The sequence below is a fragment of the Pilosibacter sp. NGB245 genome (genome assembly GCF_057397225.1).
In genome coordinates, this window is sequence record NZ_CM171584.1 from 2,326,872 (window position 1) to 2,557,557 (window position 230,686).

The 230,686-nt window shown below is 49.8% G+C and carries 183 protein-coding genes and 1 pseudogene (2 of these 184 only partly in view); 39 read left to right on the forward strand and 145 right to left on the reverse strand.

Translation table 11 applies throughout. The features are described from left to right. Both ACXMYH_RS10580 and ACXMYH_RS10585 read right to left on the reverse strand, forming a co-directional pair. Window positions 1–1,644, reverse strand: partial view of a DUF5722 domain-containing protein gene (locus ACXMYH_RS10580; protein ID WP_329752686.1) — the 5' portion only. It extends 18 nt beyond the left edge of the window; the window shows 1,644 of its 1,662 coding nt (coding positions 1–1,644); it begins with the start codon at window positions 1,642–1,644; its stop codon lies off the left edge, out of view. A 180-nt stretch (window positions 1,645–1,824) separates the two neighbouring features. Beyond that, entirely contained in the window at window positions 1,825–2,442 is a 618-nt protein-coding gene (locus ACXMYH_RS10585) for a CPBP family intramembrane glutamic endopeptidase (RefSeq protein ID WP_486554856.1), read from the reverse strand. 165 nt (window positions 2,443–2,607) lie between these two features. Here ACXMYH_RS10585 and ACXMYH_RS10590 point away from each other — a divergent pair, with 165 nt between their 5' ends. Then, window positions 2,608–3,492, forward strand: a complete 885-nt coding sequence (locus ACXMYH_RS10590; RefSeq protein WP_486554857.1) for a polysaccharide deacetylase family protein — start codon at window positions 2,608–2,610, stop codon at window positions 3,490–3,492. 324 nt (window positions 3,493–3,816) lie between these two features. On the opposite strand, the gene ACXMYH_RS10595 is transcribed toward ACXMYH_RS10590, so the two are convergent. The 8 genes from ACXMYH_RS10595 to ACXMYH_RS10630 all read right to left on the reverse strand — a co-directional run bounded on the left by ACXMYH_RS10595 (window position 3,817) and on the right by ACXMYH_RS10630 (window position 13,346). Continuing rightward, window positions 3,817–4,524 carry a response regulator transcription factor gene (locus ACXMYH_RS10595; protein WP_015554126.1) on the reverse strand — a complete coding sequence of 236 codons (708 nt, stop codon included), beginning with the start codon at window positions 4,522–4,524 and terminating at the stop codon, window positions 3,817–3,819. Beyond that, window positions 4,514–5,584: a sensor histidine kinase gene (locus ACXMYH_RS10600; RefSeq protein WP_215703570.1), complete on the reverse strand. Its 1,071-nt coding sequence runs from the start codon at window positions 5,582–5,584 to the stop codon at window positions 4,514–4,516. The genes ACXMYH_RS10595 and ACXMYH_RS10600 overlap by 11 nt, the downstream gene beginning before the upstream one ends. A 207-nt stretch (window positions 5,585–5,791) precedes the next feature. Further along, window positions 5,792–5,938 carry a hypothetical protein gene (locus ACXMYH_RS10605; protein WP_015554124.1) on the reverse strand — a complete coding sequence of 49 codons (147 nt, stop codon included), beginning with the start codon at window positions 5,936–5,938 and terminating at the stop codon, window positions 5,792–5,794. Window positions 5,939–6,377: 439 nt separating this feature from the next. After that, window positions 6,378–8,120 (reverse strand): SulP family inorganic anion transporter, encoded by a 1,743-nt coding sequence (locus tag ACXMYH_RS10610; protein ID WP_118532923.1) that lies wholly within the window; start codon window positions 8,118–8,120, stop codon window positions 6,378–6,380. Window positions 8,121–8,445: 325 nt separating this feature from the next. Further along, the gene (locus ACXMYH_RS10615) at window positions 8,446–9,873 is read right to left on the reverse strand and encodes a cation:dicarboxylate symporter family transporter (RefSeq protein WP_486554858.1); all 1,428 of its coding nucleotides are present in this window, start codon (window positions 9,871–9,873) and stop codon (window positions 8,446–8,448) included. Window positions 9,874–9,984: 111 nt separating this feature from the next. Further along, window positions 9,985–10,716, reverse strand: a complete 732-nt coding sequence (tsaA, locus tag ACXMYH_RS10620) for a tRNA (N6-threonylcarbamoyladenosine(37)-N6)-methyltransferase TrmO (protein ID WP_118532921.1) — start codon at window positions 10,714–10,716, stop codon at window positions 9,985–9,987. An 80-nt stretch (window positions 10,717–10,796) separates the two neighbouring features. Next, complete coding sequence (locus ACXMYH_RS10625; RefSeq protein ID WP_275950599.1) at window positions 10,797–11,705, reverse strand: patatin-like phospholipase family protein; 909 nt, start codon at window positions 11,703–11,705, stop codon at window positions 10,797–10,799. Window positions 11,706–11,822: 117 nt separating this feature from the next. Then, window positions 11,823–13,346 carry a 4Fe-4S dicluster domain-containing protein gene (locus tag ACXMYH_RS10630; RefSeq protein WP_486554859.1) on the reverse strand — a complete coding sequence of 508 codons (1,524 nt, stop codon included), beginning with the start codon at window positions 13,344–13,346 and terminating at the stop codon, window positions 11,823–11,825. A 368-nt stretch (window positions 13,347–13,714) separates the two neighbouring features. On the opposite strand from ACXMYH_RS10630, the gene ACXMYH_RS10635 reads away from it, so the two are divergent. Further along, window positions 13,715–14,221 (forward strand): flavin reductase family protein, encoded by a 507-nt coding sequence (locus tag ACXMYH_RS10635; protein WP_118321209.1) that lies wholly within the window; start codon window positions 13,715–13,717, stop codon window positions 14,219–14,221. A 226-nt stretch (window positions 14,222–14,447) separates the two neighbouring features. Here the strand turns inward: ACXMYH_RS10635 and ACXMYH_RS10640 are convergent, their stop codons facing one another. Together ACXMYH_RS10640 and ACXMYH_RS10645 are read right to left on the reverse strand one after the other, a co-directional pair. Next, the gene (locus tag ACXMYH_RS10640; RefSeq protein ID WP_486554860.1) at window positions 14,448–15,584 is read right to left on the reverse strand and encodes a pyridoxal-phosphate-dependent aminotransferase family protein; all 1,137 of its coding nucleotides are present in this window, start codon (window positions 15,582–15,584) and stop codon (window positions 14,448–14,450) included. A gap of 53 nt (window positions 15,585–15,637) precedes the next feature. Beyond that, the gene (locus ACXMYH_RS10645; protein ID WP_117485747.1) at window positions 15,638–16,177 is read right to left on the reverse strand and encodes an ECF transporter S component; all 540 of its coding nucleotides are present in this window, start codon (window positions 16,175–16,177) and stop codon (window positions 15,638–15,640) included. Window positions 16,178–16,372: 195 nt separating this feature from the next. Between ACXMYH_RS10645 and ACXMYH_RS10650 the strand changes: the two genes are divergently transcribed. Then, window positions 16,373–16,621 carry a hypothetical protein gene (locus ACXMYH_RS10650; RefSeq protein ID WP_147352743.1) on the forward strand — a complete coding sequence of 83 codons (249 nt, stop codon included), beginning with the start codon at window positions 16,373–16,375 and terminating at the stop codon, window positions 16,619–16,621. Between the two features lie 358 nt (window positions 16,622–16,979). Here ACXMYH_RS10650 and ACXMYH_RS10655 read toward each other — a convergent pair whose 3' ends face one another. The 7 genes from ACXMYH_RS10655 to ACXMYH_RS10685 form a co-directional block, all read right to left on the reverse strand. Then, on the reverse strand, window positions 16,980–17,690 hold the full coding sequence (locus ACXMYH_RS10655) for a succinate dehydrogenase/fumarate reductase iron-sulfur subunit (protein ID WP_486554861.1): 711 nt from the start codon (window positions 17,688–17,690) through the stop codon (window positions 16,980–16,982). Beyond that, entirely contained in the window at window positions 17,687–19,231 is a 1,545-nt protein-coding gene (locus ACXMYH_RS10660) for an FAD-binding protein (protein WP_486554862.1), read from the reverse strand. Before ACXMYH_RS10660 ends, ACXMYH_RS10655 begins: the two co-directional genes overlap by 4 nt. Beyond that, the gene (locus tag ACXMYH_RS10665) at window positions 19,228–19,767 is read right to left on the reverse strand and encodes a pilus assembly protein PilX (RefSeq protein ID WP_486554863.1); all 540 of its coding nucleotides are present in this window, start codon (window positions 19,765–19,767) and stop codon (window positions 19,228–19,230) included. The genes ACXMYH_RS10660 and ACXMYH_RS10665 overlap by 4 nt, the downstream gene beginning before the upstream one ends. 10 nt (window positions 19,768–19,777) lie before the next feature. Then, entirely contained in the window at window positions 19,778–20,296 is a 519-nt protein-coding gene (locus ACXMYH_RS10670; RefSeq protein ID WP_486554864.1) for a DUF6921 family protein, read from the reverse strand. Between the two features lie 25 nt (window positions 20,297–20,321). Beyond that, a complete protein-coding gene (locus ACXMYH_RS10675; protein WP_486554865.1) occupies window positions 20,322–22,667 on the reverse strand; it encodes a heavy metal translocating P-type ATPase in 2,346 nt (781 codons plus the stop codon). A 59-nt stretch (window positions 22,668–22,726) separates the two neighbouring features. Then, window positions 22,727–23,086: an ArsR/SmtB family transcription factor gene (locus ACXMYH_RS10680; RefSeq protein ID WP_015512809.1), complete on the reverse strand. Its 360-nt coding sequence runs from the start codon at window positions 23,084–23,086 to the stop codon at window positions 22,727–22,729. Between the two features lie 264 nt (window positions 23,087–23,350). Further along, window positions 23,351–24,709: an MATE family efflux transporter gene (locus tag ACXMYH_RS10685; protein ID WP_329752804.1), complete on the reverse strand. Its 1,359-nt coding sequence runs from the start codon at window positions 24,707–24,709 to the stop codon at window positions 23,351–23,353. Between the two features lie 648 nt (window positions 24,710–25,357). Between ACXMYH_RS10685 and ACXMYH_RS10690 the strand changes: the two genes are divergently transcribed. Beyond that, window positions 25,358–29,773 (forward strand): acyl-CoA dehydratase activase, encoded by a 4,416-nt coding sequence (locus tag ACXMYH_RS10690; protein WP_486554866.1) that lies wholly within the window; start codon window positions 25,358–25,360, stop codon window positions 29,771–29,773. A 163-nt stretch (window positions 29,774–29,936) separates the two neighbouring features. Here ACXMYH_RS10690 and ACXMYH_RS10695 read toward each other — a convergent pair whose 3' ends face one another. Further along, complete coding sequence (locus ACXMYH_RS10695; RefSeq protein ID WP_486554867.1) at window positions 29,937–33,227, reverse strand: DUF5107 domain-containing protein; 3,291 nt, start codon at window positions 33,225–33,227, stop codon at window positions 29,937–29,939. A gap of 365 nt (window positions 33,228–33,592) precedes the next feature. Here ACXMYH_RS10695 and ACXMYH_RS10700 point away from each other — a divergent pair, with 365 nt between their 5' ends. Next, a complete protein-coding gene (locus ACXMYH_RS10700) occupies window positions 33,593–34,450 on the forward strand; it encodes an AraC family transcriptional regulator (RefSeq protein ID WP_117484692.1) in 858 nt (285 codons plus the stop codon). Window positions 34,451–34,539: 89 nt separating this feature from the next. Here the strand turns inward: ACXMYH_RS10700 and ACXMYH_RS10705 are convergent, their stop codons facing one another. The 3 genes from ACXMYH_RS10705 to ACXMYH_RS10715 all read right to left on the reverse strand — a co-directional run bounded on the left by ACXMYH_RS10705 (window position 34,540) and on the right by ACXMYH_RS10715 (window position 38,215). After that, window positions 34,540–35,616 carry an arabinose ABC transporter substrate-binding protein gene (locus tag ACXMYH_RS10705; protein WP_242994067.1) on the reverse strand — a complete coding sequence of 359 codons (1,077 nt, stop codon included), beginning with the start codon at window positions 35,614–35,616 and terminating at the stop codon, window positions 34,540–34,542. A 107-nt stretch (window positions 35,617–35,723) separates the two neighbouring features. Beyond that, the gene (locus ACXMYH_RS10710) at window positions 35,724–36,710 is read right to left on the reverse strand and encodes an ABC transporter permease (protein ID WP_117484691.1); all 987 of its coding nucleotides are present in this window, start codon (window positions 36,708–36,710) and stop codon (window positions 35,724–35,726) included. After that, window positions 36,707–38,215: a sugar ABC transporter ATP-binding protein gene (locus ACXMYH_RS10715; RefSeq protein ID WP_486554868.1), complete on the reverse strand. Its 1,509-nt coding sequence runs from the start codon at window positions 38,213–38,215 to the stop codon at window positions 36,707–36,709. The genes ACXMYH_RS10710 and ACXMYH_RS10715 overlap by 4 nt, the downstream gene beginning before the upstream one ends. 246 nt (window positions 38,216–38,461) lie before the next feature. Between ACXMYH_RS10715 and ACXMYH_RS10720 the strand changes: the two genes are divergently transcribed. Continuing rightward, window positions 38,462–39,592 (forward strand): aldose epimerase family protein, encoded by a 1,131-nt coding sequence (locus ACXMYH_RS10720; protein WP_486554869.1) that lies wholly within the window; start codon window positions 38,462–38,464, stop codon window positions 39,590–39,592. A 193-nt stretch (window positions 39,593–39,785) separates the two neighbouring features. On the opposite strand, the gene ACXMYH_RS10725 is transcribed toward ACXMYH_RS10720, so the two are convergent. The 13 genes from ACXMYH_RS10725 to ACXMYH_RS10785 form a co-directional block, all read right to left on the reverse strand. Continuing rightward, window positions 39,786–40,100, reverse strand: coding sequence for a hypothetical protein (locus ACXMYH_RS10725; RefSeq protein WP_144363868.1), 315 nt, complete (start codon window positions 40,098–40,100; stop codon window positions 39,786–39,788). A gap of 216 nt (window positions 40,101–40,316) precedes the next feature. Continuing rightward, the gene (gene nrdG, locus ACXMYH_RS10730; protein ID WP_118514645.1) at window positions 40,317–40,811 is read right to left on the reverse strand and encodes an anaerobic ribonucleoside-triphosphate reductase activating protein; all 495 of its coding nucleotides are present in this window, start codon (window positions 40,809–40,811) and stop codon (window positions 40,317–40,319) included. A 168-nt stretch (window positions 40,812–40,979) separates the two neighbouring features. Beyond that, complete coding sequence (nrdD, locus tag ACXMYH_RS10735) at window positions 40,980–43,112, reverse strand: anaerobic ribonucleoside-triphosphate reductase (protein WP_118533177.1); 2,133 nt, start codon at window positions 43,110–43,112, stop codon at window positions 40,980–40,982. Then, window positions 43,109–43,795, reverse strand: a complete 687-nt coding sequence (scpB, locus tag ACXMYH_RS10740; protein ID WP_118321224.1) for an SMC-Scp complex subunit ScpB — start codon at window positions 43,793–43,795, stop codon at window positions 43,109–43,111. The genes nrdD and scpB overlap by 4 nt, the downstream gene beginning before the upstream one ends. A gap of 108 nt (window positions 43,796–43,903) precedes the next feature. Beyond that, complete coding sequence (locus ACXMYH_RS10745) at window positions 43,904–44,698, reverse strand: segregation and condensation protein A (protein ID WP_118533179.1); 795 nt, start codon at window positions 44,696–44,698, stop codon at window positions 43,904–43,906. A 98-nt stretch (window positions 44,699–44,796) separates the two neighbouring features. Then, window positions 44,797–45,696 (reverse strand): metallophosphoesterase, encoded by a 900-nt coding sequence (locus tag ACXMYH_RS10750; protein WP_486554870.1) that lies wholly within the window; start codon window positions 45,694–45,696, stop codon window positions 44,797–44,799. Window positions 45,697–45,702: 6 nt separating this feature from the next. Then, window positions 45,703–45,906, reverse strand: a complete 204-nt coding sequence (locus tag ACXMYH_RS10755; protein ID WP_142410519.1) for a hypothetical protein — start codon at window positions 45,904–45,906, stop codon at window positions 45,703–45,705. 96 nt (window positions 45,907–46,002) lie between these two features. Continuing rightward, complete coding sequence (locus tag ACXMYH_RS10760) at window positions 46,003–47,388, reverse strand: D-alanyl-D-alanine carboxypeptidase family protein (protein ID WP_486554871.1); 1,386 nt, start codon at window positions 47,386–47,388, stop codon at window positions 46,003–46,005. 376 nt (window positions 47,389–47,764) lie between these two features. Next, window positions 47,765–50,971 (reverse strand): DEAD/DEAH box helicase, encoded by a 3,207-nt coding sequence (locus tag ACXMYH_RS10765; RefSeq protein ID WP_486554872.1) that lies wholly within the window; start codon window positions 50,969–50,971, stop codon window positions 47,765–47,767. A 198-nt stretch (window positions 50,972–51,169) separates the two neighbouring features. Next, window positions 51,170–52,936 carry an arginine--tRNA ligase gene (gene argS, locus ACXMYH_RS10770; protein WP_486554873.1) on the reverse strand — a complete coding sequence of 589 codons (1,767 nt, stop codon included), beginning with the start codon at window positions 52,934–52,936 and terminating at the stop codon, window positions 51,170–51,172. Between the two features lie 355 nt (window positions 52,937–53,291). Then, window positions 53,292–55,775 carry a homocysteine S-methyltransferase family protein gene (locus ACXMYH_RS10775; protein ID WP_486554874.1) on the reverse strand — a complete coding sequence of 828 codons (2,484 nt, stop codon included), beginning with the start codon at window positions 55,773–55,775 and terminating at the stop codon, window positions 53,292–53,294. A gap of 78 nt (window positions 55,776–55,853) precedes the next feature. Further along, on the reverse strand, window positions 55,854–56,504 hold the full coding sequence (locus ACXMYH_RS10780) for a vitamin B12 dependent-methionine synthase activation domain-containing protein (protein WP_215703654.1): 651 nt from the start codon (window positions 56,502–56,504) through the stop codon (window positions 55,854–55,856). Between the two features lie 285 nt (window positions 56,505–56,789). Next, the gene (locus ACXMYH_RS10785) at window positions 56,790–57,692 is read right to left on the reverse strand and encodes a LysR family transcriptional regulator (protein WP_118297024.1); all 903 of its coding nucleotides are present in this window, start codon (window positions 57,690–57,692) and stop codon (window positions 56,790–56,792) included. 430 nt (window positions 57,693–58,122) lie between these two features. Here ACXMYH_RS10785 and ACXMYH_RS10790 point away from each other — a divergent pair, with 430 nt between their 5' ends. The 8 genes from ACXMYH_RS10790 to ACXMYH_RS10825 all read left to right on the forward strand — a co-directional run bounded on the left by ACXMYH_RS10790 (window position 58,123) and on the right by ACXMYH_RS10825 (window position 66,196). Continuing rightward, a complete protein-coding gene (locus tag ACXMYH_RS10790; protein ID WP_329751739.1) occupies window positions 58,123–59,337 on the forward strand; it encodes an ABC transporter substrate-binding protein in 1,215 nt (404 codons plus the stop codon). Between the two features lie 258 nt (window positions 59,338–59,595). Then, window positions 59,596–60,477 (forward strand): branched-chain amino acid ABC transporter permease, encoded by an 882-nt coding sequence (locus ACXMYH_RS10795; RefSeq protein WP_486555858.1) that lies wholly within the window; start codon window positions 59,596–59,598, stop codon window positions 60,475–60,477. Between the two features lie 9 nt (window positions 60,478–60,486). After that, window positions 60,487–61,560 carry a branched-chain amino acid ABC transporter permease gene (locus ACXMYH_RS10800; RefSeq protein ID WP_118297138.1) on the forward strand — a complete coding sequence of 358 codons (1,074 nt, stop codon included), beginning with the start codon at window positions 60,487–60,489 and terminating at the stop codon, window positions 61,558–61,560. A gap of 1 nt (window position 61,561) precedes the next feature. Continuing rightward, window positions 61,562–62,326 carry an ABC transporter ATP-binding protein gene (locus ACXMYH_RS10805; protein WP_182426862.1) on the forward strand — a complete coding sequence of 255 codons (765 nt, stop codon included), beginning with the start codon at window positions 61,562–61,564 and terminating at the stop codon, window positions 62,324–62,326. Window positions 62,327–62,341: 15 nt separating this feature from the next. Next, entirely contained in the window at window positions 62,342–63,052 is a 711-nt protein-coding gene (locus tag ACXMYH_RS10810) for an ABC transporter ATP-binding protein (protein WP_118514659.1), read from the forward strand. A 232-nt stretch (window positions 63,053–63,284) separates the two neighbouring features. Beyond that, entirely contained in the window at window positions 63,285–63,890 is a 606-nt protein-coding gene (locus tag ACXMYH_RS10815; protein ID WP_329751737.1) for a cytidylate kinase-like family protein, read from the forward strand. 585 nt (window positions 63,891–64,475) lie between these two features. Then, a complete protein-coding gene (aroF, locus tag ACXMYH_RS10820) occupies window positions 64,476–65,486 on the forward strand; it encodes a 3-deoxy-7-phosphoheptulonate synthase (RefSeq protein ID WP_329751736.1) in 1,011 nt (336 codons plus the stop codon). A gap of 353 nt (window positions 65,487–65,839) precedes the next feature. After that, on the forward strand, window positions 65,840–66,196 hold the full coding sequence (locus ACXMYH_RS10825; RefSeq protein WP_118297029.1) for a cupin domain-containing protein: 357 nt from the start codon (window positions 65,840–65,842) through the stop codon (window positions 66,194–66,196). On the opposite strand, the gene ACXMYH_RS10830 is transcribed toward ACXMYH_RS10825, so the two are convergent. Both ACXMYH_RS10830 and ACXMYH_RS10835 read right to left on the reverse strand, forming a co-directional pair. Then, window positions 66,193–67,563: an MATE family efflux transporter gene (locus ACXMYH_RS10830; RefSeq protein WP_486554875.1), complete on the reverse strand. Its 1,371-nt coding sequence runs from the start codon at window positions 67,561–67,563 to the stop codon at window positions 66,193–66,195. The genes ACXMYH_RS10825 and ACXMYH_RS10830 overlap by 4 nt on opposite strands. A gap of 444 nt (window positions 67,564–68,007) precedes the next feature. Continuing rightward, entirely contained in the window at window positions 68,008–68,154 is a 147-nt protein-coding gene (locus ACXMYH_RS10835) for a hypothetical protein (RefSeq protein WP_215703649.1), read from the reverse strand. A gap of 297 nt (window positions 68,155–68,451) precedes the next feature. Here ACXMYH_RS10835 and ACXMYH_RS10840 point away from each other — a divergent pair, with 297 nt between their 5' ends. The 5 genes from ACXMYH_RS10840 to ACXMYH_RS10860 all read left to right on the forward strand — a co-directional run bounded on the left by ACXMYH_RS10840 (window position 68,452) and on the right by ACXMYH_RS10860 (window position 72,957). Next, window positions 68,452–68,685 carry a MerR family transcriptional regulator gene (locus ACXMYH_RS10840; protein ID WP_486554876.1) on the forward strand — a complete coding sequence of 78 codons (234 nt, stop codon included), beginning with the start codon at window positions 68,452–68,454 and terminating at the stop codon, window positions 68,683–68,685. A 17-nt stretch (window positions 68,686–68,702) separates the two neighbouring features. Next, the gene (locus ACXMYH_RS10845; RefSeq protein ID WP_215703648.1) at window positions 68,703–69,527 is read left to right on the forward strand and encodes a TrmH family RNA methyltransferase; all 825 of its coding nucleotides are present in this window, start codon (window positions 68,703–68,705) and stop codon (window positions 69,525–69,527) included. Window positions 69,528–69,724: 197 nt separating this feature from the next. After that, window positions 69,725–71,230 (forward strand): hypothetical protein, encoded by a 1,506-nt coding sequence (locus ACXMYH_RS10850; RefSeq protein ID WP_486554877.1) that lies wholly within the window; start codon window positions 69,725–69,727, stop codon window positions 71,228–71,230. 65 nt (window positions 71,231–71,295) lie between these two features. Then, complete coding sequence (locus ACXMYH_RS10855) at window positions 71,296–71,586, forward strand: DUF4491 family protein (RefSeq protein ID WP_486554878.1); 291 nt, start codon at window positions 71,296–71,298, stop codon at window positions 71,584–71,586. 417 nt (window positions 71,587–72,003) lie between these two features. Beyond that, window positions 72,004–72,957 carry an L-lactate dehydrogenase gene (locus ACXMYH_RS10860; RefSeq protein WP_215703646.1) on the forward strand — a complete coding sequence of 318 codons (954 nt, stop codon included), beginning with the start codon at window positions 72,004–72,006 and terminating at the stop codon, window positions 72,955–72,957. 33 nt (window positions 72,958–72,990) lie between these two features. On the opposite strand, the gene ACXMYH_RS10865 is transcribed toward ACXMYH_RS10860, so the two are convergent. Together ACXMYH_RS10865 and ACXMYH_RS10870 are read right to left on the reverse strand one after the other, a co-directional pair. Next, a complete protein-coding gene (locus ACXMYH_RS10865) occupies window positions 72,991–73,521 on the reverse strand; it encodes a DUF3877 family protein (protein WP_329751732.1) in 531 nt (176 codons plus the stop codon). A gap of 11 nt (window positions 73,522–73,532) precedes the next feature. Further along, window positions 73,533–74,645 (reverse strand): aldo/keto reductase, encoded by a 1,113-nt coding sequence (locus ACXMYH_RS10870; protein WP_486554879.1) that lies wholly within the window; start codon window positions 74,643–74,645, stop codon window positions 73,533–73,535. A 258-nt stretch (window positions 74,646–74,903) separates the two neighbouring features. On the opposite strand from ACXMYH_RS10870, the gene ACXMYH_RS10875 reads away from it, so the two are divergent. Then, complete coding sequence (locus tag ACXMYH_RS10875) at window positions 74,904–75,593, forward strand: TetR/AcrR family transcriptional regulator (protein ID WP_486554880.1); 690 nt, start codon at window positions 74,904–74,906, stop codon at window positions 75,591–75,593. Here the strand turns inward: ACXMYH_RS10875 and ACXMYH_RS10880 are convergent. Continuing rightward, window positions 75,559–76,470, reverse strand: coding sequence for an AEC family transporter (locus tag ACXMYH_RS10880; protein ID WP_118297038.1), 912 nt, complete (start codon window positions 76,468–76,470; stop codon window positions 75,559–75,561). The genes ACXMYH_RS10875 and ACXMYH_RS10880 overlap by 35 nt on opposite strands. Before the next feature lie 319 nt (window positions 76,471–76,789). Here ACXMYH_RS10880 and ACXMYH_RS10885 point away from each other — a divergent pair, with 319 nt between their 5' ends. Further along, window positions 76,790–77,356, forward strand: coding sequence for a GNAT family N-acetyltransferase (locus ACXMYH_RS10885; RefSeq protein WP_486554881.1), 567 nt, complete (start codon window positions 76,790–76,792; stop codon window positions 77,354–77,356). A gap of 297 nt (window positions 77,357–77,653) precedes the next feature. Continuing rightward, window positions 77,654–78,337: a DUF6198 family protein gene (locus ACXMYH_RS10890; RefSeq protein WP_118533217.1), complete on the forward strand. Its 684-nt coding sequence runs from the start codon at window positions 77,654–77,656 to the stop codon at window positions 78,335–78,337. 136 nt (window positions 78,338–78,473) lie between these two features. On the opposite strand, the gene ACXMYH_RS10895 is transcribed toward ACXMYH_RS10890, so the two are convergent. The 3 genes from ACXMYH_RS10895 to ACXMYH_RS10905 all read right to left on the reverse strand — a co-directional run bounded on the left by ACXMYH_RS10895 (window position 78,474) and on the right by ACXMYH_RS10905 (window position 82,729). Further along, window positions 78,474–80,375, reverse strand: coding sequence for an ABC transporter ATP-binding protein (locus ACXMYH_RS10895; protein ID WP_486554882.1), 1,902 nt, complete (start codon window positions 80,373–80,375; stop codon window positions 78,474–78,476). A 1-nt stretch (window position 80,376) separates the two neighbouring features. Further along, entirely contained in the window at window positions 80,377–82,113 is a 1,737-nt protein-coding gene (locus ACXMYH_RS10900) for an ABC transporter ATP-binding protein (protein ID WP_118603374.1), read from the reverse strand. A 193-nt stretch (window positions 82,114–82,306) separates the two neighbouring features. Beyond that, window positions 82,307–82,729, reverse strand: a complete 423-nt coding sequence (locus tag ACXMYH_RS10905; RefSeq protein ID WP_486554883.1) for a MarR family winged helix-turn-helix transcriptional regulator — start codon at window positions 82,727–82,729, stop codon at window positions 82,307–82,309. A 632-nt stretch (window positions 82,730–83,361) separates the two neighbouring features. Here ACXMYH_RS10905 and ACXMYH_RS10910 point away from each other — a divergent pair. Then, on the forward strand, window positions 83,362–83,844 hold the full coding sequence (locus tag ACXMYH_RS10910; RefSeq protein WP_486554884.1) for a DUF2798 domain-containing protein: 483 nt from the start codon (window positions 83,362–83,364) through the stop codon (window positions 83,842–83,844). Window positions 83,845–84,135: 291 nt separating this feature from the next. Here the strand turns inward: ACXMYH_RS10910 and ACXMYH_RS10915 are convergent, their stop codons facing one another. The 8 genes from ACXMYH_RS10915 to ACXMYH_RS10950 form a co-directional block, all read right to left on the reverse strand. Further along, entirely contained in the window at window positions 84,136–87,429 is a 3,294-nt protein-coding gene (locus ACXMYH_RS10915) for a DEAD/DEAH box helicase family protein (RefSeq protein ID WP_486554885.1), read from the reverse strand. Between the two features lie 74 nt (window positions 87,430–87,503). Then, entirely contained in the window at window positions 87,504–87,965 is a 462-nt protein-coding gene (locus ACXMYH_RS10920) for a hypothetical protein (protein WP_118532817.1), read from the reverse strand. A gap of 60 nt (window positions 87,966–88,025) precedes the next feature. Beyond that, on the reverse strand, window positions 88,026–88,127 hold the full coding sequence (locus ACXMYH_RS10925) for a DUF3990 domain-containing protein (protein WP_486463683.1): 102 nt from the start codon (window positions 88,125–88,127) through the stop codon (window positions 88,026–88,028). 43 nt (window positions 88,128–88,170) lie between these two features. Beyond that, entirely contained in the window at window positions 88,171–89,304 is a 1,134-nt protein-coding gene (locus ACXMYH_RS10930) for a restriction endonuclease subunit S (protein ID WP_486554886.1), read from the reverse strand. Window positions 89,305–89,333: 29 nt separating this feature from the next. Then, complete coding sequence (xerA, locus tag ACXMYH_RS10935; RefSeq protein WP_329751725.1) at window positions 89,334–90,302, reverse strand: site-specific tyrosine recombinase/integron integrase; 969 nt, start codon at window positions 90,300–90,302, stop codon at window positions 89,334–89,336. A gap of 90 nt (window positions 90,303–90,392) precedes the next feature. Then, the gene (locus tag ACXMYH_RS10940; protein ID WP_486554887.1) at window positions 90,393–91,505 is read right to left on the reverse strand and encodes a Fic family protein; all 1,113 of its coding nucleotides are present in this window, start codon (window positions 91,503–91,505) and stop codon (window positions 90,393–90,395) included. Between the two features lie 6 nt (window positions 91,506–91,511). Further along, window positions 91,512–92,615, reverse strand: a complete 1,104-nt coding sequence (locus ACXMYH_RS10945; RefSeq protein ID WP_486554888.1) for a restriction endonuclease subunit S — start codon at window positions 92,613–92,615, stop codon at window positions 91,512–91,514. An 82-nt stretch (window positions 92,616–92,697) separates the two neighbouring features. Beyond that, window positions 92,698–94,200 carry a class I SAM-dependent DNA methyltransferase gene (locus ACXMYH_RS10950; RefSeq protein WP_486554889.1) on the reverse strand — a complete coding sequence of 501 codons (1,503 nt, stop codon included), beginning with the start codon at window positions 94,198–94,200 and terminating at the stop codon, window positions 92,698–92,700. 401 nt (window positions 94,201–94,601) lie between these two features. Here ACXMYH_RS10950 and greA point away from each other — a divergent pair, with 401 nt between their 5' ends. Both greA and lysS read left to right on the forward strand, forming a co-directional pair. After that, on the forward strand, window positions 94,602–95,084 hold the full coding sequence (greA, locus tag ACXMYH_RS10955) for a transcription elongation factor GreA (protein ID WP_015554956.1): 483 nt from the start codon (window positions 94,602–94,604) through the stop codon (window positions 95,082–95,084). 97 nt (window positions 95,085–95,181) lie between these two features. After that, window positions 95,182–97,119, forward strand: coding sequence for a lysine--tRNA ligase (lysS, locus tag ACXMYH_RS10960; protein WP_021905726.1), 1,938 nt, complete (start codon window positions 95,182–95,184; stop codon window positions 97,117–97,119). A 123-nt stretch (window positions 97,120–97,242) separates the two neighbouring features. Here lysS and ACXMYH_RS10965 read toward each other — a convergent pair whose 3' ends face one another. The 12 genes from ACXMYH_RS10965 to ACXMYH_RS11020 form a co-directional block, all read right to left on the reverse strand. After that, window positions 97,243–98,361 carry an RNA-guided endonuclease TnpB family protein gene (locus ACXMYH_RS10965; protein ID WP_486554890.1) on the reverse strand — a complete coding sequence of 373 codons (1,119 nt, stop codon included), beginning with the start codon at window positions 98,359–98,361 and terminating at the stop codon, window positions 97,243–97,245. Further along, window positions 98,324–98,764 carry an IS200/IS605 family transposase gene (gene tnpA / locus ACXMYH_RS10970; protein WP_486554891.1) on the reverse strand — a complete coding sequence of 147 codons (441 nt, stop codon included), beginning with the start codon at window positions 98,762–98,764 and terminating at the stop codon, window positions 98,324–98,326. The genes ACXMYH_RS10965 and tnpA overlap by 38 nt, the downstream gene beginning before the upstream one ends. 218 nt (window positions 98,765–98,982) lie before the next feature. Then, window positions 98,983–99,258: a type II toxin-antitoxin system RelB/DinJ family antitoxin gene (locus tag ACXMYH_RS10975; protein ID WP_486554892.1), complete on the reverse strand. Its 276-nt coding sequence runs from the start codon at window positions 99,256–99,258 to the stop codon at window positions 98,983–98,985. Between the two features lie 147 nt (window positions 99,259–99,405). After that, window positions 99,406–101,673 (reverse strand): hypothetical protein, encoded by a 2,268-nt coding sequence (locus tag ACXMYH_RS10980; RefSeq protein ID WP_486554893.1) that lies wholly within the window; start codon window positions 101,671–101,673, stop codon window positions 99,406–99,408. A gap of 31 nt (window positions 101,674–101,704) precedes the next feature. Then, window positions 101,705–102,529 (reverse strand): LPXTG cell wall anchor domain-containing protein, encoded by an 825-nt coding sequence (locus ACXMYH_RS10985; protein WP_486554894.1) that lies wholly within the window; start codon window positions 102,527–102,529, stop codon window positions 101,705–101,707. 39 nt (window positions 102,530–102,568) lie between these two features. Then, the gene (locus tag ACXMYH_RS10990) at window positions 102,569–104,977 is read right to left on the reverse strand and encodes a hypothetical protein (protein WP_486554895.1); all 2,409 of its coding nucleotides are present in this window, start codon (window positions 104,975–104,977) and stop codon (window positions 102,569–102,571) included. A gap of 46 nt (window positions 104,978–105,023) precedes the next feature. Continuing rightward, entirely contained in the window at window positions 105,024–107,054 is a 2,031-nt protein-coding gene (locus tag ACXMYH_RS10995; protein WP_486554896.1) for an isopeptide-forming domain-containing fimbrial protein, read from the reverse strand. Between the two features lie 77 nt (window positions 107,055–107,131). Further along, complete coding sequence (locus tag ACXMYH_RS11000; protein ID WP_486554897.1) at window positions 107,132–107,848, reverse strand: class C sortase; 717 nt, start codon at window positions 107,846–107,848, stop codon at window positions 107,132–107,134. Beyond that, window positions 107,829–112,130 carry a hypothetical protein gene (locus tag ACXMYH_RS11005; RefSeq protein ID WP_486554898.1) on the reverse strand — a complete coding sequence of 1,434 codons (4,302 nt, stop codon included), beginning with the start codon at window positions 112,128–112,130 and terminating at the stop codon, window positions 107,829–107,831. The genes ACXMYH_RS11000 and ACXMYH_RS11005 overlap by 20 nt, the downstream gene beginning before the upstream one ends. A gap of 250 nt (window positions 112,131–112,380) precedes the next feature. Then, complete coding sequence (locus tag ACXMYH_RS11010) at window positions 112,381–113,082, reverse strand: AP2 domain-containing protein (protein ID WP_329751713.1); 702 nt, start codon at window positions 113,080–113,082, stop codon at window positions 112,381–112,383. Between the two features lie 306 nt (window positions 113,083–113,388). Further along, the gene (locus ACXMYH_RS11015; protein WP_486554899.1) at window positions 113,389–114,288 is read right to left on the reverse strand and encodes a tyrosine-type recombinase/integrase; all 900 of its coding nucleotides are present in this window, start codon (window positions 114,286–114,288) and stop codon (window positions 113,389–113,391) included. 128 nt (window positions 114,289–114,416) lie between these two features. Further along, window positions 114,417–115,262, reverse strand: coding sequence for a LysR family transcriptional regulator (locus ACXMYH_RS11020; protein WP_118735992.1), 846 nt, complete (start codon window positions 115,260–115,262; stop codon window positions 114,417–114,419). A 391-nt stretch (window positions 115,263–115,653) separates the two neighbouring features. Here ACXMYH_RS11020 and ACXMYH_RS11025 point away from each other — a divergent pair, with 391 nt between their 5' ends. Continuing rightward, window positions 115,654–117,033 carry an MATE family efflux transporter gene (locus ACXMYH_RS11025; protein ID WP_486554900.1) on the forward strand — a complete coding sequence of 460 codons (1,380 nt, stop codon included), beginning with the start codon at window positions 115,654–115,656 and terminating at the stop codon, window positions 117,031–117,033. Between the two features lie 48 nt (window positions 117,034–117,081). Here the strand turns inward: ACXMYH_RS11025 and ACXMYH_RS11030 are convergent, their stop codons facing one another. The 6 genes from ACXMYH_RS11030 to gap all read right to left on the reverse strand — a co-directional run bounded on the left by ACXMYH_RS11030 (window position 117,082) and on the right by gap (window position 123,309). Further along, a complete protein-coding gene (locus ACXMYH_RS11030; RefSeq protein ID WP_486554901.1) occupies window positions 117,082–117,987 on the reverse strand; it encodes an RsmB/NOP family class I SAM-dependent RNA methyltransferase in 906 nt (301 codons plus the stop codon). Window positions 117,988–118,078: 91 nt separating this feature from the next. Beyond that, window positions 118,079–118,504 (reverse strand): PPC domain-containing DNA-binding protein, encoded by a 426-nt coding sequence (locus ACXMYH_RS11035; protein ID WP_486554902.1) that lies wholly within the window; start codon window positions 118,502–118,504, stop codon window positions 118,079–118,081. 154 nt (window positions 118,505–118,658) lie between these two features. Next, on the reverse strand, window positions 118,659–119,543 hold the full coding sequence (locus ACXMYH_RS11040) for a DegV family protein (RefSeq protein ID WP_486554903.1): 885 nt from the start codon (window positions 119,541–119,543) through the stop codon (window positions 118,659–118,661). Window positions 119,544–119,872: 329 nt separating this feature from the next. Beyond that, window positions 119,873–120,622: a triose-phosphate isomerase gene (gene tpiA, locus ACXMYH_RS11045; RefSeq protein ID WP_015554970.1), complete on the reverse strand. Its 750-nt coding sequence runs from the start codon at window positions 120,620–120,622 to the stop codon at window positions 119,873–119,875. Between the two features lie 347 nt (window positions 120,623–120,969). Beyond that, window positions 120,970–122,193, reverse strand: coding sequence for a phosphoglycerate kinase (locus ACXMYH_RS11050; protein ID WP_015554971.1), 1,224 nt, complete (start codon window positions 122,191–122,193; stop codon window positions 120,970–120,972). Window positions 122,194–122,289: 96 nt separating this feature from the next. Beyond that, a complete protein-coding gene (gap, locus tag ACXMYH_RS11055) occupies window positions 122,290–123,309 on the reverse strand; it encodes a type I glyceraldehyde-3-phosphate dehydrogenase (RefSeq protein WP_117552041.1) in 1,020 nt (339 codons plus the stop codon). Window positions 123,310–123,822: 513 nt separating this feature from the next. Here gap and ACXMYH_RS11060 point away from each other — a divergent pair. The 6 genes from ACXMYH_RS11060 to ACXMYH_RS11085 all read left to right on the forward strand — a co-directional run bounded on the left by ACXMYH_RS11060 (window position 123,823) and on the right by ACXMYH_RS11085 (window position 131,413). Further along, window positions 123,823–125,442: an ATP-binding protein gene (locus tag ACXMYH_RS11060; protein WP_486554904.1), complete on the forward strand. Its 1,620-nt coding sequence runs from the start codon at window positions 123,823–123,825 to the stop codon at window positions 125,440–125,442. Beyond that, a complete protein-coding gene (locus tag ACXMYH_RS11065; protein WP_486554905.1) occupies window positions 125,430–126,116 on the forward strand; it encodes a response regulator in 687 nt (228 codons plus the stop codon). The genes ACXMYH_RS11060 and ACXMYH_RS11065 overlap by 13 nt, the downstream gene beginning before the upstream one ends. A gap of 333 nt (window positions 126,117–126,449) precedes the next feature. Further along, a complete protein-coding gene (locus ACXMYH_RS11070; protein ID WP_486554906.1) occupies window positions 126,450–127,700 on the forward strand; it encodes a sodium/glutamate symporter in 1,251 nt (416 codons plus the stop codon). Between the two features lie 420 nt (window positions 127,701–128,120). After that, on the forward strand, window positions 128,121–129,371 hold the full coding sequence (locus ACXMYH_RS11075; protein ID WP_118297058.1) for a sodium/glutamate symporter: 1,251 nt from the start codon (window positions 128,121–128,123) through the stop codon (window positions 129,369–129,371). Window positions 129,372–129,580: 209 nt separating this feature from the next. After that, window positions 129,581–130,594 carry a TAXI family TRAP transporter solute-binding subunit gene (locus tag ACXMYH_RS11080; RefSeq protein WP_405578312.1) on the forward strand — a complete coding sequence of 338 codons (1,014 nt, stop codon included), beginning with the start codon at window positions 129,581–129,583 and terminating at the stop codon, window positions 130,592–130,594. A 195-nt stretch (window positions 130,595–130,789) separates the two neighbouring features. Beyond that, window positions 130,790–131,413, forward strand: coding sequence for a DUF1836 domain-containing protein (locus tag ACXMYH_RS11085; RefSeq protein WP_118297060.1), 624 nt, complete (start codon window positions 130,790–130,792; stop codon window positions 131,411–131,413). A gap of 155 nt (window positions 131,414–131,568) precedes the next feature. Here ACXMYH_RS11085 and ACXMYH_RS11090 read toward each other — a convergent pair whose 3' ends face one another. The 36 genes from ACXMYH_RS11090 to mtaB form a co-directional block, all read right to left on the reverse strand. Beyond that, window positions 131,569–131,889, reverse strand: coding sequence for a YerC/YecD family TrpR-related protein (locus tag ACXMYH_RS11090; protein WP_118297061.1), 321 nt, complete (start codon window positions 131,887–131,889; stop codon window positions 131,569–131,571). Between the two features lie 226 nt (window positions 131,890–132,115). Next, the gene (locus tag ACXMYH_RS11095) at window positions 132,116–132,949 is read right to left on the reverse strand and encodes a Cof-type HAD-IIB family hydrolase (protein WP_118297142.1); all 834 of its coding nucleotides are present in this window, start codon (window positions 132,947–132,949) and stop codon (window positions 132,116–132,118) included. Between the two features lie 80 nt (window positions 132,950–133,029). Next, the gene (gene ptsP, locus ACXMYH_RS11100; RefSeq protein ID WP_486554907.1) at window positions 133,030–134,649 is read right to left on the reverse strand and encodes a phosphoenolpyruvate--protein phosphotransferase; all 1,620 of its coding nucleotides are present in this window, start codon (window positions 134,647–134,649) and stop codon (window positions 133,030–133,032) included. A 16-nt stretch (window positions 134,650–134,665) separates the two neighbouring features. Next, entirely contained in the window at window positions 134,666–134,923 is a 258-nt protein-coding gene (locus tag ACXMYH_RS11105) for an HPr family phosphocarrier protein (protein WP_118532855.1), read from the reverse strand. Between the two features lie 36 nt (window positions 134,924–134,959). Next, entirely contained in the window at window positions 134,960–137,152 is a 2,193-nt protein-coding gene (locus ACXMYH_RS11110; protein WP_486554908.1) for a PTS sugar transporter subunit IIABC, read from the reverse strand. Between the two features lie 80 nt (window positions 137,153–137,232). Further along, window positions 137,233–138,354: a M23 family metallopeptidase gene (locus ACXMYH_RS11115; RefSeq protein ID WP_329751701.1), complete on the reverse strand. Its 1,122-nt coding sequence runs from the start codon at window positions 138,352–138,354 to the stop codon at window positions 137,233–137,235. 216 nt (window positions 138,355–138,570) lie between these two features. Then, complete coding sequence (locus ACXMYH_RS11120) at window positions 138,571–138,987, reverse strand: DUF3842 family protein (protein ID WP_118297066.1); 417 nt, start codon at window positions 138,985–138,987, stop codon at window positions 138,571–138,573. A gap of 87 nt (window positions 138,988–139,074) precedes the next feature. Further along, complete coding sequence (locus ACXMYH_RS11125; protein ID WP_486554909.1) at window positions 139,075–139,989, reverse strand: ketopantoate reductase family protein; 915 nt, start codon at window positions 139,987–139,989, stop codon at window positions 139,075–139,077. Window positions 139,990–139,992: 3 nt separating this feature from the next. Then, window positions 139,993–140,958, reverse strand: coding sequence for a TPM domain-containing protein (locus tag ACXMYH_RS11130; RefSeq protein ID WP_486555859.1), 966 nt, complete (start codon window positions 140,956–140,958; stop codon window positions 139,993–139,995). Beyond that, window positions 140,958–142,136 (reverse strand): TFIIB-type zinc ribbon-containing protein, encoded by a 1,179-nt coding sequence (locus ACXMYH_RS11135; RefSeq protein ID WP_486554910.1) that lies wholly within the window; start codon window positions 142,134–142,136, stop codon window positions 140,958–140,960. Before ACXMYH_RS11135 ends, ACXMYH_RS11130 begins: the two co-directional genes overlap by 1 nt. A 69-nt stretch (window positions 142,137–142,205) precedes the next feature. Beyond that, on the reverse strand, window positions 142,206–143,528 hold the full coding sequence (locus tag ACXMYH_RS11140) for an SPFH domain-containing protein (RefSeq protein WP_118603310.1): 1,323 nt from the start codon (window positions 143,526–143,528) through the stop codon (window positions 142,206–142,208). Between the two features lie 17 nt (window positions 143,529–143,545). Further along, window positions 143,546–144,376, reverse strand: coding sequence for a deoxyribonuclease IV (locus ACXMYH_RS11145; protein ID WP_118297071.1), 831 nt, complete (start codon window positions 144,374–144,376; stop codon window positions 143,546–143,548). A gap of 57 nt (window positions 144,377–144,433) precedes the next feature. After that, complete coding sequence (locus tag ACXMYH_RS11150; protein ID WP_486554911.1) at window positions 144,434–145,354, reverse strand: ABC transporter permease; 921 nt, start codon at window positions 145,352–145,354, stop codon at window positions 144,434–144,436. After that, window positions 145,344–146,294: an ABC transporter ATP-binding protein gene (locus ACXMYH_RS11155; protein WP_118321126.1), complete on the reverse strand. Its 951-nt coding sequence runs from the start codon at window positions 146,292–146,294 to the stop codon at window positions 145,344–145,346. The genes ACXMYH_RS11150 and ACXMYH_RS11155 overlap by 11 nt, the downstream gene beginning before the upstream one ends. Beyond that, window positions 146,294–148,768: a hypothetical protein gene (locus tag ACXMYH_RS11160; RefSeq protein WP_486554912.1), complete on the reverse strand. Its 2,475-nt coding sequence runs from the start codon at window positions 148,766–148,768 to the stop codon at window positions 146,294–146,296. Before ACXMYH_RS11160 ends, ACXMYH_RS11155 begins: the two co-directional genes overlap by 1 nt. Window positions 148,769–148,786: 18 nt before the next feature. Then, on the reverse strand, window positions 148,787–149,929 hold the full coding sequence (locus ACXMYH_RS11165) for a sensor histidine kinase (RefSeq protein ID WP_118532873.1): 1,143 nt from the start codon (window positions 149,927–149,929) through the stop codon (window positions 148,787–148,789). Further along, window positions 149,919–150,623, reverse strand: a complete 705-nt coding sequence (locus tag ACXMYH_RS11170; protein ID WP_118297076.1) for a response regulator transcription factor — start codon at window positions 150,621–150,623, stop codon at window positions 149,919–149,921. The genes ACXMYH_RS11165 and ACXMYH_RS11170 overlap by 11 nt, the downstream gene beginning before the upstream one ends. 503 nt (window positions 150,624–151,126) lie before the next feature. After that, a complete protein-coding gene (locus ACXMYH_RS11175; RefSeq protein ID WP_486554913.1) occupies window positions 151,127–152,809 on the reverse strand; it encodes a M3 family oligoendopeptidase in 1,683 nt (560 codons plus the stop codon). Window positions 152,810–152,881: 72 nt separating this feature from the next. Continuing rightward, window positions 152,882–153,373 carry a DUF5721 family protein gene (locus ACXMYH_RS11180; RefSeq protein ID WP_118321129.1) on the reverse strand — a complete coding sequence of 164 codons (492 nt, stop codon included), beginning with the start codon at window positions 153,371–153,373 and terminating at the stop codon, window positions 152,882–152,884. 265 nt (window positions 153,374–153,638) lie between these two features. Further along, window positions 153,639–154,610 (reverse strand): peptidylprolyl isomerase, encoded by a 972-nt coding sequence (locus tag ACXMYH_RS11185; protein ID WP_486554914.1) that lies wholly within the window; start codon window positions 154,608–154,610, stop codon window positions 153,639–153,641. A 139-nt stretch (window positions 154,611–154,749) separates the two neighbouring features. Further along, window positions 154,750–155,337: a Maf family protein gene (locus ACXMYH_RS11190; RefSeq protein ID WP_118532881.1), complete on the reverse strand. Its 588-nt coding sequence runs from the start codon at window positions 155,335–155,337 to the stop codon at window positions 154,750–154,752. 163 nt (window positions 155,338–155,500) lie between these two features. After that, window positions 155,501–156,889: a glycine--tRNA ligase gene (locus ACXMYH_RS11195; RefSeq protein ID WP_118532883.1), complete on the reverse strand. Its 1,389-nt coding sequence runs from the start codon at window positions 156,887–156,889 to the stop codon at window positions 155,501–155,503. 171 nt (window positions 156,890–157,060) lie between these two features. Continuing rightward, complete coding sequence (locus ACXMYH_RS11200) at window positions 157,061–157,702, reverse strand: hypothetical protein (RefSeq protein ID WP_118532885.1); 642 nt, start codon at window positions 157,700–157,702, stop codon at window positions 157,061–157,063. Window positions 157,703–157,888: 186 nt separating this feature from the next. Further along, window positions 157,889–158,542: a DNA repair protein RecO gene (gene recO, locus ACXMYH_RS11205; protein ID WP_329751693.1), complete on the reverse strand. Its 654-nt coding sequence runs from the start codon at window positions 158,540–158,542 to the stop codon at window positions 157,889–157,891. Between the two features lie 103 nt (window positions 158,543–158,645). Then, window positions 158,646–159,548, reverse strand: coding sequence for a GTPase Era (gene era / locus ACXMYH_RS11210; RefSeq protein ID WP_015555002.1), 903 nt, complete (start codon window positions 159,546–159,548; stop codon window positions 158,646–158,648). 132 nt (window positions 159,549–159,680) lie between these two features. After that, a complete protein-coding gene (locus ACXMYH_RS11215) occupies window positions 159,681–162,614 on the reverse strand; it encodes an insulinase family protein (RefSeq protein ID WP_329751692.1) in 2,934 nt (977 codons plus the stop codon). 208 nt (window positions 162,615–162,822) lie between these two features. Next, window positions 162,823–163,644: a YdcF family protein gene (locus tag ACXMYH_RS11220; protein WP_486463526.1), complete on the reverse strand. Its 822-nt coding sequence runs from the start codon at window positions 163,642–163,644 to the stop codon at window positions 162,823–162,825. A 66-nt stretch (window positions 163,645–163,710) separates the two neighbouring features. Continuing rightward, on the reverse strand, window positions 163,711–164,940 hold the full coding sequence (locus ACXMYH_RS11225; RefSeq protein ID WP_118321136.1) for a peptidase U32 family protein: 1,230 nt from the start codon (window positions 164,938–164,940) through the stop codon (window positions 163,711–163,713). 2 nt (window positions 164,941–164,942) lie between these two features. After that, a complete protein-coding gene (locus ACXMYH_RS11230) occupies window positions 164,943–165,599 on the reverse strand; it encodes an O-methyltransferase (protein ID WP_486554915.1) in 657 nt (218 codons plus the stop codon). Further along, window positions 165,596–166,000, reverse strand: coding sequence for an endolytic transglycosylase MltG (locus tag ACXMYH_RS11235; RefSeq protein WP_118297088.1), 405 nt, complete (start codon window positions 165,998–166,000; stop codon window positions 165,596–165,598). The genes ACXMYH_RS11230 and ACXMYH_RS11235 overlap by 4 nt, the downstream gene beginning before the upstream one ends. 169 nt (window positions 166,001–166,169) lie before the next feature. Further along, complete coding sequence (locus ACXMYH_RS11240; RefSeq protein ID WP_118297144.1) at window positions 166,170–167,837, reverse strand: ribonuclease J; 1,668 nt, start codon at window positions 167,835–167,837, stop codon at window positions 166,170–166,172. Continuing rightward, entirely contained in the window at window positions 167,827–168,312 is a 486-nt protein-coding gene (locus ACXMYH_RS11245; RefSeq protein WP_118297089.1) for a Fur family transcriptional regulator, read from the reverse strand. Before ACXMYH_RS11245 ends, ACXMYH_RS11240 begins: the two co-directional genes overlap by 11 nt. Window positions 168,313–168,413: 101 nt before the next feature. Continuing rightward, the gene (locus tag ACXMYH_RS11250) at window positions 168,414–168,683 is read right to left on the reverse strand and encodes a DUF1292 domain-containing protein (protein WP_118297090.1); all 270 of its coding nucleotides are present in this window, start codon (window positions 168,681–168,683) and stop codon (window positions 168,414–168,416) included. 80 nt (window positions 168,684–168,763) lie between these two features. Then, window positions 168,764–169,207, reverse strand: coding sequence for a Holliday junction resolvase RuvX (gene ruvX / locus ACXMYH_RS11255; protein WP_118297091.1), 444 nt, complete (start codon window positions 169,205–169,207; stop codon window positions 168,764–168,766). A gap of 118 nt (window positions 169,208–169,325) precedes the next feature. After that, window positions 169,326–169,589, reverse strand: a complete 264-nt coding sequence (locus tag ACXMYH_RS11260) for an IreB family regulatory phosphoprotein (RefSeq protein WP_118297092.1) — start codon at window positions 169,587–169,589, stop codon at window positions 169,326–169,328. Window positions 169,590–169,872: 283 nt separating this feature from the next. Beyond that, window positions 169,873–171,192: a tRNA (N(6)-L-threonylcarbamoyladenosine(37)-C(2))-methylthiotransferase MtaB gene (mtaB, locus tag ACXMYH_RS11265; protein ID WP_118321137.1), complete on the reverse strand. Its 1,320-nt coding sequence runs from the start codon at window positions 171,190–171,192 to the stop codon at window positions 169,873–169,875. 272 nt (window positions 171,193–171,464) lie between these two features. On the opposite strand from mtaB, the gene ACXMYH_RS11270 reads away from it, so the two are divergent. Beyond that, window positions 171,465–171,701, forward strand: coding sequence for an HPr family phosphocarrier protein (locus tag ACXMYH_RS11270; protein WP_015555013.1), 237 nt, complete (start codon window positions 171,465–171,467; stop codon window positions 171,699–171,701). Between the two features lie 93 nt (window positions 171,702–171,794). Here ACXMYH_RS11270 and thiI read toward each other — a convergent pair whose 3' ends face one another. The 7 genes from thiI to ACXMYH_RS11305 all read right to left on the reverse strand — a co-directional run bounded on the left by thiI (window position 171,795) and on the right by ACXMYH_RS11305 (window position 178,866). Beyond that, window positions 171,795–172,976 carry a tRNA uracil 4-sulfurtransferase ThiI gene (gene thiI / locus ACXMYH_RS11275; protein ID WP_118297094.1) on the reverse strand — a complete coding sequence of 394 codons (1,182 nt, stop codon included), beginning with the start codon at window positions 172,974–172,976 and terminating at the stop codon, window positions 171,795–171,797. A 27-nt stretch (window positions 172,977–173,003) separates the two neighbouring features. After that, the gene (locus ACXMYH_RS11280; protein ID WP_118297095.1) at window positions 173,004–174,167 is read right to left on the reverse strand and encodes a cysteine desulfurase family protein; all 1,164 of its coding nucleotides are present in this window, start codon (window positions 174,165–174,167) and stop codon (window positions 173,004–173,006) included. 109 nt (window positions 174,168–174,276) lie between these two features. Beyond that, window positions 174,277–175,032 (reverse strand): 16S rRNA (uracil(1498)-N(3))-methyltransferase, encoded by a 756-nt coding sequence (locus ACXMYH_RS11285; RefSeq protein ID WP_118530814.1) that lies wholly within the window; start codon window positions 175,030–175,032, stop codon window positions 174,277–174,279. Beyond that, window positions 175,032–175,988: a 50S ribosomal protein L11 methyltransferase gene (gene prmA, locus ACXMYH_RS11290; RefSeq protein WP_118297097.1), complete on the reverse strand. Its 957-nt coding sequence runs from the start codon at window positions 175,986–175,988 to the stop codon at window positions 175,032–175,034. The genes ACXMYH_RS11285 and prmA overlap by 1 nt, the downstream gene beginning before the upstream one ends. Window positions 175,989–176,251: 263 nt before the next feature. Continuing rightward, window positions 176,252–177,355, reverse strand: coding sequence for a sodium/glutamate symporter (locus ACXMYH_RS11295; protein ID WP_486554916.1), 1,104 nt, complete (start codon window positions 177,353–177,355; stop codon window positions 176,252–176,254). An 11-nt stretch (window positions 177,356–177,366) separates the two neighbouring features. Continuing rightward, window positions 177,367–177,573, reverse strand: coding sequence for a hypothetical protein (locus ACXMYH_RS11300; RefSeq protein ID WP_486554917.1), 207 nt, complete (start codon window positions 177,571–177,573; stop codon window positions 177,367–177,369). A 591-nt stretch (window positions 177,574–178,164) separates the two neighbouring features. Next, entirely contained in the window at window positions 178,165–178,866 is a 702-nt protein-coding gene (locus tag ACXMYH_RS11305; protein ID WP_118514009.1) for an RraA family protein, read from the reverse strand. Window positions 178,867–179,251: 385 nt separating this feature from the next. Here ACXMYH_RS11305 and ACXMYH_RS11310 point away from each other — a divergent pair, with 385 nt between their 5' ends. Beyond that, window positions 179,252–180,202, forward strand: coding sequence for a LysR family transcriptional regulator (locus ACXMYH_RS11310; RefSeq protein ID WP_118297100.1), 951 nt, complete (start codon window positions 179,252–179,254; stop codon window positions 180,200–180,202). A gap of 77 nt (window positions 180,203–180,279) precedes the next feature. Here the strand turns inward: ACXMYH_RS11310 and ACXMYH_RS11315 are convergent. Further along, window positions 180,280–181,463, reverse strand: a pseudogene (locus ACXMYH_RS11315) (tripartite tricarboxylate transporter permease). 513 nt (window positions 181,464–181,976) lie between these two features. Between ACXMYH_RS11315 and ACXMYH_RS11320 the strand changes: the two are divergent. Next, the gene (locus ACXMYH_RS11320) at window positions 181,977–183,005 is read left to right on the forward strand and encodes a hydroxyacid dehydrogenase (protein WP_118514001.1); all 1,029 of its coding nucleotides are present in this window, start codon (window positions 181,977–181,979) and stop codon (window positions 183,003–183,005) included. Between the two features lie 404 nt (window positions 183,006–183,409). Here the strand turns inward: ACXMYH_RS11320 and ACXMYH_RS11325 are convergent, their stop codons facing one another. The 8 genes from ACXMYH_RS11325 to hrcA all read right to left on the reverse strand — a co-directional run bounded on the left by ACXMYH_RS11325 (window position 183,410) and on the right by hrcA (window position 195,953). Next, complete coding sequence (locus tag ACXMYH_RS11325; protein ID WP_486554918.1) at window positions 183,410–184,246, reverse strand: DUF6282 family protein; 837 nt, start codon at window positions 184,244–184,246, stop codon at window positions 183,410–183,412. 65 nt (window positions 184,247–184,311) lie between these two features. Beyond that, a complete protein-coding gene (locus ACXMYH_RS11330; RefSeq protein WP_118321150.1) occupies window positions 184,312–185,568 on the reverse strand; it encodes an SLC13 family permease in 1,257 nt (418 codons plus the stop codon). Window positions 185,569–186,677: 1,109 nt separating this feature from the next. Beyond that, window positions 186,678–188,177, reverse strand: a complete 1,500-nt coding sequence (locus tag ACXMYH_RS11335; protein WP_329751688.1) for a hypothetical protein — start codon at window positions 188,175–188,177, stop codon at window positions 186,678–186,680. A gap of 139 nt (window positions 188,178–188,316) precedes the next feature. Next, window positions 188,317–189,738, reverse strand: a complete 1,422-nt coding sequence (locus tag ACXMYH_RS11340) for a hypothetical protein (RefSeq protein WP_486554919.1) — start codon at window positions 189,736–189,738, stop codon at window positions 188,317–188,319. Window positions 189,739–190,917: 1,179 nt separating this feature from the next. Further along, the gene (gene dnaJ / locus ACXMYH_RS11345) at window positions 190,918–192,078 is read right to left on the reverse strand and encodes a molecular chaperone DnaJ (protein WP_486554920.1); all 1,161 of its coding nucleotides are present in this window, start codon (window positions 192,076–192,078) and stop codon (window positions 190,918–190,920) included. 266 nt (window positions 192,079–192,344) lie between these two features. Further along, entirely contained in the window at window positions 192,345–194,222 is a 1,878-nt protein-coding gene (dnaK, locus tag ACXMYH_RS11350; protein WP_118299191.1) for a molecular chaperone DnaK, read from the reverse strand. Window positions 194,223–194,313: 91 nt separating this feature from the next. Continuing rightward, window positions 194,314–194,892, reverse strand: a complete 579-nt coding sequence (gene grpE / locus ACXMYH_RS11355; RefSeq protein WP_243022267.1) for a nucleotide exchange factor GrpE — start codon at window positions 194,890–194,892, stop codon at window positions 194,314–194,316. Between the two features lie 8 nt (window positions 194,893–194,900). Next, window positions 194,901–195,953, reverse strand: a complete 1,053-nt coding sequence (hrcA, locus tag ACXMYH_RS11360) for a heat-inducible transcriptional repressor HrcA (RefSeq protein WP_118299193.1) — start codon at window positions 195,951–195,953, stop codon at window positions 194,901–194,903. Window positions 195,954–196,872: 919 nt separating this feature from the next. Here hrcA and ACXMYH_RS11365 point away from each other — a divergent pair. Next, a complete protein-coding gene (locus ACXMYH_RS11365) occupies window positions 196,873–197,586 on the forward strand; it encodes a 3D domain-containing protein (protein WP_118299194.1) in 714 nt (237 codons plus the stop codon). A 193-nt stretch (window positions 197,587–197,779) separates the two neighbouring features. Here the strand turns inward: ACXMYH_RS11365 and glgD are convergent, their stop codons facing one another. The 5 genes from glgD to lepA form a co-directional block, all read right to left on the reverse strand. Continuing rightward, a complete protein-coding gene (gene glgD, locus ACXMYH_RS11370; RefSeq protein ID WP_486554921.1) occupies window positions 197,780–198,919 on the reverse strand; it encodes a glucose-1-phosphate adenylyltransferase subunit GlgD in 1,140 nt (379 codons plus the stop codon). Continuing rightward, the gene (locus tag ACXMYH_RS11375) at window positions 198,913–200,121 is read right to left on the reverse strand and encodes a glucose-1-phosphate adenylyltransferase (protein WP_118530796.1); all 1,209 of its coding nucleotides are present in this window, start codon (window positions 200,119–200,121) and stop codon (window positions 198,913–198,915) included. Before ACXMYH_RS11375 ends, glgD begins: the two co-directional genes overlap by 7 nt. A gap of 220 nt (window positions 200,122–200,341) precedes the next feature. Then, window positions 200,342–201,481 (reverse strand): radical SAM family heme chaperone HemW, encoded by a 1,140-nt coding sequence (gene hemW, locus ACXMYH_RS11380; protein ID WP_486554922.1) that lies wholly within the window; start codon window positions 201,479–201,481, stop codon window positions 200,342–200,344. Then, window positions 201,478–202,491: an NUDIX domain-containing protein gene (locus ACXMYH_RS11385; RefSeq protein ID WP_486554923.1), complete on the reverse strand. Its 1,014-nt coding sequence runs from the start codon at window positions 202,489–202,491 to the stop codon at window positions 201,478–201,480. Before ACXMYH_RS11385 ends, hemW begins: the two co-directional genes overlap by 4 nt. 351 nt (window positions 202,492–202,842) lie before the next feature. Then, complete coding sequence (gene lepA / locus ACXMYH_RS11390; RefSeq protein ID WP_118515568.1) at window positions 202,843–204,657, reverse strand: translation elongation factor 4; 1,815 nt, start codon at window positions 204,655–204,657, stop codon at window positions 202,843–202,845. A 684-nt stretch (window positions 204,658–205,341) separates the two neighbouring features. Between lepA and ACXMYH_RS11395 the strand changes: the two genes are divergently transcribed. Further along, the gene (locus tag ACXMYH_RS11395; RefSeq protein WP_118530780.1) at window positions 205,342–206,700 is read left to right on the forward strand and encodes an MATE family efflux transporter; all 1,359 of its coding nucleotides are present in this window, start codon (window positions 205,342–205,344) and stop codon (window positions 206,698–206,700) included. A 34-nt stretch (window positions 206,701–206,734) separates the two neighbouring features. On the opposite strand, the gene ACXMYH_RS11400 is transcribed toward ACXMYH_RS11395, so the two are convergent. Together ACXMYH_RS11400 and gpr are read right to left on the reverse strand one after the other, a co-directional pair. Next, window positions 206,735–208,123, reverse strand: a complete 1,389-nt coding sequence (locus tag ACXMYH_RS11400) for a stage II sporulation protein P (protein WP_243022265.1) — start codon at window positions 208,121–208,123, stop codon at window positions 206,735–206,737. Between the two features lie 339 nt (window positions 208,124–208,462). Further along, a complete protein-coding gene (gpr, locus tag ACXMYH_RS11405) occupies window positions 208,463–209,590 on the reverse strand; it encodes a GPR endopeptidase (RefSeq protein ID WP_486554924.1) in 1,128 nt (375 codons plus the stop codon). A 194-nt stretch (window positions 209,591–209,784) separates the two neighbouring features. Here gpr and rpsT point away from each other — a divergent pair, with 194 nt between their 5' ends. Continuing rightward, window positions 209,785–210,048, forward strand: coding sequence for a 30S ribosomal protein S20 (gene rpsT / locus ACXMYH_RS11410; RefSeq protein ID WP_021905348.1), 264 nt, complete (start codon window positions 209,785–209,787; stop codon window positions 210,046–210,048). 425 nt (window positions 210,049–210,473) lie between these two features. Here rpsT and holA read toward each other — a convergent pair whose 3' ends face one another. The 10 genes from holA to ACXMYH_RS11460 form a co-directional block, all read right to left on the reverse strand. After that, complete coding sequence (gene holA / locus ACXMYH_RS11415) at window positions 210,474–211,451, reverse strand: DNA polymerase III subunit delta (RefSeq protein ID WP_118515570.1); 978 nt, start codon at window positions 211,449–211,451, stop codon at window positions 210,474–210,476. Between the two features lie 179 nt (window positions 211,452–211,630). Next, the gene (locus ACXMYH_RS11420; protein WP_486554925.1) at window positions 211,631–212,350 is read right to left on the reverse strand and encodes a phosphatase; all 720 of its coding nucleotides are present in this window, start codon (window positions 212,348–212,350) and stop codon (window positions 211,631–211,633) included. A gap of 1 nt (window position 212,351) precedes the next feature. Further along, window positions 212,352–213,380: an ABC transporter ATP-binding protein gene (locus ACXMYH_RS11425; protein WP_215703332.1), complete on the reverse strand. Its 1,029-nt coding sequence runs from the start codon at window positions 213,378–213,380 to the stop codon at window positions 212,352–212,354. Window positions 213,381–213,411: 31 nt separating this feature from the next. Beyond that, window positions 213,412–215,133, reverse strand: a complete 1,722-nt coding sequence (locus ACXMYH_RS11430; protein WP_486554926.1) for an ABC transporter permease — start codon at window positions 215,131–215,133, stop codon at window positions 213,412–213,414. Window positions 215,134–215,224: 91 nt separating this feature from the next. Further along, complete coding sequence (locus tag ACXMYH_RS11435; protein ID WP_486554927.1) at window positions 215,225–216,304, reverse strand: ABC transporter substrate-binding protein; 1,080 nt, start codon at window positions 216,302–216,304, stop codon at window positions 215,225–215,227. After that, a complete protein-coding gene (locus ACXMYH_RS11440) occupies window positions 216,234–217,079 on the reverse strand; it encodes a sugar phosphate isomerase/epimerase family protein (protein WP_486554928.1) in 846 nt (281 codons plus the stop codon). The genes ACXMYH_RS11435 and ACXMYH_RS11440 overlap by 71 nt, the downstream gene beginning before the upstream one ends. A gap of 377 nt (window positions 217,080–217,456) precedes the next feature. After that, the gene (locus ACXMYH_RS11445; RefSeq protein WP_486554929.1) at window positions 217,457–220,018 is read right to left on the reverse strand and encodes a ComEC/Rec2 family competence protein; all 2,562 of its coding nucleotides are present in this window, start codon (window positions 220,016–220,018) and stop codon (window positions 217,457–217,459) included. A gap of 28 nt (window positions 220,019–220,046) precedes the next feature. Continuing rightward, the gene (locus ACXMYH_RS11450; protein ID WP_405578418.1) at window positions 220,047–220,985 is read right to left on the reverse strand and encodes a GerMN domain-containing protein; all 939 of its coding nucleotides are present in this window, start codon (window positions 220,983–220,985) and stop codon (window positions 220,047–220,049) included. Window positions 220,986–220,994: 9 nt separating this feature from the next. Next, window positions 220,995–222,467: a sensor histidine kinase gene (locus tag ACXMYH_RS11455; protein WP_182426776.1), complete on the reverse strand. Its 1,473-nt coding sequence runs from the start codon at window positions 222,465–222,467 to the stop codon at window positions 220,995–220,997. Continuing rightward, window positions 222,454–223,338 (reverse strand): DegV family protein, encoded by an 885-nt coding sequence (locus tag ACXMYH_RS11460; protein WP_329751679.1) that lies wholly within the window; start codon window positions 223,336–223,338, stop codon window positions 222,454–222,456. The genes ACXMYH_RS11455 and ACXMYH_RS11460 overlap by 14 nt, the downstream gene beginning before the upstream one ends. 395 nt (window positions 223,339–223,733) lie before the next feature. Here ACXMYH_RS11460 and ACXMYH_RS11465 point away from each other — a divergent pair, with 395 nt between their 5' ends. Next, on the forward strand, window positions 223,734–224,450 hold the full coding sequence (locus tag ACXMYH_RS11465; RefSeq protein WP_215703329.1) for a hypothetical protein: 717 nt from the start codon (window positions 223,734–223,736) through the stop codon (window positions 224,448–224,450). Window positions 224,451–224,630: 180 nt separating this feature from the next. Here ACXMYH_RS11465 and sigE read toward each other — a convergent pair whose 3' ends face one another. The 6 genes from sigE to ACXMYH_RS11495 form a co-directional block, all read right to left on the reverse strand. Next, a complete protein-coding gene (gene sigE / locus ACXMYH_RS11470) occupies window positions 224,631–225,371 on the reverse strand; it encodes an RNA polymerase sporulation sigma factor SigE (RefSeq protein ID WP_329751678.1) in 741 nt (246 codons plus the stop codon). Window positions 225,372–225,387: 16 nt separating this feature from the next. Next, complete coding sequence (locus ACXMYH_RS11475) at window positions 225,388–226,242, reverse strand: sigma-E processing peptidase SpoIIGA (RefSeq protein WP_329751677.1); 855 nt, start codon at window positions 226,240–226,242, stop codon at window positions 225,388–225,390. 474 nt (window positions 226,243–226,716) lie between these two features. Then, a complete protein-coding gene (gene ftsZ / locus ACXMYH_RS11480; RefSeq protein WP_118515276.1) occupies window positions 226,717–227,910 on the reverse strand; it encodes a cell division protein FtsZ in 1,194 nt (397 codons plus the stop codon). 141 nt (window positions 227,911–228,051) lie between these two features. Beyond that, a complete protein-coding gene (locus ACXMYH_RS11485; RefSeq protein ID WP_346011271.1) occupies window positions 228,052–228,867 on the reverse strand; it encodes a cell division protein FtsQ/DivIB in 816 nt (271 codons plus the stop codon). Between the two features lie 84 nt (window positions 228,868–228,951). Beyond that, window positions 228,952–230,220: a UDP-N-acetylglucosamine 1-carboxyvinyltransferase gene (murA, locus tag ACXMYH_RS11490; RefSeq protein ID WP_215703327.1), complete on the reverse strand. Its 1,269-nt coding sequence runs from the start codon at window positions 230,218–230,220 to the stop codon at window positions 228,952–228,954. 88 nt (window positions 230,221–230,308) lie between these two features. Continuing rightward, on the reverse strand, window positions 230,309–230,686 hold the end of the coding sequence (locus ACXMYH_RS11495; protein ID WP_346011270.1) for an FtsW/RodA/SpoVE family cell cycle protein. The gene runs 1,041 nt beyond the window's last position; the window shows 378 of its 1,419 coding nt (coding positions 1,042–1,419); its start codon lies off the right edge, out of view — the gene reads right to left on this strand; it ends in the stop codon at window positions 230,309–230,311.

The window sequence follows — 230,686 nt, forward strand, 5'->3', positions numbered from 1 at the left end:
TCCCGGGATCACATCGCTCCACTTGTTGATTCCGATGATCTTCTTCGCGAATTCCGTATACTTCAGAGATTTATTTGTATCAATATATTTGAATACGTTGTAAATATTCTTCGGCATAACGGCGATGACCCTGTTCGGGCTTGACATGTCAACTGTCCAGAGACCAAACGAGCAGGACTGCTCTACCTCGATCACCGCATCGACCTGACGGTTTAAGATAAACGCGTCGATATACGGGTTGTTGTCCACAAGATAGTACGCGTAGGCAAATGCCGCTGCCTGGATATCATAGACGTCTCCACGGGTCGCGCTCTTTGATGTAAAGCCCTCCTCAGAGAGAATGATATGACGGACATTTCCGCCTGCATCGCGCATGATGTCCTTCTGGAAGTAATCTGTCAGGACGTTGAGGTTTTTGAAGTTTACGACCGGTGAATCTTCGGTATTGTTGACAGCTCCCGTCTGATCATCATCCCAGAACTCCGGCTCCGTCATCGGATGCGGGTACGGGTGGTAGGCAAGTCCCCACTCGATATTCCCCTCGTCACGGATATCGGCGTTGAAGCGGTCAATAAAATCCTTTGCACCGTACATCAGGTTGGAGTTTGCGCGCTTCCACTCATAGTCCGTGGAGAAGAAGACTCTCGCGTTCCGGCTCTGGCTCTTGATCGCCGTGTAGGCCACACGGAATACCTTTGAGTAAAGCTTTGTATAGGAATCAATGTCCATCGGGCCGGTGTAGTTCCAGTTTAAGTTGTTGTTGATCTCATTTCCGACGATCCAGTTGCTGACACGGCCGTAGTCATCGTGGGCACCGGAATAGCGCTCTGCCATAAAGGAGAGCAGCGCACGGGTCGTCTCATATCCCTGCTCCGTGGAGACATTAAAACCGTAGTAGAAAGCTTCCTTTCTCTTCGCAAGCCCGGCTTCGTGAAGCTCCGGGTAGCTGTCGTTCCAGCCATTTAAAAGGATCGCCGTCACAACGATTCCTTTCGCGGAGAAGGCACTGATCATCTTATCATAATCCTTGATGAGATCACCGTTGAAGTTGTAGGTCTTTCCGTTGTATTTGTATTTTAAATTACCGCCCACAAGCTGGTGATACGGGATATTGACCGTCGTGTGCTTTACGCCCAGGTTCAGAGCGTCACCGAGCATATCGAGCTGGATCAGAAGTCCTTTTTTGCTCATCGGCTCCGGGTAATCCTCGCGATATTTTGCCACATCGCCCGGGTTCGTCACATAGATCGCATTGCTGATCGGGGTGTAGGTGCTGCCGGTCTTTAACGCAACCACGAATCTGGAATAGAGCATCGTATCCGTGGAATCACCGCTGTATTTTAAGGTAAATTTTAACTTGTCGGATTTGTTGCTCCATGCGATGTAGTCCGTTCTGGAGCCTATCTCAGACTCATATGGGTGAAGCTCGAACAGATAATAATAGCCATCATCCGGAGTTTCCCCCTCATTTAAAGCGCCGGTCGTAGCTGTTCCTGTGACGGAAATGCTGTTTCCGTTCTCTACTGAACAAGCCTTCAGCCTTGCGCTGTCATAAGCAAAGCTCGTGAAGCATCCCACCGCTGCGGTCATCAGAAGTCCCATAAGAAACGCCGCACCACTGCGGAATAATGTTCTTTTTTTCATGTCGTTTTCCCGCCTTTCTTTTTTGCCTAGACTATTTTATCATCTGGGTTTTGGTGATTCAATTACGATTCCCTTACGATTTTACGGCAATCTGCCGCCTTTTTCGCCATCTTTGCGGCATCAGGACCGCCGGAACCGACCGATTTTGATACAAAATATAAGCACACTCTTTCCGTCATGCTAAAAAAACTCCAGAACAAGTGCCGCCAGATTCGCCGCGAAATGGAACACCACCGGTGCCTTCACCGTATTCGTTTTTTCCATAAGATATGCCAGGATCAGCCCCATAAAGAAGCTGTAGATTCCCTGCACAAGGTCCCAGTGGAACACACCGAAAAACGCCGCGGTCATAAATGCTGCCGCCGGGGCGGATACAAGCTCCTTGCATCTTCCATAGAGAACGCCGCGGAAAAAATATTCCTCAAGGATCGGGGATGCCGCCAGAAGCACCACAGCCTCCAGCCACAGATTTCCTGTGAACAGGCTCTCATCTGCCAGGGCCGCGCCAGAGATCTGAAGCGCTCTCACCACAAGGCCGAACGCCAGAGATACTCCCGCGCCACTGAAAAATGCCGCAGCCGCGATTTTTCCGTTCCAGTGTTCTTTTCCCCTGAACACCGAATCCTCTCTATAAAGATGTACCAGCATCGGAACCGCGATGACTGAGCGGAACAAGGTATCCCATAAGATCACGTCGTCCCCGAAAATCGTTGTCTGCGCAAGCGGAAGTTCAATGATACATGCTACCGCCAGACAGAACAGTATTGGAAAAAGAATCCTCCGGATCCTGATCTTCAATTTTTTCTCTCCTTTCATACTGCCGAACCGGCAGCTTTACGCGCACCAACACATCTTACCACATTTTGCGATGGAATACAAATATCTGGGGTGGAATATATTATAAAAAGCAGTTCCATGAGACATCTGCACGTCTCTGGAACCACATGAAAAGGATATCATTTCATGAAATTTCCATTTTTCTGTCTTTTAAAAAAATTTCCGCGCGATCATGACCAGATTTTCGCAGGAAGCCGTCCAGCCGCACTTCTCCTGGCTCTCATCCTACTCCCCCTCTCCTATGTCCTCGGCGCTTTCGCCGCCACCGTCATTCCGTCAGTCCCGGCATCTGCGGACGGAAACTGGGGACTCTCATTCCAGCAGGATGGAAAACCGCCTGTCGCTAACGCCACGGCAGATGAATTAAAGCAGTACAACACCTGGTACGCCGATCTTTCCGGCGAGAAAGTCATCTACCTGACCTTCGACGCCGGATACGAGAACGGCAATACCCCCATGATCCTGGACGCCCTGAAAAAACATCAGGTTCCCGCCGCGTTTTTCGTCGTCGGAAACTACCTGGAGACCAGCCCGGACCTCGTAAAACGCATGGTCTCCGAGGGGCATATTGTCGCAAACCATACATACCACCACCCGGACATGTCGAAGATCAGCGATCCGGAAAGCTTCGCGAAAGAGCTCTCAAGCCTCGAAACAAGCTACGCAGAGATCACAGGAGAGACCATGCGGAGATACTACCGGCCGCCCCAGGGAAAATACAGCAAAGCGAATCTTCAGATGGCAAAAGCTCTCGGCTATCAGACCTTCTTCTGGAGTCTCGCCTATGTGGACTGGTATCAGGATCAGCAGCCCACAAAGGAGGAAGCGTTCAAAAAACTTCTCGGCCGCATCCATCCGGGTGCCATCGTGCTTCTGCACAGTACTTCCTCCACAAACGCGGCGATCCTCGATGAGCTGCTGACGAAGTGGGAGGAGATGGGCTACCGGTTCGGGACATTGGATGAACTTGTCCGGAAGGCTGCTGCCACACAACAATTTCAGCAAGTTTAAAATTCCCTGGTCTGCAGTGTTCACCAGCTTCATACAGCGAAAGCTGACATTTTCACGCATACCGGCAGCACCTGTAAACGTAACTTTCATTCGAACATATAATATAAATAAGAATGGGCCTTGGCATATCTCGCGCCTCGCGCGGTCGCTTGCGACAATCTACATCTTCGCGCGAGTGCGCATCATTGGCACGTTAGTGCCTTTTGTGTAATAGGGAATTCCCTATTACACAAAAAGCACCTGCTGCCCTCTAAATTTATAGAAGACACAACAGGTGTTTTTACCATAGCTTATTCCCTTTCCGCTGCAACGCGGCATCCTGTCCTAATCCGGCTCCACGATCCGGTATCCGACGCCAACCTCTGTAAAAATATACTGCGGCTCCGCCGGATTCTTCTCGATCTTTCTCCGGATATTCGCCATATTCACGCGAAGGATCCGGTTATCGTTCTTCATATTCGGTCCCCAGATCTCTTTAATAATATAGTCGTAAGTCATGACTTTCCCGGCATACTTTCCAAGAAGACTCACAATTTTATACTCGTTCTGGGTCAGCCCCGCGTCCACACCGTCGATAAACACGCGGTGCTTGTCATAATCGATGGTCAATCCGCCGGATTTAAAAACTCCCGTCTGTCCGCCCGGCTGATTCGGGATCCCAGACCTTGTGTGACGGATCGCGGTGCGGATCCTTGCGAGAAGCTCGGATGTTCCAAAAGGCTTCGTGATGTAATCGTCAGCTCCGAGATCCAGCGCCTCCACCTTATCCCTCTCATGGGTTCTCGCCGACACAACGATCACCGGCATCGCGGACCATTCCCGCACGCCCTGTAAGATCTTCATGCCGTCCATATCCGGCAGACCGAGGTCTAAGATCACCACGTCCGGACACTGGGAGGTCACCATGCTGTATGCCTCCGCTCCCGTCTGCGCGACGATCACATCGTAATTGTTCGCTTCCAGCACTGTCTTGATGAAATTGCTGATCCTCTTGTCGTCTTCCACGACCAGCACTCTGTCTTTAATCTCCATATTCCGTGTCCACTCCTTTCGGCAGCCAGAACATCACTCTGGCACCGCCTTCTTTTCTGTTTTCTGCTTTCATGATTCCGTCGTGGGCTCTTACGATGGTCATGCAGACCGAAAGTCCGATTCCCATATTTCGCTTGGAATCGCTCTCTTTTCCGTCCTCCGACTGGAAACTTCCGTCGAACATTCTCGGAAGAACGGACTCCTCGATTCCGGCACCGTCATCCTCAACGGAGAATTTCACCTGGTCCCCGTCCTCCGTCACGATCAACCAAATCTTTGTCATACCATCCGCGTGGAGCACGCAGTTTTCCAGGAGATTTACGATCACCTGCTCGATCAGGATCGCGTCCATAGGCACAAACAGGACATCTTCCGGCACTTTCGGGATTATCTCGATATCCGGGAATCGTTTTCTGAATTTCGTGATCGCTCCGCTGATCACGTCCTCCACCAGTTCATCTTCCTTATTGATCCTGGCGGTTCCATCCCCGATCCTCGTGATGGAAAGAAGGTTTTCCACCATCCGGACGAGCCACTGACCCTCGGATTTCATGTCCTCAAGGAGTTCCAGGATATTTTCCTTAGAGAGTGCGTCATAGTTGTCGATGATCCCGGACGCGGAACCGACGATCGCCGTCAACGGGGTGCGGATATCATGGGAGACCGCCCGCAGAAGGTTCGCGCGCATCTTTTCCCGCTCAACCTCCAGCCGCATCTGCTCCTGTTTCTTGATCTGGGTCGTCAGGGCGCTGACGCTGCAGGCCACAGCCAGCATGGCAACGAAGGTCAGCGGGTATCCTGTGATCGCAAAGTTCAGTTTGAAATACGGGAACGTAAATACATAGTTCACGCCGAACACAGCGATGATCGATGCGACGATTCCATAAACATATCCATCCGTAAAGCGGGACACAAACAGCACCGCCAAAACGAACAACAGCGGGACGTGCGTGTCTGATTCTGAGATCCGCTGGACAAGAAAACAAAATGCTGTCGCGATTCCCAGGATCCCGAACGCGATCCCGCTGTTCTTTAACACTGATCTGACTTTTGTGCTCATAGGGGAACCTCCGGTTTTTTTATGATCCATGAAGAACAACTGCTGCCATTCTTATCACTTGTTCTTCTTTTGGATTCATTATAACATAATTTCTGCTAAAATCGTGTTAAGATTGCAGATAATTTTCCGAAAAGTCACCCGTCTTAATGATATTTGTTCAGATTTCACTGCCGGTTTTTCAAGCAGCCAGTCAACCATCCCTTTATTTTAACGATATAAAGAATATCCGTACTTCACTTTTCTATAAATCTTCTGAGCGATCATGACCGGAATATAACCCGTGATCACGATGGTCGGAATACCGCCTACAATTGCAACAAGGATGATGAAAAGGATCGAAAATAAATTAGCCATGATATAGACCTCCCAAACTCTTCTTTTATATCCACCCCGCTTTTGTTTCCTGCAAAGAATCTTTGCCAAATTTCTTTTTCGGGATGTTTTTAATCTGACAGGATGAAATTTCTCTCCTGTTTTTAAGTCGAACCATATATATCACAGAATTTTTATCCCCGCTACCTTTTTACCTGCTTTTTAGCCGCCGCTTAATCGCTTATTTTTTCTCCTTAACACGAATTTTGCAAATAACATGTACAATATATTTCGTCAGGATTTTCGTAACTTTTGTATGTATTTTTTCACGTTTTGCGTCATCTTAACAGACTTTTTCAAAAATATAATTTAATTTTTGCAGTCTGGGCTTCCCTACATATGCTAAAAAGAGCTGCTGACCCAAATATAGTCACACAGCTCTTTTCAGCTTTGCGCAGAAAAATCTTCCTCCGCGCCTTATTTACTTCTCAAGCATCTTGTCCGCATGGTCAAGGGCTTCCTCAATATTCCTGCAGAAGTTCTCTCTGCCCACCAGATCAACGAATCCGGCTTTCTCCATCGCGCGCATCGGCTGCTCGTTGACATGGGACAGGATCAGAGTCACGCCGTTCTTTTTGCAGCGCTCATAGAGGGCTGTCATGGAGTTCATGGCCGTGCTGTCCGCCGCCGGTACTGCACGCATACGAAGAATCAGGCATCTTGTGCCTTCCCCCACTGTGATCTGATTGATGCGGTCAGCCGCGCCGAAGAATAACGGTCCTGTGAGCTCATAGACTGCAAGCTCCATCGGGATCTGGCGTAAATCTGCCGGGTTGATCTCCTCTGCCGCCGCCTTCAGCTGCGCTTCCTCTACAGAAGGAATCGCATTTGCCTTTTTCGCGCCTTTGGCAGCTTCCTCTTCGTCGCGCTTCTGCTCCTCAAGTTCCTCCACATGGAGCCAGCTTCTGACTCCCATCTCATCGCTCATGCGCTTCATGAACAGCAGGCAGGAAAGGACCATGCCCACCTCGATCGCTACGACAAGGTCAAAGACAACGGTTAAGAAGAAGGTAAGAACAAGAACTGCGATATCGCTCTTCGGAGCCGTCTTTGCGAGTCTTGCGAAGGTTCTCCACTGGCACATGTTGTAGGCTACCATGAACAGGATCGCCGCGATCGTCGGCATCGGGATCCAGCTTGCATACGGCATCAGGATCACGAGAATCAGAAGAAGGACGCCCGCATGGACCATACCTGCCACCGGAGTACGTCCGCCGTTTTTGATGTTTGCTGCTGTACGTGCGATCGCACCGGTTGCCGGGATACCGCCGAACAGGGCGGAAACGATATTACCTGCACCCTGGGCAACAAGCTCTGTGTTGGAGCGGTGCTTTCCGCCGATCATGCCGTCTGCAACGACGCAGGAAAGCAGGGACTCGATGGCTGCCAGGATTGCGATCGTGAATGCGTCGGATAAAGAGCCCTGGATCACGTCATAGCTGAATGCCGGCATATGGAAGGCCGGAAGTGCATTGCTGACGCTGTAGAGATCTCCGATCGTGTTGACCTGTAACGGAAGGAATTTTACCATCACGATACCTGCGATGACTGCCACTAAGGATCCCGGGATCTTCTCTGTGATCATCGGCATCACGATGAGGATCGCAAGGCAGACAAGACCAACGATCACCGCATGGATATTCATCGTACCGAAACCGGCTGCAAACGCTTTTAACTTCTGCATCGTCTCGATCGTCTCCATGCCGGCCGGGTAGGTCACTCCAAAGAAATCCTTTAACTGTCCGATCACGATGGTCACCGCGATACCGGAGGTAAATCCGGTCGTGATCGTGAACGGGATAAACTTGATCAGGGAACCAAGCTGGCAGAATCCCATGATAACAAGGATGATACCTGCCAGGATCGTAGCGACTGCCAGACCTTCCACGCCGCTTCTCGCAACGATGCCGGCTACGATCGTCGCGAACGCCGCTGTCGGGCCCGCGATCTGTACCTGGCTGCCGCCTAAGAATGAGATCACAAATCCTGCTGCGATCGCCGTGTAGATACCCTGCTCCGGCCCCACGCCGGATGCCAGTGCCAGCGCGATAGATAACGGAAGGGCGATGATGGCTACGATGATACCCGCTACGACGTCAGACATCAGCTGGGCACCGGAATACTTCTTCAATGTTGTGAACAACATTGGACGTATTTTTTCCATACTCAAACTCTCCTTTTTTCTTTTCGTGTTCTAAATATAGTAGGATCTTTTTTGTTTTCTAAAGAATTTACCTGAAATTTCTTTTAAAACAAAAAATAACCGCCAGCCGTAAAAAGACCGACAATTACCTATTATACAGAAAAATAAGGAGCTGTCCAGTTTTTTCGGGATTTTAGCGGAAATAGATATATTTTTAACATGATGCGCAGTATGATGACTGATCTTACGCGATCAGGAACCGGGCAACCGTAGTTTCTTGCAGGTAAATGGAGGCAGAAAAATCCCCGCACATACCTGTCTGCCAGGCACATGCGGGGATCTATGATTACTCTGCGTTTTCTTTTTTAGTTTTAGCATTGATACCGGATTGTTCCGCACTTCGTGCTCCCACAATCCTTTCGCTCATGTCGTTATACGCATCCATATTCAGATTTCCCATCAGCTTATCCACCACAAGGGCATTCGTCAGGGAACCTGTGACGTTGATCATGGTTCTTGCCATATCGATGATCGGGTCGATCGCTAAGATCGGGCTTACCATACCGAACTGGGCGCCCATGCCGACGCCGGAAAGTCCGACGGAAGCTGCCATCGTGGCTGTTCCCGGGATACCGGCGATTCCAAGAGAACCGATCGTAACGACAAAGATCGTCATCACAATCATCGTGATATCGATCGGAGTTCCTGTCACGTTGCAGACATAGATGATCAGAAGTGACGGGAAGATACCCGCGCAGCCCTGCATTCCTGCGGTTGTACCGAATCCGGCTACAAAGCTTGCGGTACCCTGGTCAACACCAAGCTTCTTTGTCAGTGTCTCGATCGTCATTGGAAGACATCCGACGCTGGAGCGGGAGGTGAATGCCATCAGCATGGTCGCAAACGATTTCTTTATGTATACGACCGGATTCAGAGCGTTGATCACAAGGAAGAAGATCTGAATGATAAACTGAACGACAGCCGCCACATAAAGCGCGATGATGAATTTTCCGACTTCCAGGATGGAGGAGAGACCTCTCTGCGCGATCGTGTTCGCGAGGAGCGCCATCACAGCCCACGGCATGTAGTCGAGGATCAGGAGCGCCATATTGATCATCGCCTTGTGAGCCGCGTTGATCAGATCGTATAACGGCTTCGCCTCTTCCTTGCTCTCATAGTTGATCCACCAGATCGCAAGACCCAGGAATCCGGAGAAGATAACGAGGCCGATGATGTTGCTGTCGACCATCGCCTGCACGATGTTTCCCGGGATCAGGTTTTTGATGGTCGTAGCGACCGGGGTAATATCCTTAGCAGTCGCGGTTCCATCTTCCACGATCGCTGCGCCTTTTCCGACGCCGAACAGCGTTCCGATCACGATACCGGTCACAGATGCGATCGCAACCATCCCCATCGTGACTAAAAGTGTCTTTTTTACGAGCTTCGCCATGCTGCTGCCCTGCTGCATGTTGATGATCACCTGCATGATGGAGATCATGACGAGCGGGACAACGATCATCTTGATCAGGTTGATGTAGCCGCTTCCGAACATTGCAAACCAGGTTGTCGTCTCTGCGACGAAAGCAACTTCCATCGGTTTATCCGGGAATCCGGCCACAAACTGGATCGCCAGGCCGAGGACAAGTCCAAGTCCGGTACCAACCATGACTACGGCAGCAAAATCCATGTGTTTTTTATGGTACAGCACATGGATCAGATAAAACAGAGCCGCGAGAACAGCGAGGAACGCGATCGTCCGAACGTCGCTGATCATCAGAAACTACTTTAAAAATACGTTTTCCATCTTCTTTTAACTCCTGGTGTTTTCTAACTTCCTTGTTTTTGGTTTTTGTCCAACTGCACAAATACGGCAGTCCGGATTTTTTTACTGCGAAGAGTGAATTTTCTCCACCTGCTTCACATAGAGCGTCTCTCCCGAAACCGTGAATTTTACCTCATACCCGGCAAATTCCATCCCGTAGACCCGTGCCGGATCTTCCTGGTAGGACGGACGCGGATCCTGGGAAAGGACGGTGCGGAGCGGGGCGCGTTTCTCCTCCGGAAGGAGTGTTAAGAACTCCTCCGGGATCCGGACATTGAGCCCGTATTCCTTCGTCTGGTCCGTAAACCCGCCCTTCGCCTCCGGATGGCTGTCCGCGAAGGGAATATACGGCTTGATATCAAAGACCGGCGTCCCATCCATCATATCCGCCCCTGTCACCACAAGGACCGGCATTCCGTTCTCCCCGGTTTCCACCGCCTTTAAGCGGACCACGGAGAGCCCCAGGGAATTCGGGCGAAACGAAGATCTCGTCGCAAACACGCCGACTCTCGTGTTTCCGCCGAGCCGCGGCGGGCGGACGGTCGGAGACCACTTCTTCGGATCCCTCACATTTTCGGAGAACTCCCAGATCAGCCAGAGATGGGAGAATTCTTCGATCCCGCGGACCGCGTCCGGATTGGAAAACTCCGGTTCAAATACGATCCGGGACTCCAGATCTCCTGTGAGGCCGCTCTGCCTGGGGATCCCGAACTTTGTCGGAAAATCCGTGTGGATCCTGGCAACCGGGCGGATCCTGTGATCCGTATTTCCCGATCCCGATTCTTTCACTGACATAGGCGCTCTCCTTCCTTCTTTTCACTGACTGTTTCCTGTTCCCGGTCTTGTTTTTCACCGGTCACACTCTGAGGTCATTCTCATCCGCGAATATCGAGCCATTCTTTCAACGCAGCCATCTGTTTCTTTGCGTCGAGAACTCCGACCTGATACGTCTTTTCGATCTCCTCTGCACTTCTCGAAGTCCTGCTGATCGTGAGCGGTACACTCGGCCGGATCACAAAGATCTTTCCTTCTTTTTCCAGCTTCTCGATCCTGCGGATGCTGCGGTTGTACTCCACCGAGCGGTTCTTTAACACCTCGGCAAATTTCGGGTACTTCCGGTACACAAGATCCGCCATCCAGGCATTCTCCGGCTTTTTCCGGTACTCCAGATCACGGGTCAGAACGACAACATCCTTTGTAAAACCGAGTTTCATGAATGCCTCGACCGGAACGCTGTCGGTACAGCCGCCGTCGAGAAGCTTTCTGCCGCCCAGCTCCACAAACTTTGAGACATACGGGAGCGACGCTGACGCGCGGATATAATCGATATCCTTCTTCATGTCATGAAGCTTCGCGTAGACAGGTGTTCCCTTCTCCACATCGCTGCAGACCACATAGAAATCCGTTTTCTCCTTATTGCGGTCGAACGCCTCATAATCATAAGGATCCAGGACCTCCGGAAGTTCATGGTAACAGAAATCCGTGTCCACAAAGTTTCCGGTCCGTATCATGTTCTCAGCGCTCATAAAGCGTTTGTCCGCACAGTATTTTTTATAATACCGGATACTTCTCCCCCGCTGCCCGGACAGGAAACTGCATCCATGGACTGCACCTGCCGAGACACCGATCACGCCGTCAAATTCAAGCCCCTCATCCAGAAAGACATCGAGCACACCCGCGGTATAGATCCCGCGCATGCCGCCGCCTTCGAGAACAAGACCTGTCTTATTCTTTGCTCTATCTTCACTTTCATTGTTCAAAAGCTCTTTTCTCTCCTGCTCCAATGTTTTTTCCTCCTTCCTATCATAAAAGGGCATCGGATTCCTATTTTACAACGAATGCGGCTCCCCGTCAAGGAAGCCGCATTCTGCAAGTCCATATAAGTTTTATCATCGTTACTTTTAATCGACCAGTTTATCCAGTTCGCTCACATACTCGGTCTTGTCGCTCGTCACATGTCCGGCTTTTCCCGCATAGAGGTTTACCGCAACCTGAGATTTTTTGACCGGCTGCATCGTTCCGGCACCTGCAACGCAGCCGCCCGGGCATGCCATTCCTTCCAGAAGATAGCCATTGTACTTTCCGGCTTTGGCGAGCTGAAGAAGTTTCTTGCACTCCTTTAAGCCTTCCGCGTTCGCAACCTTGATCTCCTTCCCCGGATACATCTGTGCGATCACATCCACCACGGATTTCGCGACACCGCCGGCAACCGCAAAGTTTCGTCCATCCTTCGATGCAGCATTGACTCCGCCTTCATCCTCCTCGATATTTTCGATGTCGACATGGCGCGCATCAAAGATTCCCGCCATCTCCTCGAAGGTCAGGACAAAATCCACATCGCTGCGCACGGAAGTCCGCATCGCCTCCAGCTTTTTCGCCGCACACGGTCCGATAAAGACAACTTTCCCTTTCTCATGTTTCTTCTTAATGAGTCGCGCTGTCAGCGTCATCGGTGTCAATGCCATCGAGATGCAGTTCGAGTAGTCCGGGAACAGCTTTTTCGCCATCACCGACCATGCAGGACAGCAGGAGGTCGCCATAAACGGAAGCTGTTCCGGAACTTCTTTCACGAAGTCCTCCGCCTCCTGGACTGCACATAAATCCGCGCCGATGGCAACCTCAAAGACATCCGCAAATCCGAGCGCTTTCATAGCCGCACGGAGTTTTCCGGGTGTGACCTTCTGTCCGAACTGACCGACAAACGCCGGTGCCACAGCCGCATAAACGCGCTCGCCCGTCTGGATTGCGCGGATGACCTGGAAGATCTGGGATTTGTCTGCGATCGCACCGAACGGGCAGTTCACAAGGCACTGTCCGCAGGACACGCACTTATTATAGTCGATATCTGCCTTTCCGTTCATGTCGGAGTGGATCGCATCCATCCCGCACGCCGCCGCACACGGACGTTCCTGGATGATGATCGCATGGTACGCACAGACATTGGCACACTGTCCGCACCGGATACACTTATCCGGGTCGATCTTCGATCTTCCGTTCGTCCGGTCAAGCGTCACGGCATCCTTCGGGCAGACCTCCACGCACGGATGTGCCAGGCAGCCCTGACAGCCGTCTGTCACGTAAACACGCTTTTCCGGACATGCATTGCACGCAAATTTGATCACGTTGATGAGCGGCGGCGTGTAGTAAGTCTCCGGTTTGTCCGCCTCCTCGATCCCTGTTGAGACAGGCGCCGGATCCGCTGCCCCGCGGTACGGAAGTCCCATCGCAAGCCGCAGTCTCTCGCTCACGATCGCCCGCTCAAGAAACACATCATTTCTGAAATTTCCAACTTCTCCCGGAATGATCTTATAAGGTAGTTCCTCGATTCGTTTGTCCACCGGCCATTCCGTATGGTACGCCATTCTTGCTACTTCCCGGAAGATCCGGTGACGGATCTCCTGGATCCTTGTCTCTACACCTCTCATAAATGTTTCCTCCAAACATTTTCGTTGATACGTCCTTCCATCTCCTGTCTCCCACATTCGCAGGATCAGCGAGCCGGACAGATCTTTCTTGTCAAAAATATAACACCGGCATTCTTTTTCTTCAAGACCAAGTTTCCGCTTATCTGCCTTTTTGTTAAGATTCATGCAGGATCTTAACGTTTTTATCTGCCGGTATTCCGCTGTTTTTTCGTGGGATGGAATTTCCCGGGCTGAGAATTCCATTTGCATTTTCGTCCTATGCCTTTTATAATAGGAACAGCAAAAGATCCGGCACCTGTGCATGGATCTCTTTACAGAAATTTCCGTGCAGACAAGTTTCTGCCCCACCAATGAAAGGAGTTTTTCCCATGGCATTCAAAGAAGTTGATATCAAGAGTCTCACCTTTAATCCCTTTACAAAGATCGGTTCCGAGTGGATGCTGATCACTGCCGGCGATCAGTCCGGATACAACACCATGACCGCAAGCTGGGGCGGTCTCGGCGTTCTCTGGGGCAAAAATGTTGCCACCTGCTATATCCGCCCGCAGCGCTACACAAAGAAATTCGTCGACGCGAACGATACCTTTACCCTGTCCTTCTACGGGCCGGAGCACAAACAGGCACTCTCCATCTGCGGTTCCAAATCCGGCCGTGACTGCGATAAGGTCAAAGAAGCCGGTCTGACTCCGTACTTTGTTGACGGTACAGCAGCTTTCGAGGAAGCAGACATGGTCTTCGTCTGCAAAAAGCTCTACGAGGATGAGATCCGCCCGGAGAACTTCATCGCAAAAGAAAACGATGAAAAATGGTATCCGGAGAAAGATTACCACACCGTTTATATCGCGGAGATCACAAAAGTTCTTGTGAGAGAATAATCCTGCGTTTCCAGCCAGACGTGCGTGAGACTTGGCGTATAATTCCGGTCGGCACAAGCCGGTAGATTCCGATAATCTATATCAACATAAAAAGACCTGCAGATTTCATACATTTCTGCAGGTCTTTTTCGTTTTATGCATTTATCATATTTTCTTTGATCATCCGATAAAATCGTAATTCTTACCCGTGAAAAAACTGCCATAGCAGCATTCTGCCGACATTCCTTTACTGCTCGCTCATCTTCCTGTCATACGCCTCTTTCAGGCTGCACTTCAGCGTGATTCCCAGATCTTTGAATACCAGATCCAGACCGGCCATCACGGCTCCCACTTTCTCCGGATAGGCGTTTTCGCCCATATGCCCGATGCGGATCACTTTCCCCGCAAACGCGCCGAAGGATCCGGCCAGCATGATGTTGCATTTTTCCTTCATCGCGGTGAGGATCGCGGTGTCCGTGGTCCCTTCCGGGACATTGAATACCGTCACAGTGTTGGAAAATCCTGTCTCCTGGTATAATTCCAGGCCGGCTTCTTTTACTGCCGCCCGGACCGCATTTCCGATCTTTGCATGCCGCTCCAACATATACGGATCATTTTTAATGTTATCGAACGCCTGTCTCAGTCCGTAGATATCGCTGATCGGCATCGTATACGGGAACCACTTTTTCTCATAATAGCCGTCAAACGCCAGGATGTTCGCATAGAAGGACGCGACCGGTGTTTTCCGCGAATGCATCGCCTTGTAAGCATCCGCACTGATCGTCACAAAACTTAATCCTGGAGGTGCGGAAACCGCTTTCTGGGATCCTCCGCAGAGAAGATCGATCTGATAATCGTCCACCCGCATCTCCTCGCCGAACATGGCCGAAACGGAGTCCACCAGGGTCAGGATCCCATACTTCTTTAACAGCGGGCAGAGCTTTGAGACATCATTTAACATCCCGCTTGGAGTGTCACAGTGTACCAGCGCCGCATATTTAAAGTCATGATCTTTTTCCAGATATTTTTCCAGTTCCGCCACATCAAACGCGTTGCGGTAGTCGGTGGAGTAAAGGACCGGCTCTCCGCCGTACATGGTCACGAACCCGGCAAAGCCTTTTCCGTATTCTCCGTTATCCATTACAAGCACGCGGTCTCCCTTTTCGGTGAGCGTCGCACAGGCCGCTTCCAGTCCTAAAATTCCTTCTCCGTCGAGGATCAGCGTCTCATTTTTCGTATGAAGGAGCTCGCTGATCTCCTCACAGGTCTCCTTGTAAAAATCATAGAAATCGGCATCCAGATCCGGATTGGTGCAGGCAAGCGCCCGCGCCTGCCGTACATTTTCCCGCACCTGTGTAGGGCCGGGTGTCATGATATCGTACATAATCTCTTCCTTTCTCTCGCCTGCAGGATCAAATCCCTGCCCGGAGCTTCCTTTTATTTTAAGACAGGGCGCAGGATCTTGCGAAGCGGCTCAATGCAGATCATAACGATTACAGCTGCTGTGCCGATCTGGACCAGATTTCCCGGGATCGAAGCAACCGGGGCAAACACGTTGTGATAAATGATCACTTCTGCGATATAGTATCCTACAACCTTGATCACGCACGCAACCGCGATCGCGATCGCATCTCTCGTTAAGCTGTGGTGTCCTTCTGTGATCGCGCCAACTGCGTAACCCATCGCACCTACGATCACGAACGTAAACGGCGCCCATGCCGTCCAGCCGGATAACAGATCAAACAGTCCCATACCAAAAGCGCCAGCCAGCATGCCAGTGCGTTTTCCAAGCAGGATCGCGCAGATAAATAACGGTACATTTCCGAGATGGATCAGTCCTCCGTTTGCCGCGATCGGGAGTCTCACATTTACAAAGGCTGTAAATACATACGTCAGCGCAATAAACATTGCATCTAAAACGAGTTCTTTTGTGCTGTATCCTTTTTTTGCAGCCACTGCTGCCTGGTTTGTGCTCATATCATCATTCCTCTTTTCCCGATGAATGTACTCTCAGGGCCCTTGGAGAATGACATCAGGCTTTCTTTTTGTATTTGCTGTATCAGCTTAGCCTTATGATATATGATATATGGACTTTTTAAAACAGCCAGTTTTTGTTAATTTGACCAGTCCAGATTACCGTATTTTTCTTGTTCGCCCAAAATACAGCATATCATGGTCGGAAGTCATGAAGAACTCTACAGAGCAATGGAAACGGACCGGGTCGACCTCGTACTGAATGACCAGAGACGGGCATTTTCCGACCGCTACAACAATGAAATCCTGGCTGAAAGCCGGATGTATATCGAAATTTCCAGCCGAAATACGCTTGGACGTCTGGAAATGATCGATATCGCTGAATTAAAAAATATCCCCTGTATCCTGATGACCCATCCGGACAGGGATATATGCCCGTCGATGTGATCGGCGATCCTGTATGGTCGGATTCCACCATTGACCGGATTCCTCTCGTCAGAAACGGGGATCCTGTCCGGAAGACATACTGCGCCTTCTGGCGAAAGGATAATTCCGGGTATTACATTGAGGATTTTTCGGATATGTTAAAAGAAGCTTTTGCATGAGAATTTTATTACATAAATCGGAATTTATCAGTTAATAAGTTTACTCGCCAGTCCATTGCATTCATATTGACACCTCACATTGATCATTGTCTATGTTCAATATAATATAACATAGATATTTGTCAATGTATGTATTTTAAAAAAAGAGAATCAAGTTTTTGATTCTCTTCATACATTCATTATAGCTTTTATCCTCCATTTTATTTGCCCCAAACAGCCGCTGCATTCGACCTTACAAGCAGTTCTTCCACAGGCAGACCAATCGGACAAATATCATGACAAGATAACGACTTCCCGCATCCCTCAAAATATTTCTTCTTATATTCAGCAGAAATCTCATTCAAATGAGTGCTTTCCTGTTCTTCATTCAGAATCCGAAATGCGTTGACTGCAGCAACAGCGCCTGCGAAAGTCCCATTTGCAGAGAAGTTAGGACACACTTCAAGGCAGCAGCCACACATCAGACAGCGTGCCGACTGGTATCTCGGTTCATGTGTCCACGGATTCATATAAGCTTCACTTTCAAGCCAAAGATTCAGTTTTTTCAAATTTTCAAACAGAATTGACCGGTCAACGATCAAATCTCTTACAAGCGGAAATTTGCTTAAAGGTTCCAAGGTGATTGTAGAACCTTTTAACGTATGTAGAAATGTAGAGCATGCCAGCCTCGGACGTTCGTTAATCAGCATGGCGCAAGCCCCACATTTTCGCACCATACAGCTACATTCCCAGCTGATGGGAGTAACTATATTTCCTGAGTTATCTTTCAAAGGGGTTCTACTGTTCAATTCCTTTAGAACAGTGGCAACAGAGCTGTTTTTGCTTCCGTCATACTCAAATTCCTGCCAATAACTGTCTGATTTCTGACTCTCCTGCCGCTTGATTCTTATTTTATATACCAAGTGAATCACCGCCTTTCTGGAACAGGTACAAAGGAAATCTGTATCTGCTTTCCATCAAATCTGGCTACCGTTGTTTTAAGGTAATCATCGTCATTGCTCTTCGGATAATCCTCCCGCCAGTGTGCACCACGGCTTTCTTTTCTTGCAAGAGCACTCTTTAGAACTGCCATGCCAAGCAATGGAAGATTTCCTGTCAGCGCTTGTACCGTTTGAATCCCATTTAACAACGTATTCTCATTTCTGACAACGCCCATAGTCTCCTGCATCACTTTGTTTAATTGCTTTATTTCTGAAATTTGAGACGCTGGTGGAAAATCTATCTGTGTCGCACAAGATAGATCTACTACATCTGCCTGTTCGCATGCTGATTTTGCCGCAACACGTCCTCCGTATAACGCTCCTAACAGAGAATTTCCACCAAGACGGTTGGCACCATGATATTGGGCACAGCATTCTCCGGCAGCGTAAAGATTCTGAATCGGCGTTCTGTGCTGCTCATCCACCAGAATGCCTCCCATAAAATAGTGAATTCCCGGTAAAACAGACACCGGTTCCTTTCGTATATCTTTATGCAGATAGGTCATACAATCGTCTGCCAGACCAGATAGCTTATTTGAAATAATCTCGTCCGATATTTCCGTCATGTCGAGAAATACCTCTGATTCATGGCTGACCTTCCATATCTCTCTGGCGGTAATATCTCGTGGCATCAGATTTCCAAGCTCCGGGTATTTTTCCTCCATGAAATACCATTGTTTTCCATCTTTCATGGCAAACAACCTGCCACCTTCCCCTCTGGCCGCCTCGCTGATGAGCATGCGTTTTCCACCACATTTCACAGTTGTCGGATGATACTGGATCATCTCGCCATTTGCCAGAGGAACACCAAGCCGGAACAATTCTGCGGTGACTTCTCCTGTATTGCTCAGCGAACCCGTTGTATTTCCAAACAATCCGTGCATACCACCGGTGGCAACAATAACCGCATCCCCCGGTAATTCCACAGTCTCCTGACTGTATTCATCCCTGATTACGCAGCCACAACAAATATTGCCACACAGACGAAGTGTTAGGAAAGAATGATGGCTGAACCGTTCTACCATACCAGATGCTTCTTTCCTGCGAACAGCGTCTATCATAGCTGTCATGATCTGCTTCCCGGTATCGCTCTGTGCAAAAGCAGTCCGTTTCTTTTTCTGCCCGCCAAAATTCCGCAGATCCACATCATCATAGCCACTCATGTTAAATTTAACTCCAAGTTTTAGCAGCCAGTGCACCAGCTCTGGTGCTGCCTGTGTCATTCCCCAAACTGCATTTGGGTCTGCCAGACCACATGCTGCCTTTATTGTATCTGTAAAATGTTCTTCGGGACTGTCGTTTTCATCTTTTGTATTCAAAGCTGCGTTGATACCGCCCTCCGCCATAACAGACTGTGCCCGCTCTGACGGAAGGGAGGAAACCAGTTTTACATTGCATCCATTTTCCGCTGCCTGCAAAGCCGCTGAAAGTCCTGCCAGTCCAGCACCTATAATAATAATTGTCTTACTCATAGATATTGCCACCCAATATAATATAAAATAACCGCTCCCGCTATAAAAAGAAGAAACACCGAAAGGATCAAATAAATATCACTCCTTCGTTCTTTATAACTGATGATTCCCAGTGATACGAGCAATGGGCGGATATTGATAAAAATATGAACAAAAATTGCCGCTACGAACAAAAGCTGAGTTACCATCTTTACAGTTGTAAAAGGGAACAAAATATATGTCCCATTCTGCACCTTTCCAAACAAGCCAATATGGAAGAACAGCAGGATCAGTATTGCCAGCCCACTGGCTCGTCTCGCCCAGAATATGGCGTTCTGTTTCAGATACATTTTTCCGGATTGCTTCGCTGTCTGTAAACTCTGAACTGTCAGGATGACACCAATCACCGTATGCAAAACAAGAATACCAACACCAATCCATGCAAGAAGTTTCCCTGCGCTACTTCCAACTCCGTTCAGCATAAAGCTGCCCATGATTCCATGAATCATAAAAATGAGAAGCATTAAAACAGACAAAATCGTATTCCATTTTCTCATAAATTCCCGCTCACCTCATTTCTTCGCTGTCCATGATCATATAGTCCATCTGTGTTAGCGTTGTAACGTCAATAAAATCATCCGGTGCCAGGAATACATCATACTTTCCACTTACCACTCTTGATAGCATCATTGTGTTACTGTACTCTTTCAGATCTACGGAGAAACCGGCCTGTTTCAACCTGTCACAGAGTTTCTTAGCATAACTGACAAGCGGATAATCCGTCTCAGATACATATAACCGAAAACTAATGTCCGTTTTCATGAGATCTGTTTCATTTGTTTCCGAATCGTCCAGTGCCAATTCTTTTAATTTATCCCGGGTGTTCTCGTTGTCGAGACCATCTGACATCATATTAATACCGAGAACATAAGAGCCTTCCAACTGTGCGGAGGCTTGAGCCGCCTTTTTTGACTTCGGTGTTGCTCCTGTGACTGCATCAATCATAGAGGGCGGTGAGTGCAAAAGTGCACCGAAACCTGCAAGAAAAACAATTGTAACTGCTAACAGAATCAATTTCCGTTTCACATTGCCACCTCGTTTCTTATTTTTTTTAAATCCTCATTGCGTTCAAGACGGCAATTATGGTAACGCCTACATCACCAAATACAGCTTCCCACATTCCAGCTATACCCAGAGCACCAAGGATCAGGAACACACTCTTAATTCCAAGGGCAATCACTATATTCTGCATGACAATCTGTTTTGTCGCTTTTGCTACTTCAATCGCATCCACCAGCTTAGATGGTTCATCTGTCATCAGAACCACATCCGCAGCTTCAATGGCCGCATCTGAACCAAGACCACCCATTGCAATACCAACATCTGCACGAGCAAGGACAGGAGCGTCATTGATACCATCACCAACAAAAGCCAATTTGCTTCCCGGTCTCTTTTTACCATCTAAAAGCTCAACCTTTTCCACTTTTTGGTCAGGAAGCAGCTGTGCATAATATTCATCCAACTGCAATTCTTCTGCAACGGACTTCCCAATTTTTTCATCATCACCGGTAAGCATGACTGTTTTTTCCACGCCGATATGTTTCAGGTCAGAAATTGCTTTTTTACTGTCCGGCTTCACTTCATCTGTTATCAAAATACATCCTGCATATTGACCATCTACAGCCAAATAAACTTTTGTACCTGCGTTTTCACAGGTTGTGTACTCTATACATTCTGTATCCATAAGTTTCGTATTGCCAGCAAAAACTTTCTTTTCCCCTGCCATTACACTGATTCCATATCCTGAAATTTCCTTATAATCAGAAATCACTGACTGATCAATTTCTTTTTCATAAGCAGCAAGAATGGATTTTGCAATAGGATGGTTAGAAAAACTCTCTGCCTCTGCCGCATACTCCAGAACCTGTTCTTTTGAAAATCCATTTGCAGGCAAAATATCCGTCACATTGAAAACACCTTTTGTAAGTGTTCCGGTTTTATCGAACACAATAACGCTGACATTATTAAGTGCCTCTAAATAATTGCTTCCTTTTACAAGAACACCTCGTTTAGATGCTGCACCAATGCCGCCGAAGAAAGTCAGCGGGATTGAAATAACCAATGCACATGGACAAGATACCACAAGGAAAACAAATCCTCTGCGAATCCACTCTGTCCAGCCTCCGCCAAGAATGATCGGTGGCAGAATCGCCAGAAAAGCTGCTAAGATTACAACCACAGGTGTATAATAACGTGCAAATGTAGTAATAAAATTTTCTGTTGGTGCTTTTCGGCTTGACGCATTTTCCACAAGATCAATAATCTTTGAAGCCGTAGATTCACCAAATGCTTTTGTTGTCTTAATCATTAAGACACCCGTCTGATTCATACAACCGGAAAGTGCTTCGTCTCCTTTATGAACACTTCTCGGAACTGATTCTCCTGTTAAGGCGCTTGTATCCAGCATAGAATCTCCATCCAATACCACACCGTCTAATGGAATTTTTTCACCAGGCTTTACAATAATAATCTCACCAATGGAGACATTTTCTGGAGATATGGTAATCAATTCCCCATTTCTTCTTACTGTAGCAGAATCTGGACGTATATCCATTAAGTCTGATATAGATTTTCTTGAACGCTTAACAGCCAATGACTGAAAAAATTCACCTACCTGATAGAATAGCATAACAGCAACTGCTTCTGGATATTCACCAATGACAAAAGCACCAATCGTAGAAACGCTCATTAGGAAATGTTCATCAAACACACGTCCCTTTGAAATATTCCTCACAGCTTGCCATACAACATCTCCACCAAGAATAACATAAGAAACAATGAGAAAAGCTAACTCGATAGGCAGTGGCACTTTCGCAAAAACAGTCAATGCCATACCAATGGCATAGATTGCTGCACCAGTCGCTAAACGAACTGTCAACTTCTTATCCTCATTGTTATAGGATTCATTGGCCTCCTGCTTTTTTTCCGGTATATAAGATTCCTGTACAATTTCAGAAACTTCCACATCTGGCTCATGGCTATGAACAATCGTTTCAATCTGACTGGCTATCGTATCTGCGGCTGTCTGAGCAACATTGATTGTAAGCGTCTGCTTCATCAGATTTACCACTGAGGATTGCACTCCATCCAACTCTCCGACTTCTTTTTCAATTTTTGCGGAACAATTCGGACAGTCCAACCCTTTTAACGAATAACTCTTTGTAACATTCATAACGGTTTCTTCCTGAACTTCCACATCTGGCTCATGACTATGAACAATCGTTTCAATCTGACTGGCTATCGTATCTGCGGCTGTCTGAGTAACATTGATTGTAAGCGTCTGCTTCATCAGATTTACCACTGAGGATTGCACTCCATCCAACTCTCCGACTTCTTTTTCAATTTTTGCGGAACAATTTGGACAGTCCAACCCTTTTAATAGAAATATGCGTTTCATGATAATCTCCTTACAATTTGTTTAATTGTTCAATTACTCAACTATAATATTAAAAAATATTATTTCTGCCAAAGATGCTCAAATCCCTTGTCAATAATCTCTTTCACATGATCATCTGCCAGCGAGTAGTAAACTATCTGTGCTTCTTTACGGAATTTTACCAGATTCGCTAGGCGTAATGCCTTTAACTGATGCGAAATTGCAGATTTTGTTACCCCCAGTAGCACTGCAAGATCACATACACACATCTCACTCTGTTCTAGAGCGTGTAAGATTTGTACTCTAGTTCCATCTCCAAATAGCTTAAACAAAGAAGCCAACTGGATATAATCATCTTTTGGCTGCATCTTGGATTTCACATCATTCACAATATCCTCATGAATTACATCGCAATTACAAATATAAGACGTTTTTGACATATATTCACCTCAAAATAATAATAGTTGAACAATTACTCAACTATTATTATACTTATTTTTATATTTATGTCAATAAGCTGATGTTAGTTCCCCATAAATTTTACAATTAAAACCAGCTCTTTATTCTTTTCTTAATCTTTTTTTCCCAGTATACCGTTTTGGCTTTCTTGTCACACTTCCTGTAAATTCCGAGTTATTACGCTCTTTCTATCACCCATCTTCCAGCCATCCAAACAAGAATCATCTCCCGCTCAACACCCCCTGTCAGCTCCGCGTTTCCGCGATCTTCTCCATCGCCCTCCGGTACGCATGTACAAAATACAGGATCTCCGCGAGCGCCGTGAGCGACCAGGAACAGCTGTAGAGCAGATACAGGGACGGGATCGTCTGAAAATACGCAAAGACCGTATAGACCCACGCGATCCGGAATACGCAGGAACCCAAGATCACGATGACCATCGGTGCCAGACTCTTTCCGAGTGCCCGGGATGCCGCGATCGTGCAGTCCATGAACGCGGAGATCCCATAGGAAAATCCCATGATCGTCAGGCGCTTCATTCCCGCTGCCATGACTTCCGGGTCATTCGTAAATAAGGACAGGAACTGCTTTCCGAACACGACGAGAAGAAGTCCCATCGCAAGTCCGATCCCGAATGAATATGCAAGACTCACAAAATAACTGTCCCGCACACGCTTTTTGTTTCCGGAGCCGTAGTTCTGCCCCATAAAGCTCGCGCAGGCCGTATAGAACGCCGCCATCACATCGTAGATCAGCGCATCCGCATTCGCCGCCGCGGAATTTCCCGCTACCATCACGGCACTGAAAGAATTGACGCCGAGCTGGACAAACAGATTTGCGATCCCGAAGATCGCATTCTGAAAACCAGATGGGATCCCGAGCCGCAGGATCGCCTGCGCCTTATCCTTCGAAAGCCGGAGCTTTGCAAGATGCAGTCCGAAATCTTCATGACTCCGGAACAATGCCATCACGATCAGAAACGCCGAAAGGCACTGAGACAACGCACTCGCAAGCGCCACTCCAACTACATCAAGCTTACAGACGATCACAAAAAACAGATTCAGGATCACATTCACGATCCCCGACAAAAACAGATATCTCAGCGGACGCCCCGTATCCCCGGCCGCACTGAACACCGCGTTTCCGAAATTATAAAGCGCAAGCGCCGGAATCCCCAGGAAATAGATCCGGATGTACAGAGCGGCCTTGTCGATCAGCTCCTCCTTCGTATTTAAAAGCACCAGCACACCGCGCGATGTAGAAACTCCCAAAATCAGCAGGATCAATCCGACCACCAGGCTGACAAGAAACGCCGAATGTACCGTCTCCGAAACCGACTTCCGGTTCCTCGCCCCGATATAAAGCGCCGTCAGCACATTGATCCCACCGGAAAGTCCGATCAGAAATCCCGTATACATCGAGATCAACGTCGTCGTAGAACCAACCGCCCCCAGAGACATCGCCCCCGCAAACTGCCCGATCACCGCAATATCCGACATGTTGAACAGAACCTGCAGCAAATTCGAAAGCATCAGCGGAATACTGAAAAACAGGATCTGTTTCTTCAAAGATCCCCGCGTCATATCCATACTTGTCCGGCTCATAAAAACCCCTCCAAAAGTATCATAATCTTACAAAATTATACTGGATTTTCCATGAAACTTCAACAAGTGAAAACACGCTTCGCGAGTTTCCCCTTGTTATCGCGACAGTCGCCAATGTCTCACGCAAGCGCAGACCTTGGCTCATTGTTCACGTAAATCATAGTATGCCGATTTTCCCCTGTACCGCAGCTAAAACCACAGTCTTCACCTATCCCTCCCACCTTATCCTGCGGTCAATGCGCCTGCAGCAGGTGAGCTTCCGATCAGGAGTGCCTTGATCACGGGATCTGGCTTCCTCTTGGCTCGCGGGAGAATGCGTTGAATGCCAGGTGACACTTGTTTGAGCGCAGCAAGTTGTGTCACCTGGCATTCGCCCTTAGCAGTCTCCTGCAAGCCTAGAGGAACCTTCCCGCGATCACCTTGCACTCCTGAGCGGAAACTCACCGGCCCCGTCCGAAGCCACTCACTTCTTAACACGTTTTTAACGCTTCCCTCGCACCTATTTCCTTGACTTTTAAAAAATCCAGCGCTAAAATATCACCAGCATCGTGTAGAAATCGGCGTAAATCCAGGTACGAAACGGGTTTATGCCCTTTTTCTTTCTGTCGGTGCAGACCCGATAAATCACTATCACGAAAGATCAAATATATGAAACAATTACTCATCGGAATCGATGTCGGTTCCACCACTACAAAAATCACGGTCCTCGACAAGACGACCGAATCACTCTTATACTCTGACTACCGCCGCCACCACGCAGATCAGCTTGCAAGCGTCCTCTTCGCGATCCGGCAGGCGGCAGAAAAATTTCCTGACACAAAAGCCAGGATCATACTCACCGGCTCCGGGGCAAAACCGGTCGCAGAAGCAGCCGATACCCCTTATATCCAGGAGGTTGTCGCAAACTCCATCGCGTTAAAGAAGACATACGAGACCGTCGGTACCGCCATCGAACTCGGCGGTCAGGATGCAAAGATCATCTTCTTCAAGACGGATTCAAAAACCGGCGCGTTAAACGTCGCCGACATGCGCATGAACGGAAGCTGTGCCGGAGGAACCGGCGCCTTCATCGACGAAGTTGCTTCCATTCTCCAGACCCCGCCGGAAAAAATGAACGAACTTGCCTGCAAGGGAACCTGCGTCTACGATATCTCCGGGCGCTGCGGCGTCTACGCAAAAACCGATATCCAGCCGCTCTTAAACCAGGGAGTCGCAAAAGCTGATATCGCCCTCTCCTCCTTCCACGCGATCGCCAAACAGACGATCGGCGGACTTGCACAGGGACTCGATATCAAACCTCCGGTCGTCTTTGAGGGAGGTCCGCTGACCTTCAACCCGAAGCTGATCGATGTCTTCTCTGAACGTCTGAACCTGAAAGAAAACGAGCGCCTAGTCCCGGAACACCCGGAGATCATGGTCGCCTACGGTGCAGCACTCTCCTTAAACGGCATGTTCAAAGAGGCAGATCCGGAAGCCTCGGACGCTCCGGTCACCTTCCTTCCGCTCACTGAGTGGGTCTCCCTCCTGGAACAGGTCCAGGAGGACACGAAGAAAAAGCAGCATTCCGGTCAGGAACATGCAGCCCCGCTCTTCTTCTCCTCCAAAGAGGAACATGACACCTTCTTAAAAGAACATCCGAAGGGAGACTTCACTCCGGCAGCACTCACACCCGGAACGACCATCCGCGCATGGCTCGGCATCGACTCCGGCAGTACCACGACAAAATTTGTCCTGATGGGCGATGACGGAAAGCTTCTCGACTTCTTCTACGCCTCCAACCAGGGCGATCCGCTGACCGTCGCAAAAAATGCCCTGATCACCATGCGGAACCGTTACCGCGATGCGGGCGTAACTCTGGAGATCTTAGGCTGCGGCTCCACCGGATACGGTGAACTTTTATTCTCCAGGGCATTTTCCACCGAATACCATGTCGTCGAGACGGTTGCCCATGCGAGAGCCGCGTTCCAGTACATGCCGGACATCACGTTTCTTCTCGATATCGGCGGCCAGGACATGAAGGCCATCTGGCTCGACCACGGCATCATCACGAACATTCTCGTCAACGAGGCATGTTCCTCCGGCTGCGGTTCCTTCCTGGAAAACTTCGCTTCCACGTTGAAGATCCCGGTGACGGAGATCGCAGACGCCGCCTTTTCCTCGAAAAATCCGGCGATCCTCGGCAGCCGCTGTACCGTCTTCATGAACAGCAGCATCGTCACCGAGCAGAGAAACGGGAAAAAGCCGGAAGATATCATGGCCGGCCTCTGCCGTTCTATCATCGAGAATGTCTTCACGAAGGTCATCCGGATCTCGAACCTCGACTCTCTCGGGGATCACATCATGGTCCAGGGCGGAACCTTCCGGAATGACGCCGTTCTGCGCGCATTTGAGCAGTACACCGGAAAGACCATCGTCCGCGCCCCGTATCCGGGCATGATGGGTGCGATCGGCGCCGCGATCCTCACAAAAGAGGCGATGGCGGATGGAACGAAAAAGCGGACTTTCATCGGACTTGACGCGATGGATTCCTTTTCCTACACCCAGGAGGCGAACGCCCCGTGCCCGTTCTGCACGAACCACTGCAAACGAACGATCGTCCGCTTCCCGAACGGCCAGTCCTGGGTCACCAACAACCGCTGTGAGCGCGGAGAGGTCCTCGGAGACCCGAAAGATCCGGCTGTTCAGAAACTTCAGCGCGAGCGCATGGAAAAGCGTGACAAAGTCCCGAACTGCTACAAGCTCCGGGAATCCCTGCTGTGGAAAGATTACCCGGTCCCGGAACACATAACCTCCAGGAATCTTGTGATCGGGATCCCGCGTGTCCTCTCCTTCTGGGAGACCATGCCGTTCTGGTCCACATTTTTCCGCTCTCTCGGCTTTACCGTCCGTGTGTCCGCCCCGAGCAGCCACAAGCTCTACGAGTCGGGACTTTCCGCGGTTGCCTCCGATACGGTCTGCTTCCCGGCGAAGCTCGTCCACGGACATATCCGCAGTCTCGCGAACATGCATGTGGACCGGATCTTCATGCCGTCCATCACCTCCGTCCAGTCGGAAAACAAGGAAAAGACGAGTGAATGGATGTGTGCGATCGTAAAGGGATATCCGCTCGTCATCAAAAACTCCGACAATCCGGAGCATGTATTCGGGATCCCGTTTGACAATCCGCTGTTCCATTGGTACACGAAAGAAGACCGGAATGAGCAGCTCACAAAATATATCCATGAGACTTATCAGGTTCCGGAATCCGAGATCAAAGAGGCAATCTGCTATGCCGACATGGCGGAGGATTCCTTCCACCAGGAGCTCTTAGCAGAAGGCGAACGGATCTTAAAACAGGTCACGGATGAGAACCGCTACGCCGTGATCCTCGCCTCGAGACCGTATCAGAATGATCCGCTGGTCAACCACAACCTTCCGGAGATGTTCACGAGTCTCGGCATCCCGGTCCTCACCGCAGATGCCGTTCCGGGCGTCAACGACGTGGATCTCACCAACAGCCGCCTCGATGTCGTCAACAACTACCATGCGAGAATGCTCGGATCCGCTGTCATTGCCGCTGAAAATCCACACCTGGAATATGTCCAGATCGTAAGCTTCGGCTGCGGCCATGACGCCTACCTCTCCGATGAGATCATCCGCCTCATGAAACAGGTATCCGGGAAGATCCCGCTCGTCTTAAAGCTCGACGAGAGTGAGATCCAGGGACCGCTCCGGATCCGTGTCCGGTCCTTTATCGAGACAGTCCGGATGCAGAGAGAAAAGCACGAGGAAGCTCCGGTCCATGCCCTCACGGATCCGTACCCGGTAAAGTACGAGAAGAAAGACAGAAAAGAGCGCATCGTTCTGATCCCGAATACCTCCCACGCATTCTGCCGCGTCATGTCGGCAGCGATGGAAAAACAGGGGCTCCGCGCGGAGCCGCTGCCGATCGGGCGGGACGAGGCGATCCGTCTCGGCAAAAAATATGTCCACAATGACATCTGCTTCCCTGCCCAGATCGTGATCGGTGAAGCGCTCGCCGCTTTAAAGAGTGGAAAATACGATGGAAAAGATGTCGCGATCGCAACCGGAAAATATATCGGCGACTGCCGTCTGACGCATTACAGTGCACTTTTAAGAAAGGCGCTCGATGACGCAGGATTTTCCGATGTTCCGATCCTCACAAACGACGATGCGGATTTCCATAACCTCCATCCGGGATTCCGCTTAAATCTCCTCTCCGCGCTCCGGATCGCCTACGCGCTTCCGATGATCGATATTTTGGAGGAACTGCTCCGGAAGATCCGTCCTTATGAGCTTACAAAAGGAAGTGCCGATGCCGCCTTTGAGCAGGCGATGGACGCTGTGATCGACGGACTTTCCAGGCATGGCGTAAACGGCGCAAAACACGGCTTCACAAAGGCGATCGGGATCATGAAACAGGTTCCGTATGACCGCTCTCATCCGAGACCGACCGTCCTGATCGTCGGGGAGTACCTCTTAAACTTCCACCCGGGTGCAAACCATGACATCGAGGCGTTTTTAGAGCAGAACGGCTTCGAGATCATCGAGGCGAGAATGTCCGATGTCATCCAGAAATCCTACTTCTATCGTGATATGCAGGTCCGTGAGTATCATTTACATAAGCCGCTCCAGGAAAAGCTCTGGTACCGGATGACGGATCTCTTCTTTGATCTCGCCCACGATGCGGCGGACAAGATCGCGAGTGCTCACCCTCTCTACGACCGCCCGGCGGTGCGCCTTCCGGAGCTCGTAAAGGAAAGTGATCCGATCATCCACCACACCTTCGATGCCGGAGAGGGCGTCCTGATCCCGGGAGAGATCCTGCACCATGCCGCCCACGGCTGCCGTGCCTTTGTGATCCTGCAGCCGTTCGGCTGTCTGCCGAACCACGTCGTCGGCCGCGGAATCTCCAAGCGCTTAAAGGAGCTCTACCCGGACGTCCAGATCCTTCCGCTCGACTACGATCCGGATGTCAGCTTCGCAAACATCGAGAACCGGCTTCAGATGCTGATCATGAATGCGAGGGAGCAGGAAGCGGAAAAGAACGAGGCAACCATGTAATTTCATCAATGGATATCTGCGATCCGATTTGACTGCCTGCTGATTGCTTTTCGCAATCGAAGCAGGCAGCTTCCTAAATTACAAAAAAGAAGAGGCATGAATTGTAAAAAATTCATGCCTCTTCTTTTTTCTGTTATGCCTGCGTTAAGACTTTTTCCGGCTTCTATTCCTCCACCATCTTCAGATAACGCCCTGCGTTCAAATGCGTCGGATCAAGCTGCATCGCGTTCCGGAATGCCTCTGCTGCCTTTTCCTTATCTCCGAGTCCCAGATATCCGAGTCCCATCAGATAATAGCAGTGCGTCTTGTTTCTCTTATCCAGGTCATCATCAAAGATCATGAAATCCGGGAGGGAAACTGCAAAGTACTCAACGCGCATCTTGTCATACAGATGGCGCTCTCCGTAGTCGAGCAGACGGTAATATCTCGATTTTGCCTCCACCGGCAGACCAAGTTTCTCTTTTGCAAGTCCCTGATAGTAGATCATGTCGGCCGGCTGGTCATTGTAGTACATCATTCCTGCCGGTTCATCCGTTCCGATCGAAGCTGCCTCATACTCTTCCTTCGCCGCCTCGTTCTCCCCGAGATGCTCTTTTGCAAGTCCGAGATAATAATGGATGTGGTTGTCCTTCGTTCCTTCCAGCTTTCCTTCCCCGAGGTTCTCCGGATATACCAGCGCCTTCTCAAGGATCTCTTTTGCCTCGCTCCAGTGCTCTTTTGCGATTTCCGCTTTTCCGAGCTCCAGGAGAGAGGTCGTATACTGGGTCGTAACCTTTCCTTCTCCGCCTTCCCACGGATGGAACCGGTGCGCCATGATAAAGTCATATGCCTCTTTATAATGGCCAGAGAGATTTAAGAGCGTGACATATTCGATCATCAGATCATCCCGCTGCATAAAGATCTCTTTTGCCTTTTCATAGCGGGAAAGTCGCTCAGCGACCGGCATTTCCAGTTTCCGGTACAGCTGGTCAAGCTCTAGGAAGATTCTCGCATCGTTCGGTGCAAGTTCTGCTGCCTTTTCCAACGCTGCCTTTGCCTTTTCCGGATCTTTTCTCTTGTTGTAATATGCCAGGGAGAGATTTCTCCATGTGATCGCAAATTCCGGCTTCTTCTCCGCCGCAGTCTCCCAGCAGCTGATCGCCTGATCGTACTGCAGCTTGTCATACCAGAGGTTTCCAAGGTAATAGAATGCATTTGCCCCGTCCGGATCTTGTTTCTGCGCATCGATCAGAACAAGGATGTCCTCCAGCTTATTCGGGAAGCAGTAATCCGTACTGCAGTTTTCTGCCTCTTTGAGCACTTTCAGGATCTCCTCATGGGAAGCTCCCATCTTTCCGAGATCATATGCTTCATAGTACTTTAACATCGGCCAGCTCTCACTGCATTCGCGGAGTGTATCAACCGCCTTGTCGTATGCCCCGTACTCCGCAAAGTCTCTCGCCGCCATCAGATACGTCTCATGGAAGTTTCTGGAGAGCTTATTGACCTTCGCGCGGATCTCTTCTGCATGGTCCGGATCCAGATATGCGGATTCCAGCATGGAGACATAATCAAACGGGTCGATCGCAAGGTTCTCGCTGACTGCCGCTTTCGCTTCTTCCGTTCTTCCGAGTCTGCCGAGAAGATATGCCCGGAGTCCTCTCGCCTTGATATTGTGCGTATTCTTCACAAGGCCTTTTTCCGCGAGTTCCAGTGCACTCTCAAAGTTTCCTCTCATCGCCTCGATGCACGCCAGGTAATAGAAGCTCATCTCCTGCTGCTCATTGGACCAGGTCGCCTTATAGAATGCATCAAACGCCTCATCATAGCGCTCCTGATAAAACAGGGATAATCCGAGGTTGTAGTACGGCTCGGAATCATACGGGTTCGGATTCTTCCAGGTCGCACGTTTGATCGCTGTCCGGAAATGTGCCTCAGCAGCCTTAAAACAGCCTCTTCTCATCAGGAGCGAACCGTATGCATTGTTGATCCGGATATCGCCCGGGTCGCGTTTCAGCCCTTCCAGATAGTATGGGTCCGGGCGGTATGTCGCATGGCGGTACTGCTCAATGTGAAGTCCTGTCAGGAACAGCTCTTCATTTGACATGATCTCCTCCGGATCTTTCGCTGCCTCCGCCGGATCCGGAACCTTCGGGATCTCTTTTTTCGCCGGTGTGTAGGAGATCATCTCTCTCGTTCCGTCGAGAACGCGGACCGTAAGTTTTGTCTCGTCCTCAACAACCTGATCCAGATGCGTCTCAAACGGAGCGACCGGAGAGATCATCCTCTTTTCGTCCAGAAGGACTTGTCCCTCGTATGTAAGGATGACTCGGGCATCCGGATATTCCTGCGTTGTGTATGCGGCAACACGGATCTCGCTCTCATCCGCATCAAGTCCTACCATCACCTCGATGCTGGCATTCTTTACGGCTCCGACCGTCTTATAAGGCATGAAATACTGGGTAAACCGCTTTTCCTCCATCGGTTTTAACCAGGTGAAATCCGGCTGGTTATCCGTATAGACGCCGGTCATCAGCTCGACATACGGGCCATCCTCATCTGTCAGGTTGCGGTCCCAGGCCTTTCCGAAATCGCCGCATCCCCAGGTCCACTGCTTCTTTCCGGGGGAAATATGATGGTCGGCAACATGAAGGATTCCTGCCTGTTTCTGGTAATCGTATCCGCCGACAAAGTTAAAATCACTCTTTTCCGCCATGTAGGAGGTCGGAACCGGAATGTTTTTGTAACGGGAAATGTCAACACCTTCGCTGTAGTCATGTTTGTAATAAATACCCGTTGCGATCGGGAATCTTGAAACGTCACGTTTTCCATGATCCATCACAGCATGGACATCCGGCGGGAAGATCGACTGTGTGTGATCGTTGACCGGGACAGCCGGGTTTGCCCACCAGAGGAAGGTCTGCGGTGTGGAAGTCCGGTTATAGAGCTGACCTTTGATCTCGATATAGGCTTTTCCCGGATAGAGGGTAAAGCTTGCCTCGCCTTTTGTTCCGTACATCTGATCGACGTCGCTGACACGGCATGTCTTTGATCCGTCCGGATTCTCGATCAGAAGATAGTCGACCAGTGAGAAGGTCGTCGGGCGGTGGTGCTGCGGCCAGTTGAACTCGATTCCTCCGCTGATCCACGGACCGCAGAGGCCGACAAGAGCCGGTTTGATCACATGGTTGTAATAGACAAAGTCATAATGATTCGTCTTGTCGTACGCTCTCTGGATCCTGCCTCCGAGCTCCGGAAGAATCATGACTTTCAGATACTCATTTTCCAGCCAGACGGCATGGTACGTCTTATCTTCTTTCTCATCATAAATCTTTTCGATCGTCGGGTACGGATAGATCCGGCCGGAGCTTCCCTGATAAACACGGCTCTCCAAAAACATAGGTTTTTTATCTGCTGCTCCGATCCCATAAGTAGGAATGACCACATTTTCTTCCCAGATCTTCACTCCACTCATAATTCTGACCTCCTGCTGTTTTCTATTCTCGTTCCTGTATTGTACGGAATTTTCAGTTCAGAAAATTCATCTCCCTGAACGGCAACCGCATCTCCCTGCCTTCGTTTCAGGAACTCTCTTATTTTTCGTTCTTGCTTATACTATACTGTAATTACTCCTGTTTTTCATTACCTTCAGTTGCCATGTAATTTCAAAAAATTGCTCTCATCATTCTTGACCTTTTTCCCGTTTCTCTTTATAATCGAAACCAGTACTGCGCATCCCGGCTCTTTCGTTCCGGAAGTCATCTTCCGCACCATGCGCACATCGTAACCAGCCGTCAGATCCTGCCGGATCCGTCTTTGAAAGGAAGGTGGAAACACTCCATGATCTCTACCGAAAAAGGGATTCTCCCCGGTTCCGACTATTATGTCTATACCCCAAGTGCCCAGGCGCAGTCCTTATTTTTTTATCCGCTGATCATCGGAAATTTTTCCTACAGCGATGATTACAGTCTCCGCCGCACTGCGTTCGACAATTTTCTTCTCATGTACATCAAGCGCGGGGAATGCATCATTGAGCTGAATGATCAGGTATTCCGGGCACTTCCCGGCCAGATCGTATTTCTCGATTGTTATCATCCCCATGCCTACAGAAGCTCGACGCCCTGGGAATGTGAATGGATCCACTTTGACGGTCCTATGGCACGTGCATTTTATCAGGCGATCATGAGCAGTTCCGCTCCGGTCATCAGTCTGAAAGACACCTACCGGTTTGAGCGGTATCTCCATAAGATCTATCTCCGTTTCCGGGAACATCTCCCGTTAAAGGAGGCATTGTTTAACAATTACATTGTCAACATGCTGACCGAACTTTTTGTCAGTCGCGACCACGAACACCCGGAGGCTGTCTCTGGCGGCATCATCGAGGACACGATCACCTACATCAACAATCATCTGACGGAGATCCTGTCCTTAAACGATCTCGCTTCCCAGGCTTCTTTAAGTCCTTTTTATTTCAGTCGTCTTTTCAAAAAAGAGACTGGATTCTCGCCGCATGAATACGTGATCCTGACACGGGTAAACAATGCAAAATATCTTCTGAACTTTTCGGAGATCCCCATCAAGGATGTCTGCTTCCAGACCGGTTTCAGCAGTGAGAGCAGCTTCTGTACCACCTTTAAAAAGGTGACCGGACAGACGCCGACCGAATACCGTCTCGCCTGTAACCAGAATCGAACCTGATCGGATCATATCATGCGAAAAGGGCTGCCGGAATCATTCAGGCAGCCCTTTTTATGAGAGGATTTACAAAAACAGGACTCGGTCTCTTTTTATTCTGCCGCTTTTCCCATTACTTCTTTGTAGTTTTCCGGTGTTACGACAACTGCATCGACTGCTGTCTCCTGCGGAACGTCCTTGCCAGCGATCACATCATACAGAACCTCAACAGAACCGGTTCCTACGGAGTCAGATGAGAAGTATGTTGCTGCCTTCATGCAGGTACCGTCAGCGCCTTTGTTGTTCCACTCGTCTTTTGCCATGTAAGCACCAAGACCTACTACGCATGCATCTGCATCAAGACCTGCACTCTCAAGTGCACGGACAGCACCGATCGTACCTTCCTCGTTTGCACCTGTTACCATCCATTTCTTGATCTCCGGATGTGCTGTGATAACGGATGTCGCCGCTGTGTTTCCTTTATCGGTCGTTCCGTCATAGTCTGCTTTAAAGATTCTTTCTGTCGGGAAGTCCGGGCAGCCTGCTGTGAAGTTATCATACTCACCTTCTGCACGCGGTACGCAGGAAGAAACGGTATCCATTGTCAGGATCAGAAGACCGCTTGTCTCATCTTCTACAAGACCGTTGTCTTTTGCATATGCTGCAAGCCAGTCGCCGTTTGCCTGTCCGATGACGTAAGCATTGATTCCTACCCACGGAGCGATCTTTTCACCGGCGTCGTTCTGAAGTGCATCATCGGCTGCAACGATCGGGATGCCTGCTTCTTTACACTTGTCAACGGCAGCCTGGGACATTGTCTGGTCCGGGATACAGGTTACGATTCCCTTTGCCTGGTTTGCGATCGCGTTATCGATTGCTTTCAGGTATTCTTCCGGGCTCATCTTTGCATCTACGAAAATGAATTCATCTCCATTTTCCTCTACTTTCTTCTGTGCTGCTGCGCCCTCATCAATGAACCAGGTCTGGTCGCCGGCTTTGTAAATACCGTAAACAACACCTTTTTCTGATGATCCTGCATCTGCTGCCGCCGTGTCAGCTGCTGCTGCGGTGGTATCAGCTGCTGCCGCTGCTGTTGTTGCGGATGTGTCGGAGCTGCTGCATCCGGCAAGTGCCGTTGCTGTCAATAATGCGGCTGCTGCAAACGCTGCTGTTCTTTTCATCTTTTTCATAATAAAACCCTCCATTTATAAAATTTATTTTGTTTACATAATTGATACAATGATGTTGGGATCAAAAATCCGCTTGCACCGGATTTCCGGTCTTTGGTCCCTGGTATCTACAGGTTCTTCATGGAAGCTGCAAGCAGGTCTTTCTCTCGCTTCTGTTTTCTGATGTAGTCAGTTGTCAGAGCGAAAAGAAGAAGTCCGCCTTTTGCGACATACTGCCAGAAGCTTGGAACGTTTACCATCGTAAGTCCTGTGTTGAAGGACTGGATCAGGATGATACCGAGGATCGTGCCGCCCATGTTGCCGACACCGCCGACGAAGGATACACCGCCGAGGATAACAGCTGTGATCGCATCAAACTCGAGGTTGACGTTTGCGGCCGGCTGTCCGGAGTTCATACGTGCCGCGAATATGATGCCGCCGATCGAGCAGAGGATACCCATCATCACATAACAGGTTGTGATGATCTTTTTCGGATTTAAGCCTGCAAGTCTTGCTGCATCCATGCTGCCGCCGATCGCATATACGCTGCGTCCGAATTTCGTCTTTGCAAGGATGATACCAAATACGACGATGCAGATGATCATGATCCATACAGATACCGGAATGTTTAAGATCCTTGCTTTTCCGAGAAGAAGGAATGTCTTATTGCTGATGGATACCGGTTTTCCTCCGCAGATGATGTAGGCAAATCCACGGATGATGGACTGTGTTACGAGTGTTGCGATGAATGCCTCCAGATGGATCTTGTTGACCATGAATGCATTGAAGAAGCCTACGGCTGCTCCGCAGACGATCGTAACGATCACAGCTGCCGCGAACGGCATTCCCTTTGATACGAGAAGTGCTGCTACAACTCCCGAAAACGCTGCAAGTGAACCAGGAGACAGGTCGTTCTGACCGGCAATGATCAGATATGTATGTCCGACTGCGACCATTCCGACGAGGGATGCCGCGATCAGGATGTTGATCATGTTTGTGACGGACAGGAAGTTTTTATTCAGGCAGGTAAACAATGCAAATACTACAATGATCGCTGCGATCAGAACAAGCTTGTCGCCGTCAATATGGATCCTACTTTTTTTCTTTGTACTCATGCTTCTTTTACCTCCCCGATCATTCCCATGCTGAGAAGTGTACTCTCAGTTGCATCTTCTGCTGAAATCTCACCGACGATCCGTCTTGCACGCATGACGATGATCCGATCGGATAATCCCATGACTTCCGGCAGTTCGGAAGAGATCAGGATCACGCCGAGTCCCTGTTTTGCGAACTGGCAGATCATCTGGTAAAACTCGGACTTTGCACCGACATCGATTCCTTTTGTCGGTTCATCCAGGATCAGGACCTTCGGATTCGTGCTGATCCAGCGTGCAACGATGCATTTCTGCTGGTTTCCTCCTGACAGCTCCACGATCTTTTTCTTTGCGGAAGGCGTCTTGATCTTGAAATTTTTAATGCCGTCTTCTGCGATCTTTTCTTCCTTCTTTGCATCTACAAAGCCGAGACTGTTGGAGTTTTTGTCCAGCATGGAAATATTGATGTTATCACTGATATCAAGGTTTGAAAGAATTCCCTGAAGTTTTCTGTCCTCCGGTACGAGAACGATCCCGTGTTCCATCGCTTCATGCGGGGATCGGTTCTGGATCTTCTTTCCCTCGAGAATGATCTCTCCGCTGCGGATCGGATCCGCGCCGATGATCGCTCTCATGAGTTCTGTCCGTCCTGCACCGACAAGTCCGGAAAATCCAAGCACTTCGCCTTTTCTGAGAACGAAGGAATTCTCTTTCACATAGTCGGAAGAAACATTTTTTACTTCCAGGAGAACCTCTCCGATCTCTTTGTTCCTGTCGAGATTTTTGTAGATATCTCCGAGATCACGTCCGACCATCATCCGGATCATCTCCGATTCCGGGACCTCACCGGTCTTTACTGTCGTCACATAATGACCATCCTTGAAGATCGCCACTTTGTCGGTGATCCTCTGGATCTCATCCATTCGGTGAGATACATAGATAATGATCTTGCCTTCCGCTTTCAGCTTTTCGATGATCTTAAACAGAGCATCGATCTCTGAATCGGAAAGGGATGCTGTCGGCTCATCAAAGCAGATTACCTTCAGATTCTCTCTCGAATATGCCTTCATGATCTCGACCATCTGCTGGTAAGCGATACTCAAATCTTTGACTTTTGTCGACGGGTGGATCGGAAGACCAAAATCTTCAATGATCTTTGATGCCATCTGGTTTGCTTTCTGGGTATCAATGAATCCAAAACGGTTGACCGGCATTCTTCCGAGATAAATATTCTCTGCGACCGAAAGCTCCAGAAGAATCTGACGTTCCTGATAGATAACGGAGATTCCTTCTTCGATTGCCTGATGCGGGGACTGGAAATGTTTTTCCACACCGTCCAGCAGATATTTTCCGCTTGTCGGCTGATAATCTCCATTCAGCACTTTCAGAAGTGTGGATTTCCCCGCTCCGTTCTCTCCAAGGAATGCCAGAACCTCGCCTGCATATGCCTTAAACGAAATATTATCCAGTGCTTTTACACCAGGGAAATATTTACAGATGTTCTGAAATTCCAACATACTGCTCATATTGCGTTCCTCCCTTTTTCACTGTCATTTTGAGTTTTTTCTTTTTTCGTACTGTATCGGCAGTCACTTCAGAAGATAATTACTATTGTGCCTTTCGCTTTATTTATTTTATATTATACCTTTTTTCCGATAATCATCATTATCATCGTTTGCTGTATTGTTTTTAAATCTTGCTCTCATCGTTTTTTTATGTTCTCTTTTTTATACAAATATTTTAAACTGGAATCAGAAAGGAGATGGCGCATCATGCAGTTAAGTGATAAATTTTTCACATTTGATACCGGAGAAAAATCGCATTTTTTCGACATAATAACCAATTCAGGACTCTCACTCTCCCTGCTTTCGATCGGAGCGTCCATTCAAAAAATTGCTTTTAAAGGCAAGAAATGGTCCGACCATCCGGAAACAGACGGGAATGAACTTCCGATCACATTGAGTTCCGGCAATCCCGATTTTTACCGCCTCTGTCCGTGTTATGCAGGAGCAACGCTTGCCCCGAATGCCGGAAGGATCTCCGGCTCCTCCATCCTTCTCGGAGGAGAAACGATCCCTCTGACTCCAAACGAAGGTGCGAACCAGCTGCATGGCGGTCCGCATAATCTCTCCACTCAGAACTGGAACACAGAATTCGTCCGCCAGGATTATGATTCTGTCTCGATCGGATTTTCAGCATTTCTCGCCGACGGCGTTGACGGATATCCGGGAAATCGCACGTTTCATGCGGAATATACGCTCGATGACAGCAACTGGCTGACCATCCGGTACCGGGCATCGACGGACCGGCCGACTTATATCAATATGTCGAATCATACCTACTGGAATCTTTCCGGTGACTTTTCATCTTCCGCGCTTGATGAGGCACTCACCGTTTTCGCAAACAATGTCTGCCTGAATAATGAGGAACATATTCCCGTCGAAATCATCCCTATCGCAAGGACGATATTCGACTTTTCCAGCCCTGCTTCTCTTAAGAGCCGGCTGGATTTTCTGCCGCGCGAGGAAAAACTCCGCTCCCGCTGCCGCAGGCAGATTTCCATCGCGCGCGGTTACAACCATGCATTTATCCTGAGCCGTGACCAGACATCCCGCAATTTCCGGTCGCTTCCGCAGCCTGTAAGAAAAGCATGTATCCTGAGCGATCCTGTTTCCGGACACTCCATCACGCTTTACACGGATGCCCCGGCACTCGTCGTCTATTCCGGCGGATTTCTCGATGATTCCATCGGATTCCCGGACGGCACGCACTCCTGCCCGTCATGCGCCATCGCGCTCGAAGCCCAGGATGTTCCGGATTCCCCACATGTTCTGCCGGAACATTTTTCCATCACAACGCCGGAACATCCGTTTGAGCGGACGATCCGGATCCAGATCCGGTAAATGTCGCAGTAACACTTACAGTTCTGCCGCTGGCAGCTTCTTTCGAATTCCTTGAAATACAAAAAGGGACCTGGCCATCATCTGATATGCCAAATCCCTTTTTCCGTTTATTTGTAACTATTCAGTGCCTTCTCACACCTGCAGGAATCTCCCCACTGAGCTTTCCTTCGGATGCATAGTTTCTGTTATATTGTCACCACCGGATCCAGATCTTCCCGCTGTATTTCCAGTTTCCATACAGCAGCCGTCCAAACAGAGCCAATGCTGTGAGCTCAAAAAAGCGGATCGTCAGGCGGTCGGAACCTGCAAATGTCGTAAGCAGAGTCAGGAATGCAACCAGTGCAAGATACAGGAGATTCATTCCTTGAAAACGGACAAACTGTTCTTTTTCCCGGATCCGCTCATCATTCCGGATCCGCTCATAAGAACGTCCTTTTCCTTTTAAAAGGCGCATTCCGAGTACCGCCCATTCGATCGTTAAAATACATAGTACATATTTCGCCAGCATAGACATTCTTCCTTTCCATGAAAGTTCTCTGCAATTTTCTCTTCTATCCGTCCCATGAGTCTGCATGTTTTCTATGGTCTTATTGTATCACATGCCAACGCAGCTGTCACTGTCTCCTTCTGCCTCTCTCCTGCCGTGTACAGTTGTGGCAGCAGATTTTGCCGATTCGGAATGCGAAGCATCGGCAAAATCAGGTGTTGTCCCTGATCGTTTGTCCTATTTCGATTGATAGAGCACTACATTTTTATTTTTTAACGTCTGTTTCACATCGATGACTCTCTGGTTCGCGCTGCCTTTCCAGTGCAGGGTCACATCTTTTTCTGCTTCCACGAACGGTCCGTCCACCAGGACATCCACGTTTTTCAGAAACGGAAGATCCCAGATGTCTTCCCACAGAAATCCTGTATACAGCCAGATCGTCTTTTCCGGGAACTTTTCGTGGATTTCTTCGATCAGATTTCCCACTTCTTTCCGGTTCTGCCAGTGAAGCGGATCACCGCCGGAGAATGTCACGCCGGAGATCCAGGATGGCGCCAGCGCCTCGAAAAGTTCCTGCTTTGCCTCCTCGTCAAACGGGAGTCCGCCTTTCACATCCCATGTCACCGGGTTCTGGCAGCCCGGACAGGCATGGCTGCAGCCAGCAAGCCATAAGACGGTGCGCAGGCCGTCGCCGTTTAACATGTCCTCTTTTGTAATGTTGTGGTAGCGCATGAGATCACCTCTTTTTTATTTTATATTTTCACGCAGTGCACATATTCTTGTTTTTATTTCATAAAAACAAGAATCTCTCGGGCGTTCGCCCTATGTAAATTTTGCCAAACAAACCTTTATGCAAGCAAGCTTGCAACTATTGGTTTCTTTCTATTGATGCAGTGCACATCACATCGATTTCCGCTCCGCGATCTCGGCCATCTTCGCATCATTCAGCCTCGTATCGCCCTTGACGCGGGAATAGCTCAGATATCCGTTCATACGGTCGATCTTTGTCAGGTTTTTGCTGCCGCAGACCGGACACACATCCATATTTAACTCCTCGTGTCCGCAGTCATCGCAGTAGGACAGCGACAGGTTCACGCCCTCATAGAATCCCATCTTCATCGCGCGGCGCACGAGGGAGCGGATCGCTTCTTTATTGTAGTCGATCGGATATTTCACGTACTGGATCTTTCCGCCGTTGGAGAGTTCCCAGAACCGGTATTCGAGGTTCTGCTTCTGGATCGGCGTGATATCTTCCGTCACATGGCAGTGGAAGCCATTGCTGACATACTCGCGGTCGGAGACATTCTCCACGATCCCGTATTTTTTCCGGAACTGCTTGACCTGAAGTCCACAGAGGTTTTCCGCCGGTGTCGCGTAGATCGCATAGAGGTTTCCGTCCTCGTGTTTAAACTGCTCCACCTTCTCATTGATGTGCTTTAAGACCTCGATCGCAAACGCCCCGTCTTCCACCAGGGATTTTCCGTTGTACAGTCTCTGCAGCTCATTGAACGCTGTGATCCCGAAGGATGCCGTCGCCGTCTTAAGGAGTGGTTTGATCTTATCGTGAAGTCCTAAATGACCTCCGTAGAATCCGCCCTCACAGTACGCCAACGGGTTTGTGGACGCGCGCATCTCTCCAAGGTACGCGTAAGTCCGGATATGGATCTTCCGGATCAGCTCCAGATAATAATCCAGGACCTCGTAGAAATCCTTGCTCTCCTGTCGTGCCTTTGCAAGCATCATTGGAAGATGCAGGCTCACAACACCGATGTTGAAGCGGCCGACAAACACCGGAACATCATTCTCATCAGCCGGTTCCATGCCGCCCCGCTCATACCACGGAGAAAGGAACGCGCGGCAGCCCATCGGGCTGATGATCTTCCCGTATTTCTTGTACATGCCGGCGATATAACCTTCACCGGTCAGGGAGAGCCAGTCCGGATACATCGTCCTGGAAGAGCACTCGATCCCGGCCTCAAAAACGTCCTCAAGCTCTTTTCCCGGTCCGTGAAGGTTCTCATCATATAAGAACACAAGCTTCGGGAACAGGACCGGCTTCTTGTGGCCTTCTTTTCCCTGACCTTTCTTTCTCACATTGAGCATCGTGATCGTCGCCATCTTTGCGAACCGGCTTGTTCCGGTTCCTGCCGTCATCGTGATAAACGGATAGTCACCGCGGCTGGAGGAAACGGAGTTGAACTTGTACTCCCAGCCCTGGAAGCCCTGTTCCATCTCTCTCTGAACGTCGTTCCAGGCTATCTCCTTCGCTTTCTCCTCGTCGAGACCGAGGTCGATATATTTTTCGATATACTTTCCGTAGGATTTCTCGGCATACGGCGCCAGGATGTTCTCCACGCTCGGAACCGTAAAACCACCGTACTGCTGGCTCGCCGCACTTAAAACGATATCGCCGATGACGTCAAATGCGACATCCAGGGTCTTCGGCTCATTGTACCAGATATTTCCCATCTCGAAACCGCCGCTCAAGACCTCATTGACGTCAAACAGGCAGCAGTTCATCGTATCGCGTCGCGCTGACATATCGTGGATATAGATATATCCGTCCCGGCATGCCTGAAGCTCCTCGACGGTCATAAAGAACTTCTGGTATAAAGATTTATTCAACTCATTGAAGATCAGGCTGCGCTTCGTGGAGACGAGAGCACTGTCCGTATTGCTGTTCTCCTTGTCGCCGATGTACATGATGGACTGGCTCTTTTTGTAGACTTCATCGAGCATCTGGACGAAATCCTGCTTATAGTTGCGGTAATCGCGGTAGCTCTTCGCGACCACCGGGTTGACGCGCTCCAAAGCGCCCTCGACGATGTTGTGCATCTGGGCGATCGGGACTTCCGCCTCATCCAGGTCCTCCGCTTTTTCTTCCACAAATTCACAGATAAACTTACTCTCGGCCTTCGAGAAGTTGATCATCGCGCGGTTTGCAGACTTATTTACCGCCGCCAGGACTTTCTGGACATTAAACTCCTCTTTCGTCCCGTCTTTTTTGACTACTTTGATCTCACTGCATTTCATGATATGGAATCCTCCCCGTAAGCCTCGTTGTTTTCTATCTCTTTCTCGTTCTCATTCTCATCTGCATCTTCTTCCGGATCTTCGTCATCATCCAGCAGATGACCTTCCTCATCGATCCTCAGGTTCAGCTCTTCCTCAACCTCACTCCGGATCTCTTCTCTTTGCTCCACATTCATCTCCGGGAGCTGTTCCGTGGATCCGACGCCGAAACGGCGCAGGAATTCCTCGGTCGTCGCAAAAAGTGCCGGGCGGCCCGGCGCATCCAGGCGGCCCGCCTCATAGACGAGATCGTATTCCACAAGCCGGTTGACCGCATGGTCCGATTTTACCCCACGGATCTTCTCGATATCGGCCTTGGTGACCGGCTGCTTGTAGGCGATGATCGCCAACGTCTCCATCACCACATCCGACAGGATCTGCTTTTTCGGCGTTGCCGCGACACGGATCAGATTTTCATAATAATCCACACGGCTGCACATCTGGTAGCTGTCATCCAGCCGCACGATCTGCATGCCAGCTTTTCTCTTGTCATATTTTTCCTTCAGGCGCTCCACGGCCTGGATGGCCGTCTCCTCATCCGATTCCAATGCCGCCGCAAGCTGGCGGATCTCCACAGACTGCCCCATGGTAAACAGCACGGACTCCACAACGGACTCCTGTGTTTTCAGGTTTTCCACTCTCATTCAAATTCCTCCACGATCGTATCATCCCATGTTTTCCTGCGCTCAGCGCATTCGCCCGCCTGTCACCGTTTACACTCGTATATCCCGGCAGCAGACTTTTCCGCAGTCCTACTGAACAGTCGTGACGACGATTTCATTGTCATCTTGTTCCCCGCCTTCCGGCTCCAGAGATTCTATGTACATGTCGTCAAACAGATGTTCCTGCGTCAGATGGATCTTTCCCACCTTCATGAGCTCCAACAGTGCAAGGAACGTCACGACGACCTCCGTCTTATCTCTCTGTTTTTCCAGCATCTGGCGGAAACTGAACTTCCGGTGTTTTCTCGCATAGCCGAGAACCGAAGTGATCTTGTCCTCCAGGCTCACCGGCTCCTTTTTGATCGTTCCGAACGTGCTGCGGACCGGATCAATCTTGTCCTGCTGCCGCTTCATGACCGCCTCAAAGATCTTCTGAAGCTTTGTGAGCGTCACACCGTCCAGGAGTTTATCGAGATCCACCGGCTCCTCGTATTCCTTCACCTCCGGCGGGATCGTCGGATCTTTGTAGAACACACGGTCCGCCCCGGTCTCCAGATCCTTCAGTTCCTCCGACATCAGCCGGAATTTCTTATATTCCAGGAGGCGCATCACAAGTTCCGCTCTCGGATCTTCCTCCTCGCCTTCCTCATTTACTTCTTTCGGCAGCAGCATCCGCGCCTTGATATCGAGAAGTGTCGCCGCCATCACCAGGAACTCGCTGACCACATCCAGGTCTTCCTCATCCATCTTCCGAACGTACTCCATGTACTGGTCCGTGATCTCGGTGATCGGGATATCATAGATATTCACTTTGTTTTTTTCGATCAGATGAAGAAGAAGATCCAGCGGACCTTCAAACTTTTCCAGTTTGTACGATAATTCCATATACACCTCATGTTTTCAGATATCAGATGCCTTTGTGTTGCTTTGAACCGCAAAAAAGAATGTGCCATGGCACACTCTTTCCTTACGGTACATGGAAATCAGCTTTTTTCGCTCTTTCCATCTTCCAAACCACAGAGCCGTATCACAACCACCTGCGGTTTATCATTTAACCGGATATTGATCGAATGGGTTCCAAGTCCCCGTCCGACGATCATACGGCTCCTCTCTCCCCATCTTCCGGGAAGTTCAAACTCACCCGCACAGCGCGGATAAAAAAACTGATACTGAGGGGTCATGACTCCGCCGAGGACCGGAAGCCGGATCGTGCCGCCGTGAAAATGTCCGGAGAGCGTAAGATCCGCTCCCCAGGCCGCATACTCCTCAAAAAACAGAGGAGAATGTGCGAGAAGAAGATTGAATCTTCCCGGATCCGGTTCTCCCAGGGCATCCTTCAAGAGATTTTCCGGGATCTGTCCCGACCTTGGCAGGTAAGCGCTCTTCGGGAGATCGAGACCATAGATCCTGATCTCTCCGTCGAGATCCGCAGAACCGTTCGCGAGATAACGGATCCCGGCATTTTCCAGGGCAGCCTGGTAATTCTCATATGCTGCACCGTAAATGTCAGACTTCCAGACCATCCGGCACTCATGGTTTCCATTTCCGCAGTATACCGGAAATTCTTTTGCAAGCTCCGTCAGAAGCTTTCTCGGAATCTCCACATAAGAATTTCCTTTTTTTGCAACCATCCCGTCCCCGCCGGATAAAACGGCATCCGGCTTCACCTTCCGGACCGCATCCAGCAGCCGGCAGTTCTGATCACCGAACTCCTTATTGTGGAGGTCTGTCAGAAAGACGATCGTTTTTTCCGGACCGTGGATCTTTTCCGAGACGATCCGGTATTCTTCCGTAACAAGGCAGTCCCGCTCATACCGGGAACGCGCCAGGCAGCCGGCCCCAAAAGCGATGGCGCCGGCAGCCAGAAACACTGCTGTCCCCAAATCGGATTATTCCTCCTCAAATACGCGGATCCCGCGCTCAACAACGCCTGCAAATGCCTGCGCATAGCTCTTGTACTCCGGATGTTTCGCAATGATCTTGTCCATCACGTCTTTCATCTCGCCGCTGATGATAACGGTGCATCCTGCTGCCTTCTTGTTGGTGGAACGATTCTCGTACATATCCTGCATTACTTTTACTCTTTCTTTCATGATAAAGCACTCCTCTTATTCTTTATTATTTTCAGAAATCACTGCCGTTTTCTCTTATGCGTGATATTCGCCGCTGCACACGGCAGCGTATATTTTTTACTGTACCCAGGCACCATCCGCGCCGACTTTATACTTGTTGTCGATCGTCGTATTTCTCACGATCTTGCCGTCTGCACCGAGATAGAACCACTTGCCGGAATCCTGTCTCCAGGCATTCTTCGCCATCGTCCCGTTGGACTCAAAATAGTACCAGTCAGTTCCGAACATCTTCCATCCGGTCACCATCTTTCCGTCCGGGTCGAAGCCGAAATCAGCGGCATCGATCGTATAGATCGTTCCGACAGCCTTTGTTCCATCAGCGAATTCATATCTCCAGCTTCCGTTGTCCTGAACCCACTTTCCCGCAGTCTCCTGCTTCGCAGTCGTTGTCGTTGTCGTGCTGTTTCCGGTCGTATTGCCTTTCTCTGTATTGACATACTGATATCCGTAGTCCAGCATTTTCTTTGTATCTGCATAGTGGGTGCTCTTGGATTTTAAGATCACTGCGACCATGCGGACACCGTCCTTCTCAACACAGGTCACAAGAGTGTTTCCTGCCTTGGAAGTATATCCCGTCTTTCCGCCGACGATTCCTGCATAGTATCTGGAATCATTCGGATAGAGCATCTTGTGGCCCGGAGTGATCGTTCTCGCGGCAGCAGCCTTTGTTGCCGGGAACTTGTAGTTCAATGTGGAATCGATCTGGCAGAGCGTCTGATTCGCAAATGCGGCAGCTGCGATCTTTGCCATATCACGGCATGTCGTGTACTGCTGGTCAGAGTTTAAACCGTTCGGATTCACAAAATGAGTGTTCGTGCAGCCAAGCTCCTTTGCTTTCGCGTTCATCAGATCTGCGAATGCGGAAATGCTGCCGGAGACATGCTCGGCAAGTCCGTTTGCAACCTCATTGGCGGATTTTAAGAGAAGTCCGTAGAGGCAGTCTTTTACAGATACCTGGTCTCCTTCCACAAGTCCGATCTTCACCGCACCGGACTCCAGATTTGTGACAGCCGTCTTTGAAAACGTCACCTTGTCGTCCAGTTTCGATTTCTCCAGCACAAGGAGCGCTGTCATGAGCTTTGTGGTGCTGGCCGGGGCGAGTTTCTCATCGGCATTCTTCTCGAAGAGAACTCTTCCGTTCGTCACATCATAGAGGATTCCCGCCTCCGATGTGATCTCCGGCTTTGTGATGGCATCTGCAGCCGCTTTTGCCGCTGCGCTCACCTGGCTCTGGGTGTTTCCACTGTTTGTATTGTTTGATGTACTGTTCTCATATCCCGGACCGCCCTCGTTTCCAGCCTGTGTCCCCGCTGTTGTCGTCTGAGTATTCTGGCTGGTCGTCTGTTTATCGCTGTCACGGATGATCGTAGCCGCCTGCACCGGCTGCGCCGCGAAGATCGCGCACGCAAGTGCAAACGGGATAATTCTGTTCATTTTTCTCATGTCTTTTTCCTCTTTTTCCGGTATATTTTCGCAAAGATGCCGCTGTTCACGCATTTTACCATGCGCAGACCTGCTGAAAAGTCACCTTTCCTCTCTCTATGCTAACATAGATCCACCGAAAAAACTTTGAATTTTTCTGTCGATTTTCTTATGTCATTGGCATTTCGTGTTATTTTTCACGGGTAGGAATTTTCTGAACTGAAAATTCCGTATGATACCGTTGTGGTCGCGGATTTTGCCGATTCGGAATGCGAAGCATCGGCAAAATCCTGTTACAGTGCGCGGGCATGGAGTGCCAGTGTACTGTAACCATTTCGTTACAGATCACGCACTGCCTGTCCGCACACTGCAGCAGGATCCTGCTGCAGGAAAGCAGCTATACATCCTCGTCCAGCATCCGGATCAGGTCTTCCCTTGTGATGCTGCTGAGTGCTCCGGTTCCCTCCGTCACCACAGTGTCCGCGAGATCCCGCTTCATCTCCTGAAGCTTCAGGATGTTCTCCTCGATCGTATGTTTTGTGATGAGTTTGAATACGGAGACCTGATTTTCCTGACCGATCCTGTGGGCACGGTCTGTCGCCTGGTTCTGCGCCGCCACATTCCACCACGGATCGTAATGGATCACCACATCCGCAGCTGTCAGGTTTAATCCTGTTCCGCCTGCCTTCAGGGAAATCAGGAACACCATCACATCGTCCTTCTGGAAAGAAGATGCCATCTGCATGCGGTCCCGCTTCGGTGTCGAACCGGTGAGCAGGTAGAACGGGATCTTCTCCTTTTTCAGACGCTTTGCGATGATCTCGAGCATCGACGTGAACTGTGAGAATAAGAGGATCTTATGACCCGCCGATGTCCCGTTCAAGAGCAGTTCCATGCAGGTGTCAAGCTTCGCAGAGCCGCCTTTATATCCCTCAAAACACAGGGACGGCTCACAGCAGATCTGGCGCAGACGCATGAGTTCCGCGAGGATCTGCATCCTCTCTTTTCCGTAGTCACCGTCGGTTCCCTCCATCAGCTGTTCCTTTAAGGAGGCGGCTGCCGCCGTGTAGAGATCCTTCTGCTCGCCTTCCATGTTGGAATACAGGACCGTCTCAAGCTTATCCGGAAGCTCCTTTAAGACGTCTTTCTTTAATCTTCTCAGGATAAACGGACCTGTGAGCTTCTTTAACTGAGCCAGGGCATTCGGATCCTGGTCTCTCACGATCGGCATCTCAAACGCCCGCTTAAATTTCTGCGAGGTGAATAAAAATCCCGGCATCAGGAAATCAAAGATACTCCACAACTCTCCGAGATGGTTCTCGATCGGCGTTCCCGTCAAAGCAAAGCGTGTTCTTGCCGGAACAGCCTTTACAGACTTCGCCGCCTGTGTGGAGGAATTCTTGATATACTGCGCCTCATCGATGATCTCAAAGCGGAACTCCTTTTCATGATACCAGAGAATATCGCGCTTTAAAAGGTCGTAGGAGGTGATGATCACATCCGGCTTTTCTGTCTCGTAAGCTGTGAACATCTCCTCGCGCTCGGCCTGGTTTCCCGCCGCCGTCATGATCTTAAGTTCCGGTGCAAACTGGGCAAACTCATTTTCCCAGTTGTATACAAGGGACGCCGGGCACACGACAAGAGAAACTCCGCCGTTTTTCGCCTTCTCATCGAGCAGGAGGGCGATGACCTGGATCGTCTTTCCAAGACCCATCTCATCTGCGAGAATTCCACCGAAACCATATGCATCCAGGCTCTTTAACCACCGGTATCCGACTTTCTGGTAACTGCGGAGCGTTGAAGCGAGGCGCTCCGGGATCTCATAATCGCTGTCTTCCACGTCTTTCATGCCGCGGACCACCGCCTTGAACAGCTGGTCCCGGTAGACGCTGACACTCTTATCCTCTTTTAACGCCGCATCTAGGAACATGGCGCGGTACGCCGGAAGTTTGATCGTCTCGGAACCAACCAGCTCCTTCGAGACACCCAGCTGTTCCGCGATCTTTGCCACCGTGAGAAGTCCGCCGTCCCCGAGTGTCAGGAAGTCGCCGTTCTTCATCCGGTAGAAGCTCTTTTTCTTCCCGTAAGCCGCAAGGACCGCCGCCAGCTCTTCCCTCGGAAGTGCCCCGGTATCCACCTCAAGCTCCAGCCATCTTCCAAGCGTTCTCACCTGGACAGATGTGCTCACCGGCGGGAGAACGCGGATCTTCTTGAAGGACTCGGACACGAACACGTCACCCGTGTCCATGAACTTCTTCATTCCCTCAGAGATCAGACGATATACCGCCTCGTCATCATTTTTGATCACAAGGTTTCCGGAACCGTCCTCCGTATATTTAAAGTAGGTAGTGATCAGCTGGCTCACCTTGAACTCTCCCGGAACATCCCGGCAGATCTCTTTCGGAACATTCTCATCTGCCAACGGATGGAAGGAAAAATCTCCATATGCAAGCTCCGGGCGCAGATTGACCGTCCCGACAGCGTCACTGTCAAAATAGAACGAGGCTTTCAACTCTTTCGGGCGGTAGCTCTCAAGATCCACGCCTTCTGAGCGGATCAGTCCGAAGGATTCCAGCTTTCTCAGAACACGCTCGTAAAAGAGCGGCATATCCCGGTCGTTGACTGAGACCTCGTTCTCCGCGTCCAGTCCCATGACCATGTATTCCATAAATACGGTCAGGCACTCCGTGTAGTCCGCATCACAGCAGTAGATTGCCTCCTGATCTGCGATAAACAGGGATTTTTCACCGGAAAAGGCCATGATATCCTTGTCCACGGTGACTTTGATGCCGTCTCTTCCCTCTTTTTTCACTACCGCGGTAAAGACCGGATTTTCCCTTTTTACTGTGAGCATCCGTTTTTTCTTCCGGTAGTCCTCGCACTCGATGGTCTGACCTTCCATGATCGCTAAGAAGCGCTCTCTCCCGGCTTTTCCGAGGATCAGCTCCTTTAACGCCGGCTCCGCCTCCATGGAAAATCTTCCGCTTCCGCGGTACTGTTCCCGGAAAAATCCGACACGCTCCATGATGAGAAGCGCCAGCGCACGGCTCTCCTCATCAAAAGCCTGGAGACTGTGGTGGAAAGCCAGTCCTTTTCCGTACTGGACAAGACTCATGTTTTCCATTGCTTTCGCGAAGGCGGTCAGATCCTTCACCGGGTACTGTTTCTCCCGTCCCACCGTGAAGCGGACCTTCACCTGTTCCCGCGAGATCGCGACGATCGGGACCAGACGGTAATGTCCTTCCTCGGAGGCCCCCATGATCCGGCTCACCTCACGGTTTGTGTATTCCCGGACCATAAAGCGGACCTTCTGTGAAGTGGAGACCGGATGTTTTGACTCTCTGCTCTCCCTGCGGATCCACTCCGCGAGCAGGGCATGGGCATGCGGGCACATCGGGATCCCGTCCGGTCCCTGTGTGCAGGAGACTCCGCAAAATCCAAGATTTCTTCCTGTTTTACTGATATGCGAACAAGAGTAGTCAAAATTCTGACTACCCTTGCGCAGGATACGGACACGGTATTCATCTTCCCCGTCCATGACGGTTCCTCTGATCTCTGTTTCGCCTTTCCAGAAGGTTTCGGCGGTAAGCTCCGTTACTTCCATATCGATTTGTCCCCCAGGTTTTTTTATAAAATATCCTACGAAACCAGATCGCTCCGCGCTTCGCGCTCCCACGATCTCAAACTTCATTCGCAATCCGGCCTCACGGCCTACTTGCTCATGAAGTTTTACCTGTCAAATGTCTGTGCATCTTGGGAAGCAAGCTTCCCAATCTGTACAGCCGCTTGACAGGTTATTTCATCACATTCTCTCCGGCGCGTCAAATCCCAGGACGTTGATGCAGGTCATAAGAACATTGCGAGTTAATGTAACAAGGCTGATATATCCGGCCTGTTTCTTTTTATCTTCCTCGGCGATGATCTTTGTCTCGTGATAGAAGTGGTTTAATGCGTTGGAGAGCTCGTAGATGTAAGCACAGATCTTATGCGGTGCAAGCTCCTCAAAACAGGTGAGCATCACGTCACTGTATCTGGAGAGTGCGAGCATTAAGGTCTTCTCCGGCTCTGCGGACGGCGGAAGGATCTCACCGTTCTCTGTATTCTCACAGGTATCCTGATATTTCTTTAAGATCGAATTGATTCGCGCGATCGTGTACAGGATATACGGACCTGTATTTCCCTCGAAAGAAGTAAACCGGTCGATATCGAAGACATAATCCTTTGTCGCCTGGTTGGAGAGATCCCCGTATTTTAAAGCGGCAAGACCAACGATCTCAGCTGTCTTCTTCGCCTCATCCTCGGAGACGGTACGGTTTTCCATAATACGGTTGTAAGCAGCCTCATCGATATCCGCGATCAGGTTCTCCAGACGCATAACGCCGCCCTCTCTCGTCTTAAACGGCTTTCCGTCCTTTCCGTTCATCGTTCCGAAACCGACGAAATCCATCTTCCGGTCTGCCGGAACGATCCCCGCCTTCTTCGCAACACGGAACACCTGGGTAAAATGAAGCTCCTGGCGCTTGTCCACAACATAGATGTAGTGATCCGGCTTGAAATCTTCCTCTCTCTCAACGATCGTTGCAAGGTCAGAAGTCGCATAGAGAGCGGCTCCGTCGGATTTTCTCACGATACACGGCGGAAGCTCCTTCGTATCGGTCGGCTCCGCGATATCGACAACAAGAGCACCCTGGCTCTCGTAAGCAAGTCCCTTATCCTGAAGATCCTTGATCAGTCCCGGGATATACGGCTGCGCGTCGCTCTCCCCTTTCCAGAGATCAAAATCAACATCGAGATTTGCATAGTTTCTCTTCAAATCCCTTAAAGACACATTCATGATGTGCTTCCAGATCGCACGATACGGCGCATATCCACTCTGAAGCTTGAAAGTTGCCTCCTGCGCACGCTCCTTGAACGCCTCATCCACCTTGGACTTTCCGCTCGCCGCCGGGTAGATCTCCTCAAGCTCAGAGATCGTAAACGGTGCCTCCTCCGGATACTCCCCTGTAAAATTCGGATCAAAATACGGAAGCTCCGGCTTTCTGTCCTTTAACTCCTCGATGATAAGTCCCATCTGAAGCCCCCAGTCACCGAGATGAACATCACCGATCACCTTGTGGCCGACAAAACGTCCCATGCGCTTTAACGCCTCACCGATCACCGCAGAACGAAGATGACCGACATGAAGCGGTTTCGCAACATTCGCTCCGCCATAGTCGATAATGATCGTCTCCGGATTCTCGACCTCACCCATACCAAGCTTCTTCGCATCCTTCATTCCGTTCATATAGTCAGAAAGAAAAGAAGCATCTACCTTTAAATTGATGAATCCCGGCATAACGGCATTCACCTCTTCAAACACCTTGCTGTCCTTTAACTGCTCCACGACACCGTTCGCGATATCGATCGGTTTCTTTTTATATGTCTTTGCAGCTGCCATCGCACCATTGCACTGATACTCGCAAAGGTCCGGGCGGTTAGACAACGTCACTTTCGCAAAATTCTCGTCATAACCATTCGCCGCAAAAGCTTTTCTCATCTCATCCGTGATGATATCCAGAATCTTTTTCATCTGATCTTCTCCTTTATTAGCGTGCGAGTCTGCGATCATCCCATTCGCCGCACCAAAACAGCCAAACAATACCGCAGACTGATACAGTAACTATCATTATACCGTATCACGGTAGAAAAATCCATACTTCTGCACACTTTTTTGCACAATCCGCGCCGAGCGCAGCAACGGCGCACTCCTTGCGCCTGCAGCGGAGAGCTTCCGGTCAGGAGTGCATGAATACGGGGAAGGATCCCACCGCACTCCTGACCGGAAGCTCTCCGCCCCGCTCTCGCCAACACACTCTCTCCCGAAAAAACAACTGCCAGGCTCTCCAAAGAACCCGGCAGTCACAACTATATCACGCTCTGATCTCTTATTTCCCGATCACACTCGCCGCAAAATTCACCGACGCCATCGCATCCTTGCAATACGCATCCGCCCCGATCGCATCCGCATACTCCTGCGTCAGAACCGCACCTCCGACCATGACCTTCACCCAGGGCGCATCCTTCCTCAGCGCCTTGATCGTCTCCTCCATCGACGGAACCGTTGTCGTCATAAGAGCACTGAGCCCGACCACCGGCACATGCTCCCTGATCGCCTCTTCCACGACCGTCTCCGACGGAACATCTCTTCCAAGATCGATCACATCAAAACTATAATTTTCCAGAAGGACCTTCACGATATTCTTCCCAATATCATGGATATCCCCCTTCACCGTCGCCAGGATCACCTTTCCCTTCTTCTCCTGAACCTCTCCGCTCGCCTCCATGGACTCCTTCACGACAGCAAACGCCGCCTTCGCAGCCTCCGCACTCATCAGAAGCTGCGGAAGGAACACCGTTCCGGCCTCGAATCCCTTTCCGACCTCGTCGAGAGCCGGGATCATGTCCGTGTTGATGAGTTCGAGCGCATCCGTATCCTTCAGGGCAAGTCTCGCCGCATCAGACGCCGCCTGGGACATTCCCTTTATGATACTCTTCTTTAACGCAGAGCCCGTATCCGCTGCTCCTGCCCCGGATGCAGTTCCGGAACCTGCCGCACTTCCGGTGCCCGCAGTCCCGCTCACGCCTGCCGCCTGGTTCACAGCCGCTGCCTTTAAGATCTCCTTCTGTCTCTTTTTCTCCGCTTCCTTCGGACCGTAGATCCCCACATATCCCGCACAGTTCTCATCCTGCGCCGTCAGCACCAGGAAACTGTCGTAAACCTGCATCATCGCTTCCAGATTCGGGTTCACGATCCCTGCAGAAAGCCCATTCTGCATTGCGAGAAGGAAAAATGACGCATTGATATTTTCGCGCATCGGAAGTCCGAATGACACGTTGGAAACGCCGAGAACCGTCTTTCCGCCCAGCTCGTCCCGGACTCTCCGCACAGTTTCCAGGGTTGTAAGCGCCCCGTTCTTATCGGAGCTAACCGCCATGCAGAGGCAGTCCACGAGAATGTCCTTCTTCGGGATCCCGTAGGATGCCGCCGTCTCGTAGATCTTCTTCGCGACCGCAATTCTTCCGTCCGCAGTCTCCGGGATCCCGTCCTCATCGAGTGCCAGGGCAACGACAACACCGCCGTAATGCTTTACGAGCGGGAAGATCTGTTCCATGACCTCTTTCTTTCCGTTTACCGAGTTGATCAGCGGTTTTCCGTTGTAGATCCTGAGCGCCCGCTCCATCGCCACCGGATTGGAAGTATCGATCTGCAGCGGCAGGTCCAGGACACCCTGAAGTTCCTTCACGACATCCACCATCATCTGTGGTTCATCGATCCCCGGAAGTCCCACGTTGACGTCGAGAACATCGGCGCGGCTCTCCTGCTGGGCAACACCCATGGAGAGGATGTATGTCAGGTCCTTATCCTTTAATGCCTGCTTGAATTTCGGCTTTCCGGTCGGATTGATCCGCTCTCCGATCAGGATCGGGCGGCCGCCGAACGTCACCGCATGGGAGTAGGAGGAGATCACGGTCCGTCCTTTATCTGTGATCTCACAGACCGGGATCGCGTCGCAGACAAGTTTTGTCTTGTGAATGTGCTCCGGCGTCGTTCCGCAGCAGCCTCCGAGGACCGTCGCCCCGTTCCGTGCCATCTCCTTCATCGCCTCGGCAAACTCGTCCGCATTGATATCGTAGACAGTCTTTCCGCCCTCACTTCTCGGGAGTCCTGCGTTCGGGTTTACAAGGATCGGTGTGGAGGAAACACGTACCATATCTTTTAAAAACGGAAGAAGCTGGATCGGTCCAAGTCCGCAGTTTAATCCGATCACATCGGCGCCGAGGCCTTCCAAAAGCGCCGTCACGGACTCCACATTTCCTCCGGTCAGCATTTTTCCCTTTTCATCGAGGGTGATCGTCGCAAAGACCGGGAGATTGCTGTTTTCTTTTGCTGCCAGGACTGCTGCCTTTAACTCGTAGCCGTCTCCCATCGTCTCGATGATCACAAGGTCGGCTCCCGCCTCTTTTCCGGCGATGACCACCTCTTTATATGCCTCATAGGCATCCTCAAACTCGAGATCGCCGTACGGCTTTAAGAGCTTTCCGGTCGGTCCCATGTCGAGCGCCGCGTATCCGTGTCCGCAGGCTTTGATCGCGCGCTTCGCATTTCCCACCGCTGCCGCAACGATCTCCTGCACCGAATATCCGTCCTCGGCCTTGAATTTAAAATGGTTCGCACCGAAGGTATTGGTCGTCACCACATCAGAGCCTGCTTCCAGGTATTCCCTGTGGATCTCCTCGATGATCTCCGGTTTGGAAAGATTCCATGTCTCCGGAAGTTCCCCGGGCTGCAGTCCTCTCGCCTGCAGAAGGCTTCCCATTCCTCCGTCAAAATAAATTCGTCTCTCTTTCATCAGTTCCAGAATATTCATGGTTCTCTCCTATCGTCCCTGATCCGGATCCTGACCGGATCAGCTCGTAATTTTCCATCATTTTTTATTTTCTGTATCTCAGTCCTGACATCTCCGGAACACGCAGTCCTTTTTCCCGCACGCTTCACATCCTTCGATCGTACATGCTGCCGGTGTCCTGCTCACACCGATCACCGCCGTCACCGATTTTGACGGCATCATAAGATATCCCTCTGTCAGAGTGATCCCGATCCTTTTCCCCGCCTCCAGGCCGTCAAGGATCTCTTTTTGCGCCGACAGCGGAAAATCTCCGTATCCCGGCGAAAATCTCGGTCTGAGATAGAGGCCTTTTTCCAGATATTCCTTTTTCCACCCGGCATTCAGCTCATTGCAGTAAGCTTCCACCATCGCAGCGGCGGCAGCCTGCATGACCACCGCTTTTGCCACGGAAAGTTTCCCGTACCTGGCCAGAAGTCTGTCCACCTGTGCGCCGACAGTGACCGCCATCACCAGCACGGAATCACAGCCAGCCAGGTTTTTTCTTAAATTTTCACTCTTCACCCGAAAACATCCGCCATTGATCGTCCCATCATCTTCCATGATCAGCGGATACTCCCGGATCAGATGTCTGAAATCTGCCGCACTCTCTGCTTCCCGGATACATTCCTCTAAAAGCCGCTCCGTCTCCGGATCCGGTTCATGTTTTCCAAGCCCCAGATAGCGGAGCGCTTCTTTTCTGTCTGTCTGCATTTTCTGATCGGTTCCTTCACTGTTTTTTCATATTTCCTGGATCTTCTCTGCACTGTTTCCGAGGATCTTTTCCGGTTTTGAATGAGTTTCTTCCTTATTATAATAGACCATATAACCGGCAGTTAAGTCACTTATAACTACAGGTTAATCTATTGCTTCCGTTATAATCTGCCTTTTATCCGTTCTTTTTCGGATGCTTATCAGCATACCACCTGGTATCTGCCCTCGTCCAATATATTCGCTATGTGCCTGGCTATAGGTTTTTCCTATTGCTATTTTGATCCGTCACATTCCCTCAAATTTCCGGATCTCCTCCAGATATTTCTGTCCCAACGGGCTTAGCGCGATTCCTTTTCTCTTCAGATATCCGATCGTCATGACCTCATCCGACTTTAACTTGACGGCAAGGTAATCCGATCCGTTCAGATTGTCGCAGAGGATCCCGGAACAGAGCGTATATCCGTTTAAGCCCACCATCAGGTTTAACAGGGTCGCACGGTCATTTGCACGGATCAGCCGTTTATAGCTGTAGGTGCTGAGGACTTCCTCGGCAAAATAGAAGGAATTATAATTTCCCTGTTCAAAGGAGAGACACGGATATTCCTGAAGTTCCTCGATCGTGATCTCGTCCTGACCGGCCAGCGGATGACCTTTCCAGAGATAGACATAGATCCCGCAGTCCATCAGCGGACAGAATTCCAGATCTGACTCATCAAACAGCTTCGTGAGGACTTTCCGGTTAAAGTCGTTTAAATAAAGAATACCGATCTCACTGCGGAATGTCTTCACATCCTCGATGACCTCGTAAGTCTTTTCCTCCCGCACCGCAAATTCGTATTCATCCATGCCGAACTGCTTGACCATCTCGATGAACGCATTCACCGCGAACGTATAATGCTGCATGGAAACGCCGAATTTTTTCTTCACGTTCTTCTTTTCGATATAGCGGGACTCCATCAGCTTATACTGTTCCGTGACCTGCCTGGCATAGCCCAGGAACTCCTGTCCTTCCGGGGTCAGGACAACGCCGCGGTTGCTTCTCTTAAAAAGCTCCGTTCCGATCTCGTGTTCCAGCTCCTTTAACGCCAGTGAGAGACTCGGCTGGGAAATAAACAGGAGCTTCGCCGCTTCGTTCATGGAACCGGTGTCTGCGATCGTGATCACATATTTTAACTGCGTAAGCGTCATAATACTCTCCTTTCCGGCCGGTTCGGATGGCCAGGATCTTCGTTCGCCCAGTTACTCAGATTTTACCGATTCCCGCGCATTTTGTCAATCACAGAGACACATCGTCTGACACGTCCGCTATTTTTTACGGACAGAATATTTCCAAACGGAAGCTGCGGATTCTGCCGCTTTGAAATGCGGAATACCGGCTTCTTTCCGTCCAGTAAAACAAGCCTTGTTTTATTCCGCAACTCAGAATAAATCCAGCGTTTTTCTCCCCAAAATGCTATAAATCCGTAAAAAATACGTGTTTTTCCCCGTTAAAATTTTAATTAGCTTGACATTCTGAAGTAAACTCCCTATAATTCAAAATAATCTTTAACCGTTCCACTTCAAATTGACAAAGCAGTGAATGGTTATCATGATAACAAGTTCCAGAGGAGGAAACATTATGAAAAAAAGATTTTTAAGCCTTGGCCTTGCAATGGCAATGGCAGCATCTTTAACAGCATGTGGAAGCTCTTCTTCCACAACAGAAACAACAACAGCTGCAGCAGCTGACGCGACAACAGCCGCTGCCGGAGAGAGCACAGCAGCTTCCGGTGAAGTATTCAAGATCGGTGGTATCGGCCCGGTTACAGGTGCAGCTGCCGTATACGGTCTCGCAGTTAAGAACGGCGCACAGATCGCAGTTGATGAGATCAATGCTGACGGCGGCATCAACGGCTACCAGATCGATTTCCAGTTCCAGGATGATGAGCATGACGCAGAAAAATCCGTCAACGCTTACAACACCTTAAAAGACTGGGGCATGCAGATGATCATGGGTACTGTAACATCCGCTCCGTGCGTAGCAGTCGCTGACAAGACAATGGCTGACAATATGTTCCAGATCACACCGTCTGGTTCTTCCGTTGAGTGTGCACAGAACCCGAACGTATTCCGCGTATGCTTCTCTGACCCGGATCAGGGTGCTGCATCCGCAACCTACATTGCTGAGAACAAGCTTGCTGATAAGATCGCAGTGATCTACGACAGCTCCGATGTATATTCCAGCGGTATCTACGAGAGGTTCGCTTCCGAGGCTGCAAACCATGGTCTTGATATCGTTGCTGCTGAGGCATTCACAGCTGATTCCAACAAGGACTTCTCCACACAGCTTCAGAAAGCAAAGGATGCAGGCGCTGACCTTGTATTCCTTCCGATCTACTACACAGAAGCATCCCTGATCCTCAACCAGGCAAACACTATGGGTTACGCTCCGAAATTCTTCGGATGTGACGGTATGGACGGTATCCTTCAGGTTGACAACTTCGATACAAAGCTTGCTGAGGGCTTAATGCTCTTAACACCGTTCGCAGCAGATGCTGACGACGAGCTCACACAGAAGTTCGTAACTGCTTACAAAGAGAAATACGGCGAGACACCGATCCAGTTCGCTGCTGATGCATACGATGCGATCTATGCGATCAAAGCTGCTGCTGAGGAAGCTGGCATCACACCGGAGACTTCTGTAAGCGATACATGCGACAAGATGAAAGAAGCAATGTTAAAGATCACTGTAAACGGTCTTACAGGTGAGAACATGACATGGACAGAAGACGGCGAGCCGCACAAGGCACCGAAGGCTGTCAAGGTTGTAGACGGCGCTTACCAGGCGATGTAATCAGACATGAAAGAATGACGTTACCGGACACATCATGTGAACCGTAACAATGACAGAATTAAGAGGATTGTCGCTTCGGCAATCCTCTTGTTTCTTTCAGGGTCTTATGGTATTATGAACATAAAATTTGCTGTCGGGGGCAAAAATCCGTCAGCAGGATCCCGCCCGCAACTGTCCATCCGGTCTGTACGTTCCTATTATAGACCGCAAGAACCGGCGAAAACCCGCCGGAAAAGATACCGAGGTGTAAAAGTTATGATGGGTTTTATCAACTATTTAATCAATGGAATCAGCCTTGGCAGTGTCTACGCGATCATCGCACTCGGATACACCATGGTCTACGGAATTGCCAAAATGCTGAACTTCGCCCATGGAGATATCATCATGGTCGGAAGCTATACCGTATTTATCACAACGCGCTACCTGGGAATGCCGACTTTCTTAAGCGTGCTCCTGGCCGTTGTCGTGTGCACGCTCCTCGGTATCGTCATCGAGCGCGTTGCCTACAAACCACTGCGTGACGCCTCCCCGCTGTCCGTCCTGATCACGGCGATCGGTGTCAGCTACTTATTACAGAACGTCGCTCTCCTCTTATTCGGAGCCGACACAAAGTCCTTTACATCCGTTGTGACATTCCCGGCGATCAAGCTCGCAGACGGATCCATCACGATCACCGGAGAGACGACCGTTACGATCCTCTCCTGTATCGTCATCATGATCGGACTTACCGCATTTATCAACAAAACAAAAGCAGGTCAGGCAATGCTCGCTGTCTCTGAGGACCGCGGCGCTGCAACCTTAATGGGTGTAAACGTAAACGGTACGATCGCCTTAACATTCGCGATCGGTTCTGCTCTCGCTGCGATCGCAGGCGTGCTGCTCTGCTCCGCTTACCCGTCCCTGACCCCGTACACAGGATCCATGCCTGGTATCAAGGCTTTCGTAGCCGCAGTTTTCGGCGGGATCGGTTCCATCCCGGGCGCCCTGATCGGCGGAGTCCTGCTCGGAATTATTGAGATCCTGTCAAAAGCGTATATCTCTTCCCAGCTTTCCGATGCGATCGTGTTCTCCGTACTGATCATCGTCCTTTTAGTACGTCCGACCGGTATCCTGGGCAAGAAACTGAACGAGAAAGTGTAGGTGATCGACATGAAAAGTACAGCAAAAAAGAAAACATTCGTCAACAATATGATCACCCTCGGAATGGTGGCCGCTGCCTGGCTCATCATGGAGATCCTCATGAACACCGGACATGTATCCAGCCTTTTAAAGGGACTTCTCGTCCCGTTCTGTATCTATGTGATCATGGCAGTATCCTTAAACCTTACCGTCGGAATCCTCGGTGAATTAAGCCTTGGACATGCGGGATTCATGTGCGTCGGTGCATTCGCCGGTGCCCTCTTCTCCAAATGCATGAAGGGAACCTTAAATCCGACTGTAAGCCTTGTGATCGCGATTTTTATCGGCGCTGCCGTTGCAGCTGTCTGCGGTATCCTGATCGGTATCCCGGTTTTACGTCTGCGCGGTGACTATCTCGCGATCGTTACCCTGGCATTCGGTGAGATCATCAAGAACCTCATCAACGCCATATTCCTTGGACGGGACGCAGATGGTTTCCACATTTCCTTTAAGGACTCCATGTCCCTCGGCTTAAAAGACGGCGGTGAAGTCCTCATCAAGGGACCGCAGGGAATCACCGGAACTCCGCAGGCCGCAACCTTTACGATCGGTATCATCCTGGTCCTGATCACTCTCGTGATCGTCATGAACCTTGTAAATTCCAGAACGGGCCGCGCGATCATGTCCATCCGTGACAACCGCATCGCTGCTGAGTCCATCGGAATCAACATCACGAAATATAAGCTGCTCGCATTCAGCATCTCCGCAGCTTTAGCAGGTGTTGCCGGCGTTCTCTACGCCCACAACCTGACCACACTGACTGCTCTCCCAAAGAACTTCGGCTACAACATGTCCATCATGATCCTTGTATACGTCGTTCTCGGCGGAATCGGAAGCATCCGCGGATCGGTGATCTCCACCGTCATCCTCTATCTGCTCCCGGAGCTTTTAAGAGGCTTAAACAACTACCGTATGCTGATCTACGCGATCGTCCTGATCCTTGCGATGCTCTTCAACTCTGCACCGCAGTTCATCACGCTCCGCAAACGGATTTTCGGCGGATTTGCATCACATACCACACATTCCGGAAAGGGGGAAGCTTAAAATGTCAGACATGTTAAGTGTAAAGGGACTGAGCATCTCCTTCGGCGGCTTAAAGGCTGTCAACAATTTTGCGATCAATATCGAAAAGGGCCAGCTCTACGGCCTCATCGGACCGAACGGTGCCGGCAAGACCACGATCTTCAACCTTCTGACCGGTGTTTATAAGCCGGATACGGGAACGATCCTCTTAGACGGTCAGAACCTTACCGGAAAGTCCACGACCGACATCAACAAGGCCGGAATTGCCCGTACTTTCCAGAACATCCGTCTCTTCAAGGACCTCTCCGTTCTTGACAATGTAAAGGCAGGACTTCACAATCACCACCCCTACTCCACGATCGAGGGAATTCTCCGTCTCCCGCGCTATTATAAGGTCGAAAAAGAGATGGATGAGGAAGCCATGGAGCTCTTAAAGGTGTTCGGACTCGACAATGAGTGTGATTTCAAGGCATCCAACCTTCCTTACGGTAAGCAGAGAAAGCTTGAGATCGCCCGCGCGCTCGCAACAGAGCCGAAGCTTCTTCTTCTCGATGAGCCGGCGGCCGGCATGAACCCGAACGAGACCGCGGAGCTGATGGAGACGATCCGCTTCGTCCGCGACCATTTCGGAATGACCATTCTCCTGATCGAACACGATATGAAACTCGTCAGCGGCATCTGTGAGCGCCTCACCGTGTTAAACTTCGGTCAGGTTCTCTGCACAGGTCCTACGCAGGAAGTTTTGAGCAATCCAGATGTTATCAAGGCATATCTCGGTGATGAATAGGAGGAGAAACAGATTATGGCAATGCTGGAAGTAAGAGATCTGGAAGTCTATTATGGCGTGATCCAGGCTTTAAAGGGAATCTCCTTCGATGTAAACCAGGGAGAGATCGTTGCTCTGATCGGTGCCAACGGTGCCGGTAAGACGACTACGCTGCACACGGTAACAGGACTTTTAAGTGCCCGTTCCGGACATATCATCTATGAGGGAACCGATATCACAAGAGTCCCGGGCTACAAGCTTGTCAGCATGGGCATCGCCCATGTTCCGGAGGGGCGCCGCGTGTTCTCCACGCTCTCCGTTCTCCAGAATTTAAAGCTGGGCGCTTATACGAGAAAGGACAAGGCGGAGATGGAAGCGACGTTGAACATGATCTACGAGCGTTTCCCGCGTCTGAAGGAGCGTGTGAACCAGCCAGCCGGTACTCTCTCCGGCGGTGAGCAGCAGATGCTCGCCATGGGCCGCGCTCTCATGAGCCACCCGAAGCTGATCGTTCTTGACGAGCCGTCGATGGGTCTGTCTCCGATCTATGTGAATGAGGTGTTTGACATTATCCAGAGTATCAACCGCGACGGTGTGACGGTTCTCCTGGTCGAGCAGAATGCGAAGAAGGCGCTTTCGATCGCGAATAAGGCGTATGTGCTTGAGACGGGGAAGATCGTTTTGAGTGGGGATGCGAAGGATATGATGAATAATGATCAGGTGAAGAAAGCTTATCTGAGTGAGTAAGTGGATTGATCTGTGGTTACGGCTTACGCGTTGCGTGGGCCGTAATTTTTTTGAATGATTCATAGTGGCGGAAGGCGGGACGCGTTGAGCCTGTTTTATATTTTCTTACAGTTCTATAAATTGGAAAATTTTGTGTAACTTTTTGGCGATTTTATGGTATACTCTTTACAGACAGCACTGAAACTGTGCAGAATTAAGGACAATAGCAACTTGTACAGGGGAGGAAGATATTATGAGCAAAGTCATCACTATCAGCCGTGAATTCGGCAGCGGCGGACGCGAGATCGGCGTCTGCCTCGCAAAGAAATTTGGGATTCCTGTTTACGATAAGGAACTGATCGCTATGGCGGCCGAGGACAGCAATATCTCTGAGGATCTTTTTCACGCAAACGATGAGGTGATCGCCAGACAGAAGCGGATCAACTATGATGATCTCGCAACGGTCGATCCTTTCTCCCCTGCCTATGAGATCCCGGTTTCTGATCAGCTTTTTGTGATCCAGTCGAAGATCATCCGCCAGCTTGCGAACCAGGGACCTTGTGTCATCATCGGAAGATGTTCTGACGTGATCGTTGAGGATGCTTTCCGGGTATTTATCTCCTCCGGTCTCAAAAAGCGTGTGGAGCGCATCCTGGCGCTTGAAAAGGAACCGGATGAGGATGTGAAGAAGCTGGAAAGCCGGATCCGTGCCATCGATGCGAAGCGCCGCGACTACTATCAGTACTACAGCGGCAATGAGTGGGGCAAACCGAAAAATTATGATCTCTGCTTAAACAGCGGTACTCTCGGGATCGAGCGGTGCGTGGAGATCATTGCGAATACGGTGTCATTGGAATAGGATATAGAGATTTTGATCGGCTGGAAATCCCCGGCATAGTTATGAGCACATGGCTGCGCCGGGGATTTTTCGTGATATTCCCGTCTTCTGTAATCCTGACCTTTTACGTCCTTGTATCGTACTTACAAATTTACAACTAGTCTTCTATCCCCACTGCTGTTCGGATCTTTTTTGTTCTGATCATTCTTCTGCTCTTCTTTATTTTTTAGCCTTTATTATTTCATTCTTTTGTATATTTTATCACATAAAAGCGTAAAACTTCAACTTATTGAATTTTTCTATTGACAAATGCATCTGACAGCGCTATGATAACTTCAGCAGCCGGAAAGAATCGATCCGGCGGTCAATCTTCAGAGAGGAGAACAGCAGATATGAAGAACCAGATGATGAATCTTTTTGCATCCTATTCTTTTTATTATTTTCCGGGCTATTATTACGGCGCGGACTGTTTCTGCTGCAAAAAACAAACCTCTCCGATCGAAGGTCAAAGGGCCTGAGGAAACGTAACGAAAACGTGGAGCCGGTGTTTGCGATTGCAGCAGACACCGGATTTTTTATTTTAACAGAAAAAAGGAGAAAACAATCATGATCATTATCTTAAAGAAAGACGCCAATAAACAGAAAGTAGAATCTTTAAAGACCGAACTTGTAAACCAGGGCTTCAAGCTTCATCTCTCTGAGGGAACCGAAGCTTCCCTGATCGGACTGATCGGTGATACGAGTATGATCCATGAGGACTGGCTGCGCGCCAACGATGTCGTTGAGGATGTCCGCCGGATCCGCGAGCCGTACAAAAAGGCAAACCGCTCCATGCACCCGGATGACACCGTGATCGATATCTGCGGCAGAAAGATCGGCGGCGGCAATTTCCAGGTGATCGCCGGACCGTGTTCGATCGAGACGAAAGAACAGATCACAGAGGTCGCTGAGGATGTGAAACGCTCCGGCGCTACTCTTCTCCGCGGCGGTGCTTTCAAGCCGAGAACTTCCCCGTACGCATTCCAGGGGCTTCATGAGCACGGTCTTGATCTTCTCCTCGAGGCAAAAAAAGCCACAGGTCTCCCGGTCGTCACAGAGATCATGAGTGCTGAGCATCTCCCGCTCTTCGATGACGTGGATGTCATCCAGGTCGGTGCGAGAAATATGCAGAACTTCGAGCTCTTAAAGGTTCTCGGAAAGATCGACAAGCCGATCCTCTTAAAGCGCGGACTTGCCAACACTCTGGACGAGCTCTTGATGAGTGCCGAGTACATCATGGCAGGTGGAAATGAAAAGGTCATCCTCTGTGAGCGCGGGATCCGTACTTTCGAGACTTCCTACAGAAATACGCTCGATATCTCCGCTGTCCCGATGTTAAAGAAGAAAACTCACCTTCCGGTCATCATCGACCCGAGCCACGCAGCCGGGATCCGTTTCATGGTCGAGCCGCTCGCTATGGCAGCGATCGCAGCCGGAGCTGACGGTCTCATGATCGAGGTCCACAACAATCCTGAAAAAGCCCTCTGCGACGGTGCCCAGTCCCTGACACCGGAGATGTTTGATCATCTGATGAAGAAAGTGAATAAGACGGTGGATTTCTTCCATACACTTGGGTAAGCCGATCATCTGTCTGAAATCACCGCCATGCAGAATATAAAATGCCCCCTGAATCTCGTTCACTCAGGGGGCATTCCTGGTATTTTTCTCTTGTATCCCAGCATTTTGATCTTAAATGTAAAAAATATATTTTCTCATGTTTTGAACCCAAATGGAAAATGCAAGAACACCTACAGCGGCCATACTATTCAGGCATATATAAACATATTGCCGGGTTGCGAAAAATATAAAATCAGATTTTTCTTTTTCTAAATATGCAGTATAATAAATTTGTCAATATTTTAGGCAGACCAATCCCGCAAAGATGGCTGCCCGGCAGATTTTTATTGAAATATTTCAGGGAGGTTTCCACTATGGTCAGAAAAACAGAAGTCGCATTTGTACCGAATTTAAGAGGCGGTGAAGGCACCGTCGAGATCCGTCATCTTTTAAGCAAGGACGAGCTCATGGGACATGCATCCATGTACGCACACGTGATCATCCCGCCGCACGGCAGCATCGGTTTCCACCAGCATGTAGAAAATACCGAGCCGTACTATGTGATCAAAGGAAAGGGGATCTTTGAGGACAACGACCACACAGAGACCGAGATCCACCCGGGCGATGTCTGTGTGATCGAGGTTGGTCAGAGCCATGCCATCAAAAATCCGTTTGATGAGCCGTTAGAATTTATGGCACTCGTGATCAATGAACGCGGAAAAGAGATTTAAATCTGCTTTTCCCAGTCCATCCGAAGCAAGAATACGATAAAAATGATCGAGCTTAAGCTCCATGTCAGCGGGTAAGCCGATGAGATCGTCCGGAATACCGGAATGATCCGGAGTGCGATCGTCACGTAGAGAACGCGGATCCCGCACCAGCAGATGAGCATCGTGAACATCGGGACCACTGATTTTCCGGCTCCGCGGAGGACGCCGGACGCGCAGTTGGAAAATGCCAGAAGGAAAAAGAACAGTGCAACCGTTCTTCCATGGATCGTTCCGAAGCGGATCGCTTCCGGTGCATCGACAAAGATCCTAAGAAGGATCGGGATCCAGATAAAAAGACAGATTCCCACAAACTCTGCCATCACCATGCCGAACGCAAGGCCGATGGCGGAGCCTTTTTTTGCCCGGTCTGCTCTCCCGGCTCCAAGATTCTGGCTCACAAAGGTCGTGAGCGCCATGGACATGCTCATGATCGGGAGAAACGCGATCCCCTCAAGCTTCGCAAAGGCACCCTGTCCGGAGATCGCGAATGCGCCGAATGTATTGATATTTGACTGGACGACGAGATTTCCGATGCTGATGACCGAGTTCTGGAGCCCCGTCGGAAGTCCCTGGACGATAACCTGGCGGATCATTTCTTTATGGAAGCGCAGTTCCTTCCAATGGATCGTCGCTGCCCCGCCGTCCTTTACCATGCGTGACAGGCATAAAAGAACGCTGAGTCCCTGCGCGATCACGGTCGCAACCGCGGCTCCGGCTGCGCTCCATTTGAATCCGGCGACAAAAATGAGATCCAGGATCATGTTCACCACGGAGGAAAAGATCAGGTAATAGAGTGGATGTACGCTGTCCCCGACCGCCCGCATGATGTTCATGCAGATGTTGTACATGATGACCGTGGAGACGCCGGCAAAATAGATTCCAAAGTACAGTCGCGCCTCCGTCATTACGCTGTCCGGCGTGTGAAGCCAGCCAAGCAGGATCGGGACAAACACCTGACCGATGATCGTCGCGAGAATAGAAAACACGATTCCAAGAAGGAAGTTCGTGTGGACTGCCCGCCGCAGGTTCTCCTCGTCCTGTGCTCCAAAGTATTTTGAGATCACGACTCCGCCGCCGATCGCGATCCCGCCGAAGAGCGTGATCACCGACATCGTCACATTTCCGGACAGGCTGACCGCCGCGAATGCATCATTGCTCGCATAGTTCCCGACAACCCAGGCGTCCGCCATGTTGTAGAGCTGCTGCAGAAGCTGACCGAGAAAGATCGGGATCATAAACGTAAAAAGCCCCTTCGCGATCGGTCCTTCCGTCAGATTTCCTTTCTGATCCGCATTTTTCTTTGCCGTGCTTTTTCTGAAAAAATCCATCTTTTTCCTCCCCGCAGGACCAGGGAATATCCGCCGTTCACGGACATTCGTCGTTTAAGTGACACGTTGTAACTAATATAATCGTATCATGCAAGTACCTGCTTGTCAAGTGAAGGTATTTCCTGCGCTATGCTTATAATCTTCGTGTTGAAAGGCGCCTATACACGGATTTTTCCTGTCCGTGCACGGCGCCTTTTCATTCATTATTTTCTGATCCGGGCAGGCATACTCTTCCTGTCTCAGTCCAGCTTCTTTTTCGTCAGATATGTCAGATGCACCACGCTGTCCGGAAGCTGCTCCACTGCCTTCAAGTTCATTTTCCTCCTTTCGATTTCCGATTCTTCCAAATTTCTAGCTTCCATCTCTCTGCCTAACCAACCGCTGATTGTTTTCCAGGCACCATTCATCAGATTTTCCCATCTTCCGCCGCGTACAACCGCAGCATTAATTTCCAAGTGATAACAAATCCGTCCACTCTTTCACATCTGCCTGCGCCTTCGGAACGTTGTTTCTCGAAACAGACAGTCCGTTATCCACGACATCTGCGGCCGCCATGACTATACTGATCTGTTTCACTCTGTTCAGTTTCATTTTGCTCTTTTTCGTCCTTTCATGATTCCTGCAAGCAGGAGATTCAGCCCGAATATCATAACACATGTTTGCGCAATGCGCGGACAGGAACCAGCGGCCTGCCGAACCGGTCCTTGTCTTTTCGGGTCTCACATGCTATAATCCGATTGATACTACCGATTATATATTCCGATTGTAACAACCGGTCAATGGCTTTCGGTATCTGCCAACGTAAAACGTGACAGCAACAACCGCCGTATTTTCGATGAACATGATGTAAAATGGATCAAAGACCTGGTCTGCCTGAAAAAATGCGGGATGAGCATTCAGGAAATGAAGGAATATCTTGCCCTTTGTCTTCAGGGCGAGAGCACGATCATGAAACGAAAGGAAATGCTTTCCAGAAAGCAGGAAATGCTGCGCGAATCCATCCGGGAGCTGGAGAACAGCATCGACTATATCGACTGGAAGCAGAATTTTTACGATGAGGTGCTTTCCGGGAAACGCCCGTATGTCAGCAACCTGATCTGCTTAAAAGAAGAAACAGACTGAGCCGAAAAGGAGATTTTATGCCAGCAATCATAACGATCACCGACCTTAATCTGCCGGAACTCGACCTCTTTTCCCGCTATTCCGAGTCCCAGCTTTATCATATCAACGAACCGGCCCCCGGGATCTTCATTGCGGAAAGCCCGAATGTGATCCGCCGCGCCCTGAATGCCGGATACGAACCTGTCTCCGTCCTGATCGAGGACCGGCAGACGGATCCATGGATCCCGGAACTTTTTTCCGATTACCCGGACCTTCCCGTTTATACCGCAGCTGCCTCTCTTCTCACAAATCTCACCGGCTTCGCACTGACACGCGGACTTCTCTGCGCCATGAAGCGGAAGCCGATGCCTTCTGTGGAGGAGATCTGTAAAGGAAAACGCCGGATCGCCGTGCTCGAAAATGTTGTAAATCCAACAAATATCGGCGCCATCTTCCGCTCAGCCGCAGCGCTCGGCATGGATGCCGTCCTACTCTCCTCCGGCTGCAGCGACCCGTTTTACCGGAGAGCCGCCAGAGTCAGCATGGGAACCGTTTTCCAGATCCCGTGGACTTATTTTCCGAAAGAGGCCGATCTCTCCGCAGGCGGACTTACACACCTCAAAGCCATGGGATACAAGACTGCCGCCATGGCATTAAAGGAAGATTCCGTCTCCATCGATGATCCCGGACTTCTCTCAGAAGAAAAGCTCGCCGTGATCCTCGGAACCGAGGGCGACGGTCTCGCCTCCGCCACGATCGATGGCTGTGACTACACGGTCATGATCCCGATGGCGCATGGCGTTGACTCCTTAAATGTCGCAGCGGCGAGTGCGGTGGCGTTCTGGGAGCTCTCGAGACATTGACGAGACCGGAACCCTGACATCTTCTCGCGTCGGATGCGTTTGTCCTTGATAACCGATTGCTTCGTGCAGGCACGCATCGCCACCTCATGAACACTCGGCAAATTCCGCCATGTGAAAAATCTGTGTATTTCACAGTTTTAACAAACTTAATTCGTATACTTCTTTGTATACTTCATTTTAGAAAGGATCTGATTCTCATGAAAAAACAGGCACTCTTCTGCATGCTTCTTGCAGGGACCCTTATGGTCGGCGGATGCGGACAGAAAGCCGCTGATCCCGCCGCTGATACTACCGCACAGGTGACAGAAGCTTCCGATTCCGCTCCGGCTGATAAACCGGATGGAGCTCCGGGAGAAAATTCTGACAGGCCAGGAAATCCGCCGGATGGTACTCCGGGAAATATGGACGGAAAACAGGCTCCTCCAGACGGAGAAGGCGGTCCTGGCGGCCCGGGCGGACAGAATTCCGCACCGGAATCCTACGATGCTGTCTCCAGCTTTTCTGAAGATAAAGAGGAAAGCGACCAGACCTACGCTTCCACCGGAAAGGATGAAAGTGCAGTTCTTGTGACCAGCGGTGCGTCTGTCACTTTAAATAACTTCACGATCGACCGCACCTCCACCGACAGCACCGGCGGCGACAACTCCAGCTTCTACGGCACCGGCGCCGCTGCCCTTGCCACAGACGGAGCCCTGACACTCACCGGCGGCACGATCACCACCGACGCGAAAGGCGGTGCAGGCGTCTTCAGCTACGGCAACGGCAATGTCTCCGTATCCGACACCACGATCACCACAAAGCAGGACACCTCCGGAGGGATCCACGTCGCCGGCGGCGGAACTCTCACCGCTTCCAACCTTACTGTTGAGACAAACGGCGAATCTTCCGCAGCGATCCGGAGCGACCGCGGCGGCGGGACCATGACCATAAACGGTGGAACCTACACGTCAAAAGGAACCGGTTCCCCGGCTGTCTACTGTACTGCGGACATTACCGTCAGCGATGCAGCGCTCTCCGCGGAAAATTCCGAGGCGGTCTGCATCGAAGGTTTAAACTCCCTGTCCCTCAAAAACTGCACGCTCTCCGGAAACATCCCGGAAAATGAGCAGAATGACTGCGACTGGACCGTGATCCTCTACCAGAGCATGTCCGGCGATTCCGAGGTCGGCGAGAGTAACTTTTCGATGGAGGGCGGCAACCTGACTTCCTTAAACGGCGGTCTGTTCTACACGACAAACACTGAGAGTTCCTTCTATCTGAAACATGTGGACATCACCTACTCTCCATCCAATGACTTTTTCTTAAAGTGTACCGGCAATGCCAACAAGCGCGGCTGGGGCGAGAGTGGAAAGAACGGCGCTGACTGCACCTTCACCGCAGATGAGCAGGAAATGAGCGGTGCGATCCTCTGGGACAGCATCAGCAATCTGAAGCTGAACCTCACGAACGGAACGATCCTGACCGGCTCGATTCTTCAGGACGAGACAAATGCCGGCGACGGCGGAAACGGGACCTGTGACGTAACGATCGATGCCCTCTCCGCATGGACCGTGACCGGAAACAGCACAGTCTCCTCCCTGATCTGCAAAGGTTCCATCACGGGTGCTGACGGAAAGAGCGTTTCGATTATCGGAACCGACGGCACCGTGTTTGTCCAGGGCGAAGGCGAGTATATGATCACAACGGGAAGCTATGAACATTAGATAGTAACTGTTCAGTAGTTCTGCGCTGACCATAATAAAACAAGGATTCACAGAAAGGAATTTTTATGAACTGGATCGGACTGATCGCTGCGATCGGAACGTTTCTTCTGATCGGCAGTTTTCATGTGATCGTCATCAAGACAGAATATTACTTTGGAAAACAGGTCTGGCCTGTGTTCGCGGGGATCGGGATTTTTTCCCTGCTCGCCTCTCTCCTGATCTCAAATATGATCATCAGCGTGCTGATCGCTGTTTTCGGGATCACCTGCATCTGGAGCATCAAGGAATTATTTGAGCAGGAAGAGCGGGTAAAGAAAGGATGGTTTCCGGAAAATCCGAAGAAAAAGCAGAAATAAGAAAAATCAGAACAAAACGTCGCTGTTACATAAAAAGTCATGTTCCCACCCATTTTTCAGATGGGGAACATGACTTTTTTCACACTTATCGTAACTGTTCAGTACCTTCACAGTCACGAGCAAAAATCCATGAAAAATTGCCTGAGGCAATGGGATTTTTGCCTACCCGCCTATGTTTTCTTACGGTCAGCGCAGTAAATGCGCAGACCTACTGAACATTTACCACTTATCTTCTAATGCAGCATTCTCCAACATAAAGAGTTCCGGTTTTTCTGGAATTTTCTGGTTTTTTCGTTGTAAATACAACGGTTTTTCATTTCCGGTTATACTATACTGAACATGCAGGAAGGAAAAACTGAAACCATCTTCCACGCGGAACATCTCCGCACGATTCTGAGCTAACAGGAGGGATCCTTTATGAAACAGACCATCAACCCAAGAAAAGCAGCCGTCATCGGATGCGGCTTCGTCGGATCTGCCACCGCATTCACCCTGATGCAGAGCCGCCTCTTTTCCGAACTCGTCCTTTTGGACGTCAACCACGACAAAGCCGATGGGGAGGCGAAGGACATCGCCCACGGAATCCCGTTTGCCGGTCAGATGAAGATCTATGCCGGAACTTACGATGACATCGCCGATTCCGCGATCATCATCGTCACCGCCGGAGCGAACCAGAAACCGAATGAGACGCGCCTGGACCTGGTCCACAAAAATGTCGCAATCTACAAAACGATCATCCCCGAGATCGCAAAGCGCGGCTTTGAGGGAATCCTCCTCATCGTGTCCAATCCGGTCGACATCCTGACCTACGCGGCGTTAAAGCTCTCCGGCTTCCCGGAAAACCGCGTCATCGGTTCCGGAACCGTACTCGACACGGCGCGGTTAAAATATGCGCTCGGGGAACATCTCGGTGTCGACAGCCGCAGCGTCCATTCCTTCATCATCGGAGAGCACGGAGACAGCGAGATCGCCGCATGGAGCAGCACCAACGTCTCCGGGATCCCGTTAAACACCTTCTGCGAGATGCGCGGCCATTTCGACCATGACCACGCTATGGACCGGATCGCGGAGGACGTAAAAAACAGCGCTTATGACATCATCTCCAAAAAACAGGCAACCTATTACGGGATCGCCATGAGCGTCAAACGGATCTGCGAATGCATCATCCGCAACGAGCGGTCCATTCTCCCGGTTTCCTCCATGATGCACGGGGAGTACGGGATCGACGGCATCTCCCTCAGCATGCCGGCCATCGTGGGATTAACCGGCATCGAGACGCATGTTCCAATCGCGTTAAATGCAGAGGAAGCCGAAAAGCTCCGGGCGTCTGCGGAGACATTGAAGAAGATTGCAGCGATGTTGGAATTGTAAACTCCATCGGCAATGAAATTACCGGTCTTCCATTTACAGCAGCTCCTCATAATCCTCCGGCAGGAACCGGTGGTAGATCAGATGGCATCCCTCATCCTTAAAACAGTAATAATACCGATCCGGGATGCCATCCGCAAAGTGGAACGCCCAGTCGAAATCGCCGTCCTCAATTTCTTCAAACACGGCATATTCCGACCATTTGAGGAAAAGCTCCCGGATCTCATCAAGGCTGCATCCATGTCTCCCGACAAGTTCTACAAGGTCCTGGATAAACTCCCGTCCTTTCATCTGTTCATGGACGAACACACTGCCCTCTTCCGGGATCTTAATACAGAACCGGTCCCCTTTTGCGGTCACCTGAACAGCTCCAAGCGTATCCTTCGTGTGGACTCCAAGCTCCTGAAGCCGCTCTTCCATCCGTTCCGGGGTATCATCTGTCCCGAAAAAGTGATTCAGCGTCGAGACCGGATAGTACAGCCGGATCACCTCCGGGCGAAACCCGAGCTTCGCCTGCTGCTCCTTCACCATATCGATCAGATTTTCTTCCAGTTCATGAAATCCCATGTTATTCTCCTTTATGCCTCTTTCTTCTCAAATTCCGCCGCAACATCACACAGCAGATCGCGGATCTTCAGCTGCTGCGGACAAATCTGCTCACATTTTCCGCATTTGATGCAGTCGGATGCCTTTCCATGCCCATTCGTGTGGATTTCATAGTAATGGTCAGAATTCCAGTTCTGATACATCTTTTTCGCATTCATGCAGACGAAAAGATCCGGGATCAAGATCTTTTTCGGACAGCCGTCCACACAGTAGCGGCATTCTGTACACGAAATCAGCTTTTTGCCCTGGATGATCTCACATACCTTCTCTACCGCCTGTGTCTCTTTCTCGTCAAGCGGCCTGAAGTCTTTCATAAAGTCCAGATTTTCCTTCATCTGGTCGATCGTGCTCATTCCGGAGAGGACCATCATGATCCCCGGGAATCCCGCCGCATAGCGGATCGCATATGTCGCCGGACTTCCGCCATGGAGCTCGTCAAATACTGCTTTTGCATTATCCGGAAGATTTGCGAGACTGCCGCCGCGGACCGGTTCCATGACGATCACCGGTTTTCCATGCTTTCTGCAGACTTCATAGCATTTTCCGGACTGAACCGCCGGGTCATCATAGTCGATATAGTTGAACTGGAGCTGTACCACCTCTACCTGCGGATACTCGGTGAGGATCTGGTCAAGAACCTCCGCACAGTCATGGAACGAGATTCCAAGATGGCGGATCTTTCCCTCTTCCTTGAATTTCAGTGCCGTCTCATACGCATGACATTTCTTGAACTTTTCAAACTTTTCAACATTCTGGGCATGCATCAGATAAAAGTCAAAATACTCCACTCCGCAGCGTTCCAGCTGGGACTCAAAAAGCGGGCGGATATCCTCTTCTTTTTCGAAGAAATTTCCTGTCAGCTTATCCGTGAGAATATAGCTTTCTCTCGGGTGACGGCTCGTCAGGCAGTTTTTGATCGCAAGCTCGCTCTTTCCGCCGATATAGCCGCGCGCCGTGTCAAAGTAATTGAATCCCTGTTCCAGGAAATAATCGACCATCTGACAGACCTGTTTCTCGTCCACCTCTTCCCCGATCATCGGGAAACGCATACAGCCAAATCCAAAATTTTTCTTGATCTTATCCATCCGCTTCTCCTTTTCCCACGCGATTCACCGGACGGGATCTAAAATCATCTTCCGTTACAGTACACGGGCACTCCATGCCCGCGCACTGTAACAGGATTTTGCGTCCCAGTCTCACGGTTTTCACCTGTTTCGTAAGTGACATGTTGTAACTAATTTTGATGTTAGCATACCCCACATGCCTTGTCAAGTGCCTGGAAATCAATTATAATGATGGTGTATTTATTGAATAAAGCATGGAATTGACAGGAGGTGAACCCCATGACAGACTTTGTACGCGCAAGAAGTGAAGAACAGAAACAGGCCCGGATGGCAGAGATCAAGGCTGCTGCCGACTCTCTTTTTAATTCCGTCACCTACCAGGAGATCACCCTGTCCACGATCGCAGGAAAGCTGTCATGGACACGCGCAAACCTCTACAAATACGTGACGACAAAGGAAGAGATCTATCTGGAAATCTGTTCCGATAAGATGCACTCCTATTTCGATGATCTTTTCGCCGCTTTCCCGGAAGGGAAAACATGGACTCCGGACGAGTGGGCTGGCCGCTGGGCCGATGTCTTAAACGACCACCGCGACTATTTCCGCTACAGCGATATCCTCTGCACGATCATCGAGGTCCATGTCTCTGCCTGCCGGCTTGCCTGCTTTAAAAAAAGTTATTTTACCGGCAAAGATGCTTTCGTCAGACTTATGGCAGACCACTTCAGTTTCTCTGACCATGACGCCAGCGAAATTTTTCTCGCCGTCCTGTACCATGCGTCCGGTCTCTGTGGGAGCACTCACTCGAATCCGGTCATGAAGGAAGCATTAAAAATAGCCGGAATCCCGCATAAAGAACGGGATTTCCGGCTCAGTATGTACGAATTTATCCGAATGAACCTCTGGTATTACCTTGAAAGTCCCACAGGATCTCCTACTGCAGGAAATAACACCAGATCGGAAGTGTGATCAATGAGACGACCGTGGAAAAGACAACGATCTTCGTTGCCAGGCGGTCGTCTTTTCCATATTTGACCGCAAGGACTACACTCGTGCTCGCCGCCGGCATCGCGGAGAGGATCACGCAGACCGCTGTGATCAGCGAGTCGATCCGGAACAACCGGCATCCTGCAAGGACGATGACCGGGATCAGGAACAGGCGGATAAATGTATAATAGTAAACTTCTTTTGAGAACACCTCTTTAAACGGCACCTCCGCCAGTGTGCATCCGATGAGCAGCATCGCGCAGAACGTATTAGCTCCGGCGATCGTCCGGACTGTCTGGTTTACAAATCCCGGAAGCTGAAACTGCGAGATGAGAAGCACCATTCCGGTAAAGATCGCGATGATGCACGGATGGGTCAGCACCTTTTTCACAAGTTCTTTTTTCGTCGGCGCCTCCGTAAAGTAAGTGAGTCCTACCGACCACATGAAGATCCTCGTCGGGATCGTATAGACTGCGGCGTACATGATCCCAAGGTCTCCGAAGATTCCTTCCGCAATCGCATTTCCGAGGATCCCGGCATTCGAGACGATCGTCGCGTACTGAAGAACCTTCCGGCTCTCTTCATTCCATCCCGGATAGAGGACGCGGCTGAGCCCGTTCGAGATGATCTGGATCAGAAATGAGATCACGATCACTTCCAGGGTCAGTTTTAAGATATCCATGCTGAATTCCATCTGGAACGATTTGATGATACTCGCAGGAAGTGTCACGTTCATGACAAGATTGCTCAAAAGCGCCTTTCCACTCTTATCGATCATCCCTTTTTTCCTCAGATACCATCCGAGCGCCAGAACGCAGAACATCATGCCCTGCATATTAAATAAACTTGTAAAATCCATTTTGTTCCCCTTACCTGTGGCTGTCCTATATGTTATGGATAACCGCCGTTTTATGCATTACAGTTATTGTAACTCTGGCATTTGGGAGTTGTCAATTGGCATGTCCGGCGCAGTTGCAAAATATGCTTGAAATTCTTTCTATTTGGCAGGCGGATCATCCAGACGCCGCAATTGGTCATTTACAAGACTTACGGGGTAAAAACGTTTTCCGACGATGATTGCAGGATATCGTTCCGCGACAAAACACCTGTTTTCATCTCCTTTTTCCGGTGCTATAATAACTCCTGTTACAGCAGTTTTTTCAAAAAGGAGGTCCCCCATGGATTCCATCAATATCCGAAACGCAAAACTTGAAGATGCACCGCGCATCCTGGAAATCTATGCTTATTATGTCGAAAACACCGTGATCACATTCGAATACGAAGTCCCCTCTCTCGAAGAATTCGAAAACCGGATGCGCAACACCATGAAAAAATATCCATATCTCGTGATCGAGCGAAACGGAAAAATCGAAGGCTACTCCTATGCAGGTCCCTTCGTTGGCCGCGCTGCCTACGATTGGGCCTGCGAACTCACGATCTACCTGGACCATAACGCCAAAAAATGCGGTCTCGGCCGAAAACTCTACGAAGCCCTCGCCGACCTCCTGAAAACCATGGGCATTCTGAATCTTTATGCCTGCATCGGCTACCCCAAAGTAGAGGACGAATATCTCAACAAAAACAGTGCCCAGTTCCACGAACATCTCGGCTTCCACCTCTGTGGTACCTTCGAAAACTGCGGCTATAAATTCAACCGCTGGTACGACATGATCTGGATGGAAAAAATCATCGGGGAACACAAGGCAGACCAGCCGCCGGTAAAACCGTACTCCTACATGGAATAAAAAGAATCCATAGAGATCAACACTTTTACGGATGTAAATATGCGTTATATTACATTTTTTCGGACGTAAATTCGTTCTATTCTACATTTTTACGGACGTTAAAGTCGTGCTGTACCACATTTTTTCGGACGTTAGCTCACTCTTTCCTACATTTTTTCGGATGTTAGCCTGTCTCCGGCAACTTTTTTCGGGCAATGGACAGCAAAAAACTCCCTCTTGTACATTCCCCACCCCCGCGCTACAATAATAACCGTTCTGCACCTCACAGAAACATCGACTAACAGGAGACATACACAAATGAATACAAAAAACCAAAACGACACCCGCCCGATCTGGCGAGGTGAACTTGCCCTCTTGATCGTTGTCCTCATCAACAGCTTCGGCGTAGTCCTGATGCTCGACTCCGGCGCCGGAATCTCGGCAATCTCCAGCGTACCATACGCCTTCTCCGAATCATTCCCACGAATGACACTCGGCACCTGGACCTACATCTTTCAGGGCACACTCGTGGCTGTCCTGATGGTCCTTCGAAAAAAATTCGTTCCAACCTATCTCTTCAGCTTCGTAGTCGGCTTTGCCTTCAGCAAGATGCTGGATGTCTACAAAACTGCCCTTGCCGGTCTTCCAATGGGACTCGGATATCAGATCTGTTACTTTATCGTGAGCTATGTCGTCCTCTGCATCGGAATTGCACTCTCCAACCGCTGCGGACTCCCGATCATCCCGACCGACCTGTTCCCGCGTGAAACAGCTGAGATCCTCAAAGTACCCTACTCCAGAGTCAAAATCACCTTCGACGTGACCTGCCTCGCCGTGACTGCCGGACTGACCTTCCTCTTCCTCGGCCACATCAAAGGCCTCGGGATCGGAACGATCCTTGCTGCCTTTACCATGGGAAAAGTGATCGGTCTGATTGGAAACGTCCTCGACCGTCATTTCCGATTTGTATCATTTCTGACAGAAAAAGAACAGACGGCATAAAAAATCCCCCTCCCACTCCTGCCCGCACACCCGGATTTCCGGGCACACTGCAGAAGTTAGAGGGGGATTTTTATTTACGCGAAGCGTGTTTTCACTTGTTATATTCACAAATTACTGTATGACCAGACCGCAGCCATTACTCCAGCTCAAACGCACCTGTATAAAGCTGATAATACACGCCCTTCTGCGCGATCAGCGTCTCATGGTCGCCGCGCTCGATGATGTGACCGTGGTCGAGAACCATGATCGCCTTACTGTTGCGGACCGTGGAAAGACGGTGCGCGATAACAAAGACGGTACGTCCCATCATCAGGTTGTCCATACCTTCCTGGACGAGTGCCTCCGTTCTCGTATCGATCGAGCTTGTCGCCTCATCGAGGATCATGACCGGCGGATCCGCAACGGCTGCTCTCGCGATCGAGATGAGCTGTCTCTGCCCCTGGGAAAGGCTCGCACCATTTCCGGTGAGCATCGTATTGTAGCCCTCCGGCAGTCTCTGGATAAAGTCATCGGCATTCGCCAGTCTCGCTGCCGCCATACACTCCTCGTCCGTGGCGTCCAGACGACCATAGCGGATGTTGTCCATGACCGTGCCGGTAAACAGGTTGACATCCTGTAAAACGACGCCGAGAGATCTTCTAAGATCCGGCTTTCTGATCTTCGTGATGTTGATGCCGTCGTAACGGATCTTTCCGTCCGGAATGTCGTAGAAACGGTTGATCAGGTTCGTGATCGTCGTCTTTCCGGCTCCGGTCGCACCTACAAACGCGATCTTCTGACCAGGTTTCGCATAAAGAGTGATATCATGGAGAACAAGCTTCTCCGGTGTGTAGCCGAAATCAACATCCTCCAACCGGATATCGCCCTTTAACGGGGTGTAGGTGACGGTTCCGTCCGCCTTGTGCGGATGTTTCCATGCCCAGATGCCGTTCTTGTCGTTTGTCTCCTTCAAGGTTCCGTCCGCAGTCCACTCCGCGCGGACAAGCGTTACATAACCTTCATCCTTCTCCGGCTTCTCATCAATCAGAGAGAACACTCTGGAAGCTCCTGCGAGTCCCATTGCGACCATGGAAACCTGCATGGATGCCTGCCCGATCGTCTGGGAAAGCTGTCTTGCCATTCCGAGGAACGAGACGATGATACCGATCGTAAGGACACCGTTTCCGCCGAGGCTTAAGTTCGGCGCTCCGCAGTAGACGAGAAGTCCGCCAACGATCGCCAGTACCACATACATCAGGTTGCCGACATTGTTTAAGATCGGCATCAGGGAGTTACCATAGCGGTTTGCAAGTTCTCCGTCGGAGAACAGTTTCTCATTTAACTTGTCGAAATCCTTCTTGCACTCTTCTTCATGACAGAACACCTTTACGACCTTCTGTCCCTGGATCATCTCCTCGATGAAACCTTCCTCTTTCGCGAGCGACTTCTGCTGCTCCATCATATAGCGGGAGCTCGCGCCGCCGAATTTCTTCGTGACCGTCAGCATGAGCACCGAGAACAGGCAGACCAGGATCGTCATCCACACGCTGTAGTAGATCATCATGAGGAACATGACTGTGATCGTCAAAGATGCCTGGAATACCATCGGAAGCGACTGACCGATCATCTGGCGGATCGCGTCCGTATCGTTCGTGTAGGTACTCATGATATCGCCGTGTGCATGTGTATCAAAATATTTGATCGGCAGGGACTGCATCTTATCGAACATGTCCACACGCAGATGCTTTAACGTTCCCTGTGTCACGATCGCCATGAGATGCGTGTAGGTGAACGCCGCTGCAACACCGAACGCGTAGATCGTGAGCATGGAGAGAATCGTCTGCATGAACGGCTGTTTCACACTTTCCATGCCCGATTTCAGGCCCGGAAGGATGCAGGTATCGATCAGCCGCTGTAAAAATACCGTCTGGACAACGGAAGCCGCCGCGCTGACGATGATGCAGCAGATGACCACGATCAGGTGGATCCTGTAATTCTGGAAGATATAGCGGAGCAGGCGGCCGAAAGTGCCTTTTTTCCTATTGTTCTGTTTTTCCATATCACTCTGCCTCCTTGCTCTTTGTCTGGGAATCATTGACTTCCCGGTAAATTCCGTTTAAAGCGAGAAGTTCTTCATGCGTACCGGACTCCACGATCCGTCCGCCGTCCATGACGAGAATGCGGTCCGCATCCTGCACAGAGGAGACACGCTGGGCGATGATGATCTTTGTGGTATCCGGAAGCTCATTCTTAAATGCCTGACGGATCAGGGCATCGGTCTTTGTGTCGACCGCAGAGGTGGAATCGTCGAGGATCAGGATCTTCGGCTTCTTTAAAAGAGCTCTCGCAATACAGAGACGCTGCTTCTGGCCGCCGGAGACGTTCGTTCCTCCCTGCTCGATGTAAGTGTCATAGCCGGCCGGGAACTGGGTGACGAACTCATCCGCCTGCGCAAGCTTACATGCATGGATCAGCTCCTCGTCTGTGGCGTTCTTGTTGCCCCAGCGGAGGTTATCTTTGATCGTTCCCGAGAACAGGACGTTCTTCTGGAGAACGACGGCCACCGCGTCACGGAGCGCCTGGAGATCATATTCTCTCACATCGCGTCCACCGACTTTGACCGAACCTTCCGAGACGTCATAGAGACGCGGGATCAGCTGGATCAGGGAAGTCTTGGAGGAACCGGTTCCTCCGATGATCCCGATCGTAGCGCCGGACGGGATCTCAAGATCGATGTCCGTGAGCGCATATTTCTTGTTCTTTCCGGAATAGCGGAAGGAAACATGATCAAACTCGATGCTGCCGTCCTTCACTTCCTTCGCTCCGTTTTCCGGAGATCTCAGGACACTCTCATGTGTCAGGACCTCCGCGATACGGTCGCCGGATTCCTGCGCCATGCTGCACATAACAAATACCATGGACAGCATCATCATTGAAGACAGGATCTGGACGCCATAGCTGATCAAGGAGGAAAGTTCACCGGTCGAGAGCGATGTTCCGCCGGATCCGATGATGAGCTTCGCTCCAAAGAAGCTTACTAAAAGCATCGCAAGATAGATGCAGAACATCATGAGCGGGTTGTTCAATGCGAGGATCTTCTCTGCCATCGTGAAGTCTTTCCGGACTTCCTCTGCGGCTTTTCCGAACTTTTCCTTCTCGTAGTCTTCACGGACGAAGGATTTTACAACACGGATGCCGCCGACGTTTTCCTGGACGGAATTGTTTAAGGCATCATACTTCTTAAAGATCCGCTTGAAGATCGGATGTACATAGAAAAAAATGCCGAACAGCGCGATCGCGAGGACCGGGATCAGTGCCAGGAAGATGAAGGACATCCGGACATTGATACTCATGCTCATGATCACGGAGAAGATCATCATGAGCGGGGCACGGACTGCCATCCGGATGAGCATCTGATACGCATTCTGGACGTTTGTGACGTCGGTCGTCATTCTCGTGACCAGAGAGGACGATGAAAACTTGTCGATATCCGCAAACGCGAAATCCTGGGTTTTAAAATAGAGATCTCTCCGGAGGTTCTTTGCAAGTCCGCATCCGGCTGTTGCCGCGGATCTTGCGGAGAGGACTCCAAAACACAGGGACATGGTCGCAAGGACCAGAAGAAGCACGCCGTACTTTAAGATCGGCGTCATGGAAGTTCCCGTCATGTCATCGATGAGCTTTGACATGATGAGCGGGATCGTACATTCCAGCACGACCTCCATGGCAACGAACACGGGCGTCTCGATGGATGCCCGTTTATACTGGCGCACGCTTTTTAAAAGTGTTTTAACCATGAATCTTACCTCGTTTCCATATTATGATTTGTTATGATAAAAGTTCAAAAGGTTCGGTACAGCAAGTCCGTATCCTTGCAGAACCGGCTGTATCTTCCCCCCTTTTGTCCTCATAACGGACTTTCTCCTTTCAGATAAGTCTTCTGTCTCCCGCTGCCGGAAAGAGAACAGAGTCTTATCTGACTAATCTGTATCAGGACATGTTCCGGATCATCCGGCTGATGACGCGGAAAAATGTCGCGAGATCATCCTCCGTGATCCCCGCGGTCAGCCTTCGTTCCGTCTCCTCCAGACTCTCCCGGATCATTCCCTGGTACTGGAGTCCCTTTTCCGTCACAACGATCCGCTTTAATCTCGCATCGTAGAGAACCGTTTCCCGGCGGATCAGACCATTCTTTTCCATATCCTTTAAGATTTTTGTGGCCGTCGGCGGCCGCAGGCTGTATTCTTCCTCAACATCTTTCTGGAACACATCCGTGTCCATGCTTCTCGCCAGAATAAAATGAAGCGTTTTTCCCTGCGCGGGGCTCAGAGTGTCGTGAAAAGAAAAGGTACTGAAATGCCTCCGGATCAAATTGGACAGCATTCCGATACTTCTGCCAACAGTTTCTTTCATAAATCAAAATCCCCCTTTAAAAAAGAATGTGCCGCAGCTCATTCTCGCACCGAGCGTGATCGCTATCATCTTTGTCTGCCTCATATTTCAGCGCTTCTTTCCATTCTCCGCTCTGACCGTAAGAAAATGTGAAACCAAAATCAGAGTTCCTGTCGTCTCCGACCGTATTCCATTGATTTTATTCTTAGCAAATACTTAGTAAACTAATTTGTTAGCTTGCTAAGTATCATAAAACATCCATCATTAAATGTCAACGAAAAAAATGTGAAAATTCTGTGAGGAAATCATTACATGAAACTCCATATGGGAATGTGAATAAGAGCATATAAGAATATTGTATACAATTTGTGCATGTTTCCGAAAATGAAAAAATTGGAAAAAAATACTTACGAAGTCCGGAAAAATATTGTATACTGCGTTCACATAGAGATTGGAAACGCAGTGAGATGCACACGAAAAGCAGTGGAGTCGCAACGAGTTTTGTTGACTTCGCTGCTTTTTTTCTGCCCCTTGCAGTGAGAAGCGCATCCGGAAGAAAAGACATTCCATATGCTTTTCCGATCATGAAAAAGAATATGTACGCTGGCACGTACAATAACCAAAAACACAATTTCACAAAAAGGAGAAAAAGTATGCCAAAAAATAAAAGAGAAAGTCTGATCTACACCGTATTAATGTGCTTTACTATGGTGCTCTGGATGAGCATCTACAATGTAACCCTTCACATGGGAGCTCTGAACCTGACCACGATCCGCGAAGCATGGATCGGTTTCCCGATCGCCTACGTGTTTGCGATGTGCATGGACTGGTTCGTCGTATCAGGCCCGGCAAAGGGATTCGCATTCCGTTTTCTCGTTAAGCCGGAAAGCCCGGTATTACACAAAGTGATCGCAGTTTCCTGCTCCATGGTCGTTCCGATGGTGATCATCATGTCCATGTACGGAGCTCTTGAGGGATGTGTAAAGAGCGGAAACTTCAATCTGCTCCTGATCATCTGGCTGACAAACATTCCGAAGAACTTTATCATGGCTCTTCCGTTCCAGCTCCTCGTTGCAGGACCGCTTGTACGCCGCATATTCCGCGGAGCATTCCCGGAAGGAACTGTGTTAGCATGATCGGATAAAAGCTGATCTGCGACAAAAATTTTTGTTATAGATCTCAAAAACGCCCTATCGGCAGAATGCAGCAATCTTTGCGAATGAACCCATTGAAAAACAAAAGACACAATGCGAGATTGAATTTTTCAATCAGCACTGCGTCTTAGCGTCTGGCTCTTCCGTCTTTCCGGTCATGACCTGATTTCTAGTTTTTGTAACCGTTCGGTTACTTTGTATTATAGCAACCGAACGGTTACTTGTCAAGATAAAAGAGGACGATCGGCGGAAACTGTTTCATGAGGAATAACATCATGCCGCCGCATTCGCATTCACCTGGTCGATCACCTTCCGGATCCCCATCCATACAGACAAATCTGTGAAGACATCCACAATACTTCCCTGATCTGTAAACGGGGAATCCTGAAGAACAGACAGATCCTTCATCATTCCATTCTGGACAATATATTCCACAATCTGGTTCACAAAATAGATCTGCCGGCTGTCAAGGTTGGTGCTGTCCAGATATTCTGAAAACGCCTGTTTCGCCGCATTCATATCGAGACCGACGATTCCCCGTACAAACTCACCGAGTGGCTTTTCCCCGTACTCCGCCTCATAATCTGCCTTCGTTCCGAGATCACTCCAGAGGATCTTTTCCAGCTCCTTCACATCTTCGGAATTCAGCGGGATATTTCCTTTCAGCTTCGCAATCACTGATTCATTCTGATGTTCCCGGATATAGAACTCCGCCTTTGCCTTATAATTTTTCAGATCATCATTTTCGAGCTCCGATTCGTTCCACTCCGTAGATAAAACTTCATCATCCATATTCGTCTCATAAATGATATACTCTTTCGGAATGTACTTCACGAGATCACGCAGATTTTTCCGTATTTTTTCAAAATCATTGACATCCGCACGATCCAGATAATCTGTATGGAGGATCTGCTCAATCAACGGTGCCTGTTTTGTAATCTCCGGAATATTTGCAACCTTTGTAAGACCCCTTGCTCGTTTTATAAGATCATGTTTCCCCCTGGAATATTTCTTTCCGGCCAGATACGCCAGCTCAATTCCGTACATCAGTGCATCAAAACGGAGCGCCTGCGCATCATCTTTTTCCGGTTCAATCAACGGTGCCAGTTCATCCCGAGCTACCAAAGTATCCGCATAAGTCAGCGCCTGATAGTTCTCTCCTGATGAATACAGTTCCACGTATTTTAAATGCTGACGGACTGCAAAATTATCCCGATTCAGCTCGCGCACCTTTCCGGTCATATCTTCAATAAGCGAACTGCGGAATTTTTTTAGTTGTTCTGTCTGATATGCGAGATCCTGAAGCTTGTACGACATTTCGAATTTCAGCTGAAAAATCGCCCCCTGAACCGCAATCGTATTCGCTGTCGATTTTCCTTTGTTCATCCGGAAAAATTCAAAATTCCCACAAAAATCAAAGATATAAAACTTGTCCTTATCTGCACCATCCATAAGTCCCGGACAAAGTCTCGTTCCGCGTCCGATCATCTGCCAGAATTTTGCCTTACTCATAACTTTTTTGAAGAATACAAGGTTTAAGACCTCCGGAACATCAATTCCAGTATCCAGCATATCAACCGATATCGCGATCTGCGGCATTTTCTTTGGATCTGAAAATTCATCGATCGCACTCTGCGCATAGTTCAGATAATTATCTATCACTTTTGCATAGTCTTTCAAGTGTGGATATTCTTTTCCAAACACCTCAAGAATTTTCTCTGCATGCCAGTGGTTCTTCGCAAAAATGATCGTCTTTCCGATCTTATTCCCATAATCCACGCGAAGCCCATTTGTCATCAAAATATTCAAGACTTCACGAATCGTATCTTCATTAAACACCCAGTCATTAAGTGCCGAAGAATTGATCTGCTCCGGAAGATTTCCATCTTCTGTCTCAAAAGTCTCCTCGTACTCCTGCTTATCCTCCTCAGAAAGTTCATCGTAGACAATCCCATTTTCAATAAATTTTAACCTCGTCTCGATCGACATAAAATCCACAAGATAACCATCTTTTACCGCCTGAGCCAGCTCATATCCATATGTCGGCACACCACTTTCCAATTCAAAGATTTCATATGTATTCTTATCGATCTCATCCTTCGGAGTTGCGGTAAGTCCGACAAGCGGGGCATCAAAATAATTGAAAATATCCCGGTATTTATTGTAAATGGATCGATGTGCCTCATCACAGATCACAAGGTCAAAATGTCCGCATGTAAACAATTTTCCATCTTCATCCTGAACCATATCAATGCAGTTCATCATCGTCTGGTAGGTGGAAAAGACACAATGCGCGCCATAATTATCTTTCTCTTCGCAGAGATTCGTGACGGAAAAATCCGGCAGAAGATTGACAAAACTTCTTTTCGCCTGTGTTACCAGGCTGTTCCGGTCTGCAAGAAACAGTACATTTTTGATCCATCCATGATTCAGAAGGATTTTGACAAGCGCGATCACGGTTCTCGTCTTTCCGGAACCGGTTGCCATGACAAGTAGCGCTTTCCTGCGATTTTTCCGATCAAAGCTATCGCAGACTGCTTTCACCGCTGCCTCCTGATAATAGCGCCCGGCAATCTTTTTATCGACAAAAATATTCGTCAATCCGGTACGCATGGACTGCAGATTGAACAGTTTTTCCAGATCACGCTTTGAATAGATGGAAGCAACCTTCCGCTCCGGATACTGGTTATCCGAAATCCGCGTTTCGAATCCATTTGTCAGGAATACCACAGGTCTTCTTCCCTGCTGTTTTTCGATCAGATCCGCGTATAATTTCGCCTGCTGCCGTCCCTTGCTCACATCCACACAGGTCCGCTTTGCCTCGATGATCGCAAGCGCCTTTCCATCATCCCCATAGAGAACATAATCTGCAAATCCAGTCTCGCTCTTATTCGGCATTCCCGGGATTTCCACTTCATTCAGCCAGTTTTTCCCCTCGATCCAACCGGCATCCTCCAGCATGGCATCGATGTAAAGTTTTCTTGTCTTATATTCCGAAATATCAAGCGGTTTCGGCACATAGGTCGGCTGCTGCTCTTCTCTTCGTGCCGTCAGCTCTGCCTTTAACGCCTGGTTTTCTTTGATCAGTGTTTCCAGGTCGATCTCCGGTGTCTGCGGCTTTATAGCGACTGGTTTCGTCTCTGTCTTACCCAGCAGTTTTTCATCAAATGCCCGTTCTGTATATTGATCTGCATAGCAATACGCTACATAATCCATGAAAACAAACAGATTTTCCAGACACAGCGCCGCCTGCTCCTTCGATACCCGTTTTCCTGTATGAGCCGCTGTATTTCCCATTTTCCGGATAAAATCCAACCGCTGCCATAAATCATTATCCACAAGATCCCGGAAATCTTCCGCACTCATCAGGCTGACCAGCTTGTCATCCCATGGTTTCGTCAGCGAGCTGTCAACCGAATACATCCACTTGATTGCAAATTCCATCGCCCGACGGCAGTTTAAAACAGATGCAGACTCATCAATGGAAAAAATCCGCTCCGCTGCGATCGCTGTATCGGCAAAACTTTTGAATTTTGGTTCATCCTTTAAAAAATCAAAGTTCGTCATGATGACACCTCCTGTTCGGGTGTATGACTTTTTTATTACCGTCCGTACAGCACGTGCACAGACTGATTGAATCATTACAAGATTTTCTTTTCTCTGTAGCTTTCAAAAATGTACGATGGATTTTCATAGTAAACACTGCTGTTATAGTCATCAATTTTCGGGCTGATAAAAGAATTATAAACCTGCATCAGTGCATCGATCACACTGATTTTTTCGTTTTCCGCAACCTTCTTGATCAGCCTTTTATAAACTTTTCCAATTTCCCAGTAAGTCGGAATTGTATACTGACAATCTCCTACATTATCAAAACTGCCTTTTTTGATACCTGACTCCGCAATGAAATCATCGCTGACACGGTCTATGTTATCACAATGATAGACATCCGCAAGATCATAAATCTTTTCCAGACGTTTTTTCCCTAATGCGTTTACAACATCTGCTCTTTTGTTTGTTGTCTTCCTGGCAATATAATCGATCAAACTGCATGTAAAAAAGAGATCGTTGTCTTTCTGCGGTTCTCGCCCTGTTTCCTGCATTATTGAATCACCTCATAATCTCTATATTCCAAACACTTTAATGCATTTTCTGTGCAGAAATTAATGAAATCCCGGTCCAAAGTCCTTCGTATTTCTCCCGATCCGAATTTCCGGTTCCTTCACCGGCATGTAGCCGCCGTGATAAACTGTCATTTTAGGCATAAGTAGTGTCCTTTCTACGAATTTTGCATGAAATAGTCGAATATTAACTGGTATTGGGTTGACAGGTGTGCGTATGCGGATGATATTGCAATTTTGATTTGTCGATTTGTTGGACAAAATCAGCAAATTGGTTTTGAAGTTTCATATCTGGTATGTATACCTTAATACTTTGCAACTCCTGCGCATTGATATTTGCCTGGTTTACAGCACCTTTCGCCATCCCCCGTAGTATGACCTTCAATGGTTCAAGATTCATATACTGTGAAAAGACTACAGGTAACATTTCTTTAGTGAGCCGAACCCGAATAATATACCCTGCAATGACCATCTCCTCAGTCAAATCAAAAACTGCTGTTTTACCTACCAGTTCAATACTGTTAGTTCTATTAAAAAGGACATCACCTTTTCTAACAACACATTTTTCGATTTCATCTTCTGAAATGTCGATATATTTCAAATCCTTCAAATCCAAATGTCCATCTGCCGTTAAATTGTTCATTCTTAAATAGGGGTATTTTCCACCTTCAACAGCAGGTTTGCTTGTCCCATATCGCACCTCTGTAACAATGTCCCCAACTGTAACTATTTTCCATCCTTTTTCATTAAGAACTGGATCCCCAAACATCTCGACAAATCGGGCTCTGATAAGATTATCTAAACATTTCAGCTCCTGTTTTCGATCTTCTATTACTTCATAGGCTTTATCAATAACTTTAACAATTTCAAGTTGCTTTGATAGCTCTGGCACAGGAACCTCTAATGCCTTCAGCATTGACATATTTATATTATTTTGCGCAACACCTCTTCCAACTCTATTAACATACGTCTTTTTTGATTTTAAATAATAATATAAATAATCTGTATTTAATTGTTTTATATCGTTAATCATTATCCCAGCTATTGCCTGGTTTGTGCAAGCAGCAATTTCTAATATACCGACTTCTCCTAATGTTGCAAATATTGTATATAGAATTGTTCCTGCAGGCAACATTTTTGTAGATGACCCATCGAGTCCTTCCTTTGTGATGAATTCATCTGTTTCATTAATATATTTCTCTTTGATATCTCCAATTTTTACCCATGGAATTGTCCCATTATTCCAGAATTCTGTTTTTGTCCTTGAAGGTGTGCCACCCGATACAATATTACAAAGCTCTCCAAGTCTTTTTATCTCCATCTACCTCATCCCCACAAACCCGAACTTGATCAGGCAATGTACTTCTGGTGGGATGTTTTTACATTTAACTGGTTGACCATAGCGTACTGCATCGTGGTATCAATCTGTGAATGACCGAGAATCTTCTGGACCTGCTCAATCGGCATTCCTTTGTCGATTGCACGAGTCGCCATGGTACGGCGGAATTTATGGGGATGAATTCTTGTCAGATTGATCTTTTTTCCGAGTCTCCGCAGTCTGATCTCGACACCACTGATCTTTAAGCGGGCATGAGGTGCGTCCAGTGTTACAAACAATGCCGGGTTGTCATCAGAACGGCTGTTTAAATAATTTTGCAGATGCAGCTTTGCCTTCGCGTCAAAGTATACTTTGCGCTCCTTATCACCTTTTCCGAACACCACACATTCCCTGGCCTCAAAATCCACATCTTTAATGTTTAGATTTACCAGTTCCCCGACACGGATTCCTGTTGAATACAACAGATCAATGATTGCCAGGTCTCGAACACAGCAGCAATGATCCCGCAGCTGCTCAATCCCCTCGTCGGAAATCACTTCCTTTACCTGCTGTTTCGTCTTGATTTTATGTATCCGGCGCATCGGACTTTTTAAGACATAATCCTCTTCTTCCAGCCACGAGAAAAAGCTTGAAATGTTCCGCCGAATGTTATCGATCGTGGATTTCCCACAGTTGTTGATCTTCTGATATTCCGAAAGATACGTCCGGATCTCCTCCGTTGTGATCTTTCTGACCGGCGTCTTTAGCATCTGAAACATCTTCTCTACGGTGACACGGTAATATTGAAGCGTTCTCTCAGAACATCCTTCGATTTTCTTTGCATCCAGGAACATCTGCAAGTAGGTATCATTCGTAGTCTCTACTTTAGTTGTTTCCGGCTGTGCCAGATTTTTCAACAGAACCTCCTGCAGTTTCTTCATCTGTGAAATATTCAGGTATTCTGCCATCTGATTTAAGATGTTTACAAGTTTTTCTTCCATATCGGTATACTCCTTCCTCTGTATACCAACATCCTACTCCTGCAAATGCCATATATTTTTAATCCGGTGCAACTGTTTCATACCTCACAGTTATGATCGGGTCAATATTTCCCAATCCCCATTGCGCTTTCCATTTTTCCTTTGAATCAGTCCTTTTTGCTTTAAAGACCCCATTCTTGTCTTGATCATGCGCTCTGATTTTCCCAATGCAGCAGACAAAGCTTTTTGAGTGATTCGCGGGTTCTCTTCGATGACCTTCATTACAGCCATCTCTTCCAAAGTGCAATTCAAAATATTATCTATACACTTTGAACTCTCCGCATTCTCACTTTGAATCATCCTATCATCCCGATAATCCACACGCAAATAGCGGTTCTTTAATTCATGATTCATATTCATCAACAGATTTTCGAAAAACTGTTCCAGATATTTTGTTGTTGCATGAATCCCCAACTGAAAATCATTATAATTGGATCGAACCAGCGCATTTCGAAAATACCATGAATGCTCTGCAAATACATCACTGTTGACCCGTAATCCAAATGCCTTCAGATATTGAATAACAAAAATTGCTGTGGTACGGGTGTTTCCCTCACCAAATGGATGAATCTGCCAGATTCCGGATGTAAATGCCGCAATATGTTTCATTGCATCTGCAACTGAAACTGTTTCATACGGGAACTGTTTTTCCTGTGAAAAATCGTAATCCAATGCAGCCTGTATTTCATTATAAGAAGCGTAATAAACGGTTTTCCCGTTTAAAATCCACTCATCTTTTGTGATATTGTAGCTGCGCAGCCGCCCTGCATGCGGGAATACCCCTGTAAATAAACGTTTATGAATGTTGATATAAAATGCAGGTGAAAGCTGAAATATTTTCTCTCCCAATAATTCCACGATGTGCAGCGAAACGAGGTCTGCCTCCCGTGTCCTCTCTTCAGCATCGGTAAGGTGTCCTTTCCATTTTTCATAGTATGTCTGAATCCGTGTTTTCGCCGCATTCATGTCAATCCTGCCTTCGATATGTTCTTTGGCAATTTTCAACAAATATTCTGAGATCTTTAATCCATCCACATCCTGCAAACCGATTGCAGTCTGCCATGCAGCACTTTTTTCAGCCATCCCTGAATCTCCCTGCCGGATATATTGATCCAAAGCAAGTTTCCATTCCTGCGATTTCCCCATGCATTCACCTTCTGTCACTCAAATTTATCCGAAATATTGCTGCATCAAGCTGTCAAACAGAAGCTGCGCCTCATCAAGTGCCTTTTGTACAGAATCTTTTGATTTGTTTAACTCTCGTACAAAATCAGAAAATTGTTGTTGCAATTTCAGTGGTGGTATTAAAACAGGCAGTGCACTTAATTGTTTCATATTGATACTCGCAATTCCTGTAGTCTGCTTTGCACATCCAAGGAAATATCTTTTGGCTCTTTGATGCTGAAGATATTCTTCAAAAAAATCAGGAAGAACTATTGATTCATTGAGGCGAACTCGGAAAATATGATTTTGATGTATGCAATTTTCCAATGGTTCTCTGATAATCGCACCTCTACCCAATTTATCAGGGTCACCGCCTTCTGTCATAAGTACATCATCCGGTAATAGACGATACTGATTTATTTCTTGTTCTGTAGCCTCAATAGTTTTTACTGTAGTCCAATCAATATAGCCATTTTTAACATTAGAAACTGCCATATACGGAACTTCTATCAGTTTTTTCTCTTTAATCTTTCTTCCTTTGGTAATACCAGATACAATATCCGCTAGTGATTCAAGTGATTCTTCCTGCCAGCCCATTGTGTTCAAAAACATATCCCCGAACATCTCGACAAATCGGGCTCTAACGAGATCATCCAATTGTGATAATTCTCTTTTCCTATTCTGAATGATGTCTGATACCTTATCAAGAATTCTAACTATTTTCCGTTGTTCTTTTATATCTGGATATTCAATTTTGCTCTCTTTCAACCATTTAAAATGTCTATTGTAACCCGTGTTAGGAATTTTTACGTTTTTTAGTGCATAATATAAATACTTATAATCAGTATTCCCATCTTTGCTTCGAAGCACCTTGACGCCATCAGCTCCAAGGAAGAATGGCTGATCAATATATTTAATCACCCTGGTGTGATCACCAAATATTATTACTGGGACCTCTTCAAATAGCCCATCTTCACGATCTGTATATCCAGCAATTTGATTTTGTCCTTGGTCTACAATAATATGTTTCCCTTGTTTTCCATACTCGCCAGTCTGAATCTTAACCCCATATTTTGTTTTATCAATAAATATTTCATTAAAATATTTCATCTACCTCATCCCCACAAACCCGAATTGTCCATTTTCCATCTCCGAAAATCTCCCAATTCCATATTCTCTTTCCATCATCTTCCTACAACCCCAACAGTCTTTCCAGCTCATCCATCTCTTCCCCGATCTTCATCTCCAGCTCCCGAAGCTCGGTCATGATCTCCAGCGTGGATGGATATTCTACCGGAACATACTCGATCTTCTTATATTTATTGATAGAGAGGTCATAATCGTTCTCCACAATTTCTTCCTTCGGGACGAAAAAGCTCTGCTCGGTGCGTTCACGGTCTGTCTCCTTTTCAAGATGATGGAATCGCTCAATGATGTCCGGAATATCATTCTCAGAAATTTCACTTCTCTTATCGTCAAGACTAAGTCCATCTGCTTTCATGTCGTAAAACCAGACTTTATCAGTGCCGCCATGACCAGTCTTTGTAAAGATCAGGATTGCAGTGGAAACTCCCGCATACGGTTTAAACACACCGGACGGCATGGAGATGACGGCTTCCAGGCGGTTGTTCTCAATCAGTTCTTTCCGGATCGCCTTGTGTGCGGTCGATGATCCGAATAATACGCCATCCGGGACGATACAGGCGCACCGGCCACCGATTTTCAGCATTCTTAAGAAAAGGGCTAGGAACAGAAGCTCTGTTTTCTTTGTTTTGCAGACTTTTAAGAGATCCGCAGATACGATGTCGTAATCGAGGCTGCCCTTAAACGGCGGATTGGCAAGAATCAGGCTATACTTCTCTTTGTCCGGGTTCTGATCACTCAGGCTGTCACGATACTCGATCGATGGATTTTCCACACCGTGGGTCATCATGTTCATGGCACCAATTCGAAGCATCGTACGGTCCATATCATAGCCATGAAACATATGATTCATATAATGGTCTTTGTTCGCCTTATCAAATAAGACTTCTTTTTTGCAATTCTCCCGCAGATATTCGCTGGCTGTCACCAAAAAGCCGGATGTACCGCAGGCCGGGTCACAGATCACATCATCCGGCTTTGGCTGCATCATGTCGACGATCATCCTGATAATGTGTCTCGGAGTCCGGAACTGTCCGTTTACACCTGCTGTTGCAAGTTTTGATAATAAATATTCATAGACATCGCCCCTGGTGTCTGCTTTCTTTAGCTGTTCCATCTGTTCGTAAACACCATCCAGTGCATTCACGATCTTATCCAGCATAAGTGGTGTCGGGACTTTAAAGATCGCATCTCCCATGTACTTTGAATAAGCGCTTTCTTTATTTCCATGAAGATTTTTCATGAACGGAAATACAAGTTCCTGCATATTTGCATACATCTTTTCCGCCGGGAAATCATGGAACACACTCCACTTCAACTGACTTCCCTCAACCATCCGCTCACCAATCTGCACTTGTCCCGCAAAAATACTCTTATAAGGAATTCCGAGCATCGCTGCTTCCTTTGCATGAGTATTATCCGCATCATCCAGATCCCGGATGAACATCAGATACGTCATCTGCTCGATCACCTCCAGCGGGTTCGTCAAACCGCCTGTCCAGAATATTTCCCATAAACTGTCTATTTTATTTTTCAGTTCTCCTGTTACCATCTTTTTTCCTCATCTTCCACTAAAATAAAAACTCTGCGCTTACTTTTATTCCCAATTCTTGCAGAAATGCTCTTTTATATTCCTGTTTATTATCATTAGTATAAAGCATCTGCCGTTATAAATCAACAAATCCGGCTTTGCTGAGATGCTCTTTCCACTCTGAAATCTTCACAGCTGCGGACCACCCCGTTCATGTGTTTCCCCCTCCGTGTTCTTTCTATAATAAATACACTTCCCCCGCACTTTCTGTCACATCCCCACGAAACTCCGCAAAAATCCACCAAAACTAAGGCTTTCGGCTTCTTGACAATCCCAATTCTACACGCTATAATACAGAGAATGTAAAGCTAAAAATTATAAAGGGTCATTCTGCCCCGAAACAATAAGAAAGGTAAGACGTCATGGCTGATAAGAAACATATTTTAACTTATGCAGGACTGAAAAAATACGAGGATGAGCTTCAGGATCTGAAAGTAAACCGCCGTCGTGAGATTGCCCAGAAGATCAAAGAGGCAAGAGAACAGGGAGACTTATCCGAGAATGCCGAGTACGATGCTGCGAAAGATGAGCAGAGAGATATTGAGTTAAGAATCGAAGAGCTCGAGAAGCTGTTAAAGAACGCGGAGGTCGTTGTTGAGGACGAGGTAAACCTTGACAAGATCAACGTCGGCTGTATCGTAAAGGTTTACGATGTCGATTTCGACGAGGAGATGGAATTCAAGCTCGTTGGTTCCACAGAGGCAAACAGCCTTGAAAATAAGATCTCCAATGAGTCTCCGGTCGGACACGCGCTGATCGGCAAACGCGTTGGCGATGTTGTTGACGTTGAAACACAGTCCGGAGTTATCCAGTATAAGGTACTCGATATTAAAAGAGTCGATTGATCACTATCGTGTACAGACAGGGATCTCCCGGACTGAAAATTCTGTACACGATCGTATCGATCATACACAAAGACTACAGTGAAGGAGAAATAGAAAAGTGGCTGAACAGCAGAATCAGAACAAGAATGCAAATGCAAAAGAGCAGGATATCCACCAGCTCTTAAAGGTGCGCCGCGAGAAGCTTGCTGAGTTACAGGCAGAGGGCAAGGACCCGTTCCAGATCACAAAGTATGATCAGGATACTCACAGCGCAGATATCAAAGACAATTATGCAGAATATGACGGAAAGGAAGTTTCCATCGCCGGACGTATCATGTCCAAGCGTGTGATGGGTAAAGCTTCTTTCTGCAACGTCCAGGACCTCAAGGGCAACATCCAGTGCTATGTATCCCGTGATGAGCTCGGTGACGATTCCTACAAAGACTTCAAGAAGATGGATATCGGCGATATCGTCGGCATCAAAGGCTTTGTATTCACAACAAAGATGGGCGAGATCTCTGTTCATGCCCATTCCGTAACTCTGCTCTCCAAGAGCTTACAGATCCTTCCGGAGAAATACCATGGTCTGACAAACACAGATACCCGTTACCGTCAGAGATATGTGGACCTGATCATGAACGAGGACGTAAAGAAGACATTCGTGATGCGTTCCAAGATCATCAGCTGCATCCGCAGATATTTAGATAACCTCGGATTCCTCGAGGTTGAGACTCCGATGCTCGTTGCAAATGCCGGCGGTGCTGCTGCAAGACCGTTCGAGACTCACTACAATGCACTTGACGAGGACGTTAAACTTCGTATCTCCCTCGAGCTCTACTTAAAGAGACTCATCGTCGGCGGTATGGAGCGTGTTTACGAGATCGGCCGTGTATTCCGTAACGAAGGTCTTGACACAAGACACAACCCGGAATTCACTCTGATGGAGTTATACCAGGCATATACAGACTACAAGGGAATGATGGACCTCACCGAGAACATGTTCCGTCATATCGCAGAGCAGATCTGCGGATCCACAACGATCCCGTATGCGGATGTTGAGATCGACCTTGGAAAGCCGTTCGAGCGCCTTACCATGATCGATGCGATCAAGAAATATACCGGTATTGATTTCAACGAGATCACTACGACTGAGGAAGCAAAGAAATTAGCAGATGAGAAGGGCGTTCACTACGAGGATCGTCATGTCCGCGGCGACATCATCAACCTCTTCTTCGAGGAATTCGTTGAGGAGCACCTGATCCAGCCGACCTTCATCACAGACCATCCGATCGAGATCTCCCCGCTTACCAAGAAGAAACCAGATCATCCGGAGCAGGTTGAGCGTTTCGAGCTCTATATCTATGCCCGTGAGATGTGTAACGCATACTCCGAGTTAAACGACCCGATCGACCAGAGAGAGCGTTTCAAAGCACAGGAGGCTGCTCTTGCTGCCGGTGATGACGAGGCAAACACAACAGATGAGGACTTCTTAAATGCCCTTGAGATCGGTATGCCGCCGACCGGTGGTATCGGATACGGTATCGACCGTCTTGTTATGTTATTTACAAACTCCCCGGCGATCCGTGACGTACTGCTCTTCCCGACAATGAAGTCCTTAGACACAAAGAAGTCTGAGAAACCGGTCGTTAAGACATCCGAGAACGCAGCTCCGGAAGTCATCGACTTCTCCAAAGTTGTGATCGAGCCGATGTTCGCTGATTATGTTGATTTCGAGACATTCAGCAAGTGCGATTTCCGCGCTGTTAAGGTAAAAGCCTGCGAAGCAGTCAAGAAGAGCAAAAAGCTCCTTCAGTTCACACTCGATGACGGAACCGGCACAGACCGCACGATCTTAAGCGGTATCCATGCTTTCTACGAGCCGGAAGAGCTTGTCGGAAAGACCCTGATCGCGATCACAAACCTTCCGCCGAGAGCCATGATGGGAATCGATTCCTGCGGTATGCTGCTTAGTGCAATCCATACTGAAGAGGGCGAGGAGAAGTTAAACCTTCTCATGGTTGATAACCATATCCCGGCTGGTGCGAAGCTGTACTAAGTGACATACTCCCACCACTTAGCTCACGCTTGAAGTGGGGGCTTCTCGTTCGATTGCCCCGTTGGGCAAAGCATTCACGAGCGATCCCCGTGTGTCCCACGGTTCTTTTTGGCTGATATCTTTTTATGATGCTTTTTCGCTCTTTTCTAATATGATCCCGGATATTCTCAGGCCTTCCCGGCAGATATTAATCGCCGCATTTTCATCACGGTCTATCCGGTTTCCGCAGTTACAAAGATATACCCGCTCTTCCAGTTTCAGATCATGTTTTATTTTTCCACAACAACTGCATGTTCTGGAACTGGGATACCAGCGGTCGATGCGGACAAGCTTCTTCCCTTCCCGTTCCAGTTTATACTGCAAAAAATCTGTGAACATTCTCCAGCCGTTATCATGGACACTTTTTCCAAAATGATGTTCCCCACTCATCGTCTTCAGATCCAGATCTTCGATGCATACGATATCATAGAAATTGGTTATCTTTCTTGATTCCTTATGCAAATAATCTTTTCTCTGGTGAGCGATATGCGTATGGATCCGCGCCACTTTTTTCTGTTGTTTTTTGTAACGATTGCTCCCCTTCCGGCAATGACTCAGTTTTCTCTGCGCTTTCGCCAGTTTTTCCTCGCTGTTTCTGAAATAGTGCGGATAACCTGCATGTTTTCCATTGGAATCTACATATAGTTCTTTCATAGAAAAATCGAGTCCGACGGCCTGCCTTATGTTCCTTATTTCCACTGGCTTTTCTTCACAAAAATACAGAAGAGAAACATAATACCGCCCATCAGCTTCCAGACAGACGGATGCACCTTTCAAGCAGGCATCTTTCCGGATCTTACGATGCTGTCGGATCCGGATCCAGCCTGCCTTTGGGAGCTTCAGCTTCCCATCTTTTAACAGGATATTTCCATTGACACTGTTTGTGGTATAGCTTTTAACAGGATTCTTTTTTGACTTGAATTTTGGAAATCCAAACGATGGATCCCGGAAAAAGTTTTTATAAGCAGTCTGCAGATGCAGCTGGGCATTGCACAGAGCAAGACTGTCCACTTCTTTTAGCCATGGAAACTCTGCCTTATATTTTGCCGGAGTAACCTTCAGATTTTTTCCGGTCTTTTCATAGCATTCCTTCTTTTCTGCCAGCATCCGGTTATATACAAACCTGACACATCCAAATGTTTTTGCAAACAGTTCCTGCTGTATTTTATTGGGATAGATCCGAAACCGGTATACTACGTTCATGTTTTTTCTCCCCCTGTGTCTCGATGTACTGGCGGATCACTTCGATCGGAGCTCCGCCGGCACTCAGGAGGCAGAAGCTCTGACTCCAGAACATTTCCTTCCAGAGCTTCTGCCGGATCTCCGGATACTCTTTTTTGATCAGACGGCTGCTGGCACTTTTATAGGCATTGATAAATTTACTGAGTTCCGACTTCGGATGGGCACGGAACATGATATGAACATGGTCCTCATCGTGATTCCGCTCTTCCAGGGTGATATGATATTTGGGCGCAATGTATTCAAAGATTTCTCGTGCGCGATCCGAGATCGGATCATTCAGGACCTTTTTCCGGTACTTTACGACCAGAATCAGATGATAATAGAGTAAAAATACTGAATGTGCATTATTGTCAAGTTCTCTCATATTTATCAGCCTTTCTTTTTATTTCGACTGATTTAATTATATCACAAATGAGATCATTTGTCTATTACATTTCAGAACATTTGTTCTGTTTAATCTGCAATCTATTTTCCCTTCAGGCTTATTCATTGTATGCAGAATTGATGATATAGCACGACTGCAAAAATCAATATATGAGAAGTTTACAATACACAGCACAGCTATGTGCAATAATCTGATATTTACATGCCAACTATGGCACTATGCAAGAGATAGCAATTCATCTCACCACCTATAGAGGTGGGAGAATTCTTGCTGATTCTTGTTAAAACATCCCTGGTGACAAGTTTGTCGGGAATTTCCAATGAAAACGGAACTCCGCCCTGCATAATGACCTGTCTGTATGTCATATCGATAAATACAGATACCGGAATCCCCAGTCTGTCCAGGATTGCCTCTGCCTGTTCTTTTATATTCGGTTGGATTCGCGCTGTCACATTCGCTGTTTTAGCTGCCATATCATATACCTCCTTGTTATCGCAACAGTCGCCAAGGTCTCGCGCAAGCGCGGACTTTGGCTCGTTGTTCGCGTAAATAAAAAACCAGCACCTCCCTTTCCTGATCCTGCAAAAGTGAAGTGCTGGTTTCCAATTTCTTTTCTTAATTTATTTGGTGATCTGGAACGACCGGTTGATCGGGGAGGCAAGGTAATTGCCGCCGAGAACGACTACGGTCATCGTGTAACGCCCCGGCTCAGTCGGCGGGGTTGTTGTGCTGGAATAAACTTTCCATTTGCTGGTAAAGCCTGAATACAGCACACTGACGCTCGACTGATCTGCAACTGCTGCGCCGCCGATTTCCAGGCGAGCTCCGAAATCAGCACCCGCCGCTTCCGCTGCGGAAATCTTTTTGCCGATACTCTGGTTCCATACAAGCTTTGCCTTGTCAGCTTTTAAGACAAGAGCGCCGGCGCCGACACCCGTATTGTAGTTCTTATTGTCGGTGACTGCTGTCACGCTGTAAATTCCGGCATGATTCGGGGCACCGATACTGATCCGGAGATTATCAGCGATGGACGGAAGCTTGTTGATCACCTTGATGACCTGTCCCAAAGCACCGGTATCCACACCGATCTTCTCAAGCACATCGATCACTTCACTGGTATTTAGAAGCTGTCTAAGTTCACCGACTGTAATGCCGTTCTGCAGCATTTCTGTCAGGGTTGGCTGATTTAAGCTTTCCAGCGCCTTATCGACGATCTTAATGACAGTGCTGTTGGAGGTATACTGTTCCGGAAGCTCCAGATAAACGCCTGTAGTCACATTGCTGGTGATTCCGGCGTAGATGATATACAGGTTGAACTGATCCTCCGGATCTGTGGAGACAAGCTCTCTGCCCTTCACAGCCTCGCTCACATATCTGCTGGCGCTGTTGACGCTGACCTTCACATTTGCTTTGTTGATGGTCACGCTGCCCTCAGCTTCTTCACTTGCGCGATACTCTGAATTTCCCTTGAAGGTCACTTTGATCTTCTGCTCGCCTGCGCCGATCTGCGGGAAGCTTCCTAGAACCTTTCCTCCGAGCTCATAGCTTTTTCCTTCAAACGGAACATCGTCCCTGATTCCTTCTCCGTTCAGGAATTTGTCAGCAAAACTGTCACCGAGCTCGCTGCTCAAACCGTCCAGAAGAGAAAGTCTCGCATTGTAGGAAAAAGTGAAATCGTCAACAGACAGTGTATCCCGCTCCGGAAGCTCGGAATTTTCCCAGTCGATCACATTGTCAAGAACCGCCTGTTTTACTGCTTCCACATCCTTATTGTATGTGAAGGAGGTTTCGCTCTTTAATACGACTTTACTGTTGATCCGGTTATCCGTCACTGTTACTGATACCGTCACGCTGCCCGGCGCATAGTCCCTGCTTCCGCCCCAGGAAATACGGATCTTCCAGCTTCCCGTGCCGAATTTCTTTGTTACAAGTGACTCATCATCGAGCGGTCTGAAATTTTCAATGAGTCCGGAAGGATCTGCATTGTACTTCACCTCGAACTCATCAAAATCCACTTCCGGTTCTGTGGACTCCACTACAGCCTCGTAGATCGCTTTTGCAGTTGCAGTATAATCGATATTCTGATCATGATCAAAAACAAGCCCTGCCTCGTAAGGAGCTTCTTTCAGATTGAACTTCATCTGCTCCCGTTCCGTCATAGTCACGTCTGTCTCTTTTTCAAAACCAGAATACTCCTCATCGCCGTCCCATAAAATACGGATCTTCTGTTTTCCTGCCGGGATTGCCGGATAGGTCAGGAGATTCACCGTCTCCCCGTCCAGTGCGACCCAGTTCTTTCCGAGATTTCCTACAGCGCCTGACTCAGCTTTACCGTAGTACTGGATCGTCACATCGTCACAGGTAATAAACTCCGCATTGGAAGCTGAAAAAACTCTCGTGAAGATCTCTTCTTTCGTCTCTTCGGCATTAAGGGTTCCGTCCTCGTCATATATCAGCGGAATTTCCTGATCCCGGAGCAGTTCGCAATCCACGGTATGTTTTGCTGTTTTTCTGATTGTGAATTCTTTCTCTCCTGTGCGTACCTTATATTCACCATCCGCATTGTCTGCCAGCGCCGGATGGATATAGGTGTGAGTCACTAAGTATTTTTTTGTTGTACTTTCAAATCCGCCTACTGATCCCCATGCGGTATTTTTCAGCAGACCACCGTCTTCCTTTCCAACACACTCGTACTCCCATTCCAGTGTATCTTCACTGTCCGGGAGAAGCGTTTCTGTCAGGATCTGATTCACAGTCTCCGTCTCTGTTCCAGCCGGAATACACACCTCCGGATTTTCAGCGCCGAATGCTGTCAGGCAGAATGCCTGCAGCAGAACAAAAAGTGCCAGTAACGCAATCATGATTGGATGAAGCGTTTTCTTTTTCATATCTGTATCCTCATGTTTCTCTTTAATTTTTTTATTTTTCTTTTCTTCTCTTTTTCATCACAAGACCTGCCGCCAGAAGGACCGCGCCTGCGGAGATCAGGATCCCTACCGGCCACCACAGCTGTCCTGTCTGGGGAAGCTTCTTTTCGTTCTCCACGGTTGTCTCCGTAGATGTCTCTGTTTCACTCTCTGCCGTACTCTCCTCCACTCTGGTTTCCGACTGTGTCTCCGCATCTGTGATCGTCACCGTCTCGTCAGCCGCTGTTGTGATAGTCGGCTTCTTATTCGGAGTCGGATCCCAGTCGTCATCATCGCTGTCATCATAATAACGGGTCGGAGAGGTCGGATTCGACGGATCCGTCGGGTTTGTCGGGTTTTCCGGTTCTTCAATATCACACTTGATATCTGCTTCAGCCGCGGCACCGCCCGCTTCCACGAGAACCGGTGCCGGAATGTAGGTCTTTCCGCCAACGGTCATCGGATCCCCCGTCACAAGGTAGAGAGCCTCTCCATCCGGGAGATTCCGAAAAACCACATGCTTTCCGCTTCCCGTTCCGGTCCGGTAAGGCTGGATCCCCTGCGCCTTCACAAAATTTGTAAGAGTGATCGAAGCCTCTCTGGAACCACCCCCGGAAACATCCGCACCGGATGCCTGAAATTTCTCATTCAGCACATAGACACCCGCCTGTTTTTCTGCAACCCGATAGAGATATACCGTCATTCCGGCCTGTTCTGTTTTTACGTTCAGACTGCCCCGCTGTGCCGCGTAGGACGGAATTTGAAATATCACCATCCATACCGCAAGCACAGCAAAAATAAAGCCCAGGATCTTATTCTTTTTCCGAATTCCTGTCATCTTGGATTCCTTCCTTCTACATCGATTTCTGTATCTGATCTACATGCTTCTTTTTCTCTTCCATGCTGCTGCCGCTGTGCCCATAAACAGGAGTCCCAGACCCGTGAACATTCCCCGTCCCATTCCGCCTGTGGACGGAACCTTCTTATCGAGGACATCACCTTCCACGGAGTCATGTTCCCCATCGTTGACCCAGGCTTCGTTAAACAGCTCGTCCCCCTGGATCGCGTCGTCTGTCACGACCGCTTCATAGGTCACTGTAATCGGATTTTCATCCGTCAGATCTTCATAATCGATGATTCCGGTATTAAAGAGGTTTACAAGATCAACCTCAACCCGGAATGCGTTGGAACCACTGGCTGTTACCGTGTAATACCCGGAAGGAACTTCTTTTCCATCCCTGCCCGCGGTCACACGGAGCGTACTGTCAATAAACTTCAGATACCGGTTCATCTCATCGTGGAAGACCATGGTCTCCACAACCGAATCCGGGATCGCATATTTTTCATCTGCAGAAAGGGACTGTGCAGAAATCTCATTGTCGTAGTTGTCTCCGCTTACGCTTCTCGCTCTTCTTGCACCGGACGCACTGTACACGCGGACTGTCTCCGCACCGGACGCACTGTGTACGCGGACTGTTCCCGCGCCGGACGCACTGTGTACGCGGACTTTGCGAATCTCCCTTGCGGAGTTTGCCGGTGAGGCGTTGGATGCCGTCACAACATAGCGTGCAAGCAGCTTAGGAAGACTGGAGGTCAGTGTAAACCTGATCTTCTTTCCCTGACTTACGGTTCCGATCTCGTCCTCGCCGTCTGCCTTTTTATCGATCGGATAACTTGTCGTCTCGTAGATCTCCGCGCCATGAGCCGCCTTGATCTGAAATCCCGTCTCATATTCGCCGGAAGCTACCGAAACGATATGACGATTTTCCGGAAGATTATCGTCTGCGTTCCATCTTGAGCCCTCTGTATCGTCATACCAGCCGTCGATGCGGTGATTGCAGTCGTCGAGGTTCCAACCAGTTCCGACTGCACAGAAAGTCAGCTTCGGTCCTGCGGTGTTGTAAATATCGTCAGCGCCGGTGTCTGCGTGGTTGTTGTAGAGGATCACACCGTCCGAAAGCTCTGCGGTCCCGTTTTCCCCGTTATAGATGCCGCCGCCATAGGTTCCTGCGTGGTTATTGCAGATGCGGACGCCGGTGCCGATCTTCAAGGTTCCCTCATTGAAAATTCCTGCTCCGGTTGAACCCGTTTGATTTTTACAAACGCTGCCTGCATTTAAAGTCAGTTCTCTCACGTTACGGATTCCGCGATCATGATTCTCTTCAACCTTAAGCGTTGCTCCATTCTCAACAAACAGCTTATACGTATTTAAAATCCCGTTTGATCTATTTTCACAGACCGATACAATTGCCCCTGCTTTGACTTCAACATCGCCGTACCAATAATCGCTGCCGCTATATACCTGAAGACCTCTTTTCCCATTTCCGTCGAGACTGATCTCAGCTCCTCCCTCAATGGTTCCTTTTCCTCCGACATCCAGCCCATTTCCGGTATTTCTACAGGAAATCAGTTTTGAAGTACCGTCTACAAACAGCTCTTTTACAAAAATTCCCCAGGCGCTACCAATATTCTGATTCGTTGTCACATCAGAATGATCCGTTACGCTCAGTTTTCCGTAATAGCAGCCAATTCCACCACCGTAGTTCGGATTTCCACACCCCGTAATATCGATATGTGAATATTTTTCTACCGTCACGTCTACCGGATTGACCGTCATTCCGTGCCAGTCACAATCAGTGATATTGAGACTGGAATAATCTGAAATTTTAATACTCCGGTTTGGCATATCATCATACTCTGAATTGTCTGCGAAAATACCACTTGCCCGGGATCCTTTATAGCCGGATATCGTCATGACTGTACCATTTACGAGGTATAAATTACTTTCCTGATACAAATACATTCCGCTTCCACTGCCACCATCCGCGCTATTCTGTGTCCACGTCACATGATCCAAAGTAAGATCTGTATTCGAGATCAGATTCGCAGTGCCGCCACTTCCACCCGGATTATCATTCGCGGTTATATCCAATACGCAGTTTTTAAATGTCAGCCGGCTGGTATTCCAGCTTTTAGCTGTAGCATCATAAGTTCCTTCTGTGTGGATTCCCTTTCCTTCCATCTTGATCGTCTTCTGATCCGACGTGCCGCACTGGATCGTCACATTTTTTCCTGCACCGATCACAAGTCCGTCCGTAAGACTTACATTTTCCTCAAGATCGATCACTACCGGTGACTCTCCCGCAGAATTGATCGCATCCTGAAGATTATTGAACTCCTGTGTTCCTACCTTCGCCACAGCCGCCAACGAAGAAAATGCCATGGCAGCCGTCATCGCAGCGGCGGCTGCGGTGACGGTCATGAAACTTTTCCATGATTTTTTCATGTCTCTACCTCGTTCTCATAACTAACAATAATCCGAAAAGTCTGAATTACTGTTCTTTTTTCTTCCTCTTACCTGTCACGATCACAGCACCTGCTGCCGCTCCCATCAGGGCGATTCCTGCTGCTGTGAAGGCTTTTGTTCCAATTCCACCTGTAGACGGGACATCCGGATCGATGACCGGGCCGTCAACGATATCTTTCTCGCTGTCGTTGACCCATGCACGGTTCTCCACCTTGTCTCCATCAATGGCTTTGTCAGAGACAGCTGCGTCATAGGAAACAATAATCGGCTCTGCATTCTTTAACTCATCATATGTAATATATCCGTCATTGAATGCTGCGATCAGAGCGATGCTTACCCGGAATGTCTCATTGCCTTTTCCGGTTTCTACCTTGTAATACTCTTCTGGAAGTACACTTCCTTTATTTCCGACTGTCACTTTCAAGGTTACTTTATCAAATTCCAGATTTTTGCTCATCTCGTCATGGAAGATCATGCGCTCGGAGAACTTCTCCGGAATCAGCAATCTCTCTGCATTAGAATCGGAACGTACTACAAATCCGGCCAGTCTTGCCGGAAGATGGGATTCCAGTGTAAAGCTTATATTATCGCCCGGTTTTACGCCCTTGATCTCATCCTCACCGTCTGCCTTTTTATCGATATCCGGTCTGCTCTCCTTATCGTCCGCATCAAGTCCATGCGCAGCTTTGATCTGCAGCATACCGGTCTTACTTCCGCTGTTTACAAGAACAATATGGTGCTCACTTTCACCGCCATCGGCATTCCAGCGACTTCCTTCTGTGTCATCATACCAGCCGTCGATCGCGTGATTACAATCGTCGAGGATCCACTCTTTGTTTGTGTCTCCGAATTTCAGTGTCGCGTTTTCTCCGTTGTAGATATCGTCGGCACCTTTTCCGGCATGGTTATTGTAGAGAATAACCGATGAGCCGAGACGCATGGTACCGATATTGTAGATGCCTCCGCCGTATTCGGCACCAATCTTATTCTCATTCTGTATTCCCGTTCCGTTGTTGATGATCGTTGCGGAACCGATCGTCAGATCGCAGGCTGCCTGTTTTGTATAGATTCCGGAACCGGCATTGTTCATGATCGTCACATCTGCGCCCTTCTCGATCGTGCTTTTATATGTTCCATTTCCCTGAAATACAATTCCGCCACTTGTAGCTGCGGATAAAGGTTTCACCCCGTTTTCTTCCACATCCAGCTTGCATGTCTTATCCACATTCAACACTCTGGTCCAGATACCGCTGTACCCGTTGTTTGTTGCTGTTAAGGAGGATTGATTGCTCATGTCGATCCGCCATGCGGAAATTCCCCAGTTACCGTTTTCATCAAACAAAACTTCCGATCCATTTTTTATCGTATAGTATGTACCGTTTGATCCGTTTCCATGGCTGTTTAACACCTGAACTTTACTGTTATCGATCGTGGCATAAAATTTTCCCGTAAAACCTGAGCGGTTATTATCCGAGATGTAGGTCGAATTTTCGAGATTCACATTATAGCCTCCGTCACCGCCATCCCACTCCAGGGCATCCTGCGGATAATTTCGGATCTCCAGCGTGGAATTCTTCAGATTCAGCTTATTATTCGAGCAGAAATAGATCGCATGAGTGTTTGCAGCGACACCTTCGCCATCCATTACCATCTCTGCATTCTCCAGATGCAGTTCTGCATCCTTCGATGCGCAGATCGTCATCCAGCCCCACTCTGCTGTATATGGTGTCGATCCGATTCTTTTCAGTTCCACAGCGCAGTTCTTAAAAGTCAGCTTTTTGCCCCAAAGTGCAATTCCTTTGTCCGTAAATGTAAGATTCTTCTTATCCGTACCACCATCTACCGTCAAGTTCTTGCTCAGATTAAGCCCACTCGTCGTCTCATCCGTATCAAGAACGATCACCGCTGCATCTGCTGCCGCAGCCACTGCCTCATCAAACGTCTTATAGGTAGTCTCACCAATATGTACCTGCGCAAATGCCGAAACCGACATTCCCGCCGTCATCGCAGTCGCTGCCAGACAGACCACGAAAACCTTGTTCATTTTCTTTTTCATTTTCGATCCCCTCCATGTCAATTTATGTCGAAAAAAGCGCCGTTTTCACTTTTTTGTGAACCGGCGCATTTTTTCCATCATTTTTCCGGTTCTGTTACCCGGTGTCCGCGGACAAGGAGCCTGTGGGTATTTACCCCATACGGAGTACAGGTATAAAGCGTCACAAGGTCTTTTCCGTTCTGGATATAAAGTTCTTCCGTCTCTTCCGGGAGTGTTACGAGGATCTGATCCACCTCATACGTGAATGTCTCGTTTAAGACATCCAGAGTGAACCGATCTCCCACTTCCAGTTTGTCCAGGTCGGTGAACAGTTTCGCCTTCACAAGACCGTTATGGGCAGCCAGCACACAATGGGTATTTTCACCGCCCACCGGCAGGCTTGTCCCATACCAGAAACCGGCGCCCGACTGAAGCGCCCGCTCTTCCGTTCCGTGATAAATGGGAATGTGGACCCCGATCTTCGGAATGTCCACATATCCCATCATCCCTGTTCCCCATGGATCCAGAAGGTGGTCAAGCTCCTCCCGTTCCTCTGCGGGAACCAGAAACTGTTCCTCTTTCTTTGCAAGTCTTTCATTGTACTCTCGGGCCGCCTGGATCATTCCTTCGCAGTCGATCCCCTGAAACCGGTCATACGCCGCAATCGCCTTGTTAAACTGATACTGATAGTACCAGTCGCAGATATGCGGGTACAGGAAAATTCCCAGTCCCAGAAGAAATATGACTGCTATGAGGATCCCGCGCCCGGTGAGCCATGAAGGTTTCCTGCCGGAATTACCGGATCCATGCTCCATTTGCGTCTACCTGATATCCGTCCGGTGTTGTGGTGTTCGCAAGCATTGCGCCAAGTGTTCCCTTGTCGGATGCTGTGTTGAAGTAATACCACTTGCCGTCGATCTCATGCCAGCCGGTGTACATGCGTCCTCTTGTGTTGTCGTACTGAGTATGGAGATAATACCAGTTGTTGTTCCGGTATAACCAGCCGTCTTCCATCCAGCCGTCTACATCAAAGTAGTACCAGTCGGAGCGGCCGTTCCATGTGAGGTATACCCACTCATCATGCGGGAATGTACCGTCATCATAGCAGAACCACCAGCCGTTTAATCTCCAGGTTCCTGTCGCGTCGCGGTAGCCGCCCTTTGCCTGAATTGCCGCGTCTGTGTAGTATTCCGGACGGTCAAAGTCGATGGCAAATCCGTAGGTGTAGAAACCGTAGATCGTATCACCGATCTTTAAGTACTCGTTGGACGGAAGTCTTCCGTTGTCCTCCGTGAACTCGCCGCCCTCTAAGATCCAGCGACCGGACTTACCGGCTGCGTTTGTGGCTTTGCCTCTTGTGGAGGTGCCATAGTCATAATCGCTGTCATCACTGTCACTGCCGCTTGATCTCCACTTGTAAGTGATCGTGAAGGTCGTTCCATCTTTTTCTACAACATATCCAACCGGGAACTTATCCCAGGTCTGATCGCTGTAACTGCTGCTCTTACCCTTGGATGCTGGAATATCCGCAAGTGTGAGCTTCGTTCCAACCTCAAAGGTCTTTGTGAGTTCTGTCTGACCGTTCTCTGTAAATGTTCCGTTTACAACAACGAACTTGATTTCGGTGTACTGCTTCTCAGGGGTCTCCGGTGTTTTCTCGCATTTTGCTTTGAAATTGATCACGATCTCCTGATTTTCAGAATACCACTTGCCGTCCTCCTCATCGTAGAAGAGCTTGACTGTTGCTGCATCGTCTCCTGCATTTGTATGTTTTCCATCTCCATATGCCTTGATGTAATCTTTTGCAAATACAGTAACAACTGCCTCGTTATCGTCTTCCTTATCTCTTGTGACGCTGTAAGTTCCGGCCATAAGACCGAAGGACTGCGGAGCGTGCTGCTCATCTGTTTCACAGGTTACATTGATCGTTTCTCCAAACAGGTCTTTCAGATCATCGTATTTCGGAAGAGCCGGTTTCTCCGGATTGTTTTCGGTACACTTCACAAAGAATCTGATCGGTGTTGTACCCTCTTCGACATCCCAGCCGCCATCCGTACGAGCAAGGATCAGTTTTGCTAAAGCAGCTCCCTTAACGTCATGATTGCCATGGGCTGCAATATATTCGTTTACATACGGTGCTGCCTTTACGGTAAGGATTGCCTTTGTCGTTCCATACCATGAAATCTCATATCCATCCTCCATCAGAGCATATTCCTCATCCGGATGAGCTGCTGCATTGCTGCCTGTATGAACCAGAACGACTCCTTCGATAAGATCCTCTAACTCTTTAAAGCCCGGAAGTTCCGGATCAGTCGGGATTGGAGTATCCTTTGAGCAATCAACCTTAATGGTTGGAATGCTTGTGAGAGCCGGTGCTTCCCATTTCTTTGTCACTGGGTTCCATGTAAGATCGTATGTAATATCTTCTACTGTCACTGCATGATCGTAATCCACATCCGCATTATACTGCATTGCGTAATATGCACCGATTACTTTCACTTTGCTGACATATTTTCCATTAACAGATCTTACTTCTCCGATCTCATAGCTGTTCGGAATGTTTAAATCATACTGTTTTGCCTCATGACCGGAATTGGAAGCATTGAGGCACTCTACGATCACTGCAGGCACAATTTCTGTATCCACCGGTTTCTCCGGTTTGTCCCCTGCACAGTTTACCTTAATCGTTGGAATTTCTGTGAGAGCTGGTGCTTCCCATTTCTTTGTCACTGGGTTCCATGTAAGATCGTATGTAATATCTTCTACTGTCACTGCATGATCATAATCCACATCCGCATTATACTGCATTGCGTAATATGCACTGATCACTTTCACTGTGCTGACGTATTTTCCATTAACGGATCTTACTTCTCCGATCTCATAGCTGTTCGGAATGTTTAAATCATACTGTTTTGCCTCATGACCGGAATTGGAAGCATTGAGACACTCTACGATCACTGCAGGCACAATTTCTGTGTCCACCGGTTTCTCCGGTTTGTCCCCTGCACAGTTTACCTTAATCGTTGGAATTTCTGTGAGAGCCGGTGCTTCCCATGTCTTTGTATCTGCGTTCCATGTAAGATCGTATGTAATATCGTCTACTGTTGTCAGTACATGATCATAAACCACATCCGCATTATACTTCTCTGCGTAATATACACCGAACACTGTTACTGTGCTGACATATTTTTCACCATCAAGTCTTACTTCTCCGATCTCATAGCTGTTCGGAATGTTTACATAATACTGTTTTGCCTCATGACCGGAATTGGAAGCATTGCGGCACTCTACGATCACTGTAGGCACAATTTCTGTATCCTTCGGTTTACTCGGAACTTCCGGTTTCTTTTCTGTCCAGTGTGCTTCTACCACAACCTCGGTTCTTGTATCGGCAGCAGCTGCTACTGTCATTTCAGAAGTAAGTTTCTTGCCATCAAGATACCATCCGTCAAAATCATAATTCTCACGTGTCGGAAGTTCATTACCATTTAAGAGTTCAAGAGTTTCTTCACCTCTTGCATTCTCTTTTGTAAGCTTGTCGGCACCGCTTGTCGCATTTAAGTTGTATCCATCTTTTGAGAAGGACCAATCCCATGCACCGCCGTTTGCATCATAAGTGACCTTGTAAATAGTCGGCTGTGTCTCGACCTTCGTCAAACAAACCGTAACGCTGTATGCCTTTCCTTCTGTTGCCTTCAGCGGATGCACTATCAATGATGTCATCGCAAAATCATCTGATTCTACACCTGTTACACGATAACTCTGCGTGCCAATTGTAAGCTCCTCATTGATCTGTGGAATCGTTGTCTCAAAAGCTTTTTCACCGGTAAAGCCTACCCACTCCGTTACCGGATCCTGAACAGAAGTACCACTTTCATCAACATAGTTGACTGTCAATGTTGCGCCTGTAATAGACGGTTTCGGGAACTTGATGTGCTTATCTACCTTATTACCATCTTTTGTATAGGAATAGTTGAATTCTGCATTGCCGTTTAAATCAATCTTTCCGACCTTTTTCTTCGCTTCTTCTGTCAGTTTCACGGTATAAGTCAATGTCAGCTTATCTTTCATTGTACCGTTGGAATTCCATTTGATCGTGTTCGTATTTTCATCGTAGCTGGCAGATCCATCACTTGCTTTAAGCGTTCCGCTTGTCATGGTGATGTTTTCACCTAACGGATCGTTAATTCCACTCGTGATATCTTTAGAGATCGTTTCAAATACCTGCTTTAACTCCTCAGCATTTTTTGCATTTAAATTACATGAGTCAGAGGCAAGTTTTTTAAATTTACTTTCATGATCTAACCAAGTACCTATTAAATCATCTGTCTTATTCCATGCAAAACTTACTGTATAGACTTTTCCGTTTTCCTTAAAATCGCTAAAAATCTTCTGTTCATCATCATAGTAATTGTCAAACCACCCAGTCCACTCACCATGATGTTCCATATATCCATCATCGCTTCCGCCGTCTGCAAGGATAACTAAAATTTTATTTGAATTTTCATCTTTTTTATTTAAAACTTCAATTCCCTTTTTTATACCAGCACTAAGGTTCGTTCCACCCTTAGGTGAACGCGTATTATATTTGGAAGCGTCTTTAACATCTTCCGCTTTATCAGAAAAACGAATATAACTACAATTTACTCCGGCAGCTTTCAGCTCTTTACTCATATTATCAATTGCATCAACTGCCGTGGTCCACCGGGAAACGTATAAATCATGATTATAGCGACAGCTTTTTCCACCACTTGCTGATCTGTGGTCATGTGTTTCATCCGTACACCATGCCATAGATCCGGATGCATCCAACACAAAAGCAACCTCTGTAGGCTTTACCTGAATTTGATCTTTTGCCTTGGTTGCATCGACCGTTAATGTAATGTCATATTTGCCATCACCGGCCGGTTTTGCTTCTTTGTTTAATGTAATAGCCGTTTTCGCGCTATCTGTTGTCTTAACTCCATCAAGCGTATAGCTTATTCCAGAGTTATCTGTAGTAGCATCCGCCAACGACACTCCCGGCACAGACCCAACGACCATACAGGCCGTCATGAGTGCTGCCAGAACACGTTTTTTCATTCCGCGCTTCTTCATCTCTCTTTTCCTCCTTTTTTTCGAATCGTGGATCGTAACTGTATCTCTGTCGAACAGTTACTGTGAGTCAATATTTCAATTGCTGCACACAAGATTCTTCTGCCTCTGTATGCTCACAAAGCCCCTCCTTTCCCCCTTGTTCCTTAAAATTTATAAAAATCACTCCCTAAACTGCATTCTATGCAGCAAAGCTGCCCGGTATTCCTGCGGTTGGAAGTGTTTTTATCAGTATTGTGATTCCCCTGCGTCCTCAGGAATTTTCTTCGCGGTATTTCGCTAAAAATGGATCATATAACCGTTTTTCCGCGTCCAGCCGCGCCTGAACTGCCTCCTCATAGGTTGCGAAGCTGCCAAGATTGTAGGACTTTCCCTGAAAGCCAATGGATGCTCTCCATCGGTTGTTTTCTCTTCTGTACACTCCGCGGTGACCGGAAGTATTATTGGAAAATGTCTTTCTGCACGCGATCCGCTCCACACAGGTTCCGTCCATAAAATGGATGGCTTTCTTCATATTTACTTTTCTCTGTGCTTCCTGAAGACAGCCACAGCTCCTTGTGACCCCGGAACGGAGATTCTCTTTGCGGCAGATGCATTGTTTTCCACAGTCACACTGACAAAGCCAGTAATCACTCATCCTGTCCGGACGATCCGTGTGATCCCCTTCGGACGATCTGCTTTGCTCCACCGTGCCATCACGTTTTTCTGTCAACCCCGCTGCCGGTCCCAGAACGACAAGCCTGCCGTACCGCTGTCCGGTGAGATCGAGGCGTTTTTCCTGGAGTCGGATCCGCCTTCTGCATCCACAGCTCTTCGTGTGTCCATTTTTCAGGTGTGAATCTTCCACGGTGCATATATTCCCGCAGTCACACCGGCACCGCCAATAGGTTTTCGGTTTTCCCGGAATCTTCACTTTTTCAATTACCACGAGACTTCCGTATCGTTCTCCGATCATACATTTTTTCATTCAAAAAAGCCGTTCATGACATAATGTGTATTATGTCATAACGAATCCCCCTTGTATTCATATATATACATAAAAATAATATCACGAAAACCCTTTGTTTTCAATGGATATTCCGGGATTTTTACTTTTTTGCGTTTTTTTAACATGATTTTCAAAAGAACATACAGTCCTGGAAGCAGGTTTGCAGACCGGTTCACTTTTCTAAATTAACTTTAGGAAGCGTAAAAGCATGTAAATTTCATGTAAGAACGATGCAGGATCATCTAAGATAAGCCGTTCATGACATAATACACATTATGTCGCAGACGGATCCTTTATTTTTCCCTTTTGTTCCATATTACCTTTCTTTCCTTCCGATCCCCCTTCCTCCCTTTGGACCAGTCCCAGCTCTAAATCCTTCGCGCAGGCCTCCTCGCTCGTGATCATCGTATACCGTCTCGTTGTCTCGATACTGCTGTGCCCAAGATAATCTGCCAATCGCGCGAGATCGTGTTCCCTTTCGTAAAAGCATCTCGCGAAGAGATGTCTCAGATTATGCGGAAACACTTTACTTGCTGCCACCTTTGCCCTCTCACAGAGACTTTTCATCTCCGTCCATATATTTCTCCGATCCAGCGGTCTTCCGTTCCTTGAGCGGAAAATACTTCCCGCCCTGATCTTCTGTTTTCGACAGTAATCTCTCAAAAGGATCAGAAGAGACCTCGGGATCAGGATGATACGAACCTTGCCCTTAAAGTTGATCCGTATCCTTCGCTCCTCCAGAGTCTCCGCTGTCAGATATTTTAATTCTCCGATCCGCATCCCCGTTCCCGCGATGGTCTGAAGGATGCAGAACAGGCGCTCGCGATTCTCCCGTCTCGCGGTCATAAGAAGTCTCTGATACTCTTCGCGCGTCAGTTCCCTCTCCTCCTCGCGAAAGATCCGTCTCTGTGTTCTGCACACACGCACCCGGAGATCATCCCGGCCGATCCAGCTCAGATATCCATTCACCGCGATCAGCATGGAATTTACGCTGGACGTCCGGTATTTTTCTATGAGGAGCTTTTTATAGTCTAAGATGATCTCCTTGCTCAGCTCCCGTTCTCCTGAAAATATCAGGAAAGCCCGCACATCTCTCAGATACTTTTCGATCGTATTTTTACTTTTCTCGCATTCTGTTAAATATTGCCTATAATGTTCCAGATCATACTTCATGAACGATTCTTCTCCTGTTCTGTCAGACTCTCTTTACCTGACATGTTTCATAATATGATGCTTTTCATTATTTCTCATTATGCATATTTTTCAGAAAATTACTCGTATAATCTGCCTGTAAAAGCCATTTAATTCCAAAATTCCAGAAATTCCTGTATTTCCGACGAAATTCGACTTTTTCTCCAGGCGAGAAGGACCTCTGTTGTAAAATCGGCATCACAGACCTCACATGATTTCAGCTTATCAGAAAGTTCCAGCATCGAAGTCGGCAGGATCGCGATCCCCATTCCCCGTTCCGCCATCGTGATCGCGGTCCTTGCATCCTCACAGGCAAGGTAGATATCGCAGACAAGTCCCGCCTCCTCAAACTTCGAGGCGATATATTTCTGAAACCGGTGGGACAGGATCAGGGGCTGTTCCGAGAGCTCCTGCAGATGGAGCGATGTGCGTCCTTTTAAAAGAGGGAACTCCGGAACTGCCATAGCGAGAAGGCGTTCCTCAGCCAGAGTTTTCGTCTCACAGCCCCTTAACGTAATTGGCGTGCGCAGGGTCGTAAGATCGAGGATCCTGTTCTCAAGCTGATCCCTCATAGTGAATGTGGATCCCTCGTGGATATCAAAATGGATATTGGGATGGCTTTTTGCAAAACGCATCAGGTAATGGGACATCATGGACACGGTGGACGGAGTCATTCCGATATGGATCGTCGCCGCCTGACTTGATTTTATGACCTCCCGCTTCGTTACCTCCGAGAGCATCAGAATCTTTCCCGCCTGTTCGTAGAGTGTTTTTCCCGCCTCCGTCAGTGTGATATGCTTCATACCGCGGATAAAAAGTGGTACCTGAAGTTCCTCCTCCAGCATTTTCATCTGGTAGCTTAACGGCGGCTGTGTCATATGAAGCTCCCTCGCCGCCCCGCTGATGGTTCCGGCGTCAACGATGGCCCGGAAGTATTCTAACTGTCTGATCTCCATAGTCCCTCCTTCTGACCGGCGATCTGCAGACCTCCACTTCCGCAACAGTGCGAATTGTGGGATCCGGATCCCGGATCGTAACAATCATAGTCTGAATGTAAAGAATCTTCTTATATTATATAATATTTATTATATTTCTATATAAAAACAATAATTTACATATATTATAGGGGATGCTATACTTGAAATGCAAGAAAAAATTTAGAAAGGATCAAATCGTTACAGGAAATCTGTTACAGTACACGGGCACTCCATGCCCGCGCACTGTAACAGGATTTTGCCGATGCTTCGCATTCCGAATCGGCAAAATCCGCGGTCATAACGGTATCATACGGAATTTTCAGTTCAGAAAATTCCTACCCATGAAAAGTAACGGAAAGCTACCATACATATGAAACGTATTGATTTTGAAAACGGAACCATTACGGGCAATATCCTCGGAGCCGCACTCCCCATGCTGATTGCCCAGATCTTAAACCTTCTATATAATATTGTGGACCGCATCTACATCGCGCGGATCCCGGAGATCGGAACAGCCGCTCTCGGCGCGGTCGGCTTATGTTTTCCGATCATTGTCATCATCACAGCCTTCAGCAACCTCTTTGGGACCGGCGGTGCGCCGCTCTTCTCGATCTTCCGCGGGAAGAAGGACCCTGACACAGCAAGGCGCATTATGAACACTTCTTTTACAATGCTCAGTGTCTGCGCGGTGATCCTGATGGCGGTCGGCTTCCTCTTCGCCCGCCCGATCCTGATCCTCTTCGGCGCTTCCGCTGAGGCCATCGTTTACGCTTATCCGTATATGATGCTCTATCTGATCGGAACCCTGCCGTCGATGATCGCGGTCGGCATGAACCCGTTTATCAACGCCCAGGGCTACTCCAGCATCGGCATGTTATCCGTCGCGATCGGTGCCGGAACGAACCTTGTGCTTGATCCGCTCTTTATTTTTGCCCTCGGACTCGGCGTCCGCGGCGCGGCCATCGCCACCGTGATCTCCCAGTGCCTGTCTGCCGCCTTCGTCGTGTTTTTCCTCACGAAAAAATCCGAGTTGAAGCTGCGGTTCCTTCATAAGAATGAGATCCCGGAATGTACCGGACACGCGAAAAATATCCTCAGCCTCGGTGCAGCCGGATTTATCATGCAGCTCACCAACAGTCTCGTGACGATCTGTTGCAACAATATTCTTTCCGTCACCGGCGGTGATATCTATATCTCCGTCATGACCATCATCTCCAGTGTGCGCCAGCTTGTTGAGACTCCGATTCACGCCATGGTAGAGGGAACCTCCCCGATCCTGAGCTACAACTACGGTGCCCGCAGACCGGGACGCGTGCGGAAATCCATTCTGATCATGAGTCTCCTTGTTTTCGGCTACACGGCCGTCATGTGGAGCATGATCATCCTCATCCCGGAAACGCTGATCCGCATTTTCAGCTCGGACGCGGCGCTGATCCAGGATGCAGTTCCGGCGCTGAACATGTATTTTGCAGCTTTTATCTTTATGGACCTCCAGTACATCGGTCAGGCGGTATTTAAATCCCTGAACAAGAAGGTCTTTGCGATCTTCTTCTCCCTGCTCCGCAAGGTATTCATCGTTGTACCGCTGACCTACTTTCTCCCCTACGCCATGCATATGGGAACCGACGGCGTATTCCTCGCCGAGCCGGTTTCCAATGTCATCGGCGGAACCGCCTGCATTCTCACGATGCTGATCACGATCATGCCTGAGCTGAAACGGATCGAGGTTGAGAACCGCAGGACGGAATAAAAGTTTAAAGCGTTTTTTGCAAAAAAATAGAAGTTCCTCACGGAGCTTCTATTTTTTTCTGATCTTCGCCACAAAAAATCCCTCAAACAGTTCATTCGGTCCCACGAGGAGCGTCCCCGGCATCGCGTTCGGAAGTAACGGAAGTTCCTTCGTCCAATCTTCCCCGATCGGTACAAGCTCTCCGCCTGCACTCTTTAAAACGCGCTTTAAGAGACCTTCGTTCTCCTCTTTTAAGATCGAGCAGGTGGAGTAGACCATCTCATGTCCGGATTTTAAGAGCTTCAGCGCTTTTTTTAACAGTTCTTCCTGCGTTCTCGCAGATCTTTCCACAAGTTCCTTTGAGATCTTTGTCCGGCAGACGCCGTCCCGCACTTCTACGGTTCCGCTTCCGCTGCAGGGCGCGTCTAAGAGGATCCGGTCGAAGGAAAAGAAATCGTCGAGCTTTCTTGCATCCTCCACCATCACGTAGGTTCCCGATGCCCCCTGTTTTTCCAGATTGTATTTTAACTTTTCCGACCGCGCCTTATTCTTCTCACAGGCCGTGATCTGCGCCTGATTTCCCGTCATCGCCGCCATCTGGGTCGTCTTTCCGCCCGGAGCGGCAGCCATATCGAGGACAGACTCTCCCGCCTTCGGGCCGAGAAACAGCGGCGGCAGCATGGAGGAAAGGCTCTGGAGATAGATTCCGCCTTCCTTATAGATCGGAAGTTCCTGGATCTCCGACTCCCTTGCGTCCTCGATGATCATCGCATCCTCATACCATGATACATCTTTAAACGCGATCCCTGCACCGGTAAGTGCCTGTTCTACCGTGTTCCGGTCCGCCTTTATGGGATTGACCCGGAGTGTCACCGGACGTCTCGCCTGATATCCCGCGAGGATCTTCGCGAAAACTTCCTCTCCATACTGTTTTTTCAACATTTCTTCCAGAAATCCCGGAATCATCTGCTCCATAACCTGCTCCTTATCGATCTTTTCTTATCTCTTATCACAATTCACAAAAATATGTAACGATTCAGTACCTTCACAGTTACCTTTCTGCACTTTAACACTTGAAGTTAAAGAGATTGAGTCCTGTCTCATCATCTCTTACGCGGTCCACAACTCCGTCGATCACCGTGATCACCATCTCGCAGGTCGCTCCAATGATGCCGCGGCTTAAATGTCCGCCGTACACATTGCCCTTCGCATCGGCTGCCGCCGCGTGGATGTGGCTGTAATACTTTCCGTCCATCGTGTTGATAGTTCCTGTAAAGGAGACGATCTCAAACATTCCCTCGAAATCATTCCCCATAAACTGACATTTTTCCAGGTCATAAATTCCTACGGTCATGGAAGAAAATGTACCTAATGCGCTGACGCTCGCGAGTTTCACATCCTCGAGCATCGCGATGCGTTTCATCTTCTCCAGAACATCCTCACCCTGATCGATCCTTGCTACGATCGTATTTCCAAATCTGCGGTATTCCATAATGATTGCCTCCTTATTATGCACGTTCATACAACCGAAGCTCTGATTTCAAACTTCTTTTGTAACGGTTCCATATACTCACAGTTACGAACAAAAATCCATTAAAAATTGTCTGCAGCAATGGTATTTTTACTCGCAGCCAATATTTTCTTACTTATACTCTCTTATAATCCGGTGCCACCGCACAACCAATTCCCATTCCTCCAGGTCCGATATGGCAGGAAACGCCGAGAGAAAGGTTATCATAAAGGATCGGAACACCCGGGAATACCGCTTTGATCTCCTCGACCCACGCTGCATTCTCCTCATCCGTTCCGCTGGAAGACGCTAAGAGATGCAGAGCGCCATCGTTTAAGGCATCCTGGAAATTCTCGCGGATCTCTGTCTGCATCGCCTCGATGGCTGTCTTTTTGGCCTTCTGCATTCCGTGGCACTTCTTAAAGGAATCCAGTTTTCCGGTCTGGAGCTTTAAGATCGGTTTGATATTAAATACAGATCCGAGTGCAGCTGCAGCCGGAGTTACTCTTCCGCCTTTTTTCAGGAATTCCAGCGTCTGAAGGGCGATATAGATCATCATCCGGTCTCCCGCCTTTTCCAGGAGTTCGCGGATATGTTCCGCTTCATATCCTTTTTCGATCATATCCAGTGTGTCCAGGATCATCTGGTGAAGCGGCGCCGCAACCTGTCCGTCGTCCACAACGAGGACGCGTCCTTCATATTTTTCCTCCTGCGCCAGCATCATCGCCGTATTGTAGGAACTGCTGAGTCCGCTGCTGATCGGCATATACAGGATCTTTTCATATTCTTCGAGTGCTTTGTCCCAGATTTCCATCACAGCGGTCGGAGATGGCTGGGAAGTCGAAATATCGGCTCCGGATGTCAGCTTTTCAAAAAACAGTTCCCTGGAAAGCGTCACACTCTCATAATAGCACTCCCCGTCGATATAGAACGGCATCGGCAGGACAAAGATCCCGAGTTTCTTTGCCTCTTCCTGGCTGATGCTGCTGTGACTGTCTGTTACGATTCCAATTTTCTTCATATATGTATTTCCTCTTTATATCCTGGATTCACGCAAGAGATTGCTGTCTTTTGCGCAATTTTAACGTTTTGCGTATCTAATAATCGTAACATCCAAAATCCTTCCAGTCAATAGGGTGGAGGCAAAAAATGACAGATTGTCACTATTTTCTCTTATGTAAAAAGAATGTGTCCTGGCACATTCTCGCACCGGGCGCGCGGTCGCTTGCGACGATCTTCATCTTCTCGCGAATGTGCCTTTTTTCATAGGAAGTTCCATTGGAATCTTCTATGAAAAAAGCGCTGTGTCACAGCCCATTTTCTATGACACAGCGCCAGGATGTACATGTACTATTTGTAGTTGACGATCTTTCCGAAATCAGCCTTTAAGGATGCGCCGCCTACAAGTCCTCCGTCGATATCCGGCTGTGCGAAGAGCTCTGCAGCATTTCCGGCATTTACAGATCCACCGTACTGGATGCGGATTGCTTCCTTTGTTGCCTCATCGTAGATCTCACCGATGCACGCACGGATCGCTCCGCAGACTTCCTCGGCCTGTTCTGTCGTTGCTGTCTTTCCGGTTCCGATCGCCCAGATCGGCTCGTAAGCGATCACAGCAGTCTTTGCCTGATCTGCTGTCACGTTCTGGAACGCGATCTTTACCTGTTTGCGGATCCAGTCCAGAGTGATGCCCTGTTCTCTCTGGGTAAGAGTCTCACCGCAGCAGATGATCGGGGTCAGTCCATGCTCGAATGCCTTTAAGACTTTCTTATTGACAGTCTCATCTGTCTCAGCAAAGTACTCTCTTCTCTCGGAATGTCCGATAATCACATATTTTACGCCGGCATCTGTCAGCATGTTCGGGGAGATCTCGCCTGTGTACGCGCCCTTCTCCTCGAAATACATATTCTCAGCGCCAACCTCGATATTTGTTCCCTCGCATGCCTTTACGACAGGAATGATGTCGATAGCCGGTACGCAGAATACAACGTCCGCTTCCTCCGTCTTAACGAGCGGCTTTAATGTCTCAACGAGTGCCACTGCCTCGGACGGAGTCATGTTCATTTTCCAGTTTCCAGCGATAATTTTCTTTCTTGCCATGGTTATCTACCCCCATATATACCAATATTTATCTTCAAGATCCATATCCAGGATTCTCTCTGAACGATAACATTCAAAAACTACATCTGCAGTTTTCCATACTATGACAAAATCCGGGACGGGATCACCGCCCCGGATCTGAAATCTCGGACACTATAATATTTACAGCCAGGGAAGTAAATGCGTACATTTGCTCCCCACCGTGCCTCTTCTTGTTTTTATTTCATAAAAACAAGAAGCCGGGGGCGCGCCCCCTATACCGGAACAGACCTGAAAGGGCTTGTGCAAGCGAGCTTGCAGCGCCCTTCCACGCCTGTTCCGGCGCACGGTGTACTGGTTTCATTCATTTACTTATCGTCAGCTGCAGCAACGCCCGGAAGCTCTTTTCCTTCCAGGAACTCTAAGGATGCGCCGCCGCCTGTGGAGATATGGCTCATCTTGTCACCGAAGCCGAGCTGGTTGACTGCTGCCGCGGAATCGCCGCCGCCGATGATCGTTGTAGCGTCTGTCTCAGCAAGTGCTTTCGCAACCGCAATAGTACCAGCAGCAAGTGTCGGGTTCTCGAATACGCCCATCGGTCCGTTCCATACAACGGTCTTTGCGTTCTTCACTGCGTCCGCGTAGATCTTGCAGGTCTCAGGTCCGATGTCAACGCCCTCTTTGTCAGCCGGGATCGCATCTACGGAAACATACTCAACCTCGACCGGAGCATCGATCGGGTTCGGGAACTCAGAGACAACCGTCGTATCAACCGGAAGAAGAAGCTTCTTACCAAGCTTTGCTGCCTTATCCATCATCTCTTTGCAGTAATCGATCTTTGTATCGTCAACTAAGGACTTACCGATCTCCTTGCCCTGTGCCTTTAAGAAGGTGTAAGCCATACCGCCGCCAATGATAAGAGTATCGCACTTCTCAAGGAGGTTGGAGATTACATTTAACTTATCAGCAACTTTCGCGCCGCCGAGGATCGCAACGAACGGGCGAACCGGATTCTCAACCGCGTTTCCAAGGAAAGCGATCTCTTTCTCCATCAGGTAGCCGACTACGTTGGAGCCGCCCTTTGCGGAGATGAACTTTGTAACGCCAGCTACAGAAGCATGTGCTCTGTGGGAGGAACCGAATGCGTCGCATACATAGTCGTCTGCAAGGTCAGCCAGCTCTTTGCTGAACTGTTCGCCGTTCTTTGTCTCCTCAGCTCCGCGGAAACGGGTGTTCTGAAGAAGAACGACATCTCCCTCTTTCATTGCGTTCACAGCCTTTGTTGCAGCTTCGCCGGTTACGTTGTAATCGGATACGAAAACAACTTCTTTTCCGAGTTTCTCAGAAAGGCTCTTTGCAACCGGAGCCAGGGATTCTCCCTCGTTCGGGCCATTTTTTACTTTTCCAAGGTGAGAGCAAAGAATCACTTTGCCGCCATCGTTGATCAGCTTCTGGATTGTCGGAAGAGCCGCGTTGATACGTGTCTCGTCTGTGATCTTACCGTCCTTTAACGGTACGTTGAAATCGCAGCGGACCAGCACTCTCTTTCCCTTTACGTTGATATCATCAACTGTTTTCTTATTTAAAGACATGTTGGAATTCCTCCTTTTTATAAATCGAAAAAAGGATCCGGTCCTCATCAGACCGGACCCTTTGCTGAGTCTATTTTCTTCGATAACTGCTCGAAATTAAGCGTTTAACAGTTTTCCGAAGTGCTTGATGGTACGAACCATCTGGCTTGTGTAGGAGTTCTCGTTGTCGTACCAGGATACAACCTGAACCTCAGATGTGTTCTCGTCGATCGGGAGAACCATTGTCTGTGTTGCATCGAAGAGAGAACCGTATCTCATACCAACGATATCGCTGGAAACGATCTCATCTGTGTTGTAGCCGAAGGACTCGTTGGAAGCTGCCTTCATTGCTGCGTTGATGGATTCCTTTGTCGGCTGGCCCTTAACAACAGCTGTTAAGATTGTTGTGGAACCTGTCGGTGTAGGAACACGCTGAGCAGAACCGATGAGCTTGCCGTTTAATTCCGGAATTACAAGACCGATTGCCTTTGCAGCACCTGTGCTGTTCGGAACGATGTTGATCGCTGCAGCACGGCTTCTTCTCTTGTCGCCCTTTCTCTGCGGTCCGTCAAGTGTCATCTGGTCGCCTGTGTAAGCGTGAATTGTGCACATGATACCGGACTGGATCGGGTAAGCATCGTTTAATGCTTTTGCCATCGGAGCGAGGCAGTTTGTTGTACAGGAAGCAGCGGAGATGATGTGGTCATCTTTGCTTAATGTCTCGTGGTTTACGTTGTAAACGATCGTCGGAAGATCGTTTCCTGCCGGAGCGGAAATGATAACGTGCTTAGCGCCTGCATCGATATGAGCCTGTGCTTTTGCTTTGGATGTGTAGAAGCCTGTACACTCAAGAACAACGTCTACACCGATCTCGCCCCACGGAAGCTCTGCTGCGTTTGCTTTCGCGTAGATCTTGATCTCTTTGCCATCAACTGTGATGGAATCTTCACCGTAAGATACGGTATCTGCAAGAGCGTATCTGCCCTGTGTGGAGTCATATTTTAAAAGGTGTGCGAGCATCTCCGGAGAGGTTAAGTCGTTGATCGCAACGATCTCGAATCCCTCTGCGCCAAACATCTGTCTGAATGCAAGACGGCCAATACGGCCAAAACCATTAATCGCAACTTTAACTGCCATTTTTCTTTTCCTCCTAGAAAATGATGTGATTGTTCACGTTGAACAGTCATGGATTGTTAAATAATAATCAACCTTAAGGTTATTGTACCCAATTCCTATAGAAATAGCAAGTCCTTTTTGAAATCTTTTCCTAAATAAAACCGTCCCAAAGCCGCCTAACCTTCCCTCATCATCCCACCATCCTCCAGCCCGCCTGTAAGACTTCAAACAAAATCGCCCCCTCCCGGACTCTTCTCTTCTTCCCTCTCAGAAAAAATTACTTTGCATGCCAGCAAACCCTTTTCTTAATCCCGCCAATCCCCCAACCAGCCGGTGAGAGTTCGACTGGATGTGCCTGATCCCGGGAGCTGGCTTCCTCCCGGCATCCCCAGCACATCCAGTCGAACTCTCACCGGCCCGCCAACAACCTAATTTTGCAACACAATTTTCTTTCTCTCCCCTCTTGCATCTCCCCCTCATTTTCTATATACTAAGTGATAAATATTTTCCATCCCACTCCCGGAGGACCCACATATGATACAGAAATTCCGAAAACTATCCCTGGAGAGTCAGCTCTTTTTAAGCTTCATGGCAGTATCCATCTGTCTTCTGCTCCTCTCCCTAAGTATCACCCTGTTCTCGACGATCACACGCCAGCGACAGGAGATCGATAAAAATATCAGTGCGCTCGCCTCCTACATCGCGTCGATGGACAACGTGATCTCCATGCTGGAAAACGGATATCCGGATGACTCTGCTATTGAAGAGCTGGATTCCCTGTCCGAAAACTTTTCCGACCTCAACGTCATCGCCGTCTACAACACCAACGGTCTCCGCTTTTATCACACGAACCGTCAGGAGACCGGCGAGACCTTCGTCGGCGGCGAGGAAGAAGCGATCTTAAAAGGAAGCCAGCCCTACATCACGACCGGCTACGGCACCCACGGAACACAGCGGCGCGCCTTCCATGCGGTCCTCAGTAAGGACGGGCACATCATCGGCTTTATCATGGCATCCGTCTTCAACACGTATATCTTCGAGCAGATGCAAACGCTCTTTCCTACCTATTTACTGGCCGCAATGGTCATGCTGGTGGTCAGTGTCCTTCTGTCGCACGGACTCGTATCGCTCCTGCGCGATTCCCTGATGGGCCATCATCCGACCGAGCTTCTTGATCTCTATCTCCGCCAGGATGTCGTTCTGAATGCATTGGAGGAAGGTCTGATCGCAACCGATTCGAATGGCGTGATTGCCTATGCAAACCAGGCGGCAAGACAGCTCTTTCAGCTGCCGCAGCCGGCGGGCACTGAAGGCTGCCATTTTAAGGACCTCTTTCCTGCCTCCCAGGCAGACCGCGTCCTGACTTCCGGAGTTCCATCCTACCACCGGGCCTGCACCAACGGGAACCACAGACTTCTCGTGAGCGAAGTTCCCGTCAACTCCCAGACAGGTTCCCATGCCGTCCTGACCATCATCAATGACCAGACCGATATGGAAACCGTCATGGATGAGCTCACCGGAGCAAAGGCGATGCTGGACACACTGAGGGCTTTTAACCATGAATTTTTAAATAAACTTCATGTCATCCTCGGCTACCTCCAGACAGGTCAGACAGAGGAATCCATCAAATTCATCATCAACAGCAACCTCGTCTCCAGCCAGTCGATCCGGCAGACAGCCGACTGCATCCGCGTATCAAAGATCTGCGCCCTGGTCATCGGAAAGATGATGCACGCCGCAGAACTCGGGATCCTGCTCACGGTATCCCCCGACAGCCGGTGTCTTGAGAAAGATCTGCTGCTGCCGATGGAAGATTACATCACGATCATCGGAAACCTTCTCGAAAACGCGATTGAGGAGCTTTCCAACGGGGAGCATGAGATCAAAGAGATCACGCTTGGACTCTACTGCGATCCGGACTGCAACATCATCACTTGTGAGGACACCGGCGGCGGGATCCGGCCGGATCTGATCGACCGGATCTATGAGCGTGGAGTCTCATCCAAAGGCGAAAACCGCGGAACCGGACTTTTCCTGATCAAACAACTTGTCGAAGAATCGCACGGGGATATCTCCATCGAAACAGAAGAAGGAGAAGGAACCTGCTTTACCATTACATTTACCGGAAAGGAGAAACCATCATGTACCATGTAATCATCATTGAAGACGACCCGATGGTCGCATCCATCAATAAACAATATATCGAAGTCAGTACCAACTTCCGTGTAGAACATCTCTTCAAAAACGGAGCGGAGGCTCTGCCCTATATCAAAACAAAGCCTGTTGATCTCGTGATCCTCGATTACTATACGCCAGTCATGAACGGCGGTGAATTCCTCGACGCGCTCCATGCGGCAGGACTCACCCCGTATGTGATCATGGTCACCTCCGCGAATGACACGGATATCATCCGCTCGCTCTTAAACCGCGGCGTCACGGATTATCTTGTAAAACCGTTTGAATATACACGTTTTAAGGCGGCTCTTGACCGTTTTGCGGAGATGAAGAAGTACCTGGAAGATTCCCATGCCAATCTGGACCAGCACGCCATCGACCGTCTGGTTTCCGGAAGCGAGCCCACAACAGAGGCAAAACCGACGCTGGCAAAGGGATTGAACGAGACTACCCTCAATATGGTCCGGGAATATCTGATGGCAAATCCTGACGGCTTCTTCACCAGCGAACAGATCGCTGAGCAGATCCATCTCTCCCGCATTACGATCCGGCGATATATGAATTATATGGTGGACACCGGAGAGATCATCAGCACCATCGACTATAAGACGGGAGGACGCCCTTCCATCAAATACGGATTCGGGAAAAAATAATAAACAGGCATTTCTTAAGACTCCGCACGGATCTGATCCGGCGGAGTCTTCTGTTCAGAGCGTGGCGAACGAAAGTGATTTTTCCGGTTACGATAATTACATAATTCGTTAGATACTTACATAAATTGACATTATATACAAAATATTTTATTCTTTTTATAAAGTTTTTACACTTTTTCCACCAAAATAAGCGGGGTATAAACGGTGGAAGCTGTTTTTTTACTGTGAGCAGTTTTTAAAAATACAGAAACTGAAAGATCTCAGCAACGCAAAAGGTAAAAACGACTGTAACTGATGCAAGACAGTTACCAAAAAAGGATTGGAGGATTTTTTATGGAAAGTATCATCAGCTATTTCGGCACCTACACACCAGCTGCCGATGGCGCAATCGCAAATTTTAAATTTGAGTATTTATGTACTCTCGGCTTTGCAGCAATCGTAATCTTCCTCGGACGCGCGATCGTCGCACATTCCGCGGCATTAAGAAAATACGCGATTCCTGCTCCGGTCGTTTCCGGTATCATCTTTTCACTTCTGATTTCCGCGATCAAGATGACCGGCACAGTCAGTATCAGTTTTGACGCAAAGGTCATGAAAGATCTCTGTCAGAACCTCTTCTTCCTCTGCGTGGGCTTCGGCTTCAGCGCAAAGATGTTAAGACATGCCGGCGGAAAGCTCTGCGTCATGATCGCATTTGCTGCCTGCCTCCTGATCACCTGTCAGGATGTTCTTGGTGTTGCGATCGCTCACCTGATCAACTTAAATCCGCTCCTCGCTCTCCAGTGTTCTTCCGCAGCGATGTCCGGTGGTGTTGGTACCGCATCTGCCTTTGGTCCGATCTTCGAGGGCTGGGGCGCACAGGATGCTACAACGATCGGTGTTGCGGCAGGTACTCTTGGTAACGTTATGGGCTCCCTCATCGGTGGTCCGGTTGCGGCTTTCCTGATCGCAAAGCACGGTTTAAAGGCTGACCCGAACGATAAGCCGGAAGCAAAGGCAACCGGCAAGACACCGGAGCTTGACAACACAAAGATGATCATGATGTTCGCAATGTGCTTACTTCTCGCAGCTCTCGGTATGCCGATCTACTGCTTACTCGACAATATCCCGATGATCGAGATGCCGAAATTCATCGGCTGCCTCTTCGCTGGTGCCATCGCAAGAAACGTCATGGAAGCAGCAAACATCAAGTTCTATGTTCCGGAGGTTGACGCCATCGAGCATATGTTCCTGGAGCTTTACCTTGCACTTGTTCTTATGACAACAGACTTCACAAAGCTTGCCCCGGTTGCAGGCCAGATGGGTATCATCCTCGTGGCACAGGCGATCCTCATGGCTCTGTTCGGTATCTTCGTATCCTTCAATCTCTTCGGTCGTGACTACGGCGCAGCTGTTATGACAGCCGGCAACATCGGTTGGGGCTGCGGTTCCGGTCCGAATGCCGTTGCGAACGAGAAAGCCGTTATGGATCAGTACGGATGGCACAACATCGCATGGGTTCTTTACCCGTCCTTCGCGGTTATCATCGATGATATCTACAACCCGATCTTCCTTTCCATCTTTGGTGGATTATTCAAAGGCTGATCGGAAACATAAGGTTTTCACGAATTATACAGAACCTCCCTTAAAAATCCCTCAGGAGAGCTCCCCACTCTCCCGGGGGATTTTTTACGACTTATTTCTTACTGTCAAGTCTTTCTCCGTTAAGTATCTGTTCATCTTTATTGTTTCTCTGCATCTGTTTTTGTAAGTTTTTTACTGTAATTTTATAACTTTAGTTACTTTTGTCGGTTAATAGTTTCGAAAAATTGCAAATATTTTTATAATATTTTATACTTTTTTCATAAATTTTAGCAACGGTCCTTCCTGATTTTCAAGTTACTAAAGTTTTATCTTCCGGGTGATCCGACCGTTTCCTCTGTGGGGAGACAGAAAACCTTCCGGTCTCAGAAGCGGACGGAATGATATGACCCGGAAAGCCAAAAAAGGATTGGAGGAACTCTTATGGAAAGTATCATCAGTTATTTCGGCACCTACAAACCGGCAGCCGACGGAGCAGTCGCCTCTTTCAAGTTTGAGTACCTGTGTACTCTCGGTTTCGCGGCCATCGTGATCTTCCTCGGCAGGGCCATCGTTGCCCGTTCTGAGACGCTCAGAAAATACGCGATTCCGGCGCCTGTTATTTCCGGTCTGATCTTCTCGATCATCGTATCCTGCATCAAGGGGGCAGGAATCGTCGGAATCTCCTTCGACGCGACGATCATGAAGGATCTCTGCCAGAACTTATTCTTCCTCTGCGTGGGCTTCGGCTTCAGCGCAAAGATGTTAAGACATGCGGGCGGAAAACTCTGTGCCCTGATCGCATTCGCTGCATGCCTCCTGATCACCTGCCAGGACCTTTTAGGTTATGCCCTGAGCCAGCTGATCGGCATGCATCCGCTCCTGGCCCTTCAGTGCTCTTCCGCAGCCATGTCCGGCGGCGTTGGTACTGCTTCTGCATTTGGCCCGATCTTTGAAGAGTGGGGCGCTGCAGACGCTACCGTTGTCGGTGTTGCGGCAGGTACCATGGGAAACATCATGGGCTCCCTCATCGGCGGCCCGGTCGCTGCTTTTCTGATCGCAAAGCACGGCTTAAAAGCTGATCCGAACGACAAGCCGGAAGCACACGCAACCGGTAAAGTTCCGGAACTCGACAACACAAGAATGATCATGATGTTTGCATTATGTCTTCTTCTCGCAGCACTCGGTATGCCGATCTACTGCTTACTCGACAACATCCCGATGATCGAGATGCCGAAATTCATCGGCTGCCTCTTCGCAGGTGCCATCGCAAGAAACGTCATGGAAGCTGCCGGCATCAAGTTCTATGTTCCGGAAGTAGAAGCGATCGAGCATATGTTCCTTGAGCTTTACCTTGCACTCGTTCTCATGACCACAGACTTTACAAAGCTTGCTCCGCTTGCAGGTCAGATGGGAATCGTTCTCGTTGCACAGGGTATCTTCATGGCACTCTTTGGAATCTTTGTATCCTTCAATCTCTTCGGCCGCGATTACGGCGCAGCTGTCATGACAGCCGGAAACATCGGCTGGGGCTGCGGTTCCGGTTCCAATGCCGTCGCAAACGAGAAAGCGATCATGGACCAGTACGGCTGGCACACCATCGCATGGGTTTTGTATCCGTCCTTTGCCGTTATCATCGACGATATCTACAACCCGATCTTCCTTTCTATCTTCGGAGGCTTATTCCGTTCATAGAAATACATGTGACATTCACTAAAGGTCATTTGACCTCCCTCTTTTCACCGGGCGGAATCCCCCACTTTCCGCCCGTTTTTTGCCCGGTTTTTTCAAAATAACATTGAATCTGCGATGGTTTTTATGCTATACTCATTCCAAAAGTTACAAAACTTGTCAGGTTCTTTTTACAGACGACAGGTTTTAATACAAGGAATGGGATATACTTCATGCATAAATTTTTACACACAATTTCTTTGTTCCTCGCCTGTACCGGTCTTGTCCTTGGTGGATGCGGAAAATCATCCGAAACTGCGCAGCGCCAGACAGAAGCAAGATCAGATTCTTTAAAGATCCTTACGATCGGAACTGCCGACAGCGGCGGAACGATGTATCCGGTCGGAAAGGCGATCTCCCTCGTGATAGGAGATGCTGATTCTTCCATCAAGATCAATATCAGCGCCTCGACCGGCTCCTCCGGAAATGTCCACTCACTCCAGGACGGCAGTATCGATCTCGGACTTGTGAGCGGCGACATTGCTTTCTCCGCGGTAAACGGGACCGGTGAATTCAAGGATCACGAATTCAAAGATCTGAAAGTCATTGCGGCTCTCTATCCGAGTCTTTCGAACTGGATGGCGCGGGATGACTCCGGGATCTTTTATGTTCACGACTTAAAAGGAAATCGTCTCGGTGTCGGTCCCCAGGATTCCACCACAGAGCTCGCGGCAAAGGTTTCCCTGGGCACTCTCGGAATCACCGACCAGAACTCCACCTTCGTCAACTGTGGTCTCGGATCAGGCGCTGACAAGGTTAAAAACAGGGCGCTCGACGCGATCCATGGATTTACCGGGGTGCCGATCTCCGGGCTTGCGGAGCTGGCAGACACGGTTCCATGCCATCTTTTAAAATACACGGACTCCGAGCTCCGCTCCATCATCCGCTCGAACCCGTTCTACTATATGGATCAGATCCCGTCTGGAACTTATAAAGGCCAGGACGAAGATATCGCAACCTTCGGGATCAAGGCCCTCCTCTGCGTCCGCGCAGATCTGGATGAAGACCTCGTCTACGAGATCACCTCGATCCTCTATGAGAACCGTGACCGCTTAAAGGACCTTCACCCCGCCCTCTCCTACACCGCCCAGTCCGGGTTCATGTTCAACGATCTCCCGATCGAACTGCATGCCGGAGCAGAGCGTTTTTATAAGGAAAAGGGACTTTTGGAGGAACACAGCAGGTAGGCGGCAGGATTTCGAATGCATGGTTTCCACACATCACCAGATTTTTTCTGGTGGTGTGTTTTTTGTTACAGTGCGCAGGCATAGAGTGCCCGTGTACTGTAACGTGTTTTTCTTTTCGTACGCAGAAAAATCATCTTTACCCCTTGTCATATAGTTTTTAATACTATATAATAGATGGATGAAAGGAGTTTCACCATGAAAACGAATGAAGAACGACTGAATGAGCTGCTCGCTCACCTGGACAGCCTCGACCATATTCATGTAGACGAGATCCCGCAGATCGACCTTTACATGGATCAGGTGACGACCTTTATGGAGAAGCACCTCGGTGAGTTAAAGCGCTACCCGGAAGACAAGGTCCTGACAAAAACGATGATCAACAACTATGCGAAGAACAACCTGCTTCCATCCCCGGTAAAGAAAAAGTATACCCAGGAACATATCCTGCTCCTGGTATTTATCTATTATTTTAAAAATCTGCTGAGTTTTACGGATATCGAAACGGTTCTTTCCTATGTTACAGAGCACCATTTCGATACGGATGACGAATCTTCCCTTGCGGAGATCTACACGAAGGTCTTCTCGATGGAACACGGACAGATGGATCGGTTAAAGGAAGATGTGAAAGAGAAATTTGAGAAGGCGAAGGAGACGTTTCCTTCCGGCGCAGAGGGCAGCGCAGAGCCGGAAAATGCGGAATCGCTCCAGCTTTTCGGGTTTATCTGTGAGCTCGCCTTTGATGTGTTCTTAAAAAAGCAGATGATCGAGCGCCTGGCCGACGAACTCAGGGCTGAGAATCCGCCGAAAAAGAAAAAATAATGTAGCTGTTCAGTACCTTCACACCTACGGGAACCTCCCCCCGGAGCTTCCCTTCGGATGCATGGCAGATTACGGGCAAACTAATATACCAAAAGACCTTCGTCCGGAAGCAGATCCCCATTCCGCTCCTGTACGAAGGTCTTTTTCTTCATATCTTATTTTTCCGCATCGTCCTCATCATCGAGTTTTTCGAATCCGAGACGCTTAAATACCATATCATATCCGTCGCTTCCGTAGTTTAAGGAACGGTTTACACGGCTGATCGTCGCGGTGGAAGCACCTGTGCTCTCCGCGATATCGAGATACGTCCGTTTCTCTCTCAGCATTTTTGCAACTTCATAACGCTGGGATAAGGACAAAAGCTCATTCACTGTGCAGACATCCTCAAAAAACGCATAGCACTCTTCCGGTGTCTTTAATGTCAGGATTGCCTCAAAAAGATGGTCGACCGCATCTGTCTTGATTTTCTTGTTCATGATACCTGTTACCCCTTCTGCTTCATATTTGCAGCAAAGTCTGGATCTGTTTCTGCTGCATTTTTATGGATCGATCTGTTTCACGCACTAATCACAGTTTAACACGTTAGATTCAAAAAGTCCAGTCTTTCTGTATAAAAAAGCGGAAATAGTTATGGCTGCCATATCCCGATGGAATATCGGCAGCCAATTTTGCATTTCGATATCATGAACCTTTTTTCATTTCTCACGCCAGCATAAATTTCTCGACAACCAGCCCCACCCCGTCATCGTTGTTCGATGCCGTGATATAGTCCGCCGCGTTCCGCACCGGAAGGACCGCATTCTCCATCGCGACGCCGAGACCGGCGTATTTGATCATCGTGAGATCGTTGTAACCGTCCCCGCAGGCGATCATCTGCTCTCTCGTGAGTCCCAGAACTTCCAACAGACGCTCCAGACTCTGGGCTTTGTCGATCCCCTTCGGGAGGATCTCGAGAAAGAACGGATCTGAGCGGTAAACACTGAAATTCTTTCCCATCGCCGCCTTCACCTTCGGCTCCACCATTGCGAGGTAATCCCCGTCCTCCATCATGAGGAATTTCGGCACCTCGAAATTTACATACTCCGCCATATTCTCCGGCTTCCAGATCTCCATCCCGTTGATCCGGCTCTCCAGTTTTGTGTATGGGGATTCCGGGTTCGATGCGATGATCCTGCTGCCCTCATATGTCACGATATCCACCTGATTTTCCTCCGCAAGTCCGATGATCTTTTTATTTGCGGACACCGGAAGGGATCTCGCAAACACCGTCTCCCCGGTCTTGCAGTTGATGATCCGCCCGCCGTTGAAGGAAAGAATGTATCCGCTGTATTCCTCCAGGCGAAGCTCTTTTGCGAGCGGCATTACGCCCTGCGTGGGACGTCCCGACGCGAGGACCACCTTTTTTCCGCGCTCCTGCGCCTTCATGAGTGCCGCTTTCGTCCTCGGTGTGATCACCTTGTCCCGGTTCGTCAGCGTGCCGTCAAGGTCCAGGACGATGATCTCGTAAGGACCTGCCATATTTTTTTCTGTCTGCATATCTTCTCCTGTATCAGCGGACTCTGAAACCGGATCCGTTTCCGGCTCTCCCGCAGTATTCATTTTTATTCGCTCAGACATCAGGAGAGATCGATCTCCCTGATCTTCTTTCTCACCGTCAGTAAGAACGACGGGGACACAGAGAGTTCGTCGATCCCCATCTTAAGGAATTCCTCCGTGAGATCTGTCTCCGCACCCAGCTCACCGCAGATTCCCACCGTACATCCATATTTGTGGCCGCTCTCCGCCACATAGCGGATCAGTTTCAGGACGGCCGGATGTTTCGGATCGTAAAACTGGTCCAGTTTTTCATTCTGCCTGTCGATGGCGAGTGTGTACTGGACAAGGTCGTTCGTTCCGATGCTGAAGAAATCCACCTCTTTCGCGAGGTCTTCGCTGATGATCGCTGCCGCCGGGGTCTCGATCATGATGCCGATCGCCACATCGCCGAACGGAACTCCCTGTTTCTTCAGCTCATCCCGGACGGAAGCGGCGATCTCCTTCGCCTTTTTTACCTCCCAGAGGGACGCAATCATTGGGAACATGATCGAGATCTTCCCGAAGGCACTCGCGCGGTAGATTGCCCGAAGCTGCGTCCGGAAGATCTCCGGTCTTGTCAGGCAGATCCGGATCGCGCGGTATCCCATCGCCGGGTTCTCTTCTTTCTTTAATTTAAAATAGTCCGCCTGCTTATCGGCGCCGATGTCAAGCGTCCGGATGATGACTTCCTTTCCCGCCATCATCTCCGCCACCTGGCGGTATGCGGCAAACTGTTCCTCCTCGGTCGGGTACGTCTTCTTCTCAAGGTACAGGAATTCACTCCGGAACAGACCGATCCCAGCCGCATTGCTCTTTAATGCCTCCGCGACATCTGAGACGTCCCCGATGTTCGCATAGAGTTTTACCTTCGTCCCGTCCAGGGTGACATCCTCTTTATCCTTTAACTCCTGGAGCAGACGCTCTTTCTCTTCCTCCGCCAGCTTCTTTTTCTTCATATCCGCCAGCGTTTTCTCATCCGGATCCACATAGAGGGTTCCGGTCTCGCCGTCGATGACCGCCATCTTTCCGTCCCAGGACTCTTTCACCGGCACGGAGACCAGCGCCGGAATGTTCATGCTGCGCGCGAGGATCGCCGTGTGGGAGTTCGGAGACCCCTGTTCGGTGATAAATCCGAGCAGCATGTCTTTTTCCAGCTGGACCGTCTCGCTCGGCGCGAGGTCCTCCGCCATCAGGATCACCGGTTTTGTCAGGAAACCGGATTCCACCGCATCGCCGGAGAGGATCTTTAGCAGCCGGTCTGTGATGTCCTTTACGTCCGCCGCCCGGGCACGGAAATATTCATCATCCATGTCCGCAAAGAGCCGGTAAAAGTTGTCACCGGTCACCGCGGCTGCGTACTCCGCGTTCGTCTTCTGATTTTTGATGATATTCAGAACGGAATCCCGGTAGTCTGCGTCCTCCAGCATCATCATGTGGACCTCAAACACTGCCGCTCCGGTCTCTCCGACCTGCTCACACGCCTTTTTGTGGAGTGCCTTGAGCTCGTCCTCGGCGCATTTCACTGCCGCTTTGTACCGGCTGATCTCCGCTTCCGTATTTTCCACCGTGCGGCGTTTGACCTGGCTCTCCGTCTTTCTGTGGTAGAGGATCGGTCCGATCGCCACTTTATTTAAAATTGATTTTCCTTTAATGATTTCCATACTTTTTGTTTCTGCCTCACAGTTTTGCCTCAAAAAACTTCCGTACCGCTTCTGCCGCCGTCTTTTCATCCGTCCCGTCGATCTCAACGTTGATCGTCTGACCATGACGGATCCCGAGAGCCATCACTGCCATCAGTTTTTCCGCGTCTGCCTGTTTTGTGTCTGTCTTCAAGGTGATCTTTGAACGGAATTCTTTTGAAAGCTTCGCGAGTTCCCCCGCCGGTCTTGCGTGAATTCCGATCTCGTCTGTAATTGTATACTGAAACTTCTCCATAATCAACCCACTTCCTTTTTATTTTCGCATTCCGGATCAGCAAAATCCAACGTCAGCTTTCCGGTGCACTTCCATGAAAGGCTCACCTGCATGGATCTGCCCTTTTTTCAATACCCTGACTTCCATATTCTCCGCAAGGTCCGTGAAGAGGACCGGCGATGCCATGGACGGAACCCGGTCCCCGATCTTCCGGATATCCACCTTTAAAAGCGGCTCTCCCGCCCGCACATGATCCCCGTCGCTCACGAAAGCCTCAAATCCGTCTCCGGACAGGGACACCGTGTCAATCCCGACATGGATCAGCATCTCATGACCGGCATCCGCCCGGAATCCGACGGCATGCTTTGTGGGAAACACAAAGGTCACCTCTCCATCCGCCGGGGCCTGCACGATCCCGTCTGTAGGTACGATCGCCGCACCGTCCCCCATCATGGCTCCGGCAAACGCCTCGTCCGGGACCTCTTCAAGAGGAATGACGGTCCCGGTCATGGGACTTCCGATCACAGTTGACGCATTTTGTGCCTGTTCACGCGCTTCCATATATTCTTCCAGATCCGACTTGATGACAGACACCTGCGGACCATAGATGATCTGGACGCCGTTTCCTTTTTTGATGACGCCGGATGCCCCGGTCGCTTTTAAGATCGTCTCATCCACTTTCTTTTCATCTTTTACAGTACAGCGGAGCCGCGTCGCGCAGCAGTCCACATCAGTGAGGTTGTCCATGCCGCCGAGTCCCCGGAGGATTTTTCCCGAGCGCGACTCCCCGGATCTCTCCGGATTTTTTTCGTTATCATTCTGACTTTGGTGCGGTCCCCCGGCTGTCTCTGCGGGATTCTTTGCTTCTTTTGCTCTATCTTTTTCGTTTTTCGCGTTTTTTGAAACAGTTTTGTTTCTTTTATCCTGTTTCCTCTGCTCCACATCATCTCTCGTATAAAGCTTCGCCGCGGTCCCGCTCTCCCGCCCCGGCGTCTTATAATCGAGTTTCCGGATTACGATCAGGAACACCGCATAATACACGAGGAAATAAAACACACCGATCACCACGATCCAGAGCCATCCGGTCTTTTCATTCCCCTGAAGGATCCCGAACAGAAACAGGTCGATCAGTCCGCCGGAGAATGTCATTCCGACGCCCACGCTGAGCATGTGCATCAGCATGTACGCCAGACCGGCAAATACACAGTGGATCCCATAGAGCAGAGGCGCTGTAAAGAGGAATGTAAACTCCAGCGGTTCCGTGATCCCTGTGAGCATGGAAGTCAGTGCGGCGGAGAGGAACAGCCCCGATACCTCCTTTTTCTTTTCCGGCAGCGCCGCCTGATACATGGCGAGAGCTGCGCCGGGGAGTCCGAAGATCATAAGCGGGAACTTTCCCGCCATGAACCTTGTCGCCTCCACGGAAAATCTCTCCGCTGCGGGATCCGCGAGTTCCGCGAAAAAGATGTTCTGGGCGCCTTCCACGACTTTCCCGCCGATCTCCATGGACCCGCCGACCGCTGTCTGCCAGAATGGGATGTAAAACACATGGTGCAGACCAAACGGGATCAGCGCCCGCTCCACAAAGCCGTAAAACCAAGTTCCCGGGTAACCGGAGCGGAGCACGAACCGGCCGACTCCGGAGATCGCCGTCTGGACCGGCGGCCAGACAAAGTACATGAGGATCCCCACGAGAACGTAAAACAGGGCGCACACGATCGGGACAAACCGCGTTCCGCCGAAAAACGAGAGCACCTGGGGAAGCTCGATCTTATAATACCGGTTGTGGAGCCATGCCGTCCCAAGCCCCACGAGGATCCCGCCGAACACTCCCATCTGCAGGGACCAGATCCCCGCGACCATGGCGCCGGCGCCCTCTTTCAGGGAATCCGCTCCGCCGTTTACTTCGATCATCGCTCCGATCGCAGCATGCATGACGAGGAACGAGATGACCGCCGCTAACGCTGCAACTTCCTTCTCCTTCTTTGCCATCCCGATCGCAACACCCATGGCAAAGAGGATCGGGAGATTTGTGAACACGATGTCCCCGGCCCGGCTCATGACCATGAACAGTGCGTTCCAGAAGGTTCCCGGTCCCATGATCCTCGTCAGCCCGTATGCCTTGAGCATCGTGACATTTGAGAATGAACCGCCGATACCGAGCAAAAGTCCCGCCGCCGGAAGCAGCGCGATCGGCAGCATGAACGATCTCCCGATCCTCTGAAGGACACCAAAGACCTGATCTTTCATGAATCTCACCCTTTCGTTTTCTGTTAGTTTTGCAGGCAGTGCCTTATTACTCTGATTATTATGGGGAGATTCTTAAGATTTTATCCATGACCTCTCTCTGAATTTTCCTCTTCTCCCGGTACATCCGGATCTTTCATCCCGTAGACTCTCGTCCACTCTTTAGTCCCTTCCACCTTCACAGTCTCGCTCTGATTCAGCCGCAGGAACTTCACGATCTCGTAGCAGTCAATCCAGATCTCGTTGTTTCCCTCTTTCTGGGATTCATCGAAGATGAGCTGGATCCCGAAGTGCAGGTGCGGAGTTGTGATGTTGTTGGTGTTCTCCGTGGTGCTGTATCCGGTCCTGCCCAGGTATCCGATCACATCTCCCGCCGTCACGATACTGCCCTCTTTGAGATTTGACTGGTATGGGTAATTCTGGCGCAGATGGGCGTAATAATAGTACCGTTTTTTATCGAAACTCCGGATCCCGATCCGCCATCCGCCGTACTGGTTCCAGCCAAGTGCCTCCACATATCCGGATTCCACCGCGATCACCGGCGTCCCCACCTGCCCCATCATGTCATGACCCAGGTGTTTTCTCTTGAATCCGTAGGATCGGGATGCACCGAAATCGTCGAAATCACTGTACGGGAAGTTTTTCGCGATCGGTGAGAATGCTTTCAGACCATATTTTCTGAGCCAGACGGTCTTCGCATTTCCATTTTCACCCGTTCCGCTCTGTGTGAGGTCTTCCGGCGCCTCCGTCTCCTGCTCAAAATATCCGACCATCCCGTCGAGGACTGCACCGTATGCCTCCCGGTAATAGGCATAGTATTTCATGTCCTTCGTGAGCTCCTCCATCGTCATCCCGGACTTCAGTTTTTCCGTCACCGCGTCGAGATCTGCCTGCCGGAACCGCTCGAAATCCCCGCCGTATTTTGCTCCGAGATATGCAAGCAGTTCCACCCAGTTCAGATGGACATCCTCCTGGATACTTCCCATGTCCAGACGGAATGCTTTCTGCATGACTTCCGCCGGGACGGTAAATTCCACCCAGTGGATATAGTCTTTCTTTTCCCCGCCGCTCTCCTCCATGATCGCATATGTATTCTCCGCCGCCGCTTTCCTGCTCTGGACACACAGGGAAGCCGTCAGGATCAAAAGGATCACAAGCTGCGCTCCGATCACAGCTCCCGATCCCGGATGCATCTTTTTCCCCATGGCAGACACTCCTTCCGTCACTTTTACGCGCACGCGCCTGATGCGCCTGCATACACATCAGTGTATGCGGACAGGCAGAAGAATATGCGCAGTGGACACGCTGGCAAGAATCACAGAAAAAGCTCTGGATGATATGGAAGAACTAAACAATAAAAAAAGACGAAACCACCCAGATCATCAAAAATCAGGTGTCTTCGTCTTTTTATCAGCGCTTATTTACAGCTCCCCGCGCCGGATCTTCAGCACTTCCTCCACCGCGAGCTTTACATATTCTCCCATCGAAACGTCCCTGCAGCCCACAACAAAATGCTGGCAGCGGTTCACCGGGATCAGAACCTTTTTTGCCGGGCTCTGGCCGATCGCAACGGCCATCTTCGGGGTGATCTCCCCCATCAGGGAGTCCGCGATAACGATCCCCATCGGGCCCACGATGATGTCCGCCGTGCGGCTTGTGACGACCGCCGGGTTTTCTCCCGTCGCACCGGCATCCGCCCCCGCCTTTAACATCGCCGCCGTAGCGATGCTGTTCGTCCCGATTGCCAGGATCTCGTCCTCCGGGCAGCTTTTCTTCAACATTTCCACCAGACCTTTTCCCATCTTTCCGCCCTGGCCGTCAATTACCATGATCGTCATGTATTTCTCCTTCTTTCACCTTCCTGCCATGTTTCAGCACTGCAGGCACAAAGACCTGCCGGAGCGTTCCCGCAGCTCTCCTTACTTTCAATCTTCAGCTGTCTCCAGCTCCTTCAGCCGCTCATACAAAAACGCGTTCACCGGAAGAGAAAGTCCCTCTTCCTCCGCGATCTTTAACATCGTCCCCGCAAACAGCTCCACCTCCGTCGGCCGTCCCGCGAGCACGTCCTGGCACATGGACGTATGTCCATCCGGATTCAGGGTTGCAAGAAGGTCCAGCCAGTAGGAAATGTCCGCCTCCGAAAGATCCACATCCTGAGTGTCCGCCACGCGGAGAACCTCGCGCATGGCCTCGATCATCATGGTCCGCGCCTCTCCCTCTTTCTGGATCAGGCTGTACGGTGCGCCGTAGACTGCCGTCACCTGGTTGACGCCGGTGTTTAACATGAGTTTGTTCCACTGTTCCCTCAGGATATCGTCCGGAACCTGGTAGGAAAGTCCGGTCCGGTCAAACAGATCCGTCACCGCTTTTAACTTCTCATCGCGGCTCTTATCCTTATTTCCGATGGTGATGTAGCCCATATTTTTGTAAGTGACCGCGCTCCCATCCTTTCCAACGTCCATTCCCTGAACGCAGGCATAGAGCACATGATCCGCCCCGTAGACTTCCTCGATCATCCCCTCGCTGGAGATCCCGTTGAGCACCGACAAGAACAGGGTATTCTCCCCGACAAACGGCTTCACGGTCCGGATCGCACTCTCCATTCCCATAAATTTGACGGCAAAGATGATGAGATCTGCCGTCACTGCTTCCGCCGGGGAGCGGTATGTAAATCCGCATTTCTCCCCGTTGCAGCTCATGCCCGTCTTGCGGTATCGTTCCACACGCGTTTCGTCCGCGATAAAAAATACATGCCCATTTCCGAGCTTCTTTGTCAGATGATTTCCGTACATGACGCCGAGCGCGCCCTGTCCGATGATCCCGATCGTCCTGATCTCCATTCCTTAAAACTTCCTTCCCCCGCCGCCGTGGCTGTTTCCACCGTAACTGTGGGTGGATGACCTGCCGCCGCCGGAAAAACTTCCTCCTCCGGAGCCCGGACGGTTATTTTTCTGTGATGCGATCACCTGCTGCGTAATATACGAAGTCAGCAGGGCATCCGCGAGAATATTTCCCATGGTAAACCGGCTGTCACGCCGATAAGAGAGCTTAAAGTTCGCAGCCATCCGCTTATCTTCCCCGTGAAGACTGTAGCTTCTGAGCACAGAGGCCACCGCCGCGCCGCCGCAGACTGCCGCAATGCCGATCGCCAACAGGATCTCATACCATTCCAGATGATGGTAACGGCTGATCTTTCCTGTCTCCGTGTCATAATTGTACTGATCTTTCGAGATCCCGTTCGCATAACACGTTTCCGTATCTGCAAGAAATGCTGAAGCCGCCCCGTAATAATCGGCATCCGATGCATACCCGTAAACATCATCCAGGACGTCCTCGATCCGGCTGTCCGTCATATACCGGATCATCTGTCCGGTCGTGGAAATATAGAGCTCCCGGTTGTCCATGTCGATGAGGAACAGGATTCCCGAATGGTCAGAGCCTGTTCCAAAGCCGCCCTCCGTGTAAAATCCGTCCGCAAACACCTGCGCGGAGTCAGAATTTTCCTCCGTCGTGACGATGACCGCCTCCATCTTCATCTTCTCAGAAAGCGTCTGCGCCTGTCCGGAGAGCTGTTGTTCTTCTTCGTCCGTAAAAAGATCCGCCATATCGTAGACATCGGCATAGTTTTCCGTTCCTTCCGCCATGCGGTACGCGTCCTCACCGGACGCTGCGAAGGCAGTTCCCGAGAGGAAGATCCCAAGGACGCCTGCTGCCAGGAAAACTTTCAGCGATCTTCCTGCCGCTCCCAGAATGCCCCTGTTTTTCCCACTGTTCTTCCCCGTCTTTTCAGTTATCCACTTCATTTTCATCACAGGAACCACCCTCCGATCATCAGGATCGCCGCAACCGGCACAAAGATCTCCAGGAACAGTTTCACAAGCTTTCCTTTTGCGACCGGAAGCTTTCCGCAGATCTTTCCTGTCTGCCCGTTCATCGCAAAGTAATAGAGTTCGTCTTTTCTGGCCTTATCCCTATATGTAAGGATCCACACCGGGAGCAGGGCATACTGCCACTTTGCGTCCCGGATATTTGTGTCACTCTGATCCACGCGGACTGCGGAGTACTGTCCCATCACGTCGTTTTTCAGCTGTTCCACCGTGTACTGCTTTACTTCCTGCTCCACCTCCGGCGTCAGAGCTTCTTTCTCCATATCCCGCTTTTCCGCCTGGAACCCCGAGAGGTATCCCATATCAAACGATTTCAGCTTTTCCATATCGAAGGGCAGAACGCCTTCCACGAGTGCGCTGTTATTTTTCTTTAAGGCATTTCTCGTCACATTTCTGACATCGAGTTCCCCTGCGCGCTCCATCCGGTATTTTTTATGCTCCGTATACCGGATATTTCCTGCAACCCAGGTCCGCTGTTTTTCACCTTCCGCCTGGATCTTTCCGTCCACCTTGCAGCTGTACATCAGGTACGGGAAATACACGCCGGAGAACTTCTCGATCTGACTTTTTGAGAAAAAGTCATCCGGGATATATTTTTTCTTTTTGATCCAGTCAAGGAAGATCCCCGTCGCCTGTTTCTTATCCATCGCAAACGGGATCACATAGTCCGGCAGGAATTCCCCGGAAAGCTTTCCGGAGAGGACGACCGGGTTGTGGCAGTAATAGCAGAACGTCGCCGCTGTCGTGGCATCCGTCACGACCTCCGCACCGCAGCTCGGACAAATGTAGACGAGAGCGTCCTCTTTCTGATCTGTGCTGCCTGCACGGCCACTCTGTGCCATATCGGATATTTGATCTGCACCTGTTTCGGTGCCTGCTTTCGCATTAACCCCGCTTTCTGCCTGTGCCTCCGTTCCCGCTGTCCCGGAGGTATCACTCCCATCCTGCACACCGCTGGTCTCTGTTGAACTCAGAGCCGCGGCTTTCATCTCTTCCTCCGTAAATTCTGACATGCAGAACTCACAGCAGAATTTCTGCTTTTTCGGATCAAAGACCACTGAGCCGCCGCAGTTGGGGCATTTATAATTTACAAGTGCCATCTCTTTTTCCCCCTGTATCTGGCATAACTCCCGGACTGTCATTCCGAAACAATCCGGGAGCTGATTCTTTTATGGTCTCGGCTTTCCGCAGTTCGCACAGAAGTTTCCTTTATTTTCCTGACCGCAGGAGCAGGTCCAGACAGCGTCCGGGCGCTTCTTTCCGCAGTTTGAACAGAAATTGCCCGTATTTACCTGTCCGCAGGAGCAGGTCCAGGAACCGCTCTCCTCCGGCTTCTTCTTTCCGCAGTTGGAGCAGAAGTTTCCGGTATTTCCCTCCTGACCACAGGAGCAGGTCCAGCCGGATAACGGCGCCATCTTTGCCGGTCCGCCGGATGTCTGCGGAGCCTGGGCAGCCATATTGGAAGCACCCTGCTGTCCCTGGGCAGCTGCCATGTCAAACAGTCCCTGGGCATTAAATCCGCCGTTCTGTGCAGCCATGTTCATTCCGGCGAACGCCATCATCGGACCGGTCGAAGTGTTTTTCGCCGCACTCTGCATCGCCTCCGCCTGTGCATTTACGAGCTGCGCTGCCGCCATTCCAGGGTTGCGGAATGTCGCATTTCTCTGCAGCTCCTTGATCATCTTCTCGTCTTCCTCGGAGGCTTTCACGGAGCTCACTCCGATCTTGCTCACCGTGATCCCGTAGACATCGTCCCAGCTGTCGGAGAGGATCTCACGGAGCGCATTTGCAAGCTCCACCGTATGCCCCGGAAGTGCGCTGTAGCGGACTCCCATCCCGGAAATCTTTGCGAATGCCGGCTGCAGGGCTGTCAGGAGCTCGCTGCGAAGCTGGGAATCAATCTTGTCTCTCGTATAATCTTCCTCGATGTTTCCGCAGATGTTCTTATAAAAGAGGATCGGATCCACCATCCGGTAGGAATATTCGCCGTGGCAGCGGATCGCAATATCCATGTCGAGACCGATGTTCTGGTCCACCACGCGGAACGGGACTGCATTCGCCGTGCCGTACTTGTTTCCGACGATCTCCTTTGTATTAAAGAAGTAGACTCTCTGGTCTCTCGCCGTGTCACCGCCCATCGTGAAACGCTTTCCGAACTGCTTAAAGCTGTCCCCGATGCTCTTTCCGAGATTTCCGTAGAAAATACTCGGCTCCGCGGAGGTATCGTACACAAACTCTCCGGCTTCCGCGCAGACCTCAACGATCGCTCCCTGATCCACGATCATCATGCACTGTCCCTCATTGACCGCGATGATGGATCCGTTGGAGATCAGGTTGTCACTGTTTTTTGTGTTATAGCTTCTATTTGACTTTCTGTTTTCCCCTTTTTTGACAAGGACATCCGGTTCCATTGCCGGACAGTAGAAATACTCGCGCCAGGAATCTTCCAGCACGCTCTTTAACGCGCCGACACCAACCTTTAAAATACCCATATCCCATGTTCTCCTTTTTATTGTCTGTGTTCTTTCAGAAAGCGGATCTCTTCTGCATATCCCGGAAGCTCATTCGGAGTCTCCAGACAGAACGGCAGATCGCGCAGCGCCGGGTGGTTGATCACCCTGACAAGCGCCTCCGCACCGATCTCGCCTTCCCCGATCCGTGCGTGGCGGTCCTTTCCGGCTCCCCGCACATTCATGCTGTCGTTCAAATGGACCGCTTTCAGACGGTCGAGACCCACGATCCGGTCAAACTCCGCCAGCACGCCGTCAAGATCATTTACAATGTCATACCCGGCATCCCAGACATGACACGTATCCATGCATACTCCCATCTTATCAGAAAGTTCGACTCTGTCAAGAATTTCCCGAAGCTCCTCAAAGCTTCTCCCGACCTCGCTCCCCTTTCCGGCCATCGTCTCGAGGAGTACCGTCGTGTGGAGATCCGGACGCAGGATCTCATTCAACATTTCTGCGATATAAGTGATCCCAGCTTCCACGCCCTGTTTTACATGGCTTCCGGGATGAAAATTGTAGAGATTTCCCGGGATCGCCTCCATGCGCTCCAGGTCATCCGCCATGGTCCGCTTCGCGAAATCACGGATCTTTTCGTCCGCTGAGCAGCCGTTTAATGTATACGGAGCATGGGCCACCAGTGTTCCGATCCCCAGCTCTTCCTTTAATTTTAAAAATGCCTGGATATCCTCATGGTCGAGCGGCTTTGCACTTCCGCCCCGTGGATTTCTCGTGAAAAACTGGAACGTCGTCGCTCCGATCTTTTCCGCGTCCTTTCCCATCGCGAGGAACCCCTTCGCAGAGGAGAGATGGCATCCGATATAAAACATTCCTGTTACCTCCACATGAATTTTTTCTCTCTGACTGTTCCGCCCGTAAAAAGTAACTCAGCGGGTACTCTGAAGATCAGCCTTTTTCTGTCTTCTCACCGGTTCCAGGAAAAAGACGGCTCCCCATATGAAGATCGCCGACAGGACAAGCTGCAGGATGAGGCTAAAGAAGACCCAGTGATCCGTGATCAGATTCCCAGCCTGACTTCCGAGAAAGTTCCGGATCTTAAAGTTTCCTCCGCCTCCCGCAACCTGGCCTTCCAGGATCTGCGCGAACGTGATCGCCGGATTCGCGAGCAGCAGATAGACGGCCGCCCCGGAAGTCGGCTCAGGGATCGTCTCCCCCGCCCCCAGCACCATCATATTGATCTCCGTCTCCGAGATCCTCAGCAGGAACACATTCAGCATGTACGTCCCCACCACGAGGACCAGCATGATCCCGTAGGTGATGACATTCGAAAATGTCGAGCGCTTCATCAACGAAGAAGCGAAGATTCCAAGACTTCCGCAGTACAATGCAACGGTCACATAGCTGAACAGCAGCAGGAAGAGATCCTGCGAACTGATGCTCCCATAGATGAAGGTCAGCATCAGGACCGGAATACTCGAGAACACGAGGATCATCAGATGCGTGAACGCCGACGCGAGTTTTCCGATCACAATGTCGACCGGGCGGATCTTTGTCGTAAACATCAGCTCCAGCGTGTGGCGTTCCCGCTCCCCGCTGATGCTGGCCGACGTCAGCGCCGGCATGATGAACATCAGCATCATAAACTCCAGGGCAGCCACAAACGTGTAGAGCTGTAAAAAATTCTCATAGGTGACGGATCCGCTCACCTTTACCTGCGCGATGCTCTGGTACATGTTTAAGAGCGCCACCAGAGCCAGGATCCCGTTAAAGATCATGATGATGAGCGGGATCCGGAAACTTCTCGACCGGACCAGCATTTCCCTCTTATAGACCGGATTATTCTTCACTCGTCATCACCACCTTTTCCATATCATGATCCGTGATCTGCATGAAGATGCTCTCCAGGTCCCCCTGTTCTCTCCAGAATCCGCAGATCCCGATGTTATGCGCTACCAGTTTTGCGAGAAGCATCGCTTCCGCGTCCTTTCCGCCGTGGAATCCCACGACGAGGTCGTTTCCTTCCACCGTGATCGTCCGGACCTCCGGCTCTGCCCTGAGAAACTGTACCGCCTCCCGGACATTCTCGACAACCTGGACACGGATCGGGTTCGAATCATTAACCTGCTTTAAGATATCCCCCATGTTTCCGGACAGAACGATCTTTCCGGCATCAATGATCCCGATATCGGTACACATCTGCGCCAACTCCGAGAGGATATGGGAGCTCACAAGGATCGTCTTTCCCTCCGCGCACAGCTCCTTTAAGAGCTCCTTGAATTCCACACGCGCTCTCGGGTCCATCCCGGAGGTCGGCTCGTCCAGGATCAGAAGCTTCGGATCGTGGATCATTGCGCGGGCCAGACAGAGCCGCTGCTTCATTCCGCGCGAAAGACTGTCCACGAAAAAGTCTTCCTTATCCGCAAGCTTTACCTGTTCCAGGAGGTTTGTACACCGCTCTCTCGCCACCAGGCCGGAAAGCCCGTAACAGGAGGCAAAAAAGTCCATGTATTCCCAGACTTTCAGATTGTCATACAGACCAAATTCATCCGGAACATATCCAAACAGGTCCTTCACCTGGTCCCGGTAGCAGAACGCGTCTTTTCCGTCGATCAGGACAGAGCCTTCATCCGCATTCAGGAGTCCCGTGATGATGCGGATCGCTGTGGTCTTTCCGGCTCCGTTCGGTCCGACAAAGCCGTAAAGCGCCCCCTCCGCAACCTCCATGTCGAGTCCGGAGAGCGCCTCAAAATTGCCAAATTTCTTTTTCAGTCCCTGTATCTTCAGCATCAGTTTTCCCTCCCCGTGACCATCAGGAGCGGAAGTGCCTGACTGGTTCCATTCTTCGCGTCATTCCCGCCGGAATAGCGAACCGTGATCTTCCCGTCCGCGGCAATGTAATCACTCAGTTCCTCTCTCGTAAAATCCTGTTTCCGGATATCGACCGGATCGTAGGTTCCCGTCTTCTCATTATAGAATGACGCTTCTCCGGAAAAGCGGTCGATATAGGAATATCTCGCATCCTCGAAAAACTGCTCCGAAACAGGCAGGAAGGAATATCTCCCGATCTGAATATCCGTTCCCGGATCATATTCCACGATCACCGGATCCGTTCCGTACAGGACCATGGCATTTCCGTAGCTGACGCCCATTCCGGTACTCACAGACGGCTCCGCCATCTGACCACAGCGGTAGATCTCCCCGTCCTTTCCCATCTGACAGCTCACCGGTTCCGTATAGAACGTCTTTCCGTCCTGGTTGTCAGCAGGGATTCCGGCCGATCCCGCGTAGGATGACGGAATAAAGCCGCCGAGTCGGACTTCCGGGTTATATCTGGAATAATAATGATCCGCAAAATATCCTCCGAGACCGGATTTCTGAATATTTTCCATGTACTCCTCGTTCGAATTGTCCGCGCGGTCCGGATAGCCGCAGACCCGATCCGCGAGCAGCCATGTCATTCCGACCGGCCATACCAGAAGCTTCTCATTCTCCAGTTCGATCCTCTGTCCCGGCTCCAGATCGCCCAGGATCACGACCTGTCCGTAGAGATAGACCGCCGCATTTTCCAGCTTCACAGGCAGATGATTCTCAACATAACCGCTGATCTTTCCGCCCGATACCGTGAGACTGGCATCCGTTTTGCCCTGCATCTCTGTCTCCCGTTCCAGAAGAAAATACCGGGAGTCAAACGCTTTTGATCTTCTGCTGAAGATCACGGTGTCATCCGCCTCTTTCCGGATCCCAATCGCAGCCTGAATGTTCTTTTCAAAGTTCTCCACGCGGACCGTATCATACCGTCCGCTCCTTGTCAGCGGGGAGACCCGGTAGTCCGGCGTGAGCTTCACGGAAAATCCGCTGCTGTCCGGCGTCCGGATATTTAAGAATGTCTTCTCACGGACGGTATCGTTCTCCGCATCCAGGATCGTCGCACTTGTACAGAACTCACTCGTGAATCTCGTCTTTCCTCCCATCGCCCAGATCACAACGCAGGCTGCTGCCGAAAAGACAAGCAAAGAACCGCCGTAATACCTGTTCAGTCCTTTTCTTTTCAGCATCAGATAGAGACCCGGCCCCGCGATGACCAGATATCCAAAGATCACAAAGCCGTAGAGGACAAGGTTCGGAAGCCGCTTCGCATTTCCTCCGCTCACAAGATTCTGGGCATTCCAGTAGCCGGCATCCCGGCCATAGGAATAGTAATAGATCCTGTTCAGTTCTTCCTCCCGGAACACCTCCCCGAGAAACCAGGCCGCGTAGGAAGGATTTCGTTTCACGAAGCCGGTAATCTCCGAAAGATCGATCCCCAGAACGCCGATCCGTCCGTTTCCGCAGCTCATGATCTTTAAGAGCGGGGTCCCGTCTGTGACCATCCGTTCCGAAGCACCCGGAATCTCCGCCTGCGCGTAGTTTAAGCGCACCTCAGATTCTGCCGGATTCTGATCCGCGTACTCGGTTCCCATTCCGATCCACACGGTCTTCGCGTCCTCCAGCGTGATATCCGTCTGCATTTCACTCAGGAGTTCCAGTGTTTTCCCGCCGTTTTTTCCGGTGCCGAGGATCAGGGTACCACCGTCGCTCACCCAGTCCGCCACGGCCTCTTTCTGTGCCTGGTCAAGAGTCCCGCAGTCGATCCCGTTTACAATGAGCAGGTCGAACATCGAAAGTCCTCTCGGGTCATCCGGAAAGTCCTCCTTCGCGATCTCGACCGTTTTCGACTGGACCATCCCGTAATTCAGACCGACTCCGTCGAGCCAGTTTAAGTTTCCCGGTCTGTTTTCGATAACTCCCGCAAGGAGACGGCTCTCTTCCTTTGAAACGTCAAAATCCATGGAGGTTTCCCCCATGGTCCTGTTTTTCGCGTCTTTTAATGTCAGATAGATCCTGCCGTTTTTCTGCCCCAGCGGGACGTAGAGCTCCATGTTCTTTGTCTCCGCAGGCGAAACCTCGACCGACCAGGAATATTCATACGGTTCCGCCGTCCCGTTGTTTACGCTCTCCAGCGTCGACACGGTAAGAGTCCCCTGAAACGCACTCTCCGACTGGCCGTAGAGGCGGATCTTTAACGGGACAAAACTCCCGAGCCTGGCCGTCTTCCCATACACGGCCGTGATGTCCAGAGCGACCGGAGCTTTCGCCTGTTCTTCCTGATCCAGGCTGACTCCGTAGAGTTCCGAATCCCCGGCAAAAGCGGGAAAGCTGTCCGCCGTCACAAGGACGGCAGCCATACACCCAAAAAGCAGATATTTTTTCGTCTGATTCATATATTTCCCCTGATATTCCTAGCGTGAAGCATTGCCTGCAAAATTTTCCTTATTCACATCAAAATCCACCTTCAGCTTTACGGTGAACACCGTTCCGTTCAAGTCACTGGCCACGCTGATCGTTCCGCCATGCATGTCCACGATGCTCTTTGCAATGGCGAGTCCCAGACCGGTTCCTCCGGTCTTTGATGAGCGGGACTGCTCCACGCGGTAAAATTTATTGAAGATCAGCGGCAGCTCCTCCGCCGGGATCACATAGCCGTAGTTCGTGACGGACACCGTGACTATATCGTCCTTCGCGAGCACCTGGACCAGGACTTTCTTTCCTTCGGCCCCGTATTTGATCGCGTTGTTGATCAGGTTGTCGAAAAGTCTCGCGAGGAGATTTCCGTCCGCCGTGATCACCTGGGACGGGACATTGCTCTTTAACTCGTAAGTCAGGTCCTTATCCATAAAACTCGGATAAAATTCCTCCAAAAGCTGCCCGAGAAGCTTAACGATGTCCACTTTTCCGACGTTCATGGAAATCCTGCCGTAGTTCATCTTCGTAAAACCGAAGAGATCTTCGATCAGTTTTTCCAGGCGTTTTGCCTTCACATAGGCGATATCGATATACTTTTTCTGCATCTCCTGGCTGATCGCCGGTCCGGAGGAGAGAAGCTCCAGATAGCCGATGATGGACGTGAGCGGTGTCCGAAGGTCATGGGCGACGTTCGTGATCAGCTCATTCTTCGTCCGCTCCGATTCGCGCTCCTTATCCATAAGCTTCCGGATATCTGCTTCCATCCTGTTCAGATTGGATGCCATTGCAGAGAATTCATCGTCTCCCACGACCTCGATCTGGGTATTCAGATCGCCTTCGGAGATGTTCTGGATCGCCATCGCGATCTTTCCGATGTATTTCATCGTCTTTCTCTCAAGCAGCAGAAGCGTGAGGGAAAAGACTCCGATCCCGATGAGGACATAGAGGATCGTCGTGATCGTCCCCATCCGGAAGATCTGGAAGATCATCATATTCGCGTACCTGGTCTGGTCCAGATATGCCAGCAGAAGGTTGATATTCATGATCAGGAACGCGTCCACCAGACATGCGATCAGAGCGCTGTAAAAGATATTGACCGCGATCTGCGTGTAAAAGTTTCTGCTCCAGTCACTTTTCAATTTTGTATCCTACCCCCCAGACCGTCGTGATGATCTTATCCTGTCTCGTGTCTTCTTTCATCTTTCCGCGCAGTCTCCGGATATGTACCATGACGGTATTGTTTGCTTCGTATACTTTTTCGTTCCACACCTTCTCAAAGATTTCATCCGTGCTGAACACGCGGCCCGGATTCGACGCGAGAAGGTACAGGATATCGAACTCGATCGGAGTCAGCTTGATCTCCTCCCCGTACACGATGACCTTGTGGTTGTCTTTGTTGATCGAGAGTCCGCGGATCGTGATCTCGTTCTTTGCCGCCTTTCCGGTATTGCTGTTCGGGTTTAACTGGGTATAACGGCGGAGCTGGGATTTCACGCGGGCCGTGAGTTCAAGCGGATTGAACGGTTTTACCACATAGTCATCCGCGCCGGTCCCAAGTCCCAGGATCTTGTCGAGATCCGTTGATTTCGCACTCAGCATGATGATCGGGATGTTGTTCGTCTCCCGGATCTTTCTGCACATCTCGAGTCCGTCCATTCCCGGCATCATGATGTCCAGGAGCACCAGATGGATCTCCTCCTTTTCCAGGATCTCCAGTCCCTCTTTCGCATTGTTTGCCTTAAATACTTTATATCCATCGCTGACCAGGTAGATCTCCACAAGGTCCGCGATCTCTTTCTCATCATCCACAACAAGGATTGCGATCTGTTCCATGATTTGTCCTCCTTTTTAGGTTTCTTATGATACCGTATTGTTCCGCACTTCGTGCTCTCACAATACTCAAAAACATTCATAATCCGCTCATTTTTCTGCGAAAAATGGCTGCTTATTCATGTTTTTGGCGGGTCCCAAGGACGGAAATCCTCTTGCAAGCAAGCTTGCATCGGATTTTCGTCCTTTTGACCCTAGTATCATCCTACCATATTTCGACCCTTTTTTCCTTACTTTTTTCTGAAAACTAAGAGGAAGTTTTTACAATTTATGTTACAGTACACGGGCACTCCATGCCCGCGCACTGTAACAGGATTTTGCCGATGCTTCGCATTCCAAATCGGCAAAATCCGCGGCCATAACGGTATCATACGGAATTTTCAGTTCAGAAAATTCCTACCCGTGAAAAGTAACCAATTTATGCCGTATTGCATGTTGTATTCTTCTCGATGAAAAAAGCAGCGGAACTACTCTCAGAGAATAAGTTCCGCTGCTTATCTTTCTTTTTATAATCCCAGCTCCTCAAACACGCCCTTCATGATGATCTTCACAGAACCGTCATCCAGGACTTTGTGGAGTCCGCTGTATTTTAAGAGATCGAAATATCCCATGGAACCGCCAGCTGCGCAGAGTTTGTAGTAGTCTGCCCATGCCGCTTTCCGGTCTTCCTTCATCTTTGTGTAGAACTCAAACGCCCCCATCTGGGCCATCGCGTAGTCCACATAGTAGAACGGATACAAGAAGATGTGCTGCTTCTGCATCCAGAATCCGCCGCCCTCAAGGAATTCGTTGCCGTCATAATCTCTCCACGGCATATAGATCTTTTCCAGGCTGCTCCAGACTGCTCTCCGCTCTATCGCGGTCATCTCCGGATTTTCAAAGACCTTGTGCTGGAATTCATCCACGCAGACCATATACGGGATCTTCATGAGAGCGTCCGCGAGGTGCTCTTTCCGGTACTGCTCCGCGCGGTCCCCGAAGAATTTCTCCATCCAGGGGTAAGTCCAGAGTTCCATGCTCATCGAGTGGATCTCCGCGATCTCACTTGTGGAGTGGCAGAGCTCCGGGATCTTCTGGAATTTTGCCGCTGTGAAACCGGCAAACGCATGGCCCGCCTCGTGGGTCAGGACATTCACATCGGCGTCCGTGCCGTTGAAGTTGGAGAAGATGAACGGTGCATGGTAGAGAGGAAGTGTCGTGCAGTATCCGCCCGCGCGCTTTCCATGTTTCGACTCCAGGTCGAAGAGATCATGTTCGATCATGAAATCGAAAAACTCTCCGCTCTCCTTCGAGAGTTCGCGGTACATCTTCTGAGCCTCACCGACCAGGTATTCCTTATCACCGACCGGGACCGGATTTCCGTCCGGGGAGGTCAGGGACTCATCGTAATAATAGAGATGCGCGATGCCGAGTGCCTCTTTCTGGCGCTCATAGAGCTCCTTCGCAGCCGGGACAATGATCTCCCGCACCTGTTTCCGGAACACTTCCAGGTCTTTCGCCGTATAGTCGAAACGGCGGCGGCGCAGATATCCCATCGGGATAAAGCTCTCAAATCCGAGCTTTTTCGCCATTCCGGAGCGCACCTTCACGAGACCGTCATAGACTTCGTCGAGCTTCGGGGCGATCCCCGCATAGAGCTTCGCCCACGCCTCAAACGCCGCTTTTCTCTCAGTGCGGTCCGTACTCTGCATGTGTTTTAAGAGTCCGTATGTCCCGAGCTGCTCTCCGCGGAAATCCACGGTGGCCGCCGCCTGGGTCTTCATGTACTGGTTGACAAGCTCGGCTTCCTCCACCTGATCGTCCACAATGCACTCGTCGGAGAGCTGTTTCTGCGCTTCCATGTTCTGCAGGAGGATGGAGCCGAATTCTTTCTCCATCTCGCCTTTGAACGGGGATGCCACAATGACCTCTCCCATCTCTTTTTTCAGGATCCCGTATTTCGGCATCTGGCTGTTGAAATATGCCATCTCGCCCTCGTAGAAGCTGTCTAAAAGGTTGATCGTGTTCCGGATATGAGCGACTGTCTTTGCCGTCTCAAGCTCCGTATCCGCCTCCACGAAGTCCATGTAGGCATTTTTAAACTCCTCATAGCTCTTTGCTTCCTTTAACGCTGCGATATCCCCTGATACGCGCGCAAAGACTTTTTCCATGTCCGGACGGACATACTGAAGATCCGCAAATTTTTCCATGATAGTAACCCCTTTCCCAAAATGATGCTGCTTTCCGGTCTGTTCCCCATATTTTACAGACCGCAGCCGGTCCTAGCTGACTGCTACCCCGTTTTTCCGGAGGAATTTCCTTACATTCTCGTCCCATTCATTCTCCAGCGTCCGATCCATGGTAAACTGTTTCATGGACGTCCCCGTAACGCAGATCATCTCGTGGTTTTCATACTGGACATTGATGTAAAGTCCTCCTACCTGATCCGGACTGATCCCCGGAACTCTCCCGGAAACAAACCGGTCTCTTGCCGACGGCGGCATCAGAAATACGATCCGGAAGCTCTCCGGCAGCCGTTTTCCCCTGATCAGGGAGTAGCAGATCGGCTTTAAGCTCTTCCAGGAAGAATATTCTTCGATCCGGTTCTCCTCTAGCTCTTCTTCCGAAAAATATCCCTGACGGATCTTTCCGTCGATGGAAAACCGGTTCCAGGTCACGATCTCCGCTTCCCTGACAAGAAATTTATCAAAGATCTCCCCGATAAAAAGCCCTTCCGTAAATGCTTTCTGCTCTTCGACCTTTAATGCTACCATTGCTTACCTCCATATATTTTTTGCCGTTCCGTAACTGTTCAGCACCCTCACACCTACAGAAACCTCCCCTGGAGCTTTCCTTCGGATGCATGGCAAGTTACGAGCAAAAATCCATTCCAGATCGGCTTCGCCAATGGGATTTTTGCCTCCAATCCTGTGCTTTATTATGGTCAGCGCAGCAAGTGCGCAGACCTACTGAATAGTTACGCCGTTCCGTCTATGTGATCTCACAGTCCGCAAACAGATGCGCAGACCAGAGGGACCGTCATTCCGTCTCCTTACATACCGTCTCAAAGATCTCGAAGAAATCTGCCGATGTCTTCTCCCCGTCTGTGATGGAAAGATTTTTCCACAGACTGTCATCCTTCGCGAGATGGACCTTCGCCGCGTACTCCGAGTATGTCTCATAGAACGCCTCGTTCTTCTTCTCCCGGACCATCTCTTCCTTCCGGATCTTCGTCGCGGCCTCATCGTAATCGCTCACGCAGCGCAGAATATAATATTTTCCGTCTGCCCCGATCACATCGCTGATCTCCCCGGAAGCCAGCGCGTAAGCGGCCTGCTCATATTCTTCTGACCTCATGCCTCTGGAGATCTTTTTCTCGATCTCCTGGTCCTCGGACACCTCTTTTGCGACCGTCATAAAGTCCGTTCCCTCCGTCCGGACCTTTTTTAAGGTCTCATCCGCCTGATCTTTGTCGGAAAGTACGATCTCATCGACTGTGATGACCTTCGCCTCGCTGTCGCTGACCTCCAGATTGACATTTTCCGTCAGGGTCTCCACCAGTTTTTCCGCTTTCCAGTAGTCCTCATATAAGGATTCTGCCACATCCCGGGTGATCTCGAAGCTGTCCCCGGCGTTTTTCAGATTTTCCATATACTGAGCCGCCGCCTGCTTCACAAGCTCCCGCTCTTTTCCCGAGAGTGTGACGTTCTCCTCGTCGGCCATGCGGCTCATCGTCTTTAATTCCTTTAAAAAATCATGGATCTGGTTTACCAGAGTCTCCTCAAACGTGGTTCCGGACTCGTCCACCGCGACATCCCAGATCTTGTCTGTATATAATTCTTCATAACGGAACCGCTCCGTGGTGACGATCACCATGCTCTCGGCTTTCCCGTACTCTCTTTCACTTTTTCTGCCGGAAAGCAGCGTCTCTTTCACGCCGCATCCGCAGACGATCACTGCCGTGAGGACGACCGCCGCAAGCGTCCTTCCCCACCGGTTCCATTTTCCCATATTTCTGTCCTCAAGCTTATGTTTTCCTGTGTCTCCCGCAACAGGTACGCAGACCTCACAGATCATTGTCTGCAAGTATGTTTTATTACGGTCAGCACAGCAAGATGCGCTGACCTGCTGAATCAACCCGTCTGCACATTTATAAAGCACCAAGTTTTTTCAATTCCTGATATACAAGATGCACCGGAAGTCCCATCACATTCGCGTAAGATCCCTTTAATCCGTCGATATATCTTGCAAAAAATCCCTGGACCGCATACGATCCCGCCTTGTCCATCGGCTCCTCGGAATCCGCATACTCCCGGATCTCTTTTTCCGTCATCGGGGAAACATTCACGTCCGTCTCATCATAGAAGGAAACGACCGTATCCGCTTCTCCCTCCGGTCCTTTTTTCACGAGGCAGACGCCCGTATAGACCTGATGGCTGCGCCCCGCGAGACGCCTGATCATCTCATACGCCTCCTCGTGGCTCTTCGGCTTCCCGAGGATCTTTCCGTCCGCCGCGACGACCGTATCGGACCCAAGGATCACGGTTCCCTCCGGCATCTCTTTTGCCACATCGACGGCTTTCTGCTCTGCGAGACTCATCACGACCTCAGCAGGGACGTCCGATGTGATCTTCTCTTCCACATGGCTCACGATGATCTCCGGGACGATCCCGATCTGCAAAAGCAGTTCTTTCCGTCTCGGGGAACCGGATGCCAGAATGATCTTACTTTTTTCCATTTCTCTTTCCTGTCTGTCATTTCCTGTTATAGAAGAAAGAGGCGGTCTGACATAAGATCCAGCCGCCTCATCCTGTCATAAAGTCCTAAATCACATGCGGCTCACACGCCGTCTGCAGATCCGCTCCGCAGCCAGTCATGTGCTTTGCACGTTCCGGACTCCATTAGAAACTTAATTTATCCTCAAAATAGCTCTTTAACTCTGCGATCGGGATACGAACCTGCTCCATCGTGTCTCTGTCACGAACGGTTACAGCGCCGTCTGTCTCAGAATCAAAGTCGTATGTTACGCAGAACGGAGTACCGATCTCGTCCTGTCTTCTGTATCTCTTACCGATATTTCCTCTGTCATCGAACTCACAGTTGTAGTATTTGGAAAGTTCTGCGTATACCTTCTCAGCGCCCTCGTTTAACTTCTTGGATAACGGAAGGATGCCGACTTTCACCGGTGCGATCGCCGGATGGAAGTGCATAACGGTGCGGACATCGCCGCCCTCTAACTCTTCCTCGTCATATGCGGAGCAGAGGAATGCAAGTGTTACACGGTCTGCGCCGAGTGACGGCTCGATAACGTACGGGATGTACTTCTCGTTTACTTCATCGTCGAAGTAGGACATATCCTGTCCGGATACGTTCTGATGCTGTGTCAGGTCGTAATCGGTTCTGTCCGCGATACCCCAGAGCTCGCCCCAGCCGAACGGGAATAAGAACTCAAGGTCTGTGGTTGCCTTACTGTAGAAGCAGAGCTCCTCCGGAGAATGGTCACGTGCACGCATCTCGTCCGGTTTGATGCCGAGATCCTGCAGCCACTTGATGCAGAACTGTTTCCAATATGCGAACCAGTCAAGGTCTGTACCCGGTTTGCAGAAGAACTCTAACTCCATCTGCTCGAACTCTCTGGTACGGAATGTGAAGTTGCCCGGTGTGATCTCGTTACGGAAGGACTTACCGATCTGTCCGATACCGAACGGAACTTTCTTTCTGGATGTTCTCTGGACATTCTTGAAGTTTACGAAGATACCCTGTGCAGTCTCTGGTCTTAAGTAAACGGTGTTCTTTGCATCCTCGGTAACGCCCTGGAATGTCTTGAACATTAAGTTGAACTGACGGATATCCGTGAAGTCATGCTTTCCGCAGCTCGGGCACGGGATCTGGTTGTCGTCGATGTACTTCTTCATCTGCTCCTGGCTCCAGCCATCGATCGGAGTTTCCGGCTCGATGCCTTTCTCTGCCATATAATCCTCGATGAGCTTGTCGGCACGGAAACGCTCTTTACATGCCTTACAGTCCATTAACGGATCGGAGAAACCGCCGATATGTCCGGATGCAACCCATGTCTGGGAGTTCATTAAGATCGCGCAGTCCACACCTACGTTGTACGGATTTTCCTGGATGAATTTCTTCCACCACGCACGTTTTACGTTATTCTTAAGCTCTACGCCCAGATTGCCGTAATCCCATGTGTTTGCAAGACCTCCGTAAATCTCGGAACCCGGATAAACAAAGCCTCTGGATTTCGCAAGTGCTACAATTTTTTCCATTGTCTTTTCCATTGTGACTCTCCTCTTGATCTCTTCCGCACTGGTTTATGCGGAAAGTAATTCTATCTACAACCACCTGGGATTTCGGGGTAATTCCATCCCATCCGGCGTATTGCCATGATCACAGGATCTTAAACTGAAGATCCCGTCTCTCTAAGATCCGCGGATTTCCGTCGGATCCTTTTATCTGAAGATAATATAAGACGTCTCGCCTTTCGGCGTCTCGGCCGTATTCCCGTTTAAGGTCACGCCCTCGGACACATACTGGATCGCACCGTCCGTCTGGATCTTCGCGCTGCCGGTCACACAGACCACATAGAACTTTTTCTGTTTTGTGATGTCCACAGCGGATACTTCCGTCTTTTCATCGCCTGCTTTATAGAAATTTGAACCGACGATATAGCCTTTTTCCACTCCGTCCTGCACGGAAACCACATCCAGACTCTCGACCTGGATCCCGCTCTCCTCATCCGGATACTCCGCCGCAAAGCGAAGGTATTCCTCCGCATCCGGGAAGGTGATGAGAAGTTTCGCAGTCCCATCCTTCACGGTACATTCCGTGATCTCAGCCTTTTTCTCACTGCTTCCGGACTGGTTTTCGCTCTCGAATGCGTCCAGCATCTCCTGCGCATAGGCTTTTAATTCATCGGCGCTGTAATAATCATTCTCGCAGATTTCCACATCTGCGCTGGTGACGGTGCCTTCCTTTGTGACATAAAGGCTGGTCTCCGTCGGGGCAAATGCGGTCTTTCCCACTCCGCCGCCGCAGCCGTTTAAGGCAAATGCGAGAAGGAGAATGGCTGCCGCCGTCTGTCCTTTTTTCATAATTCCTCCTTGATCCTCAAAAACGATTTTTAAGGATAAACCTGTTTATGATACCGATGCTTCGCATTCCAAATCGGCAAAATCCGCGACCGCTACTGTATCATACGGAATTTTCAGTTCTGAAAATTCCTACCCGTGAAAAGCAACGAATGATCCATTGCCAAAAAAGTCAAAAAACCTTTAACATCATTTATATACAAGAACATCCAAAATGTCAAGTGAATGGAAGGTTTTATCCACAAATCGCCGCTTATTTTCCGCCACGCACTTTATGAATTCTTCCAAGACTTTCTCCGTGACTGTAAAGGTGTAAAGCTTTTCCACCGGAGACGCGAGAACGTATTCCCACGTATAGATCGTGGAGTCTTCCAGCCTTCCCAGAGGCTTTTCCATGTACTCGCCGTTGATCTCCATGAGCTTTAACTCAAAGACAGCCCTCACGAGCCGGTTCGGGATCGTGCTCTTTAAGAGTGCCCGGAGTGACTGGTAGAGAAGTTTTAAGGTCTCGACCGCCTCCAGGTTCTCTCTCCCGTAATAGTCCGCGAACTCCAGAAAATAGGATCCGTAACATGCCGCCTCCATATTTTCCGTGATCTCCCGGAAGTAATTCTGTACCTCCACAGAGACGAGGGAATAGGCGTCCCGGCCCTCATAGAGGGAGAATGTGCCGAACACAAAGGGGGATGAGGACGCCATCAGCGTACTTCCGGGTCTTCTCGCACCTCTTGCAAAAGCCGTGATCTTTCCCCGCTCGCAGGTTAAGATCACGAGTCTTCTGTCATATTCGCCCGCCGGGGCAGATTTGATGACCATCCCGGTCAGGACTACCTGTTCTCTCATTTCTTCGTTCCTTTAATAACCTCTTGCATCTGATCCAGAGCTTTCCTGCTACGGCCGCAGACAGAAATCTGTCTGCCTGACCAGCCATGCTGCAGCAGAGTGATCAGATATCTTTCGAATTATATCCGTAGTTCTTCATATACAGCTCGGAATCTCTCCACTCCTTGCGGACCTTGACCCAGAGCTTTAAGTTGACCTTCGTGTCCATGAGGTTCTCGATCTCGATCCTCGCGGAGGTTCCGATGCGCTTTAACATCTGACCGCCTTTTCCGATCACGATCCCCTTGTGGGACTCTCTCTCACAGATGATCGTCGCATCGATATCGAACATGCCGTTGTCGCGCTCCGTCATCCGCTCGATCGTCACTGCGATCCCGTGCGGGATCTCATCCGACATCATGCGGAGTGCTTTCTCACGGATCAGTTCCGCAGCGATCTGGCGCATCGGCTGGTCGGTCACGGTGTCCTCATCATAGTACTGCGGTCCCTCCGGCAGATACTGGAAGATCGTGTGGATCAGCGTGTCAGTGTTCGTCTTCTTCATCGCCGATACCGGGATCACCTCTTTAAAGTGGTATGCATCCTTGTAGGTCTCGATGGTCTTTAAGATATCCTCTTTCTTCACCGTATCGATCTTGTTGATGACGAGGATGACCGGTGTCTTTACGGTCTGCAGCACTTTTAAGATATGCTGCTCACCGGAACCAATGTAGGTTCCCGGCTCCACGAGCCATAAGATCACGTCGACCTCACGGAGTGTATGCTCCGCAACGTTTACCATGTACTCACCGAGCTTGTTTTTCGCTTTGTGGATCCCCGGTGTGTCGAGGAAGATGATCTGACCATGCTCGTCTGTATACACGGTCTGGATCCTGTTTCTCGTGGTCTGCGGTTTTTCCGACGTGATCGCGATCTTCTGTCCGATCAGATGGTTCATCAATGTGGATTTTCCAACATTCGGACGGCCGATCAGTGTCACAAAACCTGATTTATATCCTTTTTTCATGAATTCTCCTTAGCTTTTTCAAAAACGTTTCCGTACTTTTCCCTGTATTTTTTCTTCCTGTCCCAGGTTCTGTTCCGGTCGGTGCAGATGGTATGCAGACCTGCCGAACAGTTCCCTTTGCAGTCTTTTTTCTTACTCAAATAACGGTTTGATCTCCTTGAACAGTTCCCTGTCCGCCTTGATCTTATCCTCATTTCCGACTACACACACAGCTCCTGTCTCAAGGACTGCCTTTGTGATCGGTGCGAGGGCGCGGATATCTTCCACGGTCGCGTTTAAGATCTCCTCGCGCTCTTTTTTCAGCATCTCATCCGTCACTCCGGAATACCATGCGGAGAGTCCGCGGCTTCCCTTTAAGGACGGAGTCAGCGGAGTATCAATATCGCTGATGGTTCCGATGACATATTTTGTCATCGTGCGCTCATCCGCCTCGAAATTCTCCAGATAATCCGGGATTCCGAGATAGATATCATCACTCTTCTTCACCTCCGGATCACGGTAGGAGACAAAATATCCCTCACCGGAACGCCCGATGCCGCTCATGCAGCCGTATGCACCGCCTTTCACGCGGATGTTGATCCAGAGATAATCATAGCTTAACATCACTTTTAAGATCCGCAGCGCGCCTGTGTAGGAATATCCGCTTCCCGCGAAGGTTCCGCAGTGTGCCACATAGTTGACCTTGGAGGAGGAAGTAAAGCCCTCATTTCTGTTCTCCTTCGGTGCTGTGAACGGATAGATTTTTCCGGTTCCTGCCGGGATCTTCTCAGAAAGCTTCTTCATCGCGCCTTCCAGATAAGAGAATCCTTCCTGGTCAGCTGTGTAGCTGACTGTCATGTTCTCTCTCGTAAAGAGCACTGCCATCACACGCTTCAGGCCGGCAATGATCTCGTCGTTCTTTGTCTCAAAGTTCTTTGCCAGGTCCTCTAAGAATTTATAGTATCCGATCCCACCTGTCATATCGTTGAAATAGGAAGTATCGGAGAAGTAGGAGGTCGCTCTCGCAACGGCCGCCGTGTGACCGGATCCCATGAGTTTCATCTGGGACTTTGACTTTCCTTCGCTCAAGATCTCATTTAAGCGCTTTTCATCATCGAGAACCGAGCGGTTGATGATCTCTTCCAGGATCTCGAATCCAAAGTCAAGTTTCTCATAGAGGACTCTCGCGCTACAAACGAAAACTCCTGTGAAGCTTCCCGCTTTCGCAAGATCCGGGTAGGAGGTTACGGAGAAGGAAACACCGCCGCTGTTTAAGAAGATCTCACTGCTCAGATCACTGTAACTGTAATTTTTTGTATCCACATATCCGAGGACGGATTTTAAGAGTCCGAGATACGGCAGGTCTTCCATCGGAACCCGGTTCGTATTGAAGAGGACTTTCAGATATCCGATCCCGGATGTGAACATCTCGTGGCGGACCACGGTGATGCCGTCAAGCTTTGTCTCCTCAAAGATCAGCTTCGCAGGCTCTCTTCCGATCTCATCTCTCGTCAGCATCGGGATCTTCTCGAGGTCTTCCTTCGGGGACGGGGTGTCCTGGTACTCTTTTAATTCCTTTGTCTGGCGAATCAGCGCATCGATTTCCTCTTTGGAGAGGCTGTCCTTGTATTCCTTTAACTTCTTTGCAGTCTGCTCTTCGATCCGGGCGGTAAGGTTCTTCTTCGGGCTTGCGATCACAACCGCCTCATATGGGTTGTCGAGAAGGTATGTCCTGATAAGTCCTTCAAAATATCCATGGTCAGCGCCTTCTTTTAAGGCTGCGAAGGTCTCCTCATACTCTAAGTGCATCATCGGATCGCCGCCGTAGAGCCAGCTGTCCAGGCACTGGAGACCGTACATGAGTCCCTTCGGCGCAGAACCGTAGTCCGCCTCGCGGTACTGGAATTCGTAGTTGTTGATCCCGGCCTTCAGGCTCTTTTTCTCGATGCCGCCGTCCACCAGTTTTCTCAGTGTGGATTTTACAACTTTCACGAACTCATCTTTCTGCTCACGCTCTGCATTCTTTGCGATCACGGAGAAATACGGCTGCAGGATCCCATACTCGTAGCCGCCCATGATATCGTCGCCGATCCCCGCGTCTAAGAGTGCTTTTTTAAGCGGTGCGCCCGGCGCATCTAAGAGCACATACTCCAGGATCTGGAACGCCACATACTCCTTCGGGGAGAGCTCGTTTCCGGCCTGCGTGTTGATCGAGAGGTAAGTCGCATGGTCAAGGCTCTCGGACTCGGAGACGGAATAGAAGATCTCCCGCTCGATCGGCTCCTTGAATTTTTTCTGGATCCGGATCTCGGAATCGATCTCTTTTCTGTCATACTTTCCGAGATATTCCTCATCGAGCCATTTTAATTTTTCCGCCATGTCCATATCTCCGTAGAGGTAGATATAGCTGTTGGACGGGTGATAATATTTATGATAGAACGCAAGGTAATCCTCGTAAGTCAGCTTTACGATGTCCTCCGGGTCTCCGCCGGACTCAACGCCATAGCAGGTATCCGGGAACATTGCCGTGTGGATGAAGCTGTCCAGAACGCTCTCCGGGGAGGAAAATACCCCTTTCATCTCGTTGTATACAACGCCGTTGTAGGTGATCTCATCTTCCGGACTCTCGAGCTCATAGTGCCAGCCTTCCTGCATGAAGATCTTCTTCTCTTTTCCGATATTCGGATGGAAGACGGCGTCCATATATACGTCCATAAGGTTCTGGAAATCCGTCTCATTGCAGCTCGCGATCGGGTACACGGTCTTGTCCGGGTAGGTCATCGCGTTTAAGAATGTATTCAAAGATCCCTTTACAAGTTCCACAAACGGGTCCTTCACCGGGAATTTATCAGATCCGCAGAGCACGGTGTGCTCGATGATGTGCGGAACACCGGTGCTGTCCGCCGGCGGTGTCCGGAAACCGATGCAGAATACTTTGTTGTCATCCTCGTTGCTCATGAGGAAAATATTTGCCCCTGTTTTTTTATGCTCTAAGATCATACCGTCGGAATTCAGTTCCGGGATATGTTTTACCTGCCGAAGACGATACGCGTCAAGGGCTTTGACTGATTCGATCTGGCTCTCCATGTCTGAAAAAATCCTTTCTTTTTTACGCTATAGTCGTAACCGGATTGCTCCGCACTTCGTGCTCCCGCAATCCTGCCCCCCCACATTCGTAATCCGCTCATTTTTTCTTCGAAAAAATGGCTACTTACTCATGTGGGGAGTGGGTCTCAAACTTATAATCCCGCCTGCAAGCAAGCTTGCGTCGGGCTTCTAAGCTTGATCCCCTTGGTTACATATTCCCCACAAATTTATCTTTTAATATCGCAAAACACTCTCTCACGCAAAAATGTACAAACAGCACGGGATCCGACTTTGCGGAGATGCCGCTGACGTTGGGGAGGCCGACGTGGCGGGCGATCCCTTTGGCGCGGAGTTCGTGGAAATTGCTGGTGAGAATCCCTACCCGGATCACGATCTCCTCATCCGGGGGGAGAAGATATCCGGATTCCGCCATGGCGGCGCGGAGTGTCGCACGGCGGATCCGCTCACGCTCTGTAATCAGCATTTTGCTGTATACCATATTTTCGTAAGTGCTGCGGGATGATTCCTCAAGAAGCAGCTGGTAATCCGGGACTCCGCGGCTCTTCATGTAGCGGTACATGGCGGATGCCTCCGTCACGTCCTCGTCATCCCCCTGTCCGCCGGAAAGCACAAATACCGTGTTCGGATGATATGCCGCGTATTCCACAGCCTTTTCCAGACGCCGCTCCAGCGTGCGGCTGATCGTATTTCCGCGCACCTGCGCACCGAGAACGATCACATAATTGACGCTCTCTTTCTGAAAAGACAGCGCGCCGAATCCCATAAGGAGCTCCACAACGATGAAGATGAATGCGATCGCTGAAAAGAATGTGATCACAGCTACTTCGATCTGCACCGGTACTCTGTCACGGATCCGCGGATAAAACTTTCCCACGGCCGCCATGATAAAAAATCCCAGCGCCAGCACGATCCAGATGGCGGAAAATGAGGTTCCCGCACCGGAGTAGATCACGATCACACCATAATAAATGAGACACAATATTCCCAGGATGCCAAAAATTACTGTCACGATCATGCCTCCTTTCTAAATCCTGCACGCAGCCATTCAGCTTTGTCTTCTTTCCGGATCCGGATCTTACTCCGCCTCTTTCTTGCGGAGAATATCGTACTGCTCCACTTCCCCGTCCAGATCGATATAAAGGATCTGTTTCGGATGCGGTGCGCTCTCCTGGCTCTCGCCTTCCTCTGTGTAGATGCCGCGGACAAGCGCGGAAATATTTCTTCCATCCGGCTTCATGATCTCGATCGTCTCGCCGACAGAGAATTTATTCTTCTGCTCGATCTTCGCGAATCCTCTCGCATCCCGCTCTTCCACGGTTCCGAGGTAGATATAGTTCTTCACGTAAGTATTGCTGTCATAGATCTGGGTCTCGGAAGTCGGTTTTCCGAAGTAGAAGCCTGTGGTAAACTCACGATACGTACACTTTCCGATTTCTTCCTTGTACCACTCCATGTTCGCCTTATATTTTTCCGGGTCCTCCAGATAATCATCGATCGCTTTGCGATAGGTTCTCGCGACAGTCGCCACGTAGAGGGCCGTCTTCATGCGTCCCTCGATCTTAAAGCTGTCGATCCCCGCATCGATCATCTCCGGCACATGTTCGATCATGCAGAGATCCTTGGAGTTGAAGATATAAGTTCCGCGCTCATTCTCATAGACCGGCATGTACTCGCCCGGTCTTGTCTCCTCGACAACGGAATATTTCCAGCGGCACGGATGGGTACAGGCACCCTGGTTCGCGTCGCGCCCCGTAAAGAAGTTGCTGAGCAGACATCTTCCGGAATAGGAGATGCACATGGCGCCGTGGATAAAGCTCTCAATCTCCATGTCCTCCGGGATGTGTGCACGGATCTCTTTGATCTCCTTTAAAGATAACTCTCTGGCGGAGACGACGCGCTTTGCGCCGAGTTCATGCCAGAAAAGGTAAGTTCCATAGTTTGTATTGTTCGCCTGTGTGCTGATATGGATCTCCATATCCGGGAGAACTCTCTTTGCGATCGTAAAGACACCCGGATCCGAGATGATCAGCGCGTCCGGACGGATCGTCTTTAATTCCTCAAAATATGCCTCCACGCCCGGGAGGTCATCGTTGTGTGCGAGGATATTCGCCGTGATATATACCTTTACGCCGTGGTCATGGGCAAATTTGATCCCTTCCATGATCTCTTCGTTCGTAAAGTTTTTTGCTTTGGCGCGGAGTCCGAATGCCTCACCGCCGAGATATACGGCATCGGCGCCGTAGATCACGGCCGTCTTTAAGACATCAAGGCTTCCTGCCGGAATCAGAAGTTCCGTTTTTCTCATAACTAATCCTTTCCTGACCTGTTTTTTACACTGAGCGCGACCCCATCGCCCACCGGCAGGATCGAAGTCTCAAATTTATCCATATGTTTCAATGTGTACAAATACTCTCTCATTCTCTCATGGATCGTGCGGTCCCGACGCTCCACCGCGTAGCGGGATTCCATGATCGTCCCGTCCTGCAGGACATTGTCAGACATTAAGAGTCCGCCGTCTCTCAGCAGGCGCAGGATATCCGGCAGCCAGTTGATATACTGCCCCTTTGCCGCGTCCATGAAGATAAAATCAAAGGAGCCGGAAAGCCCCGCGAGGATCTCCCCGGCGTCGCCCTCCAGCAGCGTGATCTTTTCTTCCATCCCTGCGAGGCGGAAATTTTCCTTCGCCTCCGGGATCCTTTTTTCATATTTTTCGATTGTCGTGATCCGGCAGTTTTCCGGCATTACAGACGCCATCAAAAGCGCTGAATACCCCACCGCCGTTCCGACTTCCAGGATCCTGGCAGGGGAAACAAGCGTCACCATTGTCTTTAAAAGTGCCGCCGTCTCCCTGCGGATGATCGGAACTCTGTTTTTTACCGCAGTCTCCGCGATCTGTTCAATGAGCTCCCCATCCCCCTGATCCAGGGAATTTATATAAGCCGTAAGTCTGTTTTCCGTGATCATGATTTCGTATCTTCCTTCGCAGCATCTTCCGGACTTTCCTTTAAAATATCGATCAGCTCTTTGGAGTCCTTCGATGTATTTAACTCATAGGTTCCGGCCTTCACCTCGTATCCATAGCATTTTGCCTGGATCGTAAAGGTACGCGGATCACGGATCAGGCCGGCTTTCTTTAAGATCTTTCCGACCTCTTCCACCGACTCGTTTCCGGTGAGCTTCACGCTCTTCTCTGTTCCCGGCTCCGCCTCCATCGCCGGCGCATAGAAGATCCCGTGGCCAAAGGAGTAGGCACTTCTCGCCCCGGTGACGATCAGGATGGCAGCAAGTCCATACAGGATGATCCGTCCGGATGTGCTGATGACAAACAGGCTGATCTTGTTGATTTCTCGTGTTATCTTGCTCATATCATTCCCCTTGCAGGTAGCTCCGCCGTGTATCTTCTTGTTTTCATGTGCATGAAAACAAGAAGCCGGGGGCGTTCCCCCTATACTGAGCTGTGCCAAAAATTGCTTATGCAAGCAAGCTTGCAACACAATTTTCAGCCCAGCTCAGTGCACGGCTAACTGGGTTCATTTAAACTTCCATGATGATTGGAAGGATCATCGGGTTTCTCTTGATGCGCTTCCATAAGAAGTCGCTTAAGCTGTCGCGGATAATGTTCTTGATCTTGCCCCAGTCGGATACGTGGCGCTCTAAGCAGTCTGCAACAGCCTGATCCACGATCGCCTGTGCCTCCTCCATCAGATCCTCAGACTCACGCACGTAGACAAATCCGCGGGACACGATATCCGGTCCAGAGAGCAGGAGATTGGAGTGTTTCTCAAGTGTCAGGACAACGATAATGATACCGTTCTGGGCAAGGTTCTGGCGGTCACGGAGAACAATATTTCCGACATCGCCGACACCGAGTCCGTCAACGAGAACGCCGCCGGCCTGTACATGATCGATCACATCTGCGCCGCTCTCACCGATCTCGAGCACATCTCCTGTGTGGAGCATCACAACGTTCTCCTTCGGGATGCCGAGAGAAATCGCAAGCTCCTTCTGTGCCATTCTGTGGCGGTACTCACCGTGGATCGGGATCGCATATTTCGGACGTACCAGAGAATAAACGAGTTTGATCTCCTCCTGGCATGCATGCCCGGATACATGGGTATCCTGGGAAATTACGGTCGCGCCCTTCATGGAGAGTTCGTTGATAACTCTCGATACGGCTTTCTCATTTCCCGGGATCGGGGTAGAACTTAAAACGACAACATCGCGCGGGGTAATGGATACTTTTCTGTGCATGGAGGACGCCATTCTGGAGAGAGCCGCCATGGACTCACCCTGGCTTCCTGTCGTGATGAGGACGGTATCCTCCTCCTTATAGTTCTTTAACTGCTCGATATCGATCAGGGTTCCGTCCGGGATGTTGATATATCCGAGTTCCTGTGCGGTTCCGATGACATTGACCATGCTGCGGCCTTCCACAACGACTTTTCTTCCGTACTTGCAGGCGGAGTTGATGACCTGCTGCACGCGGTCCACGTTGGAAGCGAATGTCGCAACGATGATCCTGTTCTGCTGGTGCTCAGCGAAGATCGCATCGAACGTCTTTCCGACCGTCTTCTCGGACATCGTAAAGCCAGGACGGATCGCGTTCGTGGAATCACATAAAAGTGCGAGCACGCCTTTCTTTCCGAGCTCCGCAAGTCTCTGGAGATCGGTCACGTCACCGAACACCGGCGTGTAGTCGATCTTGAAGTCACCGGTATTTAAGATGATTCCCGCCGGTGTAAATACAGCAAGAGCAGCCGCGTCCTCGATCGAGTGGTTCATCTTGATAAATTCCACGCGGAAGCAGCCGAGATTGATGGACTGTCCGTGTTTTACAACCTTGCGCTTTACGCTGCGCAGCATGTTGTTCTCTTCGAGTTTATGGTCGATCAGTCCCATAGTCAGCTTGGTCGCATAGACCGGCGCGTTCACCATTTTTAACACGTACGGAAGCGCACCGATATGGTCCTCATGGCCGTGGGTGATGACAAATCCTTTTACCTTCTCATAGTTATCTTTTAAGTAGGTTACATCCGGAATGACAAGGTCGATTCCAAGCATATCGTCGCTCGGAAATGCGAGTCCGCAGTCCATCACGATAATGCTGTCGCCGTACTCGATGGCTGTCATGTTCATTCCGATCTGTTCCAGTCCCCCGAGAGGGATAATTTTGACTTTACAGTTTTCTGTATCATTTTTCACGTTCTTCACGATTCATAACCTCTTTCTTTTTTTCTTCATTTTTCCTGCACTCACTGCAAAGTCCGTAGAGCTTTACCTCGTGGTTCATCACGAGAAAGCCCAGTTTCTCCATCACTTCCGCCTCCAGGCTGTCTAAAAGGTCCGATTCCAGGGAATACACCTTTCCGCAGCCTGTGCAGATGGCATGGTGATGGCGGTGTCCCGATGCGCTTTCTTCACCGTTCAGCTCATACCGGGTAAAACCGTCATCAAATGTGACTTTGTCGATTACATGCAGATCTAAAAGGACCTGGACAGTCCTGTATATCGTAGCCAGTCCGATCTCCGGGCTGTTTACTTTCGCCAGATCATAGATTTCTTCCGCGGTCAGATGTTCCGCCGGGTGCGACGCAATAATATCCAGCACGATCATACGCTGATTTGTCACTTTTAATCCTGCCTTGCGAAGCAGTCCTTTTACTGTCTCATCGTTCATTTTCTCGTCTCCCAACATCTATCCCGCAAAAATTTACTCAGTCTTATCTCCGTCAGATAAGACCGGGTCAAACGCCCGTTGTGGGCGCGCATTGTCTTATTTTACTGTTTTTCCAGATCCACGTCGTCAAGAAGCTCTGCGAAGATCTTCATGAGTCCTTCCAGCTCGTCCTCATCTTCCACGAACTCATAGAGGGCATCCGCCTCCTCAGCGCCGGACATATCCTTTAAGATATAGCAGTCACCTTCCTCATCGTCATCTTCCGCATCTGTGACGAGAAGATAGTTCGCTCCGTTTAATTTTGTCTCTTCCACAACGTAAAATTCGAGTGTCTGGTCATCGTCGACCAGTGTGATTTTTCTCTCTTCCATACATATTCTCCTGTTTGCTGCAGCCCACAGCCGGGCCACCTGCCGAGTGTTTCCTGTTTTCGTAGTTACACGTTTCGTTCTCAGTCTTCCTGACGATCTTCTTTCGTCTTTAAGCAGTCCAGATATCCCTGTAAAATCAGGCCCGCGGCAACTTTATCGATCACCGCTTTTCTGTTCTCGCGGCGCACTCCACTCTCCATCAGGATCTGTTCCGCAGCAACGGTCGTGAGACGCTCATCCCAGTAATGCACCGGAAGTCCGGTACGGCGCTCTAACATTTCTCCGAAGGCTTTCGTTTTCTCAACGCGCTCGCCCTCTGTATTGTTCATATTTTTCGGGAGTCCCAGAACGATCTCCGTGATCTCATACTCCCTGATCAGCTCCTCGATCCGGGCACACGTCTTGCGCAGTTTGTTCTCATCCTTGCGCTCGATCGTCTCCACGCCCTGGGCTGTCAGAAGAAGTCCGTCACTGACCGCGACTCCCACAGTCTTTGAACCGAAATCCAGTCCGAGTATTCTCATAAACTCTGTCCTCTGTTATTTTTCCTCATACCAAAACCAGCCGGATATGTTCCTTCCCGGCTGTTTGTTCTGGCGTCGTATCTGTTCAGTACCTGACATCTCATCCTTTGCGGAAAGACTAGCGGAGTCTCGTCTCGATATAGTTCTCCATCAGCTCTTCCAGGATCTCGTCACGTTCTACTTTCATGATAAGGCTTCGCGCGCTCTTATAGCTCGTAATATAGGTCGGATCGCCGGACATGATATAGCCGACGATCTGGTTGATCGGGTTATACCCTTTTTCGGTCAGTGCTTCGTAGACTTCACGAAGGACCTCGCCGACCTCAAGCTTCTTATCTTCCTGTACCGCTTTAAAATATTGTGTATTACTGATATCGCCCATAAATATCCTCACGTCCTCTTGTGCTGATATAAATCAGATTTATATCAACCCTTTTGTTGCTATTCTTTATTCTACTCTAATTTTATCGTTTCTGCAATACAAACTTGCCCGGCTGACCATCGGCGGCGCTGCGTTACGGTACACGAGCATTCCATGCCCGCGCACTGTAACGTGATTTTGCCGATGCTTCGCATTCCGAATCGGCAAAATCTGCGACCACAACGGTATCATACGGAATTTTCAGTTCAGAAAATTCCTATCCGTGAAAAGTAACTCCGCCGCTCTATGAGAGCAGCATGATCTCCTCCGTCAGGAATTCCTTCAAGGTTCCCCTGACAAATGTATTTTTCAGCATCTTCGGATCGCGCCCGTCAAGTCGGACCGCTGCCTTCACATATTCCTTCGTATATCCGGTCATGCAGACCTCGCTGTCGATCGTCACCGGCTCTTCGAGGAGGATCTCCTGCTCCGTCCCGAGGAATGATTCCCGGTATTCCCCGGACATTTTTTTCTCGAGTTTTAAGAGAACGGCACTCCGCTCCTTCTTCACCGGCTCCGGCACCTGGTCAGGCATCCGGTCCGCGCGGGTTCCGGCACGTCTGGAGTACGGGAACACATGCATCTCATAGAAGTGGACCTTCTCAAGGAATTCCCTTGTCGTCTCAAAATCCGCATCCGTCTCACCCGGGAATCCCACGATGACGTCCGTCGTGATCGCCGGATTCTCAAAATATTTTCTGAGGATCGCGCAGCGCTCCGCGTACTCCTCACAGGTGTAATGGCGGTTCATGCGCTTTAAGGTGTCATCGCATCCGCTCTGTAAAGAGAGGTGGAAATGCGGGCAGATCTTCGGAAGCTTTGAAAGCTCCTCCGCGAACGTTTCCGTGATCACACGCGGTTCCAGGGAGCCGAAGCGGATCCGCTCGATCCCATCGATCGCATGCAGCCGTTTGATCAGTGTCAGAAAGTCGATCCCCTCATCCTTGAAGTCGATGCCGTAGGAAGTCAGATGGATGCCTGTGAGGACAATTTCCTTGTAACCTTCCTCCGCCAGGATCTTTACTTCCTCCTCCACGTCCTCCGGCCGGCGGCTTCTGACGCGGCCTCTCGTGTACGGGATGATGCAATAGCTGCAGAACTGGTTGCATCCGTCCTGGACTTTGATGAACGCACGGGTGTGTTCCGCCTGCTTTTTAATGTGAAGCTTCTCGTACTCATTGGATCCCGCGAGGTCCGTGATGGACTCTTTGATCTCTTTTCCGGCAAACCAGGCGTCTAAAAGCGGAACGAGATCCGCCTTGCGGTTATTTCCGATGATCAGATCGACAGCGGCGTCCTCTCTCAGTTTGTCCGCTGCCGCCTGCACATAACAGCCTGCCGCGACAACGACCGCGTCCGGATTTTTCGCCTTCGCGCGGTGCAGCATCTGGCGTGATTTCTTGTCTGCCACATTCGTCACGGAGCAGGTGTTGATGACATAGACGTCCGCTTTCTCCTCAAATCCCACGATCTCATATCCAGCGGCCTCCAGAAGCTGTTCCATCGCCTCCGTTTCATACGCATTTACCTTGCAGCCAAGATTGTGAAGCGCTGCTTTTCTCATATTCTATCTCCTCATATTATATAATCAGTTTCTGTCACTATACCCGGATTTTGCCGATGCTTCGCATTCCGAATCGGCAAAATCTGCTGCCACAACTGTATTGTACGGAATTTTCAGTTCAGAAAATTTCTACCGTGTACAGTAACATACAGTAACACTTAAACATTATTCAAGATACCTCTTGACTTTTCATGCATGTCCATTTAGTATGAAAGTAGGTTTTTCTATTTTATCAGAATAACAAATATTCGAGTATTGGGAGGAACACTGACATGAAAACCGTTAAAATTTCTTTAAACTCCATCGATAAAGTGAAGTCTTTTGTAAACGACCTTACAAAGTTTGATACCGATTTCGACCTTGTTTCCGGCAGATACGTCATCGACGCAAAATCCATCATGGGAATCTTCAGCCTGGATCTTTCCAAGCCGATCGATCTGAATATCCACGATGGCGGAAACACAGAAGAGATCCTTACCGTACTTGCTCCGTATATCATTGAAGCATAAGAAAAAAAGGGTGTAACTGTAAAGGTACTGAACAGTTACAAGGTTTTAAAAACTGCCGGAATCTTACTTCCGGCAGTTTTTTTGCACCTTTTTTTAGATGCAGCGGATCACTTCTCTCGTCTCAAGTGCCGTCTTCATCAGTTCATCGATCTTCTCATCCAGCTTCTTTTCGGAATTTTTGATCTTCTTTAAGCTCGGCTTTGTGACCGGATGCTTTGCGACGAAGATCGTGCAGCAGTCCTCATACGGAAGAACGGATGTCTCGTAAGTTCCGATCTTTAAGGAAATATCCACGATATCCTGCTTGTCGAACGCGATGAGCGGTCTCATGACCGGAAGCTCGCAGACTTCATTTGTAACGGCGAGGGACTGCATCGTCTGGGATGCAACCTGACCGATGCTCTCGCCGGTGACGAGTGCCAGACAGTCATTCTCCTTCGCGATCGTCTCCGCGATCTTCATCATATAGCGGCGCATGATAATTGTAAGCTCGTCATGCGGGCACTGGTCGTAGATGTAGAGCTGGATATCGGTAAAGTTGATGATATTTAAGCGGATCGGACCTGTGTACTTTGCGACAAGTTTTGCGAGATCAACGACCTTCTGCTTCGCGCGCTCACTTGTATACGGCGGAGCATGGAAATAAGTCGCATCGATCGTAACGCCGCGCTTCGCGATCATCCAGCCGGCAACCGGGCTGTCGATACCGCCGGATAAGAGCAGCATCGCACGTCCTGCGGTTCCGATCGGCATTCCGCCCGGTCCCGGGATCGTCTCGGAGAAGATGTTGATCTTGTGGCGGACTTCCACACGGAGTAATACGTCCGGTGTGTGGACATTTACTTTTGTCTCCGGGAATGCGTTTAAGATCACCTCGCCGAGGTCGCGGTTGATCTGGTCGGAAACGACCGGATACTGCTTATTCGCACGTCTCGCGACAACTTTGAACGTAAAGTGTTTATCTTCATATGCGTCATCGATATATTTGACCACCTGGGCCTTTAAGTCCTCGTAGCCGTTGTCCTCGATCTGGACCATCGGGCAGATCCCGACGATACCGAATACATGCTGAAGAGCGTCGATCACTTCATCGTAATCGAAATCTTCAGATGCCTCCGCATAGATTCTTCCGGCTTCCTTTGTAACCTCGAACTTTCCTTCCAGGTTCTTTAAACGGTGATGGATCTGTTTTACAAGGGCGTCCTCAAAGAGGTAACGGTTCTTTCCCTTTACGCCGATCTCTGCGTATTTAATTAAAAATGATCTGTATTTCACGGAATTTCCTCCATTGGTTTTCTATATTTACGCTCTGCGGTATCTCCGCAGCATCGGAACAAGCTCTTTTAACACGTCCAGGCAGTAGTCCACCTCTTCCTCCGTATTGAATGCGCCGAAGGAGAAGCGGAGTGTGGAATCGAGCAGGGAATCCTTCACGCCGATCCCCTTTAAGGTTCCGGACACACCCGGATGGTTGGATGAACATGCGGAACCGGAAGAAACGTAGATCCCTTTATCTTCCAATGCGTGTAAAAGCACTTCCGCTCTCACGCCCTCAAATCCTGCCGCCACGATCTGCGGTGCACTGTCACGTCCGGTAAGTCCGTGGACCGTAACGCCGTCCATCGCCTGCAGGCCTTTCACCATGCGATCCTTGATCGCGTAGAGCTTATCGATCTTCGCGTCATGGTCTGTATAGACCATCTTTGCCGCAAGGCCAAGTCCTGCACAGCCCGGAACGTTCTCGGTTCCGGAGCGCATACCTTTCTGCTGACCGCCTCCGTAGATGATCGGTTTGATCTTCACGCGCTCATCGATATAGAGGAAGCCGGTTCCCTTCGGTCCGTGGATCTTGTGGCCGCTGGCAGATAACAGATCGATCCCCTGTTTTTTCGGGCGAATCACATATTTTCCGTAAGCCTGGATCGCGTCAACATGGAAGTAGACGGACGGCTTTTTCTCCTTGATGATCTTCGCGATCTCCTCGATCGGCTCCACAGCGCCGATCTCGTTGTTCACATACATGACGGACACCAGGATCGTATCGTCGCAGATCGCCTCGCGGAGTGCATCCAGGGAGACATGTCCGTTGTGGTCGACCGGAAGGTAGGTCACGCGGAAACCAAGCTCTTCAAGAAATGCTGTCGTATTGTAGATGGACGCATGTTCCACGCAGGAGGTAATGATGTGGTTTCCGGCGCGCTTGTTTGCAAGCGCCGTACCGATCAGCGCCATGTTGTTGGACTCCGTTCCGCCGGAGGTAAAGAGGATCTCCTTGTCCTTTACCTTTAACGTTTTCGCGATCTCCTCGCGGGCAGTCTTAATGTAGTTTTCCGCCTCCACACCTTTCATATGTCTGGAGGACGTATTTCCATAATCCACGGTCATTGTCTCAGCGACGATATCGCGCACCTCATCGAACGCGCGGGTAGTCGCGGAGTTGTCAAAATAAACTTCTCTCTTATCCATGAGTTTTATTACTCCCAGTTTGTCAGCAATAACTCCATGCACACAGTTTTCCTGCTGTCATTTTTCCGTTATCCTGACCGTTCTCCTTATTCTCGTATTCCACGTTTCTTCATGATTCCAGCAATAATCCGACCGCCGCCATCACGAACATTCCGGCCGTCTCGGTTCTCAGGATCCGCTTTCCGAGTGTCACCGGTCTCACGCCGGAGTTCATCGCAATCTCCACTTCCCCGTCCGAAAATCCGCCTTCCGGTCCGATAAAGATGGACAGTTTCTGTCCCGGCTTTAAGCTTCCTATCAGCTCTCTCGTGAGCGCCATTCCGCCCGCACCCGGGAGACTTTCCGAATCCTCATAAGGAATGATCGCCAGGTCATCCGTTTTCGCCGCCTCGATCGCCGCCTTGAATTTCATCACATTTCCGATCTCCGGCACGATCATGCGCTTCGACTGTTTCGCCGCGCTCTCGGAGATCCCGTACCAGCGTTTTCTCTTCGCTTCTTCCTTCTTTGCGTCGAGCTTCACCACCGCGCGGTCGGTATCCACCGGAACGATCTTTGTGACGCCGAGTTCTACACATTTCTGGATGATAAATTCCATTTTATCTGCTTTCGGAAGTCCCTGGTACAGAGTCACCTGTACCGGAAGCTCCGTATCGTCCACCTCTTCCGGCAGGATCTTCGCGAGAACCTTGTCCGGAAAAAGCTCCGTGATCTCGCAGAGGCAGTTCGTTCCCTTTCCGTCGCTGAGCAGGATCTTCTCACCCGGCTTCATCCGCAGCACGTTTTTAATATGATTCACATCCGGGCCGGTGATCACGGCCTCCGTCCCTGTAAAAAATTCTGTTTCCGTAAAAAAATGGTACACTATTTCTTCCTCGCTGTAAAGGATACCCACTCGCCCTGTCTTGTCACTTCAAGGATCTCGAACGCTTCGTTTGCCTCGAGAGCTTCGCGGACCGCCTGTTCCTTCATATCAATGATACCGGAGCTGATGAAGATCCCGCCTTTCTTTAAGTGGAACGGAACCTGTTTCTGGATCAGGATGATAATATCGGCGAGAATGTTTGCCACAACGATATCGTAGCACTCGTATCCAGCTGCGTCCTGGGTTGCCTTGTCGTCGATGATGTTTCCCTGGATCACGCCGAACTTCTCCTCCGGGATCTCGTTCGCAGCCAGGTTTTCATGGACAGCCGTGATCGCATTCTCATCAAGATCAGTTCCGAATACATAATCAGCGCCCAGTTTTAAAGCCGCGATCCCGAGAATTCCGCTTCCCGTTCCGAGGTCAAGGACCTTTACGCCCGGCTTTACATACTTTTCAAGCTGGCGGATACAGAGCTGCGTTGTCTCATGTTTTCCGGTTCCGAAGGCGGTTCCCGGGTCGATCTGGATCAGGAGCTTGTCCTTATGTTCTTCCGGGATCTCCTCCCAGGTCGGCTTGATCAGGATATGGTCCACGGTAAACGGTTTGAAATACTGTTTCCAGTTGTTGATCCAGTCCTTATCATCCGTCTCGGACTCTGTGATCTTTGCGGTTCCGATATTTACGAACTGGCTGATCTCCTCAAGTCCCTCGCGGACTGCTTTTAACTTTTCTTCCGTATCTTCATCCTCATCGAGGTAGAAGCTTACGCGGGCAGTACCGTCGTCCGGCGGGAGTTCCGGGAGAATATCGATAAACATTCCCTTTGTCTCACTCTCTGTGAGCGGCACGTTGTCCTCGATCTCCATTCCTTCGATCCCGATATCATCGAACATACTTCCGAGATAGTCCACTGCGTCCGTGGTCGTCTCAAGAGTGAATTTCTTCCATTTCATATGCTGTTTCTCCTTTTTTATGATCGCCGGTCAGGACCAATCGTTTTATTCCGTTCTGTCATATCCGGCTTTCCGCACATATGCCTGTATCCTATATGGATGCAGACGAAATCACATGATATCATAACATAGTTTCACAGGCTTTGCAAGGTGGGACTTTACTGCGTCATATACAAAGCGGGACAGAGCTTTCTGCCCTGTCCCGCGAAGTGAATGCTATGAAATTTTGTAAATGTTCAGGCCTGCTGAATCGGTACGAAATTTTATGCCGTCTTTTTGTTCGGACGGACGAATAAGATGCATCCCACGATGATGCAGATCGCAAACATCGCTCCGCCGACGCCCATCGTCATTCCGACGCCTGTCATCGTCCACATCGGAACGAGACCTGCGAATGCTTCCTTCCAGCACATAACTGCGCTGTACACACCGTGGTTATCCGGTGCACTGGAGTTGGAATCCGGGTCAACCGCACGGACAAGCGCAAGACCTGTCGCTGTGTTTCCGGTACCTACGCCGAATGCCATGATCGCTTTCTCGAACCACTCATCTTTACAGAAGAGTTTGCAGAAGCCGAGGGCGATCGCAAGTGTCAGTGCACAGCAGATTGCTGTGTAGACAACGATCGGTACGATATATGTACTGATCAGGTCGATATCTAGAGTTGCCATCGCCGTGAGGACAACGACCTCAAGTAAAAATCCGCTGACATGTTTGATCGTCTTTACATCGATGTAACGGTCAAGTTTTACTGCCTTTGCAACGTTCCATACGATCGCGCCGCCGAGGATACCCTGGATAACGCTCGGGAGAACGCTGACGCCCGGCCATACAAGACCGACTACCTTGATGAGAAGACGTCCTACATAAACAGAACCGAGGAGCCAGCCGCCCTGAAGAGCGAGATGGTTGATACCGATGGAGCTTGTAACCGTGTTTCCGATGGAAGTTTTCTTGTCATCCGGAAGAACACCGCCGTAGTACCAGTCAGGCTGTTTCTGTGCATCTTTTACAAACTTTGTCCAGCCTTTTCTGACACCGATGTTTACAACGATCATACCGACTAACATAGCCATGATCAGACCGAAAGTTGCAAGTACCATACCGATGGACATGTTTCCCGGAATGCCGAGGTTCTCATATGTCTGTCCTGCTGCACCGGCATTTCCGTGGCCGCCCTGGAATGCGAACACGCCCATGGTTCCCCATCCTTTCGGGAGACCCGGCCAGATCACTGCGAGCAGAGCACCGAGACCGGCGCCGACACACATCTGCATTCCGTAGATTCCCTGCTCAACGCAGATGTAATCCATGTATCCGACAACTTTCTTTTTGTTGATCGTAACGCCGAATAACAGAGCCGCCATGATCGGAGCGATCAGGACGTTGGAAAACTTGGAGAAAGACTCCGGAATCTCAACAAGCCAAGCATCTGCTGACCAAGGATCAGTGCCAGAAGTCCTCCGATCAGGGACGCCGGAAGGAACAGCTTCTGGATTGGTTTCACGATTTCTCTTACAAAGAATCCCGCGAGCATGAATACGCCAATGAGGATCATGTCGCTGAATAGTGACGCAACTGTCATATTGTACCCCCGTAAATCATTTGCAGCCGTTCAGGTTTTCACAGCTGCAGGTTTTCTTTTGATAATGGATAGTCAGGGTCAGGTGAGGTTTTGACCCATCTGAAAGCATATTTTTTTGATCTTTGGTATTGATCTGATTGGCCCAATCACTTTCTACGAATATTGTATCTTTGTTTCTCCAAAAAATACAAACAATGTATTTCATTTGTTTTAACAACAATTCTTTGTTATGTAACTATAATTTATAAATATTCTAAATAAAGTTTTCAGTGTTTTCCGCTTTTCAGAACATATCCCGACACATTTTCCGCTACGGGTACAGCCGCCTACGGCGATCTTCCATCGAAATTTCCTGTTGCGCAAAAAGCGAACAAGGGACAGAATGGGTGTTCTGTCCCTTGCTCGCTTTTCGCAAAATAAGGTTTGGGGTATAACAAACATAAAGTATAGGAGTCTTCATTATGAAATGAATGAAGTTAAATCCTCTCCGGACATTTGACCGCCCGGAAAGACATGTTCAGGTCAGGCTCACGTGGGAGCCGGCGCAATTTTGCCCAGCTCCCAGTACAGGCTGACAATTTTTTCTCAGAATCACGGCTCGTAAACGTCGTCAATGATCTCGAACTCTTTTGCTGCGAGAGTCTTCTCGACCCATTCTCTCTTTGCTGTACCGTTCTTTGCAGCTGCAAGCTTGCTCTCGTCTGCTGCCTGGAACTTCTTCGCATCCTCTAAGATCTGCGGAGCGTCTTTTCTCGGGATAACGATAACGCCATCCGGATCAGCCAGGATGATATCACCCGGGTTTACGCTGACTCCGCCGCAGGATACCGGTACGTTCACTTCGCCCGGACCCTCTTTGTACGGGCCGCCCGGTGTTGTGCCTGTGCAGTATACCGGGAAATCCCACTTACCGATTTCATCGATGTCACGGATCGGTCCGTCAAGAACGATACCAGCGATCTTTCTGTCGTAACGAAGGTAAGCCATCATGATCTCACCCATCAGAGAACGTGTATCATCCTCTTCGTTGGATACAACGATGAAGTCACCTTCCTGAGCGATGTTTAATGCTGCATGAAGAGCCAGGTTGTCGCCGCCTCTTGCCTTAACTGTGAGAGCCGGTCCTACTGCCATCTGCTCTTTCGGCTGGCTTACAAGATGAATTCTCGGGTTCATCGCTGCGTTTCTGCCCATTACATCACAGGTGTTGGACGCCGGGATGTTCTTGAACTGCATCATTACATCGTGATCCGGCATGTGTCTCTTTAAATAGATTCTCTTACCTACTGCCATTGTCATAATCTCCTTTTCCGTGGATTTTTATGCGGTTGAGGTTGCTTTTCGCTCCCTCATCTCTTTCTGAGGATATTGTATCGCAGGATCATGACAATTACAAACAATGTATTTATTTGCTTTTTACAACATTTTTTTGTTGAGTGCTTTACATCTGATCTTCGCTTTTATATAATGAAAGCGGCGGGCTCATCCTGCCGGATTTCCGTGTATCTGCATTGATTTCAGCCGTTAAGACCGGCTGTTTCACATCATGGAATCCGTCACAAAACAGGAACCTGCTGCCCTGTTGATCTTTTGAGTAACAGACGGTTACTCCCGAACATGGATTTTCATTTGGAAGATCCCATATATTTCATATCTACTTTTACAAAGGAGTCTTTTTATGAACCTGTTGAGCCTCTATTATTTCGTAGAACTTGCAAAAGAGCTTCACGTCACGAACACCGCCCAGAAGCTCTACATCTCCCAGCAGAACTTAAGCCAGCACATCCAGCGTCTGGAACAATACTACGGCGTCCCGCTCTTTCACCGGAAGCCAAAGCTCGCTCTCACCTACGCAGGCGAACAGCTCTACGCAGTCGCAGTCCGGATCCTCGCCGAGGAACACGAGTTCCAGAACCGGCTCGCCGACATCTCAGAAAAAAGCATCGGCAACCTGAAGCTCGGGATCCCGGCCTACCGGGGACAGATCTGTCTCCCGGAGATCCTGCCGCGCTTCTATGAAAAATGGCCGAATATCAAGATCGAGCTCTGCAACGAATCTTCCAGCAAGATGGAGGAACGTCTCTACGACGGCGAACTTGATATTTTCATCGGGATCATGTACCAGGATAATCCCAAACTGGAATCGTATCCGCTTTTGACAGACCACATCTATCTGGTCTGTTCCGACGAGCTTCTGCAGAAATATTATCCGGATTCCTGGCAGAGTCTGAAGGAGGAATCCGCCGGCGGAGTCGAACTCGCACGGTTTTCAAAAATCCCGTTTCTGCTCCCGGCTCCTTCCATGAAGCTTCGAAAGACTCTGGACCAGTGTTTCCTGGATGTCAAAGTAAAACCAAATATTTTCCTGGAATCCCAGACCACGGAGCTTTTTGTATCCCTCTATCCTTATAACTACGGAGCATTCTTCTGCACCCAGATGCGTCTCCCGACGCTTTTAGCCGCAAACCCGAACGCAAACGCATTCCCTGTCGCCCTGAAGAAATCGCTCATCAACCACCGCCTCGTCCTCGCCTACCACAAAGAGCGCTTCCTGCCGGACTACGCACATGATTTTATCGAGATCACGAAGGATGTGTTTGGTGAGATTGCGAAGGTGCGGCCGAATTAGATCAACATGCAGAGCACAAAAATCCCCTGAAACTCACCTTTTCATGAGTCCAGGGGATTTTTTCAAGCTGCCTGATTTTACGCAGTCTTTCTGCTCTTTACTGCCTTCATTGCCATACTGATGATCGGTACAACAACTGTCAGGAAGATCAGTACTAAAAGTACAAGGCTTGCCGGTCTCTGTAAATAATATAAGATTACCGGCTGTCCTTTAGACATCAGGATCGCATTTTTAAATCCTGATTCTACGGTTGCCTCCAGAAGCATTCCAAGGATGATCGGAGCGGTCGGGAGATCGAGTTTTCTGCAAAGATAACCGATCAGACCAAAGATCAGCATCAGATATACGTCACTGAAGCGATTGTTGATGGAGTAAGAACCAATTGTAGATAAAACAACGATAACCGGGATCAGGATCGCATCTGATACTTTTTTGATCTTTACGACCCGTCTGCAGATCACGATACCGATCAGTCCCATCATGATATTCGCGAGAATAAATCCAATGATGATCGTATATGTCGTTGTAATATTCTTTGTGAACATGGACTGTCCCGGAGTTAATCCATGGAGGATCAAAGCTCCTAAAAGAACTGCTGCCACTGTTGATCCAGGAATACCTAATGTGATGAGCGGAATGATACTTCCGCCTGTAACTGCGTTATTCGCTGTCTCAGACGCGCAGATTGCTTCCAGCGATCCATCTCCGAACGTTTTGATGCTTTTTTCGCCTGGCTGTAAGCAAACCATGCACCGATGTCTCCGCCGGCACCCGGCAGGATTCCGACAACCACACCAATGATCGCAGAGCGAATAAAGTTTGGTCCTAACCGGAGCATTTCTTTAAATGATGGAAGGAATTTTCCTTTCATGCTGTTGTCATCCAGTGTTCTGTGTATCCCATTTTTGAAATCCAGATATTTTTCACTTAAAACAAGCGCCTGAGAAATGGAGAACAGACCGATCAGCGCCGGTACTGTAGAAATTCCTGCATAAAGTCCATCAATTCCAAATGTAAAACGAAGCTGTCCAGTCAGTCCATCTGTTCCGATCGTTCCAAGGAACAAGCCAAAGCAGCCCATTAAAAATCCCTTGATCATGGATCCGCCGCCAAGTCCTCCGATAATGGAAAGTCCAAGGATTACGATTAGGAAATATTCCGGAGCACTGAACATCAGGGAGATCTTTCCAAGAAGCGGAGCCAGTGTCAGTAAAGCAACACCGCTGACTGCGCCGCCGAACATGGATGCCACTGTAGACATTCCCTATGATTAAACCACATCAGCCCTGCTGTAAAAACAAGCGAAGGAACAATAACCGGATCCGTTCCGTCCTTGACCGCGCATATGACCGCTGCGGGATCATGCCAAAGACATCGCTGGAAGCCTCTGACCAGAACATCATCTACCAACTTGCCTGCTCCGCGCAAGGTGCAGCCTTTCTCCCTCCGATGATCCTATTTGATCACAAAAAAGGATCAGCTCATGGCCGGAAGACTGCCACTGTCTTCGGATGAATCATTCTTTCTCAAAAATAGATATTTCCCTGATCTATCGGAATGACCTGATTCTTCCCCACTATGCGGACGGCATGAAAAAAGCCATCATGCAGGAATTCCAATCCTACGCGATGGCCATGCAGCAGCTTGCTTAACAACATTTCCTTTTCATTTTTACAAGAACAGATTGTTTTATTTTGTGAACAATACCGACTATAATAAAGACAGTCCAAAAACACTGAACAAAACAGATGTTTTATCATAGGAGGTATTATCAATGGGTTGGAAAATTTTACTCCCGCAGGAAATTATGTCCGAGGGTCGCAAGCTTCTTGAGGATGCAGGCCACACAGTTATCGACGGACGCGGCTTTGAGACAGAAGACGTTCTCGCTGATTTCAAGGAATATCAGCCAGATGCGATGATCGTTCGTATCACACCGATCACTCGCGAAGTAATCGAGTCGAATCCGAACTTAAAAGTAATCGTTCGTCACGGCGCTGGTTTCGACGCTCTTGACGTAAAGGCTTGCCATGACAACAACGTTCAGGCTCTCTACGCACCGGTTGCAAACAGCACATCCGTTGCAGAGACTGCAATGTTACTCATCCTCGAGTGCAGCCGTAACGTAACGGTTCTTCACAAGACATGGGTTGACGATTTCTACAAAGCAAAATTAAAAGTTCGCAAGAATACATTAAACGGCAAGACGATTGGTATCATCGGCTGCGGCAACATCGGAAGCCGCGTTGCAAAACGCTGCCTCGCTTTCGAGATGAACGTTCTCGCATACGATCCGTACAAACCAGCATCTGAGTTCCCGGACGGCGTTGAGGTTGTTCGTGATCTTGACCGTATCTTCAAAGAGTGCGATTACGTTTCTCTCCACTGCCCGAACACTCCGGTTACCAAGAACCTGGTAAACAAAGAGCGTCTCGCAATGATGAAACCGACTGCATTCTTGATCAACACTGCACGCGGCGGCTGCGTAGACGAGGATGCTCTCTACGAGGCATGCAAGAACGGCGTGATCGCAGGCGCTGGTCTTGACGCGATCAAGAAAGAACCGGTTGATCCGGCGAACCCGCTCCTCACACTTGACAACGTGATCATCTACCCGCATATCGGCGGCAACACAGTAGAGGCTGCTCACCGCGCTTCCTACTTCGCTGCTATGGGCGTTCAGGAAGTTTACGAAGGCAAGAAACCAACATGGCCGATCAACGATGTAGACTACGCAACAGCAAAGACCTACACAGACACAAAGAAACCGGATACAAAACCGGCTGGAATGTTCGATTTCTAATTTCTTACAACATTTTCTTTTCTCATAAAACTATAAAAGCAGGCAGGACTTATCGGAGGATAGGTTCTGCCTGTTTTTGTTATATTGTTCCAGATACACTCAAAAGATTTTCGAGATTATTTACAAATTTTGTTTACGAAATTTGTCATCTTTCCAGTTGACATACATGCAGGAATTGAATATACTTCTACATACAGATTGCGTATCTGTATTCAAGGTTGTTCGCTGCCGGTCATGCGAATCATAAATAGACCGTGGAAACGTTGTTCGCTGCCGGCCATGCGAATCACAAATAGGCCGTGGAAAAGTATTTAAAGCCTTCTAAAATCGTCAGAGGGCTTTCCTTATATCATATAAAAGCCCTGCCAGGTATCACTAAGAACGCCTAGCAGGGCTTTTCTCTCTTACAGGAACAATCTCTCCGGATTGCGCCTGATCAATTTGTCGATCTCTTTCTCCGAAAATCCACGTTCCAGAAGACCTTCCGCAAACATGCGGAGTCCATCTGCGGATCCCGGGGAATTTAGCTGGCCGAAATCGGTGACAAGATACGTGTTGTCTGTTCCGACCGCGCGGATCTGCTCGATCACAAGCTCCCAGCTCACGCGGTTGTGGTAGACTGTAAAGAAGCTGTGCTCCACCATCGCCCCGGCTTTCACGCAGAGTTTCTGATCTTCGATGGAAAAACTTGTCGCCGGATTCTCCGCATGGGTCAGCACCAGGCGCTTCACGCCGCGCTTCGCCGCCTCCAGCACGACAGGAACCCCTTCCTGTCCGCCGATATGTCCGGTCCCAACGACCAGGTCATACTTTGCCGCGATATCGAGGACATCGTAAACCGCCGGAAGAAGTTTTCCGTCCTCTCCCATCACAGACAGATACGGGCTCAGATCCGCGGATGGATCATTCCGGAAATGAAATTTCCGGTAAGCCAGCGAGTCCATCGTCGGGAACCAGACGTATTTTCCGCTTGCCTGCGCCATGCGCTCCACGGCATCCGGATTGATCCCGCCTGCCTGACGGTTCAGGACAAGACCACCGTAAATTTTAAGGTCCGGGTATAACGCAGAAAGAATGGCAGCACGGCCAGTCGTGTCAGCGAAGTGGCATTTTACCACTCCGCCTTTCATTCCAGCCGTCTTCCATTCTTCTGCTATTTCAAGATCTGTTGACTTTCTCGGGCTCACGTCCGGAGAAGTATGAATGTGCATATCATATGCACCTTTCAGGATATCGTCCATAGCACAAAACTCCTTATTTCTGCCGGACACGGATCACGCATCCGGCAGTACATGGTTTCCGGTTCCTAATGATACGGAAGGAATACCGGGATCAGAGCAACAACAACAATATACGTAAGAATGACCATCGGGATACCGATCTTTACAAAGTCGAGGAATTTGTACTTTGTCCAGCCGACCGTCATCATGTTCTGCGGCGCTGCAAACGGAGTTGCATAGGAAGCTGCACCTGCAAGAGTGATGATCATCGCGATCGGATACGGGCTTACTCCGATCTTCTCTGCGATGGAGAGACCGATCGGCATAAAGATCAGGATCGTCGGGATGTTGGACATTACCTGTGTCAGGATCGATGCAGCGATAAAGATCACGGTGCTGATCATGAACGGGCTCGGGTTATCGCCGAGGATGTTGATAATGATATTTGCAACCGCATCACCGGCGCCGCAGTTCTTTACGCCTGCGGAGATCGCGCTGAGCGCGCCGACCAGGATCAGGCAGTTCCAGTCGATCGCCTTGATCGCGTCTTTGACTGTCATGCAGCCGCTTCCGACAATGATCAGAGCGCCTACGACTGCAGCGATGTGCATCGGGAAGGTCTTGGATCCGGATGCGATCACCACGAGAACGGCGATCATCGTGATCACGCAGATTGCTGCGTTTTTCTTATTGAATTCTTTCTTTTCCGCCTGTGCGAACTCCGGCACATATCCGGTATCCGGGATCATCTTCATTCCGATAAATGTGTAATATAACACACCAAGAATACAGATTCCGATACCAAACGGTGTGATCGCAAAAAATCCAAACGGCTCATAGCCGAGTTCCTGCATAACACCTGCTGCGGATGCATTGGAACCTACGCCGACAAGTGTCACAAAGCCGCCAAACTGTGCACCGAACAGAAGTCCGAGAAGTGCTTTGGACGGTCCGATCCCCGCGGAAATGCACATTGCAGTCACGAGCGGAGCCATGGCAACCATGACACCGATGTTGCTGCAAACTGCACTTAACAGGCAGGAAACGATCAATGTTACAAGGATAATGTTTCTTTCACTTTTTCCGGTGATCTTCACCATCTTTTCACCGATGATATCTGTCACACCAGTGTGGAACAAGGATGCGCCGACAACCATCATGGCTGCCAGAAGAACGATCGTTGTACTGTTGTAACCGCTGAAGATCGTATTGACTTCAATAATTCCGGTATACGCGTACAGAATTGATGCGCCGATCGCAGTTACCACGATCGGGATCGGCTCCCAGATAAAGAGTGCGATCGTAGCTGCAAGGATCAGCAATGCGATAACCATAGAGTTCATGGATGTACCCCCTTATATTGTTTTGATGAGTCATAAGTTTAGAAATCCTCTTTTGAGCAAGACTGCAGTGGATTTCCGACCTTTTGACTCTGGTATCATGACATATAGTTTTTTGTTTGATCTGTACAGAACCGGTTTTGAAAACTACTGTTTTTATGTACAAAATTATTCTATCATGGCATACCATAAAAATAAAACAATATAATATTCTGTTTTTGACAAAGATTTGTTGTCAACGTATCCGGGAATATAACCAAAAAGGACCAGCGAGCTTTCTGATCTGAGGGGAAAGTTCACTGGTCTTTTTGTGGTTGGTCTGTATGCCCTGTGTGGAGCGAGCTTCTACGTGAAAAATGGCTTTATTCTGTTTTGCTGGACTGCGTTGTGTTGATGCCCTGAAAGGGGCGACTTACATTTCTACGGTTGACAGAAGATGAGCACGGAAAGACGATGGCATGTGTCAATGCCCTGAAAGGGGCGACCTTCATTTCTACCTTGAAAAAAGAATAGGAGAAAAGGAATGAAAAAGGTGTCAATGCCCTGAAAGGGGCGACCTTCATTTCTACACTTGCCTCTGGGAACCCGCATAAATAAAGGCTTTGCGGACCCGTTTTTGCAAGTATTTTCCAGAATATTCTGAAAAAGGCTTTTTTGAAGGTGATTTTTGGCGTGTTCACAGTTTGTTCATATTTATCGCAGAAATGAAGGTAATTTCTCGCTTTCAGCTGCCCCCATTATAACAGACTTCTTCAGGCTCCACAAGCAGATTATTTTCCATTATTGCGACCATTATTTGCGATCCCACCATCTCCCAGCGGTGAGCTTCCGGACAGGAGTGCATGATCCGGGGATCTGGCTTCCTCTTAGCTCACAGGTGACTGCGTTGGAGAACAGCGGACACTTGTTTGAGCAAAGCGAGTTGTGTCCCAGTACACAGGCTTTCTTGCCTGCGCACTGGAACAGGATTTTGCCGATGCTTCGCATTCCAAATCAGCAAAATCCGCAGCCTCAACTGTATCATACGGAATTTTCAGTTCAGAAAATCCTATATGCCCATAGCAGCTGTCTCCACGTTCTCCGCCCTTAGCAGCCGCCCGGGAGGTTCTTCCCTAAAACCCAAAATACATCTCCCGCAGCCCCCGATTCGCCAGAACCGCCAGATACCTCTTCATCCGCATCCGTCCTGCATTGTGCGTCACATTATAACTGTTAAGATCCCAGCTCCCGGACAATTTCTCTATGATCCTTCCATCCTCACGGTTTTCCTGATCCAGCTCTTCCAAAAGCTTCAATGCAGCCTGGTACTCCCTGCGGCTGTCGTTCTGGAGGAAATCATAAAACATCTCCTGAAACGGAAATACCCGTTTGTAAAACTCATTGATCTGCTCGAGAAGCCCGAAAAAATACTCCAAAAAGTCCACATTCTCCGTTTCCTGCACTTCCAGCAGCTTCCGATACCGTTCCCCGAGCTTCCTCAGCCACTGGTCCGTCTCCTCCGGGATCTCCACCTCATCGGATCCATCCCACCAGTACAGGCGGTCCGCATCGCTGATATAATAATTCGGCTTTCCCTTGAGTTCCTTTGGAGTATCAAAAAAAGCAAAAAATCCATCCTGACGCAGAAAATCGCTCGTTCTCAAAGGCACTGCCGGCTCCCTGCGTTTTTTCTCCCGGAACTTCAGGATCTCCGGTGCCGCATAAACCTTCCTCGTTTCATCATGATAGACATGTTCCCGCAGTTTCGCCCACTCTTTCCAGAATTCTCGCCCCATGAGTTCCGCTGTCAGAAACACGATCACTCTTGCCGGAAGAAACTCCGTATATCCCACGATCTCCTTCCATGCAGTATCCGTCACCGCCTCTCTCTCTTTCCGCTCCATCTTTACAAGCGCCCACAGATCATCGATCCCGCTCTCTCCTTTTTTCTCAAAATACTTCCTGAGCGCCATCTTGCAGTGATAAACTTCCGCCGGATACGTTCCATCCGGCTCTTTTCCGCATAAACATTCAGTTCCATTGGCGATATAGATAAGATCGGCCAGGTCTGTTCCACCCGCCGCAAACCGAAGTCCCTCGGGAATCAGCTCCATGATCTTCCGGACATCAGGCGCATCGTAATCGCCATCCGCAGACTCCAGTCCCAATTTTTCGCCCAGCTCCCACAACCGATCCAGGCGCTTTTCTCTCGTAAACTCCGTTTTCAGGATCTGGTTCAGCCATCCGACTGCCTCTCCACCATCAAGAATATCGCCATCGACCATCGCCGCCCCCGCTTCATCCGAATAGAGTTCATACAGCATATAAGCCGCCGCCATCACATCGAGAAATTCATTACTGCCGACCTTTCCTGACCACAGACGATTTCCCTTTTCATCATACTCCACCGTCTCCCAGGCATCGTCCTGAAAGTAATTGTAATGGAAACGCACTTCCTTTCCATACGTCTTTTTCACCGGGCAGAGCAGAGAAATCTCATGTCCATACAGCTTCACGTCATCAAACGACATCATGCCGCCGTAATAAAACACCTTCATCATCTGCTCTGTAAACAGTTCCCTCTTATCGTCCGGAACCGCCATTCTTCCTTTATAACCCATAAATGTTCCCATTTTTTCACCCTTTCGCAGCTGTTCACGTCTCCATAATTACAGGCCGAATTTCTGCCATTGTTGACGTGCGTTCTGCTTACCAGTGATTTCATCGTCCGTACATGAAACCTGTAGATCCAGTGAACAGCCGTCGCCTTTCTCAGAATCTGAACGTATCCTGCCTTAATGTTTCATTCATCATGAGCGACCAGAATGCAGCCATGATCGTGCGGCAATAGTAGTCACGCTCTCTGACAAGGATCTGCTCCGTTACCAGCTCCGGAGGCAGCTCCGGGAAATATTCCTGATACGCATTCATATATTTCCGAAACGCCAGCAATGCTTTCTGCCAACGCACATCATCCCTGTTCTTCTGAACGATCTCCACTGCCTCTTCGCTCACATAACGACAGTTCCATACATGTTCCATCTCCCACAGGATCTGTCCAGCAGCACGCTCCGCATCAAACTCTTCCGGCACCTGAATTTCCAGGACCTCTTCTTTCCACTCTGCGATCTGTCCCAGAAGCTTTTTGGAGAGATGTCCGGCTCCAAATTCCAGAAATTCATCTTCATTATCGCGCCGGTATATCTGATAAAGCTCTCTTCTTTTTCTATGTTCCGCTGAATTGCTGAGATCATCATGGTACATTTTCGTCTTTGTCCGGTAGCCCTTCGTCTGAAGACTAAACCATAGTTCCCAGAAAGGAATGTCAGCCGCTTCCGCATATGCAGAAACAAGGTAGGTACATGGAGCACGGAGTGATATTTCGGCAATGATCCCGAATGTTCCGTCTTGTTCTGCCATTTTCCGGCGTTCCGGAAGTTCCGAAGAGATCAGCTCCCTGTAAAAATCCCGAAGCACTTCATCGGATCCGTCCGCCAGGTATTCCTTGATTTCTTTTACGAGGTAATCTTCCAGATCAACTAAAGTCGCATCCTTAATCTCACTTTTTGTTCCACAAAACGGATTCTTCTGTCTCTCCTCACTGGGCATAAATTTTACATGTAACAGTTCTATGATATCGTCCGTCGTAAACGGGATCGTATCATCCCATATCCTGTTCCATAATTTATATTCATCCACATCCCGGTACTCGTCCCTCTGCTTCAGGAATGCCAGAACATCCAGGATCCTTCCCCTGTGAGGAAAGTCCAGCTTTCCCCCGGTCATGTCCTCGATCATCGCAGCGTAACTTCCAACCGGACATAATGCATCATCACTCATCAGGAAACACGGTGTCTCCGAATACGCTTCCTGCATGATCAAAATGCTGTTCATGGCAACGCCGAATTCATCCCATCCACGGTCCGGACAGATCAGTTGACATGTTTTCGTGTTATAACTGTCACCTTCCCGGACCCTCTTCTCGAACATGGAATAATTAAACCTTACGATTCCATCTTCATCTGCCTCCGGCTTTTTTAATACCGTGATCTCCCTGTCCCCAACCATTCGCTTTTCCGTCTGCCTGATCCCGAACACATCCAGAACCTTTTCTACATTCCTGTTGAACTCTTCCCGTTTCTCCTCCGGAATAGAAATGGTCCCGACAATCTTATATTTATCGTCTGCGTACATACTCGTTCCTTTCTGCTTGTCAGCGCTTCCCCTGCCTCCTGCTTTCACAGCCAGAGTCCATCAGAGCTTTCAATTTGATCCTGCTTTTATTCTAACAGAGACAACAAAAAACTTCTTCAACCGTTGATTTAAAATGTATGAAAATTTTATGTTGCTGTTATCCTCTTTTGAACTCTCTGTCTTTATGTTTTTATTTTACGATAGCCAGTTCACGATTTTTGTACACTTGCAATCTTACGAATGGAAAAAGACCAGAGGACTTTCTTGTTCAAAAAGAAAGTTCTCTGGTCTGTTCAACTTCGGTAACTATGCCCTGAGTGGGGCGAGCTTCATTTCTACCGGAATCCACATCACGCTGGTTGTTGCAATTGTAACACTGTGTCAATGGCCTGAATGGGGCGACCTCCATTTCTACTATCACAAACAGTACAGAAATATAATTCCGTTTTTTGGTGTCAATGCCCTGAATGGGGGCGACCTCCATTTCTACGTTGTATTTCATGTTTGCCCAGGCGAGTGGTTTTGTGTCAATGCCCTGAAAGGGGCGACCTCCATTTCTACACTTGCCTCTGGGAACCCGCATAAATAAAGGCCTTGCGGACCCGTTTTTGCAAGTATTTTCCAGAATATTCTGAAAAAGGCTTTTTTGAAGGTGATTTTTGGCATGTTCACAGTTTGTTCATATTTGTCGCAGAAACAAAGATAATTTCTCGCTTTCAGCTGCCCCCATTATAACAGACTTCTTCAGGTTCCACAAGCAGATTATTTCCCATTATTGTGACCATTATTTGCGATCCCACCATCCCCCAGCGGTGAGCTTCCGGACAGGAGTGCATGATCCGGGGATCTGGCTTCCTCTTAGCTCGCGGGTGGCTGCGTTAGAAAATCGATGACACTTGTCTGAGCGCAGCGAGTTGTGTCGTCGATTTTCTGCCCTTAGCAGTCTCCCGGGAGGTTAGAGGAACCATCCCCGCATCCCCGGCACTCCTGGCCGGAAACTCACCGCGCACCCTCGCCAACACACCTCAAAATCCTTTTCCAGATTTTCACGGCACTCCTGGCCGGAAACTCACCGCGTACCCTCGCCAACACCCCAAACAAGCACATACACAAAAAACGCACGCCCTGCATACCGATCCTCCCTGCATGCAAAACGTGCGTTTTCTAATCCAATCTCTATTACTCGTTCTTCAGATCCTCTTTCAGCTTACTAAAGAACCCTTTCTTCTTCCCTTCCTCCGGCGCAATTCCCTTCATTGCGTCATCAAACCGCTTCAGAGCCTCCTTCTGCTCCTCATTCAGCTTCTCCGGAACTGTAACAACAAGCGTTACATAATGATCACCGCGGATATTCTTATTTCTCATGGACGGAACACCCTTACCGCGGAGACGTACCTTCGTGTCAGTCTGAGTTCCCGGTTTTACCTCGTACTCAACCTCACCGTCAACGGTCTTGATCTTGATCGGACCGCCGAGAGCTGCCGTTGCGAAAGAAATCGGTACAGTCGAGAAGATGGAAGTCTCCTGACGCATGAATACCGGGCTTCTGGATACAGTAACCTCAACGAGAAGGTCTCCTCTCTCGCCGCCGTTCGTACCCGGCTCACCCTTCCCGGCGATACGGATACTCTGTCCGTTATCGATACCGGCCGGGATCTTAACCTGGATCTTCTTCTTGCTGGAGATATATCCGGTGCCGTAGCAATCCGGGCATTTCTCCTTGACAACCTTACCGGTACCGCGGCAGTCCGGACATGTCTGGACATTCTGTACCTGGCCAAAGAACGACTGCTGTGTATAGACGATCTTACCCTTACCGTTACATTTCGGACAGGTGATCGGGGATGTACCCGGCTTTGCGCCGGTTCCGTGACACTTCGGACACTCATCCTTCAGGGTAAGCTCGATCTCCTTCTCACATCCGAAGATCGCCTCCTCAAACGTGATACGGACACCCGTTCTCAAATTTGCTCCGCGCATCGGACCATTGCTGCTTCTTCCGTATGCGGAACGTCCGCCAAAGAAATCTCCGAAGATATCTCCGAAAATGTCTCCCATATCGGCTCCGTTAAAGTCGAATCCGCCGTATCCGGCTCCGCCTGCACCTCCGTCAAAGGCCGCATGACCGAACTGGTCGTACTTCTTTCTCTTTTCCGGATCACTTAAGACACTGTATGCCTCGGAAGCTTCCTTGAACTTTGCCTCTGCCTCTTTGTCTCCCGGGTTTGCGTCCGGATGATATTTCTTTGCAAGAACTCGATATGCTTTCTTTAACGCCGCTTCGTCCGCATCTTTCGGCACGCCGAGGACTTCGTAATAATCTCTCTTGGTCTCTGCCATTGCTTTCTTTACCTTTCTTGTTAATGAACGGTACCACGTACCTTTTGCGGAATTCTGCCGCCGGAAGATCTGCCTTCACACGCCGTAACCAGATAACGCCAGAACCCATTCCAGACATCACGGTTTTATCTTCTGCCGTGATAAATTTTCTCCGGATCATTCATCGTCCGGAAACAAGGCAGCCGAAAGAACGCCCTTTTGCGGGCGTCCTTCCGGATCTGCTTTGCCTGACAGACTCTTTTCAGTCTGTCAATTTATTTTTCGTCTTAGACCTCTTTGTAGTCTCCGTCAACGACATCATCGCCGTAGCCTGCCTGGCTTGCGCTCTGACCTGCCTGCGGACCAGCCTGACCCTGGGCACCTGCTGCGCCCTGAGCTGCCTGAGCCTGCTCATAAACCTTGGAGAATAACTTCTGGGCACTGTTCATGAGTTTCTCTTTCGCCGCCTTGATCTCATCGACCTGAGCATCTGTCATCTGATCTGCCGGAGCTTTTGCGATTGCTTCCTTGAGGGCATTTAAGTCAGCCTCAACAGCAGTCTTGTCGTTTGCATCGATCTTGTCGCCGACTTCCTCGAGAGCTTTCTCTGTCTGGAATACCATGGAGTCAGCTTCGTTTCTCGCATCAATCGCTTCTTTTCTCTTCTTATCCTCAGCCTCGTAAGCTGCAGCTTCCTTAACAGCCTTATCGATATCATCCTTGGACATGTTGGAACCGGATGTGATCGTGATGTGCTGCTCTTTGCCTGTTCCAAGATCCTTAGCGGATACATTTACGATACCGTTTGCATCGATATCGAATGTAACTTCGATCTGCGGAACACCTCTTCTTGCCGGAAGGATACCATCAAGACGGAACTGGCCAAGAGTCTTGTTGTCCTTTGCGAACTCACGCTCACCCTGTACAACGTGGATATCTACAGCTGTCTGGTTATCAGCGGCTGTGGAGAAGATCTGGCTCTTTCTTGTCGGGATGGTTGTATTTCTCTCGATCAGCTTTGTTGCTACGCCGCCCATGGTCTCGATTGCAAGGGAAAGCGGAGTAACATCGAGAAGAAGGATGTCGCCGGCACCAGCATCGCCTGCTAACTTACCACCCTGGATCGCTGCACCGATGGCTACGCACTCATCCGGGTTTAAGGACTTACTCGGCTCTTTGCCTGTTAACTGTTTTACCTTCTCCTGTGCGGAAAGCATACGTGTGGAACCACCTACAAGGAGAACCTTGGAAAGATCTGCTGCTGTTAAGCCGGCATCTCTTAATGCATTCTGTACCGGGATCGCTGTTCTCTCGATGAGGTCGCTTGTGAGTTCATCGAATTTTGCTCTTGTAAGGTTCATATCTAAGTGCTTCGGGCCATCAGCAGTTGCTGTGATGAACGGAAGGTTGATATTTGTTGTTGTTGCGGAAGAGAGTTCCTTCTTTGCTTTCTCAGCAGCTTCTTTTAATCTCTGAAGTGCCATCTTATCACCGGAAAGATCTACGCCCTCTGTCTTCTTGAACTCATCGATCATCCACTGTGTGACACGGTTATCGAAATCATCACCGCCGAGGTGTGTATCACCGTTCGTCGCAAGAACTTCAATAACGCCGTCACCGATCTCGATGATGGAAACATCGAATGTACCGCCGCCGAGGTCATATACCATGATCTTCTGCTCTTTCTCGTTGTCAAGGCCATAAGCAAGGGCTGCCGCTGTCGGCTCGTTGATGATACGCTTTACATCAAGACCGGCGATCTTACCTGCATCCTTTGTTGCCTGACGCTGGGCATCGTTGAAGTAAGCCGGAACTGTGATAACAGCTTCTGTTACCTTCTCACCGAGGTAGCTTTCAGCATCTGCTTTTAACTTCTGAAGGATCATCGCGGAAATCTCCTGCGGTGTGTACTTCTTGCCGTCGATGTCTACCTTGTAGTCAGTACCCATATGTCTCTTGATGGAGGAGATGGTTCTGTCAGCGTTTGTAACTGCCTGACGCTTTGCCGGCTCACCGACAAGTCTTTCTCCTGTCTTTGTAAATGCAACGATAGACGGTGTTGTTCTGACACCTTCTGTATTAGCGATAACTGTTGGTTTACCGCCTTCCATAACTGCTACGCAGCTGTTTGTTGTACCTAAGTCAATACCAATGATCTTGCTCATGATTTTTTCCTCCTGTTATATTTGGAATTAAGTGAATTTCAATGTTAATTTTGATACCGGATCGATCCGCACTTACGTGCTCTCACGATCCTTAGTTCGCAACCTGTACCATGCTGTGACGGACGATCGACTCTTTGTAGGTGTAACCCTTCTGAAGCTCAGCTGCCACAACATTTTCGCCGAGATTCTCATCCTCCACATGCATCACTGCGTTGTGGAAATTCGGATCAAACGGCTTTCCGACGGCCTCGATCGGTTTTACGCCAAGATCATCGAGCGTCTTTACAAACTGCTTATATATCTTTTCCATTCCCTCTGCAAATGCGGTTCCTTTCGCATCCTCCGGGATTGTGTTAAGACCTCTTTCAAAGTTGTCAACGATCGGAAGGATCTTTTCGATCACGTCCTTCGCGCCGATCTCATACATCGCGGACTTTTCCTTGTCCGTTCTCTTGCGGTAATTATCAAATTCCGCCATCGATCTTCTGAGTTTGTCATTTAACTCATCAATCTTCTCGTCCTTCGGATCCTTTTTCTTTTCCGGAGCTTTTTCCTTCTTTCCGGCATCCTCGGACTTCTCAGTTTCTTTATCAGTCTCAGAGGCTTTCGCTTCTTTCTCTTCGGAAGCTTCCGTCTCCTGGTTCTCTTTTTCTAACTCTTTCTCTTCCACTGCTCTCTTCACCTTTCATTTTTAAATGTTTCGTTCAGCTGCGCGACAAGCGATCGCAAGGTTGTTACGACTTTCTCGTAATCCATCCGCTTTGGTCCTACAATACCGATCGTTCCTCGCATTCCATCGCCGAGCGCATAATTTGCGGTTACGATGCTGCAGTCTTTCATGCTCTGGACCGGAGTTTCATCTCCGATGTAGACCTGGATCTCATTGTCCGGGTCATCGGTCTTATTCTGCTGCTGTTCATCGATCAGCCCACGGAGAAGTTCCTTATGTTCTAACGTGCTGATCAGCTGACTCGCTTTCTCTGTATCGGAAAGTTCCGGATATTTGAAAATATTGGTTGCCCCGCTCGTATAGATCTGAAGATCCTCATCCTGGGAACGGATCACTTCGCTGACCTCATTCAGGACCAGATCCACCACTCTTCTGTGGCTTCCGGCCTGCTCCTTCATCTTCGCGATCACACCAAGATTGATCTCCTCGATCGTCAGACCGTTCAGATTGCTGTTCAGGAGAATATTCAGATTCAGGATCTCCTCATCACTGAGTTCCTCATCAACCGTAACAAAAGAGTTCCGGATAATATTTCCTTCCACAACAATTACCACGAGAAGCTTATGTTCCTCAACTCTGGAGAGTTGGATAAATTTAAGCTTCGTCTGGCTGTAACTCGGTCCGCTGATCAGAGTCGCATAATTTGTATTCTTTGCGAGAACCTTTGCAAGCTGCTTCAAAAGCAGTTCCACGCGGTCAACCCGCTGGATCATCAGTTCCTGCATGTGCTCGACCTGACTGTCCTTCTCTTTAATGATCTGGTCAACATAAAACCGGTAACCCTTATCGGAAGGAATCCTTCCGGCTGAAGTATGCGGCTGAAGAATGTAACCAAGCTCTTCCAGATCAGACATCTCATTTCGGATCGTAGCGGAGCTGAGCTTCAGATCCGAGTATTTGGAAATCGTTCTGGATCCGACCGGCTCACCGGTCTCCAGGTACGTCTGGATAATCGCTTTCAAAATTTTCTCTTTTCTCTCATCCAGTTCCAAACCTCTCACCTCTTCTCTCTGATTTGCTAGCACTCTCTTTTGAGGAGTGCTAACATCTACAGTTGCTACTATATTACTTCGCAAGTTTTTTGTCAAGGGCTTTTGATAATTTTCACATTTTTTTCACAAACATAGGAATAATTCCTGTTTTTATTCAGAAACCTCCCGGAAACCCCATAATTTCCCGCGCACTTTACCGACAGTAATCTTCCCCAACCAAACTATTTCCTTATAAGATATCGATTCTTCACACTCACTCCCGCAACTCCCCAGCGGTGAGGCTCCGGGCAAAAGTGCTTTGCTCCAGATATACACTTCCTCTTAATCCGCAGCTGACTGTGTTGAATACAAAATAGTACACGTCCGAGCGCAGGCAGCGAGTTATACCTCTTCCCTTCCTCCCGCCATCCCACAGCGGTGAGGCTCCGGGATGGCGTGCTTTGATCCGGGGATCTGGCTTCCTCTTAGCTCACGGGTGGCTGCGTTAGAAAATCGGTGACACTTGTCTGAGCGCAGCGAGTTGTATCCTTTTCCTTCCTCCCGCTACTCCCACAGCGGTGAGGCTCCGGGATGGCGTGCTTTGATCCGGGGATCTGGCTTCCTCTTAGCTCACGGGTGGCTGCGTTAGAAAATCGGCGACACTTGTCTGAGCGCAGCGAGTTGTGTCGTCGATTTTCTGCCCTTAGCAGCCGCCCGTGTGCTTAGAGGAACCATCCCCGCATCCCCTGCACGCTATCCCGGAGCCTCACCGCGTACCTCTCGCCAATACCCTATAGAAAGCCACTCCCAGCTCTCCCCATGCCCCGAAAACTTGACAAATAAAAAAATCCGTGTATAATACATATTTGTTTCCAAATTGTTACATATTTGTTACATCACAGCATATACTTTGTAACAGATATGAAACAAAAAAGAAAGGATATGTTATATGAAGAAAATCAGAATGACCATCAGTGTTTTAATAACCATCCTCGCGATGCTCCTAAACACCGTATGCGCCTTCGCAAGCACCTCGAAAAACTCTGGCCACCTCGACAGCATCGACGGAAATAAGATCTCCGGATGGGCGTGGAACTCCGCGGCCCCGGACACCCCGGTCTCCGTCACTGTCACCGTGGTCAACGCCCATACAGGCGACTCTCTCTTAGCAGAGACCGCCACCGCAGATATCGAACGCGATGACTTAAAGACAAGCGGCATCGGAAACGGCGCCCACGGCTTTGAGATCATGATCGACTGGTCCTCCATTCCGGACAACACCTACATGATCAAACTCAGCGTAAACGGACAGGCACTTCCGATCGCCTACCAGTACGATACCGAGACAGGCATCATCAAAAACGCGACTCTCGTCTCCTTAGGAACCTTCAAGACAACCGCCTACTGCCCATGCAGAAGCTGCTCCGAAGGATATGGACGCCTCACAAAAACAGGAACCCAGGCCACCGCGAGCCGCACCGTAGCCGTTGACCCGCGCGTCATCCCGCTCGGAAGCCATCTTCTCATCGACGGCGTCGAATATATCGCTGAGGACGTCGGTGGCGGCGTCAAAGGAAAACACATCGATATTTTTTACAACACACATTCGGAAACAAAAAATCACGGCGTGGAACGTTCTGAGGTCTATCTGATCCAGTCCTGATGCTCCGTTTTCTTACAAAAAGGTGATCTGCCATTGCGCAGGTCACCTTTTTTTACAGGAAAATCCGCGCTTCACAGACTTTAGCGCTCTGCCTTTCCGATTTCATTTTTTCTATGTTCTCATATACACAAAAAGGGAATCTCCATGGAGCATCCAGTCTCTCACGGAAGATTCCCTTTTATCCTTTGCTTTTTTAAACCGTATGTCCCTTGGCAACATAAAACGGCTGTGTATCCGTTCCCTTAAGCTCCTGTCCGACCTCGATCGTAACGTTCTTATCGGTAACAACGTAATCCAAGCGTCCGCCGGCCTTCACGACCGTATCCTGCATCAGGACACTGTTTCTGATCTTCGCGCCTTTCTCGATCTTGACACCTCTGAAAAGAATACAGTTCTCAATATCTCCCTCGATCACACAGCCATCTGCAACGAGGTTATTTTTCGCCTTACATCCGGTAATGTATCTCGTCGGGTTGTCGTCACGGATCTTTGTGTAGACCGGACCGCCGGTAAACAGCGCTTCCAGATTCTCATCGTCAAGAAGCTTCATATTCTCGTCAAAGTAGCTCTTCAGTCCGCAGATCCTTGCATAATATCCTTCATACTTGTACGCGCGGACGTTATATTTCTCCAGGCGCGGTGCAAGGATATCACGCTCAAAATAGGAATAGCCGCGTACAAACGCCGCATGGATCTTCTCGATCAGAGCTTCTCTTTCCATAATATAGATGTTCATGGAAAGATTCTGTTTTCCGCTCTCCTCGGAATTCATGAAGATCCTTTTCACACGCCCGTCCTCGAGCTTTAACGTGTAATACATGTCCCCATGGGCGCCCGCGTGGATCAGCTCCGCCGGGATCTCCTGCTCCGCGTAAGCGACAGTCACATCGGCGCCGCTCTCGATATGTGCCCTTAACATATCATTGAAATCAAAATCGACCGCAATATTTGCGTCGGTCATGATAACATACTTTTCTTTCTTATTTTTAAGGAACTGCAGAATACTCTCCAGCGCTTCGACACGGCCGCTGTAGACCTTCATGTTCTTCTCCGCATACGGCGGGAAGATGCTGAGACCTCCGTTCTTTCTGAGAAGATCCCACTCACGGCCGGATCCCAGATGGTCCATCAGGGAATGGTAATTCTCGCGGACCACGATGGAGATATTGCTGATCCCGCAGTTTGCGAGACTCGAAAGGAGGAAATCGATGATCCGGTAACGTCCCGCGAACGGGATGGATGCCATCAGGCGGTCGCCCGCAAGTTCCGGCACCAAATTGTCATAACTGTTCGGGAAAATAATACCGATCGCATTTGCATTGGAATTTACCATTGTTCTTCACCGTCCTCCACATTTTTATTGACCATGGCGTTCGGGCCGATCTTTGCGCCCTTTCCGATTGTGATCCCGGATCCGATCGTCGCGACACCGTGTCCCTCATCCTTCGGCATGGAACCGACGATCGCATTCTCACCGATCACAACGTTCTCGGCAACGATGCAGTGTTCCACAACGGCACCGGCCTTGATGACGGTTCCACCCATGACAACGGCATCCTCGACCTTTGCACCTTTTTCTACCTTAACACCGGAGAACAGGATCGAATGCTTTACATTTCCATCAATCCGGCAGCCGTCTGTGATCATACAGTTCTCAACGACCGCGTTGGAGCCGATCTTATGTCCGGTCATGCCGCTGTTCCGGCTGTAGATCTTCCAATTCTCATCAAAGAGGTTGATCCCACTGTGCTCCGGATCCAGAACCTCCATATTTGCCTCCCAGAGGGAAGAGATCGTTCCGACATCCTTCCAGTATCCCTCAAAGTGGTAGGCGTACATTTTTCGTCCGTCCTTCAGAAGGTTCGGGATAATGTTGTTTCCGAAGTCGTTCTCGGAGTTCGGATCCGCCTCGTCCTCGATCAGGTACTTCTTTAAGATATCCCAGTTGAAGATGTAGATTCCCATCGAAGCCAGGTTGGACTTCGGGTTCTTCGGTTTCTCCTGAAACTCCGTGATCCGGTCATCATCGTCTGCGACCATCAGGCCGAAGCGGGATGCCTCATCCCACGGGACCTCCATAACGGCAACGCTGAACTCCGCTCCTTTCTCCTTGTGGAAGCGGAGGAAATCACTGTAATCCTGCTTACAGATCTGGTCACCTGATAAGATGATCACATACTGCGGATCGTAGCGCTCGATAAACGGAATGTTCTGATAGATCGCGTTTGCGGTTCCCTTATACCAGTCGGAGCCGGACGCTTTCTGGTACGGCGGCAGTACATGGACTCCCCCGTAGAGACGGTCAAGATCCCACGGCTGACCATTTCCGATATACTCATTCAACACCATCGGCTGGTACTGGGTCAGAATTCCAACGGTATCGATTCCTGAATTTACACAGTTCGAGAGCGGGAAGTCGATGATCCGATACTTTCCGCCGAAAGGAACTGCCGGTTTTGCAAGCTTCTGTGTCAACGCGTAGAGTCTGGAGCCCTGTCCGCCGGCAAGGAGCATTGCGATCATTTCCTTAGCCATAAAAATATCCCCCTGTATTTCTGGATCGGTATTCTCCGTGCAAAATGCATAAAATCGCATTCTCAAGGATTGTATAAATTATAGCACATTTTCGCCGTTTTTGATAGCTTTTTATACATTTTTACCATACTTTTACTTTGCCTATATATTTCTGTATTACTTTATACTCATAAAGTCAAAATTTCCCATGAATCTAAAAAACGCAGCCTCCGCAGGAACTTCAGTCCTGCAGAAACTGCGCCATGATATAGTTGCTCACATCGAGCCCGTAATCAGTCAGTACAAAGCGGTCACCTTCAAAACGCGCGGCCTTTTCTTTCACGAATGTTTCCATCAGCCCCGGGTAGACTTCCTTTGCGGCGATCCTGAATCGTCTTTCAAATTCTGAAAGCGACACCCCGGCCGTCATCCGGAGCCCTACATAGAAGAATTCCTCTTCCATATCCTTCTTCGTCAGCTTTTCGATATCTGCAAACATTCCCGGCTTTTCTTCGAGATACTGCTTCATATCCGGGTTCACGGTGAACCGGCAGCCGTCCAGATAGGAGGACGCCCCGAGTCCGAGTCCCAGGTACGGAACTCCGGTCCAGTAGCCGATGTTGTGGCGGCACTCCCGCCCCGGCTTCGCATAATTGGAAATCTCATACCGTTCGTATCCGCAGTCCTTTAAAAACCGCTTCGTCTCATGGTACATCTCCCGCTCGGAGTCCTCGTCCGGAAGAAGTTTCCGCCCCTCTTCGCTCCCATATCGTTCACCGAACGGCGTTCCTTCCTCGATGATCAGGCTGTATGCGGAGATATGTTCCGGATCAAGATCCGTGACCCGCGAGAGCGTCTCCTTCCATGACTCACAGGTCTGTCCCGGAAGCGCCGACATGAGATCGATATTCAGGTTCGCAAACCCGCACTCGCGGGCCAGCATAAAGCTCTCCAGAAATTCCGCCCAGGTGTGGATCCGGCCCAGAAGTTTTAACTCCCGGTCATTCGCCGACTGGAGACCGAAGCTCAGCCGGTTGATCCCAGCTTTCCGGTAATCCGTAAGTTTCTCTCGCGTCACCGTCCCGGGATTCGCCTCCATGGAGATCTCCGCGCCATCCGCGACATGAAACGCATGTCTGACATGTTCCATGATCTCCACGATCAGCCCAGAGTCCGGCACCGACGGGGTTCCGCCCCCGATAAAGATCGTCTCGACCGGGATCTCCCCGTATCGTTTTCCCATGACACCGATGTCTTCCATCAGCCGCTTTGCATACATTCTCTGCGTCTTGGCTCCTGACGGGAATGACAGGAAATCGCAGTAGGCACACTTTCTCACACAGAACGGCATGTGCAGATATAATTCCATGCCCCCGCTCATTTGAGCACCCCGCAGAGCATTTCGATCTCATCCTCAAACAGACAGTATCCCGGATCATGCGCTTTTACCGACGCAAGGACATCTTCGATCTTCATCCACTTTACGGACTCCACTTCTTCCTTCTGAAGTTTCAGGTCTTCGATCTCCACCGGTTTCTCATAGACGAAGACATGGCTCTTTTCATGGTTTTTAAAGATCTGTCCGCCAAATTCGCCCTCATAGCGCCCGTCGTGGACTCCCACAAGCCGCAGCTCTTCCGGTTTCGCTGTGATCCCAAGCTCTTCCTTCAGCTCTCTCAGCGCCGATTCCAGGTAGTCCTGTCCCGCCGGGATATGTCCGGCGCTGGAGATGTCATAACAGCCTGCGAAGGAATCCTTTCCCCCGCTCCGCTTCTGTAAAAGCAGGTCATGTCCTCCGTCCGCGCGTTTTCTCACGACCCAGACATGGCTCGTCCGGTGCCAGTCTCCGTGAAGATGGACCAGAGTCCGCCAGCGCACCTGACCGGACGGTTCCCCGTCTTCACGGAGCAGATCGAGAAGCTCCAACGGCTTTCCATCGAGGACCGCCTCCTTTAAAAGATCATCCTGATAGCGGAGTTTTAAGGAGAAAAACGGCGCATCTTCATCGAGAAGATAATGGAAGATCCGGTCGCCCTCCCACAGGTTCAGGCGGTCGATCTGCGTTTTCGGGACCCACTCCAGCGTTCCCTCATTGCATTCCGCGAGCTCCCCCGCAAAGCCGTCCGCCGTGTAGAGGAAAATGTACTCCATCTCCTCATCGTCATCGTTGTATACAAAAGTCAGGACGCCCCGGAGCCGGTAGTCTGTGAGCGTCAGACCGGTCTCCTCCTTCGTCTCCCTGAGGATACAGTCCTCCGGACTCTCCCCGCGTTCAAACTTTCCGCCGATGCCGATCCATTTGTCCTTATTGACGTCATGTTTCTTTTTGATCCGGTGGATCATCAGATATTTTTCATCTTTTTCGATATAGCAAAGAGTTGTAAGTTTCATTGTGTACCTCACTCTGTTTTTTCAGGGTCGGTCTCCGTCAGGGAAACCGTTCTCCTTTCAGGAGATAAGTAACGGCAAAATCGGTCCGTTTCTATAGATTTGAAAAGAACCGCCGGTGACAGGACCTGCAGTCAGGAATTCGATCTCCGGTCCGGATACAGGAAAAGTCCATTTCTTATACCGGAAATGGACTTTTGCGTTTTTCCCCTGCTGCGGCGCAGACAGGGAGTATTCTGGACTATATCCTTTTGTCTGTCAGACTGTATTTTTCCAGCTTTTTCCAGAATCCGGCAGAATCTATCCTGCCAATCGATCTCTGATTTTTAAAATCGCTGTTCTTCCCTCTGCCGTCTACTCCTCATCCAGCTTCAGGACGCTCATGAACGCCTTCTGCGGGATCTCCACATTTCCGACCTGGCGCATACGCTTCTTTCCTTCCTTCTGCTTCTCGAGAAGTTTCTTCTTTCGGGAAATATCACCGCCGTAGCACTTCGCGAGGACATCCTTTCTCATCGCTCTGACGGTCTCACGCGCGATGATCTTTCCGCCGACGGCCGCCTGGATCGGGATCTCAAATAAGTGTTTCGGGATCTCATCCTTTAACTTCTCGCACATCTTTCTTCCGCGCTCGTAGGCGGAACCTTCGAAGACGATGAAGGAAAGGGCATCGACCGCCTCTTTGTTGATCAGGATATCGAGCTTGACAAGCTCGGACTTCTCGTATCCCTTTAACTCGTAATCGAAGGACGCGTAACCGCGGGATCTGGATTTCAGCGCATCGAAGAAATCGTAGATGATCTCGTTTAACGGAAGCTCATATTTTAAGAGTGCACGAGTCTCTTCCATATATTCCATTCCGAGGTAAACGCCGCGGCGCTCCTGGCACAGCTGCATGATCGCACCGACAAATTCGGTCGTGACCATGATCTCTGCGGAGACGATCGGCTCTTCCATATAGTCGATCTCGGACGGATCCGGCATGTTGGACGGGTTCGTGAGGTCGATCACCTCTCCGTTCGTCTTGTGGATCCGGTATACAACGCCCGGAGCCGTTGTGACAAGGTCGAGGTTGTACTCGCGCTCTAAGCGCTCCTGGATGATCTCCAAGTGTAAAAGTCCAAGGAATCCGCAGCGGAATCCGAATCCAAGAGCGATGGATGTCTCCGGCTCAAAGAACAGGGACGCGTCATTTAACTGTAATTTTTCCAGGGCATCACGAAGCTCCGGATATTTCGCTCCATCCGCCGGGTAGAGACCGCAGTAGACCATCGGAGTGACTTTCTTATATCCCGGAAGCGGTGCTGCACATGGATTTAAGCGGTTCGTCACCGTATCGCCGACACGGGTATCTTTTACGTTCTTGATGCTGGCGGTAATATAACCTACCATACCGGCGCGGAGCTCATCGCACGGGATAAACTGGCCTGCGCCAAAGTATCCGACCTCCACGACGTCGTAGGAAGCGCCCGTCGCCATCATCTGGATCGGGGTTCCTTTCTTAACGGTTCCCTCTTTCACACGGCAGAACACGATAACGCCGCGGTAGGAATCGTAGAGGGAGTCGAAGATCAGGGCCTGGAGAGGTGCCTCCGGATCTCCCTTAGGAGCCGGGATCTTGTGGACGATCGCCTCTAAAACATCTTCGATATTTAAGCCCATCTTTGCGGAGATCCTCGGCGCATCGTGAGCCTCAAGTCCGATCACGTCCTCGATCTCCTCCGCCACACGGTCCGGATCGGCGCTCGGAAGGTCGATCTTATTGATGACCGGGACAACGTCGAGGTCATGATCAAGGGCGAGGTAGACGTTCGCAAGTGTCTGCGCCTCGATTCCCTGGGCCGCGTCAACGACAAGGATCGCGCCGTCACAGGCCGCAAGGCTTCGGGATACCTCATAGTTAAAGTCCACATGACCTGGGGTATCGATCAGGTTGAAGATATACTCTTCGCCGTCCTTCGCCTTATAGACAGTACGGACAGCCTGGGATTTGATCGTGATGCCGCGCTCGCGCTCGAGCTCCATATTGTCGAGAACCTGCGCCTGCATCTCACGGCTCGTTAAAAGACCGGTCTTCTCGATAATGCGGTCCGCCAGCGTGGATTTACCGTGATCGATGTGGGCAATGATACAGAAATTTCTGATTTTATCCTGGGAATAATGAACCATTCATGTTCCTCTCTTCTTTTTTACTTCTGCAGGGATCCGGCGCTCTGAGACAGCCGGTTTCCTGCACATCTTTCTTCGTAACTGTTCAGTCCCTCACAGTTACGAGCAAAAATCCATTCCAAATCGGCTTCGCCGATGGGATTTTTGCCTTCAAGCCTGTGTTTTGTTACGGTCAGCGCAGCAAGTGCGCAGACCTACTGAATAATTACCTTTCTTCTATATTTATCGCATTCATTTTCCCATCAGATTCCCTGAGCAGGCTGATGGGGGCAGAAATGGCAATTTATCATATTAAATATAGCATTATTTGCCTTCATGCGCAAGCAGTTCTGAACATGACCGCTCGCAGATTTTGCCGGTTTTTCCGGGAGCCATGGTCTCACTTTCAGTATTTATGATCCCAGGTCTTCCTTCGCAAATATTTACCTTGCAATTTTTCATTTTTACAGGTTTTGTTAAAGCAATTGACATTCCAACCGTTCTGATTTAGACTTTAATTAACATTCTTTACATGAACTTGACATTCATTTCATTGACTGGGATTTCTGCTCCCGGTCCCTCTTTTGTCACCCGTCCACCATTTTCCTGCTGCGATATCCGGACAGGATCCTGCATGACTCTCCATTTTGGAAACATATCCGGTAACTACTGCAGCCTTTTGCGTCACGCCAAGGAGAACCCGCTATGAACCATACCCCTAAAAAACAAAAATCCATGGACATGACATCCGGTTCCATCACGAAACTTCTCATCATGTTCGCGGTTCCGCTTGTGATCGGAAATCTCTTTCAGCAGCTCTACAACACCGTAGACAGCCTCGTCGTCGGAAACTTCGTCGGCTCCCACGCCCTCGCCGCTGTTGGGTCCACAACAAGTATCATCAACATGATCGTCATGTTCTTCACAGGAACTTCCGTCGGCGCCGGCGTCGTGATCAGCCGCTACTACGGAGCGCACGATGATGAAAAACTCCACATCGCAGTCGAGACGACGATGGCGCTGACTTTCATCTGCGGAATTCTCCTGACCGGACTCGGCATCTGGGTCACCCCGTATATGCTGGAATTCATGTCCACACCGGAGGATGTCCTTCCGTCTGCGTCCGTGTACCTTGAAATCTATTTTTCCGGCGTGTTCGGTCTTCTTGTATACAATATGGGAAGTGCGATCCTGCGCGCGGTGGGCGATACGAAACGTCCCCTCTACTTTCTCTGTCTCTCCAGCGTCATGAACATCGCGCTCGACCTCCTCTTTGTGGTCGGCTTCGGAATGGCGATCGAGGGCGTTGCCTACGCGACGATCATCTCCCAGTTCATCTCCGCTGCCCTGGTACTCGTCGTCCTCTCCCGCAGCACGGAAAATTACAGACTTACCTGGCGTGATCTGCGGATCGACAAAGGAATCTTCAAGCAGATCCTCATGATCGGACTTCCGACCGGATTCCAGCAGTCGCTGACCTCATTCTCAAACGTGTATGTCCAGTCCTACATCAACACCTTCGGTTCGAGCTGTATGGCCGGATGGAGCAGTTATTCGAAGATCGACCAGTTCGTCTTTCTTCCGATGCAGAGTATCGGTCAGGCTTCCACGACCTTCATGAGTCAGAACCTCGGTGCCGGAAACCTTCCGAGGGCCAAAAAAGGAACCGGTGTCGCGATGCGCCTCGCTCTCATTATCACGTTCGCAAGCGCCGCCGTCCTCTTCCTGTTCGCCCCGAGCCTTGTCGCGATCTTTAACCAGGAGCCGGATGTGGTCCGCTACGGAACCATGTTTCTCCGGATGAACGTCTTCATGCTCGCGTTCTGCTGCCCGAACCAGGTTGTCGCAGGAGCCATGCGAGGAGCCGGTGATTCCAGGACTCCGATGCTGATCATGCTGTTCTCCTTTGTCCTGTTCCGCCAGATCTATCTCTATATTGCAACCTCGATCTGCAACACGGCCGCAGTTGTCGGCTTCGGTTATCCGATCGGATGGATCGTGGCATCCATTCTCGTCGAGCTTTATTATATGTCCGGAAAGTGGGAAAAGAAGATCAGTATGTAAGGAAATCCCGGCAGTCACCTGGCCTTCGGATTTTTTAATCTCCCTGTCCATGATCCAACACAAGATCCAGGATATCTGCAAGCGGCTCCATCGCCGCCTTCGCCTCCGCGTATGTGTTTGTCTGCGCGCCCACCTCGATCAGGGCGGAGCGCGCCCGGACATGCTCATTATAGCGGAGGCCTTTTAAATAGATCTTTCTCATCAGTCCCGGATATTTTCCATCCGCCAGAAGCTGCATCTGGAAGCTGAATGCCAGGTTTTCTCTGAGATTCGGATTCGGAAGATATTCGATCGGTCCGTCCGGGCTCATGGACGTCCCATTGAAAAACATGAGTTTTGCCGTCTCGCTCCCGCCGAGTTCCGTCACAAGTCTCGTCCCATCCGCAACGCCGTCCCTGTGGATATCTAAAACCACTTCGATGGACGGATATTTCTGTAAAAGTCCCGTGATCCCATCAAGTGCATAGGTATACGCCGCACTCCGGTCCAGCTTTCCGTCCCGATAATCGTAAACACTCTCATCATGAAACACGTTGTAACCGCGTTCCCGCAAAAGGACCGCCAGCTCCTCTCCCAGATGGATCACATCCGCCTCCGGATTTTCCGGATAATCCGCGTAAGTCTCCTGGGAGTGGGTGTGGTAGATCAGGATCTGCGGACTGTCCGCATTCTTTTCGATGGAAAGATCGGTGGACAGAAATGTTTCTGCCTGCATCAGATCACGGCTCGCCGTCGTGGTCGGATGGACATTATAGAATTTTTTCATCAGATAGTCGTAATCATTCAGTTTTTCTAATATAATGCCGGAATTTCCGGTGTTGAAAATTCCGGATGCCAGGAGATTGTCATCCGATGCAGCTCTTTCCTCATGAAGCTGCCCGCTTTCGGTTTGTTCTGACAGACTGCTTTCGTCTAGTCCTCCGTTCATCCCCTCTTTTATTCCCTCGTTCGCATTTCCGCCTTCCTGTATTGTTTGCCCGCTTTCGTCCCCGTTTTCCTGTATCATTTTCCCGCTTTCGTCCCTGTATTCTTCCTCTCCAGCCTCCCTGCCTGCGATCCATTCCGCCCGCATCGCCTCGTTCTCATTTTCGATCCCGAAGATTTCTTCATACTCCGCATTCAGCCCGCTGTTTTCATTTTTCCGACTTTCCCGGAAAAACGATACGCCTTCATCTTCTTTCCACGCAGGAAGAAATCCCCGCACAATATCGTCAGCGATCTGTACCGCATGATCCTCATAAAATTTACCCAGCGAAACCGAAAAAACTTTTCTCCCCAGATATAAAACTGCCGCACATACCGCCGCGATCCCGATCCACAGCCCGGCATACCGGAGGACTCCCAGTAAATTCCCGAACATCTGCACGACAAACCGGCGGTCCGCCTGAAGCATCCGCTTAAAATAGTACCATCTCCGCCTCATCCTTACCGCCCGGCCCGCCGTTTCCTTACATTTTATGTGCAAGAGCGGTGATTCAGTACCTTTACGCCCGATCGCCGGATACCAATCAAGTCTGCTGCTTTTTTCGAGTACATCACGCTATCGCTGCTGAAGAAATCGCATTTTCTTCACTGGATTTTTCTTATCTCATTTCGGATAAATTTCGCACACACTTTCCATCAGCTCCTGTAACGGAATCATTTTTCGTAACTGTTCATTACACGCCTACAGGAACCTCCCCTGGAGCTTCCTTCGGATGCATAGCAGATTTATTACAGTCAACGCAGCAAGTGCACAGATCTGCTGAACAGTTACCCTTTTTCATTTATTGTAAAACAGCGCCCCATGGATCGCCTCCGATATCGTATAGCTCAGAAAATCCACCCGCTCATCAATATCGTGCGGAGTCACATACATGGGACCAAGATCCGGCTTTAAAAGTTCCTTGACGAGTTCAAAAGTCTCCTCAACCCGGAGCATTTCCGGTATCATCCGCTTTTCCTCTCTTCTCCGGGGTTCTTCCTTCGTCCATTTTCCACCGTTTTTTCGCGTTTCCTTATCTTCCTCTGTTTCTTCGGTCTTGATTGCTTCTTTCTTCGTTTTTTCTTTCTTTGTTCCTTTCTCCTCATCACCGGATCCGCATTCCACCCGCTCTCTCAGCACCTCCGTCATCGCCCCGACCGTGTCGTACACGATCGCCGCCGCCCCGACAACCATCGGAATCCCGATCGCAAAGACCGGGATCCCCAGCGTCTCCTCCGTCAGCCCGCTCCGGTGATTTCCGACCCCGGATCCCGGTCGGATCCCCGTATCGGCAAGCTGCACCGTGACTCCGAGTCTCCCCGCACTCCTGGCCGCCAGCGCATCCACAACGATAACGGCATCCGGCTCTGTCTCCCGCACGATCCCCTTTACGATCTCCGCCGTCTCCATCCCCGTCTGCGCCATGACTCCCGGTGTGATCCCACTCAGGATCGGATATCCATGCTTCCAGCAAAAATCCGTCCCGTACTCCATCGCCAGATGCCGCGTCGCCTGGAGATGCTCCAGCACCTTCGGTCCCAGCGCATCCGGCGTCGCCTCCGGATTTCCAAGCCCCACGACCAGCGTCCTCACCGGCCGCTCCATCCGCTCCGCCTCAAGCCCATGATCCACAAACATCCCCCGCAAAAGCCCCGATAACTCCTCCGAGACCTCCCTGTGGTAATCCTCGTCCTTCTTCGCAAGCGACGGCGCATCCAGCGTCAGATACACACCGACCGGCTTTCCGAGCGCCTCTTCCCCTCTCTCATCACACACCAAGACCTCCGTCACCCGGATCCCTGCGTCCGCCGCTTCCCACTCCCGCATCCGGACCCCCGCGATCTCACTCCCGCTCTCCCAGACCCGCTCCCGCTCCTCGATCGCCAGATCCGTCCGCACCACAAAATCAACATCCGCCTGCCTCATAGCATCTTCTCCTTCCTACCCACGAAAAGTAACCAGACTCTCTTATTTTTCTCTCGAAAAAAGCAATTTATGTATTGACATCCTGGGAAATATTCGCTAGAATGTAATAGTATGTTTACATTGAACTGTCCGTGTCCAGGCTTTGATGCAAAACAAACAGAGATAATTTTTAAAATAATATGGAGGTGTACAGATTGGCTAACATCAAATCTGCAAAGAAAAGAATCGTAGTAGCAGAGACAAGAGCTGCTAGAAACAAAGCAATCAGATCCAAAGTGAAAACTTTCGTTAAGAAGGTAGAAGCTGCAATTACTGCTGGCGACAAGGCTGCTGCACAGGCTGCACTTCTTGCTGCTACAAGCGAGATCGACAAGGCTACTTCCAAGGGCGTATATCACAAGAATACCGCTTCCAGAAAAGTATCCCGTTTGGCTAAAGCTGTAAGCGCAATGGCTTAATTATCATCGAACTGGATTATTACGCATAAATAAAAAAGAACCGCTGATTCCGAGGGTGTGTCGGAACCGGCGGTTCTTTTTTTCACTCCCGCCACTACACAGCGCAGGTATGGCTTCAGACTCAGACGCCTGATTCCAGGGGCTCTGGCTTCCTCTTGGCTCGCGGGAAAATGCGTTGGAGAACAGGGGACACTTGTCTGAGCGCAGCGAGTTGTGTCCCCTGCTCTCCGCCCTTAGCATTTTTTCGCAAGCCTAGAGGAACCGCCCCAGAAATCCACTCGCGCCGGTGGCTGAAGCCATACCTGCGCGTCCCCTCGCCAATCCAACACCCAGCGCCGGTCTGCCTTCAGACTCAGGCGCCTGAGTCTGAAGGCAGGCCGGCGCGTACCTTTCGCCAAGTTTCTAAAGCTAACTTTCCGCCATACCTACCGATACTTCCTAGCGATCAACAACTCCACCGCCAACCGATCCGACAACCTCCCCGTCTTCACCGCTTCCTCCGATTCCACGCAAAACTCCACATAAGAAAGGATCTGCTCCCGCGAAAACGCCCTCGCCTGCGCGATCAGCTTCCCCGCCACAAACGGCGGCACCTTCACCTTCGAAGCGATCTCCCCCTTCTGGGCGCCCTTCCCCGCAAGCTCCTTCACCTGCAGAAGCTGGTTAAACTGCTTCGCGATCAGAAACATGATCCTCATCGGCGGCTCCTTCAAAGTCAGAAGATCCTCATAGAGATCCATCGCCTTCCTCGTATTCCCCGCGACGATCGCCGTCACCATCTCAAAGATCCGGTTCGTGACATGAACCGTCCCGACCGCCTCGACGTCCTCCTTCGTGATCACCTCGCGCCCCATCGTGTAGCAGATCAGCTTCTCCAGCTCCATCCGGATATTCTCCATATCATCCCCGGTCCGCTCCATAAAATACTCCATGACCTGGCGAGTGATCTTCTTCCCGTCCTTTGCGAGGATCCCCGCCGCCCAGCGCATGAGCTGATCCGCATCCTGCTTCTTTAACTCTGCCGCATATCCATTGTCCTTGACCTTCTTATAAAGCTTGTTCCTCTTATCGACCTCGCTCTCCACAAAGACCATGCAGGTCGATTCCGGGATCTCCGCGATATAATTCACAAGCTCCTCCGGCGCACTGTTCTTGAAAAATCCGCTGCCGTCGACCATCACAAGCCGCCGCTCAGCAAAAAAAGGCATGGTGTCCGCGAGACTTATGATCTCCTTCACGTCCGGCCCCTTGCCCTCAAAATAGTTGTAATTCATCGTGTCATCCCCGGCAATCGCCTCCCGGAGACGCTTTTTATAACTGTTCACAAGAAACGGTTCATCCCCAAACAGCAGATAGACCCGCTTAAATGTTTTCTCTTTGATATCCTGGTTTAATGTCTGCATAACCGCCTCCGTGAACTGTACATTTGATCATTTTCTGCCATCCATTCTATCAGAGATGCCACTGCCGGTCAAGCTGCGCCTTTTCCCCTGTCACTGGCCCCTGTCGCTTGATATACGAAAAGCGACCATATTGTTACAATATGATCGCCCTTTTTCGTTGCTCTATTCCCAACCTGTTCTCAATGCTTTCTCAGCACATACCCCAGCCTGTCCACATCGAAATTGATCACCTGCTCCGCCGGAAAATCAAGTTCCTTTAACAGCGCCATCGAATCCTCAAAATGTCCGATCTCATAGCAGATATGGCTGTCCGTCCCCATGAGCACCATGGTGTGATACTTTTTGCATGCCTCCAGGACCTTCCTGATATTTTTCGGTCCGTTAATCCTCGTCGAAAGCGGATTTAACGACCCGTTGTTGAGCTCGATGGCCGTATGGTTTTCCGCAGCTGCAGCCGCAACCTCATCCGGATCGATCGGATACCGGTCATCATCCGGATGACCGATGACCGTCACATTCAGGTTCTCGGCAGCGCCCACGAGCGCCGCCGTATTCTTCACGATCCCAAGATTTGCGATACACGGCGTATGAAGACTTGCAATGATGTAATCCATCTTTGAGAGGATCGGCTCCTCCACATCGATCGAGCCGTGTTCATCAAAAATATTCGCCTCGATCCCGTTCACCAGGCGGACCCCATCCACCTCCTTCGGGATCACCTTAAAATTTTGGAAATAGATGAGCGGTGCCGTTCCCGGCATCATCCGCGCGTGCTCACTCGTTCCAAGGACCTCAAGCCCCATCTTTTTCGCCTCTTCCAGGTTCTCCTTCAGCGTACTGTACGCATGTCCGCTGGCCAGCGTGTGCGTGTGCAGATCCATCAGTGCTCTCAGTTCCATATCAGCCTGCCTTCTTTCTTAAATAGATCGTCTCGCCTTCGTTGTAGAGCTGTCCCTGTCCGGTGTAGACGTTATAGACCGCATCCGTTGTCCGGACCGCGTAGTGGATCTCACGGCCGTTGTACTGTCGGTTCACGATATCCCCGCGGATCCCGTTTCCGTCACGGCTGATCTCGAACTCCTCCGGGCGCACCGGACAGAGTCCCTTGACAAGAAATTCCTTCGCCGCCGGTTCTGTCTCGAAGACAACGTCCTGGTTCTCCACCTTGAACATGTTTCCGAGCCACTTTCCCTTCACGAGATTGCATTTGCTGACAAACGTCGCCGCAAATTCCGTCTGCGGATTGCAGTAAACCTGCTCCGGCGTGTCAAGCTGCTCGATCTTTCCGCTCTTCATGATCAGGATCCGGTCCGCCATGGCGAGCGCCTCACTCTGATCGTGCGTCACATAGATGATCGTTGCCCCCGTGAGCTTGTGAATGTTCTGGATCTCCCGGCGCATGCTGATCTTTAACTCCGCGTCAAGAGCGCTGAGCGGCTCATCCATCAGAAGGATCGACGGCTTCGCGACAATGGCGCGCGCCAGGGAGACGCGCTGTTTCTGTCCGCCTGAGAGCTCCCCCGGATACCGCTTTTCCATCGTGGAAAGTCCCACCGCCTCGATCGCCTGGTCCACGGCTTTCCGTTTTTCGTCCTCCGTCATGGTACAGCGCTTACTGTTTAACGGAAACTCCACATGCTCCCGCACGGTCATGTGCGGCCAGAGAGCAAACGACTGGAATACCATTCCGAGATTTCTCTTCTCCACAGGAACATTTTCATTCTGGGAAGAAAAGATCTCCCCGTCCTTCAGGATGCTCCCCTCGGTCGGCGCCTCAAATCCGCCGATGATCCGGAGAAGTGTTGTCTTTCCGCATCCGGACGGCCCCAGGATCGCCAGAAATTCTCCGTCACGGATCTCCAGGGAAATATCATCTAATGCTGTGAAATTTCCGAATTTTTTAGTAATATGATCAATTTTAAGGCTCATTTTATTCTCATTTCTCCTCGTTCTTGTTTCCTTACGCTCCCTGTCCGACCGCATGGTCTCCGACTTCTTCCGCACTGCCCTCCTGTACCTTCGGGCGCTTTGCGTCCTCCTCATCCTTCTTCTTTACGAGAGCCACCAGGCTGTACACAAAGAATACGATGAATACGATCACTGCGGACATTGCCGCGGACAGACTGTAATCTCCGCCCTGCTGCAGGTTGAAGATCGTAAGACCGATCGTCTTTGTCCCGGCACTCGCGAGCATGGACGACAGCGTCAGCTCCGTCAGCGATGAGACAAAGATCAGGAAGGAACTCGAGAGGATCTGCTTCGCCATGACCGGGATCATGATCTTTCTCCAGATCGTCACTTTTCCGGCTCCGAACACTCTTCCCGCCTCCTCGAGCGCTGGTTCCACGGAGAGCATCGCCGTCGTACTTCCCTTGATCTGTAAGACCACGTATCTTGTCGCATAGGCGATCATCAGGATCTTTACGGTTCCGTAGACACCGGGAACGATGGTCCAGTGGAAGATCATGGCGAGTGCCAGGACGATTCCCGGAAGCGCATATGTCAGTGAGGCCGCGGACTCAAACATCATGGCCGCCTTCGAGTGTTTCCGCACCTTGAGGTACGCAGTCGCCGTACCTGCGATGATACAAATGATACAGGTGACAATGGCAAGCAGGATGCTGTTGAACACTGCCTGACGGACTCCTGCATTCGTAAATACGAACTGGAAGTTCTTGAGCGACAGGTTCTCCGGGCGGAATTTCGTGCCGTAATTCTTTAAAAAAGCGCTCATGATCATGGAAATCACAGGAACCACCGTAAATCCCGCCAGGACTCCGAGGCTTCCCCACTCGAGGATCCGTCTCCACTTCGTCGGAAGCTCATAGCGGACGGAAGTATCTTCCTTCACGCTCTCCAGGTTTGAATTCTTCCGGATCAGCTTTCCCTGGATCAGGGTGCCGCCGATCGCAATGAACGAGAGGATCACGGAGAGGGATGCCGCTTTATGGAAGGAATCCGGTCCGAAGCTGATCGCTTTCTCATAAATGTAAGTGCTGAGCACCGGAATTCCGGAGGAGATCCCTAAGAATGCCGGGATGCTGAAATTGTCGATGGATGCAAGAAACGCCAGCATGCCGCCGCCCGCGATCGCCGGCATCGCCTGGACCATGGTGATCTTCCGGATCGTCTGAAAAGGCGTATAGCCGGAAGTCCGCCCTGCCCACTCCATGTCGCGCGGGATCTTTCTGAGCATTCCCACTACAAGGAGATAGACGACCGGGATGTTGCAGATCCCCATCACAAGGATGATCCCCGGAAGCGTGTAGATATCGATGACCGGAAGTCCGATATTTTTCAATGTCGTGTTCACAAACCCGCGTTTCAGGAGCAGACTGCTCCAGGACAAGGTGATGATGTAGGAAGGGATGATGTACGGGGCAAGGACGAGGAGCTCCAGGAGCTTTTTCCTCTTCACATTCGTGTAGGCGTTTAAGAATGCGAAGAAACTTCCCGCCGCCACCGCGATCGCCGTCGAAGATACCGATATGATCAGCGTGTTCCGGATCGCTTTTGCCGTCCTCTCCTCATGCAGCATGTCCACATAGTTTTGCAGACCAAAGCCTCCGTCGGTCGTCAGACTCATCCGAAGGAGGCTTAAAATCGGCATAATAAATATGAAGCATACTGCGAGGAAAAAGAGGATCCGGCCTGCAATTGTTTTAGTATTACTGGATTTCATGATTTTTCCTCTTATTGTGTACAAATAGCGGTTCGTCCATGTCACTCTGATGGACCGGATGAGCAGACTTGCCGAGCCATTATTTTTCTGATTATTCAAACATCTTGGAGAATGCTTCCTTGTCGGAATCTCTTGTCTCGACCAGAGTCGGAAGATCGTAAGTCAGGTTTGTGATCTCATCTGCGCTCTTTAAGCCCTCCGGAGCCGCAACTCCTTTTCTGATCGGGGTGTAACCGATCTCGGCTGTCGCTTTCTGGCCGTCCTCGGAGAGGATAAAGTCTACGAAGGATTCAGCTGCAGCCTCGTTCTTTGTTCCGGCAACGATACCGATCGGCTCTGTGACACAGAGGGAACCTTCGGACGGGTACACGAATTCGATCGGAGCTCCGTCATTTTTGGAGCGGATCGCCATGTAGTCTACGAGAAGACCGAGACCATTCTCTCCTGCAACAACTGCCTTCTGGACAGCTCCGTTGCCCTTGTCGACCTTCACGCCGTTGTCCTTTAAGCCCTGATAGAACTCCCATCCAAGACCGTCTGTTCTCGTGATGACTCCGAGGTTATATGCAGCTGCTCCGGAATAAAGCGGGCTCGGCATGATCAGCTCGTCCTTGTACTCTGCCTTTGTGAGGTCCGCTAAAGACTCCGGAATGTTGGAGATCACATCGGTATTGACCGCGATACCGGTGCTGATGATCTTTGTTCCTGTGTAGGTGTGATCCGCGTCATAGAAGCTCGGATCGATCTCGGAGAGTTCCGGGGACTCATAGCTCATCAGGATGTCTTTCGCCTTTAAGGACTCGAACGTCGCCGCATCGGATACGAGAAGGACATCTGCGAGAACGGAACCGGCCTCTTTCTCTGCGAGGACCTTGCTGACAACTTCCTCAGTTCCGCTTCTGAAGATCTCAACCTTTACATCCGGGCAGGATTTATTGTACTCTTCCACCAGCGCCTGGATGTCTGCCTCCGGCTGGGAGGTGTAGACGGTCAGGGTTCCTGATGCGTCCTTCTTCTCTGCTGCCGTTGTCTCCGCCGCCGTTGTTTCTGCTGCCGTTGTCGCTGCCGCTGTTGTCTGTGCAGCCGTTGTCTCCGCCGGTTTACTGTTGGAACTGCAGCCTGTAAGTGCCAGGATAGCCGCTGTTGTTAAAAGTACGTTTAATTTCTTCATTTCTTTTCTCCTTCAGTGTTTGTATATATTGAATGTTTTCTGTAAGCGCTTCGTAACGATCTCCCTCCTCATAGCCCTCGATGACCATCGGAAAGCCATATGCCAGAAGTCTCGGGTAGATCTCCTCAAAATCAAAATCACCGTCCGGGATCGGCGTGTGAAGTTTTGTGCCTTTCTTGTTTGTCAGATGAACCTTTGAGACGCGTCCCATGATACGGATGTTCTCGAAAAATTCCTCCTCCGTCAGGCTGTGTGCCAGATCGATCGTGTAGGTCAGCTTTCCTCTCAAATCCCTCACGATCCCGAACATGCCGTCCGGCGTCGTCGCCATCTCCTTCGGAATGTGTTCCATGATCTCCATGGAGATATCCACGCCCCGCTCCTTCGCGTATCCGTAAAATTCCCGAATGCTTTCGTAGGCCCGGTCTCTGGCCGCCTCGTCCTCTTTTAATGTGTATCTCGGCGGATGAACCGTCACCTCGTCAGCTCCAAGCTCCACAGCCAGATCCACCGATGACTTGATCTCCTCCACGGATGCCCTCCGGACCGCATCGTTTAATGCCGCGTAGTTCAGATCCCAGCTCTTTGCGTGGACTACGATGTTCAGGCCCAGCTCTTTTTTCAGCCTGCGGATCGTTTCCAGATCCAGCTTTTTCGTCTCCGCATGCTGCGCCCACAATTCGATCCCGTCAAAGCCATTCTCTGCCGCTGTCCTCATGAGCGTCTCTGCATCGGCGTCCCACATGAGCGTCGATGAAAAATAAAATCCTTTCATTCTGTTTCTTTCCTCCAGACAAACAGAATTATAGAAACAGGATGTAAAATTCAAAAGGATTACTTTGTAAAATTTCGGTAAGCGAAAACCAAAATCTTTTTTGCGGATGTAAAGTCCTGTCATTTTGTGTCAAGGAACGTCATGATTTCGATATAAGTTACGAATTACCTTTTTAACTCGGTCTCATCCCTGAAATGACAAGAAGACAGTGAGCTTTTTTCAAGTTAAATACATCCATGATCCATCATACGGTCAATCGGACATATGTGACTTATGTAATTTCTTTTCGTATAAGCCGCACCTTGGTTCCTCTTCACATGGATTCCCTGCAGCGTCTTTGCTCCCGCCGCGGCCGGCTTATCGTCGCGGCCGGCTTATCATTTCTCCCGGATCATCGTCCGCACCCGGATCTTCTTTCCATCCGTCCGGATCATGACGGCGCCGGATTTTCCGGTCTCGAGGATCTCAGAACCGGCTTCTTTCAGTCGTTCCTTCACTTCCGGTGCCGGATGGCCGTAGCGGTTCTTTCTTCCATAGGAGAGCACTGTGATCGACGGGGACAGGGTTTCTATAAACCTTTCCCCTGAGGATGTCGCAGAACCATGGTGACCGGCTTTTAAGACCGTCACAGGAGTCAGGATCCCGGAATCCAGAAGTATTTTCTCCCCGCTTTCTTCCATATCTCCCGTGAGAAGCAGCGAAAACCGTTTAAGCGTCAGGCGAAATACCAGGGATTCCTCATTCCGGTCTGCGAATTCCCTCTCCCCGTCCGGGGACAGGCATTCCAGCTTCATTCCTTTTCCCGGAAAATCTTTCCATATATCGCCGCGTTCGGCATAAAACACAGGAATCCCCTGCTTTTTTGCCAGCTCCGCCATCGTCCCGTAGATCTCATCTGTTCCTGCTTCCGGCATCATAAGACCGCCCACCATGATCCCCGATTCCGGGTGTTCTAAAAGATACCGGATCCCGTTGATGTGGTCCTGGTCTCCATGGGTCATGACGGCAAGATCCAGGTGCGCCACACCCTGACTCTTGAGATACGGGACCAGCGTCTTCTCCCCGACCGTCTTCTGCTGGCTGCTGCCGCAGTCCACAAGGACTGCTTTGTCGGATGAACGCAGAACGATCCCGTCACCCTGCCCGACGTCGAGGAATGTGACGGAAAGACCTGCGGGGCGGGATGGGAGAAGGAAACAGAATGCGGCGAGCCAGCAGACAGTAAGACCGAACAGGCGCTTCCTTTTATCGAACTGCATTCTGCATTTTCTCTGATGTTCCAATTGTCTGACTGATTTACAGACTCTCTTTCTGATCATGTTTTTTTCTGAATTTTCTGTTTTTTGTCCGTCCGCCATTTCTACATCTTTTTTTCCAATCTTTCCTCTGTCTTTTTCTCCTCTCTCCCAACCGTTTTCTGCCATCATTTTCCCAAATTTTTCCCAGGTTTTCTCTCCCCGCTCATAGATAACCGCTCCCAGGATCAGACATCCGTAATAAAAACCGATCTTCCACACCTCCGGCTGCCCAAAAACGAGCTCCGCCCCCGGAAGCTTTCCGGTGCTGCTGCAGACGAATTCATAAAAACGCAAAATATAATGTGCGCCTCCGAGCATGGCGCTCCCCACCGATATTGATAAAAAGGACAGACCAAGTCCAAGAAATCCCGATATGATCACATACGTCATCAGCGGGATCACGATAAGATTTAAGAACACCCCGTAGAGCGGGATTCCAAAAGAATGCCAGAGAATGACGGGTGCCGTCACCATCTGGAGTGAAAGACTTGTAAAAAAGGCGGACGCCGCCGCAGAAGACCGTTCCCCCGCAAAAATCTTTTCCCCGCGAACCGAAAACAATCGTCCCGGGTAGACTAACGATGTGACGGCGAGAAAAGAGAGCTGAAATGAGGCCTGCGTCAAAAGAAAAGGATGAGCGAGCAGGAGTCCCACAGCCGGAATGCACATCGCCGTCGGAAGATCGTAGGTCCTCCCAACAGCCGCCGCCAGAAAGGAGAGCAGCGCCATCGAGACCGCCCGTACCACAGAGGCACCGGAGCCCACCATCATCCCGTAGACGCAGAGAAAGCCGCCTGCACCCACTCCCGCAAACCAGAATCCTGCCCCGCCTTTCCGGAATATTTTCCAGATTCCGAGTCCGACGATGGAGACATGAAGTCCGCTGATCGCCAGAAGGTGGGAAATCCCGTTTTTCCGGTAAAGTTCATAGACGGCACTGTCCAGATCCTCTTTCTCCCCGAACAGGACCGCCGACAGGATCCCGGCATCCTCCGGGAGTGCAATCGTCTTTAAGCGTTCCGAAAGAGATCGGCGGATCCGGTACAGGCGATCGGCGATGATCCGTGTTTTTCCTCCGGTCACCGCATATCCGTCCGCGTAGACGATCCCGGAGATCCCCCGGGACCTGCAGTACAGACGGTAATCGAACCCGCCCGGATTTCTCGCCGGATCCGCAGCCTTTCCCTCTCCAAAGACACGGATCCTTTTTCCTGCAGAAAGTGACTCTGAATTCCATCCCACACTTTCACTTTCATTTGTTTCTGCTTCCACGATCTCAAGGTAACATAAAACTCTCCGGAATCTCCCCACCAGTCCGCCGTTTTCCTCTTCCGAGGTACAGTCCCCGAGAACAACCTCCAGCGTCCCGTCCTTCTCCTTCACCGACCGGACGGTCCCGTTTAAAACCACTCCATCCTCCTGTTCCTCCAGAAAAAATCCCTCTTCCCGCAAAAATGCCGCCTGTTCCGCCTCCATCCTGAGACTCCCCACAGCCAGTCCCGCCATAAAAAGAAGGACTGGCAGCCTGTATCTGCTCTTCCGGCGCGCAAATGCGCACACCAAAAAGAGCAGCCAGACTGCCAGTCCAAAAATAATCTGCTCTGCCGGGATCCACAGGTTCAGTGCCTCTCCAAGTACCAATCCCCCTGTCACACACAGCAAAGGTCTTTTAATCGTTTTTTCCTCCTGCGATATAATCGTAGTTTCGTTCAAACACCGTGCTCAACGGGATCTGGTCCCGGAACACATCGTCTTGGGACCCGTTGATCCGGATCTGCACACGGCTCACCGTGGAAAGTTCCGCGAGGGAATCCACGATGGAATAGATCGGAATGTATGCCGCCACATCCAGACTGTTGTTCAGGAACGCCGCATTAAAGTTGATCGAGCAGACGGAATCGTTGACGGACACATTCAAAAGCTTTACATCCGACGGGATCGTCGCGTAATGGCCGAGCTCCTGCGGTCCCTCGATCAGCTGCTCCACGATCAGACGTTCCAGAGAAGTATTGCTGTTTTGCATGACTTCCCGTTTTTCTTCCACCAGCTGATCCCCTGTCTCGTTGGCAAAATACAGCGTCAGCTCGGTCCGCTCGAAGGAGTTGACATCCCGGATACTGTCCACGAAATCTGACGCCGACAACATCCCGACCGGGTTTCCGGCTGCATCCGTGATCGGCTGCTCTGCACAGTAGATGCTCAGATACTCGATCCCCGGGATCTGGGTCAGCGTCTTTGTGAGAGCCGCCCGGCACAGGATCTCCTGCACGGAATTCATCAGCGCATAATTGGCATCCGCGTACAGGTACAGAACATTTCCTTCGATCCGATAGGTGATCTTTTCGATCCGCTCCGGCAGCGCTCTCTGACAATCGAGATCCGCCGGAACATTTCCCATCTTATCGAGCAGCTCCCGCACCAGCGCGTCTGTATCCGCCGTTTCCGTCCGGTACTCACTCCCGACAAGCTGGATCCCGGATGCGTTTAAATAGTAGATCGTATAGGCATTTCCGCTCTGCTCCACAGCTTTTTCCCCTGTACAGCCGCTCAAAGCAAACAGAAGTGCGAAGAGGAGAAAAAATGCCCGAATCTTCAACAATTTCTTCATTTTTCCCTCCTACGGAATATAGATGAGCGGGATCCGCACCATGAAGGTGCTTCCCTCTCCCTCGACGCTGTCCACCCGGATCGCGCCGTGATGCATCAGGACCACGCTTCTCGTGATCGCGAGTCCGAGGCCGGTACCTCCGGTCTCCCGGGACCGCGCCTTGTCCACGCGGTAAAAACGCTCAAAAACTCTTTCCTTAAATTCCGCAGGGATCCCGATCCCGGAATCTGCCACTTTCAGATAGAAGAACTTATGGTCAGCATCCAGCGTTACCCGGACCCAGCCATCTTCTTTGTTATACTTGACCGCATTCTCCACAAGATTGTTTATCGCCAGTGAGAACTTCACCTCATCGATATCCGCCGTGACATCGCGCTTACTCTCAAAGATCAGCTCAATGTTCCGTTTTCTGGCGATCGGGCGCAGGCGCTTTAAGACCATCTCGATCAGTCCGTTGATCTGGACCTGCGTGCAGGAAAGCTCCGAGGATGCCTTGTCCATCCGCACAAGAGTCAGAAGATCATCGATGATCTTGCTCTCCCGGTCGATTTCGTCCGAAATATCATGCATAAATTCCTGGTAAAGCTCCTTCGGCGCGTCCTCCATTCCCATCAGGGAATCCGCCAGGACACGGATCGACGTGATCGGAGTCTTGAGCTCATGGGAGACATTGGAAACAAATTCCTGCCTCGACTGATCCACAGCCTTTAGCTTCTCCAGCGTCTTATTGATCGTCCCGGAGATCTGCTTCGTCTCCCGGTATGCTTCCTCGTTGACATCCTCATCCAGATTTCCGTCACCCGCGCGCCGGATCGACGCGATCAGCGTTCCGAACGGCTTCATGATCAGGTGAACTGACAGGATTGTCACGATCAGTACGATGACGAAGATCATCATCTCGTACAGGGATGCCTTATCTTTCAGGCTCTCCTCCAGGCTGTACATGCTCTCCGTGGACGCGGTAACGATCATCACTCCGGCTGTCTTTCCCGTCGTGATCGTTCCCGTCTCCTGCTCAAATTCCGGGATCGGGATCGCCAGGACGAAGTAATGTTTCAGACTGTCGTACCGGCTCGTGTTCTCTCCCTGGAAACACCGGATCACCTCGTCCGAGATCAGCGTCTTTCCGTCAGAGATCGCGAACGTATCCTCAACGATCTTAAAGCCGGAATTTACGATCAGGATCCGCCCGCTGAAGATATCCGACAGGAGCGATAATTCTGTGTCGATGGCCGCATTATCCAGCGCGGAGTTTGTGAGGTATCCGCTTCTCGACATCTTATTGCTCAGGATCTGACACTGGTTCTGGACATCGATGATTCTGCGCTCCACCTGCTCCTGCCGCGAGGAGCGGGCGAGGATCCGGCTCTCCACGAGGAGCGGGATCATACAGAATAAAACAGTCAGGATGATCAGAGGAAGTTTGACGCTCGGCGTATGTTTCCGGTAGATCTCCCGGATCCGTTCCCTAATTTTTCTCATGTTCCTCTTCCATCTTTCTTGTTGCCGTCAGCGCAAGGCTGCCCGGTCCGATATGGCAGGCAATGCTCAGGGAAAGCGGTGCCAGATAGATATCTGCGTCCGGGAATCGCTCTTCCACTTCCTTCTTAAACTCCAGAGCCGCCTCCTCGTTGTCCGAATGGGCGATCGCAAGGTGGCAGTCTTTGCACTCACTGTCATGAAGTCTCTCATCCAGCTCTTTCTGGATCGCATTCATCATCAGTGTCTTCGCCTGCTTCATCGTGCGGGCCTTTGCAAAGGAATCCAGCTTTTCTCCCAGGATGATCAGGACCGGCTTGATCCTTAAAAGTGTGCCGAGAGCCGCGGCCGCCGGTGTGATGCGTCCGCCTTTTTTCAGGTATTTCAGGGTGTCCACCGTGACAAAGATCACGGAATCAGCCGCTGTCTCCTCCAGGCACTTTTTGATCTGTGCGCCGTCCATTCCCATATCTGCCAGCATCATCGTGTCCTTCACGGACTGATACTGGGTCACGGAGATCCGGTGATTATCAACGACAAATACCTTTCCCTCGTACTCGTCCTCTCCCGCCAGCATCATTGCAGTCGCGCAGGATCCGGAAAGTCCGGCGGACATCGGGATGTGGACGATCTGATCATACTCTTTTAACAGTTCATCCCACAGTTTCATGATGGAGTCCGGTGTCGGCTGTGAGGTCGAGATATCGGAATTGTCCTTCAGCCTCTGATAAAACTGCTCCTGGGTCAGTGTAATATCCTCATAATACGTTTCTCCATCTATCATAAACGGCATCGGCAGGACCGTGATCCCCATCTCTTTTGCCTGTGCCTGGGTGATCCCGCTGTTGCTGTCTGTAACAACTGCGATCTTCATACAAAATTTCCCCTTTCTGTTTCTCTTCGCCCGTTACTATATCATACGGATTTTTCCATTCAGAAAATTCCTACCTTTGAAAAGTAACCCTGTCCCGCTGCGTTTTTTCTTTTCTTCCACGCAGACAGACCTTCTTTTTATTTTAACCGATTTCCTATATAAATGGAAGTCCAAAACTACCCAAACTGTGGACGAATATTCAAAAATATGATATGCTGAGCAGTAAGCGAGTGAAAAACATGCTTGCATGTTTGGCACGAGCGGCGAAGCCGATTACGGCAGCTGCGCAGCAGCGCTTAGCACGAAGTGCGAGCCGTAATATGTTTGAGCAGTAAGTGAGTGAAAAACATGCTTGCATGTTTGGCACTTTATTTTAAATTCTGGAGGGAAAGGTTATGCCTTATTGTCCGAAATGTGATATGGAATTTGTTGAGGGGATCAAGATCTGCAGCGACTGCGGCGGTCCTCTCGTGGAATCAAAAGAAGTCGCTGACGCGATGAAACAGAAAGAAAAAGAAGAACAGCTTGCCGTCATGGCGCAGGAGATGGATCCGTTCTCCGGTGAGATGGCCAAAACAGAAGACGCGGATCCCGACGAAATCTCTTCCGCCAAAAAGAAGCCGGCTGACGAGATCGTCCATGCCTACGTCGATAAAGGGCAGCGCTACGAGGACATGAGCTCCTCCGCATCCGCATTTTTCCTGGTCGGCGGGGTTCTCGCCGTGGGAGCAGCGCTCTGCCTTCTCGGCGTCTTCCATCTCCCGATGGAGGGATTCCAGAAATACATCTTTGAGGGGGCACTTGTCATTCTCGCCGTCGCCAGCCTTGTCGTCGCCGTCTCCTCAAGGAAACGCGCCGCCGAGTTAAAAGTGGAAGCCGACGACGAAAAACGGGAGACTCAGGAGATCATCGACTGGTTCTTAAAGAATTATTCCGCAAAAGAACTCGATGAGCAGCTCTTGATGGAAGATCCGGATCTTTCCGGTGAAGAGCTGAGTCTCAAGCGCTTCGAGCTGATCCAGGATTTTCTGATCACCGGCCGCGATATTCCGGACCAGGCCTACGCAGATTCGCTGTGTGAGATGCTGTACGCGAAGCTGTATGATGAGTAATTTTCCATTAGACAAAAAGGACTGTCTGGCTGATAATTTTTCAGTCAGACAGTTCTTTTATTTGATACTTTTCATGGTAGGAATTTTCTGAACTGAAAATTCTGTATGATACAGTTCTGGCCGCGGATTTCCTACCTGTCTTTTTCACCATTTCGGATATGACTCGTCACACGCTCTGCTCTACTCAAATTTCACGATTTCCTTCTTTAACCTCATCATGATCTTCTTCTCGAGCCGCGAAATATAGGACTGCGAGATTCCCATGAGATCCGCCACCTCCTTCTGGGTCATCTCCGCCCCGTCCTGGCGCTTTAGGCCGTAGCGCAGCTCCACGATCTTCCGCTCTCTCGGACTCAGCCGGCCCACCGCATTTTTCAGGAGATCCTTTTCCACCTCGTCCTCCATGTCCTTGTAGATCACATCCTCATCGGTGCCAAGGATATCCGATAAGAGCAGCTCATTTCCATCCCAGTCCACGTTTAACGGCTCATCGATGGAGACCTCCAGCTTCATCTTGCTGGTTCTCCTGAGATACATGAGGATCTCATTCTCGATGCATCTGGACGCGTAAGTCGCCAGCTTGATATTCTTCGTCGGATTGAACGTATTGATCGCCTTGATGAGACCGATCGTCCCGATAGAGATCAGGTCTTCGACCCCGACGCTCGTGTTGTCAAATTTCTTTGCTATGTAAACGACCAGACGGAGATTGTGTTCGATCAGCTCTGATTTTGCCTCTTTTTCCTCCTCCGTTCCAAACTTATTTAACGCCTCCGTCTCCTCCTTCAAGGACAGCGGTGCCGGGAGGATATCCGCGCCTCCGATATAATGGATTTCCCCGCGCTCCGGCCGGATCATTGTCCGGAATCCCATCACTTTTTTTAACCGAAACCGGTTTGGCATAGAAATTCTCATGATCATACTCATTTTCTCCCTTTCATAACTTATCAGTGAAAAGACTTTCCGGCAGGATCATCGTAAAATCTTTTCTGAAAAACAGCGGTTCCTTCGAGACAGCCACGACCGGTCTGTCAATCCGGACACTCCTGTTTTCTCCGTCCATGATCTCCATCCGGTCGAACAGGATCCCCGGAAGCATTCCGCTTTTTGTCCCTACCGCCCGGTACGGGATCATCAGGACGCCTGCCGGCTCGCTCCCAAACTCTTTCGCATCTGCCGCTGCGATAATGCTGACCGGCTTTCCCGTCACAGGTTCCACGAGACGGTTCCCGGAATCCTCCATCGCGGTAAACTCCTTCGATCTTCCGTTCAGGAAAAGTCGGACCTGATACCTCATTTTTCCGATCACCGGCCGCTTCACGAGCGCCTCCGCAAAGAAGCGGACTCCCGCACAGAAAAATCCCATAAACAGAAGACTTTTCCACCCGGTGAGAAAGCAGCGCTCCCGCAAGACCGCAAGACCGCTCTGCAGGATCCCCGCTGACAAGACCAGCAGCCCAAGCTCCTTTCCCCTTTGAAAGAACGCTTTTTTCCATCCGGACACTCTTTTTGGGGGAAGCGCAGCCGTTATAATCAAAAAACCGTTTATCAGAACTTTTCCGCTTTCCCAGAAAATCCAGACCGCCAGGCTTCTTCCCGTAATCCGTGCTGCGATTCCTGACAGCTCAAGGCAGGAAACTGCGGTCCCGCAAAGTCCGCCTGCAATTCCCGCCGCCAAAAGCCGGAAAACAGAAATCTTCTTTCTCCCGAGCACCGCCGCCAGCCACAGGATCAAGACATCCCGGTACGCCTCTTCCAGAAAAAAGAGATCGGCGTACCATTCATATTCCACCGGGATTCCCCCTTTCCGCATTCCGGACCGTCAAAGACCGCCCATACTGCGTCAGACAGGATTTTCAGTTCCGATCATCCGTCCCCGAAATCCTGATATCGTTTTCCAACAGTATACCTGTCTTCCTATCCGGAATTTGTCAAAGCGGGGACGCGAACCCTGGAAACTCATCGGGTTCTTCCAACAGATTCTTCCCTGTTTTTTCGTAAAAATTGGAAATTTTCGCTGATATTTGCAGGATCTGTGAAAACAGAGGAAAAAAAGAATGCGGATCCAGACATTTTCCTGTCGGGATCCGCGATGAATTTTTATAGAAGTGATGTATAAAATCTCAGCCATGCTGTGCCTTTTAGTTTCACAGGAAGTTCCATCGGAATTTTCTATGAAACCAAAAAGACCCGGGAAGATTTCTCTCCCTGGGTCCTCATATGTTCATCCTTACTGTTTTTAAGCAGCTTGTCCATTCTCAGGATCTTATCTGCGGTTCTTTAAGAAATCCGGGATGTTGATCTGAGTCTCGCCGCGCTGTGCCGGACGGTAAACCGGTGCGTTTCCGGTCGGAATATTGTACTTCGGAGCAGACTCTGTTGTAGCTGCTGCCTCAGACGGAACTTTTACGGTCGGAGCAGTTCTCTGGATCGGAGCCTGCTGAGCCGGAACTTTTGTCTTATAGTTTGTAAAGTCCTTCATTGCGCGCTCAACCGGTGTGTTTGCGCCGTGAGCGTCAAGACCTGTCGCGATAACAGTGATCGTTACCTCGTCCTCTGCGTTCTCATCGTACATTGCACCGAAGATGATGTTTGCATCATCACCTGCGAGCTCCTGAACATAACCGGCAGCCTCGTTTGCCTCGATCAGGCTGATATCACCGGAAATGTTGATGATCACGTGGGAAGCGCCCTCGATCGTTGTCTCAAGAAGCGGGCTGGATACAGCCTGTTTTACAGCCTCGAGTGCCTTCTCGTCGCCCTTCGCCTTGCCGATACCGATATGTGCGATGCCCTTGTCTGTCATTACAGTCTGAACATCTGCGAAGTCAAGATTGATAAGACCCGGAACGTTGATCAGATCTGTGATTCCCTGTACAGCCTGAAGAAGGACCTCATCGGCTTTCTTTAATGCATCCGGCATGGTTGTCCGTCTGTCAACGATCTCAAGGAGACGGTCGTTCGGGATTACGATCAGAGTGTCAACTGCGTTCTTTAAGTTCTCGATTCCCTTTAACGCGTTGTTCATTCTCTGTCTTGCTTCAAAACGGAACGGCTTTGTTACAACGCCGACTGTCAGAATTCCCATATCTTTCGCGATCTGAGCGATCACCGGAGCTGCACCGGTACCGGTTCCGCCGCCCATACCACAGGTAACGAATACCATATCGGCTCCCTTTAATGCCTGGGAGATCTCCTCCTGGCTCTCCTCGGCTGCCTTCTCACCGATCTCCGGTTTTGCACCGGCGCCAAGTCCTTTTGTGAGCTTCTCACCGATCTGCATAGCAGTCGGAGCTTTACAGAACTGAAGCGCCTGTTTATCTGTGTTGATACCGATAAACTCCACGCCCATAATATTTTCTTCTACCATGCGGTTTACCGCGTTATTTCCGGCGCCGCCGACACCGATCACAAGAATTCTTGCGGCATTCTCTGCCTCGTTTATCTTAATCTCTAACAAGAATGTCTCCTCCTTTAATATCTATCAATCTATTATATTTTCATTAGCATGGCATAAAAATCCCAAGTTAATCTAACATATATCATATTTGATTTTTTGAAAAATATCAACCTTTAATTTATGGTTTTTTGATGGTTTTTTTTAGTTTTTCTTCACGAAACGGTATGTCGGGCTGGAATTCGTCTCATCGTAAGTATCCAGATACAAAGTACCGGAGAGACCGGAAAGTTCCGGCATGATATCATGAAGTTCCGCGATCTTTCCGTCGAGGCTGTCAGAGTTCCCGAGTTCCACCGTAATATCTCCCATCACAAGCTCCGCCTCTTTGTAGCTGCTGTAATTGATCCTGTCCACCTGGATGCCGCTGACGTTCAGTACCTGCGTCAGATTTAAGATCTCTCCGAAGATATCCTGATCCGCCACAGGAAGCGGCTGGTGCAGGACGATATGTCCGAACTCCAGCCCGGTGATCACCGGAACTCCCGGAAGCTGTTCAGAAGAACTCTCAACGATGATCCCGTCCTTATCAAAGTACATATAGCTGCTCATATAGGAAACGCAGCCCACAACGCTCTTCTCGAAAACAACGACCTCCACCTTCGTGGGACTCTTGAAATTGATCTTGTATTCCTCGATGAACGGAATGGACTTATGTTCCTTAAACCGGTTCTGATAGTAGCAGAACGCAGAATTTCTCGACCATTTCCCGTCAAACAAAAGCGACTCGATCTGTTCCTTTGTATATTGTTTGTTGCCGCTCACTTCCACATCCTTGATGCGGACCGAAAAGATGAGGACGAGAAGAATGATGAGGATTCCCAGAATCACCCCGAGAATGATCCCCTTCTTTCTTCCGCCTCTCCTATGATACATTCCAAAACCGCTGCTGCTCCTTCTCCCGAAATGGATCCCGAAGCCGCGCCTTCCAAAACCAAGTCCTCTTCTTCTAAATAACATTCCTCTCACCCGTTATCTGCCTGATCGCAGCCTGCTGTACCGGGAAGTATTTCCGGTACACAGCCGCCGCATGATCTCTTTTTCTTAAAGAATATTCTCTTCAATGTCCGCTCCCAGTATTCTGAGATCTCTTCCGATATCTTCATATCCGCGCTTTAAGTGTCCCCGGTCCGAGACCACGCTGAGTCCGTCTGCCGACAGAGCTGCGACGAGAAGCGCTGCTCCGCCGCGAAGATCCGGTGTCTCGACAACTCCGGGAAGAAGCGGATATCTTCCTTTTATTATGGCTGTATCTCCGTGAACCGATACATCGGCTCCAAAAGACGCAAGACGCACCGCCGCCTCGAATCTCGCCTCGTATACGGTCTCCCGGATCTGGCTCTCCCCGGTTCCCGACGCCTCCGCCGCGAGAAAGACCGACTGCAGATCCGTCGGAAATCCCGGATACGGTCCGGTATCGATCGTGATCCCGGCCGGGCGCCGTTCCATCACCATGCGGATCCTCGCCTTCGGACCGGCTGCCCCGAAGATCCGGAGTCCGGCCCCCATTTTCCGGAGTGCCTTTAACGGTTCCACCAGGACGACCGGCTCCACTCCGGTGATCTCGATCTCGCCGCCGGATGCCGCTGCCGCCGCCAGGTATGTCCCGGCGCAGATCCTGTCTCCCGCTGTCACATGGTTTGTCGGAAAGAGCTTTTCCACTCCAGTCACCGTGATGGTCCCGGTCCGCTCCCCGCTGATCTTCGCTCCCATGGACCGCAAAAATCCGCAGAGTTCCGCGATCTCCGGCTCCCGCGCACAGTTGAGGAGTTTCGTCGTACCGGACGCCAGCACAGCAGCCATCACCGCATTCTCCGTCGCCCCGACACTCGGATATGGAAAACGGAATGTTGTTCCGCAAAACGTTTCCGCCTTTGCAATCAGCATTCCGCCATCATCAAGTATCTCTGCTCCCATTGCCCGGAGCACATCCAGATGAAAATCGATCGGACGTTTTCCGATCACGCAGCCGCCCGGATACCAGGTCGTCACCTCCCCGCCTCTGGAAAGCAGCGGTCCTAAGAGCAGACTGGAAGACCTCATCTTCCCCACTGTCTCCTTCGGGATCACTGTCCCCGAAAGCCCTGAGGCATCGATCATAAGAACATCATCCTCAAAGATCACCCGGCATCCCAGGTCTCTGATGATCTCCGCCATGAGGAACACGTCCGAGATTCTCGGAACATTCCGGATCTCGGTGCATCCTTCCGTGAGGAGACTCGCCGCCATCATCGGCAGTACTGCATTTTTTGAACCCTGGATCTTTATTTTTCCACGCAGAGGCCTGAGCCCCTGAACTTTATATACCTGCAAACCGATTCCCCCGCATATGCCGCTATAAAACAGTATATGCGGAAAAATATTTTTTGTTCCTGTTCTGCGCCTTACATTTTCAGGACGCTTACGCCTGTTCCAGCCGGATCCGGTTGGACACGCTCAGGACCATTCCCATTTCCACCATCAAAAACAGGACCGACGTACCTCCGTAACTGATAAACGGAAGTGTGATACCTGTGTTCGGGATCACGTTGGTAACAACGGCGATGTTTAAGACAACCTGGATCGCGATATGCGCCAGGACGCCTGTCACCAGCATCGCACCGAACAGATCCGGCGCGTTTCCCGCAATGACAAGGAAACGGTACAGCATGAAGAGGAACATGAAGATCACGGCGATCGCGCCGAAAAGTCCCAGCTCCTCACAGATCACCGCAAAGATCATATCATTCTGCGGCTCCGGAAGGAAACTTAATTTCTGGATACTCTGTCCGAGCCCCTT

Coding starts and splice junctions, on each gene's coding strand:
- ACXMYH_RS10590 (WP_486554857.1), top strand. CDS start 2,608: ATGAAATTTCCATTTTTCTGTCTTTTAAAAAAATTTCCGCGCGATCAT.
- ACXMYH_RS10595 (WP_015554126.1), bottom strand. CDS start 4,524: ATGGAGATTAAAGACAGAGTGCTGGTCGTGGAAGACGACAAGAGGATC.
- ACXMYH_RS10600 (WP_215703570.1), bottom strand. CDS start 5,584: ATGAGCACAAAAGTCAGATCAGTGTTAAAGAACAGCGGGATCGCGTTC.
- ACXMYH_RS10605 (WP_015554124.1), bottom strand. CDS start 5,938: ATGGCTAATTTATTTTCGATCCTTTTCATCATCCTTGTTGCAATTGTA.
- ACXMYH_RS10610 (WP_118532923.1), bottom strand. CDS start 8,120: ATGGAAAAAATACGTCCAATGTTGTTCACAACATTGAAGAAGTATTCC.
- ACXMYH_RS10615 (WP_486554858.1), bottom strand. CDS start 9,873: ATGATCAGCGACGTTCGGACGATCGCGTTCCTCGCTGTTCTCGCGGCT.
- tsaA (WP_118532921.1), bottom strand. CDS start 10,716: ATGTCAGTGAAAGAATCGGGATCGGGAAATACGGATCACAGGATCCGC.
- ACXMYH_RS10630 (WP_486554859.1), bottom strand. CDS start 13,346: ATGAGAGGTGTAGAGACAAGGATCCAGGAGATCCGTCACCGGATCTTC.
- ACXMYH_RS10635 (WP_118321209.1), top strand. CDS start 13,715: ATGGCATTCAAAGAAGTTGATATCAAGAGTCTCACCTTTAATCCCTTT.
- ACXMYH_RS10640 (WP_486554860.1), bottom strand. CDS start 15,584: ATGTACGATATCATGACACCCGGCCCTACACAGGTGCGGGAAAATGTA.
- ACXMYH_RS10645 (WP_117485747.1), bottom strand. CDS start 16,177: ATGAGCACAAACCAGGCAGCAGTGGCTGCAAAAAAAGGATACAGCACA.
- ACXMYH_RS10650 (WP_147352743.1), top strand. CDS start 16,373: ATGGTCGGAAGTCATGAAGAACTCTACAGAGCAATGGAAACGGACCGG.
- ACXMYH_RS10660 (WP_486554862.1), bottom strand. CDS start 19,231: ATGAGTAAGACAATTATTATTATAGGTGCTGGACTGGCAGGACTTTCA.
- ACXMYH_RS10665 (WP_486554863.1), bottom strand. CDS start 19,767: ATGAGAAAATGGAATACGATTTTGTCTGTTTTAATGCTTCTCATTTTT.
- ACXMYH_RS10675 (WP_486554865.1), bottom strand. CDS start 22,667: ATGAAACGCATATTTCTATTAAAAGGGTTGGACTGTCCAAATTGTTCC.
- ACXMYH_RS10680 (WP_015512809.1), bottom strand. CDS start 23,086: ATGTCAAAAACGTCTTATATTTGTAATTGCGATGTAATTCATGAGGAT.
- ACXMYH_RS10685 (WP_329752804.1), bottom strand. CDS start 24,709: ATGAGCCGGACAAGTATGGATATGACGCGGGGATCTTTGAAGAAACAG.
- ACXMYH_RS10690 (WP_486554866.1), top strand. CDS start 25,358: ATGAAACAATTACTCATCGGAATCGATGTCGGTTCCACCACTACAAAA.
- ACXMYH_RS10695 (WP_486554867.1), bottom strand. CDS start 33,227: ATGAGTGGAGTGAAGATCTGGGAAGAAAATGTGGTCATTCCTACTTAT.
- ACXMYH_RS10700 (WP_117484692.1), top strand. CDS start 33,593: ATGATCTCTACCGAAAAAGGGATTCTCCCCGGTTCCGACTATTATGTC.
- ACXMYH_RS10705 (WP_242994067.1), bottom strand. CDS start 35,616: ATGAAAAAGATGAAAAGAACAGCAGCGTTTGCAGCAGCCGCATTATTG.
- ACXMYH_RS10710 (WP_117484691.1), bottom strand. CDS start 36,710: ATGAGTACAAAGAAAAAAAGTAGGATCCATATTGACGGCGACAAGCTT.
- ACXMYH_RS10715 (WP_486554868.1), bottom strand. CDS start 38,215: ATGAGCAGTATGTTGGAATTTCAGAACATCTGTAAATATTTCCCTGGT.
- ACXMYH_RS10720 (WP_486554869.1), top strand. CDS start 38,462: ATGCAGTTAAGTGATAAATTTTTCACATTTGATACCGGAGAAAAATCG.
- ACXMYH_RS10725 (WP_144363868.1), bottom strand. CDS start 40,100: ATGCTGGCGAAATATGTACTATGTATTTTAACGATCGAATGGGCGGTA.
- nrdG (WP_118514645.1), bottom strand. CDS start 40,811: ATGCGCTACCACAACATTACAAAAGAGGACATGTTAAACGGCGACGGC.
- nrdD (WP_118533177.1), bottom strand. CDS start 43,112: ATGAAATGCAGTGAGATCAAAGTAGTCAAAAAAGACGGGACGAAAGAG.
- scpB (WP_118321224.1), bottom strand. CDS start 43,795: ATGAGAGTGGAAAACCTGAAAACACAGGAGTCCGTTGTGGAGTCCGTG.
- ACXMYH_RS10745 (WP_118533179.1), bottom strand. CDS start 44,698: ATGGAATTATCGTACAAACTGGAAAAGTTTGAAGGTCCGCTGGATCTT.
- ACXMYH_RS10755 (WP_142410519.1), bottom strand. CDS start 45,906: ATGAAAGAAAGAGTAAAAGTAATGCAGGATATGTACGAGAATCGTTCC.
- ACXMYH_RS10760 (WP_486554871.1), bottom strand. CDS start 47,388: ATGAGAAAAATGAACAGAATTATCCCGTTTGCACTTGCGTGCGCGATC.
- ACXMYH_RS10765 (WP_486554872.1), bottom strand. CDS start 50,971: ATGGAAGTAACGGAGCTTACCGCCGAAACCTTCTGGAAAGGCGAAACA.
- argS (WP_486554873.1), bottom strand. CDS start 52,936: ATGAAAAAGATTCTGGATATCATCACGGATGAGATGAGAAAAGCTTTT.
- ACXMYH_RS10775 (WP_486554874.1), bottom strand. CDS start 55,775: ATGAATATTCTGGAACTGATGAAAGAGAGACGAATTTATTTTGACGGA.
- ACXMYH_RS10780 (WP_215703654.1), bottom strand. CDS start 56,504: ATGCAGACAGACAGAAAAGAAGCGCTCCGCTATCTGGGGCTTGGAAAA.
- ACXMYH_RS10785 (WP_118297024.1), bottom strand. CDS start 57,692: ATGACGCTTACGCAGTTAAAATATGTGATCACGATCGCAGACACCGGT.
- ACXMYH_RS10790 (WP_329751739.1), top strand. CDS start 58,123: ATGAAAAAAAGATTTTTAAGCCTTGGCCTTGCAATGGCAATGGCAGCA.
- ACXMYH_RS10795 (WP_486555858.1), top strand. CDS start 59,596: ATGGGTTTTATCAACTATTTAATCAATGGAATCAGCCTTGGCAGTGTC.
- ACXMYH_RS10800 (WP_118297138.1), top strand. CDS start 60,487: ATGAAAAGTACAGCAAAAAAGAAAACATTCGTCAACAATATGATCACC.
- ACXMYH_RS10805 (WP_182426862.1), top strand. CDS start 61,562: ATGTCAGACATGTTAAGTGTAAAGGGACTGAGCATCTCCTTCGGCGGC.
- ACXMYH_RS10810 (WP_118514659.1), top strand. CDS start 62,342: ATGGCAATGCTGGAAGTAAGAGATCTGGAAGTCTATTATGGCGTGATC.
- ACXMYH_RS10815 (WP_329751737.1), top strand. CDS start 63,285: ATGAGCAAAGTCATCACTATCAGCCGTGAATTCGGCAGCGGCGGACGC.
- aroF (WP_329751736.1), top strand. CDS start 64,476: ATGATCATTATCTTAAAGAAAGACGCCAATAAACAGAAAGTAGAATCT.
- ACXMYH_RS10825 (WP_118297029.1), top strand. CDS start 65,840: ATGGTCAGAAAAACAGAAGTCGCATTTGTACCGAATTTAAGAGGCGGT.
- ACXMYH_RS10830 (WP_486554875.1), bottom strand. CDS start 67,563: ATGGATTTTTTCAGAAAAAGCACGGCAAAGAAAAATGCGGATCAGAAA.
- ACXMYH_RS10835 (WP_215703649.1), bottom strand. CDS start 68,154: ATGAAACTGAACAGAGTGAAACAGATCAGTATAGTCATGGCGGCCGCA.
- ACXMYH_RS10840 (WP_486554876.1), top strand. CDS start 68,452: ATGAGCATTCAGGAAATGAAGGAATATCTTGCCCTTTGTCTTCAGGGC.
- ACXMYH_RS10845 (WP_215703648.1), top strand. CDS start 68,703: ATGCCAGCAATCATAACGATCACCGACCTTAATCTGCCGGAACTCGAC.
- ACXMYH_RS10850 (WP_486554877.1), top strand. CDS start 69,725: ATGAAAAAACAGGCACTCTTCTGCATGCTTCTTGCAGGGACCCTTATG.
- ACXMYH_RS10855 (WP_486554878.1), top strand. CDS start 71,296: ATGAACTGGATCGGACTGATCGCTGCGATCGGAACGTTTCTTCTGATC.
- ACXMYH_RS10860 (WP_215703646.1), top strand. CDS start 72,004: ATGAAACAGACCATCAACCCAAGAAAAGCAGCCGTCATCGGATGCGGC.
- ACXMYH_RS10865 (WP_329751732.1), bottom strand. CDS start 73,521: ATGGGATTTCATGAACTGGAAGAAAATCTGATCGATATGGTGAAGGAG.
- ACXMYH_RS10870 (WP_486554879.1), bottom strand. CDS start 74,645: ATGGATAAGATCAAGAAAAATTTTGGATTTGGCTGTATGCGTTTCCCG.
- ACXMYH_RS10875 (WP_486554880.1), top strand. CDS start 74,904: ATGACAGACTTTGTACGCGCAAGAAGTGAAGAACAGAAACAGGCCCGG.
- ACXMYH_RS10880 (WP_118297038.1), bottom strand. CDS start 76,470: ATGGATTTTACAAGTTTATTTAATATGCAGGGCATGATGTTCTGCGTT.
- ACXMYH_RS10885 (WP_486554881.1), top strand. CDS start 76,790: ATGGATTCCATCAATATCCGAAACGCAAAACTTGAAGATGCACCGCGC.
- ACXMYH_RS10890 (WP_118533217.1), top strand. CDS start 77,654: ATGAATACAAAAAACCAAAACGACACCCGCCCGATCTGGCGAGGTGAA.
- ACXMYH_RS10895 (WP_486554882.1), bottom strand. CDS start 80,375: ATGGAAAAACAGAACAATAGGAAAAAAGGCACTTTCGGCCGCCTGCTC.
- ACXMYH_RS10900 (WP_118603374.1), bottom strand. CDS start 82,113: ATGGTTAAAACACTTTTAAAAAGCGTGCGCCAGTATAAACGGGCATCC.
- ACXMYH_RS10905 (WP_486554883.1), bottom strand. CDS start 82,729: ATGAAAGAAACTGTTGGCAGAAGTATCGGAATGCTGTCCAATTTGATC.
- ACXMYH_RS10910 (WP_486554884.1), top strand. CDS start 83,362: ATGCCAAAAAATAAAAGAGAAAGTCTGATCTACACCGTATTAATGTGC.
- ACXMYH_RS10915 (WP_486554885.1), bottom strand. CDS start 87,429: ATGACGAACTTTGATTTTTTAAAGGATGAACCAAAATTCAAAAGTTTT.
- ACXMYH_RS10920 (WP_118532817.1), bottom strand. CDS start 87,965: ATGCAGGAAACAGGGCGAGAACCGCAGAAAGACAACGATCTCTTTTTT.
- ACXMYH_RS10925 (WP_486463683.1), bottom strand. CDS start 88,127: ATGCCTAAAATGACAGTTTATCACGGCGGCTACATGCCGGTGAAGGAA.
- ACXMYH_RS10930 (WP_486554886.1), bottom strand. CDS start 89,304: ATGGAGATAAAAAGACTTGGAGAGCTTTGTAATATTGTATCGGGTGGC.
- xerA (WP_329751725.1), bottom strand. CDS start 90,302: ATGGAAGAAAAACTTGTAAACATCTTAAATCAGATGGCAGAATACCTG.
- ACXMYH_RS10945 (WP_486554888.1), bottom strand. CDS start 92,615: ATGAAATATTTTAATGAAATATTTATTGATAAAACAAAATATGGGGTT.
- ACXMYH_RS10950 (WP_486554889.1), bottom strand. CDS start 94,200: ATGGTAACAGGAGAACTGAAAAATAAAATAGACAGTTTATGGGAAATA.
- greA (WP_015554956.1), top strand. CDS start 94,602: ATGGCTGATAAGAAACATATTTTAACTTATGCAGGACTGAAAAAATAC.
- ACXMYH_RS10965 (WP_486554890.1), bottom strand. CDS start 98,361: ATGAACGTAGTATACCGGTTTCGGATCTATCCCAATAAAATACAGCAG.
- tnpA (WP_486554891.1), bottom strand. CDS start 98,764: ATGAGAGAACTTGACAATAATGCACATTCAGTATTTTTACTCTATTAT.
- ACXMYH_RS10975 (WP_486554892.1), bottom strand. CDS start 99,258: ATGGCAGCTAAAACAGCGAATGTGACAGCGCGAATCCAACCGAATATA.
- ACXMYH_RS10980 (WP_486554893.1), bottom strand. CDS start 101,673: ATGAAAAAGAAAACGCTTCATCCAATCATGATTGCGTTACTGGCACTT.
- ACXMYH_RS10985 (WP_486554894.1), bottom strand. CDS start 102,529: ATGACAGGAATTCGGAAAAAGAATAAGATCCTGGGCTTTATTTTTGCT.
- ACXMYH_RS10990 (WP_486554895.1), bottom strand. CDS start 104,977: ATGAAAAAATCATGGAAAAGTTTCATGACCGTCACCGCAGCCGCCGCT.
- ACXMYH_RS10995 (WP_486554896.1), bottom strand. CDS start 107,054: ATGAAAAAGAAAATGAACAAGGTTTTCGTGGTCTGTCTGGCAGCGACT.
- ACXMYH_RS11000 (WP_486554897.1), bottom strand. CDS start 107,848: ATGGAGCATGGATCCGGTAATTCCGGCAGGAAACCTTCATGGCTCACC.
- ACXMYH_RS11005 (WP_486554898.1), bottom strand. CDS start 112,130: ATGAAGAAGCGCGGAATGAAAAAACGTGTTCTGGCAGCACTCATGACG.
- ACXMYH_RS11010 (WP_329751713.1), bottom strand. CDS start 113,082: ATGATCGGAGAACGATACGGAAGTCTCGTGGTAATTGAAAAAGTGAAG.
- ACXMYH_RS11015 (WP_486554899.1), bottom strand. CDS start 114,288: ATGAAGTATGATCTGGAACATTATAGGCAATATTTAACAGAATGCGAG.
- ACXMYH_RS11020 (WP_118735992.1), bottom strand. CDS start 115,262: ATGGAGATCAGACAGTTAGAATACTTCCGGGCCATCGTTGACGCCGGA.
- ACXMYH_RS11025 (WP_486554900.1), top strand. CDS start 115,654: ATGAAACGTATTGATTTTGAAAACGGAACCATTACGGGCAATATCCTC.
- ACXMYH_RS11030 (WP_486554901.1), bottom strand. CDS start 117,987: ATGGAGCAGATGATTCCGGGATTTCTGGAAGAAATGTTGAAAAAACAG.
- ACXMYH_RS11035 (WP_486554902.1), bottom strand. CDS start 118,504: ATGGAATACCGCAGATTTGGAAATACGATCGTAGCAAGGATCGATCAG.
- ACXMYH_RS11040 (WP_486554903.1), bottom strand. CDS start 119,543: ATGAAGAAAATTGGAATCGTAACAGACAGTCACAGCAGCATCAGCCAG.
- tpiA (WP_015554970.1), bottom strand. CDS start 120,622: ATGGCAAGAAAGAAAATTATCGCTGGAAACTGGAAAATGAACATGACT.
- ACXMYH_RS11050 (WP_015554971.1), bottom strand. CDS start 122,193: ATGTCTTTAAATAAGAAAACAGTTGATGATATCAACGTAAAGGGAAAG.
- gap (WP_117552041.1), bottom strand. CDS start 123,309: ATGGCAGTTAAAGTTGCGATTAATGGTTTTGGCCGTATTGGCCGTCTT.
- ACXMYH_RS11060 (WP_486554904.1), top strand. CDS start 123,823: ATGATACAGAAATTCCGAAAACTATCCCTGGAGAGTCAGCTCTTTTTA.
- ACXMYH_RS11065 (WP_486554905.1), top strand. CDS start 125,430: ATGTACCATGTAATCATCATTGAAGACGACCCGATGGTCGCATCCATC.
- ACXMYH_RS11070 (WP_486554906.1), top strand. CDS start 126,450: ATGGAAAGTATCATCAGCTATTTCGGCACCTACACACCAGCTGCCGAT.
- ACXMYH_RS11075 (WP_118297058.1), top strand. CDS start 128,121: ATGGAAAGTATCATCAGTTATTTCGGCACCTACAAACCGGCAGCCGAC.
- ACXMYH_RS11080 (WP_405578312.1), top strand. CDS start 129,581: ATGCATAAATTTTTACACACAATTTCTTTGTTCCTCGCCTGTACCGGT.
- ACXMYH_RS11085 (WP_118297060.1), top strand. CDS start 130,790: ATGAAAACGAATGAAGAACGACTGAATGAGCTGCTCGCTCACCTGGAC.
- ACXMYH_RS11090 (WP_118297061.1), bottom strand. CDS start 131,889: ATGAACAAGAAAATCAAGACAGATGCGGTCGACCATCTTTTTGAGGCA.
- ACXMYH_RS11095 (WP_118297142.1), bottom strand. CDS start 132,949: ATGCAGACAGAAAAAAATATGGCAGGTCCTTACGAGATCATCGTCCTG.
- ptsP (WP_486554907.1), bottom strand. CDS start 134,649: ATGGAAATCATTAAAGGAAAATCAATTTTAAATAAAGTGGCGATCGGA.
- ACXMYH_RS11105 (WP_118532855.1), bottom strand. CDS start 134,923: ATGGAGAAGTTTCAGTATACAATTACAGACGAGATCGGAATTCACGCA.
- ACXMYH_RS11110 (WP_486554908.1), bottom strand. CDS start 137,152: ATGAAAGATCAGGTCTTTGGTGTCCTTCAGAGGATCGGGAGATCGTTC.
- ACXMYH_RS11115 (WP_329751701.1), bottom strand. CDS start 138,354: ATGGGGAAAAAGATGCATCCGGGATCGGGAGCTGTGATCGGAGCGCAG.
- ACXMYH_RS11120 (WP_118297066.1), bottom strand. CDS start 138,987: ATGACGATCATGGTAATTGACGGCCAGGGCGGAAAGATGGGAAAAGGT.
- ACXMYH_RS11125 (WP_486554909.1), bottom strand. CDS start 139,989: ATGGAGATCAGGACGATCGGGATCATCGGACAGGGCGCGCTCGGCGTC.
- ACXMYH_RS11130 (WP_486555859.1), bottom strand. CDS start 140,958: ATGAAAATGAAGTGGATAACTGAAAAGACGGGGAAGAACAGTGGGAAA.
- ACXMYH_RS11135 (WP_486554910.1), bottom strand. CDS start 142,136: ATGGCACTTGTAAATTATAAATGCCCCAACTGCGGCGGCTCAGTGGTC.
- ACXMYH_RS11140 (WP_118603310.1), bottom strand. CDS start 143,528: ATGGGTATTTTAAAGGTTGGTGTCGGCGCGTTAAAGAGCGTGCTGGAA.
- ACXMYH_RS11145 (WP_118297071.1), bottom strand. CDS start 144,376: ATGTTTTATATCGGATGCCATCTCTCCTCTGCGAAGGGGTTCCTCGCG.
- ACXMYH_RS11155 (WP_118321126.1), bottom strand. CDS start 146,294: ATGCTGAAGATACAGGGACTGAAAAAGAAATTTGGCAATTTTGAGGCG.
- ACXMYH_RS11160 (WP_486554912.1), bottom strand. CDS start 148,768: ATGAATCAGACGAAAAAATATCTGCTTTTTGGGTGTATGGCTGCCGTC.
- ACXMYH_RS11170 (WP_118297076.1), bottom strand. CDS start 150,623: ATGGAACAGATCGCAATCCTTGTTGTGGATGATGAGAAAGAGATCGCG.
- ACXMYH_RS11175 (WP_486554913.1), bottom strand. CDS start 152,809: ATGGAAAAATTTGCGGATCTTCAGTATGTCCGTCCGGACATGGAAAAA.
- ACXMYH_RS11180 (WP_118321129.1), bottom strand. CDS start 153,373: ATGGTAGCATTAAAGGTCGAAGAGCAGAAAGCATTTACGGAAGGGCTT.
- ACXMYH_RS11185 (WP_486554914.1), bottom strand. CDS start 154,610: ATGGGAAAATGGAACCGGTGGGGAAGGACGCTTGCGGCGGTCGTCCTC.
- ACXMYH_RS11190 (WP_118532881.1), bottom strand. CDS start 155,337: ATGGAAAAAAGTAAGATCATTCTGGCATCCGGTTCCCCGAGACGGAAA.
- ACXMYH_RS11195 (WP_118532883.1), bottom strand. CDS start 156,889: ATGGAAAAGACAATGGAAAAAATTGTAGCACTTGCGAAATCCAGAGGC.
- ACXMYH_RS11200 (WP_118532885.1), bottom strand. CDS start 157,702: ATGAAAAAAGGACAGACGGCGGCAGCCATTCTCCTTCTCGCATTTGCC.
- recO (WP_329751693.1), bottom strand. CDS start 158,542: ATGAGAGAACAGGTAGTCCTGACCGGGATGGTCATCAAATCTGCCCCG.
- era (WP_015555002.1), bottom strand. CDS start 159,548: ATGAAAAAAGGATATAAATCAGGTTTTGTGACACTGATCGGCCGTCCG.
- ACXMYH_RS11215 (WP_329751692.1), bottom strand. CDS start 162,614: ATGGAGAGCCAGATCGAATCAGTCAAAGCCCTTGACGCGTATCGTCTT.
- ACXMYH_RS11225 (WP_118321136.1), bottom strand. CDS start 164,940: ATGAGAAAAACGGAACTTCTGATTCCGGCAGGAAGCCTTGATGTCTTA.
- ACXMYH_RS11230 (WP_486554915.1), bottom strand. CDS start 165,599: ATGATCACGGAAAACAGACTTACGGCTTATATAAATTCCCTGGATCAG.
- ACXMYH_RS11235 (WP_118297088.1), bottom strand. CDS start 166,000: ATGAGCAAGATAACACGAGAAATCAACAAGATCAGCCTGTTTGTCATC.
- ACXMYH_RS11245 (WP_118297089.1), bottom strand. CDS start 168,312: ATGAACGATGAGACAGTAAAAGGACTGCTTCGCAAGGCAGGATTAAAA.
- ACXMYH_RS11250 (WP_118297090.1), bottom strand. CDS start 168,683: ATGGAAGAGAGAAAAATCACACTGGTCGACGATGACCAGACACTCGAA.
- ruvX (WP_118297091.1), bottom strand. CDS start 169,207: ATGAGAATACTCGGACTGGATTTCGGTTCAAAGACTGTGGGAGTCGCG.
- ACXMYH_RS11260 (WP_118297092.1), bottom strand. CDS start 169,589: ATGGGCGATATCAGTAATACACAATATTTTAAAGCGGTACAGGAAGAT.
- mtaB (WP_118321137.1), bottom strand. CDS start 171,192: ATGAGAAAAGCAGCGCTTCACAATCTTGGCTGCAAGGTAAATGCGTAT.
- ACXMYH_RS11270 (WP_015555013.1), top strand. CDS start 171,465: ATGAAAACCGTTAAAATTTCTTTAAACTCCATCGATAAAGTGAAGTCT.
- ACXMYH_RS11280 (WP_118297095.1), bottom strand. CDS start 174,167: ATGGATAAGAGAGAAGTTTATTTTGACAACTCCGCGACTACCCGCGCG.
- prmA (WP_118297097.1), bottom strand. CDS start 175,988: ATGAAATGGAAGAAATTCACTCTTGAGACGACCACGGACGCAGTGGAC.
- ACXMYH_RS11295 (WP_486554916.1), bottom strand. CDS start 177,355: ATGGCGGCTCTGTTATTCGGCGTTACGATCAACAAAAAGAAAGTTGTC.
- ACXMYH_RS11300 (WP_486554917.1), bottom strand. CDS start 177,573: ATGACAGTTGCGTCACTATTCAGCGACATGATCCTCATTGGCGTATTC.
- ACXMYH_RS11305 (WP_118514009.1), bottom strand. CDS start 178,866: ATGGCAGTAGGTAAGAGAATCTATTTAAAGAGACACATGCCGGATCAC.
- ACXMYH_RS11310 (WP_118297100.1), top strand. CDS start 179,252: ATGAACCTGTTGAGCCTCTATTATTTCGTAGAACTTGCAAAAGAGCTT.
- ACXMYH_RS11320 (WP_118514001.1), top strand. CDS start 181,977: ATGGGTTGGAAAATTTTACTCCCGCAGGAAATTATGTCCGAGGGTCGC.
- ACXMYH_RS11325 (WP_486554918.1), bottom strand. CDS start 184,246: ATGGACGATATCCTGAAAGGTGCATATGATATGCACATTCATACTTCT.
- ACXMYH_RS11330 (WP_118321150.1), bottom strand. CDS start 185,568: ATGAACTCTATGGTTATCGCATTGCTGATCCTTGCAGCTACGATCGCA.
- ACXMYH_RS11335 (WP_329751688.1), bottom strand. CDS start 188,177: ATGGGAACATTTATGGGTTATAAAGGAAGAATGGCGGTTCCGGACGAT.
- ACXMYH_RS11340 (WP_486554919.1), bottom strand. CDS start 189,738: ATGTACGCAGACGATAAATATAAGATTGTCGGGACCATTTCTATTCCG.
- dnaJ (WP_486554920.1), bottom strand. CDS start 192,078: ATGGCAGAGACCAAGAGAGATTATTACGAAGTCCTCGGCGTGCCGAAA.
- dnaK (WP_118299191.1), bottom strand. CDS start 194,222: ATGAGCAAGATCATTGGTATTGACTTAGGTACAACAAACAGCTGCGTA.
- ACXMYH_RS11365 (WP_118299194.1), top strand. CDS start 196,873: ATGAAGAAAATCAGAATGACCATCAGTGTTTTAATAACCATCCTCGCG.
- glgD (WP_486554921.1), bottom strand. CDS start 198,919: ATGGTAAATTCCAATGCAAATGCGATCGGTATTATTTTCCCGAACAGT.
- ACXMYH_RS11375 (WP_118530796.1), bottom strand. CDS start 200,121: ATGGCTAAGGAAATGATCGCAATGCTCCTTGCCGGCGGACAGGGCTCC.
- hemW (WP_486554922.1), bottom strand. CDS start 201,481: ATGAGCGGGGGCATGGAATTATATCTGCACATGCCGTTCTGTGTGAGA.
- ACXMYH_RS11385 (WP_486554923.1), bottom strand. CDS start 202,491: ATGAAACTTACAACTCTTTGCTATATCGAAAAAGATGAAAAATATCTG.
- lepA (WP_118515568.1), bottom strand. CDS start 204,657: ATGGTTCATTATTCCCAGGATAAAATCAGAAATTTCTGTATCATTGCC.
- ACXMYH_RS11395 (WP_118530780.1), top strand. CDS start 205,342: ATGAACCATACCCCTAAAAAACAAAAATCCATGGACATGACATCCGGT.
- ACXMYH_RS11400 (WP_243022265.1), bottom strand. CDS start 208,123: ATGAGGCGGAGATGGTACTATTTTAAGCGGATGCTTCAGGCGGACCGC.
- gpr (WP_486554924.1), bottom strand. CDS start 209,590: ATGAGGCAGGCGGATGTTGATTTTGTGGTGCGGACGGATCTGGCGATC.
- holA (WP_118515570.1), bottom strand. CDS start 211,451: ATGCAGACATTAAACCAGGATATCAAAGAGAAAACATTTAAGCGGGTC.
- ACXMYH_RS11420 (WP_486554925.1), bottom strand. CDS start 212,350: ATGGAACTGAGAGCACTGATGGATCTGCACACGCACACGCTGGCCAGC.
- ACXMYH_RS11425 (WP_215703332.1), bottom strand. CDS start 213,380: ATGAGCCTTAAAATTGATCATATTACTAAAAAATTCGGAAATTTCACA.
- ACXMYH_RS11430 (WP_486554926.1), bottom strand. CDS start 215,133: ATGAAATCCAGTAATACTAAAACAATTGCAGGCCGGATCCTCTTTTTC.
- ACXMYH_RS11435 (WP_486554927.1), bottom strand. CDS start 216,304: ATGAAGAAATTAAACGTACTTTTAACAACAGCGGCTATCCTGGCACTT.
- ACXMYH_RS11440 (WP_486554928.1), bottom strand. CDS start 217,079: ATGAAAGGATTTTATTTTTCATCGACGCTCATGTGGGACGCCGATGCA.
- ACXMYH_RS11450 (WP_405578418.1), bottom strand. CDS start 220,985: ATGAAGAAATTGTTGAAGATTCGGGCATTTTTTCTCCTCTTCGCACTT.
- ACXMYH_RS11455 (WP_182426776.1), bottom strand. CDS start 222,467: ATGAGAAAAATTAGGGAACGGATCCGGGAGATCTACCGGAAACATACG.
- ACXMYH_RS11460 (WP_329751679.1), bottom strand. CDS start 223,338: ATGAAGATCGCAGTTGTTACAGACAGCAACAGCGGGATCACCCAGGCA.
- ACXMYH_RS11465 (WP_215703329.1), top strand. CDS start 223,734: ATGCCTTATTGTCCGAAATGTGATATGGAATTTGTTGAGGGGATCAAG.
- sigE (WP_329751678.1), bottom strand. CDS start 225,371: ATGATCATGAGAATTTCTATGCCAAACCGGTTTCGGTTAAAAAAAGTG.
- ACXMYH_RS11485 (WP_346011271.1), bottom strand. CDS start 228,867: ATGTTATTTAGAAGAAGAGGACTTGGTTTTGGAAGGCGCGGCTTCGGG.